Source organism: Bradyrhizobium sp. 4 (genome assembly GCF_023100905.1).
Classification (GTDB): Bacteria; Pseudomonadota; Alphaproteobacteria; order Rhizobiales; family Xanthobacteraceae; genus Bradyrhizobium.
In genome coordinates, this window is record NZ_CP064686.1 from 4,035,059 (window position 1) to 4,257,285 (window position 222,227).

A 222,227-nucleotide genomic window follows, 5' to 3' on the forward strand; every position below is an offset into this window, starting at 1 on the left:
GGTCCGTGGCCTCCGCCCCAGCGCGGCAGGCCTCCTCCATCTCGATCATTTCACGACGAGCCCGAGACGCCCTGCTCCACCACGTGAATGCGCGTCGCCACATGACATTGGTCCCCGCCATGCGTCGGGTGCGACCGGATGCTACCGGATTTGCTACCCAACAGGTTGGGACGACGTCAGATCGGCGGGGACGAATGGGCGCTGAGACTGAGGAAATGCCCAGTGTTTCAGCGCCAGCCGGGATCAGCCAACACAGGCTGATACGGCAATTCCAGAATTTCAAGACCGGTGCCTTAAACCACTCGGCCACCCTTCCAAGTCCGGAATGGCTGTCGCTTAACGCAGTCGACGGCGCATAGCAACGCGAAGTTGGCGCCCGCCCCTTTCCCCGGCATCGGATCTGTCAGGCGAGCGTCAGCCTGTTCCCTTACCCTATGCCCTCTCGGCAATCCCGGACACTGGCGACATCTCCCAGGGCGTCGCCGGTTGCGAGGCCCGGTTTGGAGTCGCTTCCGTTTCCGGGCCTCGTTTGCCAGCTGCAAAGAAAAGCGGCGCCCCCGAGGGAGCGCCGCGCAAGTCCGTTCATTGTTGCTTTAGCTCAGTAGCCGCAGGACGCGCAGCCCATCTGCACCGGAGCGTAATAGGAATAGCCCGGCTGGACCATCTCGACGCGCTGGCGCGTGGCGTATTGCGGCGGGATGCGCTCGTACTGGACGCTCGGCGGCGCCACCATCACGGTCTGCGGCACCATCACGGTGCGGTACTGCGCCGGCGCGCGATGCGCGACGGTGGCGCCGGGCGACACCATTACGGTCTCGTCGACGGTGCGGTATTGCGGCTGCACATATTGCTGCTGGTAGCAGGTCGTGCACGGCGGCGGCGTGTAGCAATTGTAACAGCCGGCGGAAGCAGCGCTCGTCATGGAAATCGCAGCGACGACCGTGGAGAAAACGACAGCAAGAGTGCGAGACATTATTGTGGTGCCCCAGTTGCCCGAAATGGATTTGCGAAGGTCGCATCAGTATACGCGGCAAAACCTTGCCTTGCCGAAGTTCGTCGGGGCATCCTTAATGCAAACGGCCGGCTTGCGCCGGCCGTTCAGAACTTGTTGACCATGTGCGATGCGCGATGCTTGCGATCACGCCGGCACGAGACGCTGTTACTTCGAACGCCGCTTCACTTCGCGCACCGCGCCGCGCGCGGCGCTGGTGGTGAGCGCAGCGTAAGCCTGCAGCGCGGTCGAGACGTTGCGCTTGCGGCCAATCGCCTGCCAGGCGGCATCGCCCTTCGCCTCTTCGGCGGCGCGACGCTTGGCCAGCTCCTCGTCGGAGACCTCGATGGTGATGCTGCGGCTCGGGATGTCGATGGCGATGCGATCGCCGGTCTGCACCAGACCGATGTTGCCGCCTTCGGCGGCTTCCGGCGACAGATGGCCGATCGACAGGCCCGACGAGCCGCCTGAGAAGCGTCCGTCGGTGACGAGCGCGCAGGCTTTGCCGAGGCCCATCGATTTCAGATAGCTGGTCGGATACAGCATCTCCTGCATGCCGGGGCCGCCGCGCGGGCCTTCATAGATGATGACCACGACCTCGCCGGCAACGACCTTGCCGCCCAGAATGCCTTCCACGGCCGCGTCCTGGCTTTCGAACACGCGGGCCGGGCCTGCGAATTTCAGGATCGAGGCGTCGACGCCGGCGGTCTTCACGATGCAGCCGTCCTGCGCGAGATTGCCGTAGAGCACGGCGAGACCGCCGTCCTTGCTGAAGGCGTGTTCGAGGTTACGGACCACGCCCTTCTCGCGGTCGGTATCGAGCTCGTCGTAGCGACGCTCCTGGCTGAAGGCGATTTGGGTCGGGATGCCGCCGGGCGAGGCCCGGAAGAAGGTGCGGACGGACTCGCTCCTAGAGCGCTTGATGTCCCAGCGCTCCAGCGCGTCGTTCATGGTCGGCGCGTGCACGGTCGAGACCGAGGTGTCGATCAAGCCGGCGCGGTCGAGCTCGCCCAGAATGCCCATGATGCCGCCGGCACGATGCACGTCCTCGACATGCACGTCGGCAACCGACGGCGCGACCTTGCACAGCACCGGCACGCGGCGCGACAGCCGGTCGATGTCCTGCATGGTGAACGCGACCTCGCCTTCATGGGCGGCGGCGAGCAGATGCAGCACCGTGTTGGTCGAGCCGCCCATCGCGATGTCGAGTGTCATCGCGTTCTCGAACGCCTTGAAGTTCGCGACATTGCGCGGCAGCACGCTCGTGTCGTCCTGCTCGTAGTGGCGGCGCACGATATCGACGATGGTGTGGCCGGCCTCGACGAACAGGCGCTTGCGATCGGCGTGGGTCGCGACCACCGTGCCGTTGCCGGGGAGCGCAAGGCCAAGGGCTTCCGTGAGGCAGTTCATCGAATTGGCCGTGAACATGCCCGAGCACGAGCCGCAGGTCGGGCACGCCGAGCGCTCAATCACCTTGACGTCCTCGTCGCTGACTTTGGAGTCGGCGGCTGCGACCATGGCATCGATCAGGTCGACCGCCTTGGTCTTGCCCTGCAGCGTGACCTTGCCGGCCTCCATCGGTCCGCCCGAGACGAACACGGCGGGGATGTTGAGCCGCAGCGCGGCCATCAGCATGCCGGGGGTGATCTTGTCGCAATTGGAGATGCAGACCATGCCGTCGGCGCAATGTGCATTGACCATGTACTCGACGCTGTCGGCGATGAGCTCGCGCGACGGCAGGCTGTAGAGCATGCCGTCATGGCCCATGGCGATGCCGTCGTCGACCGCGATGGTGTTGAACTCCTTCGCCACGCCGCCGGCCTGCTCGATCTCGCGGGCGACGAGCTGGCCGAGGTCCTTGAGATGGACGTGGCCGGGCACGAACTGGGTGAAGGAATTGACCACCGCGATGATCGGCTTGCCGAAATCGCCGTCCTTCATGCCGGTCGCGCGCCAGAGGCCGCGGGCGCCCGCCATGTTGCGGCCATGGGTGGTGGTGCGGGAGCGATAGGCTGGCATGGCGGTTTCCGTCCTCGGGTTTGGCTGGCCGGGCGCGGCAAAATTTCGAAGCCGCCTCAGGCCTTTCCGGCCGGATAGCGCACGGGGGGAACGCGCGCAACGGGAACTTGGGCCGGACAGGGCTCCCCTGCTTCCGGCGCGGGCTCTTCGTAGCGCGGATGGAGCGCAGCGCAAGCCGGGGCAAGTGCGCGCCGGCGGACGAGACCGGCCCCGGATTACGTTTCGCTCCCCAGGCTACAAGTCGGCGCGCGCTTGCATTGGTTTCGGGCAATCGCGCGTGCAGGCCCATGCACCGCGCAAATGCAAGCGCGATAAAATCCGTAGTCGTCCGGAATGGAATCCTATTCCGATGTCGCGTACATCGCGGGACATCGATCGGCGGCCTTCCAAGGGCATCACCCTCTGATCGCGCACCACGGGGTTGGGGGACCACATGGGGCGGGGGGATCAAAGGCTGGGGCAAGGTTACGAGGTCCGGACTCCTAGGCACTCCGGACCTCGGGACTTTCTAGATTGAACGTGATTTCGCGCCGCCGGCTTGATCAGCCGTGCGGCGCGAAGTCGTTTTGGCGTCGTTATGCCGACCCGGGCGCTTAGCGCGTCTGCGGCTCGATCGTCACCGTGCAGTCGCCCTGCCCTTGCGTCGCGACCACGATGTTGCCCGCGGCAGCGCCGAGGGCGATCGGCGCGGACGAGCCGCCGCCGGGCATCTGGACGGTCACGCTCAGGGAATCGTTTCGTGCGGTCGAGCCTACGGTGGAGGGTTCTGCCTGGGCCACATTGCCCGAGGCGTCACGCCGCATGAACTGGCAGTTCACATTGCTGCCCCCCGCGGCCGCCATTCCCGATGAGGTGCCGCCGCTCATCTGGGCGCGGGCTCGCGACGGATCGCGAGGGACCTGGCTGACGATGCGATGCGTCCGCGGCTCCACAATGACGACGTCGTCACCGGTCGCGAAATATTCGTAGTCTCGATATTCAGGCTCGATCGAGACGATCTCGGGCGGAAGCCTGTGAAGGCGCACGCGCGAGGGAATGGTCTCGCCGACCCGGATCGAAATGTTCAGATTACGCTCCGGCTCCGCCAGGCGTGCACGGCTCACCGTTTCGGAGATCCGCACCTGCTTCTCGGACGTCACCTGCGTCTGCTGATTGGCCTGCGTGTTGGTCTGCGTCGTCTGGTTGGCTTGATTGGTCTGCGTGCCCGAGGTGGCGGGCGCGGTCTGCGCATTGTTGGTCGGGGCCGTCCGGTTCGTGTCGGTCGCGGTGGCCGGCCGGTTGTTCTGTTGCGCCGGCTGCTGCTGGTCAGCCGCGTTGCGCGGCGGCTGGGTCTGGTTGCGCTCGTTCTGGTTGGCCGCGGCACCCGTGCGCTCGTTCTGCTGGCTAGACGTGCCGGATTTGGACTTCTCGGACTCGGCCGTCGATTTCTGCGGCGCCGATTTGTCCTGCTTCGTCTCGGCGCTGCTCTTGCTGTCGCGTCCCGGTTTCGTGCTCTCGGCATCGCGATTGCGATCGCGCGAAGGCTCGCGGGAGTCCTGGGCCTGATCCTTCGACTTCGGCTGGTTGCGCTCGGCAGAACTCGCCGGCTGGCGCTTGTCGTCACTCGCGTCCTGCCTGGCAGCGCCGCCCTTCTCCTCGCGGCCAGCGCCCTGCAATCGGTCCTGGGCGCCCTGCGCGCGCTCCTGAACACGCTCTTGGGCGCCGCCGCGCTGCGGTGCGGCGCCTTTCGCCGGCTCCTCGGTCCGTCTCGGCTCGTCTCTACGCTCACCGGGCGCCTGGGCGTGGGCGAAGCCGGAAGCAAGCATCAGTCCGATCGCTGCAGTCGATAACATCAAGTGCTTGCGCATGGTCCCTCTCCTCGGAAATCCGCAACAACAGACGCGAACGTTCTGTGGGTGCGAAGGTTCCTGGTCAGGAACGAGGGCCGATCACGCGGGTCTCACATCTCAGGCCGGTCTCACATCGGGTCCTTCATCATGAGCCGCGCCGTGAATGTCACGCTGGTCTTGCCAACCAGCGCCATGCCTTCAACCTCGGCGCCGTCGGCGGAATAGTCGCCCGAAAAGCCGCAGGTCACTTCCCTGCCGCCGAACGCGAGCGGCTTGCCGACGGCCTCGGTGTGCTGATTGACGGTCATATCGCCGCGCCATTTTCCGTTCCGGAAGGTGTAGCTGCCGGTGTAGTAGAAATAGCTGTCGCCGCCCATGATGCGGCCGTCGCAGAGCACGACGACGCCTTTGGCCTGGCCTCGCTTGCCGTCACGCATCTCAATCTCAAAGATGTAGAGGCCGTTGAGGACCTTCTGTGGGTTGCCGCCCTGCTCGGGCCCATCGCCGGCCGACATCGCTCATCTCCCGTTCAAACCGGCACATTCCGTTCGAGATCTTCAAGCCACGCCGCCGCGCTCGAATCCGACGGCGCGCGCCAGTCGCCGCGCGGCGACAATGAGCCGCCGGCAGAAACCTTGGGGCCGTTCGGCATCGCCGAGCGTTTGAACTGGCTGAAAGCGAAGAAGCGGCGCAGGAACACCTCGAGCCAGCGGCGGATCTCCTTGAGATCGTAGGCCCTGCGCTTGTCGGTCGGAAATGCCGGCGGCCATTCGCCCTCGGCGACGTCCTTCCACGCCTGCAGCGCCATGAAGGCGATCTTGGACGGGCGCATGCCAAACCGCAGCGTGTAGAACAGGTTGAAATCCTGGAGCTCGTAGGGACCGACCGAAGCTTCCGTGCTCTGCGGCTTCTCGCCCGGCTCGGCCGGAACCAGCTCCGGCGAGATTTCGGCCGACAGGATCGATCCAAGCGTTTGGTTGACGTCGTCGGTGAACTGCTTGGAAGCGATCACCCAGCGGATCAGATGCTGGATCAGCGTCTTCGGCACCCCGGCATTGACGTTATAGTGCGCCATCTGGTCGCCGACGCCATAGGTGCACCAGCCCAGTGCGAGCTCGGAGAGATCGCCGGTGCCGATGACGATGCCGCCGTTGTGGTTGGCGAGCCGGAACAGATAGTCCGTTCGCAGGCCCGCCTGCACATTCTCGAACGTGACATCGTAGACCTTCTCGCCCGTGCCGAAGGGATGGCCGATGTCCTTCAGCATCTGCGTCGCCGTGGTGCGAATGTCGAGCTCCTGCCAACTCGTCTGCAACGCTTTCATCAGCGCCAGCGCATTGGTCTTGCTCTCGCTGCCGGTGGCAAAGCCGGGCATGGTGTAGGCGAGAATGTTCTCGCGCGGCAGGCCAAGCAAATCGACCGCCTTGGCGGCGACGATCAAGGCGTGGGTGGAATCGAGCCCGCCCGAGACGCCGATGACGACGCGCTTGGTGCCGGTCGCACGCATGCGCTGGACAAGGCCCGCGACCTGAATGTTGTAGGCCTCATAGCAGTCCTGCTCGAGCAGGCTCTCGTCGCTTGGCACGAACGGAAATCGCTCGATCTTGCGCAGGAAGCCGATATCGGCGGCCGGCGGCTTCAAGGCGAAGCCGACTTTCCGGAAGAAGGCCTCGCGCTGCCGGCGGTTGTCGTCGAACGTGCCCATCAGCGCGCGTTCCTGCCTGAGCAGGTCCAGATCGACGTCTGCCAGCGTGATCTGGCCGCCCTGCCGGAACCGCTCACCCTCGGCCAGCAGCACGCCGTTCTCGTAGATCGAGGTCTGGCCGTCCCAGGCCAAATCGGTGGTCGACTCCCCTGCCCCGGCCGCGGAATAGACATAGGCCGCGAGGCAGCGCGCCGAAGTCGATTGGCACAAGAGCGCACGCGAGCGGGCGCGACCGATCGTGATCGGGCTGCCCGAGAGATTGATCAGCACGCTCGCGCCCGCGAGCGCGAGCTCGGAGGCCGGCGTCACCGGGATCCACATGTCCTCGCAGATCTCGACGCCGATGGTCAGTCCCGGAACGTCCTCGGCCGCGAACAGGAGGTCGACGCCGAACGGGGCATGCAGCCCGCCAAAGGCGACCATCTCTCCGACGATGCCGGCGCCGGAGGCGAAATGCCGTCCCTCGTAGAATTCGCGATAGGTCGGCAGGTAGCTCTTGGGCACGACGCCGAGGACTTTGCCGCGATGGATGACGACCGCGCAATTGTAGATGCGATTGCCAAAGCGCAGCGGCGCGCCGACGATCAGGACGGTCATCAGGGACGAGGATGCCTCGACGATGGCCACGAGCCCGCGCTCGACCGCATCGAGCAGCGGATCCTGCTTCACGAGATCTTCGATCGCATAGCCCGACAGGCACAGCTCGGGAAACACGGCCACCGCCACCGACTGCGCGTGGCAGTCCTTCGCCGCCGCCAGAACCGCCGTCGCGTTTGCCGTGGGATCGGCCACATGAGAGGTGGTGACGCAGGCCGCCACGCGCGCAAATCCGTGGGCATAGATCGAGTGGAAACTCATCGAGCACAGTCCCTTTGTCTCGTCGCGACCGGCCTCCGCCAGCTCTGGACTCCATTTAACCCATCGACATCGCCCCGTGCAGGCCATTCAACGGCATGCATAACGGATTTGCAGCTTTCGCTGCCCGGCCCTTGGGGCAGTGTCAGGCTGTGCGCACCAGCATGCCGGGCAGATCGTCGCGCAGCCATTCGGCGATCCGGGGCCAGGCATGGGCGTGGGTCCGCGCGCCCATGAACAGGCCAAGGTGGTTACTGGGCTCGGAGGCCGCCGCAATGAAGGCCGGTGGTGGGCCGAGCAAGCCGGCGGTGGCGAGCGCCTGCGCAGCCGGCACGACGTCGTCATCAAGCCCGGCCAGCAGGAAGACCGGCACCTTGACGTCCTTCAGATCAACCACGCGGCCGAGGGCCGTGAATTCGCCGCGCGCGATCCGGTTCTCCCGGAAAATCCAATTGACGATCTCGAGATAATAGGTGCCGGGCAGATTGAGAGGCTCGGCATTCCAGCGCTCGAAGCGTGCCAGCAGCGCCGCACCTTCCTCGCCGGAGAGGTCGCTCTGCAGCGCCGTCACGATGTCGTCGCGGCTCGGCGCCTTCGACCAGACCCGCAGCATCTCCTCGCCGCTGACATTGCCGCCGCCGCGGGCGACGAGCTGGTCATAGACCATCTCCGGTGCGTTGCGGGCGAGCTGCGACAGCCTGGAGTCGATCGAGAGGTCGACGGGCGCGCCTGCCAGCACCAGCCGCCGCACCTTGGCGGGAAAGCGCGCCGCATAGAGCAGCGACAGCCAGCCACCCTGGCACAGTCCGACGAGATCGACCGGCGCGCCGATCTCGTCGATGGCGACGTTGAGATCGCCAAGATAGCTGTCGATCGAGAGATAGCGCATGTCAGGCGTGGCTGAGCACCAGTCGGTGAGATAGACCCGGTCGATGCCGCCATTTTGCAGGGACTGCACCACGCTGTGGCCGGGGGCGAAATCGGCGATCAGGGCCCGGTGCAGCGCATAGGGCGCGCAGACCAGGGCCGGCTGACCGGACCCCGTCCGCGCGCAATTGCGCAGGCGCATGGTCGCGAGCTCCAGCGCGACCGAGTTGGGCGTGGTCCACGGCAGGCTGCTGTCGGACTGCTCCGGCGGAGCGCGCTCGAGCCATCCGAAGCAGGCGTCCATCGCAAGCCGAGCCGCAGCGAACGGCCACAGCAGCGGGTCATCCGGGACCGGGCCCGGTGCGCGCTGCTGTTTGCCGGTCTTCTCTGCCATGGCTAACTCACGGTCCTCACAGGAAGGCCTCGAAGCTGACGAGCGAAATGCCGCGCTCCCGAAAACTCTGATGGGTCGCGGCCACCGAGCCGTCGAGATCGATGCCGCGGCAGGCGTCCTCGATGACGGCGACCTCGAATCCCGCCTTGCGGGCATCCTCCGCCGAGAAGCGGACGCAGAAGTCGAGCGCGAGGCCAACGACGAAGATCGTCTTCAACTCGCGCTCGCGCAAATATCCGAGCAGTCCGGTCGGCGTTTTCCTGTCGTTCTCGAACAGCGCCGAATAGGAATCGATGCCGCGCCGAAATCCCTTCCGCACCACCAGATTTGCGCGGGTGACGTCGAGATCGCGATGAAATTCCGCGCCCGCCGTGCCCTGGACGCAATGGCTCGGCCAGAGCACCTGGACGCCATAGTCAAGCGCGATAGTCTGGAACGGCTGTTTGCCCGCATGGTTCGGCGCAAAGGAGACATGATCGCGGGGATGCCAGTCCTGGGTCAGCACCACATTGGCGAATCTTTGGGCGATCCGATTGATGGCGGGGACGACCGCCTCGCCGCCGGGCACGGCGAGCGCCCCGCCCGTGCAAAAATCGTTCTGCACATCGATGACCAGCAGCCACGTCGCGGTCGGAAATCTTCATCGCAAGGTCCATTCCAGGCCATCCCGCGCGACCGGCGCAGAACGAACGTCTCCAGTGTCGATCTTCCCGCGCTGCTTCGCAACCACCGAAGCGGTGCGGCGATCTGCGCGAATGCACCCCGTCGGTGCCGGGATGCAACGGTTTGGGCTCATCCGTGTTGACTAGATCCACCAGGGGACGGATTCTAAAAGCCGTTCGCATTTTGCGACCGGATAGAGCGGAGGAAGCGGTTCCCGCAGCCCGAAAGGGGCTGTGGCAGCCATACCCACATGACCATCGGCAAGACAGGACAGATTCTTCTCGCCGATATCGGCGGCACCAATGCGCGCTTCGCGCTCAGTCAGGGCGATGAGACCGGACCGATCGATTACGTCAAAGTGGCGGACTTCCCGACGGTCCGGGAAGCCATTGCCGATGTTCTCGCGCGTCGCTCAGACGGCAAAACGCCCCGAAGGGCTGTGCTGGCCGTCGCGGGGCCGGTGACCAACAACCGCTGCGTCATGACCAACAGCCCGTGGGTCATCGACGGCAACGAGCTTCAGCCGGCTCTCGGCTTCGACAGCGTCCATGTTCTCAACGATTTCGAGGTGGTGGCCTGGTCCCTGCCCGCCCTGCAGCCCGCCGACCTGATCCCGCTCGGCGGACAGGAGGGTCTTCCCGGAGAACCGTTGCTGGTGGTCGGTCCCGGAACCGGCTTTGGTGTTTCCTGTCTGGTCGAGCGCCACGGCTCACGGTTGGCCGTCGTCACCGAGGCGGGCCACGCGACCCTGCCGGCAGAGGACGAGCGCGAGGAACGCGTAATCGCGTGCATGCGCCGGCGCCTCGGCCATGTCTCCATCGAGCGTGGCGCATTGTCCGGTTCCGGCCTGCAAAGCCTGTACGAGGCGCTGGCCGAAGTGGAAGGCGCCGAGGTGCCGCATCGCGATGCCGCTGCCATCACGAAGGCGGCCTTGGAGGGCAGTTGCGAACTCTGCCGCGCGACGCTGGACATGTTTTGCGCCATCCTCGGCTCGGTCGCCGGCAATCTCGCGGTGACCTTCGGCGCCCGCGGCGGCGTCTATATCGCCGGCGGAATCGTGCCGCGCTTTCCGGAGTTCCTTGCGGCTTCCGCATTCCGGGCGCGCTTCGAAGCCAAGGGACGCTTCCAGGACTATCTCCGCGACATCCCGACCAGGCTGGTCACGAAACCTGATGCGAGTTTCCTCGGCCTGAAGATGTTCGCGGAGCACAACCAGCCTTAACGGCGCGCGCCTCCGTCCGCGGATTCCAGTCATGCACAGCTGATTGCACGGCACGCCCGCTCGACGCGGGATCGTGCTTGCGCGTTCGTCCCGGATGAGAAACAATCCTGGCTTGTGTGTGGCGTAGTTGCGGGGGCGTGACATGCGTAAGCAGGATCTGGGTTTCGACTATCACCGCTATCACCGCCTGCTGCTCGAGGCGGACGACGATGGCAAGCGGCTGGCCCTGATCGAGCTCTTGATTGAGGAAAAGGCGCGTGACCGCCTCGCCGCCCAGCGCGCTTCGGACCGCGCGGCCATGACGGCCCACACTATCGCTACCGTGCTGAAGAACGGGCGCCAGTGAAACGAGTGGTTGCGCTACGGTGCCCGAAAACGCGGCATCAATTGCGATTTCGTTAACGATCCCTCGAAAGCTCGCGTCAAACTTTTTGCTCTAGGAGTTCCCTTACCTGATGCAATTCAGGGGCAACAAAGGGGGGAATGAACATGAGCATGATTTCGATCGCCGCGATGCCGGCCACCAGCGAAACGCGTTTGGCCGATTCTTCGTTTTCTTCATTCAAGACCATCTTGCTGTTTTGCTGCACGGGCCTGGTCGCCTCGTTCGGCCTGATGGCGCGCGGCATCGATCTCGGCGCCGGCCTGATGTGAGACCGCGACGAATTCCGTCGCGAAATGGCCGCCCCTGACGGGCGGCCATTTTTGTTTTTGGTCTCAGTGCGGCGTCTTTGCTGCCGCTTCCGGAAACATCGTATCGATCATTGCCTTGAGCTGATCGATCGAGATGGGCTTGCGCAGGATCGGCCGGCGCCGGAGCAAGGACGGCAGCAGTTCCGGACCGTAGCCCGTCGCAAACAGAAACGGCTTGCCGCGTCGCTCGATCAGGTCGGCGACCGGATCGACGTAGAGGCCCTTGAGATTGATGTCGAGGATCGCAAGATCGTACTGCGCGGTCATGGCGAAAGCGCTGGCGTCCCGAACATTATCCGCTTCCGCGATGACGTGGTGGCCGAGTTCCTCCACCATGTCCGTCATCATCATCCGGATCAACGTCTCGTCTTCGACCAGGAAAACGGAGAGTCCGTCCGCCATATCAACCCCGCCCATCAGCTTCCGAAGCTAATCATAACCGAATCGCGAAGAGGATTCACGAATTCGTGGCGGGGTCCGTTAATTCAGACGCGCCCGATCCGATTCAACTTGATCAATCCAGTCCTCGTTCGTGGCTGAGCCGCACCATCTCCTGTACGAACACCTGCTTCTGCTTGTCATCGAGGCTCGAATAGAGGGGCTCAGCGGCGTCGGCGACATTGCGCTGGTCGGCAGCCCGGTCGATGAGGAATTGGGCCTCGTTGCGCATCTGCTCGACGATGTCGTCGGGCGGATCCCGCTTGGCGCGCGCGACCCGCAGGTTTAGCCGCTCGGCACCGTTATGCCCGAGGTAGTGCATGGCGCTCGAGAAGCCGTACCAGTGCTTCTCCTGGTCGGGCGTGAGGTTCAGTTCGGTCTTGATCCGCTCGATATAGGAGTCGCTGTTGGTGACGATCTGGTCGGCGGTCAATTGCGGTGCGCCGGTCTGGGTGAGGACGGTGACATCCTTGTCCTGCGGCGCGTTCTTCGCCTCCTTGCTCGCCTTGGCGCCCTTGCCAGCCTTCGCGCTCTTGGCATCCTTGTCCTTGCCGGCGCCCTGCTTGGCGTCTTTGGCAGCGTCCTTGCTCGAATCCTTGCTTGAATCCTTGGCGGGAGGCGCCTGATTGCCATTATTGCCAACACCGAGCACGCCGGTGAAGACGCCGACCACACCGCCGATCGCGCCGCCGAGCACGCCGCCGACCGGACCTGCCGCCTTGTTCCCGGCCGCCGCTCCTTCCTGAACCCCTTTGACCAGGCCTTGAGCGTTCGCCACCGCGGCTGCGCCGAGCAGCAACACGAAAACGGATCCCAGCGCGAACCATCGTCGCAGGTTAAGCCGCGCGAGCGGCGCCGGGTTGATCATTCTGGTCTCCATCTCGATCTGATTAGGCTGCTGGGGGTGAGAACCACTTGCCAGTTGCAACTCTATCGTTTTCACCGCTTCGAGGTCTAGCCACCGATAATTGCTATACACGCCCGAAAAGTGTTTGCCGCGAGGTGCTTATGCAGGCTCCTTGGAAACTGCGGCGTAATTGCGCACGTATCGGTCCAGCGCGCCCGCGCCCAGTGTGCATCGCAAAACGACCGACTGTGGTTTAGGGCTCGCGCGTGACGTCGAGGGCAGCGCCACCTTGGCGGACACAACGTTAGTTCTAGGCGCAAGCCGCTCGGTTTTCTCGACAGACGCAATCAATCATGATCTGATCGCGCTACCAATTTGCCTTCGAAGCCGATGGCATCAATAAGAAACGTCGAACGAGAAACTTAAAAAAAGAAAATCAAAAGTAGAACTCGGAAGAGTTCAGAGGAACGCCAGAACAATAAAACACCCAAGCGAGGAAACGAGATGTCACGCAAGACACTGACGCGACGTCAATTTGTGGCTGCCACTGCAATGTCCTCCGCGGCGCTGATCACAGCGCCCTATGTCCGAGGCGCTTACGCCGCCGGCAAGCTCTCGATCGGCTTCTGGGACCATTGGGTCCCTGGTGCCAACTCTGCCTCCACCGCGCTCGTCAATGAATGGGCAGCGAAGGAGAAGGTCGAGGTCTCCATCGACTACATCACCAGCAACAACAAGAAGCTCGAACTAACCGTCGCCGCCGAGGCGCAGGCAAAATCCGGTCACGACATTCTCCAGATGCCGACCTGGTGGCCGCATGCCTATGCGGAGCAGCTCGAGCCGGTCACCGACATCATGGAGCCGATCATCAAGCAGAATGGCGAGGTGAACGGCACGACCAAATATCTCGGCCAGGCCGGCGGCAAATGGCTTGCCGTCCCTGCCACCGTCGGCAGTCAGATCAAGGGCCCCTGCTCGCGCATCGACCTGATGAAGAAGCATGCCGGCATCGACGTCCAGGAGATGTATCCGGCCGGTAGCGTGCCCAAGGACGAGAACTGGACGATGGAAGTCTTTCTCAAGGCCGCCGAAGCCTGCAGCAAGGCTGGCGTCCCGTTCGGGATCGGCCTCGGCGAGACCACCGACAGCGTCGATACCGCCGGCGCGATCTTCCAGTCGTTCGGCGCCGAGCTCGTCAATGCCAAGGGTGACATCACCGTAAAGACTGACGCCGTGCGTCAGGCTCTCGAATTCTACAAGAGATTGATCGCGGTGCTTCCGGCGGACGCGGCCTCCTGGGATGACGCGTCTAATAACAAATGGCTGATCTCGGGCCGCGGAGCACTGATCTTGAATCCGCCGAGCTCCTGGGCCGTTGCGAAACGCGACGCACCACAAGTCGCTGAGCAATGCTGGACGCATGGCATGCCCGCCGGTCCGAAGGGCCGTTTTGCACCGTTCCTGCCCTACTTCTGGGGCGTCTGGGCTTTCGGCAAGAACAAGGAAGCCGCCAAGAGCCTGCTGACCCATCTGTCGCAGCCGTCGTCGATCGAAAAGTTCGTCGCGGCGAGCGGCGGCTACGATCTCCCGGCTTTCGCAAACATGACGAAGCTCAAGACGTGGGCCGAGGAAGGGCCGCCGAAGGGCACGCTTTATAGCTATCCCGACCCACACGGCCGCCAGACGATGTCGATCGCGGCCTCGCCGGCGCCGCCGAAGATCGCCCAGCAGATCTACAACCAGGCGACGTTGACCAAACTGGCGCTGCGCTATGCCCGTGGCGAGACCATCGAGCAGGCGCTCGCCTGGGCCGAGGGCGAGTGCGAAGGCTTCATGCGCAGCTGATGCCGGGTATGTGGCATGGCGGTTCACGCGTTCGCGCGTGAGCCGCCGGGGATTCGCCCCCTTTTCCATCGCCTTGCGAGAGAGGCCGACCGGCGCGGGCGGCTTCCCTGTTGAATGTACCGTAAGAAAGTCTGACCATGGCCGATGTCGTCGTTGAGCAAGCTCGCTCCGTCCGTGCCGCCAGGCCGCGCAAACGGGCGAGCCTTAAAAATGCACTCAGGCGGAAGTCGACGATGGCGTTCTTCCTGACGCTGCCGCTGATTCTCCTGATCGCGCTGTTCGTGCTCTATCCTGCCTTCTACTCAATGCATCTCGCCACGCTAAACAAGTCGATGCAGAAGTTCGTCGGCTTGAGCAATTTCACCTTCCTGTTCAAACGCGACACGTTCTGGATGGTGGTGAGGCAATCCTGCATCTTCGCCCTCACCGCGGTGTTTTTCAAAGCGCTGATGGGCTTCATTGTCGCTCATTTCGTCCACAACCTCCCGGCCAAGGGCCAGCGCAAGTGGCGCGGCATGCTGCTGGTCCCTTGGGTGATCCCGCCGGCGATGAGCACCCTGGCTTGGCTGTGGCTGTTCGATCCCTCCTACAGCGCCTTCAATTACACGCTGTCGTTCTTCGGTGTCGGCCCGATCCCCTGGCTTGGCGACACCTTCTGGGCCCGTTTCTCCGTCATTCTCGTCAACGTCTGGTACGGCGCACCGTTCTTCATGATCATGTATCTGGCCGCGCTTAAATCGGTGCCCGACCAGCTCTACGAAGCGGCCGCCATTGATGGCGCCAATTGGTGGCAGAAGATCTGGCACATCACCCTGCCGATGATGCGCAACATCATCGCCATCACGACGCTGTTCTCGTTGATCGTCACTTTCGCCAATTTCGACATCGTGCGCATCCTGACCTCCGGCGGCCCGTTGGATTCGACGCATCTGTTCGCCACCTGGGCCTTCCAGGTCGGAATCCAGAGCAGCGATATTCCGCTCGGCGCATGCGTCTCGCTGTTCATGGTGCCGATCCTCGCAGTCGCGGCGGTCTTCATCCTGCGCGATGTCAACAAACGTGGGAATGAAGCCTGATGAGCACGCTTGCAATCGACAAGGGCGGTCCCACGCGCAAAGTCAAGTACCGGAGCATGAGCCGGGATCGGACATGGGCCCTGCGCTGGTCCTACTTCTTCCTGGTGCTGTTCGCGATTTTTTCGCTCGTCCCGCCGATCTACATGCTGATCACCTCCCTCAAGAGCAGCGCGGAGATTTCGGCGGCCACCAATCCCTGGTGGGTGTTCCATCCCACCCTGGCGAACTACGTCGAGCTGTTGACGTCGAACCAGTTTTTGCGCTTCTTCTGGAATTCGGCGGTCGTCTCCATCGTCGTTGTGTGCGTCACCATGCTGATCAGCATTCCTGCGGCCTTTGCGCTGGCAAGGATGAAGTTCTGGGGCTCGACGACGCTGGCGACCGGGGTTTTTCTGACCTACCTGGTCCCGGACAGCCTCTTGTTCATTCCGCTGTTCAAGATGCTCGCTGCTGTCCAGGACATCACCGGCATCACGCTTCTCAACCGATGGTACGTGCTGCTGTTCATCTATCCGACCCTGACGGTGCCGTTCTGCACCTGGATCATGATCGGCTATTTCGCCTCGATCCCGAAGGAGCTGGACGAGGCGGCTCTCATCGACGGCGCCTCCTGGCTCCAGACCCTGACTCGGATTTTCATCCCCGTCGCCCTGCCCGGCCTGATCGCAGCGACCATCTTCGCCTTCACCGTATCCTGGGCGCAGTTCCTCTATCCCCTGGTGTTCACGACATCCATCGACCAGCTCGTGCTGCCGGTCGGCATCACCACCACGCTGATCAAGGGTGACGTCTTCAACTGGGGTCAGATCATGACCGGCGCGCTGCTTGGCGCTGCCCCGCCGCTGGTCATCTACGCCTTCCTGATGGACTATTACATTGCCGGCCTGACCGCCGGCGCGACAAAGGGTTGATGTCTTATGGCTGAGGTTGCGTTGCGGAAGGTGGTCAAGCGTTACGACGACGTCGAGGCGGTGCGCGGCATCGACCTCGACATCTCAGACCATGAGTTCATCGTGCTCGTCGGCCCCTCCGGCTGCGGTAAGTCGACGACGTTGCGGATGATCGCGGGACTCGAGGACATCACCGACGGCGACATCATGATCGGCGGGGACGTCGTCAACGACGTGCCCCCGAAGGACCGCGACATCGCGATGGTGTTTCAGAATTACGCGCTTTACCCGCACATGACGGTCGCGGAGAACATGTCGTTCGGGTTGCGGCTCAAGCACTATCCCAAGGCCGAGATCAAGGCGCGGGTGACCGAGGCCGCCCGCCTCCTCGACATCACCGACCTGATCGACCGCAAGCCGAAGCAGCTCTCCGGCGGCCAGCGCCAGCGCGTTGCCATGGGGCGGGCCATCGTGCGCAACCCGAAAGTCTTCCTGTTCGACGAGCCGCTGTCCAATCTCGACGCCAAGCTGCGCGTGCAGATGCGGATCGAGATCAAGAAGGTGCACCAGAAGGTGCGCACCACGACGGTCTACGTCACCCATGACCAGGTCGAGGCGATGACGCTGGCCGATCGCGTCGTGGTGATGAACAAGGGGCGGATCGAGCAGATCGGCACGCCGAACGAGCTCTACCACAAGCCGGCGACGCGCTTCGTCGCGGGCTTCATCGGCTCGCCGGCTATGAACTTCATTCCGTGCCGGCTCGAGGACGTCGGCGGCAAGCTCAACGTCCGCCTGACGGACCGCATCTCGTTCCCGTTGCCGCCGGCCCGCGCCGCCCATTACAGCGCGCTGCCCCGAGCTGAAAACCTGTTGCTCGGCATCCGTCCCGAACATCTCACGGAATCGCATGCGCATCTGGAGCCGGGGGTCGAGACCTTCGACACCGTGCTTGATGTCACCGAGCCGATGGGAATGGAGACGCTGGTCTATTTCGGACTGGAGGGCACGCCGATCTGCGGCCGTGTCGATCCCAATGCGGGCGCCAAGGACGGGGGCCCCATGCGTTTGGCGATGGACCTGAACAATATGCACCTGCTAAACGAGGCGACCGGCGCCGTATTGTGACGGCCGGGCAAGAAACTCGTGCAGGTAGGGACGATGTCGACCAACAAGAAGAAAATCTTTGTTACGCAAACTTTGTCGCAAGGGGCACGCGCCCTCCTCACCCAGCGCGATGACATCGAGCTCATCGAGTTTCCGAACCTGATCTCCGCCAGGGATTTTGAGGCTTTGCTGAAGAGCCACGCGCCGGTCCATGGCGTGGCGCTCGGCGCCACCGCGTTCGGCGAAACCGAGCTTGAAGCTTCAAAGGACATGAAGGTGGTGACCCGGATCGGCGTCGGCTACGACGCCGTAGACGTCCCCGCCCTCTCCCGCCGCAAGGTGCCGCTGATGGTCGCGGGCAGCGCGAACTCGCCCTCGGTCGCCGAGCAGGCGCTGTTCATGATGCTGACACTGGCCAAACGCGCGCAGGAGATGCATTCCTGCGTCAAGGACGGCAAATGGGCCGACCGCCTCGGCATGCTGCCGTTCGATCTCTACGGCAAGACCGTCCTCATCATCGGCTTCGGCCGCATCGGCACCCGCACCGCCAAGCGCTGCCTGGCGATGGACATGAATGTGCAGGTTTATGATCCCTACAAGGCAGCCACAGAGATCAAGGCGGCAGGCTGCGAGCCGGTCGCCGACCTTGATGCCGCGCTGCCGCACGCCGATTTCGTCACCATCCACTGCCCGAAGACGCCGGAGACCGTCGGCCTGTTCGACGCGGCGCGGATCGGCCGGATGAAGCCGAAATCCTACCTCATCAACACCGCACGCGGCGGCATCGTGAAGGAGACGGCGCTGTACGACGCATTGGTCTCGGGCAAGCTCGCCGGTGCCGGCATCGACGTCTTCGAGGTCGAGCCGCCGCCGGTCAGCAACGCGCTGTTCGCGCTGCCCAACGTCATCATGGCCCCCCATGTCGCCGGCGTCACGGTCGAGGCGGTGAGCCGGATGAGCGAGCAGACTGCGCGCAACATCCTGAGTGTGCTGGACGGCGATCCGATCCGGCAGAACATCATCAATCAGGATGTCCTGTGCTGAGCTATCTCAAGGGCGGGCCGCCGCCCCCCGCCTTCGGAACGCCAGAATGAGTCCCATTTTGGTGCAGATCGAGCCCTCACTCAGCCTTAATCAAACCCGCGTAATAGGTCCGGCCGCGGCGGCAGTGGGACAGACTTGCCGGCCGCGTCGAGCTGGAGGATGGACCCTTGTCAGAGATCGACCCGACCGACCACGCATTGGCGACCATCGCCAGCATCCTGGAGCATCCTGAACCCGTTCTCGTCGTGCGCGAGACCGAGACCGTGCGCGAGACCGAGACCGTCACCGTGACCGAAATGGTGGTTGCCGGTGAGCATGGGGTCGCCGACGAGCACCCTGTGGTCGATGAGCATCCGGTGGTCGAGGAGCAGCCGCTGGTGCCGGAGCACACCGATGCCGACGGCTACAGCAAGGTCGGCCCCGGGCCGATGGTGGCGATCCGTCTGAAATGGACGGTCCATCGCGGCGATGACGGCCAGTTCTACGTCCACGAGACCATCGGCGAGCAGTCGGTGCCCGTGGTCAGCGGCCCGATGACCGGCGAAGCCGCGGTGCATTTCGTCGACGCGCATGAGGACGAGGCCCATCGGCGCTTCGAAGAGCTGCGCAGCGAGATCGCCGGCCGCAGCTCGCTCGCCGATTACGAGCGCAAGGGCGAAGCCTAGCGCTTTTTCGCGCGAAGTGGATGCCGGTTCGGCTTATCGTCGTCCGAGATAATCCTTCTTCACGAGCTCGACGCCTGCGTGCCGCAACAGGTCGTAGGCTGTCGTGACGTGAAAGAAGAACTGCGGCATGCTGAAGGTCAGCAGCAGCGTCCGCCCGGTGAAGGGCAACTCGGTCCCGTTCTTCAGCCTGAAGAAGACATTCCGTTCCGCCGCAGCATCGATCTCCGCGCGCGGCAGGCTTTCGATGAACTCGATGGACGTCGCGATGCGGGCCTGCAGTCCGGCCATGTCGTGCTCCAGCACCGGCAGCGTCACCGGCTCGCGGTCGGCCAGCAAGGCGGCGGCGACCGTGGCATGGCGGCAGGCCTCGCCGATCTGTTGCGCCAGATCGTACATGTCGGGCGCGATGCGCATGCCGAGCAGGACGGCCGGATTGAACTTCCGGGCTTCGGCATAGGCAACGCCCTTGTCGAGCAGTGCGGACAGGTTGCCCAAGTAAGGCACGAAGACGCCGACCGAGGCGTCATACATCGAGATCGTCACTTCAAAATTCCCTTCACTTCCGCCTCGCCAGCCACGGGCATCTGGTCTAAATCCAACCCTCGAGAGCTGCACAATGACAGCTTGGGCATGGGTGGAAAAGAGATGATCGTTCGAATGACCAGTCGAATTTTGGCGGCTTTGGCCGTGGTGCTGCTGGCAAACCTTTCGGCCCAGGCACAGCAGGCGGCGCCGTCCCGCCTCGACGAGATCGTCAAGCGCGGCACTTTGCGCGTCGGCATGACCGGCGACTACAAGCCCTTCACCTATCTCGACAAGACGACGCAGCAGTTCAACGGCTTCGATGTCGACATGGCGGAGGCGCTCGGCAAGGCGCTCGGCGTCAAGGTCGAATTCGTGCCGACAGCCTGGCCGAAGCTGATGAAGGATTTCGAAGCCGATCAGTTCGACATCGCGATGGGCGGGGTCTCGGTCACGCTCGACCGGCAGAAGAAGGGCTTCTTCTCCACGCCGATCATGCGCGAGGGCAAGACGCCGATCGCGCGGTGTGCCGACGTCGGCAAATACCAGAGCATCACCGACATCGACAAGAAGGGCACCCGCGTGATCGTCAATCCCGGCGGCACCAACGAGCGCTTCGCACGTGCCAACATCAAGGACGCCGACATCACCGTCTTCCCGGACAATACCGTGATCTTCGACGAGATCGCCAAGGGCAATGCAGACCTGATGATGACGGATGCCTCCGAGACGCGCTACCAGCAGAAGCAGCATCAAGGCGTGCTCTGCGCGGTGCATCCCGACAAGCCGTTCGACTTCTCAGAGAAGGCCTATTGGCTCCAGCGCGACATGGCGCTGAAGGCGTTCGTCGACCAATGGCTGCACATTTCCATGCAGGACGGCAGCTACAAGAAGATCTACGCCGCCTGGTTCGACTAGGACCGCGTCCTCCTGTCGCTTGCCCCGGCCAAACTTTGGACCGGCTCCGGTGTTATTGAACCCGAAACGCAGAAAGCACGACTCATACGGTGACAGTGATCTAGATCACTTTTTGCGATCGAACCGGGGCGTAAGCGTCGGTGCGGGGACCACCTGTTTCAGGAGATGCGAAATGAGGAAGCTGTTGGCCACGGCCGCATTCCTTTTGGCGAGCACCGCTGCGCAGGCGCAGTACACCTTCGACTATGGCGGGCGTACCATCCGCATCGATCCCGACCGCGGCACAGTGCAAATCCCCGGCGTCTACGACAACACCGGCCAGGGCAAGGCGAAGAAAACCAAGAACGATGCCAAGGCGGCTCCAAAAGCGGACCCGCAGGCACCGCAACAAGCCAAAGCTGACCCGCAGCCGCCGGCCAATCCGGCCCCGGCCCCGGCACCGGTCACGGCGGCTCCGGCGGCGGAGCAGGCCCCTGCCCAAGCCCCCGTCCAAGCCCCCGTGGCCGTCGCGCCTCCTGCCCCACCGGCGCCTCCGGCCACCACGGCGAACAACGCTCCGGCCGAAGACGCGCTTGTGCCGCCGCCCCAGCCGGCCCCGAGTGCTGCCCCGACGGTGGCCGCAGTACCGCCCGCACCGCCGCCGCCGCCCGCCCCGACCGTCGCAGCCGCGCCTCCGGCGCCATCTCCGCCTCCCGTCCCGGCGCCTGCGCCCGCCCCCGTTCAATCGGCTGCCGTCGCGCCGCCGGCTCCCGCAGCCGCACCCACGCGCGACCTCAATTCACCGCTCGGCGTCTGGCTCACCGAGGAGAAGGAAGGCAAGGTCCGGATCGAGCAATGCGGCAGCAATCTCTGCGGCTACTCGGTCGATTCGAAATCGAACCAGAATGGCGAGCAGGTTCTGATCAACATGAAGCCCGGCAAGGATCAGAACAAGGACCAGAAATGGTCCGGTCGCATCCTCGATCCGAACTCCGGCTCGACCTACGATTCAACCATCGCGCTGAAGGGCACCGATCGCCTGCGCGTGCAGGGCTGCGCCTTCGGCGGCATGTTCTGCGGCGGCCAGACCTGGACGCGTGTGAACTGACTTCGGGGCGACACTCTGACCGACACAAGGGGACCCGCAGCGCGGGTCCCTTTGCTTTTGCCGCCAAATCGATTGCGACGTGCGCGACATCACAGAGCCCGTCGCGCGCGTGACAGCCCTCACATCGCCGGTTCCGAGGCCGTGACACGATGCCCGCATGATCAACCCCAGGGGCGTGTCATGAACGGATTTCGCAAGGCTCTCTTCGCCACAATCATTGTCATCGCATTGCCGGCCGCGCAGGCCAGCGCCAGCACTTTCGACGGCGCATGGAATGTCCGCATCTCGTCGTCGAGCGAGACCTGCGGTAACGGCTCGACCGTCGCAATCGGCATCAACAACGGTCAGATCGCCTCGAGCAGCGCCATGGTGACGGCGTCAGGCCGCGTTGCGGATGCCGGCAGCATCAATGTCACCTTGAGCACCGGCATCAAGCGCGCCGTCGGCTTCGGCCGGCTCAGCGGCACCTCTGGCTCAGGTACCTGGCGCGGCAGCATGTGCACGGGCACCTGGACGGCGGAGCGGATGTAGGGTGCCGTGTCCCGGACGAACAGCGACGCAAAGCGTCGCTGCGCAAAGCCGGGTCACGCAAACTAGCCGACCGCCGCGCCGTATTCCGCGTCGGTCACCGGATCCAACCAGGTCGAGAACACACCGTCGAGCGCTTCCTGCATGGCGATGTGGGTCATGCCATTGGTCGGCGACCCGCCGTGCCAGTGCAGCTCGCCCGGTGGAATCCAGACGGTGTCGCCGGGACGGATTTCGATGACAGGGCCGCCCTTGGTCTGGACCCGGCCAACCCCCGAAATCACATAGAGCGTCTGCCCGAGCGGATGGTGATGCCAGTTGGTGCGCGCGCCCGGCTCGAACGAGACGCGCGAGCAGTTCAGCCGCGCCGGCGCGGGCGCCATGATCACGGGGTCCTGCCACACGGTGCCGGTGAAGTGTTCCCCGGGCGCACGGCGTGTCGGCCGCGTGCCTGCTACAGTGATCTCCATTGGATTTACCTCGTTTCCTTCCCGATTACTTCTTGCTTGCGGCGTAGCGCGCCTTGGTCTCGGCGTTCATGGGATAGAGGCCCGGGAGCACCGCGCCGTTGTTCACCTCGTTGACGATCCAGGCTTCCATCCGCTCCTGCTCGACGCCCTCATTGAGCACGTGTTCGAGCATCGCCTGCGGGATCAGCACGCAGCCGTCCTGGTCGGCGACAACGATGTCGTTCGGGAACACCGCAACGCCGCCGCAGCCGATCGGCTCGCCCCAGCCGACGAAGGTCAGGCCGGCAACCGACGGCGGCGCGGCATAGCCGTCGCACCAGACCGGCAAGTTGGTGCCGAGCACGCCCTCGACGTCACGCACGACACCGTCGGTGACGAGTGCGGTGACGCCGCGCTTCATCATGCGCGCGCACAGGATGTCGCCGAAGATGCCGGCGTCGGTGATGCCCATGGCATCGACCACGGCGATGCAGCCCTCCGGCATCGCCTCGATCGCGGTGCGGGTCGAGATCGGCGACGACCAGGATTCCGGCGTCGCCAGATCCTCCCGCGCGGGCACGAAGCGCAGCGTGAAGGCCGGCCCCACCAGGCGCGGCAGACCCGGGCGCAGCGGACGCGCGCCGCGCATCCAGATGTTGCGCAGGCCCTTCTTCAGCAGGACCGTGGTGATGGTGGCAGTGGTGATGCCGGCGAGGGTCTTGCGGGCTTCGGGGGACAGCGACATGGAAACAGACGAGCTCCGGATGGGCGGGAAAGAACGCGCGCATCTTGCGGGGTGCGGGCCTTGCGTCAAGGCCCAAGAGGATACCAATCATGCAGGGCCGCAGCGCAGTTATGCGTCGCGATAACAAGGCTTTATCGCCTCCCCCTGCATTAATTTATTGGACTTGCGGGCGCATTTACGCGAAGCAGGGACGAGCGGAGCTCAAGGCCGAGCCCGCGTAGCTCCAGAAGCCCGATTTCGACAGCCCATGTCCGCGACGCTTCCCCCGCCCCGCCTTCTGCCCAGTGGCGACAGCGCCGTCACGGTCGAGTTCAGCCGTACCATCGACGACGACGCCAACCAGCGCGTGCTGGCGCTCGACAAGGCGCTCGCAGCAAGCTCGATCGATGCCATCACCGAGTCCGTGCCGACCTATCGCTCGCTGCTGGTGCATTACGATCCCGGCAAGATCGACTTCGACGTACTTGGCGAAAAGCTGCTCGCGCTCGCCAGCCAGCCGCTGCCGCCAGCCACTAAGGCGCGCCGCTGGCGTATTCCCGTCGCCTATGGCGGCGAGCACGGCATCGACCTCGAGGACGTCGCGAAGGCGCTGAACACCACACCCGACGACATCGTCGCGCGCCACGTCGCCGGCGACTACAAGGTTGCCATGATCGGCTTTACACCGGGCTGGTCCTATCTCAGCGGTCTCGACAAATCCCTGCAGATGTCGCGGCGGCAGAATCCGCGGCTGCTGACGCCTGCCGGCACGATCTCGATCGGCGGCATCCAGGCCGGAATCCAGTGCCTGGCAGCGCCGAGCGGCTGGCACCTGCTCGGCCGCACACCGGTACGGACCTATCAGCTCCACCGCAATCCGACCTTCCTCACCGAACCCGGCGATCGCGTGACGTTTTTCGCCATCGACCACAAGACGTTCGAGGAACAGGACCGCGCCGCCGAGGCCGGCGAGATCATTGCCGAGCAGGTGGTCGCATGAGCCGGCTCGTGATCGCCAGCATCGGGCCGGCAAGCTCGGTCCAGGACGGCGGACGCCATGGCGCGCAACGCTATGGCCTGACGGTCAGCGGAGCGATGGACCGCATGTCGCTCGCGGCGGCGAACACGCTTATCGGCAACGAACCATTCGCAGCCGTTGTCGAGGTCGGCCCGTTCGGCGCCGCCTTCACCGCGCGCGACGGTGCCGTGCGCGTCGCGGTTTCAGGCGCGCCGCGCAATGCGGACGTCGCGGGAAGTCCGGTCGCCATGGACACATCGGTGACGTTGAAGGACGGCGAGACGCTGACGCTGGGCTTTGCCCGCGGCGGCGCGTTCACTTATCTGGCGATCGAAGGCGGGATCAAGGGCGAGCCGGTGTTCGGCAGTCTCGCGGTCAACGCCCGTGCCGGGCTCGGCAGCCCCTACCCGCGCCCGCTGCAGGCCGGCGACGAGTTCAGCGTCGATGCCGCAAGCGGTGCACCGGAACTGCGCATCGAATTGCCGGAGCCATCGAACGGTCCGATCCGCGTCTTGCTGGGACCGCAGGACGACGAGTTCGACGACGCCAACAAGGCCCTATTCCTCGACAGCGAGTGGAAGATCTCGGCGACCTCCGACCGCATGGGCTACCGGCTGGAAGGCCCCGCGATCAAGCATCTGCATGGCCACAACATCGTCTCCGACGGAACGGTCAACGGCAGCATCCAGGTGCCCGGCAACGGCGCGCCGATCGCGCTGATGATGGATCGCGGCACCTCCGGCGGCTATCCGAAGATCGCGACCGTGATCACGGCCGATGTCGGCCGTCTCGCGCAGACCTCGGCAGGAACGGCGTTCCGCTTCAAGGCGGTCAGCATGGCCGAGGCGCAGGATGAGGCAAGGAAATTTGCGCAGCTGATCCGTAACCTGCCCGATCGCCTGCGCTCCGCCGACACCGTCGCACTCAACATCGAAGCGCTCAGCGATGCCAATGTCGCGGGCTATGCTGTCAGTGCCGTCGACGCCGGGACCTGGCAGGTTGCGGAGGAGCCGTAAACGACAAGACGACCAGAGACGGAGAGCACCCCATGAAGACGATCGATCTCAATTGCGATCTCGGCGAAGGTTTTGGCGCGTGGGAGATGGGCAACGATGCCGCCATGATCGAGCTGGCGAGCTCGGTCAACGTCGCCTGCGGCTTCCACGCCGGCGACCCCGATATCATGCGCCGGACGGTCGAACTGGCGAAAGCGCGCGGCGTCTCCGTCGGCGCGCATCCCGGCTATCGCGACCTGCACGGCTTCGGCCGCCATCCGATCGCGGGCCTGAAGGCCTCCGAGATCGAGAATCTCGTCGCCTACCAGATCGGCGCGTTGCAGGCGATCGCGACGGCGGCCGGCCACAAGGTCACGCATGTGAAGGCGCATGGCGCGCTCTCCAACGTCGCCTGCGAGGATGACATGACGGCGAAGGCGATCGCGGCCGGCATCAAGGCGGTCGATCCCAGCCTGATATTCGTCGTGCTCGCCAATTCGAAGCTGGTGAAGGCCGGCGAAGCCGCCAATCTACCGATGGTGCACGAGGTGTTCGCCGACCGCGCCTATGAAGACGACGGCAATCTCGTCTCGCGCAAGAAGCCCGGTGCGGTGCTGCATGACGCCAAGGCGATCGCCGACCGCGTGGTGCGCATGGTGCAGGACGGCGCGGTGGTCTCGGTCACGGGCAAGGTCATCAAGATGCGAACCGACACGGTCTGCATCCACGGCGATACGCCGGGCGCAGTCGATATTGCGCGCGGCCTGCGGCAGGCGTTGAAAGATGCAGGCATCGAGGTCGCGCCGTTCAAGCGCGGGGCGTGAGGTTCGCTCGGTGCAGTAGGGTGGGCAAAGCGAAGCGTGCCCACCAAAATCTATCCTGCTTGCTGAGAGATGGTGGGCACGGCGCAAGCGCGCCTTTGCCCACCCTACGAGAGTTGCGAAAACTCGTTAGAACGGGTGCACCGACAGTGTGCCGAAAACGATGGCGGCGATGACCGCGAAGGCGCTGTACATCGCGGCATGATGCACGCTCGCACCGGTCCGCCGCGAGAGCGAGCGCGAGTAGAAGTGCAGCCTGGCTTCCGCCGATAGTTCGCGCATGGTCGATCTCCAACGCCCCATTTGCGGGATTATGAGGGATCAACGGGGGTGGCGGGCAAGAGACCCGCGGAAATAGCGATGCGGGTTCTCTGAAGCCCCCACATTGCAGGAGCAAATTCTCCTCGCCTGCCACTTCCGAGAATCTTATTCGCTTAAATCCGAGCCAATTGGAACCGGCTCGGATGACGGCAGGTTGACAGCTAGTAGACGTCAGCCTGGAAGCGCCCCGTCTTCTTGAGCTCGGCGACAAAACTGACGGCTTCGTCGGTCGAACGCGCCCCGAACTGGGCGACGATATCGACCAGTGCGCGCTCGACGTCCTTGGCCATGCGCTTGGCATCGCCGCAGATGTAGAGATGCGCCCCCTCGGCAAGCCACGTCCACAGCTCGCGGCCGACCTCGCGCATGCGATCCTGTACATAGAACTTCTTCTCGCCGTCGCGCGACCAGGCCAGCGACATGCGCGTGAGCAGGCCCGAGGTCTTCATCGCGTTGAGCTCCTCCTGGTAGAAGAAGTCGCAATCGCTGCGCTGATGGCCGAAGAACAGCCAGTTCTTGCCGGGCGCACCGGTCGCCTTGCGGTCGAACAGAAAGGCGCGGAACGGCGCAATGCCGGTGCCGGGGCCGATCATGATGATCGGCGTCTTCGGATCCTGCGGCAGGCCGAAATTGTGCGCCTTCTGCACATAGACCTTGAGCTTCTCGCCTTCCGCGATGCGCTCGCCAAGGAAGGTCGAGGCGACGCCGATGCGCTTGCGCTTGCCGATCACGTAGCGCACGGAATCGACCGTCAGCGACAGCTTTCCAGGCGTCGCATTATGCGAAGACGAGATCGAATAGAGCCGCGGCTGCAGCGGCTCGAGCGCCTCCACGAAGGCTTCGGGATGCGGCCGCGTGCCCGAGAACTTCTGCAGCGCCGCCATGACGTCGAGCGTGGCGGCATCGCCATCGGGATCCTCGCCCTGCGCCAGTGCCCGCGCCCTCTCGCGCTGCGCGCCGCCGGTGATGAAGGAGAGCAGCTCGAACAACGTGTCGGGCGCCGGCGACAGCGAGACGTCGTCGATCAGCACCTCGCGCAGCGTCTTGCCATTGACCTTGGTGGTGTGGGACGCGCCAAGCAAGGCGATGACCTGGTCGACGAGACCGAGCTCGTTGCGCGCGAACACGCCAAAACTGTCACCGACGACATAGTCGAGCTTACTCTCGGAAAGGTCGAACTCGACGTGATAGGTTTCCTTCTCCGACTTTCCCTTGTTGAGAAGACGGCGCGACAGGAAGGTCGCCGCAACGGGGTTGTCGCGCGAGCGGCCGGGCTCGGCGATCGTCACGGTCACGGCGGGGGCCGCCACCGCGTCGACCTTGTCGGACGCCTTAGGAGCCGGCGCCTTGTCCAGCTCTTCATGCAGCGTCTTCAGCATCCGCGCGGTTTCCTTGCCGCCGGGGACGCAAAGGTTGAGCCGCGCTTCACTGCGGCTCGCGATCGCCTCCGAATAGTCGTGGCAATTGTAGCCGCACTGCCCGCAATCCTGCTGCGCCATCGCCGCCATCATCTTGCGCCGCACGGGACGGCCTTCGGCGAGCTTCATCCGATCGGCGATCGGCATGGTCTGGTCGTGCCACGGCGCTTCACCGTCGTCACCGTCACCGGCCTGCATGACAGCGGCGCCCTGCTCGGCCGACAGCGGCGTGGCCGCCTCAGGCGACAGCAACCCGGCAAAGAACCCGTTCAGCCAGGAGCGTTGCGCGTCGGAGAACGGGGCGCTCGTGGGAATGATGTCGAGTTTGGGTGGAGGGCTGATCTGGTTCATGAGGACACCTCGGCATCGGCAAGCTTGCGCAGCGTTTCGCCGTCATGGCGCCGCGCAAAAGAAAGGAAGGTTTCGTCGGGAGCGGAGCGATGGGCGATATAGGCCTTGAGCAGTCCTTCGACCGTCTTCGGCGCGTCCTCGGCCTTGAGGTCGTGATAGACCTCCTGCCCGACGTCGGCGTCAGGACCGAACCCGCCGCCGGTGAAGAGATGATAGCCCTCCACCGTGTCCTCCTCGTTGACAGGCACGCGCGCCCCGATCAAGCCGATGTCGCTGATGTAATGCTGGGCACAGGAATGGTGGCAGCCGGTGACGTGGATGTTGACCGGCTTGTCCATCTCGACGCGTGGCTCGCACCAGTCGCCGATCTCGGCAGCGTGGCGCTTGGTGTTGGAGGCGGCAAAGCGGCAACCGGCATTGCCGGTGCAGGCGATCAGGCCGGCGCGGATGTGTGACGCCTCGACCGCGAGCCCGATCTGCTTGATCGCCGCGATGGCAAGCTCGACATTCTCGTCACGCACCCCTGATATCAGCAGGTTCTGCCAGACGGTCAGACGGATCTCGCCGTCGCCGAGGTCCCGCGCCACCTTGGCGAGGCCCCTCATCTGATCGCAGCTGATCTTGCCGAGCGTCAGCGACACGCCGATCCAGTTCAGGCCGTCCTGCTTCTGCTTGTGCACGCCGATATGCGCCATGCGGTCCGCGGCCGGCCGCGGCGCAAACGCCTCTTCCGACACGCGCGTAAATGGCGTCTTCAGCCGCTCTTCGACGAGCTTGAGGAAACCGTCATGGCCCATCGCGTCGAGCACGTATTTCAGCCGCGCCTTGTTGCGGTTGGTGCGGTCGCCGTGCTCGATGAAGACGCGCACGATGGCGTCGGCAACAGCGGTCGCCTGCTCCGGCTTGACGATGATGCCAGAGTACTTTGCGAAATCCTTGTGACCGGTGATGCCGCCGAGGCCGAGGCGGAACCAGACCCCCGGCTCCACGCCGAAACCGTCCTTCACCTCATACGCCGTGAAAGCGATGTCGTTGGTTTCCTCGAGCACGGCGATCCTGCCGGCACCGTCGAAGGCGACGTTGAACTTGCGCGGCAAGCCATACAACGAGCGATCGTTCAGGATGTGGTAGTGCCACTCGCGCGCATAAGGCCGTGTATCGATCAGCTCCTGCGGATCGATCCCCGCCGTCGGCGTTCCCGTCACGTTGCGGATGTTGTCGGCGCCGGAGCCGCGCGAGCACAGGCCGAGGTCCTGAATGCCCTCGATCAGCTTTACGGCGTTCTTCGGCGGGATCTCGCGAAGCTGCAGGTTGGCGCGCGTCGTGACGTGGCTATAAGGCCCGCACGTTTCATCGGCGAGATCGGCAAGGCCGAACAGCTGCCAGTGCTTCATGATGCCGTTCGGAATGCGCAGACGGCACATGTAGGAGTCCTGCGTCGGCGCGACGTAGAAGATGCCGTAATAGCGCCAACGGAAATTGTCCGCCGGGCTCGGCGGCGTATTGTCGAGCGCCTGCTGACGAAGACGCGGATACGCGTCGAAGGGATGCTCGTCGCGCTTGACCTTCTCCTGGTCGGCGAGCTTCTTGCCCGCGGCGATGACCTTGTCCTGCGCCTTGATGTGCACGGCATCGGGACCGGTCGGCTCCGCGTTCACCTTGCCGGCGCCGCCGCCCAGACCGCGACCGACGCGACTGATCTGCAGACCGGTCGTGAAGCCTTCGAGGTAGCGTTTCTGGTCGTCGGTAAAGTCGACTGAGACGGTGTCGATTTTCATGGTCAGTAACGAAGCTCCTGCGGCCGCCGGGGTGGTATCGACGGAAAGTGCACGACCCGCGAGGAGCTCGGCTGGCTCGATAGCCGGCTGTGCACCCAACGGTCCGATCAGCTTCGTTGCTGGGGACTTGGCGCAGCAGGCATCTGTGACAGGCTGGCCGCACTGCAACATTCAAGTTGCGTGCCAGCTTAGACGAAATGAAAATGTGTGGGGTATCAGGTGGTTAAGGGCGCCCGTGGGAACTCCGGCCTCTGGAACTCTTATGAAATTCGAGCAGTCGGCCTAAAATTTAGACTCGGATCTCCAGCGCTCAAAAACGATGCAGACCCGAATCACGCCCTCCAGCGGCCCACCTCGAAGGCTTCAAGATGCCCCCGAATATTGGCGGGATCGAAAGCGGGGCCGGCGAATGCGCCGAATGCCGCGGGGGCCTGGGCGGGCGGCCGGCGGCCGAGGGCGCCGTCGTAGAGATCGGGCCTGAACACGGCCATGGCCGTCTTGACCCCGTCGGGCGTCAGCGTCGTCTGCCCCCAGCGCACCATCTGCGCATAGAGCCAAGCAGCCTGGACCGGATCGGGGCGCCCTGCTTCCTCGCGTCCCACCAGAAGGTAGCTGCCGCTCTCGCGAAAGGTGCCGTCCGGCGAAATCTTGAGGCGTCCCGTGAGGGTGCGCTGGATGACTTCGGCATCGACGCCGATCCGCTCCGGCTGCGCCAGGATTCGGGCCGCTTCTGTGCGGTTTTCCGGATGCTCGATGAACTCGGCGGCTTTCACCGCCGCGCGCACCAGGCCGGCGACCACGTCCGGATTCTTGTCGGCCCAGACCTGGCGGAGCGCCAGCACCTTTTCCGCCGCATGGGCCAGGATGTCGGAGACGAAATGCAGGATGTGGCCGATTCCGAGATCGACCGCGATCGAATTCCAGGGCGCGCCGACGCAGAACGCATCGACATGTCCATTGGCCAGACTGTCGACCATATAGGGCGGCGGCAGCACCACCAGCCGCACGTCCTCGTCGGGATCGACGCCGGCCGCCGCCATCCAGAATCGCAATTGATAATTGTGGGTCGAGAACGGGAAGGTCATGCCGAAGGTCAACGGGTCGGCCCCCGCCTTGCGCCGTTTGGCGACCACGCGCGCCAACGCTTTTGCCGTGGCGAGCGGATCGAAGCGGTCGCCGTCGATCTCCTCCATCAGCGCGGCATGAAGCGCCGGCGAGACCGTGATCGCATTGCCGTTGATGCCGAGATTGAAAGGCGCCGCGATCGGCACCTTGACGTGGCCGAGACCAAGCGAAGACGCAATCGCGACGGGCGCAAGCAGATGCGCGGCGTCGAACAAGCCGATATTGAGCTTGTCGCGGACGTTGGACCAGGAGACCTCGCGGACCAGTTCGACCTCGAGCCCTTCGGCCGCGGCAAATCCCTTGTCGACGGCAACGATCAGCGCTGCGGCGTCGACCAGCGGAATGAACCCGATGCGGAGGGGAGCGGTCATTTCAGCATCTCCGACGCGGTGATGATCGACTGGGCGATCTCGCCGATTTTCTTCTTCTCGCGCATCGCAGTGGAGCGCAGCAGCACATAGGCCTCGTCCTCGGTGAGGCCCTTCACCTTCATCAGGATGCCCTTGGCCTTCTCGATGACCTTGCGATCCTCAAGCTGCGACTTGGTGCGCTCCAGTTCCTCCTGGAGTTTTGCGAAGGCATTGAAGCGCGACACGCAGAGGTCGAGGATCGGCTTGATGCGTTCCTTCCTCAGCCCGTCGACGATATAGGCGGAGACGCCCGCCTCGACCGAAGCCTGGATCGAGGATGAGTCGCTCTGGTCAACGAACATCGCGATCGGCCGCTTCACGGCGCGGCTGACCTGGAACATCGCCTCCAGCACGTCGCGGCTGGGGTTTTCCAGATCGATCAGGATGATGTCGGGATCGACCGCATAAATACGGGCGAGCAGGCTCTGCATCTCGCGGATATGGACGATCTGCGTGAATCCGGCCTCCCGCAACCCTTCTTCGAGGATCGCAGCCCGGATCGGGCTTTCGTCGACGATCACGATTTTGGGCGACTGTTCGGCGCTCATTGCTCACTCACCACCAGTGATTCATCCATAGCATGCCCGCAGGCCATGCAAAGGGTTGTAATTATGGGCAATTGGGACTAGCTCAACCCTGTCAATCAGGCAGATTTGGATATGGATCAGACGGCTGCGCCGAAGGTCAGCTTCGTGTCGCTCGGGTGCCCCAAGGCTTTGGTGGATTCCGAGCGCATCATCACGCGCCTGCGCGCCGAGGGCTACGAGCTCGCCCGCAAGCATGACGGGGCTGACATCGTCATCGTCAACACCTGCGGCTTCCTCGACAGCGCCAAGCAGGAATCGCTCTCGGCGATCGGCGAGGCCATGGCCGAGAACGGCAAGGTGATCGTCACCGGTTGCATGGGTGCGGAACCCGAGCAGATCGAGCAGGCCTATCCCGGCGTGCTCTCGATCACCGGCCCGCAGCAATATGAGAGCGTGCTGGACGCCGTGCATCGCGCGCTGCCGCCCGCCCACAATCCGCATCTCGATCTGGTGCCGCCGCAGGGCATCAAGCTGACGCCGCGGCACTACGCCTATTTGAAAATCTCCGAGGGTTGCAACAACCGCTGCACCTTCTGCATCATTCCAAAACTGCGTGGCGACCTCGTCTCACGTCCGGCCAACGACGTGCTGCGCGAGGCCGAGCGCCTGGTCGCTGCCGGCGTCAAGGAGCTGCTGGTGATCTCGCAGGACACCTCGGCCTACGGCGTCGATCTCAAATACGCCGAAAGCCCGTGGAAGGATCGCCAGGTCCGCGCCAAATTTATCGACCTCGCGCGCGAGCTCGGCGAGTTAGGGGCCTGGGTCCGCTTGCAATACGTCTACCCCTACCCGCATGTCGACGAGGTCATCGCGCTGATGAACGAGGGCAAGGTGCTGCCCTATCTCGACATCCCGTTCCAGCACGCAAGCCCCGAGGTGCTGAAGGCGATGAAGCGTCCGGCCGCGCAGGACAAGACGCTGGCGCGCATCAAGCGCTGGCGCGAGCAGTGTCCCGATCTCGCTTTGCGCTCGACCTTCATCGTCGGCTTCCCCGGCGAGACCGATGCCGACTTCGCCTATCTGCTCGACTGGCTGGATGAAGCCGAGATCGATCGGCTCGGCTGCTTCAAATACGAGCCCGTCGCCGGCGCGACCGCGAACACGATCGAGAATCCCGTGCCGGAAGAGATCAAGCAGGAGCGCTACAACGCGCTGATGGCGCGCCAGCAGAAGATCTCTGCGCGCAGGCTGAAGCGCAAGGTCGGCACCCGCCAGCAGATCATCATCGACGAGGTCGGCCCGACCGTCTCGAAAGGCCGCTCCAAGGCCGATGCGCCGGAGATCGACGGCGCCGTCTACCTGTCGAGCCGCCGCCCCTTGCGCGTCGGCGAGATCGTCACCGCGAAGATCGAGCGCGCCGACCAATACGACCTGCACGGCAGCGTCGCGGGATTCTGATCTTCCGCGGTCACAGCCGGTGCAGCCACGAACTCGCTGCGACCTCTCCCGCTTACGGGAGAGGTCGCAGCCGTCGCTAAGCTACGGCAACATCACGCCCGCCGTTCGCTTCTCCCGACGCCTGCTGTTCGTCGCGTGCGGCGAACACTTCCTTGGCTGCGAACAGCCCGTTCAGCGCCGCCGGGAAGCCCGCATAGACGGCCATCTGCATGATGATCTCCACGATCTCGTCGCGAGAGAGCCCGACGTTCAGACCTGCCTCGAGATGGACTTTGAGCTGAGGCGCGGCATTTCCGAGCGCCGTCAGCGCGGCGATGGTCGCGATCTCTCGATCGCGCAGGCCAAGGTCCGGGCGGCAGTAAATGTCGCCGAACGGAAACTCGATCACGTATCGTGCGAAATCCGGAGCGATGTCGGCGAGTGAAGCGACGACCGCTTCACCAGCTCTGCCGTCAATGCGTGACAGGGCCCGCTGGCCGCGATCGAAGCGGCTTTCGTCTTGTGTTTGGGCGTGCGTCATTTTCCTTCGTCCTCTGTTCGTCGCTGGCATAGCCGGCGATCTTGGTATCAAGGACGAGCAGGCATTCCTGGAGTTCGGCAATCTGCGTGCGTACCTGTTCCCGGTGGACTTCCAGAATCTGCCGCCGGCTTGTGCCGGTAGCGTCGCCTTCATCCCGAAGCGCCGCGTAACGCAACATGTCCCGGATCGGCATTCCCGTGGTCTTGAGCCGCCCAAGGAATGCGATCCATGTGAGGATCGATGCGTCAAAGTCGCGCTGGCCGGAGCGATCCCGGTCGGCGTATGGAAGCAGCCCGATGCGCTCATAGTAACGCAGCGTGTGCGTCGACAGGCCGGTCCGTTTTGCGAGGTCGCCGATCTTCATGTGTGCCCGTTCTCGTACTGACGCACGTACAGATACCCCTTCGAGCGCGCTCTAAGTCAAGGGGGATCGAAGGTGCAAAGATTTCGGCGCGCCGGCTGGGCGGCAGCGTCGCGGCATTCCGAGCTTCAAGATCCCGCCAGCCATTTCGGCACCCAGCGCTCCGGCCGAGGCGCGCGGGCAAGGTCAGCTTGCGCCTCGGACAGCTTCGCAGGCTCGCCGTCGATGCTCGGGTGCACATCGTATTCGAAGTTGGGCATGACGCGGCCGTCGGCATAGAGGCCGAATTTCATCGCGAACCATAGCCCGAGCTCGGGCTGCGCCTTCCGCATCTCCTCGCGCAGATCGCGCAGCAGGGATTCGATCGCGCCGGCTTCCTCGAACGGCTGCGGTCCGCGCGACAGGACGCGCGCCTGGTATTGCCTGCCGACGATCGCGATCTCGAAGCTCGTCTTGTCCCAGGGCTTCTTGCCCTTCGGCAGATGCGCGGCGAGGCGCCAGCCGAGTTCGGCCATCAGGCGATGATTGGCCCAATAGTCTTCGCGATCCCGGCTCCATTTTTCCATGAAGCCGCGAAAGTCGGGCAGCTCCGACGGATCGTCATCGGGCGCCACCATCTCCCCGCTCAGGCGTCCGGTGAGCCACTGCGCGAGCTCGACCGTCTGGCATTCGACCTCGTCGTGCGGCTTCAGATCGCTCCAAGCCTTGTCGAATTGTTGCGACGTCAGTTTTGCGAGCAGGCCGTCGAGACTGGGCGCCAGCAGCTCGTAATCGCCCTCGGAGCCAAGCCCCACGATCGGCGGATTGTCGCGGTCGAGACCCGCGCCATACCAGCCGCCAACCGCAGAGCCATCCGGCAGCCGCATGAACAGCGAAAACCTGTCGCGCAAGGGACTGCCGTCGACAATCGGCGCGTGATCGGAAAACTGGCCTTGCAGCGAGAAGCAGCCGACGCTGCCCCAAGGCCGTCCCTTAAGCCAGCCGGCGAAGTCCAGCAACAGCGGCGGCGCCTCGATACCCGGCGGAAACGCGCCGCGAATGCTGTCGAGGTCGATCGGATAAGGCGTCTCGGACAAGGCTTAAAACTATCTGGTTGGTCCCGCCCCTCTTGGTCTGAACCGTCATGCGTTCGGTTCGAACCAATTCGCGTCCTGTGATCACAAACGCGCTAGAGACGTAATGGTTTCCAGGCGCGCATCTTTCACCTGCCCATGCACGCTGCGCGTGTGTCTTGGAAAGCGCCCGCTTGACAAGCCCCGCCATTCGCATGTATTGCCGCGCCCCATGATCAACGCTCGGACCCATCAGCGCACCGAAATGCTCCGCCGTCGCTTCCGCGACGATGAGAGGGTGCGCCATGTCCGACGACGCCGCTGAACCACTGAATTCAGCGTAAGTTTTCGAAAAGGCCGCACCCGCAAGGTGCGGCCTTTTTGCTTTTCGCGCGCCCTTTCCACCCGCCTCCAGAGGAGTTCGACATGACCAACGCTACCCATCCGTATGACGCGTTGATGGACATCACCGCTCGGCCCAAGGCCGTGTTCGTCCGCGGCGCCGGCTCCTACCTCTGGGACGACAGCCGCAGGCGCTATCTCGATTTCGTGCAGGGCTGGGCCGTCAACTGCCTCGGCCACTCCCCGCCCGCGATCGCCGACGCGCTTGCCGCGCAGGCCAAGCGGCTGCTGACGCCGAGCCCGGCCTTCTACAACGAGCCGAGCCTGAAGCTCGCGCAGGCACTTGTCGCAAAAAGCGCGTTCGATCAGGTGTTCTTTGCCAACTCGGGTGCCGAAGCCAATGAGGGCGCGATCAAGCTCGCGCGCAAATATGGCAGCATCCATAGAGGTGGCGCGTTCGAGATCATCAGCTTCGAAGGTGGCTTTCACGGCCGCACGCTGGCGACGATGTCGGCCTCGGGCAAGAAGGCCTTTGAACCGCTGTTCGAGCCGAAGGTCGCCGGCTTCAAGAAGGCGAAGCTCAACGACATCGCGTCGGTCGAAAAGCTGATCAACGACAACACCGTCGCTGTGATGCTCGAGCCGATCCAGGGTGAATCAGGCGTGTGGCCGGCGACCGATCAGTTCTTGCAGCAGTTGCGCGCCCTTACCGACGCGCACGGCCTCCTCCTGATCTTCGACGAGATCCAGACAGGAATGGGCCGGACCGGCAAGCTCTTCCACTACGAGCACACCGGCATCGCGCCCGACATCATGACGCTCGGCAAGGGCATCGGCGGCGGCGTGCCGCTCGCAGCCCTGCTCGCGACCGAACGCGCGGCCTGCTTCGAGCACGGCGACCAGGGCGGCACGTTCAACGGCAACCCGATCATGTGCGCGGCGGGACTTGCGGTGCTCGACGAGGTCAGTAAGCCGGACTTCCTGAAGACGGCGACCGAAACCGGGCTGCTGCTCGAAAGCGAATTGCAGAAGGTCTCGGCGCGGCACGGGCTCGGCGAAGTGCGTGGCCGCGGGCTCCTGCTCGCGCTCGACCTCAAGCTGCCGATCGCGCCCGGCATCGTCGCGCAGGCGTTCGAGGCCGGCGTGCTCCTCAACGCACCGCAGGTCGACACGCTGCGCTTCATGCCGGCGCTCAACGTCACGAGGGCCGAGATCGCCGAGATGATCGATTGTCTCGACGGGATCTTGACCAGGGCCGGCGCGGCACGGCGGGTGGCCTAAGCTCGTCATTGCGAGAAGCGCAGCGACGAAGCAATCCAGACTGCCTCAACGGAAAGATTCTGGATTGCTTCGCTTCGCTCGCAATGACCTGAGTTACGGCTTCAAGATCGACGCGCCCGTGGTCTTGCGGCTTTCGAGATCGATATGCGCCTTGGCGGCGTCCTTGAGCGCGTAGGCATGGTTGATCGGCACGTGCAGCTTGCCGTTGATGACGGCGGCGAACAGCGTGTCGGCGCCTTCCAGCAATTCCTTGCGCGTGCCGATATAGTCGTTGAGCTTGGGCCGGGTCGCAAACAGCGAGCCGTGCGTGTTGAGCTCGGCGATCGAGAACGGCGGCACCGAGCCCGAGGCATTGCCGAACGAGACGAACATCCCGCGCGGCTTGAGGCAGGACAGCGAGCCCGGGAACGTCGCCTTGCCGACGCCGTCATAGACCACATCGCAACCCTCGTTGCGGCTGATCTGTTTGACGCGCGCGACGAAGTCTTCCTCGTTGTAGAGGATGACGTGGTCGCAGCCATTGGCCTCGGCAAGCGCAGCCTTCTCGCGCGAGCCGACGGTGCCGATGACGTGGGCGCCCATTGCCCTCGCCCATTGGCAGGCGAGCAGGCCGATGCCGCCGGCCGCGGCATGGATCAGCACGCGATGATGCGGTTCGACCTTGAAGGTCTTGTGCAGGAGATACCAGACCGTCAGCCCCTTCAGCATCAGCACGGCGCCCTGCTCGTGGGTGATGTGGTCGGGCAGCTTGACCAGCCGCTCCCAGGGGATGTTGCGCTCCCCGGTATAGGCGCCGAGATTGTGGTAGTAGGCGACGCGGTCGCCCGGATGGAAATTCGTCACGCCCGGCCCGACTGCGAGAACCTCGCCCGAGGCCTCGTTGCCGGCGATGAAGGGCAGCCCCGGCGCCTTGTAGAGGCCGGTGCGGTAATAGACGTCGATGAAGTTCAGGCCGACGGCATGCTGGAGGATGCGCACCTCGCCGGGTCCGGGCGCCGGAACATCGACGCTCTCATAGACCAGGGCTTCGGGGCCTCCGACCTTGTGCACACGGACGGCTTTGGTCATCGCCTGACCTCCTCTTCTCGCGGGGCCAGCGAAAGACATCGCGCCCGCCTTGTCAACTCGACGCCGGCTGGAACGCCTAGACCGACGGTTTTTTGCGGGTGTTCCTGCGGTTGCGCTTGGCCAGCACATTGAAGAACTCGACCGCCGCCGAGAACGCAATCGCGAAATAGATGTAGCCGCGCGGGATGTGGAATTGGAATCCGTCCGCAACCAACGCGACGCCGATCAGCACCAGGAAGGCCAGCGCAAGCATTTTCGTGGTCGGATGCTCCGCGACGAATCGCGACACCGGCCCGGCCGAAATGTACATGATGAGACAGGCGATCACGACGGCCGCGATCATGATCTCGATGTCCTGCGCCATGCCGATGGCCGTGATGATCGAGTCCAGCGAGAACACGATGTCGATGATCACGATCTGGACGATGACCCAGAAGAAAGCGCTACGAGGGGACTTCGCGTCGCCTTCGCCGTCATCGGCTTCGACCTCACCATGGATCTCGTGCGTCGCCTTCGCGATAAGGAACAGGCCGCCGCAGATCAGGATGAGGTCGCGCCACGAGAAGCCATAGCCCGAAAACGAAAACACCGGCGCGGTCAGGCCGATCAGCCAGACCAACAGGCTGAGCAGGATGATGCGGAAGATCAGCGCCAGTGCGAGCCCGATCTGGCGGGCGCGGTGCGCCTGCTTCTCGGGAATGCGCGAGACGATCACCGACAGGAAGATGACATTGTCGATGCCGAGCACGATCTCGAGCGCGGTCAAAGTGAGGAGCGCGGCCCAGGCTTCTGGGCTGGTCAACAGGTGCATCATGCGAAGGATCTTGTCAGCCGTATTAATGCGTCGCTGAAGCTGATCCAGAGTGCGATCGCGCAGAGCACGACAGTCACGCCGGTGCCGACGCGGAAGTCCATCTGCAGCGTGTAGAAGGAAAGCAGAGCCCAGATGGCGATCAGCGACATCGTCAGCCAGCGCAGGCGCACGACGCGCACCGGATGCAGCACGTGGAACGGCACGAAGGTCAGCACCACCAGGCTTGCGACCAACAGCGTCGACAGCAGCGGCGGCCAGTGCAGCAGGAACAGATAGAACGCCGCCGCATTCCACAGCGCCGGAAAACCGCGGAAATGATTGTCGTCCGCCTTCATGCGCAGATCGGCGAAATATAATGCGCTGGTGACGATGATGGCGACGCCGAGCAAGGGTGCTGCGACCGGCAGCAGCAAGCCGCTGGCCACGATCGCATAGGCCGGAACGAAGACGTAGGTGACGAAATCGACCACGAGATCGAGCACGTCGCCCGACCAGTTCGGCTGCACGTCCTTGACGTTGAGCCGGCGCGCGATTGGCCCGTCGATCGCGTCGATGATGAGGGCGACGCCCAGCCATTGAAACATCGCCGCCCAGTGCTCGCGCACGGCCTCAAGCATCGCCAGCAGCGCGATCGCCGCACCGAACGCGGTGAAGATGTGCACCGAGAAGGCAGCGGCGCGGATCGCGGGCCTGGGCTTCAGGGAATCCTCTTGGCTGTCCATGGCTTCTGCTATCAGAATGACGCCGGTTTGCACATAAGCCATTGCGACGCCCGGTCGCACAATTCGTCATAAAATCAGGGCAATATGACTGGGCTTGAATTTGCCGCGGGGCGTGTCCAATGTCGTTCCATGACAGATGCATCGACACTCTTTGACGCGGCCGTGATCGGCGGCGGACCGGCGGGACTTAGCGCGGCCATCGCACTGGCGCAGGCGGGCGCACGGACCGCGCTGGTGGCGCGTCGCGTGCCCTATGCCGACAATCGCACCACGGCGCTGCTCGGTGCCTCCGTCGATCTGCTGGAGAGCCTCGATGTCTGGCCCCGCTGCAAGGACAAGGCGGCCGCGCTCGAAATCATGCGGCTCGTCGACGACACCGGCCGGCTCTTCCGCGCGCCTGAGGTCCGGTTCTCCTGCCATGAAATCGGCCGCGATGCCTTCGGCTACAACATCGACAACCGCTCGCTGATGCTGGCGCTGGAAGCGCGCGCGGCCGAACTGCCCGGTCTCGTCCGTTTCGACGACGAGGCCGAAACTGTCGTCATCGAAGCCGATCACGTCGCGATCCGCACGGCGGCTGCGCAATTTCTCTCGGCCCGCCTCGTGGTCGGGGCCGACGGCCGGCATTCGCTTTGTCGCGAAGCCTCCGGCATCGCGGTGACGCGGCGCGAGCTGACCCAGACGGCGCTGACTTTCAACGTCGGCCACGCGCGGCCCCATCGCAGCGTCTCGACCGAGTTCCACACGCCGCACGGTCCTTGCGTGTTCGTGCCCCTGCCCGGCGATCGCTCCAGCGTCGTCTGGGTCTCGGCGCCTGCGGAGGCCGAACGGCTTCGCGGATTGAGCGACGAGGAATTGTCCGCCGCGATCGAGAAGCAGTCGCATTCAATCCTCGGACGCATGACGGTCGAGCCGGGCCGCCATCTGTTTCCGCTGGCGATCGAACGTCCCAAATCCTTCGGCCGCGATCGCATCGCGCTGGTCGGCGAAGCCGCCCATGTGGTTCCGCCGATCGGCGCCCAAGGCCTCAATCTCGGCCTCCGCGATGCCGCCGACATTGCGCGGCTTGCGGGCGAGGCCATCGCGTCCGGTCAGGATCCTGGCGCAGCAGACGTGCTCAAGCGTTACGATCGGGCCCGGCGTCCCGACATCCTGAGCCGGACCTTTGCGATCGACATCGCCAACCGCTCGCTGCTCAACGATTTCCTGCCGCTCCAGCCGGTCCGCGCGGTCGGCATGCACCTGCTCGGCGCCATCGGTCCGCTCCGGCGTTTTGCGATGCGCGAGGGGCTGACGCCAACCTGGCGGAAGTAACGACCGCTCAAGGAAACGCCAGCCGGCCCGTCTGGATCGCCCACATCACGCTGGTCAGGGTGACCACGGACGCAAACGTCCCGAGCAGCACCGCGACGGAGGCGGACTCGATCCAGGCGTCGTTCTGCCGGGCGATGACGAACACGTTCAACGCCGGCGGCAGCGAGGCCATCAGCACGGCGGTCGCCGCCCAGGGCTGCGCGAACGGGCCGAACGCCAGCATCAGGCCGAACGCTGCGAGCGGGTGGATCAGGAGCTTGACCGCGATCACGCCCGGCACTTCCCACGGGACCCGATCGAACGGGCGGAGTGCGACGGTGACGCCGAGCACGAACAGTGCGGTCGGGGCGGCTGCGTTCTGGAGGAATGTGATGGTGCGATCGAGCGCGACAGGCATCTCAATATGCAGCGATGCGAAGGCCGCGCCAAAACAGGCCGACATGATCAGCGGGTTGAGCACGATCTGCTTCAGCACGACGCCGAAGGCATGCACGATCGAGGGATGATCGCGGTCGGAAAGCTCGATCAGCAGCGGCACGATGGTGAACAGGAAGATGCTGTCACAGCAGAAGATCAGCGCAGTGGGCGCCGAGGCCTTGGGCCCGAGCACGGCGAGCGCCAGCCCGGGTCCCATGTAACCGATGTTTCCGTAGCCACCGGAGAGCCCGGCGAGCGTCGCCTCGCGCAATGTCAGCCCGCCGAGAACCTTGCCGACGACCAGCGCGAGTGTGAACGCCGCAACGGTCGACAGCGTGGTCGCGACCAGGAATGGCGGGTTGTTCAATTCGGAGAACGGCGTCTTCGACATGATCGCAAACAGCAACGCCGGGAGCGACACATAGAGCAGGAAGAAGTTCATCCAGGCGAGGCCCGATTCCGGCAGGGATTTGACCTTGCCGCAAGCGAATCCAACGAAGATCAAGCCGAAATAAGGTAGAGCTAGATTGAGGATATCGACCATTGATAAAGTGTTTTCTGAAGATTTGGGGGCTATCTGCCCCGCACCCGCGGGTTAATTCCAGATCAGGGCACTAGCATCGGCCACAATCCTGGTCTATCGACGGGGAATGATTAAAGCGCGGACCGCCAAATTCCAGATCGGACAGGTCGTGCGCCACCGGATCTTCTCGTTCCGGGGCGTGATCTTCGACATCGATCCGGAATTCAACAACACCGAGGAGTGGTGGCTGTCGATCCCCGAGGAGGTGCGGCCCCACAAGGACCAGCCGTTCTATCACCTGCTCGCGGAGAACGCGGAGTCGGAATACGTCGCCTACGTCTCCGAACAGAACCTGGTGCCGGACGATTCCGGCGAACCGGTCCGGCATTCCCAGGTCGCCGAGATCTTCGTCAAGGACAAGACCGGCGGTTACCGCCCGCGCAATCCGTCGCTGAACTGAGTTCGCAGCCATCAACTGGCCAGCGCAAAAGGCGCTCGAACCGAGCGCCTTTTTCATGTCCGGGATCGGGTCCCGATTACTTCTGTCCAGCCGGAGGGGCGCCAGGCGCTTGCTGCTGCTTCTTCTGCAGCTCTTCAGCCTTCTTCTGGAGCTCTTCCTGCAGCTTCCTCTGGGTTTCCTCGAACACCTTCGGGTCGGTCGGCGGACCGTCATAGGCCTTCTGGAATTCGCCGGCGAGCGGCAGCGGCAGCGTCAGCGGCGCACCGTTGGCATTGATCGCCTGAACAACGAGGTTCTGGCCCTTCTTCATGCTGTTGATGAACTCGGGCGTGGCCTCGTAGTCGGACATGCAGCCGTTCTGGAAGCAGATCACGTACGGGCTCTGCAACGGCGCATTGTTGTCCACGATGATGCGGGTGCCGTGCACCAGCTGCATGCCGAGCGGCAGCGTCACACGCAGTATCTTCTTCGGCTCGCCTTCCGGCTCGATGATGACGGCCGCGATGACCGGCTGGCCCGACTCGATACGGCCGTCCTTGCCGGTGAAGCAGACCTGCTTGGCATTGGCGTCCTGGCCCTTGAGGCAGAACTTGGTCCAGGGGGCATAGATCAGCTGAATCTGCTGATCCGCGGGCTGAGCCGCGCCCTGCTGAGCCGGAGCGCCTTGGGCGGGAGCCGGCTGGGCGGGTGCCTGAGCGGCCGGCGCCGGCGCCTTGGGGGCAGCCTTCGGAGCCGCCTTCGGCGGAGCCGCCTTGGGCGCGGGCGCGCCCGGAGCTGGCGCGGGAGCCTGAGCCTCGGCGGCAAACGGGACGGCCAACGCTGTCGCCGTCAACAAGGCGAGAAGTCGCCCGCGCGGCCGGACGGACGCGGCCAAGTAACGGAAATTCATTGCGGAAAACCCTTTCTGAACGGGAAGTGCCCGAACCGCTTCGACGCACCGAACCTGGCCGCGTTGGGCGCGGCTCTCTCCCCGTCAAATGAGGCGGATAAGTGACGGCTCGGCGCTCGTGCGCGATTGCGTGCCTTCTTAACGTGGCCGACGAAAAGATCAATGCCGACAAGCGTCTTTGGCCGCGCGCCGGCGTGCGCCCCCGGGAAAATCCCTGTGATAGGATTCAGGCCCGCAGTCCTCGAATCAACGTGTGCAGATGTTCATGTTCCAGCGCCTTCTCGAGGGCCGCCCTGAGGGTCTTTGCGTCCGCCTCTGCATCCTGGCTTTCGCCTTGGGGCTCCCGGCAAGCGGCGCAAGGGCCGCGGAAGCCCACGCCATCGCCATGCACGGCAAGCCGGCGATGCCTGCCGATTTCACCCACATGCCTTACGTCAATCCTGAAGCCCCCAAAGGCGGCCGGCTGACCTGGGGCGTTCTCGGCACCTTCGACAGCCTCAATCCCTTCATCGTCAAGGGACTGGCCGTGCAGCCGGTCCGGAACTACGTGGTCGAGAGCCTGCTCGCGCGCGGCAATGACGAGCCGTTTACGCTCTACGGCCTGCTCGCCAGATCGGTCGAGACCGATGACGAGCGCAGCTTTGTCACGTTCCACATCGATCCCCGCGCCCGCTTCTCCGACGGCAAGCCAGTCCGCGCCGAGGACGTGCTGTTCTCCTGGCAGTTGCTGCGCGACCACGGCCGCCCCAATCACCGGCAATATTACGGCAAGGTCGCAAGGGCCGAGGCGCCGGATCCCCTCACCGTCCGCTTCGACCTTGCGGGAGCCAATGACCGCGAACTGCCGCTGATCCTCGGCCTGATGCCGATCCTGCCGAAACACGCGGTCGACGTCGCGGCTTTCGAGGAGACGACGCTGACGGGCCCGGTCGGCTCCGGCCCCTATCGCGTCACCGCCGTGAGGCCCGGCGCCAGCGTGACGCTGACCCGCAATCCCGACTATTGGGGCCGCGACCTCCCAATCAATCGCGGGCTCTACAATTTCGACGAGATCAGGCTCGACTATTTTCGCGAGGCCAACGGCCAGTTCGAAGCTTTCAAGCGCGGCCTCTATGATTTCCGCATCGAGCACGAGCCGCTGCGCTGGCACGACGGCTACGACTTTCCCGCGGCGAAGAATGGCGACGTGATCCGCGACACCTTCAAGCCGGGCGTGCCGCAACCTTCCGAATTTCTGGTGTTCAACACGCGGCGTTCCATCTTCACCGACATCCGCGTGCGCCAGGCCTTGACGCTGCTGTTCGATTTCGAGCTGGTCAACCGCAACTACTTCTTCAACCTCTACTCACGCGTCGCCGGCTATTTTGATGGCTCGGATCTGTCAGCGTATGGCCATCCCGCCGATGCGCGCGAGCGCGAGCTGCTCAAGCCGTTCGCCGCGCAGATCCCGCCTGACATCCTGGACGGCAGCTACCGCCTGCCGGTGACCGACGGTTCGGGCCGCGACCGGACCACGCTCCGCGCAGCCCTGAAGCTGTTGTCGGAGGCCGGCTACGATCTCGACGGCACCGTGCTGCGCAACCGCGCGACCAAGGCGCCCTTCACCTTCGAGATTTTGGTCACGACCCGCGACCAGGAACGCGTCGCGCTGGCGTTCCAGCGCGACCTCAAGCGCGCCGGCATCGAGCCGAGCGTGCGATCGGTCGATCCCGTGCAATTCGACCAGCGCCGGCTCGCCTACGAATTCGACATGATCCAGAACCGCTGGGACCAGTCGCTGTCGCCCGGCAACGAGCAATATTTCTACTGGGGGAGCGCTGCCGCCGACAATCCGGGCACCCGCAACTACATGGGCGCCAGGGATGCCGCGGTCGATGCGATGATCGCCGCACTGCTGGAAGCCCGTGAACATACGGATTTCGTATCCGCAGTGCGGGCGCTCGATCGCGCTTTGATCTCCGGTTTCTATACAATCCCCCTGTTTAACGTATCGGAGCAATGGATCGCGCGCTGGAATCGGATAGAACGGCCAGAGGCCACCTCGCTGTCCGGCTATTTGCCGGAGACCTGGTGGTCGAAGGGGCCGCCGCAAGCTCATCAAGCAAAGTGACGCCGTGAACCAGCCAGCCGTATCGCCGACGCTCGACACGCTGTTTCAGCGCACGCTGATGCGGCAGCCGCACGCGACCGCTCTGCTCGACCCCCTGAACAAGTTCCGCGTGACCGGTCACCAGCCGCGGCGGATGAGCTATGCCGAGGCTGACACGGCCATCGAGGCGCTGTCGGCCTATTTCGTCGAATCGGGCCTGCCGGCCAATTCCGTCATCGCGATCCAGCTGCCGAACACGGTCGAGTTCGTGCTCACCGTTCTCGCCGCCCATCGCGCCGGCCTCGTCGTCGCCGTACTGCCGCTGCTCTGGCGCCATGCCGAACTGACCGCCGCTCTCAACCGCACCGCGGCGCGGGCCATCGTCACCATGAGCACGGTCGACGGCGTCAGCTATTCCGATCTCGCGATGCACGCGGCCGCGGAAGCCTTCTCCATCCGCCATGTCTGCGGCTTCGGCACCAACCTGCCCGAAGGTATGGCCTCGCTCGACGACGTGCTGGCCCGTCCGCCCGGCACCGCGCGCGCCGTGATTCAGGATGGCCGCAAGGCGGCGATGATCTCCTTCGACGTCACCGCGGAAGGCTTTCGGCCGGTGCCGCGGCCGCATTTCAGCCTGATTGCCGGTGGGCTCGCGATGTCGCTGGAAGCCGACATCAGGCAGGGGGCGACCGTGATGGCGGCGTTCACGCCGATGTCGTTCGCGGGACTCGCCTCCTCGCTCGCGGTGTGGCTGCTGTGCGGCGGCACGCTGGCGCTGCATCATCCGTTCGAGAACGACGTGCTGGAGCAGCAGATCAACGCGCACGAATGCGACGTGCTGATCGCACCGGCGCAGTATGCCCAGCGGCTCGGCGATTCCGATCTGGCGGCGCGGATGCCGACCTTGCGCAACGTCATCGGCCTGTGGCGTGCCCCCGAGCAGGTGGCGGCGAGCGAGGCATGGATCGCGCCGCATGCGCCGTTCACGGACGTCTATCTGTTCGGCGAGGCCGGATTGTTCGGCGCCCGGCGTGGCGAGGACGGCATGCCGGTGCCGGTGATGCCGGGACCGCACGGCGCGCCGCGCGAGCAGTCGGGTTCGTCGATCGCCGGCGAGATTCTGCTGACGCCGAAGGGCACGCTCGGGCTGCGCGGCCCGATGGTGCCGATCGCGGCCTACGCCCCGCCGCCGCCGGTCGGCGACAGCCTGGTCGCGCAGCCGCCACGCGACTATGTCGACACCGGCTATGCCGCGCGGCTCGATCGTCCCAGCGGCGCGATCTGCATCACCGCGCCGCCCTCCGGGATCATGGCGGTCGGCGGCTACCGCTTCCTGTCCAACGACCTGCAGGAATGGGCGCGCCGGCTCGGCCAGGGCGCCTTGCTGACCGCGCTGCCCGACCGACTCTCCGGTCACCGGCTCGCGGGCCGGGCCCAGGACAACGCCCGCGCCCGCGAGGCGCTCAGCGAACTCGGGCTTAACCCCCTGATGGTCGAAGCTTTTCGCGACCGTTCCGGGCCGGTCTAAGCGTAGTTTCGACCGTTCCATTGACGCTGCATTAAGGCGGCGGGACTAGATTGCGCGGCACCTGTCGCGTGATCAGAGTCTCTCGATGTCCCAGGCCGGCCCGATCCTGTTTGTGTCCAATGGCGAGCGGCCGGCCTTCATCGCGGCGCTGGACGAGGCGCGATTCTTCCCCGTGATCGACACCGGCTGGGCCGGCGCGGTGCGCGCGGTCGAAGAGGTACAGCCGGCCGTGGTTCTCGCCGCGATGGATGCCGGGCACGAGCCGCATCTGGCGCTGCTCGCCAGAAAGATCGCGGAGCAATCGCCCTACCTTCCCTTCGTGGCGCTGGATGCGGCAGGCGCACTCCCGCACAACGCCCTGCCCTTCTCTTCCTCGCGCGCCGGCCATTCCGAACGCCTGATCGCGCGGCTTCGCGCCGCACTACGGATTCGCACGCTCCATGCCACGGTGCTGCGCCGGCTGCCCGAGGTGAAAGTCGCGCTGCCGGAGGCTGATCCCGTTCGCGATGCCACGGTGCTTCTGATCGGTCGCGGCGCTGCTTACCCCGCGCTTTCCGTCGCGCTCGGCGAGCGCGTCGGCGTCATCGGGGCACTGTCGATCGAGGCGGCGGCCAAGCATCTCAACACCCGCGACCTCGACGGCGTCGTGCTCGCCGAAGGTTTTACCCCCCGCGTGACCGATGCCTTCCTCACGGTGCTCGCCGAGGACACCCGCTTCCGCAGCCTGCCCGTGATCGTCACTGCGCATCAGCTCACGCAGACTTACGACCTGCCCAATCTTGAACTGATCCCGGGCGAGCCGACCAAGGTCGCCGCTAACGCGCTGCCCCTGATCCGCCAGCACGCGATGGAAGCCCAGCTGAGCCGCACCCTGCGCTCGATCGATGCCGGCGGCTGGCTCGACCCGCGCAGCGGCCTGCTCACGGTGGAAGCCTTTGCACGCGATTTTGCCAAGGCGGTCGAGCAGACACTGGCCCGCGGTGGCGGCCTCTCGGTCGCGCGCTTCGCCTTCGACCCCGGCAATTCCCGCGCCCAGCTCGATGCCGCGCGTATTCTCAGCCGCCTGATGCGGCAGATGGATTTCGGCGTGGCGCAAAAGGACGGGTCGGTCATCGTCGTGTTCGCCGAGACCGACTTCCGCACCGCGCACATGATCGCCCGCCGCCTCTCCGCGGTGATGCGGCATACCTCGAACGGCAAGCACGAGATGCGCAGCGATCCCGTCGTCTCGGTGGATTCGCTGTCGCCGTCGGATACGGCACGGTCGCTGCTTGGGCGGCTGTCGGCCGATGCGTCGCGGGCAGCGTCGTAATCATCCACCAGCGCTCGCTGCCGTCGGACTCGACTGCTCTTATGTGGGATCTTTACGCGAAACACCATTCGCATTCTCATTCGCGACGGGCGGCAGCCGGCGCAAAAAACCCGCGGCCGGTGAACGGTCGCGGGTCCAAAGATCCGAAGCTCTGCCAGTACATCCGTGGTCAAAGCAACGTCAATGAGATTGCGGCAGCCTATGCGGCGCGCAGATCTTCAGCAGCAGACTTGCCGGTCCGGCGATCTGCAACGATTTCAAAAGAAACCTTCTGCCCTTCGTTGAGGGTATTCATGCCGGCGCGTTCAACGGCGCTGATATGAACGAAGACATCCTGGCTGCCTTCGTCCGGCTGAATGAATCCGAAGCCCTTTTGGCTGTTAAACCACTTCACAGTTCCCGTCGTCATGGGGATCGTCCTTTAAGATAGATAAACGTTTAGCCGCGCTCAGAAGCGCGGTGGGTGTCGTCGAGATCTGGAGGGAGGGTCGTCAGTCAGGCGCGCTTTTCAGCGGCGAGGCCAAGTCGTTCGGCCGAAACTCGATAGATTGAAGGTAGCAACTGTTCGATCATTCCGCAAGTGATCATATGTCGCTGTTCCGGGATCCAGGTGCGGCGCGTCGTTTCGCGCCGCGCCGCCTCCGGAAACTTCTACGCCGCCTTCTTGCTCTGCGCGAGCTGGGCCAGCTGGCGCATGATCTCGGTGGTGCCGGCCAGACGCTCTTCCGGCGTCTCCCAGTCCTGCAGGAACACCACCTTCATGTCGGGCCGCACCTTCGCGGCCTGGCCGTGGCTGCGGATGAACGACACCAGGCGGTCGGGATGGGCGAATGAATTATCACGGAAGGCGATCACGGCGCCCTTCGGACCGGCATCGATCTTGCCGACATTGGCCTGACGGCAGAACGCCTTGATCGCGGCGACCTTGAACAAATAGCGCACCTCGTCCGGCAGCACACCGAAACGATCGCGCATCTCGGCGCCGAAGTTCTCGATCTCCTCCTCGCTGTCGAGGTCGGCGAGCCGTCGGTACAACGACAGCCGCACCGAGAGATCGCCGACATAGTCCTCCGGAATGAGCACGGGCATGCCGATGGTGATGGTCGGCGACCAGCGATCGGCGGCGGGCTCGGACACGCCGGCCTTGAGGTTGACGATCGCCTCCTCCAGCATCGACTGATAGAGCTCGAAGCCGACCTCCTTGATATGGCCGGACTGCTGCTCGCCCAGGATGTTGCCGGCGCCGCGGATATCGAGGTCGTGCGAGGCGAGCTGGAAGCCCGCGCCCAGCGTCTCCAGCGATTGCAGCACGGTGAGCCGGCGCTCGGCCTGCGCCGTGATCTTCTGCTGCGCCGGCAGCGCGAACAGCGCATAGGCCCGCAGCTTGGAACGGCCGACGCGGCCGCGGAGCTGATAGAGCTGGGCGAGGCCGAACATGTCGGCGCGATGCACGATCAGCGTGTTGGCATTGGGAATGTCGAGGCCGGATTCCACGATCGTGGTCGACAGCAGGATGTCGAACTTGCCGTCGTAGAACGCGGTCATGATGTCCTCGATCACGGCGGGCGGCATCTGCCCGTGCGCGACCGCGACCTTCATCTCCGGAACGTTCTTGTCGAGGAAGTCCTTGACCTCGGCGAGGTCGTCGATGCGCGGCACCACGTAGAACGCCTGGCCGCCGCGATAGCGCTCGCGCAGCAGCGCCTCGCGGATCATCAGGGGATCGTGCGGAGCGACGAAGGTGCGGACCGCGAGACGGTCGACGGGGGGCGATGCGATGATCGAGAGCTCGCGCACGCCGGTGAGCGCGAGCTGGAGCGTGCGCGGGATCGGCGTGGCCGACAGTGTCAGCACGTGCACCTCGGCGCGGAGCTGCTTCAGCCGCTCCTTGTGGGTGACGCCGAAATGCTGCTCCTCGTCGACGATGAGCAGGCCGAGGTCGCGGAACTTGATCGACTTGCTGAGCAGCGCGTGAGTGCCGACGACGATATCGACCGAGCCGTCGGTGAGGCCCTTCTTGACCAGATTGAGCTGCTTGGCCGGGACCAGGCGCGAAGCCTGCGCCACCTGGACCGGGAAACCCTTGAAACGGTCGGTGAACGTCTTGTGATGCTGACGGGCGAGCAGCGTGGTCGGCACCACGACCGCGACCTGCTTGCCTTCCAGCGCCACCGCGAAAGCGGCGCGCAGCGCCACCTCGGTCTTGCCGAACCCGACGTCGCCGCAGATCAGCCGGTCCATGGGACGGCCAAGCTCGAGGTCCTTCAGCGTGGACTCGATCGCGCCAAGCTGATCCTCAGTCTCGTCATAGGGGAAGCGCGCGCAGAACTCGTCGTAAAGGCCCGGCTGCACCGGCAGCTTCGGCGCTTCGTGCAGATGTCGCTCGGCGGCGATCTTGATCAGCTCGCCCGCGATCTCGCGGATGCGGTTCTTGAGCTTGGCCTTGCGGGTCTGCCAGCCCGAGCCGCCGAGACGATCCAGCTCGACCGAGGTTTGGTCGGAGCCGTAGCGCGACAGCAGCTCGATGTTCTCGACCGGCAGGAACAGTTTGGTCTCGGCGGCATAATGCAGCTCGAGGCAGTCATGCGGCGCACCGGCGACGTCCAGCGTCTGCAGGCCGATGAAGCGGCCGATGCCGTGATCGACGTGGACCACGATGTCGCCGGCGGCGAGGCTCGTCACCTCCGAGATGAAATTGTCGAGCTTGCGGCTCGCCTTGCGCGGCCGGACCAGCCGATCGCCTAGGATGTCCTGCTCGCTGATGAGCGCGATCTCGTCGGTCTCGAAACCGCTTTCGAGGCCGAGCACGGCGAGCATGGTCTCGTTGCGCGGGGTCGCCTGCACCGTGCGCCAGCTGTTGACGCTGGTCACAGGGGTGAGCTTGTGATCGCGCAGCATCGAGGTCATGCGGTCGCGCGAGCCCTCGGTCCAGAGCGCGATGACCACCTTCTTGCGGCTCGTCAGCAGCCCATGCACATGTGCGACGACGGCCTCGAAGACGTTGACCTTGTTGTCGTTGCGCTCCGGCGCGAAGTCGCGGCCTTTGCGTGCGCCGGCGTCGACCACGCTGGTACCATCGGCAGGCACCGAAAACTGCGTCAGCCGCACCAGCGGCATCCCGCTCTCGCGCTTGCCCCACTCCTCCTCGGTCAAATAGAGCCTGTCAGGCGGCAGCGGCTTGTAGATGGCGCCGCCGCCCGGATGCTCCATCGCGTCGCGGCGGGCCTGGTAATAATCGAGGATCTGCTTGAAGCGCTCGCGGATGGCATCCTCGGCCTGCGGCTCGATCGCGACGGCTGCTCCTTGCAGATAGTCGAACAGCGTGTCCATCCGGTCCTGGAACAGCGGCAGCCAGTGCTCCATGCCGGGATGACGGCGGCCCTCGCTGACGGCTTCGTAGAGCGCATCGTCGCGCTCGGGCGCGCCGAACTCGGCGACATAGCCCATGCGAAAGCGGCGGATGGTGTCGGTGACGAGCTGGAATTCGGAGATCGGCACGAGATCGAGCGCGCGCATGTCGAGCAGCGTGCGCTGGGTCTCGGCATCGAAGGTGCGGATCGATTCCAGGCTGTCGCCGAAGAAGTCGAAGCGGACGGGCTGTTCCAGGCCGGCCGGAAACAGGTCCAGAATGCCGCCGCGCACCGCGTATTCGCCGGGCTCGCGCACGGTCGAGGAGCGGTTGTAGCCGTTGTGCTCGAGCCAGGCGATGATGCTGTCCATCGGCACGACGTTGCCGGGCGCCACCGACAGCGCCTGCGCCGCAACGAGGTCGCGTGCCGGCACGCGCTGCACGACGGCGTTCACCGTGGTTAGCACGATCAGCGGCTTGTCGCTGCCGGTCAAGGACGCCAGCCGTGCCAGCGTCGTCAGCCGCTGCGCGAGGACGCCGCCATGCGGCGAGACGCGGTCATAGGGTTGGCAATCCCAGGCCGGGAACGTCAGCACGGGCAAATCGGGCGCGAAGAATTGCAGGGCACGTTCGAGCTGCTGCATCCGCGGCCCGTCGCGGCAGATCACCGCGAGGCTGACAGCCGGCTTCTTCGGCCGCGCCGCGATGGCGCGCGCGAGATCGGAAACGACGAGGCCCTCGGCACCCTCGGCGACATTTGCAAGGGTGAGCGCGCGGCCGGGCGTGAGCAGCTCGGCCGGCGATTTCATCCCCGGCTTCATACCTCGCGGTCCGCGATCGGAAACGCCTTGATGCGCGCAAACAGCGGGCCGATGACGTCGGCGGCAAGCACCTTGTCGCCGGTGATGGCGGCATAGAGGTCGGGATCGGCCTCTTCGAGCAGGGTCTCGAGCTGCGTCAGCTCGTCATCGGACAGATTGCCGATCTCGGCATCCGCGAAGCGGCCGAGGATCAGGTCCATCTCGCGCGTGCCGCGGTGCCAGCAGCGGAACAGAAGCCGCTTGCGGCGGTCGTCCAGCCCGTTGCTCGATCGTGTCGTTCCCGTCATGTCTCAATTCCAGTCAAACGCCAAAAGCCCGGACGTGCCGGGCCGGGGTGATATAGCCACTCGGGCGGGCCCTGTCAGCCCTCGATTTGTCATGGCCCGCCGCCGCCGCAGGGACACGAAAAAACACGTGGATGCCGCCTACAAAGCCGGGCATGACGAGCGAAAACGATCCTAGGTTCGCCTGATGCGCCCCAGCCTGCTCAACCCGCTGTTTGCCCCCGTGACCAGCCTGCCCGGCGTCGGTCCGAAGCAGGACAAGCTGCTGCAATATCTGCTCAGCCGCAGCGAGACGCCGCGGCTGGTCGATCTGTTGCTGCATTTGCCGAGCCAGGTCATCGACCGCCGCGCGCGGCCGAAGATCCGCGATGCCGTGCAGGGAACCATGGTCACGCTGGAGGTCACCGTCGACCGCCACCGCCCGCCCCCGCCGCGCAATGCGCGTGCGCCCTACCTCGTCTACGCCAGCGACGATACCGGCGACGTCGTGCTGACTTTCTTCCGCGCAAAGCCCGGCTATGTCGAGAAGCTGCTGCCGATCGGCGAGAAGCGCTTCGTCTCCGGCACGCTGCAGATGTACGACGGCATTCCGCAGATCGTGCATCCCGACCGGGTGCTGGACGAGGAGGCGATTTCAAAATTATCCGGCATCGATCCCGTCTATCCCTTGACCGAAGGCCTTGCGCTCGGCTCGCTGCGCCGCGCGGTCGCGCAGGCGCTGCAGAAGCTCCCGGCACTGCCGGAATGGATCAGCCCGGAGGTGCTGCGCCGCTGCGGCCTCCCGCCGATCACCGAGGCGCTCATCCGCGTGCATCAGCCGGTCGAGCTCACCGACATTCTGCCCGACCAGCCGTTCTGGTCGCGCCTCGCCTTCGACGAACTCCTGGCCGGGCAACTCGCCCTTGCCCTGATTCGCGCGCAATTGCGTCGCCCGGCCGGTGTGCGCAACGCCGGCGACGGGCACCTCCGCAACAAGATCATCGATGCCCTGCCCTATGCGCTGACAATCTCCCAACGCGATGCCGCCGCGGCCATCGCCGACGATCTGCAACAACCGGTGCGCATGCTGCGCCTGCTCCAGGGCGACGTCGGCTCCGGCAAGACCGTGGTCGCGCTGCTGGCCGCCGCTGCCGTCACTGAGGTTGGCAAGCAGGCAGCGCTGATGGCGCCGACCGAAATTTTGGCCCGTCAGCACATCAAGACTATCGCGCCGCTCGCCGAGCGCGCTGGCATGCGGGTCGCGATCCTCACCGGCCGCGAAAAGGGCAAGGAGCGGCGGGACCTGCTGGCACACCTCGAAGCCGGCGAGATCGACCTGCTCGTCGGCACCCATGCGCTGATCCAGGACGACGTGATCTTCAGCGATCTCGCCCTCGCCGTCGTCGACGAGCAGCATCGATTTGGCGTGCGCGAGCGGCTGGCGCTGACGTCAAAGGGCGAGGCCGTCGACGTGCTGGTGCTGAGCGCCACGCCGATCCCGCGCACGCTGGTGCTGACCTATTTCGGCGACATGGATATCAGCGAGCTCAGGGAGAAGCCGGCCGGCCGCCAGCCGATCGAAACCCGCACCATATCGATGAGCCGCCTCGGCGAGGTCACCGACAGCATCGGCCGCGCGCTCGAAGCCGGCAAGCTGGTCTACTGGATCTGCCCACTGATCGAGGAATCCGAGGCCGAGGGTACCGAGCACCTGACCAATGCGACCAAGCGCTTCGAAAGCCTGCAGAAGCGTTTCGGCGACCGTGTCGGCCTCGTCCACGGCCAGATGAAGGGCACCGAGAAGGACCGCGTCATGGGCCAGTTCGCCGCCCACGAGATCGGGCTGCTGGTCGCGACCACCGTGGTCGAAGTCGGTGTCGACGTGCCGGCGGCGACCATCATGGTGATCGAGAACGCCGAACGCTTTGGCCTCGCCCAGCTTCATCAATTGCGCGGCCGCATCGGGCGCGGCTCGGAGGCCTCAACCTGTCTGCTGCTCTACTCCGAGCCACTCGGCGAGATGTCGAAGGCGCGGCTGAAGGTGATCCGCGAGACCACCGACGGCTTTCGCATCGCCGAGGAAGATCTGAAACTGCGCGGCGAAGGCGATGTGCTCGGCGTGCGCCAGAGCGGCTTGCCCGGCTACCGCATCGCCCGCTCGGAGGTGCACGGTCAGCTCATCACGCAGGCCCGCGACGAGGCGCTGCGCATCCTGAAGGACGATCCAAAGCTGAAGGGCGAGCGCGGCGAGGCACTGCGATGCCTGCTGTATCTGTATGAGCGGGATGAAGCGATCCCGCTGATCGGAGCGGGTTAGCCGGCCGCTCGTTGCCGTCCAATCTCATAGGCCACCACATGCGCGCGGGCCAAATCCAGCAGCGGCGTGTCGATGCCGAGTGCACGGGCCCGGTTGGCCATATCGCCGAGGATATGCTCCGCCTCGGTGATCGAGCCGCGCTCGATATCACGCAGCATCGAGGCCTTGAGCGGGGAATCCGGGGTCGTGAACAGCTTGCGGTCAAACTCGATGAAAGGTGCTCGCGGCTCAAAACCCGAGGCCGTGGCGACGGCGCAGCATTCGGCAAACAGCCGGAAGATGGATTGCTCGCCGTTCGGCACCGCCAGAATGTCTCCGATGCTTGCACGCATCAGGCAGGTGATGCCGGCGAGCGTCGAGAGCTGGACGAATTTCTCCCACATGTCCTGCATGATCGCTTCGCTGGCGCGCACGTCGATACCGGGCACATGCAGCAGCGTCTCCAGGGCGAGCACACGCTCGCTCAACGACCCCCCGATCTCGCCGAAGACGATGGTCTGATTGGCCATGAACTGAACGACACGGCCATCCGCATCGAGCCCGGCACTGACGTTCGCGAGCCCGCCGAGGACGCAGCTCGCGCCGAACCGCGCAGTCAGGGCGTCGACATGTTTCAAGCCGTTGAGGATCGGCAAAATCATCGTGTTGGCGCCAACGGCCGGGGCAAACTGGGCCATCGCATCGTCGAGCGAGTAGGATTTCACCCCGACGAGCACGACGTCGAAGGGGTGCTTGACATCGTTGGCCAGGATGACGTTCGGCTGCACGGCGAAGTCGCCATGCGGGCTCACGACCTGCAATCCATTCCGCCGCAATTGCTCCGCACGCCCGGCCCGCACCAGAAAGGTCACGTCGCCGCCGGCTCGGACCAGGCGCGCTCCGTAGTAGCCTCCAAGCGCCCCCGCGCCGATCACAAGTACTCTCATTCGAACTCCCAATGCGGAGGAATTTCTTCCGAAGGAACAATAACAGATGGGCCGCGCGCCGTCTCGCGGCGACGCCCCCTCACCCCGAATGCGCTTGCAAAAATTTGCCGTGCTCCGCTTCGGTCGCATCGTTGGCGGGGAACATGCACTCGAGCCGCAGTTCCTCCGCCGTCACCGTCTGCGGCGTTCCGACCGTCGTGATCAGGGAGAAGTAGTCCAGCGTTACACCGTCCTTGACGAAACTGAGCGGGATCATCGGCATCGCATCGGAGGCCGACGGCGCACGCCATTCCGGCTTCACCCCGGGGTACTGCGACAATTGCTCCAGCAGTGCCTTCGTCCTGATGTCAACCACGTGTCCGACCGCCTCGCGATATACCCGTGCAAGCAGCCCGCGTGCGGTCTGCGGCCAGTTCGCGATGAAGGGACGCATGCCGTCCGGGTCGAACATGAGATGCAGCAGGTTTCGTGGCGCCGGCCGCGCTGACATGTCGATGAAGCTGTTGAACAGAAGCGGCGCAGCCTCGTTGGTCATCAGCACGTTCCAGTAGCGGTCCATGACGATGGCGGGAAACGGCTCGTGCTGACGCAGCATGCGTTGCAGGGCACGGTTGATGCTCGTCATGGCGGGCGCCTCGAGCGCGGGATCGGAATAAGTCGGCGCATAGCCGGCGGCCAGCAGCAGCTCGTTGCGTTCGCGTAAGGGCACGTCGAGGGCTTGCGCAAGATCGAGCAGCATCTGGCGGCTCGGAACGCTGCGGCCGCTTTCGACGAAGCTGATGTGCTTCTGCGAGACGCCGGCGTCGAAGGACAGATCGAGCTGCGTCTTGCCGCGAATGTCCCGCCATTGACGCAGCAGCGCACCCGCGGAACTGGCGCGCGTCTTGAGGGCACTGGCCGTCGCTTTCATGGCCGACTGATCCTTCCTGTCAATGTGGGGCATCGTCAACGCGCATCGGCGGCGGTGCGTCGGCTTGTCCGAGGCACCGCCGCCGATGGTAGCAGGTTCGAAGCGATCAACCGAAGGCGACCGGTCCCACGGCGCCGACCCAGTGCCGTACCTTGGTAGCGTCCCTCTCGTCCATGTAGAAGAAGTGCGTCATCGTCGGATGAACCGTCTTCATCGAGGGATCATCGGGTGTCATGTCCACGATACCGCGAAACACCTTCAGGGCGCCGGCGTCCCAGTATTCGGTGACGTGATGCAGCGCGGTGAAGCCGGTGTCGATGAAGGCCTTGAGGTTGGCGCGGATCGCCTCGCGCCCCTTCCAATCGGCGACGCCGAGGTTGCAGACGGCATCCTCCGCAAAACAATCAAAACCTCGTCCAAAGGTCTTGTCGTCGATCTCCCGCCACATGTCGAGCAGCCATCGCGGCGGCTCCTTCTTCGTAAACATGACTTGCATAGCTCTCTCCTGATGCACCGACACACGCGCGACAGGAGGCTTGATTGAATGCGTCCTGTCGGGTGGATGACCGGGACAGTAGCCAGGCTGCGGATGGGCTCAATTACATGCCAGGTAATAAAGCGCGTTCGGGAAGCCTCCTCTTTCCCTGGCCCCGACTTTATGGAACCCTACGACGATGCGCCGGATCATCGTCGTGGGCTGTCAGGGAAGCGGAAAGACGAGCCTCTCCCGGAATCTCGGGCGAAAGCTCGGGCTGCCCGTGGTGCATCTCGACGTGCTCTACTGGCGGCCGGGCTGGAAGCCGTCCGACAAACCGAGCTTCCGGACGCGCGTCACTGACGCGATCGCGGGCGACGCATGGGTTGTCGACGGCAGCTTCTCGGGACTTGCCTTCGATCTCACGCTCGCGCGCGCCGATACGCTGGTCGTCATCGACCGCCCGCGCTGGCTCTGCCAGTGGCGCATTTTCCTGCGATCCGCCTTCGATCGCGACAAGACCCGGCCTGACCTCCCCGAAGGGTGTCCCGAACAGTTCGATTGGAAATTGATGCGCGAGGCCTGGCGCTACGACACCGAGCGCGCGCCTGTCATCGAGGCCGAGCGCGTGCAGTATGGCGCTGACGTCCCGGTCGTGCGCTTGAGACGCGATCGGGACATCCAGGGTTTTCTGGATTCGGTGCACGGCAGATGATCGATGGCCGTGACGTGAGACTGGACGATCAGGATTTCTTCTGCGCGATACGCGCGGCGAATGCCTTCATCAGGTCGGTATCCGCCGCGTCGCCTTTGGCGTCCTCGGCGAGATGCTCGAACCAGCGCGCAAAGCCTTCGTAAACCTGGCTCGCCGGATGATCGGGGCCGAGAAAGCCGGAAATCTCCCGCATCTCCGCAACCCAGCGATAGGCTTTCGGAATCATGTCCGGCAGCGCGACTTCGAGCCGGGCCAGAACCGCGGGCTGGCTGAGTGCGAGTTCGTCGCGCAGCGCATCCGCAGCCCCCGCTTTCGTTGCCGCGACCACCATCGCCGCGCCGATGCCGGCGAGGCCCTTGACGATACCGGCATAGGACATTTTCAGCGCGGACGCGGCACCGACCGGCCCTTCGACGATCCGCACGTCGAGCCCGAAATCCTTCAGCACGGCGACATCCTTGGCGTGCTCGCCCGACATGTAGAAGGCCGGGCTCTTGCCGCCGGGCTGGGGCGGGAACCCGATGATGCCGGCATCGACGAACGGCGCCTGTGCCGAGCCGATGATCTGCTCGATCCTCATCACGGTATCGACGTTGACGGCATTGCAATCGACCACGACCGGCTTCTTCTCGCGCCGGACGATCAGCCCGGCAAGCCACTCGGCGAGCGCCACGGCTTCGCCCGGCGGCACGATCGAGAGGATGATGTCGGCGTCCGCGATCGCGTCGTCCTCGGCGCCGATCATGCCGGTATCCACCGCGCGTTTGCGCGTCGCCTCGCTCCGCCCTCTCAACGACGTCAGCACGCGCGCACCGTGCTCGCCGAGACGGCGGGCCACGGCACTGCCCATGGCACCGGGCGCGAGGATCGCAATGGTTTTGGACATCGTGCACTCCAGATCGAATTTCGAGCAACGCGCTCGGTTCAACCGGAGACTAGCAGAGGACGGGACGCCAGCGTGAGCGCCGGCCATCCCGCAGAGGAATGGCCCTACTCCACCTTCGCAGGCTGAGGCTGGAGCGCCGAGGCGTTGGCAATACGCGCGGCATTCGCCATGCCAGCGAGGGCCGCCGCCTTCTTCGAATCGGGCGCCGAGCCCGGCTGCACCACGCCGGCCGACATGATCAGCGTCGCGGCGTCTTCGGTGCTCATGTCGACCTCGACGATCTTGCTCTTGGGCACGTAGAAGAAGAAGCCGGTGGTCGGGTTCGGCGAGCAAGGCAGAAACACCGAGACGTGCTCCTCCTGACCCGGCAGGCTGCGGGAGACATCCTCGTTCGGCGATTGCGAGATCAGCACGATCGACCACATGCCCGGCGACGGAAACTCGACCAGACCGACCTTGCGGAAGCTCGAGCCCTTGCCCGAGAACAGGGTCTCGAACACCTGCTTCAGGCCGCGGTAGATGGCGCGCACCGCCGGGATCCGGCCGAGGAAGGTCTCGCCGACATCGACCAGTGTCCGGCCGATCAAATTGGCCGCGAGGAAGCCGACCAGCGTCAACGTGAAAAATGCGACGATCAGTCCCCAGCCGGGGATGACGTACGGCATGTAGGTTTCAGGCCGATAGGCCAGCGGCACGAATGGCCGCACCACGCCATCAACCCAGGTGACGAACCACCAAACCAGATAAAAGGTGATCGCAACCGGTCCCGTCACCACGAGCCCGGTGAGAAAATAATTGCGGAAGCGGCCTATCAGGCCGGTATGCGGCTCCGGCACGGGATCAAGAGGCGCAGGCGCGTCGTCACGGGGGTTCATTCGGGTTCCAGGTCGGTCGCTTCGTTCAAGCTAGGGTCTTCTAGCAGGTTTTGGAAGACCACGAAGCGTTCCGGCCCGACCCTTCCGCCTATTCCACTGTCACGGATTTCGCGAGATTGCGCGGCTGGTCGACGTCGGTCCCCATGATCACCGCCGTATGATAGGCGAGCAGCTGAACGGGGACGGCATAGACCATCGGCGTGAACGCCGCCGCCATATCAGGCATGACGATGGTGACGAGGGATTCGACGGTCGCCTCCGCCGCGCCTTTGGCGTCGGTCATCAGGATGATCTTGCCGCCGCGGGCAGCGACCTCCTGCATATTGGAGACGGTCTTTTCGAACACCCGGTCGTAGGGCGCGATGACGACGACGGGCATGGTCTCGTCGATCAGCGCGATCGGACCGTGCTTGAGCTCGCCGGCGGCATAGCCCTCGGCGTGGATGTAGGAGATCTCCTTCAGCTTCAACGCGCCTTCGAGGGCGAGCGGGAAGCTGGTGCCGCGACCGAGATAGAGCACGTCGCGCGACTTGGCGATCTCGCGGGCGAGCTTCTCGATCTGGAGCTCGGTGGTGAGCGCATCCGACATCAAACGCGGGATCTCGACGAGCCCGTGGACGAGCTTGGTCTCGTCCTCGTCGGACAGTTCGCCGCGGGCCTTGCCGGCTGCGATCGCAAGATTTGCCAGCACCATGAGCTGGCAGGTGAAGGCCTTGGTCGAGGCGACGCCGATCTCTGGGCCGGCCAGCGTTGGCAGCACAGTCTCGCTTTCGCGCGCGATCGTCGAGGTCGGCACGTTGACGACGGCGATCGTATGCACGCCCTGGTCCTTGGCGTAACGCAGCGCGGCCAGGGTGTCGGCGGTCTCGCCCGATTGCGAGATGAAGATGGCGAGATCGCCCTTGCGCAAGGGCGCCTCGCGGTAGCGGAATTCGGAGGCGACATCGACTTCGACCGGCACGCGCGCGAAACGCTCGAACCAGTATTTTGCGACGAACCCGGCGTAGCTCGCAGTGCCGCAGGCCGTGATGTTGATGCGCTGGATATTCTTGAAGTCGAACGGCAGCTTGACCGGCAGCGAGACCCGCTCGGTCGCCATGTCGACATAGCGTGCCAGCGTATGGCCGACCACTTCAGGCTGCTCGTGGATCTCCTTGGCCATGAAGTGGCGATAGTTGGCCTTGTCGACCAGCGAGGTCGAGGCGGCGTGCTTGGTCTTCTCGCGCTGGACGGCGTGGCCGTCCTTGTCGAAGACCGAAGCGCTCGTATGGGTCAGCACGACCCAGTCGCCGTCCTCGAGATAGCTGATCGTGTCGGTGAACGGCCCCAGCGCAATGGCGTCGGAGCCGAGATACATCTCACCGTCACCATAGCCGATCGCGAGCGGCGGACCGTTGCGGGCGCCGATCATCAAATCGTCCTCGCCGGCGAAGATGAAGCCGAGCGCGAACGCGCCGCGCAGCCGCGCCAATGTCAATTTCACCGCTTCCACCGGCTTGTTGCCGCGCGTGAGCAGATCGTCGACGAGATGCAGCACGATCTCGGTGTCGGTCTGGGTGTGGAACACCGTGCCTTTCTTCTCGAGCTCCTCGCGCAGCTCGCGGAAATTCTCGATGATGCCGTTGTGAACCACGGCGACACGCTCGGTCGCGTGCGGGTGCGCATTGTTCACGGTCGGCTTGCCGTGGGTGGCCCAGCGGGTGTGACCGATTCCGGTCGAGCCCTTGAGCGGCTCGGCTTCCAGCCGCTTCTCCAGATTCTTCAGCTTGCCCTCGGCGCGGCGGCGCTCGAGATGCTTGCCCTCGAGCGTGGCGACGCCCGCGGAATCATAGCCGCGATATTCAAGACGTTTGAGCGAATCCACCAATTGCTCTGCAACCGGCTCGCGCCCGAGAATGCCGACAATCCCGCACATGCGGATCAATATCCCCCAAATCGTCGAAAAATCGCCTAAACGACGCGCTCGGTTTTTAGCGAAGTTCCTAAGGAACCAGATACTCAATAATTATTGCCGATTGAGACAGCACCGACGGCAACGCGCCTCGCCTGCGTCGAACTGGCTGAGCCTTAAACCTCGCGCATTAACTTGTTGTCAACGAATTTGGCCAACCCTTGCGTCCCAAGGAGAGAGGCCATGAAAGGCTCATCCAACCGCAAAAGTCCGTCATCGATGGCGGTGCGCGCCAGCGAGACCACCGGCACGCACCTTGCGCATTGGCCGCCGCCCCAGCGCGGCAAGGAAAGCAAGCCCGTTTTCATCAAGCACGCCGCCGGCGAGCCGGCGAAGCGTGCAAAACCGCGCGGCTGGCGCCTGACGCGCGCGATCTTCTCGGAATTCGCCGACGACGAATAGCGGCGCGCCTCACCACCTCAGCACCAGGGCACACACGAGGAATACGACGAACGCCCAAAACGCTATTCCGGTGAACAGCGGCGCGGTCTCATGCTCATGCGGGCGGCGTACGCCGAACTGTTCCAGCAGCCATCGTCCCGGCGGCTTGATGACGTTCTCGACGAAGAATTTGAGTACTTCGTAGTCGTTATCGTCGTTCATGAGCGCGCAGCTCTGGCAGCACCGATCAATTCAGCCGCTCACTTCTCCGCCTTCTTCCCTCGCGTCTTCATCTCGCGATAGCGCGCCGCACCACCTTCGCGGATGGTCTGCGGGCTGCGCTCCAGCGCCATGGCGTCATCAGGCACGTCGCGGGTGATCACCGAGCCCGAGCCGATATAGGCCCCGTTGCCGATCGTCACCGGCGCGACCAGCGAGGAGTTGGTGCCGACGAAGGCGCCCTGCCCGATGATCGTCTTGTGCTTCTTGAAGCCGTCGTAGTTGCAGGTGATGGTGCCGGCGCCGATGTTGGAATTGGCGCCGATCGTGGCGTCGCCAATGTAGGAGAGATGGTTGACCTTGACGCCGGCCTCCAGCGTCGCGGCCTTGGTCTCCACGAAATTGCCGATGCGCGCGCCGTCGCCGAGCGACGTGCCGGGCCGAAGCCGCGCATAGGGGCCGATGGAGACCTTCTTGCCGAGCTTGGTCTCGACGATATGCGAGAAGGAATGGACCACCGTGCCGTCGCCGATCGAAACGCCGGGGCCGATCACCACGAACGGCTCGATCGTCACGTCCTTGCCGAACACGGTATCGGCGGCGAGATAAACGGTTTCGGGCGCGATCAGCGTGACGCCGGCCTCCATCGCCACTTTCCGCAGCCGCGCCTGCATCACGCTTTCGGCCTCGGCGAGCTGCGCCTTGGTGTTGATGCCGCGCACTTCGTCCTCGCTGGTTTCGATCACCACGGCATCCCATCCCTGTTCGCTGACAATGCCGACCGCGTCGGTCAGATAATATTCGCTCTTGGAATTCGCATTGCCGATCTTGTCGAGGATCGCGAGCGCGCGGCGCCCGTCGATCGCCATGACCCCGGCATTGCAGAGGTCGATCTTGCGCTCCTCTGCGCTGGCGTCGGCCTGCTCGCGGATCGCGACCAGGCGGTCGCCGTCCACGATGAAGCGGCCATAGCCGGTGGGATCGGCGGCCCGGAAGCCGAGCGCCGCAATCGCGGCGCCTTTGGCGAGCGGCGCGCGCAGCCGCGCAAAGGTCTCGGCCGAGATCAGCGGCGTGTCGCCGAACGCAATCAGCAGGTCGTCCACGCCCCGCACAATGGCATCGCGCGCCGCCAGCACCGCATGCGCGGTGCCGAGCCGGTCCTGTTGCACGAAGGTGAGCGCGTCGGGGCGGATGCGCTTTGCCTCGTCCGCCACCGCCTGATGGTCGGGTCCGATCACGACCGCGAGCGAGGTGCCGGTTCCCTTGGGCGCCGCGGCGAGCACGTGGGCGAGCAGGCTCTGATGCGCGACCGAATGCAGCACTTTCGGCAGGAGTGAGCGCATACGCGTGCCTTCGCCGGCGGCGAGCACGATCGTGAGGCTGGAACGGGCGGTCATCGAAATCCTGTCAATCGGCCGAATCAAGTGGCGCCAGCGGGCGACGGCCGCCCTGATGAGTTATCGCCTTGCTACCCCCGCAAACGCCCGGAGTTCAAGTGCGACACGCTTTTCCTGTTAATGTTCCCTGATTGATTCGGGGAAGCCGGACAGGGGTTGGGCACTTAACGTTCATGGCAAAGGATTCCGACCCACTGGCGGATGCCTTCGGCGCCAAGGAGACCGGCGGGCTGTTCTCCGGACTTGTGGCCGAGGAGAGTTCGTTCGATCGCGGCATGATGTGGCGGCTCGGCTCATGGGGCGTGGCGGCCGTCGGCGCCGTGGTGCTTGCCGTGTTCGCCAACCAGGCCCAGCTCGGCTGGCGGCGCGATCAGGTTGCGTCCGCCGATCTCGCGCGGCAGGCCGACCGGCTCCAGATCCTGACCAAGGAGAGCCAGAACGAGGCCCGCCGGCTCGCCTCCGCGATCGAGACGCTGAACACCGATCGCGACCGGCTCTATTCGCGCGTCACCGTGCTGGAGCAAGGGCTCGATTCCGTCACCGGCGCCATCGCCAAGCAGACGACAACGCCGCCGCAGGCGTCCATTGCGAAGCCGCAGGACGCGCCGGCTTTGATCGGGCCGCCGGCGCCCGGCATCGGGCCGGTCGCCTCGACACCAGCTCCGGCCAACGACAAGCCGCGCACCGAGGCCGCAAAGGAGCCGTCGAGCCCGCCACCCCAGAGCGCAGCGGCGGCCTCGCTGGTCGCGCAGTCGCCGGCGACGAATTCGGCACTGCCGATGCTTCCGTTGGTCCCATCCAAATCGATCATGGCGCCGCCCGATCCGGCCGCCCCGAAACTGGTTCAGCCCGAGGCCGCTGAGAAGACCACTGAGAAGGCTGCCGAGAAGAAGCCCGATCCAGTGCCCGCCCCGGTCGAAGTCGCCGCTGCACCAGCCAAGCCGCCGGAGGCTGCCGAAAGCGAGGCTCCCGCGATCGCGGTCCAGCAGACGCGCTTTGCGATTGATCTCGGTGGCGCCAACTCGCTCGAAGGCCTGCGTGCACTGTGGCGCGGGGTGACCAAATCCAATCCCGAGATCGCGGCGCTGCGGCCGATCATCATGATCAAGGAAGGCAACACCGGCCTCGGCATGCAGCTCCGCCTCGGCGCCGGCCCGCTCATCAACGCAGCAGCTGCGGCAAAACTCTGCGCCGGCCTCGCCGAGAACGACCGCCACTGCGAGACCACCGTGTTCGACGGTCAGCGGCTGTCACTGCGCGGCGGCCAGGAAAAGCAAGAGAAGACTCAGGATCGAGTTCAAGAGAAGAACTCAGACAAGAACCAGGACTCGGTGCCGCAAGCCGAGACCGCCCCGGCGCCCGCGCCCGCCGCCAAGCCCGACAAGCATCGTCGCAGCTATTCCTCGAAACGCTCGTCGAAGCGCGAGGAGCCCGCGCCTGCTCCTGCGGCGCAGCCGGCCGCACAGCCGAAGCCGGAGACGGCGTCGGCGGGATCGACGCTGTCGTCGTTCTTCAGGCGGTAGACGCGGCATCCGCTCTGCGGCGGGAAGACCATCTCGCGGCTAACGTATCAAACGATACGGAGGTGCCCGACATAAAACGGCAGGATCCGCGACGAAGATGATTCGGAGCGGAGATGGCGGACGAGATGTTTCTGCGCGAGCACCTCGCGCTCATCCGCGAGTTGGCCGAACAGGCCGACCCCCATATCAGGAAGCGATTGCTGGCCTTGGCCGAAAAATACGAACGTCGGCTGAGAGACCAGAACCGGACGATACAAACTCGCCCTTGAGAGCTCATCGGCGCACGCAACCACCTACTCGATGCGCGCTTTTTCCTTCAGGTCACGAATGCGGTTGTCAGCCTCATCCTTCGACTGAACCAGTTCCGACCAATCCTCGACCCGAGCTTGCTTGCTCAGCCGCTTGAGTTCGTCCAGTTGCTCCTGAGTTGGCTTTTCCATGCTCGCTCCTTGTATGCAGCATGCGTTGCGCGGTCACACCGTTTCAAAACCTGCGCAGCCCCAGCCTGTTCCTGGATATCTTCGGGCCAGGCGCGGCCGCCTTGCTCCTCCCTTAACTGGCCGCGATCGACATAAATTCACCTTCCCTGTTGCCCGCTCGCGCCATCCCGACCATATTGCCGCCATGACAAAAAAGCCCTTCCGCCTCACGCCCTACCAGGTGCAGTTCCTGATCGTCGTCGGCTTCGCCAGCGTCGGCTATGCGCTCTATCTGCGCTACCTCGGAATCGAAAACTCGCAGGTCGGTCTCGCCTGCGACGCCGGGCTTCAGACCCTGGTCTGCAAGGCGCGCTCGGTCTCGACCGTGCTGTTCAAGAATTCGGTGTTCGGCATCGTCGCGCTGGTGGTGGCGACGCTCAACCTGATGCGGCCGTCGATCGTGCTGCTCACCGTCGGCATCATCGCCGCCGGCCTCGGCATCGTGCTCTACAATATCGTGCTGTCGGGCCTGGCGATCGGCCTGTTCATTCTTGGATTTGCTCGGCCCGCGCCCGCCACAGCGTGAGCGCGAACAAGAGATAAATCGCGCAGGTCCACAGCGACTGCCAATTGTCGCGGCCTTCGTTGAACAGCACATAGGCCGCCGACAGCGTCAGCACACCGGCGAACACCGACTCCGCGATGGGACGCTGGCCGATCTGCGGCCGGTTCAGCATCAACAGCGCGAACGGCACCACCGCCATCGTCAGCGAGGCGTAGGGGAAGTCGTGGTAGCGTGGGTCGAACACGAAGGCGAGCGCGGTCTGCGCCGCGATCACCGCCGTCACCGCCAGCGTCAGACCCAGCACGGCGGTGAGCTTCGACCATTTCCGGCCCTCGCGCGGACCGAGCAGATCGAGGAAGGTCGGAAGGCTGCGGCCAATCACCATCGCCTGCGCGCAGAAGATCGGCGACAGGATGCCGGCCGCGAGCAGCGTGCCCCAGAGCAGCCAGCCGCCGATGCCGTAGCTCTCGTAGTACATCTTGTCGGCGCCGATCCCGAGCAGGATGCCGGCCGAGGTCGCCGAGATCGCCACACCGAGCCATGCCGAGAAGCGCGGCGTCCAGGGCCTGCGCCGCAACGTCAGGCCGGCCACCGCGAACACCAGCACGCAGAGGCCCATGCCGGCGCCCATGTACCATTGCCAGTAAGGGAAATTGCTGATCGGCTGGCCCGGCGGATATTTCAGGCTCCGGCGCACCGAATCATAGAGGCCCCAATAGCCGCCGACGGTACCTTCCAGCTTGCGCTTCCACGGCTGGTCGTAGGACTCGATCAGATTGACGCGGAATTTCTGCGCTTTCGCGAGACTCAGGATCTCCGAGACCACGCGCGCCTGGTTGGTGCGCGACGGCAGCGCCCCCTCGCGCATGCGCCCTTCGCTCGGCCAGCCGGTTTCGCCGATCAGGATCTCCTTGCCGGGAAATGCGACCGCCATGCGCTCGCGGATCTGTTCGACATGGGACGCGGCAAACTTCGCCTTGACCGGGAAGTCCTCCCAATAGGGCAGGATGTGGATCGTGACGAAGTCGACGGCGTCATAGATCTCGCGATTCCTGAGCCAGAACTCCCAGACATCGGCATAGGTGACGGGCACGCTGACTTGGGCCTTCACGGAGCGGATGATGGAGACGAGGTCCGCGGTCGTCATCTCGCCGCGCAGCAGCACCTCGTTGCCGACGATGATGCTGGTGATGATTCCGGGGAAATCCTTGGAAAGACGAATGGCGAGCGCGGCCTGCTCGAAATTCTTGGTGCGATTGCTGGAGAGCCAGATGCCCTGGAGCACTTTCAGCCCCCCGATCCGGGCCGCGATCGCCGGCACCTGGTCCAGCCCGTTCTCCATCGAATAGGTGCGGACGCAGTCGGTGATCTCCTTGAGCTGGCGCAGGTCCTGCTCGATCTGGTCGGCCTCGATATGGGTCCATGCGTTCAGCGGCGACTGCTCGCCGCGGAACGGCGCGTAGGAGACGCACTGGACCTTGTCGGCGGGATCAATCGGGGCGCGCGCGAGCGAGATCGGCGTGGCAAGCCACCACCACACGGCAGCGATCGCACCCAGTGAAACGAGCAGAAGCGCCAGTGGCGTACGAAGAGAAATCGGTTCCGTCCTCCGCGAAGGGCCGTCGATTACCTGCTAGCACGCCGTCTGCCAAGGGGGTGACTCCGTTATGGATCCATCCCTCCCCTGAGGAATTTACCTGCGGCCGTTCGACCGAGGCCTAGGATCGTGACTTTGCTGGACAAAATTCCAGATTCAGGCCATGGACTCGGGAGGACTTTTCCGCCGCATTGGAGACCCATTTGGACGCCATCACGCAGGCGCGTCCGCGAAGGTCCTGACGCGGACGGTCAGTGATATATTGGGGAATTCATGCGGCAACGGGTGTTCGAGTTACGAAATGCGGTCCTGCGGCAGTTCGCCGGCACCTTGGCCGTTTCTTCCCTTGTCATCCTGATGGGTATCGGCGCGGCCTCCGCCCAGAGCGGCACGCCCGCCCCGGACCAGAGCAAGGCAGCAGCCCAACCCGCCGACGCGGCCAAGGATGCCGCCCAGAACCAGCGCCGCACCGACGAATTCGCCGAAGCAGCCCAGGTCATCAGCGGCCCCGCCGGCAACCCCGAATGCGTCTGGCTCGGCCGCCGCGTGGTGCGGCTGATGTGGCGGGATGACCTCGATACCGCATTCCGCCATCTCGACCTCTACGACCGCTTCGGCTGCCCCGGCGGCCACATCCAGGCTGCGTTCCGCTGCCTGACCCGCTTCGGCGGCCAGATCGATCCCAAGGTCGCCGAGACCCTGGACAGCCGTGTGCACGCTTGCTGGATCAACCCGGCGTCGCAGCCGCAACAGGCGGCGGCCGCAGCCTCGCAGCCCGCCGCACCGGCCGCCGGCAATGCGCAGCCGCAGCCGGCCGCGAGCCCCTCGCCGGCGGCAAGCCCGTCACCGGCGCCCCCGAAATAGCCGCGATTGTTTCAGCCTCCGTTCAGGAACGATCGGCGATAGAGGCAATTGGCACTGCTGCGAATTCCGAAATGTGCATGCCCTCATATGGTCATGAGGCGATGACAGTTGTGAAACCGCGCGGCAGAGGTATGCTCCATTTGCCGCGGACTTGGTCGGATCTCGGGGTCGGATCCGCTTCCCTGCCCCCTCAGCCCCTTTTGGTTTAGCCGCGATGCGGGTTGTCGCCGCCGTTCTGTTGCTTGTGTCCGCGCTCCACGCCGGCCTCTGGGGAGTCTTGCGCGACAAGGAACCCGCGCCCGACTTCAAGGGCTTGCTGCCCAGTGTCTCCTACGCGCCGTTCGAGGGCTCGGCTCACCCCGACATCGACAACATCCCATCAGTGGAGAAAATCCGCGCCGACCTGAAGACGCTGTCGACGATGACGCGCGCGATCCGGCTCTATTCGTCCACCGGCGGCGTGGAACTGGTGCCGCCGATCGCAGCCGAGTTCGGCCTCAAGGTTACCGTCGGCGCCTGGATCGACAAGGACAAGGATCGCAACGAGCGCGAGATCAAAGCCGCCATCGAGCTCGCCCGCAAGAACAGCAACGTCAACGGAGTCGTGGTCGGCAACGAGGTGATCTACCGCGGCGAGCAGAAGGTCGAAGACCTCATCGAGATGATCAAGAAGGTCAAGGGCTCGGTCCGCGTGCCCGTCACGACCGGTGAAATCTGGAACATCTGGCGCGACAATCCCGACCTCGGCTCGAACGTCGACTTCATCGCCGCCCACGTGCTGCCTTATTGGGAAAATTTCCGCTCGGACCAGGCGGTCGATCAGGCCGTCGACCGCTACAATCTGTTGCGCAACCTGTTCCCCGGCAAGCGCATCGTGATCGCCGAGTTCGGCTGGCCGAGCGCGGGTTACAATTTGCGCAACGCCGACCCCGGTCCGTTCCAGCAGGCACTGACCTTGCGCAACTTCGTCAGCCGCGCCGACGCCATCGGCATGGAATACAACATCGTCGAAGCCATCGATCAGCCCTGGAAGTACTTCGAAGGCGGCGTCGGTCCGTACTGGGGCATCCTCAACGCCAGCCGCGAGCCGAAATTCGCCTGGACCGGCCCGGTCGAGAATCCCGACTATTGGAAGCTGATGGGTGTAGCCCTCCTGGTCGGAATCCTGCTGTCGCTGCCGATCCTGCGGCTGCAGCAGCCGACGGCGAAGCAGGCGTTCCTGCTGTCGGCCACCGCCAATGGCGTCGGCGCCTGGGCCGCCACCGTGTTCGCGTTCTGGAACGGGCACTATTTCATCTTCGGCTCCGCCTTCGCGCTCACGCTCGGCATGATCCTGCTTGTTCCCCTCGTGCTGATCGCGATGGCGCGCGTCGACGAGATCGCGGCCGTCGCGTTCGGCCGGCCGCCGCAGCGGCTGCTCACAAAGGGCAAGCCGGTCGAGAGCGTGCCGGAGAATTACTTCCCAAAAGTCTCGATCCACATCCCCGCTTATTTCGAGCCGGTCGAGATGCTCAAGCAGACGCTCGATGCGCTGTCGCGGCTGAACTATCCGAACTACGAATGCGTCGTCATCATCAACAACACGCCGGACCCTGCCTTCTGGCAGCCGATCCAGGATCATTGCCGCGCGCTCGGTGAACGCTTCAAGTTCATCAACGCCGAGAAGGTGCAGGGCTTCAAGGCCGGTGCGCTGCGCATCGCGATGGACCGCACCGCCGTCGACGCCGAGATCATCGGCATCCTCGATGCCGATTACGTCGTCGATCCCGACTGGCTGAAGGATCTCGTGCCGGCTTTCGCCGATCCCAGCGTCGGCCTGGTGCAGGCGCCGCAGGAACATCGCGACGGCGACCTGTCGATCATGCACTACATCATGAACGGCGAATATGCCGGCTTCTTCGACATCGGCATGGTTCAGCGCAACGAGACCAACGCCATCATCGTGCACGGTACGATGTGCCTGATCCGCCGTGCCGCGATGGACATGGCCGGCGGCTGGTCGTCCGACACGATCTGCGAGGACTCTGATCTCGGCCTTTCGATCCAGCAGCTCGGCTGGACCACGCACTACACCAACCACCGTTACGGCCAGGGCCTGCTCCCCGACACCTACGAGGCCTTCAAGAAGCAGCGTCACCGCTGGGCCTATGGCGGCCTCCAGATCGTCAAGAAGCACTGGCGGAATTTCCTGCCGGGACGGAGCCGGCTGACGCCCGACCAGAAGCGCGAATACGGCCTGGGCTGGCTGAACTGGCTGGGCGCCGAAAGCCTCGGCGTGGTCGTGGCGCTGCTCAACCTGGTCTGGGTGCCGATCGTCGCCTTCGCCGACATCGCCATCCCCGACAAGATCCTGACGCTGCCGATCATCGGCGCCTTCGTCGTCTCGCTCGCGCACTTCTTGTCGATGTACCGCGCGCGCGTCGCGATCAAGCCCGGCCAGATGCTGGGCGCGATGATCGCCGCGATGAGCGTGCAGTGGACGGTGTCGCGCGCGGTGGCGCAGGGACTGATCACCGAGCACATCGCGTTCGCGCGCACGTCCAAGGGTGGCCTGTCCCGGATGTCGATCGAGTTCCAGGCGTTCTGGGAGGCGGTGATCGGCGCCCTGCTCCTGATCGGCGCCGGCGTGCTGGTGGCCTCCAACAGCTATCGCCAGATCACCGAGATCTACATCTTCGCCGGCGTGCTGGTGCTGCAGAGCCTGCCGTTCCTGGCTGCGGTCGCGATCGCCATCCTCGAGCTCAGCCGCATCAACTCGTTCCAGTTCTGGCGCGACAGCGCGATCCGCACCGCCGAGCTGATCGGCCTGCGCCCGGTCGCGCTGCCGACCCCCGCCGGCACGCCGCAGCAATTGCCGGTGCCGAACGAGGTCCGGCGGGAAGCGAACTGACAGGGCCCCGAACGCGGCATCCGGCCCATGGGCGGATGTCGCGGCTTCTTCGGCGTGGATGACGGCCGCCATTCCGGTTGAGAATCCCGGCTCAAGCATTGGAAACGGCGAGCGAATTCCCGCCGTTGCCTTCAAGTTCGGCACCCTCGCCTGCTATTGACCTCCGCGCCCCATCCCCCTACACAGCGCGGGCCGAAAGCATGATCCGGAAAAAGCCGGTTTTTCCGCAACGCTTGCGTCGATGTGGCGGCAAGACATGCTTTTCCAAATGTCCGAAGACGATGGCGATCTCTTTGAAGCCATCAGCGGCCATGGGAGCGCGTAGCTCAGCCGGTAGAGCACGTGACTTTTAATCACGGGGTCCTGGGTTCGAGCCCCAGCGCGCTCACCACATTAAGCAATTACTTACGCCGAGACGACGCGCTCCGATAAGACTGTCTGTCGGCAGTTCGGTTGCCGGTGTAGCACGCGCGGCGCTTCGATGCCCCCTCTGCACCGCGCGCGGCGGGCGCGCCGCGGACATGAGGCCCGACTGGACGGCAAAAGTCCTGCATCGGTGATCGCTGCCCCGTCGCTCTGTGACTATCGCCGGAATGAATGCTCGATCTCGCGCAGCATTGCCAAGACCCGGTCAGTATACCGCCCGTAGGACAACTGCTGGTCTGCGAGACTCGCCGCCGCCAGGACGAGAGCAGCTATGGCCACGCCCTTGATCATGGGCCTTTCCGCTTTTGCGTCACCAGTCGCAATGGAATGTTGTGCAAATTCGCGCGGCCTCGCACCGCTGGTTCTGTTCTGCCCAACGCGTGCGCGATCTCGTCGGGTCGGTGCCCAGCCGCCGCCATCGCCAGCAGTTGTTGATGCTCCTCCGGTGTCCACCTCCGGATCAACGGATAGCGTGACTGTGCCATCGCCCGGCGTCCCCAGCCTGTTGCCAGTTTATCCTCGGCTGCATTTGCTGAGTCGCGCTTTAACCTATGATAGCCAACCCTCGCAGGACGGGGGCGAGCGGATTGCGCCGGACTGGCGCGTCCACAGGGCCAGGGCTTGGACGTAGGCTCCACGGCGGCGTAAGCCGGTAGTTTTCCGGGCTGTAGATTTTCGCCGGTCTTAATAATTCTGGCGAATGATTGCTCCGATGATTGGAGACCTCGACCATCAAGCAGAAGCCATCGCCGCGATGCAGAAGGCGATCGCCGCGACCTGTCCCGCCGAGCGGTTGAAGTGGTTGCGGACCGCCTTGGCCTGGAAGGACCTTGCAAGCTTGGCGAAGGGCAAGGCGGCAGCCTGAAGGTCACAGCCAACCCCTGCTAGCCGCTCAAGATCTCGCGCAGTTTTCGATCGTCTTCCCGAGTGCGGAGCGGAGAACCGGCTTCTCCAATCGGGGACATCGCGGAAGCCAACTGACAATCCATCGGATGTGTGGCTGGTCAGGAAGAAAAATGGCAAGCCGCGACCACGAGTGATCTCCGCCACCAGTTCGGTCGTTTCATCGCCAAGCCTCAGGTCGAGAATGGCCAAATCGAAGTCAGCCACCCGCGCGACTTCGATTGCTTCCTTCAGGGTGCCTGCTTCGGCGACGACTTCGCGACCCAACTCCTCCAGCATGTCGCAGACCATCATACGGATGACGGATCAGCGCGACGTCCTCCACGACCAAGATTGAGAGTGCGCCCATGCTTCGTCTCGTTGGCCTGATGTCAATGTATGTCGCGTCATGCGGCCCGGCAGTTCCTGGGGCCTCCGCACCCTCTTATGTTCACTTTCGGACACATTTTGGGGAAACGAAGCCGGGCAACATTGTAGGTCAGCCATCGGAGACGGAGTAAACATGACAGCGCCGCCGCCTCTCATCCTGGTGGTTGAGGATGAATATCCATTGCAGGCGGTGGTCGAGGAAGCCCTGCTGGAGGCAGGCTTCGCGACTGATATCCTGTCGTCTGCCGAGGAAGCTCTGACTCTCTTCAGAAGCGGTATGAAGGAGTACCGGGCGCTCGTCGCGGATGTAAACCTCAAGGGCAGGCTCAGCGGCTGGGACTTGGCCAGACAGGTCAGAGAACGAGAGCCGACGTTGCCCATAGTCTACATGACCGGTGGCGTGGCGGACGATTGGGGCTCGCAAGGGGTCCCAAGCAGCATCTTGTTGCAGAAGCCGTTCGCGCCGGCCCAGCTCATCACTGCGGTTTCGCAGTTCCTCAATCACGTCACTCGTGAGTAAAACCGCCGTCACCCATTCACTGGCTCTAGTAGCCGGCCACCATCCCAAGCGTGGCGGCGGGAACCAAGCTCGGCAATGAAAGTTTTTCATCTCAGGTGGCCGTTCAGGCTTTGCCTGCAATGACGCAGGATATCTTCATGAGCGGCAAATGCGATGAAATCGACGAGAAGATCGCGCACCATTGCCGGTTGTTGTCTCTTATTACTGACAAGATCGCGAGAGACGGCATCGCCGGCTTGATCGAGGAAATGAAGACGGAGAAAGCTGCACTTCATCCCGAACCAGAGGAGAAGTAACAGTGCACTCGCTGCCGAGCCAAGTTTTGCACGGAGCCTTTCGTCCGGATTTCAGGCATGCCGCGCTATTTTTTCCACGTCCGGGGTGTTGAACCGAGCACTGACCCTGAAGGCGAGGACCTGCCGGACGCTGAAGCGACCTGGCGAGAGGCCACGGTTTTTGCCGCCGACCTTCTGAAGAACATGCAGGGTCGACTTGAACCGGGCCACGAATGGCACCTGGAGGTCACCGACGAGGCCGGAACGTCGATCTTCAACATCTACATCAGCGCGCAGAACGGGCGATAGCCTCACTCTGTTGGAGGGGTTTGGCCGGAACGATCCCACGGCCGGGCGATTGCCTTTTTGAGTAGGAGTTGCGTCATGCGTCATGCGCCGTCGATTGTGCCGCTGGATCGGCTCGACCGTGAGATTTACCTGGTGCTGGAAGACTTCGGCGCGCGCGCCGGCTGCTCCTGGCGCGAGACCGACGAGCAGGACACCGATGTCGAGACCATCATCCGCGACCTACTCTCCGGGCAGTACGCCTATCCCGTCCGTATTGTCGCCTTCAACGCGATCGAGGGCCGGTCTCGCGATGCCACCAGCGAGATCGCAGATGAGCTTGCCGAGCGTGTCACGAGCAGCGAGATCACGCCGGCCTTGCAGGCCTTCGTCCGGGCAAATGCTTCCCGACCTTTTGCTGTACAACTGGCGCTCCCTCTACGGGGAGCCGCCTGACAGCAAATCTGCGATCACGATGTTGCGTGGGATTGATGCGATGACAGTGCGCTAAACAGGCACAGTTATCGAAGGTTCGCGCTTCCCTTTGGCTTTATTTTTTGGTACCAAAATAAATGAAACCAGCGAAAAAGATTCGTGCCAAAAAACATCGCGGCCGCCCCGCGACTGGTCAGGGCGTCCAGATCGGCACGCGCTGGCCGGAATCGACTGTCGCTCAGATCGACGCATGGGCGTCGGGACAGCAAGATACTCCCGCTCGTTCTGAATCCATCCGTCGGCTGGTCGAGATTGGCTTGGGCAAACCCGCCCCTGCCCTCACGGTTACGTCTGCCGCCAAGGCCTCGTCCGAGCGGGCTCGGGAAATGGCGGGCAGCGCAATCGACAAGCTCAAAGACAACAAAGCGAGCCCGGATGACCAGGCCAGCCGCAAGCGGCGGCTCGTCAAGGGACCCGAGGAATTCCAGAACGTTCGACGCGACCGGCCAAATCGAAAATGAATTGACCGGCGCCCGCTTGGTCAATCTCGCCCGAAGGCAGAAAGCAAATGATCAAACCCAAACGGTCCGCCGCGCAACAAGTGGCGGACGAAGCCGAACGAAGGACCCTCAATCCGATAGGATCGAGACAGACGATAGCCGACAGTCAAGCCACGCCGGAGTTTCAGGAAAACCTGAAACGCCTGAAGTCCGAGCGGCTGGAGCGTGAGGCTCGACTGAATCCGAAGCGCAAGGTCTGATTTGGGCTGATCCAGCTTTCGCCTCGCCTCGCCTGGTGGGGCCGGTCAGGCGAACGAGCCGCGTCGGATGGAGGGTGCAGAAGGTCATGGAATGTTGAATCGTCGGTGGATGATCTTCCTGTTGGTTTCCGTGGTGATTGTTTGCTCGATCTTCGCAGGCGCTCGATACTATCTAAGCAAATGCCATGGCATGGATGCGTGCGCGGCCGCCGAAGCCGAGAGCCACGAGCGCGACAAGCCAACCGAGCCACAATAGTTTTCGGGTGAAAAGCCGGCCTGCAATAGCGGCTCCGGAGCCGCGGCGGGTGCAAGGTCGAAGGTGCTAATCCACCGTTTTACAACCTGGGGAAAACTCCCAGCAGGTCAGCGCGCCTGCATTTTCCGAATCGCCTGTGCGTGCTCGCTGCCTCAGTATGTTCTTCTTGTGGGGGGCGCGTGAGCCAGTTTTTGTCAGTGCTGCTGTTGGCGACCGCCATGACTCTGACCCTGTGCTTCGGGGTGGCGGCGTGGCGCCAATCCGCTGTGAGAGACGTCGATATCACTGCCACCATTCCCCATCAGGAAAACGGCTGGCGAGCGAGGCCGACGAACTAAAGCACCTTCCGTTGCGCTATCCACCGTAGTTCTAACAGTTCGATGAACGGTCTCTTGATCTTGCGCTTGGGCCTGTACCCATAACTGGGTACGCGTGAATGCCAGCGGCCGCTGATCGTAGCAATCAACGACCATGTCGAGCAGATCACCGGTAACGGACAAAGCTGCACGCACCGCACCACCGCTGCCGATGAAGCGCCGGCGAATTTCGCGAACGAAAGTCAGAAGACCGCGACGGCGGACTACACCACGCCGCCGAAGTCGATGCCTTCCTTGGCGAGCGCCTCGGCTTCCTCGGCGGACGCTGTCGGCTTCGTCTCGAGGTAGGGACGCTCAGTCGCCGGCAGAATGGTGCGAATGTTCTGGCCGTCTGTCCGCGTGATGCGAGCAACCCAGCGCTTGGGGCCGTGCTCAACTTGCTCGATATGGTACTGCTTGTACGTAATCATGACTCACGGACGCAACTGACGCTGGCGGAAGGTTCCCTTTATATCCAACGGGACGCCTCCGGACAACGATTTCTTAGAGTGAGGTTAAGATCGCCGGCGTGAACCCGTTCAGCGATCATTCAGCCGCTCAGTCGTAGGCATATTGCGATTGGGAGAAGATCCGATGATCGGTGCAGTCGTCGCAACCTTGCTGGCTCTACAGCTCGGTGAGGTTCATCAGGTTCAATACCGTGTCCCTGTACACCCACCGCCGTGCGGCAACGGCTGGGACGTCGGCGCCCGCGACGGCATGTGCTACCCCAACGGCTACTTGCCGCCGCAAGAACAGGCCGCTCGGCAATACTATGGTGGCGGCAGAGGCTCTGGCCACTATCCCGTTCCTTGCGGACACGGTGCCGATATCGATACTCGCGACGGCCAGTGCTACCCGAACGGAACGGTTCCGCCGCAGTTTCAACAGGGCCGGCAAGGCTATTACGGCGATGATTATTACGAGCGCCGTCCACGGCGCCGTTACTATTGAACGGCCCGTCGGGTAAGCCTGCGGGCCCCTAATAATCGCTTCTTCGGATCCGTGGTGACGGTGCCGGACTGCACTGTCACCTGCATTCTTTCAATTCCAAGTCGGGCAAAAGCCCCGCTCGCGTGAGCCCGCCAAGTGAGCCCGGACATGGTCCCAAATCACTTGGTCCCAGGTGACTTGGTCCTAGATGACTTGCCTGGCCCTAGCTTCAGCTCTCCGGGGCCGAAACTGTAGCAGGCACGCTCAGCGGCGCTCCTCCAACTGAAACGGGACCTACAGATTTCGACTGCCGGGCGAGCCGCTTGCGGATCGCTGCGGACAGTCCGTAGCGCGCATGCGCTCTTCGAACGGAGGACGTGACGTCCGACATCAAGGCATTTTGCAGTGAGTCGATCTTCGCAATCAGCGTGGACAGCTGCGAAGATACCTTCTTCACATCGACGCGTTCGTCCGTGATGCTCTGTCGCAGCGAAAGCAGCACCATGGAATCCGCCTGCAGCACAGCCGCGTTTTGCTGCAGTGCCTGGTTGCTCTCCTGCAGCGAAGCCGTGTGTTGCTGCTGGGTCGACTGAATATCCTTCAAGGCAGCGACAACCGGATCCGGCTTTGCCACTGAAGCCTCTTGCCGCGGTAGCAGATCAGCCAGGCTGCTCAGGTTCAGCGATGGCAGGCCCGACGGCCATGTGTAGATCGCCGCCGCGCCGTTGATGGCCAGGGCACACACCGACAGCGCCATGACCGACGTGCGGCTCGACCGCTTGATCGGTTCTGGAGCATCCAAGCTTGCGGGTTCGTCGGCCGCGATGGCCGCAGCCAGTGCTGCAGGGTCGAGCTGTTCGACAAGGCCTTGCGTTTCGAAAGTCGTGGTCATGGCATTGACCCCAAATGAGCGAGCAACAGGAAGCCGTCGCCGGAACGTCCTCGCGACGGCTCCCTTACGCAGCACCCATCTACAACTGTCTAAAATTGTGGGCTTTTCAGCTTAATTCCACGTTAGCGGCCGCGGCCTGCTGCAGACCCCGCCACCCCGGCCGACTACGGGGGGCGTGCGACAGACATGACACGCAGGCCGGCGCGAGAGCTCCTCCCGATCCCGGGAAGTCGCCGTGGTCCGAAGCTGATTTTCCGAAGTTGGCAAACTACCCCTGTTTTGCCCGACGAGTCAACGGCGTCTCCGCCGGATGCAAGACCGCCGTGTGCCAAAAAGAAAGCGTTGCGCCAGCGGGACTTAGCTACTGTGCATGGGGTTGTTTTCGCGATTTTGGCCACCGCCTGCTCGTGCGCCGGGCCCCCTGTCCCAAAAGCCGCGAGACAACCCGCTCAAAAAGTGTAGGATTCGACAAAACAGGGAGGAACGGCATGTTTGAAATCAGCGGTTTCGACACGGCAGGAATCGTCAGCCTCAAGCGGCTGTCACTCACCGCCGCCCTCAAGAAGGCCAAGGAGCTTATTGCTGACGGGTGCTGGGGCGTTCAGGTGATTGGTCCAGGTGGCCAGGTCTACACCTCGTTCGAGGAGCAAGCCGCGTAGCCGCCCGCCTTCGGCATCAATCTTCGGCATCATTCGGAAAGCACCCGACCGATCGCGCGCCGCGCGCTCTGGCCGTTGCGGTGATCGACGTGAAAACCCCAGCGCCTGGTGGAGCGCTGGGGCGTTTTCAAAATATCAATTGGTGAAGCAATGAGGCCTTCGTAGCAGCGATCCCGACCATCGCTTGTGAACTGCTTCACACGTCCTTCGATCTTTCCACACCTTGCTGAGGCTCAACTGCCGCGCGCCGTGCCGTTGCCAATCAACTCGTTTGGGAGCACGCTCTCTCCAGGCGCGCAGACGCCGCTCAGGGAGAAAGCCATGAAGGACACGGGCCTGGATCATCGCCACCGCGACAAGGATGGCGCGATCAGCAAGAAGCACGGCAACACGCTGGTCGGTACGTTGCGCAAGATCTACGGCAAGGGTTTTGCCGCCGGCTATCCGGATACGACTGAACTCAGCGAGGTCTTGCACCAGCTGAACGAGACATCGCTGAGCCAGTTGCGTCGCGATCACGACACCGGGCATCTCGGCCACAAGATCGACCACGTCCCGAAGTGACGGCCTCCCCTCGTCCCAACTTCAGGTAGTTGAAATCAACTTCGCTGCCGGGTGTCTCGGCGAATTTGCCGTTTGAGCCCTCGCCGCCCGAGCGCTAGAATGAGCCTTTTAATGGAGGCTCATTTGAAACAGCTCATTGTCATCACCGCCATTGCCCTCGCCGTGACGGCTCCCGCCCGCTCGCAGGCCCTCGTCGATCCCAACAAGGTCGCTCCCGAATATCGCGAGGCGGCCGAGAAGCGGCGGGCCGAGCAGATGCGGCAGCGCGAATGCGCGCTGAAGGCGGATCTCGAGAAGGTGCTGCCCAGGGATCGCACCGTCTATCTCAACCATTGCCTGGAGACGATAGCGGCCAAGCAATAGGCGGCTGTTTCAAGCGGCTTGAAGTCCCGGACGCGTTCAAGCTTTCTTCAGACATTTGGGATCACCTGACGATCCATTTCCATCAGTCATTGTCGATCGACCGCGCATGAGTTTCGTCCAGATTCAGTGCACGCGCTGCAAGACCGTGTTCCGCGACCGCGCGGGACGGTTGCAGGACGGCTATTCCAGGCAATGTCCGAGCTGCGAGGTGGTGCTGTTCTTCGCGGAGGATTCACCGAACCCTCAGGTCAAGCAGGCCATGAAGCGCGCGCGCAAGGTTCGCAAGGAGCAGCGCGAAACCGAAATGGCCAGGGTGTCCGCGCCGCAACCGCGCGCCAATTTTTCGCGGGCCCACACCGGACGGATACAGCTCTCGTCGGAGGACGACGGGGACTAGCTCACCCGCGCTTCCGCGGAAACAGGCGGTCGCGGATATAGCGCGAGGTCGGCGTCAGGCGGATGCCGCGCGGCTTCTGCCAGACGGCGCGATCGATCTCGTTCTTGTCGCCAATCGCGAGCCTGCCCTTGGCGCCCTTGGCGATGAATATCGCGTCGCTCATCTTGCGGCCGGAGCGCTTGTTCCTGGCCGTCACTTCCTTCCAGAGGCTGATCCGGCCGAGCTTCAGCTTGGGCAGCTCTTCCTTGATCTCCCGCCGCAGGCAGTCCTTGTCGGACTCGCGCGCGCGCTTGCGGCCGCCCGGGAACATCCACAGGCCGTCCGACCGGCGCCTGACCAACAATACCTTGCCGCGCTTGGCGGCGACCAGCTTGGAAGACTTCGCCATGTCCGCCGTAATCGAGAACAGAATCGAGCCCATGGTAACTTGTCTAGTCGGATAGACAAGTTCCGTGGACCTTGATCACGCGAGGCTAAGGTCGCCAGGTCTGATCGAAGCCGGCAGGCAGGCCGATCCGCCGTGCGAGGGGGCCGGATCAGCCCTCGCCCGTCGCTGTCCCCGCCCTCGACCCCGCCTCTGCCCGGTCCTCCGTCCTGATCCAGGCCATCATCATCTCCCAGGCCACCGACAGGATGATCGGGCCGATGAACAGGCCGACGATGCCGTGGGCAAGCGTGCCGCCGATCACGCCGACGAAGATGACGATGGTCGGCGTGGTCAGGCCGCGCCCCATCACCAGCGGCTTCAACATGGTGTCGAGGAAGCCGACGACGACGAGAAACACGGTGAGCAGCAGCGCGGTGGTGACGTCCTTGGCGGTCCAGATCCAGATGATCACCGGCAGCAGCACCAGGAAGGCACCGATCTGCACGATCGAGAGCAGCAGCACGATAAAGGCGAGCAGGCCTGCGCTCGGCACCGCGGCAAGCTTGAAGCCGATGCCGGCGAGCAATGCCTGCACGATCGCGACGCCGATCACGCCTTGCGCCACGGCACGGATGGTTGCGCCTGCGAGCCCCAGGAAATGCTCGCTCTGTTCGGGCACGATGCGAAACAGGAAGCCGCGTCCGGCCGCAACCAGCCTTGGCCCGTGCGGAAACAGGAAGCCGGCCACGAACACCGAGACCAGGAACTGCAGCGTGCCGACGCCGGCGTCACCCGCGAGCCCAAGCAACGGTCCCGCCAGCGGCTGGAGATACGGCGCCACCTCGCGCAGCACCGCGCGGATGTTGTTGTAGGCCTGCTCCCACAAATCGAATAGCCAGGGGCCAACGAGCGGCCACGATTTGAGCTGCTCCGGCGCCGACTGAAGCGCGAGGTCGCCCGTGCCGAGCTGGTGCGCCAGCTCGCGCACGCCGTCCACTGCGCTGATGCCGAGCCAGGTCGCAGGACCGATGACGATGCCGAGCGTGATCAGGGTCAGGATCGCCGCTGCGGTCTTGGGCCGGCCGCCCAGGATCTTCGCGACCCAGCTGAAGGCCGGGTAGAACGCGACCGCGAGCACGCCGCTCCAGGCAAGGATCGGCACGAAGGGGCGGATGATCAGGAAGGTCCAGATGATCAGCAGGCCGAGCAGGCCGACGCGGATCACGAGCTGGATGATGTCCTCGCCCGTCAGGAGCTGACGCAGACTTTTCACGGGCACGGCTTTCCTTGCGGCATTGACGCGGGTTCCGCCACTTGCGCGGCCCAGCGTTATTGCCAGCCGCGCACCCGGCGTCAAGGCGACGGGGCCGGCCCGAGCCGGTGATTAGGAACGCATCGGGCCATTCGGCATTCCGAGACGATGGCACGCCGCCCCAGAGAGCCCGTCGCACACGCAGGCATTCACCGCGGCGTGCACTTTTCGCTGAAGCCAAACGTGGCACCGGGCTATTGGCGCTACGCCTATGCCGTCGGCGACAGGGCCCGCTGCGGGCGCGTGCAAGGCAGGCTGCCGTTGCTCGCCATCAGGCGCGTACAGATGCGCATCGACCGGGACATGCGGAGCAACCGGACCGGCGATTGATCTTGCGACAGCGCCGCGCGCGGCGAGCGCGCCGGCAAGGCCGGCAACCGGATGCCGGCTTGGCTAACGACGATTAACCGGATTTCAGCCGACCGGTTTACGCCGTTGCAAAGGCGGGCACCTAGGTTTCCGTCGAGGTCCCCCAAACCACTTTCGGTGCAATGGCCAATAGCATCTGGACGATCGAAGAATTCACCTGCCCGGGTTGCAGCATGAACTACACCGCGACAAGGGAGGAGCACGCCGAAGCGCATTCCGGCAGCTTCAAGTGCAGCATCTGCAGCGGCGTGGTGCACACCTGGTCCGGCAAGCACCATTTCTTCGGCTGGGAGGCGGTGAAGGCCAAGCCACCCGTGTTCGGAAGACGCTGGGCCGGAGCGGGCTGGTAGACTGCTACTCCCGTCAACGCTGCCTGCCCGAACTGCGGCTTCTGCTACTCTGCGGCACCGGTTAACATCCGCGCCCCGCAACTGAAGCCGACACGCAATGACCTCACCCTTCGTTCCCCAGATCGCCCTTTACCGCGCCTGGCTCGCCGAACAGCGCGGCCTTACCTTCGCCAGCTACGAGGACATGCGGCAATGGTCGGTGCGCGATCTCGATGGGTTCTGGCGCAGCATCTGGGACTATTACGATCTGCAATCGCCAACGCCGTTTGCGGCCGTGATCACCGAGCGCAAGATGCCCGGCGCGATCTGGTTTCCCGGCGCCCAGGTCAACTATGCCCGGCAGGTGTTCCGCCATGTGGAGGCGGCTGACGCCGCCGGCCTGCCAGCGATCGTCAGTTCCGGCGAGGACGGCAGGCTTTGCGAGACGAGCTGGCCGGAGCTGCGGCGCAAGGCGGCTGCCCTCGCGCTGCATCTGAAAGAAAAAGACATCAGGCCCGGCGACCGGGTCGCCGCCTATCTGCCCAACATCCCCGAGACCATCATCGCATTCCTGGCGAGCGCCAGTATCGGCGCGATCTGGAGCGTGTGCGCGCCCGACATGGCCGCACCCGCCGTGATCGACCGCTTCAAGCAGATCGAACCGAAAGTGCTGATCGCCTGCGACGCAGTCACCTATGCCGGACGCCGGCACGATCGCAAAGACGTCCTCGCCGAGCTGCGGCGATCGCTGCCGACGGTCGAGCACGTCATTCTGCACAGCGACGCCGCCGCGCGCCCAGCGGCGGACGCCCTGCTCTCCGACATTGTCGCAGCAACGGGCGCCGCGATCGACGCGTTCGAGCCAGCGTGGCTGCCGTTCGATCATCCGCTCTGGATCGTCTATTCCAGCGGCACCACCGGTCTGCCGAAGCCGATCGTGCACGGCCATGGCGGCATCGTCATCGTGGTGCTGGCGCTGCTGGGATTGCACAACGATCTCGGCTGCTCCTACCACGAGAATTCGTTCGGCGAGCGCTATCACTGGTACTCTTCGACGGGCTGGATCATGTGGAACAGCCAGATCGGCGGCCTGCTCGGCGGCACCACCTGCTGCATCTTCGACGGCAGCCCCGGCGGCGCCAGGGACAAGCCGGACTGGACCACGTTGTGGCGCTTCGTCGCGCAATCCAAAGCGACCTTCTTCGGTGCGGGCGCCGCGTTCTTCGCCAACTGCGCCAAGGCCGAGATCGACCTCACCGCCGCCGGTGATCTCTCACAGCTTCGATGTCTCGGCTCGACCGGCTCTCCGCTGAGCGCCGACACGCAAGCCTGGTTCAACGACCGCTTCGCGGCGCTCGCGAAGATCAACGGCAGCAAGGCGCAGGCCGATATCTGGTGGGCCAACATCTCCGGCGGCACCGATTTCGCCGGCGCCTTCATTGGCGGAAATCGCGAACTGCCGCAGACGCCGGGCGCGATGCAGTGCCGTCTGCTGGGTGCCGCCGTGGAAGCCTTCGACGAACAGGGCCGCGCCGTCATCGGCGAGGTCGGCGAGCTCGTCTGCACCGAGCCGATGCCGTCGATGCCGCTCTATTTCTGGAACGACAAGGGCGATGCGCGCTATCGCGCGAGCTATTTCGAGACCTATCCGGACAATTTCGACGGCAGCGGCCGCGGGCCGGTGTGGCGGCATGGCGACTGGCTCAAGGTCGACCCGGACGGCTCCTGCATCATCTATGGCCGCAGCGATGCCACCATCAACCGGCATGGTCTGCGCATGGGCACGAGCGAACTCTACTCCGCGATCGAGGCGTTGCCGGAGGTGCTGGATTCCCTCGTCGTCGATCTCGAATATCTGGGCCGTGACAGCTACATGCCGCTGTTCGTGGTGCTGCGCGAAGGCGTCGCCTTCGACGGCGCAATGCAGGCGAGGATCAACAAGGCGATCGAGGCCGGCCTCTCCCGCCGCTTCCTGCCCAACGAGATTTTTGCGGTCGCCGAGATCCCGCGCACGCTCTCGGGCAAGAAGCAGGAGCTGCCGATCAAGAAGCTGCTGCTCGGCCAGCCCGTCGAGAAGGTCATCAACCGGGAGGCGATGGCCAATCCCGCCTGCCTCGACTGGTACCTTGCCTTTGCACGCGACTATCTGGCGCGGACCGAGACTTGAGGGGAGATCGCCCCAATTGCGCCGATGCCGTTTGGACTCCGTTCACCGATCGCCGCTAGAGCAGGATGGATCTTCCGAAAACGAACGCGCGCCATGGCCGACCTCAACGCCGTCCTCACCAGGCTCAACGACCGTCTGCTACGCCTCGAGGGCGAGTTGTTCGTGCTGCGCTCGCTGGCCCGCGCGACGCTGACGGCGGGCGATGACCACGCGGCGCGAATGCGCAAGCTGGTCGAGGCCGCAAAGGTCGCGCTCGACGATGAGGCCACCCGCCCCCTCGACAAGCCGACGCGCAAATATGTCGATGCGGCGACCGCGCTGGTGGAGGAATTGCTGGTCGAGCCGACCCAGGCACGGCCGTTGTTCACCGTCATCGACGGCGGCCGGCGCGACTGAGCGTCAAATTGACTGACCGTTGTCCGTCGCAGCGATATCGCCTGACTTGAGCCGGCTGAGGCCGGCTTCGATGATCGCGATCTCCTCGTCGATCTGACCGATCGGCAGGCTGAAGTCGTAGCCGGACCCGCTCTTCAGATCGACCGCAAGCCGCTGTCTGTGCATCATCAGCTCGTCAAGGCCGCGCCGGTTCTTCAGCCGGACATAGACGTCGACGATCTGCTCAATCGCGCTCGGCATGAAATCGGTCCCGGCGAAAAGCCCGCACGGCGCACCCACGCCGGCGGGACGATCTCGGTGTCGCGGTACGCAATACAAATCCGCGACGGATTCGTCGATACGCCAAGCTGGTTGAGATCATGTTACCGTCAGATGATTTCGTGATGGCCGCGCATGAAAAAGCCGCTGGCGATCATGCCAGCGGCCAAATCCGGGTTCGAAAACGGATACGGGTTGAAATGTCGCCAGCCCCGGTTGGTCCACGTTCTACCGGCAAATCCTGGATCTCTGTGTTAAAAACGAAACACAGGAACAGGCCTATCTCTAATCGCCGCCCGACCGTGGCGGCGTGGCGCGGCTAGTCTGTGACGCAGAAATATTTGCGCGGCAGCCTGCGGTAGGCGCTGTAGCGGTAATGCGGCCGGTACGCGTAGCCGCGATAGAGTGCCGGCGGCTCCTGGCCGTAATAGGCGCCGTGATAGAAATTGATGACCGGCCCTTCCGCGCAGCGATAGGTGTCCCAGGTCGGACCGATGAAGGGCGCCACACCAACCTCAGGCGGAACCACCGGATAGGGCTGTCCGCCGGCGCGCGCCGGAGGGGTTGCGACCAGGGCCGCGAGAAGGACAAACCACGCGCTTCGCATGCGTTCGCTCCGAGCCGATGCCATCCGCGTATGGAAGCACCGGACCGGCCGACGCCGCAATCGCGGAATTCATCGCGCAGCCTCGCTCGGTGCATTGTTGATAACCGGCGCAAACGCAGTGCGGGTGGTGACAGGACGTCCGGACGTGTTATCGGGAGATGACGCAGTTGCGAGACGGATCGGACACCCATGCGCATTACCCTCGTCGGCTCCCGCCATTTCGGCGTGACCACCCTGAACATGCTCCGGGAGCACGGTGTCTCGATCGTGCGGGTTGTGGTGGCCGACGCCGAGGATCGTCTCGCCGCGACGGCCAAGGCGGCGGGCATCGAGGTCGTGGTCCAGGCCAATCCCAAGCTGGTGGTGGCCTCCGAGATCGCCCCCGACACCGATCTGATCGTCACCGCGCACAGCCACGCCCGGATCGGCAAGGACGCGCTCGAGGCCGCGAAGCTGGGTGGGATCGGCTATCATCCCTCGCTGCTGCCGCGTCACCGCGGCAAGGCGGCCGTGGAATGGACCATCAAGGAAGGCGACCCGATCGCCGGCGGCACGATCTACCACCTCGCCGACCGCATGGACGCCGGCGCCATCGCGGCCCAGGAGTGGTGCTTCGTCAAAAAGGGCGAGACGGCGCGGGAGCTGTGGGAGCGCGCGCTCGCCCCGCTCGGGCTCAAATTGCTGGCCGACGTGATCGATTATGCCAAGGTCCACAAGGCGCTGCCGTCGAAGACTCAGGACGAGCAGTTCGCTACCTCGGCGCCAAGCCTTTCCTAAGGCCCTCTCCTGAGTCGCTGTCCCGACGTTTACCCTTAACGTGAAGGGGCGTTGATTCTGCTTCGAAAATTGCAGCCGGAAACCCAAATAAACCATTGTTCCCACAGGAACAATTTTCGATTTGGCACCGCACCAAATTTCCGTCACATTTGGCCCGAATAAGGGTCAGCATATCAGACAAATTCAAGGACGGATTTTATGCGTTTTGCTCGCATTGCGGCGTTCTGTGCCGCTTCAGTTTTCACCCTCGCCGCGCCCGCTTTCGCCCAGACTCCCTATGACGGCAACTGGCAGGTCACCATCGTCACCAAGAGCGGTTCCTGCGAGCCGACCGCAAGCTCCTTGCTGACGGTTGCCGACGGCAAGATCACCGCGCCGGGCGCTAACGTTTCCGGCACCATCGGCAGCGGGGGACTTGTGAAAGTTTCGATCAATGGTGCATATGCCAACGGTCAACTCAGCGGCAACGCCGGATCGGGGAAGTGGAATGGAGCATCTGCAGGCATACCGTGCAGCGGGCGGTGGGAAGCATCGCGCCAATAGAAGAATCGTGACCAGCGGTCTGGGCCAGCGGCTCCTGATTGCGGCTGCCGTCATGTTTGCGGCCGGAATTGCTAATTCCGAGAGCAAGGCCCAGTCGGGCCCGTTTGCCCCGCTGGCAGGCAGCTGGAGCGGCTCGGGAACGGTCACGTTGGATGACGGCTCGACCGAGCGGATCCGCTGCCGGGCCAAATACGCTCCGGTCGGACCGACGATGGAGTTGTCGCTGACCTGCGCCAGCGACGCCTACAAGTTCAACCTCGGCGCCAACGTAAAGGCTGAAGGCAGCGCCATCGCGGGCAGCTGGTCCGAGGCCAGCCGCAATATCAGCGGCTCCCTTTCGGGCCGCGGCGCGGGTGGAAACTATGAGCTGCTCGCCTCCACCGCCGGCTTCAACGCCAACATCTCGCTGAAGACGTCCGGCAACAAGCAGAACGTCACGATGCGTGCCGATAGCCAGTTCCGCGGCGCCAACATCTCGCTGTCGCGCTAAGCCGATACAAGTAGATTGACAATCGACCCGGCGATCACGCCGGGTTGATTTTTTATGTGCCCGGCACGAACGCCGTGACCTCGATCTCGACCTTGGCCCGGTCGTCCACGAGGCCGCCGATGTAGAGCAAGGTCGAGGGCGGGAAATTGCGCCCCAGCGTTTCCTTCCAAGCCGCGCCGATGCCGGACCCGGCTGCCTCATATTCGCTGCGGCTGGTCAGGTACCAGGTCAGGCGGACGATATGCTCGGGGCCGGCGTCGGCCTCGCCCAGGAGCTTGATGACCCGCTTCAGCGCGGTCCCGACCTGCGCGGCCATGTCAGGCGCGTAATTGCCGGTCTCGTCGCCGCCGGTCTGCCCGGCCAACACCACCCAGCGGCCCGGCCCCTCGACCGCGACGCCATGGGAAAAGCCGCGCGGTTTTTTCCACTCGGCCGGCTGCAAGATGTGCATGAGCGAAGATCTCCCGATTTTTCTCGTTGTTCAGTGATGCCTTAGCACGCCGCCATGCATCGCTGCACCGGCAGATTTGGCCGTTGCAAACGGCGACGATGTCGCCGATACCGGCCCTCCCTCAGAACCCTCGCCTCCCAAACCTGCGCCGATGAACACCACACCGTCCAAAACGATGGCTGCCCTGTGGATGGCGGGCTGGCTGTCGCTGATGCTGGTCATGGCGGTCGCCGGGCGCGAGACCACGCGCGAGCTGAATGTATTTCAGATCATGGAAGTGCGTTCGGTGATCGGGTTCACGCTTCTGCTGCCGATCATCTACCGGTCCGGTGGCTTCAAGGCGGTCGCGACCAAGCGCCTGCCCCAGCATCTCGCGCGCAATGGGGTGCATTATTTCGCACAGCTCGGCTGGTTCTACGCACTGACGCTGATCGGGATCGGCCAGGTCGTCGCGATCGAATTCACCATGCCGATCTGGACGGCACTGCTGGCCGCAACATTCCTGTCCGAACGCATGACCGTCTGGAAGATCGCCGCGATCGTGCTCGGTATCGTCGGTGTGGTCATGATCGTGCGGCCCGCCACCGGCGAGATTAATCCGGGCCAGCTGATCGCGCTGGGAGCCGCGATCGGCTTCAGCATCTCCATGATATTGGCGAAATCACTGACTCGGACCGAGAGCGCATTGTCGATCCTATTCTGGATGATCGTCGTGCAGATGGTCGTGGGTCTGCTCCCGACGCTCTATGTCTGGACCTGGCCGTCGGCCTCCCTGTGGGGTTGGCTGTTCGTTATCGGGGTCTGCGGCACATTCTCGCACTATTGCCTCGCCAGCGCGCTCCGGTACGCGGATGCGACCATCGTGGTGCCGATGGACTTTCTGCGGGTTCCGCTCACGGCCACCGTCGGCTGGCTGCTCTATTCCGAGCGGCTCGACTCCTGGACCGTGCTCGGCGCGGCGCTGATCCTCTGCGGCAATCTCCTGAACTTGAAGCCGGCTTCGCCGGTTCCCGCCCGCGCACGCTGAACCTTGCGCCGCTTCGTGCGACAAAACCAAGTGTCCGTGTGATTTAGATCACGTTGGAAGGGTATTCCATCGTGCACATTCTGCCACACTGCAGCGGGTTGAACGCGACGAACTGCCGTTTTGGTGGCGCCAAATCGGCCACTTCGTGTAAGTTCGTTGCCAATCTGTTGCTGCCTGCAATTTCGATTCTGTTGGGGATTCCAGATGCGCACTCTCACCCTCCTCGCGTCGCTGATGTGCATGGTACTGTCGGTCAGTGCCGCGAAGGCCGACCGCCGTGTTGCTTTCGTCGTCGGCAACGGCACCTACAAGAACGTCGCACAATTGCCGAACCCGCCGATCGACGCCAAAGCGATGGCGGCAACGCTGCGCAATGTCGGCTTCGAGGTGATCGAAGGTTCGAACCTCTCGCGCGACCAGATGACGGAGAAGCTGCTGGACTTCGGCCGCAAGGCGCAGGGCTCCGATGTCGCAGTGTTCTATTATGCCGGTCACGGCATCGCGGTCGGCGGCTCCAACTATCTTCTGCCTGTCGATGCCGACATCAAGTCGGAGATGGACGTCAAGCTCGGTGCCGCCATCAACATCGATCTGACGCTCGAGCAGACCATGGGCGACGCTAAGGTCAAGCTGGTCTTCCTTGACGCCTGCCGCGACAATCCGTTCGCCGCCAAGATCAAGTCGAACTCCGCGACCCGCAGCGTCAACGTGCAGAGCGGTCTTGCCGAGATGAAATCCGGCGAAGGCACGCTGATCGCGTTCGCCACCGGTCCGGGCCAGACCGCGCTCGACGGCCAGGAGGGCAACAACAGCCCGTTCACCCGTGCGCTGATCGACAACATCACCAAGCCTGGCATCGAGATCCAGCAGGCAATGACGTCGGTCCGCGCCCAGGTCAACGAGGAGACCCACAAGGGTCAGCTGCCATGGGGCCACACCAATTTGATCGGCGCCGTCTATCTCAACCAGGCTCCGACGACCCAGGTCGCCAATGCGGCACCGACGGCTGCTGGCGTCGTGCCCGCGGCAACAGGCGGCAATTCGGACGGTGTCGAGCTCGAATACTGGCGGTCAGTCAAGGAGAGCAACAAGCCCGAAGAGCTCAACGCCTACCTCTCCACCTACCCGAACGGCCAGTTCAAGGCACTGGCGCTGGCGCGGCTCGCGGCAATCAAGAGCGGCCCGTCGACGACGACCCGCAACCTCAACGCCGGTGTCGATCCTGCCACCTTCACCGACGACGCCAGCCAGCTCACCGAGGACCAGATCGGCCTCGACAAGGGGCAGCGCCGCGACGTGCAGCGCCGCCTGACCGGACTTGGATTCGACACCAAGGTCACCGGGGCGTTCAGCGAGGACACCCGTACGGTGCTCAAGCGCTGGCAGGCGGCACGTGGCTATCCATCGAGCGGCTATCTCAACAAGCTCCAGCACAAGGCCCTGCTGTCGGAGATCGTGGCCTCCGCGCCGACCACTGCGAGCGACGACAGCGCGAAGCCGGCCCGACGTGCCCCGGCCCAGGCGCAGAGCGCACCCGCCCAGCATCGCGGCGGCGGCGGCGACGCCGGCGCAGCCTTCGTCGGCGGCGTCGTCGGCGGCATGATGGGCGGCATGTTCCGCCGCTGAGGCGAGGCCAATCGCAAACAAAAAGCCCGGCTCGCGCCGGGCTTTTTCGTTGCGACTAGCCAAACCTTTGGCGCCTACTTCCCCGCGGCCTTTCGCAGCGCCTCGTTGATGCGATCCTGCCAGCCGGGGCCGCCGGCCTGGAAATGCTCCAGCACGTCCTGGTCAATGCGCAGCGTGACCTGCTCCTTGACCCCCGGCGCCACGTTCTGCTTTGGCGGCGCCGCGGCGACCTTCGCCGTCACCTTCTTGAACGCCGCCTCGGCCTCCGTCCTGGCGTCGCCCAACGTCCGCGGCCGCCTCGGTGGTTGATCCGCCATGTCCTAGATTCCCTCAAACAGAGCCGTCGAAAGATACCGCTCGGAGAAGGACGGCACTATAGCCAGGATGGTTTTTCCCGCAGCTTCCGGCCGCTTGCCGATCTCGATGGCCGCGGCGATCGCGGCGCCCGAGGAGATGCCGCCCGGAATGCCCTCGTGCCGCGCCAGCGCCCGCGAGGTCTCAATCGCCGTCGTGGAGTTGATCTTCACGATCTCGTCGATCACCGAGCGATCGAGGATGTCAGGGACGAAGCCCGCACCGATACCCTGGATCTTGTGCGGCGTATGCTGGCCGCCCGACAGCACCGGGCTCTCCTCCGGCTCGACCGCGACCACGCGCAGCGAGGGCTTGCGCGGCTTCAGCACCTGGCCGACGCCGGTGATGGTGCCGCCGGTGCCGACGCCGGCGACGAAGAAGTCGACGTTGCCGCCGGTGTCGTTCCAGATCTCCTCCGCGGTGGTGCGGCGGTGCACCTCGGGATTGGCGAGATTCTTGAACTGCTGCGGCATCACCGAATTCGGCGTCGTCTTCAACAGCTCTTCGGCCGTAGCGATGGCGCCCTTCATGCCTTGTGCGGCCGGTGTCAGCACCAGCTCCGCGCCGAGAAAGGCCAGCATCTTGCGTCGTTCGATCGACATCGACTCCGGCATGACAAGCTTGAGCCTATAGCCGCGCGACGCGGCGACGAAGGCCAGCGCGATGCCGGTATTGCCGGAGGTCGGTTCGATCAGCACGGTGTCGGGCTTGACGATGCCGGCCTTCTCCATGGCGATGATCATGGCCGCGCCGATGCGATCCTTCACGCTTGCGGCGGGATTGAAATATTCAAGCTTTGCCAAAATGGTCGCGTTCACGCCGTGCATGCCCGGCAGCCGGCGCAAGCGCACGATCGGCGTGTCGCCAAAAGCATCGACGATCGAGTCATAGATCCGGCCGCGGCCGGGTTGGTGCGCTGCACCCGTGGTGGACGATGCGTCCATGATGAACTCCCTGTGGCGACGATTGTGCTTCTGTTGCAGCTCTTGCGCAGTTAGAGACAGCCTGCGGCGACACGCAAGCGAGATTGCGGCACATGTTAAATACGCTGCATCGCAAAATCGCGTGAGCAATAATTATCAGAAAACCAACGCATTTGTGTTGCGACCTCGTCAACTGATTCTGCTTATGTTAGACTTAGGTCTCAAAGCTGGGAGGTCACCACGATGTCAGCAGTCGCTGAAGTGTTGTCGACCGTCGCAACGAACCGCGCTCCGCGTTGCAGTGAGTTGCCGACCTGTCCCGTCTGCGCCGACTCCATGATCGCCGCCGAAGGTTCTGCGTATCTGTCGGAACACGTGATCAGCTATCTCTGGACCTGCGACAATTGCGGCTACGGCTTCGTGACCAAGCACTCCGTCAAGCAGCGTTTCCTCTGCAACTGACCTAGCGCGGGGCGATGTCGCCCCTCGCCCAGTTCTCGCGCGTACGCCGATAGAACTCTTCGAACATGCCCTGTGCGACCGCGTCCCTGATGCCCTGCATCAGAAACTGGTAGTAAGCGATATTGATCTCGGACAGCAGCATCGCACCCAGCGTCTCGCCCGCCTTGACGAGATGATGCAAATAGGCGCGCGCGTAGGTGCGCGCCGACGGCCAGGTACTCTCTTCGTCGAGCGGCCGGGGATCGTCGGCGTGGCGCGCGTTGCGCAAATTCACCTGGCCGAAGCGTGTGAAGGCTACGCCATGCCGGCCATTGCGCGTCGGCATCACGCAGTCGAACATGTCGATGCCGCGCTTGACAGCCTCGAGGATGTCGTCGGGCGTGCCGACGCCCATCAGATAGCGCGGCCGCTCTCTCGGCAGCAGCGGCGCTGTCTCGTCGATCATCGCGAGCATCACGGCTTGCGGCTCACCGACGGCAAGGCCGCCAATCGCATAACCATGGAAACCGATCTCGACGAGGCCTTGCGCGCTGGCATGGCGAAGCTGGGGTATGTCGCCGCCCTGCACGATGCCAAACAGCATGTAGCCGTCGGGCGCGCTCTCGAAGGCGCGCTTGCTTCGCTCGGCCCAGCGCAGCGACAATTGCATTGCGCGGTCGATGTCGGCGCGCTCGGCGGGCAGCCGCACGCATTCGTCCATCTGCATCGCGATATCGGAGCCTAGCAAACGCTGCACCTCGATCGAGCGCTCCGGCGACAGCTCGACCTTGGCACCGTCGATATGCGAACGGAACGTCACGGCGTGCTCGCTGACCTTGCGCAAATCCGCCAGCGACATCACCTGGAAGCCGCCGGAATCCGTCAGCATCGGCCCGTTCCAGCCGGTGAATGTCTGCAAGCCGCCAAGTGCTGCGATCCGCTCGGCGCCGGGGCGCAGCATCAGATGATAGGTATTGCCGAGCACGATGTCGGCACCGGCCTCACGCACCTCGCGCCAGTGCATCCCCTTCATCGCGCCGGCGGTACCGACCGGCATGAAGGCGGGCGTGCGCACCACGCCGTGCGGGGTGGTCAGGCGCCCCGTGCGCGCGGCGCCATCCATGGCGAGCAGTTCGAAATGATTGGGCAGACCGGTGTCAGGACGATTCATGACGGTGCTTATTGCGTGTCGGAGCGGGCCGATCAACCCGCCCAGGCGCTGCATCGGCCGGCTTATGCATCGGATTGGGACAGGGCCACCAATATTTGGAACACGGAAATTTGCGCCTGCCACGCTTGTTGAACAAAACGATACAGTGTAGTTTTATCCCCGGGGCTGGATGAGCTGCCGCGGCGATGTTGCCGGCGGCGGTAGATGCGTGATCGCCAGCCACCGACAATGCCCTTCCCTTTAAATTCGACTGACACGTCCGGCAGTTCGCATGGCTGGGCAAGGCAGACCTGCGCCCGCCTGTTCGGATGGCTGGTCCTGACGTGTAGCCTGGCGCTCGGCGCCTGCACCTCCCTGCCCCGCACGCCCTATACGGCCGCTGAAGCCAGCACATCGCGCGTGCTCGATATCGACGGCCTGCGGCGCTACGCCGACGAACCCATCACGAGATTCAGCTTCGAGAAGGACACCAGCACCGCGACCAAGTCCTACCTGGCGCTGTCAGGCGGCGGCGCCGATGGTGCCTACGGCGTCGGCGTGCTCAACGGCTGGACCGCGGCCAGAACCCGTCCCACCTTCTCGGTCGTCTCGGGCGTGAGCACCGGCGGCCTGATTGCACCCTTTGCGTTTCTCGGCTCGCGATATGACGACACGCTGAAGGAGGTCTACACCAGCGGCGTCGCGGAGAGCCTGTTGAGCGATCCCAGCATCATGCGCGTGCTGTTCGGATCCGGCCTGTTCGGCAACACGCGGCTGCGCGAGCTCGTCGCCCGTTATGTCGGGCCCGAGATCATGGCGCAGGTCGCGCGTGAAAACGCCAAAGGGCGCAAGTTGCTGGTGGTGACGACAGATCTCGACACCCAGCGCACCGCGATCTGGGACATGGGCAAGATCGCCACGATCGGCACGCCCGAGGCGCTCAAGCTGTTTCGCGACGTGATGGCGGCCTCCGCCAGCATCCCGCTGGTGTTTCCGCCGATCATGATCGACGCCGAAGGCGAGGGCCGCAGGTTTCAGGAGATGCATGTCGACGGCGGCGTAACGGCCCCGGTGCTGACGCTGCCGGAAGCCCTGCTTTTCCAGGGCAGTCGCCTGCCCGGCCCTGCGAAGCTGGACATCTACATCCTCGTCAACAAGAAGATCGAACGCAATTTCGAGCTCGTCTCCAACAGCACCATCGACGTCGCCTCACGCAGCCTGTCGTCGATCACCCAGTCGCAAACCCGCTCGATCATCTTCTCGACCTATGATTTTGCCAGGCGCAACCGCCTGGGCTTCCATCTCTCCTACATCGCGCGCGATTATCCGGCGGCCCCCTCGGAAGGGTTCGACACCGCCTATATGCGGGCGCTGTATCAGTATGGATATGAGAAGGCGGCTTCGGGCCAGGCCTGGACTTCGACGCTTCCGTGAGCGCTCGCTGAGGAACGGGGCCGTGCCGAGACGGTTGACGATGCGGGCCATTCGGCCAGATTGGCCATGACGCACCCGTTGCTGCGCGTTATAGAGCATCACTGATGTCACGACTGCGCAGGAATCATTGGGCATGGGATTGACTGCGAGCAGGACCAGACCGGCAGCTCAGCGGCGCGAGGTGCCGAAATCGCGCGGCGGCCGGCCGACGAAAAGCGCCGCGATCGAGCGCGATCAGCGGCTGATCGAGGTCGCCACCCGCCTGTTCCTGGATCGCGGCTTTGACGCCACCTCGCTCGATGCGGTCGCGGAAGCCGCGCGAGTGAGCAAGCCCACCGTCTATGCCCGTTACGGCGACAAGCGCGGCCTGTTCGCCGCCGTGCTGCGGCGTGAGATCGCGCGATGGCTTGCACCGCTGTCCGCGGCCGCCGAGACGAAGCTCAGCAGCGCCTCGGACATCTCGGTCGAGCAGCGGCTGGTCGAGATCGGGCGCGAGATGCTGACATTCACCTGCGGTCCCGATGCCGTCGCCTTCAGCCGCATGATGACGTCGCAGGCCATCAACTTCCCCGACATCGCCAAGCTCGGCAAGGAGGAAGGCTGGCTCAAGGCCGTCGCCACCACGGCGCGCTTCTTCGATCATCTGGTGGCGCAAGGCGCGCTCGATGTCGACGACACCACCATCGCGGCGGAAGTGTTTCTCGACGTCGTCGTCGGTCACAACCATCGCCTGGCGACGTTTGGAACGCCGCCGGAGATGAAGGTCGCGGAAAAGCGCATGCGCGCTGCGATCAAGCTGTTCCTGGCAGGCGCGCTGGGATCTGCGGACGACAGCCAGAGTGCAGCCAAGACCACGCAGCGGCGGCGCCCCTCGCGCTGACAATTCCGTGAGGTTGCGATCTTTCCTAGGGATCCCGAGGCCGTGCCGTTGACCAAAACAAAACGATACGGTATGGTTTAATTATAGGGCGATGCGGATCGCTTTTTCACCAGCCCCAAAGAGGTCCGCACCGCCTCGATCGCCGCGGCGGACAGCCCGTCACGACGCTCAGCGGCCGACCGATGCCCAAGGTCGGCCGCAAATTCTTTACGATCATCCGGCACACTCGCTGGCCGAGGGGTTCGAGCATGACGACGGCCAAACGACGGATCGCGGGATTGCTCGCACTCGCCCTATCCGCACTCCTCCTCGCCGCGCCGGCGCGGGCGATCGTGAGCTCGGGTACGCCGACCACGCTTCACAGCGACACAGATGGTGACGCCGAGGCTGATCGCCAAGCGGTCAGTCGCGAGATCGAGCGCTTCCGCAGCTCGTCGATCTCGATCAACCAGGCCATGGCGATTGCGGAAGCCCGCCACGCCGGTGCCACCACGGCGGATGTGAGTTTCGACGGAGCCTCCGGCGTGCCGGTCTACCGGGTGAAGACCCTGCACAATGACCGGATCTGGCGCCACACCATCAATGCCGCGACCGGCGAGCTCGTCGGCGGGGAAGCCGCCCTCCCTCTGGCCGAGCTCGACCTCGACGATCGCAGCAACCTCGCAGCGCTCGGTGCCATCAAGCACCGACTTGCGGATGCCGTGCACGTCGCCGAACGCGCGGCCTCCGGCAAAGCGATCAGCGGCGGGCTGGTGCGCGAAAGCGGCCGGCTGAATTTCGCGATCGTCGTCATCAGTGGCGACAACCTCAAGGAGGTCATCCTCGAACCGCCGGGCGCCCGGACCAAATAGCGGTAGCCCCAATCCCGCCGAAAAGCCATTGACGGGCGCAAGACTCTCCCGCATAAGCTCCCGCCATGTTCACGACCACCAAACGCGCGACTAAAACCACCACGGCCTTCGGGGCCCGGGGAGGTGTGCGCGTGTAGTCGTCGACTAGAACGCAATCACTCTACCGAAGCCCCGCCCTCGTTGGTCCGGGGCTTTTTTGTTGTCTGAATTCTCAAATCAATGGAGGACACCGTGAGTAACGATCCCGTCGTCGCGATTGTCGGCGTCACCGGTGCGGTGGGCGCCGAATTCATCGCCACCATGGACAAGCGCGGCTTTGGCGTCGGCAAGCTCAAGGCGTTGGCCAGCGCCCGCTCGGCCGGCAAGACGGTGTCGTTCCGTGGACAGAACGTGGTCATTGAGGAGCTGACCGAACGCGCTTTCGAAGGCGTCGACATCGCCCTGTTCTCCGCCGGCGGCAGCATTTCGAAGAAGTTCGCGCCGATCGCGGTCAAGGCCGGAGCCGTCGTCGTCGACAACTCCTCCGCCTTCCGCATGGACCCGAACGTGCCGCTGGTGATCCCCGAGATCAACCCGAACCGCATCCGCGACCACAAGGGTATCATCGCCAACCCGAACTGCGCCGCCATCACGGCGCTGGTGCCGCTGTGGCCGATCCACCAGAGCAACCGCATCAAGCGCGTGATCATCTCGACCTACCAGGCGGCCTCCGGCGCCGGCGCTGCCGCGATGGACGAGCTGGTCGAGTCCACCCGCGCCAACCTCAACGGGCAGGTTTATACGCCGAAGGTGATGCCGCATCCCTACGCGTTCAACCTCTTCAACCACAACACGGCGATCGACCCTGACACCGGCTACAACGACGAAGAGACCAAGGTCATCAACGAAACCCGCAAGATCTTCGAGGACGACAAGATCGCGATCGGCGTCACCTGCGTGCGCGTGCCGGTGCTGCGGGCTCATTGCGAGGCCATCACCTTCGAATGCGAGAAGCCAATCAGCGAGGATCAGGTCCGCGCCATCATGGCGCGAGCGCCCGGCGTCAGGATCGTCGACGACCGCGCCAAGAACTACTTTCCGATGCCGATCGACGCCTCGGGCCAGGACGACGTCCTGGTCGGCCGCATCCGCAAGGATCTCAGCGACCCCTCCGGGCATTCGATCTCGATGTTCGTGGCGGCGGACCAGCTGCTCAAGGGCGCGGCGCTCAACGCGGTGCAGATCGCGGAGCTGTTGCCACAGCGGGTGATGGCGTAACGGACGGTGCCGTAGGGTGGGCAAAGGCGCGCAAGCGCCGTGCCCACCATTTCCCTCGCGCATCCACGAAAGATGGTGGGCACGCTTCGCTCTGCCCACCCTACTCCGCCAAAATTAGTCGTGCGCCCGAAACAACAGACACGCATCGCCATACGAATAGAACCGATAGCCGGTCGCGATCGCGTGTGCATACGCCTGCTGCATCGTCTCCAGCCCGGAGAACGCCGACACCAGCATGAACAGTGTCGACTTCGGCAAATGGAAATTGGTCAGCAGAACGTCGACGGCGCGGAAGCGGTAGCCGGGAGTGATGAAGATCGACGTCTCCGCGGCGAACGGCTCAATGGTGCCGTCCTCGCTGGCTGCGCTTTCGAGCAGGCGCAACGACGTGGTGCCAACCGCGATGATACGGCCGCCGTTCTTGCGCGCGGTGTTGAGTCGTTCCGCCGTCTCGGCCGAGAGCGAGCCCCACTCGGCATGCATCTTGTGGCCTTCGGTGTCGTCCACTTTCACCGGCAGGAAGGTCCCTGCCCCGACATGCAGCGTAACGCGATTGATGCCGACACCGCGCGTGTGCAGCGCCTGCTCCAGCTCCGGCGTGAAATGCAGGCCGGCTGTCGGCGCGGCAACGGCGCCCTCATTCGCCGCGAACATGGTCTGGTAGTCGGCGAGATCCTGATCGTCAGGGGTACGTTTCGAGGCGATGTAGGGCGGCAGCGGCGGGCTGCCGAGATCGGCGATGGCTTGATCCAGTGTCGGGCCGTGGAACGAAAATGACAGCGTCACCTCGCCCTCCACGCCCTTGGCCTCGACCTCGGCGTCGAGATGGCCAAGCAAGCAGACCTTTCCCTCATTGCCGAAGCGGATGCGGTCGCCGGCTGCGAGTTTCTTGGCCGGCTTCACCAGTGCCTGCCAGCGCGAACCGTCGAGGCGCTTGATCAGCGTTGCCTCGATCTTCGGCTCGGTCTCGCGGCCAATGCGACGGCCTTTCAATTGCGCCGCGATCACCTTGGTGTCGTTGACGACGAGCTGGTCGCCCGGCTTCAACCATTGCGACAGATCGGCGATGATATGGTCGCGCAGCGTGCCGTGGTCGACAACCAGCATCTTCGCGGAGTCGCGCGGGCTCGCCGGGCGCAATGCGATGTGCTCGGCGGGCAGGTCGAAATCGAAGAGGTCGGTGCGCATCGCGTGCTCACGGCCGTACAGTCAGACCCTCATGGTGAGGAGGCGCGGAGCGCCGTCTCGAACCATGAAGGCCGGGCTGCAGCAGCGGGGCCTTCATCCTTCGAGACGCGCGTTCCGCGCGCCTCAGGATGAGGGTTGAACGCCTACTCCGCGTCAGCCGCCATTCGCGCCTTGACGATCTTGTCGGGGTTCTGCACGGGCTCGCCGCGCTTGATCTTGTCGACGTTCTCCATGCCCTCGGTGACCTTGCCCCACACCGTGTACTGGTTGTCGAGGAAGCGGGCGTCGTCGAACACGATAAAGAACTGGCTGTCGCCGGAATCCGGGCTGGCGGCGCGCGCCATCGAGGTGGTGCCGCGCACATGCGGCTCCTTGTTGAACTCGGCCTTCAGCTTCTTGCCGGAGCCCCCGGTGCCGGTGCCCTGCGGGCAGCCGGTCTGCGCCATGAAGCCGTCGATCACGCGATGGAACACGATGCCGTCGTAGAAGCCTTCACGCACGAGTTCCTTGATGCGCGCGACGTGGCCCGGCGCCAGATCAGGCCGCATCTCGATGGTGACGGGGCCCTGCGTAGTTTCGAGGATCAGTGTGTTTTCGGTGGCGCTCATGCTCGTCTCTCTTGGGTTGGGGGTGAAGTCCTGTCAGGTGAAGATTTGCGGTTGCGAAACTGGATCGCGAATGGACGCCCCGCAGCGGCGCCAGCCATCGCATCGGTAAATGGCATCGGCGTGCAGCGTTGCAATGCCTCCATCACCGCGATCCGGTATTGCAGCCGGTCATCGTCGGAGGCCTCCGCGGATTCATAGGTAATCCTCGGATGGCCCAGAATGTTTCCAGCCCGGTTAAAGCTCACGACGACGGTGATGTCGATCGGGCGGGCCTTGGCGGCGGGCGGCGGCTTCCAGCAGGTGCGCAGATGCCGGAAGATGTCCTGGATGGTGTTGACCTGTGCGTCGTCGGCGACCGCGCCGGGGACGCCGAGCAGCAGCACCGCGGCAACCAACAGGAGCTTGCCACCGCAGCGCGCCATCGCCTCTCCTACTTGATGTCGGAAGCGACCTGCACCTTCACCATCTTGTCGGGGTCGGTGACGGTGCCGCCGCTTGATCCGCGAGGCGCCTTCTTCAGCTTGTCGACGACGTCCATGCCCTGCACGACCTCGCCGATCACGGTGTACTGGTTGTCGAGGCTGCCGCCGTCGGCGAACATGATGAAGAACTGCGAATTGGCGGTGTCGACGCTGTCGCCGCGCCGGGCCATGCCGACGATGCCGCGCGCAAAATGCACCTTGGAGAATTCCTGCTTCAGGTTCGGATATTTCGACCCGCCGGTGCCGTTGAAGTTCTGACCGTCGCCGGTCTGCGCCATGAAGCCGTCCATGACGCGGTGGAACGGCACGTTGTTGTAATAACCCTCGCGCGCGAGCTGCTTGATGCGCTCGGCGTGCTGGGGCGCAAGGTCCGGCCTCAGCTTGATGACGATGCGGCCCTTGGTGGAGTCGATGACGATGGCGTTGGCCTTGTCGAGGCCGGCCGGCAAAGTTTGCGCGAACGCCGGCACTGCGAACAGAACCGCGGCAAGAACTGCGAGAATTCGGATCATGACAACTCCGGATCAGAGATGAGAAAGGAAACGCGCCGTTATCAGGCGAATTTTGCCTTGAGCTGGGCCGCAACCAGCGGCGGGACGAAGGCCGAGACATCCCCGCCCATGGCTGCGATCTGGCGCACCAAAGTGGCGGTGATCGGGCGGACCATGGGAGAAGCCGGCAGGAAGACCGTATGCACCTCGGGCGCCATGGCCTCGTTCATGCCGGCGAGCTGCATCTCGTAGTCGAGGTCGGTGCCGTCGCGCAGGCCCCGAATCATGATCGTCGCCCCGTGCTTGCGCGCCGAGGTCACCGACAGGTCGTCAAACGTCGCAGCTTCGAGCACGCAGCCAGCCTGGGCCGCCACCGGCCCGCAGACGTCGTGGAGCATCTTGAGCCGCTCCTCGGTCGAGAACAGCGGCTTCTTGCCGGGATGGACCCCGATCGCGACAACGAGCCTGTCGCACAGCGACACGCTGTGCCGGACCACGTCCAGATGGCCGTTGGTGATGGGGTCGAAGGAACCTGGATAGAAGGCAATGCGCGGCATGGCCACGTCCTACCGCGCCCGGCCCGGCCCGGCAAGCCGGTCCGGTTCCCTGGCGGTTTTTCCGCAAAACCATGTCGGAATGCGCCGAATTGTTTCGTCCTGAGGGGGCCACGAAACAAAACGGGGCGCGAACGAAACCATTTCCCACGTTCGCGAAGACGTCCGGAAACTGGCCATGGTTACTAATCCGGCCAACGAACGACGGGCCGCACACTGGGCGTAGCGGTCGCATCACAGGGGACTGTCATGATCAAAGCTCTTTCGGCGATCGCCATTTCTGCGTGTGTTGCTGCCGCCCTCACCCTCCTGCCCGGCTTCGCCCCGACCGTCGAGGCGAGCGTGCCGCAGCCGCTCGCCAAGAGCGACCGGCTCGATATCCGCACCATCGGCAAGGACTGCTCGCAGCAGGCTTGGCCGAATTTCGAGGCGTCGTGCCTTCGCCAGGCCGGCACCAAAGCCAACATCCGCGAGGCTCGTCTCGTGACCGCCAACCGCACTCCGTAGCGGGGTCTGTCAGTTTCGCGTCAGGAATCCTCGCGATAAGTCCCAACGATAAACCCCAAAGATGACCCATGGATATTTGCGACGTCCCGTCGCAGACTGCCCGATGCTCGCGTCCGCCGGAATGACCCGTCGGGCGCAATCCCATCGAGGGGTCGCCATTGTCCAGTACGCCCGCAGTCGCCTCCGGCCATCAACCTGATCCACTGCCGCTTGCCATGACCATGGGCGCCCTCGGGGTGGTCTATGGCGATATCGGCACTAGCCCCCTCTATGCCCTGAAGGAAGCCGCCAAGGCCGCCGCCCACGGCGGCACATTGACGAATGATGCCGTTCTGGGCGTTGCGTCATTGATCCTCTGGGCGCTGTTGCTGATCATCTCGCTGAAATATGCGCTGTTGATCCTGCGCGCGGACAACCGGGGCGAAGGCGGCATCGTCGCACTCCTGGCGCTGCTGCACGCGCGCAACGCGCAGCCCGGCACCTGGCGCGCGCATCTGCTGGTCGTCGGCCTCGTCGGCGCCGCGCTACTGTACGGCGACGGCGCGATCACGCCGGCGATCTCGGTGCTGTCAGCCATTGAAGGTCTGAAGGTCGACGCTCCCTCGCTCGCGCCGGTGGTGGTGCCCGTGACCGTCATCATCCTGATCGGACTGTTCATGATGCAGAAGCAGGGCACCGGCTTCATCGGCCGCATCTTCGGACCGGTGATGCTGGCCTGGTTCTTCGTGCTGGCAGCGCTCGGCATCCACGGCATCGTCAAGGCGCCGGCGGTGCTGGCGGCGCTGAGCCCGCTCTATGCGTTCGACTTCCTGATCCACCAGGATTTTCATGTCTCCTTCGCGATCCTGGGGGCCGCCTTCCTCGCGGTGACCGGCGGCGAAGCCATGTATGCCGACATGGGGCATTTCGGCCGCCTGCCGATCCGCCTGGCCTGGTTCGCGATCTGCCTGCCCGCGCTGGTGCTGAACTATTTCGGCCAGGCCGCGCTGCTGATCACCGACCCCACCATGATCGAAAATCCGTTCTTCCAGCTCTGCCCCGACGCCCTGCACTATCCGCTGGTCGCGTTCTCGGCGGTCGCGACCGTGATCGCCTCGCAGGCCATCATCTCGGGCGTGTTCTCGCTGACGCAGCAGTCGATCCAGCTCGGCTTCCTGCCGCGCATGCAGATCCGTCACACCACGAGCGCAGCGATCGGCCAGATCTACGTGCCGTTGGTGAACTGGCTGCTCGCCGCCGCAACGCTCGGCGCCGTGCTGAGCTTCGGCAGCTCGGAGGCGCTGGCCGGCGCCTACGGCATCGCGGTGTCGCTGTTGATGGCGATCACCACGCTGCTCGCTGCCCTGGTCGCGATCCAGTGGGGCTATTCGCCATGGCTCGTGGTGGCCGTGAACGGCTTCTTCTTCGCAATCGACGTAATCTTCTTCTCGGCCAATTCGATCAAGCTGTTCGAGGGCGGCTGGTTTCCATTGATGCTCGCGGCCTTCGTCGCCTTCCTGATGCTGACCTGGCGCAGCGGCGTGAAGCTCGTCGAAGCGGCACGCGCGAAGCTGCGCCAGCCCGAGGAGGATCTGATCGAGACCGCAGTCAACAAGTGCAGCGCCAGACTCCCCGGCACCGCCGTATTCCTGGCGTCGGCGCCGCGCGGCGTGCCGCTGGCGCTGACCCAGTTCGTCAAGCACAACCACGTGCTGCACGAGCGCATCGTCCTGGTCACCGTGCTGATCGAGGAGCTTCCTCACATCGCCGACGAAGACCGCACCGAGGTGATCGAGATCATTCCCGGCATTACCCGCGTCATCCTGCATTACGGCTTCATGCAGAACCCGACGATCTACGAAGGACTGACCCTGGCCTGCCGCCACGGCAAGCTGCCCGGCATCGACCTCTCCGACATCACCTATTACGTCGGCCGCGAGACCATCATCCCGCGCGAGGACGTGCCGGGCATGTGGGTCTGGCGCGAAACCATGTTCGCCTTTCTGCAGCGCAACGCCGAACGCTCAGCCGCGTTCTTCGGCGTGCCGACCAAGCAGGTGGTGGAGTTCGGCACGGAGCTGGAGATTTAGCGCAATTCGTAGCCCGGATGGAGCGACTTGTCCGCCGTAGCTCTGAGAGCGAAGGCGGAGGCGCAATCCGGGACTCTCTGCGCGGCGCAAGAAACCCGGATTTCGCTTGTGCTCCATCCGGGCTACGGGGGTGACGCATCACTCCCCGTTTGCGTCTCCGTTCGCACCATTCCCGCTCTCGGCCTCTTCCGTGATGTGCTCGACCGAGACGACGTGCTCGTCCTCGGCGGTGTCGAACACGATCACGCCCTGGGTCGAGCGGCCGGCGACGCGGATGCCTTCGACCGGGCAACGGATCAGCTGGCCCTTGTCGGTGACCAGCATGATTTGATCAGCGTCTTCCACCGGGAAGGAGGCCACCAGATTGCCGTTGCGGTTGTTGACGCTCATGGCCACGATGCCTTTGCCGCCGCGGCCCGTGGTGCGGTACTCGTAGGACGAGGTCCGCTTGCCATAGCCGTTGACGGAGACGGTCAGCACGACCTGCTCGGCCGCCGACATCTCGATGTAGCGCTCCTGGGCGAGCTGGAAGCTGCCGGAGGTCTCTTCGGCCTCGGCGTCCGCCGCCGGCTCCTCGGCCGCAGCTTCGCCGGCGACCGCACGACGCATCTTCAAATACGCCGAGCGCTCGTCGGACGTCGTCTCGACGTGGCGCAGGATCGCCAGCGAGATCACCTTGTCGCCCTCGGCAAGCGCAATGCCGCGCACGCCCATCGAGGTGCGCCCGGTGAACACGCGCACGTCGGTGACGGGGAAGCGGATGCACTGGCCGCCGGCGCCGGTCAAAAGCACGTCGTCGTGCTCGGTGCATATCTGCACGTCGACGATAGCTTCGTTGTCGTCGAGCTTCATCGCGATGATGCCGGAGCGGCGGACATCGACGAAGTCGGACAGCTTGTTGCGCCGGACGTTGCCGCCTGTCGTGGCGAACATCACGTCGAGATTGCCCCAGGTGGACTCGTCCTCCGGCAGCGGCATGATGGTGGTGATGCGCTCGCCCTGCTCTAGCGGCAGGATGTTGATCAGCGCCTTGCCGCGCGCATTCGGCGCGGCCATCGGCAGGCGCCAGACCTTGATCTTGTAGACCTGGCCTCGCGAGGAGAAGAACAGCATCGGAGTATGCGTGGACGCCACGAATAGCCGGCTGACAAAATCCTCGTCGCGGGTCTGCATGCCGGCCCGGCCCTTGCCGCCGCGGCGCTGGGCCCGATAGGTCGACAGCGGCACGCGCTTGACGTAGCCGGCGTGAGAGACGGTGACGACCATGTCCTCGCGCTGGATCAGGTCCTCGTCCTCGACCTCGCCTTCCTGCTCGATGATGACGGTGCGGCGCGGGGTGGCGAACTCGGCCTTCACTTCGGCGAGTTCGGACTTGATGATTTCAAGCACGCGGTCGCGCGAGCGCAGGATGTCGAGATAGTCGGCGATCTCGCCGGCGAGCTTGTCGAGCTCCTCGCGGATTTCGTCGCGGCCGAGTGCGGTGAGGCGTTGCAGGCGCAAATCGAGAATGGCCCTCGCCTGCTCCATCGACAGCCGGATCGTGCCGTTCTCGCTGATGCGGTGGCGCGGATCGTCGATCAGCGTCAGCATGTCCTCGACGTCCCGGGCGGGCCAGTCGCGCGACATCAGGGTGTCGCGCGCGGTCGTCGGGTCGGGCGAGGTCCGGATGACGCGGATCATCTCGTCGATATTGGCGACCGCGATGGCGAGACCGACCAGGATATGGGCGCGATCACGGGCCTTGGCCAGCAGGAACTTGGTGCGCCGCGTGACGACCCGCTCGCGGAAGTCGACGAAGATCGCCAGCAGGTCCTTCAGATGCATGATCCGCGGACGGCCGCTGTCGAGCGCCACCATGTTGACGCCGAAGCTCGTCTGCAGCGGCGTGAACCTGTAGAGCTGATTCAGCACCACATCCGGCACGGCGTCGCGCTTCAATTCGATGACGACGCGGTAGCCGTCGCGATCGGATTCATCGCGCAAGTCGCCGATGCCCTCGATCTTCTTTTCCTTGACCAGCTCGGCGATGCGCTCGACCATCGTCGCCTTGTTCACCTGGTAGGGAATCTCGGTGATGATGATCGCCTCGCGCTCCTTGCGGATGGTCTCGATCGCGACCTTGCCGCGCATCATGACCGAGCCGCGGCCGAGGTGATAGGCGGCGCGGATGCCTTGCCGTCCGAGGATGACGCCGCCGGTCGGGAAATCCGGTCCCGGCACGATGTTGATGAGCTCGTCGATGGTGAGCGCAGGGTTGTCGATCAGCGCGACGCAGGCGTCGATGACCTCGCCCAGATTGTGCGGCGGGATGTTGGTCGCCATGCCGACCGCGATGCCGCCGGCGCCATTGACGAGCAGGTTGGGGAACTTGGCCGGCAAGACCGACGGTTCGGTCTCGTTGTTGTCGTAGTTCGGCTGGAAGTCGACCGTGTCCTTGTCGATGTCGGCCAGCAGAGCCAGCGCCACCTTCGTCAATCGGGCTTCGGTATAACGATAGGCAGCCGGGGGATCGCCGTCGACCGATCCGAAATTGCCTTGGCCGTCGATCAGCGGCACGCGCATGGAGAAGTCCTGCGCCATCCGGACCATGGCGTCGTAGATCGACTGGTCGCCATGCGGATGATATTTACCGATGACGTCACCGACCACGCGGGCGGACTTGACGTACTTCTTGTCCGGCGTGTGCCCCTGCTCGTTCATCGAGTACAGGATGCGGCGATGCACCGGCTTCAGACCGTCGCGGGCGTCAGGCAGCGCCCGCGCCACGATCACGCTCATGGCGTAGTCGAGATAGGACTTCTTCATCTCCTCGAAGATGGAGACGGGGCGAATATCCGAGGGTTGCGCCGGCTGGTCGCCGGGCTTGTCGTCGTCGTCAGCCAAGGGGAAATCCGGTGAGGTTTTATCTGGGAATCATATAGCGCATCGAGCCTCTGATAACCACCCTCGCGGCGATCTGGGAAGCGCTTTTTCCGCCTATTTTTCCAACAACTTAAGCCCTTGCGATCGGTGTCTTGGACAGCCCCCGTATCGACCTTGCAAAATCGCCGATCACGCGTCGAAAATCGCGCGGCGAGCTTGCCCCGTCAGCGCGCTTGCCAAGCCGCAATCCGAGCTCACCCGAAACATGAAGCGGGCCCGGAAATCCCGAGCCCGTCCTGCCGATTAGTGGGATTTTCTGACACGAGATGAGAAGCGCCGCCCATCCGGCCGGCGCGTCGCATTGGGACCCCGCGTTCTCAGAGCGGGATCGCTCAGAACGGGATATCGTCGTCCATGTCGCTGTTGCGGCCACCGCCGCCAGCGGCAACGGGACGGCGCGGTGCGCTGCTGACCGGACCGGAGGAGCCGAAATCGCCGCCCGGCTCGTCGCCGAAGCTGCCGCCTCCCCCACCGCCGCTACGACCGTCCAGCATCGTCAGGGTCGAGTTGAAGCCCTGCAGCACGACTTCGGTCGAGTACTTCTCGACGCCGCTCTGGTCGGTCCATTTGCGGGTCTGGAGCGCACCCTCGACGTAAATCTTGGCGCCCTTCTTCAGATACTGTTCGGCGACCTTGCAGAGCCCTTCATTGAAGATCACGACGCGGTGCCACTCGGTCTTTTCCTTGCGCTCGCCGGTGGCCTTGTCGCGCCACGTCTCCGAGGTGGCGACGCTCAGATTGGCGATCGGCCGCCCGTCCTGGGTGCGGCGGATTTCAGGATCCTTGCCGAGATTTCCAACCAGAATGACCTTGTTGACGCTTCCCGCCATCTCCGCTCTCCGCTCCGAATGCCACTGAATTCAAGAAGGCCGGTCCGCTCCCCGCGTTCCGCCGTGCCTGTTGAGGCGACCCTATACGCTCGCCGAACGCTTGCGGACGACGATCAGTCCGTCGCCCCTCCGGTTATCCCCATATATAGCATCGACCTCCTGTTCGTTCCAGATTTGTTCTTGGCGAAACGACCGCATCGATGTGTGGCGTCAATCGGCCAATGTAGTGCTGGAATGCGCGCAGCGAGTGGAACCTTTGTAGATTCCCGAAAACGAGGGAAAGAACTTAACATTCAATAAGTTATGAGTACTCGCAGTGCCCCGCTCTTGTTGCATTTCGGAGACGGACTTTGCCGCCCCGTAGAGCTACGGTTTCCTCGCACTTAGTTCATAAGGGCCCTCGCGCCTGATCAGCCGCTTCGGGGAAGAAAGAAGTGGATGAACCTGGGGAGACTGGCAATGAATAAGCTTCTGATTGCTGCAATCGGTGCAGTGGCGATGGGCCTGTCGGCTCCCGCGAGCGCGGCGGATATGGCCGCGCGTCCCTACACCAAGGGCCCCGCGCCGGCGATTGCCACCATCTACGATTGGAGCGGCTTCTATATCGGCATCAACGGCGGCGGTGGCTCAAGCCACACGTGCTGGGACTTCGTCACGCCCGCGACCGGCGTTTTGGTCGGCGAAGGCTGTCACAATGCGACGGCGGGCACCCTCGGTGGCCAGATCGGCTATCGCTGGCAGTCCGCCAATTGGGTGTTCGGTCTCGAAGGCCAAGGCAACTGGGCCGACTTCCGGGGCGACAATGTGAGCACCCTCTTCCCGGGTACCGCTTTGGTGACGGGTGATCGCAACCGTTCCCGCATCGACGCTTTCGGCCTCATCACCGGTCAGGTCGGTTACGCCTGGAACAACGTGCTGTTCTACGTGAAGGGCGGCGCCGCCGTCGTCGGCGACAAGTACGACATCTACGCTGCTACAGGTACGCCCGGCGCGGGCGCGCTCCTGGCTTCGGCGCGGGAGACTCGCTGGGGTGGTACGGTCGGGGCCGGTCTGGAGTTCGGCTTCGCCCCGAACTGGTCGTTGGGCTTTGAGTACGACCACATCTTCCTTGGCGATCGCACGATCGGCTTCACAACGCCCCCGGGTGGGGTCTTCGGCAGCGACCGGATTCGGCAGGACGTCGACATGGGCCTCGTCCGCCTGAACTATCGCTGGGGCGGTCCGGTGATCGCGAGGTACTGATCGAACTGACATCCATCAAAGCAAGGCCGGCCTCGCGCCGGCCTTTTTCGTTCCTGTTCCCATGGGGGAACCAAAGGTCAGTAATTGCACCATTTTCAGGCCGCTGTGGCTTTCCAGTGACACAACTTGCGGCTTCAATGGTGTAAGTACGGCCTCAGTTGGGCAAGTGAGTCCGATGCCCTTCCTTATCGTGGAAGGCACAATCAGAAACTGGGACTGGGATTAGTTGAAAATGAAAAAGGTTTTGTTGGCTTCGGCCTGTTTGTTCGCTCTCGCTGCCCCGGCTTCGGCCGCTGATCTCGCGGCGCGCCCCTACACCAAGGCTCCGGTGGCCATGGCTTCGGTCTACAACTGGACCGGCTTCTACCTCGGTGTTGTCGGTGGCGGCGCCTGGGAAAATTCCTCGACCGACCCGAAGATGAAGGGCGGCTTCGTCGGCGGTACCGCCGGCTACAACTGGCAGACCGGCAATGTCGTGTTCGGCATCGAGGCCGATGGTGCCTGGGCTGACGTCAGCGCGTCGGTCACCGGCCCCGTTGCCGTCCCCGGCTTCGGCCTCGTCAGCACCACCCTCAGCTCGAAGACCGATGCGATGGGCACCGTGCGCGGCCGCATCGGCTACGCCGTCAACAACGTCCTGTTCTACGGCACCGGTGGTTACGCCTGGATCGACAACAAGCTCAGCATCAGCGCGCTCGGCGTGACCGTTTCCGACAGCAAGTGGCACTCCGGCTGGACCGTCGGTGCGGGCGTCGAAGCGTTCTTCGCTCCGCAGTGGTCGGTCAAGGGCGAGTACCTCTTTCGCAGCCTCGGCGGCGAGACCTACTTCTCGGGCGCCCTGCCCACCGGCACGCTCGAGTTTCACACCGTGCAGGTCGGCGTGAACTATCACTTCGGGGGCCCGATCGTCGCGAAGTACTGATCTTCGCTATCGACGCCATCGTGTTACGAAAGGCCGGCCTCGCGCCGGCCTTTTTGTTTGCCGGGCACGTTACTGCGCAGTTCCACCCGCCCTGCTCCTGCCAGATGCCGCCAGCGTGCCAACAATCGGTTGACGATTCGCAAACGCCACTGGAAATCCGTCCCCGTTCTTCCTACGTTCGCTCACATACCCATCGGCGCCGATCCCGGTTCCGGGCGAAGCGCGCCTATTCAGTTGGCGCGATCGCGCGCTTTTGGATTCCCTGAGGACCACCAGGATGGATGAAGTGATCAAGGCGAAGCGCCAACAACAGAACGCGGGATCAAACCTGCGCGCAATAACGATCCGTGGCGCGCGCGAGCACAACCTCAAGAACGTCGACGTCGAGATTCCCCGCGACAAGCTGGTGGTGTTCACGGGGCTGTCAGGCTCCGGCAAATCCTCGCTCGCCTTCGACACCATCTACGCCGAGGGCCAGCGCCGCTACGTCGAATCGCTGTCGGCCTATGCCCGCCAGTTCCTGGAGATGATGCAGAAGCCTGATGTCGACCAGATCGACGGCCTGTCCCCGGCGATCTCGATCGAGCAGAAGACGACGTCGAAGAACCCGCGCTCCACCGTCGGCACGGTGACCGAAATCTACGACTACATGCGCCTGCTGTGGGCGCGCGTCGGCGTTCCCTATTCGCCCGCCACCGGCCTGCCGATCGAGAGCCAGACCGTCTCGCAGATGGTCGACCGCGTGCTGGCGTTGCCCGAGGGCTCGCGCCTCTATCTGCTCGCGCCGGTCGTGCGTGGCCGCAAGGGCGAGTACCGCAAAGAGCTCGCCGAATGGCTCAAGAAGGGCTTTCAGCGCGTCAAGATCGACGGCGCCTTCCATGAGCTCGCGGAAGCGCCTGTGCTCGACAAGAAATTCCCGCACGACATCGACGTCGTGGTCGACCGCATCGTGGTGCGCGCCGACATCGGCCAGCGCCTCGCCGAAAGCTTCGAGACCGCGCTGAAGCTCGCCGAGGGCCTCGCCGTCATCGAATTCGCGGACGCGCCGGCTACAGCAGCACCCGCGGAGGAGAAAAAGAAGACCGCAAAGATCCACGACAAGAGCGGCCCCGAGCGCATGCTGTTCTCGGAAAAATTCGCCTGTCCGGTCTCCGGCTTCACCATCCCAGAGATCGAGCCGCGCCTGTTCTCGTTCAACAATCCCTATGGCGCCTGCCCCGCCTGCGGCGGCCTCGGTGTCGAGCAGCATGTCGACGAAGACCTCGTCATTCCCGACAAGGAGCTCGCCATCGGCAAGGGCGCGATCGCGCCCTGGGCCAAATCCTCGTCGCCCTATTACATTCAGACGCTGACTGCGCTCGGCAAGCACTACAAGTTCACGCTGACCACCAAATGGAAGGATCTGCCCAAGAAGACGCAGAACGCGATCCTGCATGGCTCCGGCGAGGACGAGATCAAGTTCTCCTATGAGGACGGCGTCCGCTCCTACGACACCAAGAAGCCGTTCGAAGGCGTCGTCACCAACATCAACCGCCGCTATCGCGAGACCGAGAGCGAGTGGGCGCGCGAGGAGCTGGCGAAGTATTTCCACGACGTGCCCTGCGAGGCGTGCCACGGCTTTCGGCTCAAGCCCGAGGCGCTCTGCGTCAAGATCGGCGGCAAGCATATCGGCGACATCTCCGAGATGTCGGTGAAGGGCGCCGGCGCGTGGTTCGAGACCGTGCCGGAGGCGCTGAACACCCAGCAGAACGAGATCGCCGGCCGCATCCTCAAGGAGATCCGCGAGCGCCTCACCTTCCTGCTCGACGTCGGCCTCAACTATCTCACGCTCTCCCGCTCCTCCGGCACGCTGTCCGGCGGCGAGAGCCAGCGCATCCGCCTGGCCTCGCAGATCGGCTCGGGGCTGACCGGCGTGCTCTATGTGCTGGACGAGCCCTCGATCGGCCTGCACCAGCGCGACAACGCGCGCCTGCTCGATACCCTCAAGAGACTTCGTGACCTCGGCAACACCGTGATCGTGGTCGAGCACGACGAGGACGCCATCCTGCTCGCCGACCACGTGCTCGACATCGGCCCCGGCGCCGGCATGCATGGCGGCAACATCATCGCCGAAGGCACGCCCGCCGAAATCATGCGCAATCCCAACTCGCTGACCGGCAAATATCTAACGGGCGAGCTCGAGGTCGAGGTGCCGGAACGGCGTCCGCCGAACCATCGCCGCACCATCAAGGTGGTCAACGCGCGCGGCAACAATCTCAAGAACGTCACGGCCGAAATTCCGCTCGGCCTGTTCACCTGCGTCACCGGCGTCTCCGGCGGCGGCAAGTCGACGTTGCTGATCGACACGCTGTACAAGGCGATCGCCCGCAAGCTGAACAATGCCAGCGAAGGCGCCGCACCGCACGACCGCATCGAGGGCCTCGAGCACATCGACAAGATCATCGACATCGACCAGTCGCCGATCGGTCGCACGCCACGCTCCAACCCCGCGACCTATACCGGCGCCTTCACGCCGATCCGCGAATGGTTCGCAGGCCTGCCGGAATCGAAGGCGCGCGGCTACGAGCCCGGCCGCTTCTCCTTCAACGTCAAGGGCGGCCGCTGCGAGGCCTGCCAGGGCGACGGCGTCATCAAGATCGAAATGCACTTTCTGCCCGACGTCTACGTCACCTGCGACGTCTGCAAGGGCAAGCGCTACAACCGCGAGACGCTCGAGGTCCTGTTCAAGGGCAAGAGCATCGCCGACGTGCTCGACATGACGGTCGAGGAAGCCGCCGAGTTCTTCAAGGCGGTCCCGCGCGTGCGCGAGACGTTCCAGACGCTGCATCGCGTCGGCCTCGACTATATCCATGTCGGCCAGCAGGCCACGACACTGTCGGGCGGCGAAGCCCAGCGCGTCAAGTTGGCAAAGGAGCTGTCAAAGCGCGCCACCGGCCGCACGCTCTACATCCTGGACGAGCCGACCACCGGCCTGCATTTCCACGACGTCAAGAAACTCCTGGAGGTGCTGCACGAGCTGGTCGCACAGGGCAACACGGTCGTCGTCATCGAGCACAATCTCGAAGTCATCAAGACCGCCGACTGGGTCATCGACCTCGGCCCCGAAGGCGGCGACGGCGGCGGCGAGATCGTCGCCTGGGGTCCGCCGGAAGACATCGCGAAGGCACCGCGGAGCTATACGGGTAAGTTTCTGGCCCCCGTGCTGGCGAAGGCGCGGAAGCCGAAGCGGAGGCGGACGGCCAGCGAGGCGGCAGAGTAGGTTACGCAGCGAGAGCATGCCGACACATTGTCTGAGGGAGACTGAGCTTGCCTGCAGGACTTGTGCAAACCTATCGTGCGTTCGCCCACAATAATGCCTGGGCAAATCACCGGCTGCTCACCGCTTGCGCGACGCTGTCTCAGGCCGACTTCGAAGCCGCACGAACCGGCTTCTTTCCGAGCCTGCAGCGCACGCTGAACCACATCCATGTCATCGACCTCTTCTATGTCGATGCGCTGGAGGGCGGGTGGCTGGGACCGGCGGCCTGGAAGAACGAAGTGCCACATCCCTCCCTTGCCGCGCTGAAGGCTGCGCAGGCTGCGATCGACAAGCGTTTGATTGCCGTCTGCGATGGACTGACGCCCGAGCTTCTCGACGGTCTCGTGCGGATCAATCGCGACACCCGCGTGCAGACCGAACGTCGTGACCGGCTGCTCATGCATCTGTTCCAGCATCAAATTCATCATCGCGGACAGGCGCACGCGATGCTGTCTGAAACGCACGTTCCCCCGCCCCAGCTGGACGAGTTCTTCGCCGAGGGAGAGGCGCCGCTCAGGGCCACCGAATTCGACCAACTCGGATGGACCGAAGAAACCGTGTGGAAAGCCTAGCGGTGTAGCTTCGTCTCCATGCCCTACGCCCTCGCCATCTTCGATCTCGACGGCACGCTGGCCGACAGCTTTCCGTGGTTCCTGCGCACCATCAACGACGTCGCCGATCGCTTCGGCTTCCGCCGCGTCGCCGATGAGGATGTCGAGGGGTTGCGGCATGCTTCGTCGCGCGAGATCCTCAGCCGGCTCGAGGTGCCCTTGTGGAAGCTGCCGGCGATCGCGCGGCATGCGCGGCGGCTGAAGGGAGAGGCGGCGGCGGAGATTGCGTTGTTTGCGGGCGTCGAGGCGATGTTGAAAATGCTGGCCGGTAACGGTGTGCAGCTAGCGCTGGTGACGTCGGACAGCGAAGCCAATGCGCGCGAGAAGCTCGGCGATTGCGCGGCGCTGTTCGCCCATTTCGATTGCGCGGCGTCGCTGTTCGGCAAGCCGTCGAAATTTCGCCGCGTCATGCGGCGCGCCGGCGTGGAGCCGGGCAAGGTCATCGCGATCGGCGACGAGGTGCGCGACATCGAGGCGGCTCGCGCTGTGGGGATTGCCTGCGGCGCGGTGGGCTGGGGTTATGCGGCGCCGGCGGCGCTGCGGGCGCTGGCGCCGGATCACATGTTTGAGCAGATGGATCAGATTGTCTGGACGCTGTGCCCCGGTGCAGAAGCGACATCCGGGAACGCCGGTGGATGAGGAGAGCCCTGTCCCGCATGTCGCTCCGCTCATGCGGGCTACACGCCCCTACTCCGTCCTGCGCAAGAACGCCCCAAACGCGCGCGGGCCGTCGCCGGTCTTGACCTCGCCGATCACCTTCAGCTCGACCGCATCGATGATATCGAGCGTGTTGCTTTCCCAGCAGGCGACGATGATGCGCTTGCCGTCGGCGGTCGCGGCAATGCCTTCGGGATAATCGCCAACGTTGATCCGCTTGATCGGCTTCAAGGTCGCCAGATCGAACACACTGACAGTGCCGCCATACTGATCGGTGACGAAGCCGCGGCCCTGCGCCAGCGCCACCGCATAGGGACGCATCCCGACCGGCACGCGGCCGATCTCGCGCGCTTCGGCGATGTCGATGACGGAGACGTCGTCAGAGCCGACATTGGCGGTGTAGGCCCGCTTGCCCTCGGCATCGACGGTGACGCCGAAAGGGCGGGTGCCGACCTTGATGGTCGCCCTGCGCTGGCGCGTCGCGGTGTCGACCACCGAGACGCTGTCGTCGTCGCGGTCGGCCGAGAGCAGCAGCTTGCCATCCGGCGTCACCGCGAGCCCCGACGGCGAGGCGCCGACCGCGACGCTGGCCGTGACGCTGCGGCTCGCCGCGTCGATCACCCGCACGGCCGCCGCATACCAGTCCGCGACATAGACGGTCTTGCCATCAGGCGCGACGGCAACGCCGAGCGGCCCGCCGCCGACCTCGATCCGCGCCGCAACTTGCCGCGTTGACGCGTCCACCACCGTCACGGCCTTGGCATCCGGGCTCGTCACATAGGCAAAGCGCCCGTCCGCGCTGACGGCGACGCCGGCCGGCTTGCCTCCGATCGGGATGGTCGCGACGCTGCGTGCCGTGGCGAGATCCACGACCATCAGATTGTCGCTGAGCTGGTTGGTGACGAACGCCTCTTCGGCGGACGCATGCGCGATGCCGGCAAGGCAAAGGCTGGCGGCGAGCGCCGCCAGGACCAGCGCCCGCACCGTCAGCTTCCGCTCCCGACCTTCTTCTTCAGCGCTTCGAGGCCGGCCTGGTACAGCCCCTTGACCGCCTTGACCGCGGCCTCGTCGCTCAGCTCCGGCGGCGGATCGTTGTTGGGAAAGCCGCGGTAGAACGCGCCGGCCCATTCCAGCGTCGAGGCCTTGCCGTCAGCGCTCGGCGTCACCGTCAAGGTCGAGGAGTAATTGGTCACCGGCAGCACCTTCACGTCCACATTGGTGATCCGGTAGGAATAGGTCATGGCGGCGGCGTCGAATTTGTAGAGTTCCTCGTCGACGGTCGCGCCTCCCGTCAGCGTCAGCTTCCGGGTCGCGCCGATCTCGTTGCCCTTCTCGCCCTCGGTCTTGGTGACCGGCGGCAGCCAGCTCATGTCCTGGAAATTGCCCATTGCGGCCCACACCTTGGCCGGGGCAGCATTGATCTCGATGGATTCGCGCACCTTCTGCCGGGTCGGCCCATGGGCCCAGGCCGGTGTCGAAGCCGGGCCAAACGCCGCCGTCAAAGCCGCCGCGCCCACGGAAGTCAGCACCGCAGCCAGGACCGTGCGCCGTCCAATCGTCACCCTCATCTCGTTTCCTCATGCGTCTCGTTGATCATGCGCGGCTTCAGGCGCGCTCCGATCATCCTAGCGCATTTTGGGGCCGAGGGGAGACCGGTTCATGGCGGCCTTACGGCGGATGCCTCGCAGGCCCACAACTCCTTGCGCCGCCCTGTGGGCAAAACACCCAATGGCAGGTCAATCACGTCAGGTAAAAATATTTCTCTTTATCCGCATTTCGGATTATCATATAGAAAGCCATCCCAACCCGGCCGAGGGGCGGATCGCGATCGTCACGAACGCGGGATGGGACGTGGTGGACGCAGGCGGCGTCGGCGCGAAGGGCTTTGCAGGGCGGGAAACCGTGAGCGAAGGCGTCGCGCACACGACCGGTGCAGCCTGCGTACGGCAAAATCGTGTGGTCCTGGCGCCCGGGGTCTGTGCGCCAAGTGTTGCGGTGATGTGGCGGCCCGACCGGGTCCGCACCATCAGTCATCCGCAAGGCGACGGGGGCAATAGTGCATCGCTCCCCGGGGAGATCACGACATAAGCCGTAAAACCACTGCGCAGGGAAGGCCGTGTGTTGGGCTTCACCTGTATGCCGCTGTGCAGCCTCTTGTAGCGCAACCTTCGCACAGTGGACCGTGGGTGCCAGCCGGCACCCGGCCTTCCCTGCGCCCTCGGCATTTTTGAGGGCAAAGAATACGGCAAAGCTCGGGCGCGATGTGCCGCGAGGAGGCGAAGATGTGTCTACGATTCAGAAGCGAGTTGGTGGAGAACAACGAATGCTGCTCGCTCCGTCATTGCGAGCACAGCGAAGCGATCCAGAGTACCTCCGCGGAGAGACTCTGGATTGCTTCGTCACAAGGGCTCCTCGCAATGACGACCGAGACAGTGAGTGCCGGTCACGCCGCTCGATCACTCCGCCAGCGTCGTCTCGACGAACCCGCGCGGGTCATCACAGAACTCCCGCATCACCCGGTAATGATCGGTCTGCTCCACCGTCGTCGGCTCCAGGCCGTATTTCCCGAGCCGAAGCAGTTGTGCGTTGGGATAGGCCATCAGCGTCGGCGAATGGGTCGCCATGATGACCTGGCAGATGCGGGAATCCTCCATGCGTCGGAGCAGCTTCAGAAATTCGATCTGGCGCGCCGGCGACAACGCCGATTCAGGCTCGTCGAAGATGAAAATGCCCTGGCGCTGACAGCGCTCCTCGAAGAAGCGCAGGAATCCTTCGCCGTGGGAATGCGACAGGAAATCGGGGCCGACCTGCCCGGCATCACGTGCGGCCTTGTCGAGATATCGCGCCACCGAGAAAAAGCTCTCGGCGCGAAAAAACCAGCCATTCGTGATTTTCGGCAGCCAGCTTGCGCGCAGCGCCCTGGAGAGTTGGCCACCCATCTTCTCCCGCGCTTCGGAGTGATCGACCGGCATGTAACCCTTGCCGCCACCGGCGTCGTCGTAGCCGGCGAGCGCTGCGATCCCTTCGAGGATCGTCGACTTCCCGGTGCCATTCTCTCCGACGATGATCGTGATGGCGGCGTCGAAGTTGAGATCGAAATCATCCGGAAAGATGGGCAGGCAAAACGGATAAGCCTCGCGATCGCGAACTTGCGACGGGTCGAGCCAGACCCGCTTCAGGTAAGGCGCCGGCAGGTTGATCGTTCGGCTGCTTCTTCGGCTCATGTCCGGTTTCCGATCCATTCCGTCCCGTCGGGACGCTAGAACATATCCGGAACGCAACCCTCGCGAAAGCTGCATTTGAGAAACATACAGCGACAAACCCGACACGCGTGGCGAGGGCAAACTGGAATCTGGAATTGCGGTCCGAAATCGCCTTAGAGAACGCAGCTCTGAGGCAGTCGGCAGGCATGAGACCCGCCCCCACCTCGCGACCCCGCAATGATTGAGGGACGTCCGGGACCGTAAGAGCCGCGAGGAGTGCGCGATGGTATCAACGTATTTCAGTTACAGCTACATCACGCGCAATCTCAAGCAGTCCTTGACGCGGGTCGAACAGCAACAGGACGTGGCGCGAGAGGCCGCCTACTACAAAGCCCACATCGGCAAGGTGAAGTCCGTCGACGACTTCATGAAAGACTATCGCCTTTATCACTATGCAACGAAGGCGTATGGCCTGGAAGACATGGCCTACGCCAAGGCCTTCATGAAAAAGGTGCTGGAGAGCGACCTCTCCGACGCAAACAGCTTCGTCAACAAGCTGGTCGACAAGCGTTACCGCGAGTTCGCCGCGGCATTTTCCTTCAATGGCAGCGCCACGCCGGTTGCGCAATCGGAGAACCAGACCGATGAGATGATCGGTCTGTACACGGCGACCAGGAAGAGCCAGGTCGATGCACTTGCCAGCGACTCGAATTACTACAGCGCCGAAATCGGCAACATCAGCAGTGCAGACCAGCTCCTGAACAACGACCGACTTCGCAATTATGTCTATTCGGCGTACGGCATCGATCAAAGCAAGTGGTCGCGTGACACGATAAGTCAGGTCTTGCGCAGCGATCCGTCCGATCCAAACAGCTACGTCAACACCACTTTCGCTTCTCAGCTGAGTGGCCTCAACGCCGATCTTGCTCAGGCCCGATCGGATGTCACCGCGGCCACTTCAAGGATCGCAGACTACACCGCCCAATTATCGCAACCGGGCGCGAACGTGACCCAGTTGAACGTCCAGATCCTGGTCGAAAAATATCACCTGGAGTCATATGCGAGCAGCATTTCCAGCCTCAGCGACCAGATAGGGACGATTGGCGGGTTCGTCGACCTGGCCGGCGCGTTCGAGTTTTCGCCCGACGGCTCGCTTCCGTCAGGTGTGTCGGCGCAGACTGCTGCAAATGTCACGATCACGAAACAGAAGTTCGACGACAGCAAGTCCGCCGTCTATTCGGCGGCAAGCCCGTTGAACGAAGCTTTCGCAATCAGGCAATTCAGAACTGCCATCCTCAAGATCAATTCAGCCCAGACGTTCGTATCGACACCAGGCGTGTATGATTTTGCGCTGGGAGCTGTCGGCCTCGACCCCGGAAACGTCCCGCCGGCGACTGTCAAGGCCGTGCTCGAAAGCGACCTCAACGACCCCAAGAGCTACGTCTATACCCTCAAGGACAATCGGTATCTGGAGCTGGCACGCGCCTTCAACTTCGACGCAAAAGGCAATCTGACGACCCCCCTGGTGGCTCAGGACTCGGCTGAAGTCCTCCAGATCGCCAAGGACTACGTCATTGGAGCGGCGAAGAGCGCAAGCACGGCAACTCCCCAGCAGCAGGCCGCGGTTCGGGCACAGGCCACGAAGGATGCGTCGGAATATCAGCAAGCCATCGCCGGCATCGACAGTGTTTCCGATCTCCTCGCAAACAGGCCGATGGTTGATTTCATTCTCCTGGCCAAGGGCCTGGATCCCAAGAAGGTCAGCACCGAATTTCTCGGGAAGGTCTTCAGCTCCGATCTGAACGATCCAAAGAGCTTCGCGAACACCGAGAGCGATCCTCGCTTTGCCGAAATCGTCGCGTCGTTCAATTTCGACAGCAAGGGCAACGTCGCGCGTCTTCCGATGATGGGTCCACAGAAGCGGGATCAGTTTCGGGAAACACAAGCGAACTATGTCGAGCAAAGCCTGGAGCAGCAGCAAGGCGATGCGAATCCCGGCGTGCGCCTGGCGCTCTATTTCCAACGAAAGGCGGGGGACATCACGTCCGCGTACGACATCCTTGCGGACAAGGCTCTTTCAGAGGTGTTCAGGACCACCTTCGATTTGCCTGACTCGATGGCGGCGATGCCGATCGATCAGCAGGCCAAGTTCGTGGACAGGTTCATGAAGATCAAGGATCTGTCCGATCCCGCGAAGGTTACGAAGCTGCTGAACCGTTTCTCCGCCATGTATGACATCAGAAACAGCCAGAGCACCGGCCAGGGTCAATCCCCTCTGCTCAACCTCTTTCAGGGATCCGGTTCGGGGATCAGTGACTCCACGTACTTGGCCATTGCCAAGCTACGCACCCACTGATGATCGCTCGCCGGGACTAGCCCAACACCTCGAGCACCAGCTCCATGGTCATCAGCACGGGATTGTCGCCACGGATCAGACGGCCCTCCGCCAAGCCGCCGGTGTAGTCGATTAGGGCAACGTCGAGTGCGGCTTCGAGCGCGCCGGAGGAGCCCACCGCAATCGTGCCGCCGGTCACCGCAAGCTCGGTCGCGAAGGGTTCGGTCACGCCGCCATGGCTGAAGCGAGCGCCGATGGTCGAACCAACACCGCCATGGATCTTGGCGCGCGCGATGCCGTGCGCGCGGCAGAAGTCTTCGAGACAACCGGCGAAATCCTGGTTGGGGCGCAGCCGCAGCGCGAAAGCGCGGCTGGTCGTGCGTGCGCCGGTGCTCGCAGCCGCCACCGGCCCGAACAGCTTGAAGTTGGTTTCGGAATCGGGCTCTGCGCCGAACATCGCACCATCGATACCGAAGGCCTTGACCTCGAACGGCTCCGCGACATCAGTCTCGTCCGGGAGCATGTGGCCGCCACTGGCGCGGCCATCGGCCTCTGTCCACAGCCCATGGCAATGAAAGAACGGCGCGCCATCGCGCATGCCCAGCGTCATGCTACCGAGCCTGGTGCGCGTCACGCCGCTCGGCCGGAATGTGTCGCTATAGAACGCGGCGTTCTCATTGGTTTTCGACAGCGCCGGCATGACATAGCCGAACGGCCCGAGCGTGCCGTGCCCGAAGTTGAGCACACCACCGGCAAATCCCTCAGCGGCAAAACCGCGGCGCGCCGCCTCCAGCAGCGGCAGACCTGCTTGAAGCGTGAAGGAGAAAGCGCGTCCCCTCGCCTCCACCCATTGGATGCGTTCGGCGACCGGCACGCCGGGCTGCTTGATGCTGCGCATCACCTTCGCTCAGCCCGTCCTTGTCTTGTCGAGATCGAGCAGCCCGCGCGCCTCGAGCTCGTCGCGAACCATCCGTTTGGGAATCTTGCCGTAGCCGGATTTCGGCAAGGCCTCCCAGAAGAAGAACCGCTTCGGCATCTTGTAGCGCGGCACCTTGGGCGACAGGAACGCCGCCATCTCCGCTTCACTCACCGGCTTGGCGCCATCGCGGGCGACGCAGACGGCAACGCCGACCTCGCCCCAGGTTGCATCGGGCACGCCGAGCACCGCGACCTCGCCGACGCAAGGATGGGTCAGGATTTTCTCCTCGATCTCGCGCGGATAGATGTTGGAGCCGCCGGAGATGTACATGTCGGAGGCTCGTCCCGTGATGTAGACGAACCCCTCCTCGTCCATGTGGCCGAGATCGCCAGTGCGGAACCAGCCGTTGCGGAACGCCTTCGCGTTGGCCTCGGGATTGTCGTAGTAGCCGGCCAGCACCGCGGGGCCGATCACGCAGATCTCGCCGCTCTGGTTGGCGCCGAGTTCACGGCCCTCGTCGTCCTGGATCGAGACCTGCATGCCGGTACGCTCGAAGCCACAGGTACCGATCTTCGCGTGCGGCCCGTCCTCGGGATCATGCAGCGCCGCCGGCAGCACCGTGATGTTGCCGGTCACCTCGCCGAGACCGAAATACTGCACGATGACCTTGCCGAGCTTCCTCAGCGCAGCCTTCTGGTCCTCGCGATACATCGGCGCACCCGCATAGATCACCTGGCGCAGCGAGGAGTGGTCGTATTTGTCGGCGGCGGGATGCTCGACCATCATCTTCAGAATGGTCGGCACCACAAAGAGATTGCTGACCCGATGCGCCTCGATCAGGCGGAACGCCTCGTCGATATCGAATTTCTCCGTCGGCAGCAGGACCGTGCACACGCCGCGCGCGGTCTGAACCAGCTGATGCACGCCGGCGCCATGCGACAGCGGCGCCACCACCAGCGAGGCATCCGCTTCGGTGACGCCGGGCGTGAGATCGGCGAGATGGTTGGTGACGACAAAACCCATCTGGCCGTGGGTGAGCACCGCAGCCTTGGAACGGCCGGTGGTCCCCGACGTGAAAAAGAACCAGCAGGGGTCGTCGTGCTCGACCGCGACGTTCTCGAGCACCGCGCCGGCGCGCGACGCGACGGCATCCGCAACCGACGTTTCGGCAAATGGCGCCCGACCGTCGATGCTCCAGGTGAATTCCAGCGCGCCACCGCTCACGGCCGCGGCTTGCTCGGGGAAATCGACATGGCACAGAAATGCCTTCGCGCCCGAGGCCTGCGCAAGATAAGTCACCTCGTCCGGCATCAGTCGGAAATTGGTGGGTACCCAGACGGCACCGAGCCGGAACGCCGCGAACATCGAGAAGAACATCTCGTCGCCGTTCTTGGAATGGACGAGGATGCGGTCGCCCTTCGCGATGCCGCGCGCCGCGAGGGCTGCCGCCAGCGCCGAGACCTGCGCATCGATCTCGCGCCAGGTCCAGGATCTGTCACCCCAGACGAAACCGGGACGCGCCCCATTCCGCCGCGCATTCTGGGTCAGCATGTGAGCGAGATTCATGACGCGGCGGGACATGCGCAGGGGCTGCATCGGGCTTCCTCTTCGGCGGCGGACGGCACGCGAGCCGCCCGCCCATTGCAGCCCATTTATCGCCATCGCCCACGACCTCGCAAGGCCGTCGGCCGCACGCCTGCCCTACGGCTGCTTGAACGCGAACGGCGTAGCCGTGATGGCCTTCTCCTTGACGCAGGCCTGCGCACCAAAGCCGCCGCAATAGTTGCCATGCAGATCGAAGCGGATGGTGCGCCCCGCACCCCGCTTCGTTGGCTTCGGCTTGATCTCGTAGCTGCGGACATGGCCATCGAAGACGGGTTTGCCGTCCGGCAACGTGACCAGGATGTTCATGACGCAGCCGCCGGTTCCGCAATAGGTCGTCTCGCGATCGCCGCATTTGGTGTCGCGGAAATCGACGATGTAGTCCTCGCGGCCGTCACCGGTCAGGTCGATCCTGCGCACCATATCGACGCAAAAGTCACCGCGTCGCCGCCCTGGCTCTCGCATTCCTCGTAGGCGTAGCCCACTGCCTTCTGCACGCCGGGCGGATAGTCGGCGGGATTGAACGGCTTTGCGTTGTCGGCGCGCGCAGCGGTTGCGAATAGTACGAGCAGGAGGATCAGATATCGCATTGGCATGGGTCGTCAGCGCAGCCGCGATCGTTCAGGGAATTTTAAACATGATCGGCGCAACCTTCGTCAGTTCTCGCGTACAGAGTGCCGCATCATGGTCAAAGCGCCCGCCCTCCTCCTGTTATCGCTGGCGCTTGCCGGATGTGCCGTGGGCCCACAAGCGCACCTCGCCTCCGATCCCGCTTTCAAGCCTGCGCGTTACGCCTGGGACGGCGCCGGCGAAAATCCAAATCATTCGCGCGCTGCCTCAGAGCCAACACGGATCACCCGATCCGAGCGCAACAGGTCGCAAGCCGGGCTTCAGCCCTATTCGAAGGAATGGTGGCAGGCGCAGGACGGAATCGAGGCGGAACAGGACGCCAGGGTCAACCGTTCCCTCGTCATCTGCCAGGGATGCCTGCGCCCGCAGGCGCAGCCGGAAGATTCCAGGCTCGCCAAGACGACCGATTGAAGCATCCGGACTCTCAGGACCTGATGGAGGTGCAGCCCCGTCGTCGCGAGAAGCGGCCGAGAGCTACAACGCCCCGAGCTTCCGTAACGACTCCTGCGCCGTCGCCAAGCCCGGCTTCAATTCCAGCGCCTTCCTGAAATCGGCGATCGCGCCCTGTTTGTCGCCGAGCCGCAGCTTGGCCTGTCCGCGGTTGTTCCACGAGAACACGTCGGAGGGATCGTATTGCAGCGCCTTGTCGTAATCGGAAACGCCGCCCTTGCTGTCGCCCTGATAGAGCCGGATCATGCCACGATTGCGCCAGCCGCGCGCGTCGGTCGGCGCAACACGGATCGCCTCTCCATAATCGGCGGCGGCGCGATCGAGCTGCTCGCTGTCGCGGTAGACGTTGCCGCGGTCGATATAGGCGAGCAGATCGGGCGCAAGCTTGATCCGCATGGTGTAGTCGGCGATGGCGTGCGCCATGTCGCGCCTGCGGTAATACACCAGTGCGCGATTGGCATAGGCCATGGCGTATTTGGGATCCCGCTTGATCGCGGCGTCAAAGTCGGCGAACGCACCGTCGAGATCGCCCTTGTTGAAACGCGACTCGCCGCGATTGCCGTAGGCCAGCGCCAGCGAGGGATCGAGCTTGATCGCCTGGTCGTAATCAGCGATGGCGCGATCGTAGTCGCGCTTGAAACTGTAGACACGGCCCCGATTATTGTAGGCGCAGGCATAGCCGGGGTCGAGCCTGATCGCCTCGTCGAGATCGGACAGCGCCGCGTCGAGCTCACGCTTCTCGGTGAGGCCATGACCGCGATTGCAATAAGCGCCGGCGAGCCGGGATCCGCTCTCGCTCTTCGTTTCGATCACGGTCGAGCAAGCCTTGATCCGTTCGTCCGGCGTGCTGGCCAATCCGACGCAGGCCTCCCAGGCCGGACCGCCGGCCGCCAACGCCGGAGCCGGAGCCGGAGCCGGCGAGATGAGCGCGGCGAGCAGCGCGATGAGGCTGAGCGGGACACGCATTTTCCGGATATCTCCCCTGCGGCAACCACTCTTGGTCGCACCTTGGCAAGGGCCGGTTCAGACGCCTAGATCAAAGGCAAGCAGCAGGTCGGAAGGATTTTCCATGGCGCCATCGGTACGGGACAACAAGGACAGAAGCCGCTTCGAGCTCGATGTCGGCAGCGAGATCGCCTTCGCCAATTACCGGCTGACGCCGTCGGCGGTGATCATCACCCACACCGAGACGCCGCGCGCGCTACGCGGCCGGGGCATCGGCTCCGAGCTGGTCAAGGGCGCGCTGGAATTGATCCGCCGCGACGGCAGGAAGGTGATCGCCGGTTGCGGCTTCGTCGTCGACTATCTCGACAGGCATCCGGAAGATGCGGATCTCGTCGCCTGAATGCAAAAAGGGCCCGCGCGATCGCGGGCCCTTGGATTGCGACCGGGCGATCGGTCAGTGCTTGATCTCCGGCGGCAGCTTGCCGCCATTCGCCGCGAGCTTGGACATCACCTGCTTGTGCAGCCAGACGTTCATGGTCGCGGAATCGTTGGTGTCGCCGCTGTAGCCGAGCTCCTTGGCCAGGTCCTTGCGCGCAGCGAGGCTGGAATCGATGTCGAGCGCCTTCATCAGGTCGACGATCGAGGTGCGCCATTCCAGCTTCTCGCCCTTGTGCGCGGCGGCCGCCGCGTCGACGATCGAGGCAACGTCCACCGTCGCCGCGGGCGCCGATCCGCTCGGCGCGGCCCCTGCGGGCGCGCCGCCCGACGGTGCGCTGCCTGCGGGCGCGGCGGAAGCTGGCTGGCTACCGAAGATCGCGCCCATAATTTTCCCGAAAATGCTCATGTCTGCTCCCCGAAAAGGACCCGCTGGAGGGCCTTGAGTGGCACTTATAGACCAAGTTGCGTCGTTGCACCCGCAAAGTTCCGCGGACCAGCCCGCAGCATCAGCTTATCTGCGGCGAAATGACGACCGAATGTCATCACCGAGGTTGCGCTGCGGCATCGAATCTCACCCAAGCGTGAGGGACAGGACTCGCAAATGGGCGTACGCTCGACATCCAGTTCGCGATGCCATCCGGAATTCGAGCGTCTGGTTGGGAATCGCGAAACTCAGAATAGCGGCCGCTTGCGCCGTTTGCTGGCGCCAGATGCGGCCGCATGGCAAGGGAGCTAGCGACCATGGCCACACTCTACCAGGGCAATGTCCCCACCGTGGCCCAGACCGCAGAAGCGGCTGGACCGGTGATCCGAACCATCCAACTCTCCGATCTGCACGATGCGCTCAAGCGCGGCTGGGACGATTTCAAGGCGGTGCCGAGCCACGCCATCATCCTCTGCGTGATCTATCCTGTGCTGGGCCTCGTGCTCGCCCGCGTGGTGATGGGCTATTCAGTGTTGCCGTTGTTGTTTCCGTTGGCCGCGGGCTTCGCGCTGATCGGCCCGTTCGCGGCGCTCGGTCTCTACGAGCTCTCCAGCCGGCGCGAGCGCTATGAGGAGGCCAGCGCCTGGGATGCCATGGAGGTGCTGCGTTCGCCCTCCTTCGGCGCCATGCTCGGTCTGGGCGCGCTGCTGCTGGCCCTGTTCGTGACCTGGGTTGCGACCGCGCAGGCGATCTACGTCGCCGCTTTCGGCTATGAGGGCGCGTCCGGGATCTCGGATTTTCTGACGCGCGTTCTCACGAGCCGGCAAGGCTGGTGGCTGATCGTGGTCGGCTGCGGCACCGGCTTCCTGTTCGCCCTTGCCGCGCTCTGCATCAGCGCCGTGTCGTTCCCGCTGATGCTCGACCGCCATGCCGGCGCGTTCGAGGCCATGGTGACGTCGCTGCGCGTCGTCGCGAAGAACCCGGTGCCGATGGCGGCCTGGGGCCTGATCGTGGCCGTCCTGCTGGCGCTGGGCACGATTCCGGCCTTCCTCGGCCTTGCCGTGGTCGTCCCCGTGCTCGGCCATGCGACCTGGCATCTCTACCGCAAGGTAATCGCCGCCGATCCGGGCGCGCGTCCGGTGCCGCCTCCGCCGCATCGTCCACGCAAGCCGGCCGCCGACTTCCCCGCCAACCTCTTCCCCTGGCGCAATCGGAACGACGCCTGACGATTTCGTGACGTGCGATCCTGCCCCGGAGCGGGCAGGATCGCGCACTGTCATACGCCTTGCTTTGGCCGCGGTTTCCATCGAGATTGTGCCCGCCGTTCAGATCACTTCACGGAATTTATTTGCTCGAATGACCCCGACGATTTCTCGTCTCGCCCTCGCAGCCTTAGCCATCACCGCATCCATCCTATCCGCTCAGCCAGCGCTCGCCGCGGTTGCCTGCGGTTCGGGCAATTTCGACGCGTGGCTTGCAGACTTCAAAACCGACGCCGCGACCAACGGCGTCTCGCAACAGGCCATTTCCGCCGGGCTCGCCGGTGTGACGCTCGATCAGAGCGTGCTCAACCGCGACCGCTCGCAGAAGGTCTTCAGCCAGACCTTCGAGGAGTTTTCCGGCCGCATGGTGCCGCCGCGCCTGACGCGCGGCTCCAACATGATGAAGCAATATGGCTCGGTGCTGTCGCGCATCGAGCAGACCTACGGCGTGCCCGGCGAGGTGCTGGTCGCGATCTGGGGTCTCGAGACCGATTTCGGCGTCAATACCGGCAAGTTCGCGACCATCCGCTCGCTGGCGACGCTGGCCTATGACTGCCGCCGCGCCGAACAATTTCGCGCCGAGCTGTTGGATGCGCTCCGCATCGTCCAGCGCGGCGACCTTGCACCGGCCGACATGAAGGGTGCCTGGGCCGGCGAGCTTGGCCAGACCCAGTTCATGCCGTCGTCATGGATGAAATACGCCGTCGATTTCGACGGCAATGGCAAGCGCGATCTCCTGCACAACGCCCCCGACGTGCTCGCCTCCACCGCGAACTATCTTGCCGGTTATGGCTGGCAGAAGGGCAAGGATTGGCAGCCGGGCAGTCCGAACTTCGCGGTGCTGCAGCAGTGGAACAAGAGCGAGGTCTATTCGAAGACCATCGCTTATTTCGCCACGCAGCTCGCGCGCGCCCCTTAGCAGCCCCTCGTCAAAACGCGTAGGGCCGATCCCTGACGACCGGCCCTCTCTGTGCGTTTTTTACCCCTATTTGCCCATGGTGGCGTGCATCGCCTTGTTCAGATGCGCGCCGCACGCACCCATTTTGCCGTTGAGCAGCGAGTCCTGCGCGGCCGCGATCTCCCTCTGCGCTACGAATTTGCCGTCACCATCGGCCATGTTCTCGATCGCGGTCTCGGTCTTCTCCAGATTGGCCGAACTGCAGCCGCCTGCGGCGTGCTTGGCGGCTTGGGCCGGCGCGACGGCGAACGCGACAGCGGCAATTGCGATAACCCCGAGTAACTTCGTCATGACGTTACCTTCCTTCTCTTGTTCTTGGGCCAGAGCCAGCGACATTGCCGGAGTCTGCGACATCACCTTCCTCCGCGCGCGGCAACTTGACGCAATGAATTCCCCGCGAGAATTGCGTGATGTTGCGTGCCACGCAGAGCCACATGCAAAATTTCTGATTTTCGTTACACGCTTGTAATCAACGGCACACGTTCGGCTTGTGTGCACCGCGCCCCGGGGGTTGGGGCTGACCAAGCGGAATGAACTCGTCCCTGCCTGGCCGCCGTTCGTCACGTCGATCCGCCGGCGTCGGGTGAATTGCTGGCCACAGTGGAAAGGTGTCCGCGCAGGCCGTCGAGATGAACTCAGGTTCACTTTTATACTTCACCGAGCATGCGATTCGCGCATGCGAGACTTGGGTATAGGAGCTAGTCAATCACCTTGCGACGACCGGAAAGCAGCCTACTTGACTTTGAATGGAACCGACTGGGCTAAGATTAAATCCGCGAATTAACGGGCATTTTTAACACCATGCCTCCTGTTCCGCCTACGCTTTGGGCGGGAGTGCTTTCGGGTTAATCGTCCGTTACCAATGCCATGCATTGAGCGCTTAGCTGCATCGCAACATCGGAACTTTCGCACTGCAGCACTCCCACCTATATTCATTTCAACGATGAGGCTCGGGCAAGAGCTGAATCGAACTACAGGAGACTACCAATGCTGCTCTCGCTCATCCGTATGATCCAGGCTTTCCGGGACTATCAGCGCAATGTTGCCGAGCTGTCCCAGCTCAGCGATCGCGAATTGGCCGACATCGGCCTCGATCGCTCGGACATTCCGCGCGTTGCCGCCGGTCAGTATCAGGGCTGATATCGTTCAGCCCTTAACCGGACGAACCGATAGCGCCCGCCTCGTGCGGGCGTTGTCGCATCCGGGGGTAGAAAACTCGATCTCGGCGATTCCACTGACCGCCGAAAAGCGCTACCTGTCCGCCCCATGACAGGACCCCAATCAAATACCGTGCACGTGATCGGCGCAGGCCTTGCCGGCTCCGAAGCCGCCTGGCAGGCGGCCAAATCCGGCGTGCCCGTGGTGCTGCACGAGATGCGGCCGACCCGCACGACCGAGGCACACCGCACCGACGGGCTTGCCGAGCTCGTCTGCTCGAATTCGTTCCGCTCGGATGATGCCGCCAACAACGCCGTCGGCCTGCTGCATGCCGAGATGCGCCGCCTCGACTCGCTGATCATGCGCGCAGCCGACGCCAACCAGGTGCCCGCCGGCGGCGCGCTGGCGGTGGACCGCGACGGCTTCTCCGCGGCCGTCACCAAAGCGCTTAACGACCATCCCCTGATCGAGATCGCGCGCGGCGAGGTCGCAGGCCTGCCGCCCGCCGAATGGAGTAACGTCATCGTTGCGACCGGCCCCCTCACTTCGGCGCCGCTGGCCGACGCGATCCGCGAGCTGACCGACGAGAACGCCCTCGCCTTCTTCGACGCGATCGCGCCGATCGTGCACCGCGAATCCATCGACATGTCGGCGGCCTGGTTCCAGTCGCGCTACGACAAGGTCGGCCCCGGCGGCACCGGCGCCGACTACATCAACTGCCCGATGACAAAGGAGCAGTATGACGGCTTCGTCGCAGCGCTGGTCGCCGGCGAGAAGACCGAATTCAAGGAATGGGAGACCAACACGCCCTATTTCGACGGCTGTCTGCCGATCGAGGTCATGGCGGAACGCGGCCCCGAGACTCTTCGCCACGGGCCGATGAAGCCGGTCGGCCTCACCAATCCGCACGATCCCACCACTAAGGCCTACGCGATCGTACAACTGCGCCAGGACAACAAGCTCGGCACGCTCTACAACATCGTCGGCTTCCAGACGAAGCTGAAATACGGCGAGCAGCAACGCATCTTCCGCACCATTCCGGGGCTGGAGAACGCCGAATTTGCTCGCCTCGGCGGCCTGCATCGCAACACCTTTCTCAACTCGCCAAAGCTGCTCGACGGCCAATTGCGCCTGCGCGCGCAGCCGCGGCTGCGCTTTGCCGGCCAGATGACGGGCTGCGAGGGCTATGTGGAATCCGCCAGCGTCGGCCTGATTGCTGGCCTCTACGCGGCAGCGGACGTGCGCGGCGAGACGCTTGCGAGTCCGCCGGTCACGACGGCGCTCGGATCCCTGCTCGGCCACATCACCGGCGGCCATATCGAGACCGTCGAGCCCGGCACGCGCTCGTTCCAGCCAATGAACATCAATTTCGGCCTGTTCCCGCCGCTCGCCAGCGCACCGACGAAGAAGCCCGACGGAAGCCGACTGCGCGGCAACGAGAAGACGGTGGCCAAAAAGCAGGCGATGAGTGCGCTCGCGCTCGCCGATCTCGATCGCTGGATCGCCGATCACCTGCGCATTGCCGCTGCGGCGTGAGTTTTCGATGAACCTTCCCAAAGACGACGCCGCAACACTCTCGGCGCGCTGGACCGAGGGCGTGCTGCTCAAGCGCGACGTGTTCTCGACCGTCGAACGCGGCCGCTTCCGCGACGATGACGGCGAGGTCGACGCGGTGCTGCGCCGCCTCGACGAGGCGCCGTGGTGGTCATTCCTTTTGGCGCGCCATCTGTTCGCCCGTGAGACGCATGCGCTGGCACTCGCCAAGGGGCTCGATGTCGGCCCCGAGCTGCTGTGGGCCGGACGCCGCGCGCTGGTGCGCAGCTTCGTCGATGGTGTCGCGCTGCATTTGGCGAAACCGCATGGCGACCTCGCCTATTTTCGCTCGGCCAAGGCCGCGCTGCGACGGCTGCGCCGCGCCGGCATCTGCCACAACGATCTTGCCAAGGAACAGAACTGGCTGGTCGGCCGCGACGGTCGCGCCTATGTGACCGACTTCCAGCTCGCGGCCTGCTTTGACCGTCGCGGCCGGCTTTACCGCATCCTGGCCTATGAAGATCTCCGGCATCTGCTTAAGCACAAGCGCTCCTACGCGCCCGAGGCGCTGACGCCGCGCGAGCGGAAAATCCTGGCGAAGAAGTCGTTCGCCGCCAGCCTCTGGCTGGCTACCGGCAAGAAGGTTTATCGGGCAATCACGCGCGGCCTGTTCAACTTCACCGACCGTGAAGGCGGCGGCCGAAGGCTCGTCAACGACGCGCCGGTGTTGGCGGAATTGATCCGCAAGAACCCCGCCGTGCGCGACACCGCCATCGTGGCCTTTGCCGACCGCCGCTCCGGCGTCGGGCTCTATGCCTTCGTCGAAGCCGATCAGGCCGCGCTCGAAGGCCAATTGCGGAACGAGCTCAGCGCCGCCAAAGGGCCGAAGCCCCCGGAACACATCCAGGTCGTGCACGCGCTGCCACGCAACGCCGACGGCAAGCCGCGCACGGAGATTCTGCAACTGGTCGCCATGAACCAGCTCGACCTGATCGAGCCGATGATGAAGAACGACCAGGACCGCGCTTTCCTCAAGGACATCTTGGAGCAGCGCAAGAACCTGCGCGACCGTTTCAATTTCGAGGCCGACCTGCCTGCCGGCTAGTGTGGATCACGCCTTGAAGCGTCCACATTGGCGATAGAGAAGCGATCCGATAATTCGAACTTGGCGGCGGGGCTTGGCGGGGTCATGGGCACTCGGGGGACGATGATGCATCGTGTGGTTGGCGGCCTGATCGCCGGCCTTCTGCTGCTCGCCGCCGCGCCCGCAATGGCCGAGTCCCCGGCCGAGCTGATCTCCAGCTTCCGCCTCAAACATGGAGAGGTCCGCGTCGTCCGCGATTCGACCCTCGACCGCATCGCAATGGACCAGGCGCGCGCGATGGCGACGAAGGACGACCTCAGTCACGACGCCCTCGGCCCGTTCAACCGCCGGGTCGCACCGGCCGGCGCAGGCCGCGCCGCCGAGAACATCGCCTACGGCTACGACAATTTCGAGAAGACCCTGGGACAGTGGATCGACTCGTCGGGACACCGCAAAAATTTGCTGCTGCACAACGCTTCCCGCGTCGGGATCGCGAGCGCGAAAAACGCCAGCGGCAAACGCACCTATTGGGCGATGGTGATCGCCGGCGACTACGAGCCGAAGGGCAAAGGCAAGAAGGACAAGGAGCCCCTCGTTGCCGTGAAACGCGAAGCCGCTCCTGCGAGCAAGCCCAAATCCGGCGGCTGCCACATCAAGCTGCTCGGCCTCTGCATCTGAGGCGAGACGCCACGCCGGAAGCATTGTTGCGCGCGCTTCTCCGACCGGCCAATATGACCGCGCCGCTATCCTCAACCAACCTGAGGCGATCAATGGCCAAAAAATACACCGCTCAATGCGCCTGTGGCGCAATCAAGTTCGAATTCAGCACCGATCCGTCCTTCATCGCCAATTGTCATTGCAACGACTGCAAGCGCGCTTCCGGCGGCGAGATGGCGACCTTCTTCGCGGTGCCCGAGGACGATTTCACGCTTCTCTGCGGCAAGCCGAAGGCGTTTCACTACATCGCCAATTCCGGCAAAGGCCTGGATCGCAATTTCTGCCCGGAATGCGGTTCGCGGGTCTTTACCACTAACCTCGATAGCTTCCCCAAGACGGTCTTCGTCCAGTTGGGCAGCCTCGACCGGCCCGACCTCGTCGCACCGAAGCTCGAGATGTTCACCAAGCGTCGCATGTCGTGGAACACGCCGCTCAACCTGCCGCAGTTCGAGGAAATGCCGCACTGACGCGACGATAGTCCGAGCCGGAGATTGACTTGATCAACATCGAGCGAGTACGTGCCGACACGCCAGCCACTTCCAGACTTGCGTATCTGCACAACGCGGGGGCGGCTCTCATGCCTGTCGCTGTCGCCGAAGCCATGAAGCAGCATATCGATCTGGAGAGCGAGGTCGGAGGCTATGCCGCCGCCGACCGTGAGGCGCCCCGGCTTGAATCCGTCTACGGCTCAGTGGCGCGCCTGCTGAATGCCGCACCCGATGAGATCGCCCTCATGGAGAATGCGACGGTTGCTTGGCAGATGGCGTTCTACGCGCTTCCATTTCGTCAGGGCGACCGGATCCTGACCGCCGAGGCGGAGTACGCTGCCAACTATGTCGCCTTTCTCCAGGTCGCCAAGCGAACAGGCGTCGCGATCGACATCGTGCCGAGCGATGCTAGCGGCGAGCTCGACGTTGACGCGCTCGAAAACATGATCGATGAGCGCGTGAAACTGATTGCGATCACATGGGTTCCGACCAATGGCGGGCTGGTCAATCCGGCTGCGGCCGTCGGCAAGATCGCGCGAGCGCGAGGCATTCCTTATCTGCTCGACGCCTGCCAGGCGGTCGGACAAATGGCGGTCGACGTCGAGGCCATCGGCTGTGACATGTTGTCGGCGACCGGTCGCAGATTCCTCCGCGGCCCGCGCGGCACCGGTTTTCTCTACGTTCGCCGGGCGATGCTGCAGCGGCTCGAACCGCCAATGATCGACCACTTCGCCGCACCCTGGGTGTCCCGGGACGCTTACCGGCTGCGTGACGATGCGCGCCGTTTCGAGACCTGGGAGAACAACTACGCAGCCCGGCTTGGGCTGGGCGCGGCTGTCGATTATGCCCTCGATATCGGCATAGGCGCCATCGAGCAGCGTTGCCGCATGCTGGCGGACCGCCTCCGGGGCGGCCTTGCGTCCATTCGCGGTATCAGAATTCGTGACCTCGGACGCGCTCCGGGAGCCATCGTCAGCTTCACGGTGGACGGGTACGAGGCTGAAGCGGTCGTCAGCAACGCGGCCGCAGGCGGCATCACGATCGGTGCCTCAGATCCGTCGAGCACGCGCATCGATGCCGAAATTCGCTCGCTGCCGCCGGTGGTGCGCGCCTCCCCGCATTACTACAATACGGAAGCCGAGATCGATCGGTTGATCGTCCATCTGGCGGTTTGACGCCGCGATAGCGGCGGGCGCGCGCACAGCTCAGGTACAGCGCGCACTCAATCCGGATGCCCCAAGCTTCGCCATGACCTCGTCGAGATGGGCGCTGTCGCGGGTCTCGATCACCAATTGCAGCAACGTTGCCTTGGCTGGAAGATCCGAGAAGGTGCGCTGGTGCGAGACCTCGATGATGTTGGCGCCGGCCTCGGCCAGCAGTGCCGCGACCGCAGCCAGTTGGCCAGGCCTGTCGGGGATGTCGAGCGACAGCTGGGTGAGCCGCCCCTCACGCGCCAACTCGCGGGTCAGGACTGATGCAATCAGCCGCGTGTCGATATTGCCGCCGCTCAGCACCAGCCCGACCTTCTGGCTGGCGAAACGGGACGGGTCGGACATCAGTGCGGCGAGACCGGCGGCGCCGGCGCCTTCGACAACCGTCTTCTCGATCGAGATCAGGGTTGCCACCGCGCGCTCGAGCTCGGCTTCGTTGACGAGCGCAATGTCGTCGACAAGGCGGCGGACGATTTCGGTCGTGAGCTTGCCGGGCGACTTCACCGCAATGCCTTCGGCGAGTGTGTCGCCACGCGCCGGCAGATTGCCGTTATGGATGGCATTGTACATCGAGGGGTAGAGCCAGGCCTCGACGCCGAGGATCCGCAGCGACGGCTTGATCGATTTCGCGGCAATGGCGATCCCGCTGATCAGGCCACCGCCGCCGATCGGGACGACCAGCGTATCGAGCTCCGGCACGGCCTTGAGTATTTCCAGCCCGACCGTGCCCTGCCCCGCGATGACAAGCGGATCGTCATAGGGATGGACGAAGATCATGCCGCAGGCTTCGCCGTGGCTGCGCGCATACGCGGCCGCCTCCTCCAGCGTGGCACCCGTCACCACCACCTCGGCGCCGTGATGCCTGGTGTTTTCGACCTTCACCATGGGTGTGCCGACCGGCATGACGATGGTGGCGGGAATGCCGAGCCGCTTGGCGTGATAGGCGACGCCTTGCGCGTGATTACCCGCCGACATCGCGACGACGCCTCGCGCGCGCTCCTCCGGCGTCAGCGCCGTGAGGCGGTTGAGCGCGCCGCGCTCCTTGAACGAGGAGGTGAACTGGAGGTTCTCGAATTTCAGCCAGATGTCGCAGCCGCAGATATTGCTCAGCGTGCGGCTGTAGCTACAGGGCGTCTCGACGACGGCGCCGCGGATCGTCTCGGCAGCGGCATGGATGTCGGCCGGTGCGACCGGAAGGCCGCTGAGATCTGAGGAGATGCTTTGGGACAACTCAGCCATAGGACAGCATAGGGCATTTGCCCGGCTCCGGCGATAAGCCAACCGCTATTTGGTAAATTCCCGCGAACGTGAAGCCCGCCAAAGCGTCCACAGCGCACGCAGCCGCGATAACGGTTGCGGCGTAAATGGATTGCGCCCGGGCTGCGACAGGCGCTTGAGGTCGGCCCGCGCTTGTCCGAGCGGAAGGAACGCTGGACGCACTGATGCCGGCACCTCCACCAGCAGCGACAAGGCCGTCGTCAAATGTTGCCGCGCCTCGCCCGAGAGTTGGTCCAGCGCGGCGCGCAAGTTTGGCGTCTCCTTGCCGGCGAACACGTCTTCCACGTCGCAATCGTGGCTCGCCAGCACCTGCTGCGGCATGAACAATTGCCGGCGCGCCGCATCGCGCGGCAGATTGGCGATGACCTGTATGATGCCCTGCGCCAGCCCGGCATGGCGGGCGAGATGCTCGGCCGCCTCCGACGGTGGTCCCATGATCCGAGCGGCGAGATCGAACAGCGCCGATGAGGTCGCCGCGAGGTAGCCTTCCAGCGCCGCCATTGTTGGCATTGGGTCGTTGTAGAGATCGAATTGATGCTCGTCGGCGAGCAGCGACAGCGGCTCGACCGGCAGGTCGAAATCACGGATTGCGCGGAGAAGCTCCGCCGCTACCGGATTGCCCTCGGCGCTGCCATGGACCTGGCCCGACAGCATGTCGGTCCACCATTGCAGGCGGATTTCACCGGGCAAGGGCTGGCTCACCTGGTCGCGGACGCGGACGATCTCGACATTGAAGGCATAGAGCGCCAGCAGCGCGCGACGCTCGGCAGCGGGCGCGAACAGGGTCGCGGCATAGCGCGGAAAGTCGTGGCTGCGTACGAGGTCAGCGCAGAACGCGGCAGAATCCGGCGCCGGCGCGGAGCCACTCATGGCACGACTCATGGCACGGCGATCAGCGCGGCCGCGACGCGCCGCCGTTCGCCGATCATGATGTTGTAGGTGCGCACGGCGGGACCGGTCTGCATCGTATCCAGAACCACCCTCGCCGCTTTGAGCGCCTGGCGCAGTTCCGCTGGCGGCAGCCAGACCCCGGTTCCGGTGCCGATCAGGAGCGTGTCGATGCTGTTGGCGGACTTAAAGACTCGATCCAGCGAATAGCGGTCGATCTTCGCGGGGTCCGTTATGTCCCAGGCCCAGATCGCGTCGGGCAGGCAAAGCAGCGATCCCCGATGCGACATGCCGGCAAAGGCAAAGCCGCCCTTGCCATAGGCTTCGATCGGCGCCGAGCGGGGGAAATGCGGTGCGTTGGGATCGCCGGCCATGAGCTTCGTCCGAATGAGCTTACTGCCCTCGCAAACTCCTGCGAGGGCATGCGGTTCGGATCATGCCTTGCTTTTCTTCGCCGGCGTAGCCTTATCGACCGCATCTTCGCGATGCTCGCCGACGCCGAGATAGATCAGGATCGGGGCTGCAATGAAGATCGAGGTATACGTGCCGACCAGCACCACGCCGAACATCATCACCGCGGTGAAGCTGTGGATGGCATGGCCGCCGAACAGCAGCAGCGCCAGCAGCGCCAGCGTCACGGTGAAATGGGTGATGATCGAGCGCGACAGCGTCGAGTTGATTGATTCGTTGAGAAGCTGCGGCATCGGCATCTTCTTGTAGCGCCGCAGCATTTCACGGATGCGGTCGTAGATGACGACGGTGTCGTTGAGCGAATAGCCCAAAATAGTCAGAAGCGCCGCGATGCTGGTCAGGTCGAAATCGACTTGGCTGATCGACATGAAGCCGATCGTCAGCACGATGTCGTGCACGTTGGCGATCATGGCCCCGAGCGCGAACTGCCACTCGAAGCGGAACCAGAGGTAGACCAGGATCGAGACGATCGCCAGCATCAGGCCGAGCATGCCGTAGGCCAGCAGCTCGCCGGAGACGCGCGGTCCCACCACCTCGACGCGGCGATAGTCGACGGAATCGCCAAGCGCGGTGCGGACCTTCTGCACGGCCTCCTGCTGTGCGGCGTCGCCGCCCGGCTGCTCCGCCACGCGGATCAGGACGTCCGCGGGGCCGCCGAATTGCTGCAACTGGACTTCGCCGAGACGCAGGCCATCCAACGTCGTACGCATCGCCGCAATATCGGCGGTGCCAGACTTGGCCTGCACCTCCAGCAGCGTGCCGCCGCGGAAGTCGATGCCGAAATTCAGTCCATGGGTGAAGAACAGCGTGATCGCGACGATCGACAGCGCCGCCGAGATCGGGAAACTGATCCGGCGAAACCGCGTGAAGTCGAAATGAGTATCGTCGGGGACGATGCGCAGCGACGGCAGCCAGCCGAATGCCGCAACCACGGTGAGGATGGCAATGAGGACGCCGAGCCCGATGAGAACGGTGTGATTCACGATCAGGCTCCTAGATCGGCACGCTCTGCGGCCGCTTCCACCGCACCCACCAGGCCACGATCAGCCGGGTCAGGGTGAAGGCGGTGAACACCGTGGTGATGATGCCGATTCCGAGCGTCACGGCGAAGCCGCGCACCGGACCGGTGCCGATGTAGAACAGCACCGCGGCGGCAATGAAAGTGGTGATGTTGGAATCGAGGATGGTCGCAAGCGCCCGCTTGAAGCCGGCGTCGATCGCCGAGATCGCGTTGCGACCACCACGCAATTCCTCGCGGATGCGCTCGTAGATCAGCACGTTGGAATCGACCGCGATGCCGACGGTGAGCACGATGCCGGCGATGCCGGGCAGCGTCAGCGTGGCGTTGAGCAGCGACAACAGGCCGAAGATCATGGCCACATTGATGGCCACCGCGATGTTGGCGAACACGCCGAACAGCCGGTAGGTCAAGAGCATGAAGATGATCACCAGGATCGAGCCGACATAGGCGGCGAGCTCGCCCTTCTCGATCGAGTCCTGGCCGAGGCCCGGACCGACGGTGCGCTCCTCGACCACCGTGAGCGGTGCCGGCAGCGCGCCGGCGCGCAGCAGGATCGCGAGATCGTTGGCCGATTGCACGGTGAAACTGCCGGAGATCTGGCCCTGTCCGCCAGTGATCGGTTCGCGGATCACGGGAGCCGAGATGACCTTGTTGTCGAGCACGATCGCAAAAGGCAGCCCGACGTTCTCTTGGGTGGCCTGCGAGAACTTGCGCGCTCCTGAGGTATTGAACTTGAAGCTGACGACGGGTTCGCTCGTGCGCTGGTCGAAGCTCGCCTGGGCATCGGTCAGATCGCCGCCGGCGACCAGCACCTGCTTCTTGACCACATAGGGTGTGGGCGGCGGCGACGCGCTCATCAGAAGCTCGGATTCCGGCGGCAAACGTCCCTGCTGCGCCTGATCGGGCGGCACAGACGTATCGACCATGCGGAATTCCATCTTCGCGGTCTTGCCCAGCAATTCCTTCAGACGAGTCGGGTCCTGGAGGCCGGGGACCTGTACCAGGATGCGGTCGTTGCCCTGGCGCTGGATGACGGGCTCGACGGTGCCGAGCTCGTTGACGCGGCGTTCGACGATCTGGATCGACTGCTCGATGGTCTTGCGCATGCGGTCGAGCATCGCGGCCTGCGGGATGGTGAGGCGGATCACGCCGCCGCCGGCGTCAGTGACATCCAGGTCGCGCTGACCGCTGGATCCGACCAGTCCGCCCAGCGGCTGGGACAGCTCGCGCAGCTTGGCGAGCGCAGGCTGCAGGTCGGATTCCTTGGTGATCCGCACCTCGGCCGCGTCGTTGCGCACGGTGACGCCGCCGGTGAAGCCGATCTTGGCATCGCGCAGCGTCCGGCGAACATCGTCGCGGACCTGGTCGAGCCTCTCTTTCTTCACATAGTTGCCGTCCACCTCGAGCAGCAGATAGGAGCCGCCCTGGAGATCGAGGCCGAGCACGAGCCGACGCTGCGCCCAGGCGGGCCAGGTCTTGACCTGCGCTTCCGGAAAGAAGTTCGGGACCGCGCAGAGGCACACGATCAGCGCCGTCAGGATAATCCCGAGCGCCTTCCACCGCGTGAAATACAACATCGACTGGACCTGTCAGATCAGGGGATTTCAGAGACTCGCGGAAGCGCTCACTTCGCCGCGGCGTCGTCCTTGGCGCTATCCTTGGCGCTTTCCTTGGATTCCTTGGCCGGCTCGCCCTTGGCGCGCACGCCAGAGACCATCGAGCGCATCTGCCGCACGCGCACACCATCGGCGATCTCGAACTCGATCTGGTCGTCGTCGACGACCTTGGTGACCTTGCCGACGAGGCCGCCCGAGGTCACGACGGTGTCGCCGCGGCGGATGTTCTTCACGAGGTCGGCGTGGTCACGGACCTTCTTCTGCTGCGGACGCAGAATCAGGAAGTACATGATCACGAAGATCAGGGCGAACGGCAGCAGCGACATCAACATGCCACTGGTGTCGCCGGCGCCCGCAGCCTGGGCATACGCAGGGGTAATCAGCATTCGGACGATCCTCGTGAGAACGGGGGAAAACCGGTCAGGCCCAAATGGCGACCGGTTCGGTCAAATTCGCGCGGACTATAGCGGCCATTGCCCCAATTGCAACGCCGCCAGACCGCCCTTTTAGCCACCTTGCGGCGCGCGCTCAGGCCCGATAAGGCTGCATTCTCAGGAACTTCGGACATGCCCCAAAAACCAAGCAAAAGCCCGGCCGGCAAAGGCCCCCGTACCCCTGCCACGAAGCCAGCCCGCGTCGCGGCAAAACGTCCCAAGGCCGCCCTCAAAGCGGCTTCCAAGACGACTTCCAAGGCGACTTCCAAGACAACTTCGAAGGCCGGCCAAAGCGTCTCCCAGGAGCGCATGGTTCGCGCGCTGGAGACGATCGCGGCGCACCTCTCCGCTCAAGGCAAGCCCGCCGTCGAACGCGAGTCGTTCAAGCAGGCGGATGCTTTCGTCTGGCATCCGGACGGCCGCCTTGCGGCGGTGCCGCGGGTCAGCCGCGTCGAACTGTTCCTGCTCAAGGGCGTCGACCGAATGCGCGACATCCTGATGGAGAACACCGAGCGCTTCGCCAACGGATTGCCCGCCAACAACGCATTGCTCTGGGGCGCGCGCGGCATGGGCAAGTCGTCGCTCGTGAAGGCGGCGCATGCCAGCATCAACGCGGAGCGCAAACCGGCCGACAGACTGAAGCTGATCGAGATTCATCGCGAGGACATCGAGAGCCTGCCGGCGCTGATGGAGCAGCTTCGCGCCTCGTCCTTCCGCTTCATCGTGTTCTGCGACGACCTCTCCTTCGACGGCAATGATGCGTCCTACAAATCGCTCAAGGCGGTGCTCGAAGGTGGCATCGAGGGTCGGCCGGAGAACGTCATCCTCTACGCCACCTCCAACCGCCGCCATCTGCTGGCGCGCGAGATGATCGAGAACGAGCGCTCGACCGCGATCAATCCCGGCGAAGCCGTCGAGGAGAAGGTCTCGCTGTCGGATCGCTTTGGTCTCTGGCTCGGCTTCCACCGCTGCAGCCAGGACGAATATCTCGCCATGGTGCGGGGCTATTGCAGCCATTTCGGCGTCAAGGTCGACGACGACGCGCTGGAGCGCGAGGCCCTTGAATGGTCGACGACGCGCGGCTCGCGCTCGGGCCGCGTCGCCTGGCAGTTCGTGCAGGAGCTTGCGGGACGGCTTGGCGTGAAGCTGACGGCGACGTAGCAAGCTGCCGCCACTTCCCTGACTGTCATTCCCCGCGCAGGCGGGGAATCCAGTATTCCGGAGACGGTTTTGATCGATCGAGACGCTGCGGCGTACTGGGTCGCCCGGTCGAGCCGGGCGACGACACCGCGTTTGTGGCGATGGCGCGCCCTATTTCAAGCTCACGCCCCGTTCAGGAATTGAAGCGGGTCAACCGGGCTCGATCCCTTACGGATCTCGAAGTGGAGCTGCGGCGACGCCACCTCCCCGGATTGACCCGACTTGGCAATGACCTGGCCGCGCTTGATGGTATCGCCGCGCTTCACCATCAGCTCACTCGCATGGGCATATGCGGTGACGTAGCCGTTGGAGTGCCGAACCAGGACGAGATTGCCGTAACCTTTCAGCTCGTTGCCGGAATAGGCAACGACACCGTCTTCAGCCGCCTTGACCGGCGTACCCTCGGGCACCGCGAGATTGATGCCGTCGTTGGACTTGCCATTGGTCTTGGCGCCGTAGCTCGTGACCACCTTGCCGCGCACCGGCCAGCGGAAAGTCGGCAGCGCGCTGGTGGTCTCCGCAGCTTTCGCCGGAGCCTCCGCGGCCTTGTCTTCCACATTCGCCGTGGCCTGGGCCAGGCGCGCGCTCTGCACCGGCGCGGCGACGGCCGCCATCTTGGTGGCGGGCGCAGGGGCGGCCGCAACGGGCTGCAGCGTCCCCACAACGGGAGCGGCTCCGACCGGAGCCGCGGCAAGCGGTGCCGCGACAGCTGCGGTCTTGGCGCCGGGCACGGCCAGCCTGGCGCCGAGCTTGAGTTTTGCAGAGGGATCGAGGCCGTTGGCGCGGGCCAGTTCGGCCGCCGAGATGTGGTTCTTGCGGGCAATGCTGGCGAGCGTGTCGCCGTGGTTCACGAAGTGCGTGCTCGACGGCGCGGCAACGGCCGCAACCGGCCTCGCAGCAGGCGCCAGCGCGGGGGCAGCGGCAACGGGAGCCATGAGCGGCGCGGGCGCAGCGGCCGTAGCCTGGTGCGGAATGATCAGTTGCTGGCCGGGCGAGAGCGCGCGCGGCCCCTTATAGCCGTTGGCGGCAAGAATCGCCTGTGGCGTGACGCGATAGCGTTTGGCAAGCAGGTCGAGCGTATCGCTGGTGCCGACGATGATCTTGGTTCCACCGACCGGCTGGGCGGCTGCAACCGAGCGCGGCGGCACGGTGGCCGTGGTCTCCAGATGCGGCTGCGCCGGGGGTGCGTAGGACCCGACACCCCGGCCGCCTCCGGACACGCCGCCTGCCGCAACGGGGTAGGATTGCGGCGCGGACACCGCCGGCGGCAAAGGCTGCGACTGATAATAACCGGGCTGCGTCTGCGGCCGCGAATATTGCGGCAACTCACGCTGCGGCGGCGGTGCCTGCTGCACCGAACCGGTCGATTCCTGCGCAAAGGGATTGGAGAAGTTCGACTGGGACATGCGCGACGACATGTCGGCGCTGCACCCTGCGAAGCTGAAGGAGATCAGCGCCAGCACCGCGACCTGCGGCACACGGCGCGAGTAAAGCAACTCGGCGGCAACGGACATGGTTACTCACTCGTACGCAACAGAACTGGTGTTTTAAGTAAACACGCGCCGAGTAAATAACGGCTTAACCCTCCCAATAAGATGTTGGCAGCACAGCCAATCCGGAAATCTACAGCTCCCGCGCCACACCGGGCAGCGCCGGCACGAACCGGACCTCGACAAGTTCCTTGCGCTCGATCCCGGCTTCGGTCCGGCTCAGACGGATTAGCGTCTGCACCCCCTGATGCGGGCCGACGGGCGCGATCAGGATGCCGCCCACCTCCAGCCGCTCGACCAGGTTGTCCGGGAGCTGCTCCATCGCGGCCGTGACGATGATGCGGTCGAACGGGCCGATATTGGGGGGCAGATTGAGTCCGTCGCCCAGCATCACCTCGACGTTGTGATAGTTGAGCTTTTCAAGCCTGATACGGGCGGCATCCGCCAGCTTGCGGTAACGCTCGACCGTCAGCACCTGACCGGCGAGCCGCGACAACACCGCCGCCTGGTAGCCCGAGCCGGCGCCGATCTCGAGCACGCGGTGCTTCTTCTGAAGCTGGAGCTGCTCGGTCATGTAGGCGACGACGAAGGGCTGGCTGATGGTCTGCCCGCAGGCGATCGGCAGCGCGCTGTCGCGATAGGCGCCGTCGCGATCGGCGTCGTCGACGAATTGATCGCGCGGCACCTCCTCCATGGTCCGCAGGACCGCCTGGTCGCTGATGCCCCGACGCCTCAGCGTGAGCTGAAACATCATCTTTTCCGGCGGGTGCTGATGGGAGGTCATTGCCTGCTTGTGCTGTCTTTGCGGTCCGGGATGCCAACCTGGGGCGCGAGATTCTTGTTCCGGCTCAGGGAACCCATGATAGGCTTCGGATGGCGTAGTTGACCACAAATTGGCTTGCAACGGGCGAGCCGCGATGGCCATTTCAGGCATCCGTTCGTCGAAACGCGCATTGCGTCGATTCATGTTATCTGCGAACGTTTTTGGCGATGGGCAAGGACTCGACCATGACTGCGACGGGGCTTACCGGCCGCTCTGTATTCCTCGTGGAAGACGAGGTGATGATCAGGATGATGGTCGCGGACATGCTCGAAGAGCTTGGCTACAAGATCGCAGCCGAGGCTGGCGACATCACCGAAGCCATGCGGCTCGCCCAGGCAACCGAGTTCGACATCGCCATTCTCGACGTCAACGTCAACGGCAAGGTCATCTCGCCGGTCGCCGATGTCATCAAGGCGAAGGGCTGCCCGTTCATCTTCGCCACCGGATACGGCTCCTCCGGCCTGCCCGAGCAGTACCGCGATCGGCCGGCGCTTCAGAAGCCGTTTCAGCTCGACGCCCTCGGCAAGACCATCGAAGCCGCTCTTCGCGGCGGCTAGGCCGCGTTCGAGGTCGGATTACTTCAGCGTCGGACTTACTTCAGCGTCGCACTCAGCGCCTCCGAAAACCCCTCGTTGGTCCGGTCGAGCCTGAGCGGCGTGACGGAGACGTAGCGCTCGCGCAGCGCCGCGAGATCGGTGCCGTCGGCCGGCGTATCCATCATCGCGGTGCGCTCAAAGCCGATCCAGAAATAGGGATTGCCACGGCCGTCCCTGCGCTCGTCGATCTTGAGGAACCCGAGATTGCGCTTGCCCTGCCGCGTCACCCGAATGCCCAGCACATCCTCCGGCGCGCAGGCCGGGAAGTTGACGTTGATCACCGTGTCCTTCGGGATGCCGGCCGCGATCACCTTGCGCAGGATGTCGGGCCCGAATTTGCGCGCAGTGTCCCATAGCGGCCGGTCGCGGGTCTCGACGCTGAACTCCTGCGACAGGGCGAAGGACGGCAGCCCCAAAATGGTTCCCTCCAGCGCGCCGGCGATCGTGCCGGAATAGACCACGTCTTCGGCGACGTTGCGGCCCTTGTTGACGCCGGACAGCACGACATCGGGCAGCTTGGCGCCGAGGATGTGGCGCGCGCCCATGATGACGCAGTCGGTCGGCGTGCCGCGCACCGCGAAATGCCGCGGACCCACCTCGCGCAGGCGCAGCGGATCGTTCAGCGACAGCGAATGCGACACGCCGGACTGGTCGAGCTCAGGCGCGACAACCCAGACGTCATCGGACAATGCGCGCGCGATCTCCTCCAGGACCTTGAGGCCGGGGGCGTGGATGCCGTCGTCATTGGTGCAGAGAATGCGCATGCGAAAGGTCGATTCCTGAAGCGGGGTCTGAGCCGTCTTATCCGGCCGGGGCCGATCAGGCAAACCGGCCGAATGGGGCCGGCAGCCGGTTGCCGGCGGGCCGGCTATCGGCGAACGCGCCATTGCGGCAGAAAGCGCGCCAGCCGGCCCTCGGCATGCAATTTCATCGCCGGCACGACCCGGGTCACGGTCGGCACCTCGATCACGCCGAGCGCCTCCAGCTGTGCAACGAACGGGTCCGCTACCGGCGTCTGCGGAAAGCGTTCGCGCGCCAGCGTCAGTGCCTGGTCGAAATCCGCGGCATTCACACCGGGCTTCGCCCGCCGGCTCTGGACGAGATGATCGTCCCAGAGCCGCGTGATCTCGATGTCGAGCACGCCACGCAGCCGCTGATCGACAGCCTGGATGCCGGCCCCCGTCACCGCCCATTGTCTGCCGACCCAGAAGATATCGCGGTGCAAGGCCATGAACGATGGGTTCGCGTTGTCGGGTGGCCGGCAGGATAACCGGCCGCCCGATCTTCGCAACCAAACGTTTCTCCGTTTCAGATGGGCAGCACGCCTAGTCGCGTGCGACCACCTTCAGCCCGCCCATATAGGGCTGGAGCACGCTGGGGACCGCGATAGAGCCGTCCTCCTGCTGATAGGTCTCCGTCACGGCGATCAGCGCGCGGCCGAGCGCTGTGCCGGAGCCGTTGAGCGTGTGCACGAACCGCGGCTTGCCATCGGGGCCGCGCGAGCGCGCGTCCATCCGGCGGGCCTGGAAATCGCCGCACACCGAGCAGCTCGAGATCTCGCGGAATGCCCCGCCGTCGCCCTGGCCCGGCATCCAGACCTCGATGTCATAGGTTTTTTGCGACGAGAAACCCATATCCCCGGTGCACAGCGTCATCACACGGTAATGCAGGTCGAGCCGCCGCAGCACTTCCTCGGCACAGGCGAGCATGCGCTCGTGCTCGTCCTTGCTCGTCTCCGGCGTCGTGATCGAGACCAGTTCGACCTTGGTGAACTGGTGCTGCCGGATCATGCCGCGGGTATCGCGCCCAGCGGCGCCCGCCTCCGCGCGAAAGCAAGGCGTCAGCGCGGTCAGTCGCATCGGCAGCTGCTTTTCGTCAAGGATGGATTCGCGGACGAGATTGGTGAGCGCCACCTCCGCGGTCGGAATGATCCCGAGACGCTCGGTGCGGAGCCGCTCATGGTCGGGCTCGGCGAGCAATTCGCCCTTGATCGCCCAGAACTGGTCGTCCTCGAATTTCGGCAATTGTCCGGTGCCGAACATGATCTCGTTGCGCACGAGCAGCGGCGGATTGATCTCGGTATAGCCGTGCTCGTCGACGTGTAGATTCAGCATGAACTGACCGAGCGCGCGCTCGAGCCGCGCCAGTCCCTTCTTCAGCACGACGAAGCGCGCGCCGGAGAGCTTCGCCGCGATCTCGAAATCCATGTCACCGAGCGCGGCGCCGAGATCGTCATGGGGTTTTGGCACGAACGCATAGTTGCGCTTGTTGCCGAAGACATGGCGCTGCACATTGCCGTGCTCGTCGACACCATCGGGCACCTCGCCGAGCGGCAGATTCGGGATCGCCGCCAGCTCCTTGGCGAGCTCCTCGTCGGCAGCCTTCGCGGTCGCCTCGAGCTCCGGCATCGTGGTCTTGAGCTCGGTAACTTCCGCCATCAACTTCGCCGCGCGCGCCTCGTCCTTCGCCTTCTTGGCATCGCCGATTTCCTTGGAGGCCGCATTGCGCCGCGCCTGCGCCTGCTCGGAAGCCAGGATCGCCGCACGCCGGGTCTCGTCGATCGCGAGCAGCGACGCCGACAGTGGCTTCAGGCCACGTCGTGCAAGGCCGGCGTCGAAGGCTTGCGGGTTGTCGCGGATCGATTTGATGTCGTGCATGGCCGAGGTCCTGGGGCTTGTTGCAACCCTGCAAATCCTGGATTTGCATTTATGCAAATGGCTGCTTCCCCTAGCACGGCTGTCATCGCCCGCGAAAGCGGGTGATCCAGTATTCCAGAGACGTCCGTGATTCCCCCGATGGGCGGCGGCGTACTGGATTCCCCGCTCCAGTGCGCAATTGCGCACAAGGCGGGGAATGACAGCGGAGATCGGGGCGCCTTACTCCGCCGGGTCGGCCGGCGTCGATACGTCAGTGCCGGTGGTGGCCTTTGAAGCGGCCGCCTTCTTCTCCACAATTCCCACCGCGATGATCGAGCCCTCGTAGAGCGCGAGCAAGGGGATCGCGAGCGAGCACTGGCTGAGCACGTCGGGCGGGGTCAGAACGGCCGCGATGACGAAGGCAACGACGATGAAATAGCGGCGCTTCTCGCGCAGCATTTTTGACGTGACGATGCCGATGCGTCCGAGCAGCGTCAGGATCACCGGAAGCTGGAAGGCGATGCCGAAGGCGAAGATCAGCGACATCATCAGCGACAGATATTCGCCGACCTTGGGCAGCAGCTGGATCTGCGCGGTCTCGTCGCTGCCGGCCTGCTGCATGCCGAGCGAGAAGCGGACCAGCATCGGCAGCACGACGAAATAGACCAGTGCGGCACCCAACACGAAGAAGAACGGGGTCGCGACCAGATACGGCAGAAAGGCCTGCTTCTCGTGCTTGTAGAGGCCCGGAGCGACGAACTTGTAGATCTGCGTCGCGACGATCGGGAACGAGATGAAGCCGGCGCCGAACAGCGCAAGCTTGAGCTGGGTGATGAAATATTCCAGCAGCGCGGTGTAGATGAATTTCGAGTTCTCGGGACCCGCGACCCACACGAATGGCCAGACCAGCACATTGTAGATCTGCTTGGCGAAGAAGAAGCAGAAGATGAAGGCAATGCCGAAGCCGAGCAGCGCTTTGATCAGCCGCGAACGCAGCTCGATCAAATGGTCCATCAGGGGAGCTTTGCTGGCCTCGATATCAGCGGCGCTCATGACGCTTTGGCGTCCTTGATCGCCTCGGCCGGCGCAGTGTCCTGCGTGACCGAATCTTGCGTGATCGAGCCTTGCGTGACCGAACCTTGAGCGACCTGCGCCTGCTCGACCTCACGGGTGATGGCGAGCGGCTCGTTCACGGCCGCATGTGCCTCGGCTTCCACGAAGGTCTCGGGCGTCGGCGCTTCCGGCGTGGTGGGCGTCGTCACCGCTTCGCTTGAAGTCGCCGGCGGTTCGGCGCCGGTCGAGGCCGAGGTCTCGGCCGGCTTGTCCAGCGCATCGACGCGGAGCGCGTCGCTGACGTCTTTCTGAAGCGAGGTCATCAGATTGTTGCCGGCGAAACCGGAAGCCGCTTCCTTGACCTCGTCGAAGCTCTTCTTGAGGTCGGCCATTTCGGCCTCGCGCATCGCTTCCTGGAATTGGCCCTGGAATTCGGCGGCCATCTTCCGCGCCTTGCCCATCCACTGCCCGACCATGCGCAGCACGCCCGGCAGCTCTTTCGGGCCGATGGCGATCAGGGCCACGACCCCGATCAGGACCAGTTCACTCCACCCGATATCGAACATGAGGTCTTCCGTTCACGCCAGCCGCAGCCGGCCCAATCCCTCGCGCGCAGGATCGGGTCCGCTACCCGCGTCTCGCGTGCTCTCTGGCTTAGACGGCCTTGCTGCCGACGTCGGACCGTGCCGCGGTCGGCGCGGCATTGTTGTGCTCGATGGACTTGGCCGGCTCGGGCTTGTCGGCGACCTTGTCGTCGTCCTGCATGCCCTTCTTGAACGCCTTGATGCCCTGCGCCACGTCGCCCATCAGATCCGAAATCTTGCCGCGACCGAACAGCAGCAGGACCACTGCGATCACCAGGACCCAGTGCCAAATGCTGAGTGAACCCATCCTGCAACCCTCCAAACGCGCATGGCCGGGGACCGGCCGATCTTCACCGAAACCTAGGCTTGGCAGGTGTCAAAAACAAGGACCAAGGCAGCGCCAATTCGCTGTTGGCGCTACGTAATTTTGCTAGTGTTAACTGGTCGCAGGGGGCCACTAAAAGGCCCAGACGTCAGTCCTCGCTGCCGCCCTCGCCACCCTCATGGCCGCCTTCCGGCGGCGTCTCGGGCTCGACAGCAGGCGCCAGCGCGAGATCAAGGTCCTCGCCCGGCTCCAGCGGATCCTCGTCCTCCCGCAAAGTCGGGTCATCCGACGGCGTCGGCACGCTGAATCCGGTCGGCAGGCGCGAATCCAGCAGGCCCGTGCCCTTCAGCTCCTCCAGACCCGGCAGATCGCCGAGCTGTTCCAGCGTGAACTGCGACAGGAAGTCCTCGGTGGTTCCGAAGGTCAAGGGACGGCCCGGCGTCTTGCGACGACCACGCGGCTTGATCCAGCCGGTTTCCAGCAGCACGTCCAGCGTGCCCTTCGAGGTGACGACGCCACGGATCTCCTCGATCTCCGCGCGCGTCACCGGCTGGTGATAGGCGATGATCGCCAGCACTTCGATCGCGGCGCGCGACAGGCGGCGGGTCTCGGTGCTCTCGCGGGTCATCAGCCAGGCGAGATCGCCCGCCGTGCGGAAGGTCCATTTGTTGGCGACCCGCACGAGATTCACGCCGCGCAGGGAATAGTCGGCCTGCAACTGCTCGAGCGCAGCCTTCACGTCCACACCCTCGGGCATGCGCTTGGCCAGCGTCGCGGTGTCCAGCGGTTCATTCGAAGCGAACAGCAGCGCTTCCAGCAGCCGCAATTCTTCGGGACGTGCCTGGGACTCGTTCTCCATCGGCTCGGCCTCTTCTACCCGCACTTCAGCCAGGCTTGCCATGGCAGATTCTCCTTGTTGCACTTAAGCGACCGGCGCATCGGGCGCAGGAGCTGCGTCCATGACCGGCTTGGGGCGCCCCTTCCGGAAATAGATGGGCGCAAACGCCTCTTTCTGATTCAGCTCGAGCTGACCTTCGCGCACCAGCTCGAGCGCAGCCGCGAAACTCGAGGCGAGCACCGTCGCGCGCTGCGTCGGATCGGCGACGTGCTGCAGCAGAAAATCGTCGAGAACGCCCCAATCGTCCTGCTCGCTGATGCTGCCGACCAGCCGCTCCAGCGTGGCGCGCGCCTCGGCGAGCGACCACACCGTGCGCTTGGCCAGATGCACGCTCGCCAGAACGCGCGACTGGCGCTGCGCGGCATAGGCGGTGAGCAGGTCATAGAGCGTTGCGGTGTATTTCGGATGCTTGATCTCGGCGATCTGCTCGGGCTCGCCGCGCGGGAAGATGTCGCGCAGCAATTGCTGCCGGTTCATCAGCCGGTTGGCGGCTTCACGAATGGCCTCCAGCCTGCGCAGGCGGTTGGCGAGCGCCGTCGCCATCTGCTCCGCGCTAGGGCCTTCCGCACTCGGCGGCTCCGGCAGCAGCAGGCGCGATTTCAGGAAGGCGAGCCAAGCCGCCATCACGAGATAATCGGCGGCAAGCTCGAGGCGGATCTTTCGCGCGGCTTCGATGAAGTGGAGATACTGGTCGGCGAGTGCCAGGATCGAAATCTTGGCGAGATCGACCTTCTGCTGCCGCGCCAGTGCGAGCAACAGGTCGAGCGGACCCTCGTAGCCCTCGACGTCCACCACCAACGCCGGCTCACCCTCGGCGAGCTCTGCGGGCCGCCCGGTGTCAAACGATAGGATTTCTGCGGTCATGCCGATGCCGTGTTTGCCCGTGCGATCAATGCGTCCAGTTCGGCGCGTGCGGCCGCGCGATCGAACGGCTGCGGTCCCTTGCGCGCCGCGAGCGCGGCGTTCGCCCGCTCCAGCGCCCTGCCCGCCAGTTCGGGTGTCTGGCCGGCGACCTCACGCATCTCCTCGATGTTGCCGTTGCAATGCAGGGCCATGTCGCAACCGGCCGCAAAAATCGCGCGGGTCCGCTCGGCGATATTGCCCGACAGCGCATTCATCGACACGTCATCACTCATTAACAAACCCTGGAACCCGATTGTGCCGCGAATCACCTCAGCGATCATTGTCGCAGATGTCGTCGCCGGATGGGCGGGGTCGACCGCGCTAAACACAACATGTGCAGTCATGGCCATCGGCAAATCCGCCAAAGGCTTGAATGCCGCGAAGTCGGTGCGATCCAGTTCGTCTCGCGACGTGTCGACCGTCGGCAGATTGAAATGGGTATCGGCCGTAGCTCGGCCATGGCCGGGGATGTGCTTGAGCACCGGCAACACGCCGCCCTCTTCCAGGCCCTCGGTGACCGCGCGGGCGATCGCGGCGACCTTGCCCGGTTCGGTGCCGTAAGCCCTGTTCCCGATGACGGCGTTGGCGCCAGCCACCGGCACGTCGGCCAGCGGCAAGCAATCCACGGTAATGCCGAGATCCGCGAGATCGGCCGCGATCAGCCGGGCGCTGAGACGCGCCGCGGTCAGCCCGAGCGCCGAATCAGTATCGTAGAGGCCTGCGAAAATAGCGCCCGGCGGATAGACCGGCCAATGCGGCGGGCCCAGCCGCTGCACGCGGCCGCCCTCCTGGTCGATCAGCACAGGGGCATCAGGAGAGCCCGCAACCGCCCGCAATTCCGCAACGAGTGCAGCAACTTGAGCCGGCGTCTCGACGTTGCGCTTGAAGAGGATGAAACCCCATGGGCGTTCGCCGCGGATAAACTCCCGCTCAGCGGCGGTTAGTTCCGTTCCGGAAACGCCGGTAATGAAGGCCCGCGTGCTCATACGGCCGATTAACCCCGACCCGCGAGAGGGTCAAGGAAACGGCCGTTAATTCCTCTGGACGAAACAGGCAGACAGGCCCGCGGATTTCAAACTGTTGCAGGCCTGGTTCGCCTCTTCGAGCGAGCCGTAGGGCCCAGCGAAGGCGCGATAGACGATTCCCTTGCCCTTGTCGGTCAGGTCGACCCGCTTGACCACCGGTGCGCGGGAGCCGAGCACGCTGCCGTACTTGCCCTGAAGCACCCGGTAGGAGGCATGAGCGCTATCCTCGGTCTGCTGCGAGGAGACCTGCACGACGTAGCCGCCGCCACCGCTGCTCGCGGGCGCAATCTGCGTCGGATTGGTCGCAGCCATCCGCTGCGGCGGCTCCGCAGCCGGCGCCGATTGCGGCGTCAGCGAGAGCGGCTGATTGGCACTGGCATTGGCCGAGGTCGGTGGCGTGCGCGGTGCAGCCGGTGCCGCAACGGGCTTCGGTTGAGCTGCCGGCTTCGCGACGGTGGCGGCTTGCGACGCCGTGGCGTCGGTCTGATCGCCCTTCACAGCCACGGTCCTGATCGCGCGCGGCGAATTGTTCGGCAGCGTGCCGTTGCTCGGATTCGGTCCCGCACTCGACAACGGAATGCTGGACGGCGAGACGCTTGCGACCGGCGGCGGGTTCGCGTTCTGGTTCAGCGGCGGGAACACGACGCGTGGACCTCCCGCCTTGGCGTTGACGTCGACAGGCGCCTCCTCGCGCGGCACGATCTTCTCGGCGCCATCTCCGGTGACCATGCGGTCCAGCACCTTGGCCGAGGAGTCCGACGGCGCCGGCACGATTTTGGTCGGCGTGTTGTCGGCCTTGATGATCGGCGGCTCGCCGCTGCGGGGCGAGCCCACATAGGTCTTGTAGGCGAACGCAGCGCCGGTCCCGACCACGGCAAGAGCCAGGATCGCCGCGACCGTCATCATGCCGCCGCGCTGCTTCTTCGGCTCGTCCAGATCGGCCTCGGGATAGTCGCTCTGGAACGCGTAAGGATCGTCGGGATAGGCGGGATCGCGCTGGTAGTCCTGCTCGCCCGCCTCCAGCCGTCCGTAGAGCGCATCGTCGTAGCGCGCCGGATCGGGCTGCTGATAGGCTTGCTCTTGGTAAGCCTGATCGTGCTGCTGGTAGGCCTGATCCTGATAGGCAGGAGCTTGATAAGCAGGAGCTTGATAGGCCTGATCCGGATAGGCCTGCGGCTGACGAAAATCAGGTTCGGGCTCGGGCGCAGTCGGCTGGGCTGAATAACGATGCAGTGGATGAACCGGGTTTACGGAAGCGGGATAGGCAGGCTCAGCTGGCGCCGTCTGCGGCTGCACATTGGCGCGCCGCATCCATGAGGGCGGTCCGGGCGGCGGCGGGGCCTGCTCGGCATAGTCCTGCTGGTCATCGTCCTGGCGATAGTCGTCGTCCTGATAGCTCCGAGCAGGCGCAGGCGCTGCTGGCGGGTGCGCACCCGGCCGCCCTTGCGCTGCGAACGGATCGGTCTGCCCGATCAGGCGGGCAAGTTCGGCCAAGGGATCGCCGCTCCCATGCTGATCGCCACCGCGATAGTCATCGGAAGGAAACGGTCTGTCCTGATATCGTTCGGCCATCGTGATGATGCGTCCCTTCGGGAAAGCCGCGCGCCCCTCGACCAAGGCACGGCTTTCGACCCACAAGGCTTTCAACCAAGTCTAAGCGATCCGGCTTCTGCCGGTTACCCCCGAAATCCCTTAAGTAGTTCGCCCCAAACTACCGCATCTCGTCCGGAGCATGGACGCCGAGGATGGCGAGGCCCGATGCCAGGACAGAGACGACGCCCTGGACCATGGCCAGCCGCGCCTTCGTTAGATCTGCATCATTATTGATAATGAAGCGTAAATAGGGCAAATCGCGCCCCTTCGTCCAAAGTGCGTGAAATTCACTCGCTAAGTCATAGAGATAGAAGGCAATTCGGTGCGGCTCGTGGGCGCTTGCAGCCGCTTCCAGCATGCGCGGAAAAATTGCGAGCCGCTTAAGAAGGTCGAGCTCAGCCGGGTCCGACAGCCGTTCCACCGCCGACTCACCGAGCCAGGCGACGCGCTTTTCCGTTTCCTCCGGGAGTTCCGGGAACACGTCGGCCCGAGCATTGCGGAAGATCGAATGGCCGCGGGCGTGGCCGTACTGCACATAGAACACTGGGTTGTCGCGCGACTGTTCCATGACCTTAGCGAGGTCGAAGTCGAGCACCGCGTCGTTCTTGCGGTAGAGCATCATGAAGCGGACGGCGTCCTGACCGACTTCATCCACCACCTCACGCAAGGTGACGAAGTCCCCGCTCCGCTTGGACATTTTCACCGGCTCGCCGTTACGCAGCAACTTCACGAGCTGGACGATCTTGACGTCGAGCGCCCCCTTGCCGGAGGTCGTCGCCTTCACCGCCGCCTGCATGCGCTTGATATAACCGCCATGGTCGGCGCCCCAGACGTCGATCATCTCGGCAAAGCCGCGGTCGAACTTGTTCTTGTGGTAGGCGATGTCGGCGGCGAAGTAGGTGTAGGAATTGTCGGACTTGATCAGCGGGCGATCGACGTCGTCGCCGTAGGCGGTCGCCTTGAACAGCAACTGCTCGCGATCTTCCCAATCCTCGGCCGGGGCCCCCTTTGGCGGCGGCAGACGGCCTTGGTAGATGTCGCCCTTGGCGCGCAGGAAATCGATGGTCTCGGCGACCTTGTTGTTGCCGGCGTCCTGCAGCGAGCGCTCCGAGAAGAACACGTCGTGGCGGATGTTGAGCGCGGCGAGATCGTCCTTGATCTCGTCCATCATCATCGCGATCGCCTTGGCGCGTACCGCCGGCAGCCACGCGCCCTCGCTCATGGCGAGGAGCTTGTCGCCGTGCTCTTTGGCCAGCGCCTGCCCGACGGGCTTCAGATAGTCGCCGGGATAAAGACCTTCCGGGATCGCGCCGATGTCCTCGCCGAGCGCCTCGCGATACCTGAGGAACGCGGAGCGTGCGAGCACGTCGACCTGGGCGCCGGCATCGTTAATGTAATATTCGCGCGTGACGTCACGGCCTGCGAACTCGAGCAGGCTCGCCAGCGCGTCGCCGAACACGGCGCCGCGGCAATGGCCGACATGCATCGGTCCGGTCGGGTTGGCGGAGACATATTCGACGTTGACCTTGGAGCCGCCGCGGACGCGGCCGTAATCGGCGCCCTCGCGCAGCACGGTCCGCAGTGCCTCGGCCCATGCGGCCGGCTTCAGCGTCAGGTTTATGAAGCCGGGACCGGCGACGTCGACCTTCGTGATCAGCGGGTCCGCGCGCAGCCGTTCGGCGATCTGCTCGGCGAGGTCGCGCGGCTTTGCCTTTGCCTCTTTCGCAAGCACCATGGCCGCGTTGGTCGCCATGTCGCCGTGGGAGGCATCGCGCGGCGGCTCGACCACCACGCGCGAGAAATCGATGCCCTCGGGCCAGTTGGCTTCCGCCGCGAGCGCGCGGCAGACCGCGTGCACGCGTGCGAGCACGTCGGCGAACAGGTGCAGTGCTGGGGATGTGTCGGGCATGGGCGCCGCCTAACGCAAATCCGGGGTCGAGTCAAAGAGCCGCTGGTGCTCGGTCAGGGCGAAACGATCGGTCATTCCGGCAATGAAATTCCCGATCCGGCGGGCCCGGTCGCCGTCATTGTCCACCTCCGCCCCGACCAGCCATTCCGGCGGCAGCTCGCCGGGCGATGTGAGGTATTTTGCGAACAGGTCGAACAGGATCTGTTCCGCCTCGCCCATCACCCGCATCACCCGCTTGTGGCGGTACATGTGCTGATAGAGAAAGCGCTTGATGGCTGCCTCCTCCTCAGCGACGGCTGCGGGGAACGCGATCAATGCCCGGCTCTGCTGGCGCACGTCCTGAGCGGATTGCGGTTTCACGGCCGCAAGGTTTGTCTGCGCCTCGGCGAACACGGCACCGATCAAGTGTGAGATCAGCTCGCGCACCAGCTCGGCGCCGCGCCTGACGTCTTCGAGAGCGGGGTAATGCGCAGAAGTCTCGGCGATGATCTCCGCGGTCAGCGGCATCACCTTGAGGTCGTCGAGGTGAAACAGACCCGCGCGCAGGCCGTCGTCGATATCGTGGGCATCATAGGCGATGTCGTCGGCGATCGCGGCGACCTGTGCCTCCAGCGAGGCGAAACTCCACAATTCGAGATCGTAGGTCTTGATGTAGTCGGCGATGCCGACGGGAATGCCGTGCTCGCGATAACGTCCGACCGGCGCACCGCTGCGATCGGTCAGCGGGCCGTTGTGCTTGACGATGCCCTCCAGCGCTTCCCACGTCAGGTTGAGCCCGTCGAATTCGGGATAGCGGTGTTCCAGCGCCGCAACGACGCGGAGCGTCTGGGCGTTGTGGTCAAAGCCGCCAAAATCCTTCAGGCAGGCGTCCAGCGCCCGCTCGCCCGCGTGCCCGAACGGCGGATGACCGAGGTCGTGGGCGAGCGCGAGGGTTTCCGTGAGGTCCTCGTCCAGCCCGAGCTGCCGCGCCAGTGCCCGGGCGATCTGCGCCACCTCCAGCGAATGGGTCAGCCGGGTGCGGTAATGGTCGCCCTCGTGGAACACGAACACCTGGGTCTTGTACTTTAAGCGGCGGAATGCGGTGGAATGGATGACCCGGTCGCAATCCCGCCGGAACGGGCTGCGGGTCCGGCTCGGCGGTTCCGCGACCAACCGGCCGCGGCTGCGATTGGGATCGCAGGCATAGGGCGCGTGGGGGGCAGCCATTCCGACGGACACGGCGAATTTAGTCCCTATCCATTTGATTCTGCGTATGGTGGCACTTAACTATGCCGGACGCGGGATACCAACTGAATTGGGCAAGCGACCTTCAGGTGACTTGGTATGACCGCGGGGACTATCGGAGACGAACGATGACGACTGACGTGACCATCAGTGACAAGGCCGCACGCCGGATTGGGGAGATCCTCAAGGGCGAAGGGTCTGGCGCGATGCTGCGGATCTCGGTCGAGGGCGGCGGCTGCTCCGGCTTCCAGTACAAGTTCGACATTGACCGTGCCCGCACCGACGACGACCTCGTGATCGAGCAGGACAATGCGGTGGTGCTGGTCGATTCCGCCTCGCAGCCATTCCTGGCGGGGTCGCAGGTCGATTTCGTCGATGACCTGATCGGCGCCTCGTTCCGCGTCAACAACCCCAACGCCACGGCGTCCTGCGGCTGCGGGACCAGCTTCTCGATCTGACGTCGCCGGCTAAGCGCCGGTGATCTGCCTTTCCTCGTCCGTCCAGTCCGCCTCGACCGGCATCTGCTCGGGCTGAAGCGGCGCGCCCTCCGACACCCATTGGCCGTCCAGCGCACGCAGCAGCGCCGTGACCAGCGCAGGCTTGCGCAGCGGTTTGGCGAGGAAGTCGGACATCCCCGCCTCGCGGCAGTCCTTGACGTCTTCGGGGAAGGCATTGGCGGTGAGCGCGATGATCGGGGATTCGAATCGTCCGCCTAGCGCACGGATCGCCCGGGTCGCAGCAAGGCCGTCCATCTCGGGCATGCGCACGTCCATCAGCACGATGTCGTATTCGCCTTCGGACACGGCCGCGACGGCCTCGACACCGTCGGCCACGACGCGCAATTCGACATCGAAGGCACCGAGCATCTTGCTCACGACCATGCGGTTGACGGCGTCGTCCTCGGCGACCAGCACCTTCAGCGGTCGGTCGAGGCCCGCGATGCGCGCCTTGAGATCGTCGGCTTCCTCGCGGCCTGCGTCGTGATCGGACGTTTGCACCTGGCTCCACGGCAGCACCAACGTGAAGCGGAAGGTCGAGCCTTCGTCCGGCGTCGAGGTGACGCCGATGGTGCCGCCCATCTGCTCGATGATGCGTCGGGAGATTGCAAGCCCAAGCCCGGTGCCGCCGAAGCGGCGGCTGATCGAGGCGTCAGCCTGGGCGAAGTCGGAGAAGAGCTGGCCGAGCTTCTCGGGGGCGATGCCGATGCCGCTGTCGGTCACGCTCCATTCGACGGTGGCGAGCAGATCGCGGCGGGCCTGACAGACGGCCGTGATCGTGACTTCGCCCTCGTCGGTGAACTTCACCGCGTTGGAAGCGAGATTGAGCAGCACCTGGCGGATACGCGCGACATCGCCGCGCAGCGTCGGCGGCAGGTTGGGATCGAGCTCGACCTTGACCGCGAGCCCCTTGCTCTTGGCGCTCGCGCGCACGACGGTCGCCACCGCTTCGACCAGCGCCTGCGGCGCGAAGTCGATCACCTCGAACGCGAAGCGTCCGGCCTCGAGCTTGGAGAGGTCCAGGATGTCGTTGAGGATGCGCTGGAGGTTGTCGCCGGACTCGCGGATCGTGGTGACGGCTTCGTGCTGCTCCGGATCGAGTTTTGTCTCCAGCAGCATGCTGGCAAGCCCCAGCACGCCGTTCATCGGCGTGCGGATCTCGTGGCTCATCACTGCGAGGAAATCCGATTTGGCGCGGCTCTCGGCCTCAGCCTTTTCCGCGCGCCAGCGCTCGGTCACGTCACGGCCGAAGCCGCGATAGCCGAGGAATTGACCGTCGCGGTCGTAGGCCGGCTTCGCAGTGAGCGACCACAGCCGCGCCTCGCCGCCTGCGACCACCTTGAGGTTCATCTCGTGCAGCGGTTCGGCGTGCTCCATCAGGCCGAGGACGTTGTAGGCCGCGCTCTTGTCTTCGGGGCACAGCATGTCGAGCACGTCGGCGAAATGCGCGCCCTTCAGCAGCGGCAGCGGCAGCTGTGCGACGGCGGCGAAGCGCTCGGGCACGTCGACCAGATGCCCCTCGGCGTCGGTCTGCCACAGCCAGTCGCTGGCATTCTCCTGAAAATCCTTCAGCAGCAGCGAGATGATCTCGGTCTGCCGCTCAAGCTCGAGCTGGGCCTTGAGATTGCCGAGGAACAGATTGCCTTGCGAGACGATGTTGCGCGCCATGAAGAACGCGAACAGCAGCAGGAACACCGCGGTTACGAGATACGGCCCGGTGCCGCACAACAGCAGCGCCGCGACGCAGGCGATCGTCGTCGTCGCGAGATAGACAAGGCCCGCGCGCGGGAAGGTCGAGAGCGTGAAGGCACCGCCGGACATCATACCGACCATCAGGCAGGCGAGAATGAGCTGGCTGGTCGGCTCGATGCGGCTGAAAAGCGCGACCGGCAGCGTGCCCCAGATTGCGGCGAGGAAAAACGCCTGCCGCAACATCTGCCGCGCGGCGCGGGGCGAGGCTTCCTGTGGCGGGCTCTGGTGGGAGCGCCGCCACGCGCGCACCGCGAGCGAGGCGGCGGTGGCGAGGGTCATGCCCCAGATCGCGAGAAAGTCGTTCCAACCACGGCCCCAGAACAGGACCAGCACGACCGCGACGTTGAGCATGGTGACGGCCATCGTCACCGGGATCAGCCGTATCACCGCGTCGATCTGCTTGGCGCGGATGCGGCTTAGCTCGCACTCGCTGAGACCGGCGGTCAGGCCGTCCTCGATCTCGTAGCCGCCGAGCCAGTACAGGAACGCGCCGATCAAGCCGTCGCGGGGCTCGGTTCGCATCATGGATTTGTCCGGCCGTCCCATCGAAAAACCTTTTCACGATCAATGGCCCAGGCCCGACTTAAGCCGGGTTAATTTTGTGGGAGATTTCGCAGCATCCTTGACGGGCGCGTTTGCATTTTGTTCTAACCATGGCCCCTGCCCGGAGCCGCCAAGATGCCCATCAGAATAGCCACCTGGAACGTGAACTCGGTCCGGCAGCGGATCGATCTCCTCCTGACCTGGCTGAGGGAGTGCCAGCCGGACATCGTCTGCCTCCAGGAGATCAAATGCGTCGACGAGGCCTTCCCGCGGCTGGAGATCGAGGCGCTCGGCTACAACGTGGTCACCCACGGGCAGAAGACGTTCAACGGTGTCGCCCTGCTCTCGAAGCTCCGGTTCGACGAGACCAAGTCGGGGCTGGCCGGCGACGACGAGGACGCCCATGCCCGCTTCCTCGAAGGCGTGGTGACGCTCAAGTCCGGCGTGCTGCGCATCGCCTGCCTCTATCTGCCCAATGGCAACCCCGTCGGGACCGAGAAATATCCCTACAAGCTCAAATGGATGTCGCGGCTTCTTGAGTATTCGAAGGAGCGCCTGAAGACCGAGGAGCCGCTGATCCTCGCAGGCGACTTCAACGTCATCCCGCATGCCCGGGACGTCCATAATCCCGCCGCCTGGACCGAGGACGCTCTGTTCAAGCCCGAGACGCGGGAGAGTTTTCAGTCCCTGCTCGGCCTCGGCCTGACCGATGCGCTTCGGGCCGTCACCGACGAACCCGGGCTCTACACGTTCTGGGATTACCAGGCCGGCGCCTGGCAGAAGAACCATGGCCTGCGCATCGACCATCTGCTGCTGTCGCCACAGGCCAGCGACCGGCTCGCCAATGTCGGCATCGACAGCTATGTGCGCAGCTGGGAGAAGCCGTCGGACCACGTGCCGGTGTGGGCGGATCTCGATCTCGATGCGGCGTGAGGCCGCCTCAACCACTTACTCCCGGCGGCCCTGCACCCATTGCTCCAGCATCTGCAGGCACATGGCGCGATCGTCGTCGGAGGCCTTTGCGAAGGCGCGGTTGTAGTTTTCCTTGATCCAGGTCTCGTCGCTGCCTGCGCTGTCGCGCGCCAGCGTCAGCCACATCAGGCCGCGCGCGGCCTGCCGCGGCAGGCGGTCGCCGTTGAACAACATCTGGCCGAGCAGTGCCTGGGCCTCGTGCTGGCCCTTCTGCGCGGCGAGCCCAAGCCAGCGCGCGCCGTAGCGAAAATCCTCGCGCGAAGCGTCCGGCGTCTTCAGGTACAGGCGGGCGAGATCGTATTGCGCATCCGCATTGCCGAAATAGGACGCGGCATAGGAGAACATCTCCCGCGCGCGCTCCTGGTCCGGCTTGACCTTCGAATTCGGGATGCCGCTGAGATAATAGCGGCCGAGCGCCACAAAGGCGTTGGCGACGATCTGCGCCTGCGGCGCCGACGGGCTATCCTCGGCATGCGCGTTGGCGATGCGGGTGAAATACTCGAACGCACGCACATCGTCCTGGGCGACGCCGTCGCCATTGGCATACATGCGGCCGAGCTTCCACTGCGCGATGGGGTGGCCACCCTCCGCGGCATATTGCAAGGCGCTGAGCGACGTTTCTTGGGTCACGACCGCTGGCGGCACATTACGCACCTTGCCTGCTGCACCCGGCAAGCTCGTGACCACCGGGATGGTCGCATCCTTCGGGCTGACGGGGGCGCCGTCAAAGGCGAGCGCCGGCGCGGCCAGCGCAGTAGCCCCCAACACAAACGCAACGATGGTACGCCTAGATGTCCGCATAGCACTGTTTCTCGTGCGCGCCGCCCGGATGGGTCACTGCCCCACCGAGCGCTGGTCCAACCTGCTGAGCATATTTCCAGAGCGCGCCCGTCGTGTGGTTAGTCGCGCGAGCGATCCATTTGGTCTTGCGTTGGGCAAGCTCCTGGTCGCTCAATTTTACGTTAAGGGTACCGGCGACCGCGTCGATCTCGATGATATCGCCGTCCTCGAGCAGCCCAATCGGGCCGCCGATGGCGGCTTCCGGCCCGACATGGCCGATGCAGAAGCCGCGGGTGGCGCCGGAGAAGCGGCCGTCCGTGATGAGCGCGATCTTGCCACCCATGCCCTGGCCGGTCAGCGCCGCGGTGGTCTGGAGCATTTCCCGCATCCCGGGACCGCCCTTGGGCCCCTCGTAGCGGATCACGATGACTTCGCCTTCGCGGTAGGTGCGCTTCTGCACGGCCTCGAAAGCATCCTCCTCACGGTCGAAGCACCTGGCCGGACCGGTGAACCTGAGGTTGGACATTCCCGCGACTTTCACGATCGCACCTTCTGGCGCCAGATTGCCCTTAAGACCGACCACACCGCCGGTGACGGTGATGGGCTTGTCTGCCGGGTGCACCACGTCCTGGTGCGGATTCCACTTCACGCTTTTGAGGTTTTCGGCGATCGTTCGACCGGTGACGGTCATGCAGTCACCGTGAAGAAATCCGTTGTCGAGCAGCGTCTTCATCAGAAGCGGTATGCCACCTACTTCAAACATGTCTTTGGCGACATAACGGCCGCCCGGCTTCAAATCCGCGACGTACGGTGTCTTTTTGAAGATTTCGGCGACGTCGAACAGATCGAACTTGATGCCGCACTCGTGCGCGATTGCCGGCAGGTGCAGTGCAGCATTGGTCGAGCCACCGGACGCGGCGACCACGGCGGCGGCATTCTCCAGCGCCTTGAGGGTGACGATGTCGCGCGGCCGGATGTTTTGGGCGATCAGCTCCATGACCTGCTCGCCCGCGGTCATGCAGAAGGCGTCGCGAATTTCATAGGGTGCCGGAGCGCCGGCCGAGTACGGCAGCGCCAGGCCGATCGCCTCGGAGACCGTCGCCATCGTGTTGGCGGTGAACTGCGCGCCGCAGGCACCCGCAGAGGGGCATGCCACGCGCTCGATCTCGTCCAGGTCCTCGTCCGACATCGCGCCGACCGAGTGCTTGCCGACGGCTTCGAACATGTCCTGCACCGTGACCTGCTGGCCCCGGAAATTGCCGGGCAGGATCGAGCCGCCATAGATGAAGATCGAGGGCACGTTGAGGCGGACCATCGCCATCATCATGCCCGGCAGTGACTTGTCGCAGCCGGCCAGGCCAACGAGGGCGTCATAGGCGTGGCCACGGATCGTCAATTCGACGGAATCGGCGATGCATTCGCGCGACGGCAGCGAGGAACGCATGCCGTCGTGCCCCATCGCGATGCCGTCGGTTACGGTAATGGTGCAGAATTCGCGCGGCGTGCCTCCGGCGGATGCGACGCCCTTCTTCACCGCCTGCGCCTGGCGCATCAGGGAGATGTTGCAGGGCGCGGCCTCGTTCCAGCACGAGGCGACGCCGACGAAGGGCTGATGGATTTGATCGGTGGTCAGACCCATGGCGTAGAGGTAGGACCGATGGGGCGCGCGCGCAGGGCCTTCCGTCACGTGACGGCTCGGCAGCCTCTGCTTGATGTTGCTCTTCGCGTCCATCGCCAACCAGTTTCCCCGGCCAACCCTTTCAGACCCGAAAAATCATAGCCAAGATTTTAATCGACCTTTTGAATCGACCTTGGGGATTTCCCGTCGCCTTCCAGGACCACCGCTGCCGCTAAAACATTCGAGTGATTTTATTCATGTTCAGGTGTGGCCAAAAAGCGGCGTCGATGCGAACGGACAGAGATGATGGTTAAATCGGTGGCGGGTGTTGCATGGACGGCACAATCGTGGCCTGGAGGACACGGGCGGGCGTACCAAGATACCCCCGCTGGGAGGACGATCCACAACTTGAGATTTAGCGGCTCGCTGCTATGCCCAGTTTCGGCCGACGCCAAGGCGCAGCCAGGATGAGTCGCACTCTTACATTCCACCGCGTGTCCGAGACACGCTGCAAAGACGCTGCGCAGCGTCCGGGGTATGTGGAGGAGAGTGAGGCCCACACTCTCTCCACATCGTCATTGCGAGCGCAGCGACTTGTCCGCGAAGCTTTAGCGAAGGCGGAAGCAATCCAGAATCCCTTCGCGACGGCAGACTGGATTGCTTCGCTGCGCTCGCAATGACGGAGTATGAGGCGGCAGCGGCACTCTTCCAGCTTGCATTCAGATTGCAGACACGCCTTCGCATCCTCGCGGCGCGTTTCGCCCGAGCTTTGCTTCGTCACTCCACCCTCAAATCCAAGAGGGCGCAGGGAAGGCCGGGTGCCGGCTGGCACCCGCGGTCCGCTGCGCGAAAAGCACACGCAGGAAAACCGCACAGCAGCATACAGGTGTAGCCAATCACTCGGCCTTCCCTGCGCGATGGTTGGACGGCTTATGCCGTGCTCTCCCGGGAGCCGAGTTTCTTTTGGCCTCCCTCACCCTCGCGAAATTCACCGACACCACGCCGGTTGACGCAGATGCCGCATTCGCCAGAGCTTGACCGTAGCAACGACGGCCAGGACCACACGGTTTTGCCGTACGCACGGCCCGCCATTTCGCCGCAGTTTTCCCAGCCCTTGTCGACAAAGCCGGAAACTTACAGACGAGACGAAGCCTAGCAGCGCCGCTCGTCGGAACGAAGCCTTGGGCTCACGGAGAGCAATCCGCCCTGCCCTTAGCCTCTCGCACCCGAACGCTGCCGCGTCCACCGCAAGCCCGGCTCTCGAACGTGACGACCACAAGATCGCCCCTCAAGGATGAGCCGGGATGGGCGACACATACGCCAAAACCGAATTTCGGTAAAATAGAATATTTTTGCGAGCGCGGATTGACACGGACGTGTCGAGAATTGGTGAGATGTTTTGCCCGACGGACACCGCGACAGCTTCGTGGCGCCTGGCCGTTCGGCTTTGTCGAGACGGTCTGGACGGCGGTCGCCTTGCGGCGCTGGGTCCGTCGTCGCTATGACTAGACCTCAGCGCCTCACCTTCTTGTTCCTTAAACGGGCGGGCTACGCTCGCCCTCTTGCGCGCTGGGCCTGAGCCCAGGCCGCGGTGACGTCGCGCGGCGGGACGTCGACGCGCCGGATCGGCGTCAACTCGCCGGAGGCTGAGATGATCGCAGTCTCCTCGCGGCGGCAGCGCGGGCACACGAAGCGGACCTCATTTGGCGAAGCCGACCAGCTCGAACGTTTCACATTGGCCGCCATCGGCCAGGCCGCGCAATGCGAGCATGACACCAGGAACCGACCGGGATCGAGCATACCCATTCCAAAGGACTCCGCGTCCTGCCATCCCTTCAATGATTAACCCATGTGAATCGTTCCGGTGCCAAAACACCGTCAAGACACCCTCGCGGCCCCAAACCAGGAGGCTGATCGGCTCAGTGGGCGCCCTTGAGCGTGCATGACGTGCTGCAGGTGACCGTGTTGCCGTGGTCGCACGCCTTGCAGGCGGCAACGCACTGGGCCATGTCGCGGGGATTGAAGGAGGTGTAGTTCCGCATCGCGCAGACTGGGGTCGAGCCGGTGATGTCCTGCTCCTGGTTGCAGGCTGCCGTCATGAGTCCAAACATGATGACTGCAAGGAGGCGCATGGGATCGCCCTGTGAGGCACGACAAAACAATCTCGCGAGGCGCGCTGCACCGCAGCGAGCCCCCGGCATTTCCACAGCGGAAAATCGCCGCAGGCGTCCCCGCATCTGCACTGAGGATGCGCGCCAAGTGTTAAGAACGGATTGCCGGCGTCAGGCCGCAGCCTTGCTCGCGATTGCCTGCCGCATGTCCACAGCCAATTGGCGGTACTGCTCCGAAAGCTTCAGATAAAACTCGCGCTTGGTGCTGTCGGTGGCGAGCCGGGCAATCAGCTCGCATTCGGCGGTGAGCGTCTCGAAGCGTTCGAGCCTGTTCTCAAGTTCTGTCATCGGCGTGTCCCCGTCAAACGCCTCAAGGACACCAAACCTAAGCCCGGGAAATAGGTCACGGCGAACATCGTTATCGAGTAGAATCAATTTTTCCGCGCGGCCGGCTATTTCTGCTCCAACCGCCATGCGCCGTCCCAGCCCTCGTCCGGCGGATTGGCCTCGAACCGCGTGATACGGGTAAGCATTGCCCGCGACGGGCCGTCGCCGGGAACGGCTTCAAGTGCCGCGTTGAAGGCGGTACGGGCCTCGTCGAAGCGGCGGGCGCGATAGGCGGCGAGGCCACCGGCGTAGTGCGAACGCAGGCTCTCATGCGCGGCAGTGAGCGCGCCTCCCCGGCCCATCACCTCGAAAATAGTTTGCGGCACGCTCTGGCCGGCGACCGCAAGACGATCGACTTCGCGCAATTCGAGGTGCGAGCCGATCGCATCCGCCGTCGCCTGCGAGATCAGAATACGGGTACCATAGGTCTTGTTGACGGCTTCGAGCCGCGAGGCAAGGTTCACGGCGTCGCCCATCACCGTGAAGCTCATCATCAGCTCGGAGCCGATGCTGCCGGTCAGGACCTCGCCGGTGGCGATGCCGATCCGCAAGTCGCACGGCACCGGCATGGCGCGGATGCCGAGGAGATCCGGGAGCTGCTTCTGGAGCGCGGGCACCTGGTCGGCCATGTCGAGCGCGGCGAAGCAGGCAAGCTGAGCCTGCTCCTCCTCCTCGATGAAGGGCGGCCCCCAATAGGACATGATGGCATCGCCGATATATTTGTCGATGATGCCGCGGTTGCTCCTGATCGGACCGGACATGACGGTGAAATAGTGGTTCATCACCCTGACGAGACCGCGCGGGGTCATGCCCTCGCTCATCGAGGTGAAGCCGCTCATGTCGCAGAACATGATGGTCATCACCCGGCGCTGGCCGTCGATGGCGACCTCCGGCCGGTCTATTAGGCCCTGAACCACCTTGGGATCGATATAGCGGCCGAAGGTCTCGCGGATGCGCTCGTTCTGGCGCAACTGCTCGACCATGCGGTTGAAGGCGGCAGCGAGCTCCCCGATCTCGTCCTGGGTCGAGACGGTGATGGTCTTGTCGAAATGGCCTGCCTCGACCTCGCGGGTGCCTGCCAGCAGCAGCCGGACCGGTCGCGTGATCCCGGTGGAGACCATGATTGCAAAGGCAAGTCCGACGATCGCCGCGAGGATGGTCACGATGCCCGAGACGATGATCGCCTGGCGCTGATGGCGGATGACCTGCGCGGTGCTCACGAACACCTGCGAGAGCATCTCGGCGCGGATCGCATCGATCCGCTGGGTGAAGAGATCGCGGAGCGCGTCCACATGGACGAGCACGTCGCGCGTGGCCGCAAAGTCCTTGGCATCGAGCAGCCGGAGCAGCTTGGCGTCCTCCTCGTCGAGTTCGCGGCGAAGCTCCTTGACTGCATTCTCGATGCGCGTCTCGATCCTGGCGAGTGCCGCGTTGTCCGACGGTGTGCTCTCATCGTCGATGATCGCGTTGATCAGCTTTCGCGCGGCTTCGGCCTCCTGCTCGACCTGGGCGTCCGTTTCCCTGAAGATCTTCAGCCGCGCCGCAAAGCCCTCCTCGTCCGGCGGCGTTTGCATTTTGGCGATCACCATGCGCCGCATCGCCAGCGCCCGCTCCAGCGAACGCACATTGGACCGCGCCAGGTGGCCGTAAGCCGGAATATACCGCGCGGTCAGCTCATCCAGGAGATGGCCGACGCGGCTCGACATCACCATCGACAGGATCGCGGTGACGACCATCAGGATGATGAGGCCGAGCGCAATCCCGACGATCTTGCGCCGGATCGACTGGTTGAAAATCGGCATGGGCGCGGGACAATGGGCTGAAGGGAAAAGGCCTTGGAACCCAATACATCGGATTTGCCGCCGGGAATACGCGCAATTTGGCCGCTTGTGGCGTCCTGAACCGCCGCAATCGTCGCGCGAGCCCTGTTCGTTAATGAAAGGTTAAGAAGCCCGCTCGACCCGGCGTTGTACAGGTTCCCTCGCTCCATCCGTATTTCGCCGCATTGTTGGAACAGCTTGAGGATGCGAAACGACGTCGTATCACCATTTTTGACGCCGTTTTGATTCTCGAGCCGCATCTCGTCGCGGACTTTGGTTTGTACTGGTTTCGCAGGGGGACCACGGAATGAACCAGTGCCTACGCTCGCTCGCGTGTGTCGTTGCCGTGGCCGCTTTGGCCTTCATCCCTACAGAGCTGGCAGCGAAGAGCAGTCACAAATCGTCCGTGCCGAAGAAGACGCATGAGGCGAAAGCCGGCAAGCAGCGCCATGCCTCCGCCGGCAAGGCGCGGCACGGCAAGCATGCCGAGGCCAAGCGCAAGTCGAAGAAGCAGGACGACGCCCCCTCAGACAAGGCGGCAGCCCCGCCGCTGACCGGCGATCTCGCCGCGTTGAAGGATGCCATCGATCTCGCACGGAAGGGGAAGACCGAGGACGCGAGCGCGGCGCGCGACCGCATTGCCGACCCGGCGGGGCAGAAGCTCGCCGACTGGTTCATGCTGCGCCATTCCGAAAGCACGGCGAATTTCAAGCGCTACGCCGCCTTCCTCGCCGCCAATCCGGACTGGCCGAGCAGCGCGCTGCTCCGCCGCCGTGCCGAGGCGCGGCTGTGGCAGGAGAAGGCCGACGCGGCGACCGTGCACAAATTCACGATGGACCGGCCGACCAGCGCCAAGGGCAAGTTCGCACTCGCCCGCGTGCTGATGACCGAGGGCGACAGCGACAGGGCCGCGCGTCTGGTGCGCAATGCCTGGCGCACGGACGAATTGTCCGAACGCAGCGAGGAAGATTCTTACGAAGCGTTTCGCGATCTCCTGACCAGTGAGGATCATCGTGCCCGCATGGACAAGCGCCTCGGCGCCAAGGACTATGCGGGGGCGCGGCGCGCAGCCAAGCGGCTCGGCGAGGATGCGCTCGCGATCGTCAAGGCCTGCGCCGCCGTCACCGGCAAGGCCAGCAAGGCCAAGGATTATCTCGAGGACGTCTCAGCCGAGGCGCGCCGTGACCTCGGCTATGTGCTGTGCCGCGCGCAATGGCATCTCCAGAATGACCGCATCGACGACGCGGCCGAGGTGATCCTGGCCGCCGCGCCCGATACGATGGCGGCGCAAGACACCGACGCCTGGTGGCGCGAGCGCCGCCTGCTCGCGCGAAAACTGCTCGACCAGGGCAAGTTCAAAACCGCCTATGACGTGGTGCGCTCGGCGGCCGTGCCCACGATGGAGGTTTATCGCGTCGACTATCACTTCATGTGCGGCTGGATCGCGCTGCGCTATCTCGACGATCCCAAGGCGGCGATGACGCACTTCGCCGCGATCGACGAAGGCTCGGCCAACCCGATCGCGCTGTCGCGCGCGCATTATTGGCGCGGCCGCGCGGCCGAGGCGATGAACGCAACCGCCGATGCGCGCCTGAGCTATCAGGCAGCGGCGCGCTATCCGACCGCCTATTACGGCCAGCTCGCCCGCGCCAGGCTCGGCCTCGACCGCATCGAGCTGCGCGCGCCCTCGCTTGTGCTGGCAGCAGTCGACGCGCCGCCCGCGGACGAGCGCGTACGCGCCGCCGACATGCTCTACGGCGTCGGTGAGCGCGACATGGTGTTTTACTACGCCGAGGATTTCGCCAAGGAGAGCACCGACGTGGCGGCACTCGAAGCGCTCGGCGAGCTCGCCGGCCGGCGCAACGATGCGCGCGTGATGCTGGAGGTCGGCAAGTCGGCGCTGGCGCGCGGGCTCGCGCTCGATCACTACGCCTTCCCGACCATCGGCATCCCTGAACATAAGCAGGTTGCGCCCGCGATCGAGCCCAGCGTGATCTATTCGGTGGCACGCACCGAAAGCTCGTTCGACCAGCGCGACAAATCGGCCGCCAACGCAGTCGGGCTGATGCAGGTGACGCCGGAAGCGGGCCGCGACACCGCAAAGCGCTTCGGCCTGACCTACGACTGGGATAAGATGGTCTCCGATCCCGTCTACAACACGCAGATGGGCGCGGCCGAGCTCAGCGCGCTGATGTCGGAATACCGCGGCAACCAGATCATGACCTTCGCCGGCTACAATGCCGGCCGGGGCCGCGTGCGCGAATGGGTGCAGGCGCGCGGCGACCCCAGGGATCCCAAGGTCGATCCGGTCGACTGGGTCGAGCGCATCCCGCTGTCGGAGACGCGCAACTACGTCCAGCGCGTGATCGAAAACGTGCTGGTCTACCGCGCGAGGTTTGAGGCCAGCAGCGTCGTCGCGGCGAAGTCCGAGCAGCGCGTTACGACGCCGAACGTGGGCGCGATGCCGACGGCATCGGCCGCAGCCGCCGCGCCCTAGCTTCGCGACGCCGGGGCTGGACGCGGCGTGAAGCTGGATGCAGTGACTGCGACCGACCTCTCTGCGCGGGTCCGCATCGTTTGGCGAGCCGTCACCTCCTTCCGTGGTCAGAGGGTTCGTACGCGCGCAGAAATGCTTCCGTCAGCGAGCGCGAGAGCGCGCCCGTCGGCAGTATCCAGTTCCAGCTCGACACCGTGATCGCCTCGAGCGAACCGCGGTAAGGCCAGAGCATTTCCACCGTCGTTTGCTGATATCGACGGTAGCAATCATAGTCGCAGTACCGCCGCTCAGCGCGCACATGGCGGACGTAACTCGCGCCCAGCGGCTGGGCGCACGCGCTGCAGGTATCGCCGCAGCGAGGCCCTTCCTGATTGACGAGCATGAATCTCATCGTCATGTCCTCTCACCCTGACGGCAAATCCACCGTCGGTTTCGCTCTCCTGCCCGTTCAGGACGCCGCTCGCGTGCGTCCCTCGATCAACGGCGCAGCTTCGCCATGAAGCGCGTAGCACTCGTAGCCGCAGTAGGGCAGCAGCGTCTTCGCTTCGCGAAGATAGCCGCTGCTGATCTCCTCGCAGCACCAGAGGCAGAACGTTTTGCGGAAAGGGGTCCTGCCGTTCACCAGTATGAACCTCATGTGGCGCCTCCGAGCGCAAAGCAGTAGACCGTGTCGACGAGAGAGGCGGACGGCGGCGGCGCGCAAAGATGGTTGCGGCCGTCGGGATTATCCCTGTTTCGCTCGACCTTCTGAGGTGGAATGAGGATGTATTTCCCGTCTTCCCGGCGCAGCGCGTAGATGCTTTCCTCGACTCGCCGTATCTCCGTCGGGTAGCAGTCGGCGTTGCTGCAGCAAGTCAGCACCGGATTGTCCGGCATGTGCCAACTCGAATAGAACTGGCTCGTGCAGCAGCAGATCCCGAGGCGGATGACTACGATGTGCGCCATCCTGTCCGGCCTCGTCCGCCTCCGCTCCCGTCATCAACGAAAGCGGCAGCGTGATCGCCAAGAGGAGCTTGCAACAACGGTTCAACGCGCAGCCTCCCGATACAGAATTGCCGAACGCAGCGGATCCGGTGACTGGTGCTTACGCCGCCTGAGACCGAAACAGCCATCGGCGATCGCGTTCGCGGCGCGCCCTGAAGCGATCGAGACATTTCCGGGAGCAAAGCGGCGCTCGCCAGGAATAATACCGGACGAGGCCGAACTTCCCGCTGCAGACGGCGCAGCTTTTTGCGGCGGAAGGGCGCTCGGAGTGTTCGGGCTTATCGCACATGATCCTCTCCTCCTGGCCTCTGATGGGCGCCTCTGGCGGTCGAGGATCCCCACGGGCGCTGATGCACAATCATAACGTTCGTCAACGAAATGCGGCTTCTCAATCGTGACCAGCCAGATCATCGGCAAGTCAGCGCCGGCGGAGGCGAAGCTGGCCTCTTGAGTGCACGACGCCGCGCTACTCGAGTGTTCATGCGTCGCGATCGACACCACTGGATTGCCGGTGAGACTAGTCCCCATGTGACGGGCCGCTCAATTGTACGGAGGTAAATGCAGCGTATGACTAGGATTGCGCGACCTATACATAGGTTTGTCCGGTGATTTACCGGAGTTTCGTCCGCTCGCAACGAGACGGCGCAACGCTGGCAAGCTGCACGGAGCCCGCGAACTTTCGATGCGGAATCCTGCTTTGATCAGGGAATTGCCCCTGCTGTCGCAAAGTGCTCTACTCGCCCTGCCCCACGCGGGCCGGGACGCTTGCGATGATGCCTGGCCAGATCGCAAAACTAGGGAATTCGGCCGCGCAATTCCTGCTCGGCGGCCTTGCGGCGCTTCGATCTCTCGGCAATGCGGCGAAAGACGAGTCCGCGACTGGAGAAGGCTGGCGGCAGGACAATGCCGACCTGCGCGACGCCGTGAAGCAATGGCGACAAGTGTTCGAGCACAATCCGGTCATGTATTTCATGGTCGATCCGGCCGGAACGGTGCTCAACGTGAATACATTTGGCGCCGCGCAACTGGGCTACACGGCGGCCGAGTTGACCGGCCAATCTGTGCTGAACGTCTTTTTCGAAGAGGACCGCGATTTCGTCCGTCGCTGTGTCGGGCTGTGCCTGGAAACCGTGGACCAGTCGCACACCTGGGAGATTCGCAAGATCCGGAAGGACGGCTCGGTCCTCTGGGTCCGTGAGAACGCCAAGGCCATGCGGCGCGGCGACGGCACGCCGATCGTGCTGGTCGCCTGCGAAAACATCACCCAGCGCAAGGAGGCGGAGGATGCGCTGCGGCAGAGCGAGGCCTACCTTGCCCAAGCGCAGGAGTTGAGCCGCACCGGCAGCTTCGGCCTGAGCCTGGCAACCCGCGAGGCCGTCTGGTCCAGGGAGACCTTTCGCATCTTCCAGGGTGACCCGCAGGTCAAACCGACGCTCGATTTTGTTTTCCAGCGCATCCATCCGGAAGATCGCAATGCGGTCAGCAAGACCCTTGATCGGGCCTTCCGTGACGTCGGCGATTTCGACCATGAATATCGCCTGCTGATGCCCGATGGATCCATCAAATATCTCCATTCCGTGGCACTCGCGGTGAGACATGGATCCGGCCACATCGAGTTTGTCGGAGCGGTCACTGACGTCACTACGGCAAAGGAAACCGAACAGCGACTGCGTCGCAGCGAAGCCTATCTGACCGAAGCCCAGCGCCTCAGCCACACGAGCAGCTGGGCCTGGGACGTGCGCCGTCAGGAATTCGCTTACCGATCGGCCGAACTCTATCGCCTGTTCGGATTCAACCCGGACCAGATTGATCTGTCGGCGCAGGCTTTCCAACAACGGATCCTCGCCGAAGACTTTAAGCGGATCGTCGATGTGGAACGTCAGGCAATCCGGCAAAAGCAGCCTTTCGAAGTTGATTTTCGGATTGTGCGTCCGGACGGTTCGGTACGACACGTCCATACGGAGGGGCATCCCGTCGTCGGCGGGGACGGCGATGTGACGGAGATCATCGGCACCCACGTCGATGTCACCGAGCAGTTTGCCGCAAGACAAGCGCTGCAAAAAGCCTTTGACGAGCTCAAGCTGTCCGAGCAGCGATTTCGCGACTATGCCGAAACCGCCTCGGACTGGTTTTGGGAGAGCGGGCCGGACCACCGTATCACACGGATTTCGGAACATGCCGACACGGCCGGTCCCGTGCCCACGGGCGTGATCGGCCTCGCCCGTTGGGACATTCCGCCCGACGCCGAGCTCGAGCCAGAGAAGTGGGAGCGGCATCGCGCGACGCTCGATGCCCACCTTCCGTTTCGCGACCTGGTCTACCGAAGCAAGGATCGCAACGGATCTCCGATCTACGTGCGCACCAGCGGCAAGCCCTTGCACGACGCGAACGGCAACTTTCTCGGCTATCGTGGGGTCAGCAGCGACGTGACGGCGGCCATCCGCGCCGAGCAGGCCGAGGAAGCACTGCGCAAGGCGCAAGCCGAGCTTGCTCACGTTACGCGCGTCACGATGCTCGGCGAACTCACGGCCTCGATCGCCCACGAGATCAATCAGCCCTTGGCCGCCGTGATCTCCAATGCGGATGCCTGCATCGGATGGCTCGACCGCGAACCGGCCGACCTGAATGCCGCGCGCCGTTCCGTGGAATGGATCGTCGAGGACGCCAATCGCGCCAGCGAGGTGATCCGCCGGATCAGAGCGCTTGCGAAAAAGACCGAGATCGAGATGGCTCCGGTCGACATGAACCAGCTCGTCAGGGAGACCGTGGCGCTCGTCCGGCGCGAGCTTGCCAACCATGCCGTGTCGGTGCGAATGGAGCTGGCGTCCGCTCTGCCCAGAGTCTGCGGCGACCGGATCCAGCTCCAGCAGGTGCTGATCAACCTGGTCATAAACGGGATTGAAGCTATGCACGCCAATGTGGAACGCCCGCGCGAGCTTGCGATCCGCTCCAGCCAGGTGAGCGAGCACGGCGAAAGTCGCATGCTCCTGACCGTGACAGATCGCGGGGTCGGGCTTGGCAACAGCGCGACGGAGCGCATCTTCACACCTTTCTTCACGACAAAGCCGAGCGGCCTGGGGATGGGACTGTCGATCTGCCGATCGATCATCGAGGCTCATGCGGGCCGGCTCTCGGCCCTCCCCAATGACGGAAGCGGAGCAACATTCCAGATTGCCCTGCCCTTGGCGATCGAGGACACGTCGTGACCGACATTCCCAAGGCGGCGACGGTGCAGACGAGTTCCGACGATCCGATCGTCTTGATCGTCGACGACGATCCATCGATGCGCCGTGCGCTCACCAACCTCTTTCAATCCGTCGGTCTCAAGGTCGAGGCTTTCGGCTCCGCGGCGGAGATCATGGAAGCCAAGCCACCGGCGGTCCCCAGCTGCCTTGTGCTCGACATCCGCCTGCCGGGCTCAAGCGGCTTTGACCTGCAGTCGGACCTAGCGAAGGCGAACATTCACACGCCCATTATCTTCATCACCGGTCATGGTGATATTCCGATGACCGTCAGGGCCATGAAGAGCGGCGCGATCGATTTTCTGACCAAGCCGGTGCGCGACCAGGACATGCTGGATGCGGTCCGGGCCGCGATCGAACGGGATCGCAAGCGACGCAATGCAGAGGAGTCGGTCGCGGGAGTGCGGTCCCGCTTCGAGGGTTTGAGCGCGCGCCAGCGCGACATCCTCACTCTGGTGGCATCCGGCCTGATGAACAAGCAGGTCGCTGCCGAGCTTGGATTGGCCGAGATTACCGTCAAGATCTATCGTGGGCAGATCATGCGGAAAATGGGCGCCAAGTCGTTGGCCGATCTCGTCAGAATGGTGGAGGCGCTCGGAATCTCACGCCCGGGCGGAAAGATGCAAACCTAAGTATGCTTTTCAAGCTCGCTCCAAGGGCTCACTTTCGCCAAGTGCGGCACCGTGATCGGCGGCTCCCCGATCAGGAGCGATCATCTTGTCAATCCCGTTGGCCATTTCCGTCATTGACGATGATCGATCAGTCCGCCTTGCGACCAATAATCTGCTGACGTCGCGGGGATACACGGTCAACATCTTTCGCTCCGCTGACGAATTTCTTCAATCGGCCGAACTGAAGACGACGTCCTGCGTGATCGCGGATGTGCAGATGTCGTTGATGGGCGGCCTTGAGCTCTTGACGCACATGCGCAGCCTTGGTCACCACACGCCCTTCATCTTCATGACGGCTTTTCCCGACGATGCCGTGCGCGACCGCGCGCTGAAAGCGGGCGCTATCTGCTTTCTCGCGAAGCCGTTCTCCACGCCCGCTCTGCTTGAATGTCTGCGGATGGCCCTGTCCGGCTCCGATCAAACCGAGACATGATACGCCGGCGCCGAGCCCTGCGACACGGCGCTCAATCCACCTTGATGTTCGCCGCCTTGATCATCGGCCACCACTTCGCGATCTCAGCCTTCTGGCGGGTGCCGAGGGCCTCGGGCGTGAGCTGATTCTGGGGTGTCATCTCAAGCCCCTGGCTTTCGAGCTGCTTCTTCACGCCGGGATCGTTGAGCGCTTCCACAGCTGCGGCGTTGAGCTTGGCAACGATCTGCTTCGGCGTACCCTTGGGCACCCACATCCCGGACCACAGCGTCATGTTGAAACCCTTCAGGCCCGCCTCCTCCGCCGTCGGGATGTCGGGCGCCGAGGACAGGCGCTTGTCGTCGGTGATGGCGTAGGCGCGAATGGTGCCGGCGCGGACCTGGTTGATGGAGTTCGAGGTCTGGTCGACGATGACGTCGATCTGGCCGGCGATCAGATCGTTCAGGGCGGGCGCGGTGCCGCGATACGGCACGTATTGCAGCTTGATGCCGGAGACGCTCTCGAAATAGACGCCGGCGATGTGGCTGCCCGAGCCCGCGCCCGCGGTGCCGGCGGTCGGCGGCGACGGCCGCGACTTCAGCCAGTCCAGCAGCTCCTTCAGCGAGGTTGCGGGCACCGCGTTCTTGCTGACGACGATCATCGGATTGCTCGGCAGCAGCACCACCGGCTCCAGGTCCGCGACCAAGTCGTAGTTGAGCTTGTAGACGGCGCCGTTGGCAACGTGGGTGCCGAGATGGCCGAATGAGATCGTGTAGCCGTCGGGGGCCGAATGCACGGCACGGCCGACGCCGATCGAGCCGCCCGCGCCAGTGACGTTCTCGATCACCAGCGGTTGCCCAAGCGATGTCCGCATCCGCTCGGCGAGCACACGCGCCATCGCATCCGACGGCCCGCCCGCCGCGAAGGGGACGATGATGGTGATGGGACGTGAAGGATAGTCGTCGGCGCGCGCGGCGCCTGCAACAGCGAGAATAGCAATCAGCGCAGCCCAGGCGGCCTTCATTGTCTTCTCCCAACGATGTCATTGTTGTTTTTGTCTCTTCCCGCGTACGGGAAGAGGGATCGTTCGTGAAGAGACGAAATGCCGCGCTAGAACTGCGAATAGTCGATCGGCTTGTGGCGATCGAGCGTGCGGTTGACCGGCGGCAGCGGGTATTTCAGGCCGGTGGCGCAATTGAACAGCATCACGCGGTCACCCTTCGAGACGCGTCCGTCGGCGAGGCTGTCCTTGTAGGCGGCGTAGGTCGCAGCGCCTTCGGGGCACAGCAGCAGCCCCTCCTCGCGCGCGACCTCGTTCAGCGCCGACGAGATCTTGTCGTCGTCGACGGCGATGGCAAAACCCTTGCTCTCGCGCACCGCGCGCAGGATCAGGAAGTCGCCGATCGCCTGCGGCACGCGAATGCCCGAAGCGATGGTGTGAGCGTCCTCCCACCGCGTGGCATGCTCGGTGCCGGCTTCGTACGCACGCACCATGGGCGCGCAGCCGGAGGCCTGCACCGCAACCATGCGCGGGCGCTTCGAGCCAATGAAGCCGATCTTCTCCAGCTCGTCGAAGGCCTTCCACATGCCGATCAGGCCGGTGCCGCCGCCGGTGGGATAGAAGATCACGTCGGGCACGTCCCAGCCGAGCTGCTCGGCCAGTTCGAGCCCCATCGTCTTCTTGCCTTCGATCCGGTACGGCTCCTTCAAGGTCGAGGTGTCGAACCAGCCGACTTTCGCCTTGCCCTCGCCGACGATCTTGCCGCAATCGTCGATATAGCCGTTGACGCGGTAGACGGTCGCGCCCTGAAGCTCGATCTCGCTGACGTTCACCTCGGGCGTATCGGCCGGACAGAAGATCGTGGTCTTGATGCCGCAGGAGGTGGCATATGCCGCGAGCGCCGCGCCGGCATTGCCGTTGGTGGGCATCGCCATGTGCTTGATGCCGAGCGCCTTGCCCATCGACACCGCCATGACGAGGCCGCGCGCCTTGAACGAGCCGGTCGGCAAGCGCCCCTCGTCCTTGACGATGATCTCGCCGCCGCCGAGCTTTGCGCCGAGCTTGGGCAGCCGGATCAGCGGCGTCGTGACCTCGCCGAGCGAGACGATGTCCTTGCATTTTCGCACCGGCAAGAGCTCGCGATAGCGCCACATGTCGGCGGGGCGCTGGCTAAGCGCATCCTTGGTCAGCGCTTTCTTCACGCCGGCAAGGTCGTAGCGCACCAGCAAAGGCTTGCCGGCCTTGGAGAGGTTATGGACCTCGTCGGCGGCGTAATGGTCGCCCTCCATCGCGCATTCGAGATGGGTGACGAAGGTCGGGCGTTCGATGGTGAGGTTGTCGTTGTCGTGCATGGGGTGGTTTCCTTCTTGTTTTGCAAACAGATCCCTCCGCTCGTCAATTGCGAGCGCAGCGAAGCAATCCAGAATCTTTCCGCGGAGGCAGTCTGGATGGCTTAGCTTCGCTCGCAATGACGGTGGCGGGCGGCGATGCGCGCTCGTCAAATATTCAGCACCCGTCCATACGCATCCAGCACGGCTTCCTTCATCATCTCCGACAGCGTCGGATGCGGGAATACCGTGTGCATCAGCTCCTCTTCCGTCGTCTCCAGGTTCATGGCGACGACGTAGCCCTGGATCAACTCGGTGACCTCTGCGCCGATCATGTGGGCGCCGAGCAGCTGGCCTGTCTTTTTGTCGAAGATCACCTTGACCAACCCCTGGTCCTCGCCGAGGGCGATGGCCTTGCCGTTGCCGACGAAGGGGAAGCGGCCGACGCGGATCTCACGGCCGTTCTCCTTGGCCTTGGCTTCGGTGAGGCCGACGGAGGCGACCTGCGGATTGCAATAGGTGCAGCCCGGGATCAGGTTCTTGTCCATGGCGTGCGGATGCAGGCCCTTGATCGCCTCGACGCAGATCACGCCTTCGTGCTCGGCCTTGTGAGCCAACATCGGCGGGCCGGCGACGTCGCCGATGGCGTAGATGCCGGGGATGTTGGTCTTGCCGTAGCCGTCGATCACGATGACGCCGCGATCGGTTTTGACGCCGAGCTTTTCGAGACCGAGATTCTCGATGTTGCCGACGACGCCGACGGCCGAGATCACGCGCTCGAACTCGGTCGTCACAGGCTTGCCCTTGCCGTCGTCAATGGTAGCAACGACGCTATCGGCCTTCTTCTCGAGCTTGGTCACCTTGGTCGAGGACAGGATCTTGATGCCCTGCTTCTCAAAACGCTTGCGGGCCAGGCCCGCAATCTCGGCGTCCTCAACCGGCAGGATCTGCGGCAGCACTTCGACCACGGTAACGTCAGAACCCATGGTGTGGAAGAAAGACGCGAACTCGATGCCGATCGCGCCGGAGCCGACCACCAGCAGCGATTTCGGCATCCGCTCCGGCACCATCGCTTCGAAATAAGTCCAGATCAGCTTCTTGTCAGGCTCGAGGCCCGGCAGCACGCGCGGCCGCGCGCCGGTCGCGACGATGATGTGTTTGGCCTGATATGTCCCCTCGCCCAGCGTGCCCTTTGGCCCCTCGACGTCGGACTTCTTCACGGTGACTTTGCCGGGCGCATCGATCGAGGCCGCGCCCCAGATCACGCTGACCTTGTTCTTCTTCATCAGGAAGCCGACGCCGTCGTTCAGCCGCTTCGAGACGCCGCGCGAGCGCTGCACCACCGCCTTCGGGTCGAACGAGACGTTGTCCGCCGACAGGCCGTAATCCTTGGCGTGCTGCATGTAGTGGTAGATCTCGGCCGAGCGCAGCAGCGCCTTGGTCGGGATGCAGCCCCAGTTCAGGCAGATGCCGCCGAGATAGGATTTCTCGACGATCGCGACCTTGAAGCCGAGCTGGGCGGCGCGGATCGCGGTGACATAGCCGCCCGGACCGGAGCCGATGATGATGATGTCGAAGGATGTGTCGGCCATGGCGGCTCCCCATTCAACTCAAGAGGCGTCGCGGACGCGGCGCCTGGAAATGATAACCCGGACCAGCCATTCGAGCAGGATCGCGCCGGCCATGATAGCCAGTGCGATCAGAACGACGGCCTGGCCGATGCTCCGTGCCAGCTGCTCGCCGGCAAAGAACGCGGAATGCAGAATATCGAGCCCGACAGGATTGAGTGCAACCACAGCCGAGAGCAACAAGGAGATCCAGGGCCAGCGCGTTCGCATTCACCCCGCGCCTCCCTGGGCTACACCATCATCATGACGGGATTTTCCATCAGCTGCTTGAAGGCGCCGATCAGCTCCGCGCCGAGCGCGCCGTCGATGGCACGGTGATCGCAGGACAGGGTCACGCTCATCATGTTCGCGATCTCGATCTTGCCGCCGCGGACGACTGGCCGCTCCTCGCTGGTGCCGACTGCGAGGATCGTCGCGTGCGGCGGATTGATCACGGCGGTGAAGTGGCTGATGCCGAACATGCCGAGGTTGGAAACGGCCGTGGTGCCGCCCTGGTATTCTTCCGGCTTCAGCTTGCGCGAGCGGGCGCGTGTCGCAAAATCCTTCATCTCGTTGGAGATGGTCGACAGCGTCTTGGTCTCAGCCTTGCGGATGATCGGCGTGATCAGGCCGCCGGGCATCGCCACCGCAACGCCGACGTCGGAATGGTGGTGCTTGACCATGCCGCTTTCGGTCCAGCTCACATTGCAATTCGGGATCTTCTGCAGCGCCACCGCCATCGCCTTGATGACGAAGTCGTTGACCGAGATCTTGTAGAGCGGCTTCTTCTCCTTGTCCTTGGGAGCAGCCGCATTGATCTCCTCGCGCGCGGCGAGCAGCTTGCCGATGTCGCAGTCGATGGTGAGGTAGAAGTGCGGAACGTTCTGGATCGACGCGGTCAGACGCTGCGCAATCGTGCGCCGCATGCCGTCATGCGGGACGACCTCGTAGGAGCCCGGCTCGAACAGCGACAGGATCTGCTTGTCCGACATGGTCGGCGCGGTCGAGGGCGCGCCTGACGGCGTCGCCGCGGGAGCCTTGAGGCCCTTGCCGGACTTGGCCTGCTCGACGTCGCGGGCCACCACGCGGCCATGCGGGCCGGTGCCAGTCACCATCGACACGTCGAGGCCGGATTCTTTGGCGAGACGGCGCGCCAGCGGCGAGGAGAACACGCGGTCGCCATGTCCGTTGCTCTGCACGGCCAGTGCTGCGGCCTGCGGTGCAGGTGCTGCGGCGGGCGCCGGGGCGGCCTTGGGCGCAGCAGCCGCAGGAGCCGCTGCGGCAGCGGGAGCTTCAGCAGCTTTCGGAGGTGCGGTGGAAGCACTGGGCTTGGCGGCACCTGCCGCCTTCACGTCCTCGCCCTCGCCGGCCAGCACCGCGATCACGTCATTGACCGGGACGTCCTGCGTGCCCTCGGGCACGAGGATCTTGGCGATCGTCCCCTCGTCGATGGCCTCGACCTCCATGGTCGCCTTGTCGGTCTCGATCTCGGCGATGACATCGCCGGATTTGACCTTGTCGCCTTCCTTCTTCAGCCACTTGGCGAGGTTGCCCTTCTCCATCGTCGGCGAAAGAGCGGGCATCAGGATGTTGATGGGCATGCTGACCTCAAGAAGAACTTTGCAAAATTCCGTCTCCGGACCGAAGACGGACAGACCAGGTTAGTTGCCGATGTCGCCCTGCCACAGCCGCTCATTGGCAGGAATAGAACGCCAATTTTTCATCATGGTGATGGAGCGGTCGTCGGCAAGGTCGATCCACGGGATGCCGAACTTGTCGAGAATGTCCTTGGAGCCCTCGAAGGTGACGGCCTCTCCGATCACCACGAGCTTGACCTTGAACAGCGCGAGCGCACCGGCACACATCGCGCATGGCGACAGCGTGGTGTACATGACGGTGTCGTGGAACGAAATCGCACCCGCCTCGCGCAGGCAACTCATCTCGCCGTGCAGGATCGGGTTGTTCTCCTGCACGCGATTGTTGTGGCCGCGGGCGATCACCTTGTTATCGCGGGTCAGCACGGCGCCGATCGGTAGGCCGCCTTGCGCGATTGAGGCTTGCGCCTCGCGGATCGCCTCCAGCATGAAATCGAAATGATAGGACTCGATCGCCACGGTCAGTGCCCCTTCCCGCGCGGCGTCGTGGTGCCGGTGTCGGTAGGACGCTCGATCTCGGCCTGGAACATTTCGATGATCCGGTTTAGCGCGTCCTCCTCGGTGTATTCGCTCTCGCGCGCATAGGCGCGCGCGGCGTGACGGGCGAGATCGACGAGCAGCAGGCCCCACATGTCGGGCTCGTCGAAGGCCCGCTGGAACGCCATCGACAGCCCGCCGTCCAGCACGAACACGCGCAGGATCTCGACCGCATCATCGCGGACGAGGACGTCGGGTGGCAATGGCTGCTCCTTCGGGCCCGCCATGGTCTACCTGTAGCAGACGGCTTTGGCGGCCTCGACCACTTCGGCAGCCGAAGGCAGCGCGAGCTTTTCCAGGTTCGCGGCATAGGGCATCGGCACGTCCTTGCCGGAGACGCGGGTTACAGGCGCATCCAGATAGTCGAAGGCATGCTCCATGATCCGCGCTGCGATCTCGGCGCCGACGCCGCTCTGGGCCCAGCCCTCTTCCACCGTGACGGCACGTCCCGTCTTCTTGACGGAGTTGATGATGGTCTCTGTGTCCATCGGACGCAGCGTGCGCAGGTCGATCACCTCGGCCTCGATGCCGTCCTTGGCGAGTTCGTCGGCGGCTTTCAGCGCGTAGCTCATGCCGTTCGACCACGAGATGATCGTGACATGGCTGCCGGAACGCACGATGCGCGCCTTGCCGATCGGAATCACGAAGTCATCGAGCTTCGGCACCTCGCCGGTGTGACCGTAGAGCATCTCGTTCTCGAGGAAGATCACCGGATTGGGATCGCGGATCGCAGCCTTGAGCAGGCCCTTGTAATCAGCGGCCGAGAACGGCGCGACGACCTTGAGGCCCGGGACGTTCGAATACCAGGACGAATAATCCTGGCTGTGCTGAGCGGCGACGCGGGAAGCAGCGCCGTTGGGCCCGCGGAACACGATCGAGCAGCCCATCTGGCCGCCGGACATGTAGAGCGTCTTGGCCGCGGAGTTGATGATCTGGTCGATCGCCTGCATGGCGAAGTTGAAGGTCATGAACTCGACGATCGGCTTCAAACCGGTCATGGCAGCGCCGACGCCGATGCCGGCAAAGCCGTGCTCGGTGATCGGCGTGTCGATGACGCGCTTGGCGCCGAATTCCTGAAGCAGCCCTTGCGTCACCTTGTAGGCGCCTTGGTACTCGGCGACCTCTTCGCCCATCACGAAGACGTCGGCGTCGCGGCGCATCTCTTCGGCCATGGCATCGCGCAGGGCTTCGCGGATGGTCTGCGTCACCATCTCGGTGCCGGCGGGCACTTCCGGGTCGGGTTCTGCGACGGCCTGCGGCGCCGGCGCAGCTTTGGGAGCTGGAGCCTCGGCCTTCGCGGCGGCAGGAGCTGCGGATTCGGCAGCCTTCTGCTGCTGGGCAGGCGCGGGCGCCTTGGCGAGATCGGCGGCACTCTCACCATCGGCGAGAATCGTTGCGATCGGCGTGTTCACGGCCACGTCGGCGGTGCCCTCGGGGATCAGGATCTTGCCGAGCGTACCTTCATCGGTCGCCTCGACCTCCATGGTCGCCTTGTCGGTCTCGATCTCGGCGATGACGTCGCCGGACTTGATCGTCTCACCCTCTTTTTTCAGCCATTTGGAGAGGTTGCCCTTCTCCATCGTGGGCGACAACGCGGGCATCAGCACTTGAATTGGCATATCGGCTCCAAAAGAAAGCTTGCGCGCGTTCAGCGGTAAATATCGGTCCAGAGCTCGGCGGCATCCGGCTCGGGATCATGCTGGGCGAAATCGGCGGACGCGTTGACGATGTCGCGCACCTCGGCGTCGATCGCCTTCAGATCCTGCTCGCTGACCTTGGCGGCCAACAGGCGGTTGCGCACCTGCTCGATCGGATCCTGGTCGTGGCGGACTTTTTCGACCTCCTCGCGCGTTCTATACTTTGCGGGATCGGACATCGAGTGGCCGCGGTAGCGGTAGGTCTGCATCTCCAGGATGAAGGGGCCCTTGCCGGCGCGGCACCAGGCCGCCGCCTCGTCGCCGGCGGCCTTGACGGCACGCACGTCCATGCCGTCGACCTGCTGGCCGGGAATGTTGAAGGAGGCGCCGCGCTTGGAGAAATCCTGCTGCGCCGAGGCGCGCGAGACCGAAGTGCCCATGGCGTAGCGGTTGTTCTCGATCACGTAGATCACCGGCAGCTTCCAGAGCTCCGCCATGTTGAAGCTCTCATAGACCTGGCCCTGGTTGGCCGCACCGTCGCCGAAATAGGTGACGCTGACATTGTCGTTGTCGCGATAGTGATTGGCGAAAGCGAGCCCGGTGCCGAGCGAGACCTGGGCGCCGACGATGCCGTGGCCGCCGTAAAAGTGCTTCTCCTTGCTGAACATGTGCATGGAGCCGCCCTTGCCCTTGGAATAGCCGCCGCGACGGCCGGTGAGCTCGGCCATGACGCCGTTGGCCTCCATGCCGGTGGCGAGCATATGACCGTGATCGCGATAGCCGGTGATGACCTGGTCGCCCGGCTTCAGGGCCATCTGCATCCCGACCACCACAGCCTCCTGGCCGATATAAAGGTGGCAGAAGCCACCAATCGCGCCCATGCCGTAGAGCTGGCCGGCCTTTTCCTCGAACCGCCGGATCAGGAGCATGTCGCGGAGCGCCTTGAGCTCCTGCTCTCTGGTGAATTCCGGGGGCGAACCGCCGTCGGTCTTGTCCTGTGCAGTGCTTGCGGCGGCTTTCTTGGGTGCGGCCATGGGAATTCCGGGTCAGAGAAAACTTCAGCCCTCTCTAACCCAAGTCAAATGCCCTTGGAAAGCACCGCGGCGGCATGGCACGACTTTCATTATGCCGCACTGCAACGTGATCGTAATATTGCAAAATCTTTGACGCGGATCGGGCAACAAATCGACACGGTCGCCGCACGCGCAGATTCGTGACCTCATCAAAAAGCGTCGAGCCGATAAAGTCCCGCCGTTTGGAGTGGGCGACGCCGAAGCGGCGCCGCCCACTTCCGTCCGATCAGAAGAAGCCCAGCTTCTTGGGGCTGTAGCTGACCAGCAGGTTCTTGGTCTGCTGGTAGTGATCGAGCATCATCTTGTGGGTCTCGCGCCCGACGCCCGACTGCTTATAGCCGCCGAAGGCCGCATGCGCGGGATAGGCATGGTAGCAGTTGGTCCAGACCCGGCCGGCCTGGATTGCCCGGCCGAAGCGATAGCAGCGGTTGGCGTCGCGGCTCCAGACGCCGGCCCCCAGGCCGTAGGGCGTGTCGTTGGCGATCTCGAGCGCCTCCTCGTCGTTCTTGAAGGTCGTGACAGAAACGACGGGGCCGAAGATCTCCTCCTGGAAGACGCGCATCTTGTTGTGGCCCTCGAACACGGTCGGCTGGACGTAGAAGCCGCCGGCGAGATCGCCGCCGAGTTCGGCGCGTCCGCCGCCGGCCAGCACCTTGGCCCCCTCCTGCTTGCCGATGTCGATGTAGGAGAGGATTTTTGCGAGTTGCTCGCCGGAAGCCTGCGCACCGATCATGGTGTCGGCCGCACGCGGATCGCCCTGCTTGATCGCGGCGACGCGCTTCAGCGCCCGCTCCATGAAGCGGTCATAGATGTCGGCGTGGACCAGCGCCCGGCTCGGACAGGTGCAGACCTCGCCCTGGTTCAGCGCGCACATGACGAAACCTTCGATCGCCTTGTCGAAGAAGTCGTCGTCTTCGGCGGTGACGTCGCTGAAGAAGATGTTGGGCGACTTGCCGCCGAGCTCGAGCGTGACGGGAATGAGGTTCTGGCTGGCATACTGCATGATCAGCCGGCCCGTCGTGGTCTCGCCGGTGAAGGCGATCTTGGCGATGCGCGGGCTGGACGCGAGCGGCTTGCCGGCTTCCAGACCAAAGCCGTTGACGATGTTGAGGACGCCGGGCGGCAGAATGTCGCCGATGATCTCGGCCCAGACCATGATCGAGGCCGGGGTCTGCTCGGCCGGCTTGAGCACGACGCAATTGCCGGCGGCGAGCGCGGGCGCGAGCTTCCAGCAGGCCATCAGCAGCGGGAAGTTCCAGGGGATGATCTGGCCGACCACGCCGAGCGGTTCGTGGAAATGGTAGGCAACGGTGTCGTGATCGATCTCGCCGATCGAGCCTTCCTGGGCACGGATGGCGCCGGCGAAATAGCGGAAGTGGTCGATGGCCAGCGGGATGTCCGCTGCGCGGGTCTCGCGGATCGGCTTGCCGTTGTCCCAGGTCTCGGCGATGGCGAGACGCTCGAGATTGTCTTCCATGCGGTCGGCGATCCGGTTCAGCATCGCGGCGCGCTCGGCGACGCTGGTGCGGCCCCAAGCGGCCTTCGCGGCATGCGCTGCGTCGAGCGCTGCCTCGACGTCCTGCGCGTCGGAGCGCGCGATCTTGCAGACGATCTGGCCTGTCACCGGCGAGGCGTTGTCGAAATACTTGCCGGAGATCGGCGCGACGAATTTGCCGCCGATGAAATTGTCGTAGCGTTCGGCGAAGGGAATTTTGGTGACGCTGAGGAATTCTACCTTGTTCATTGATCACTCCCGATGTTTGCTGTTTGCGCAATTCGTCGCATGGTCGCGACTTGCGCCGACGATGTCGCGGGAGGCGTCTTCTGTCAGCCCTGATAGGAGCGATGATGGAGCCGACCTGTCGCAGTTCTGCGACAGGTGACGAGGCTGCACGTCGTGCCGCCGCACGTAATGACGCCGCCGCACATACTGACCTCATCCTGAGGAGCGCGCTCTTGCGCGCGTCTCGAAGGATGGCTGGGGTGACAGCAGGGCATCTTGTGGTTCGAGACGACCGCTTTGCGGTCTCCTCACCATGAGAATCTACCAGCAGCTCAATGCGCGTTCAGCTCGAACCGCTTGAGCTTTCTGTGCAGCGTGGCACGGCTGACGCCGAGGGCCTTCGCGGCCGCCGAGACATTGCCGCCTGCGCGCAAGAGCGCCCGCTGCAACACTGCGCGCTGACCGCCGGCAAGATGGTCGCGCGCGGTGTCGCCGCCGAGGAGATCAGCGGCAGGCATCGGCTGCAACGCCCGGCCGGGCGCAATCCCGAGTCCCGCTCGGGCGGACCGGGTGGCGCCGATCACGAGATCGTCCGCATCGACCGCAACGAGGCCGCCGCACTGGCCGTCCGCAGCTTGCGTCAGCACGATGCGGGCATGGGCGAAGGCCCTGCGAAACAGATCGGCTTCGATACGCCTGGCTGCCTCACCGGCCGCGAGCGCGATCAGACTGGAAAACACGTCGGTGCGGTCGGCGCGGCAGGAGGAGACGTCGAGCACGCCCGCGAACGCAGCCTCATGGTCGTAGATCGGAACGGCGGTGCAGCTCAGAAGCGTGTTGCGGGTGAAGAAATGCTGATCGCGGTCGATCGTCAACGGACGCTGCTCGACGAGGCAGGTGCCGATGCCGTTGGTGCCCTCATGCTCCTCGCTCCAGAGCGCGCCGGTCCAGAGGCCCCAGGACTGAAATGTCGCATCGTCGGCCGGGGTGCCGCGGCGATCGACCGGCACGCCCTCGCCGTCCGCAAGCAGCACGCAGCAGCCGCTGGCGCCGACCGCCTGATAGAGCCGGTCCATCGCACCCCGCGCAGCGGCGAGCAGCGGCGCGACGCGCTCCCGCGCGCGGTGCAGCTCGGCTTCGCTCAGCCGGTTCGGCAAGCTACGGCCGGCGGGATCGAGACGATGCAATCTGGATGAACGGCGCCACGAGGCCACGAGCGACGAGCGTGCCGCCTGGCCTGACGTAATGGCGGCCTCGACACGGGCCGCGTGATGCCGGGGGGATTGCCCATTCATCACTGTTTCCTCCGGGTGGCAATCTAGACGGTGCCGGCACGGCCCGGTTGATCTGCGTCAACCCTGGCCATGATGATGGAAGCCATGAGCCGGTTGCGGCGCTGCCGTCAAGACGGCAGTCCGGTTCCAGGCCTTCAACTTAGAGGCCTTCAACTTTCGGAAGAGTTGTCAGTTCGCCGGGATCGTCCGGACGAGATCGCGCGGATTGACGTAGTCGAGCTGGAAGCGCGCCCGCTCGTCCAGCATGTCTGGGTCGATCTTCGCGGAGCGCAGCAGCGAAACGCGCTGCTCGCTCCTGGCACGCTCGCGCTTGAGCTGGGCAAGCTCGCTCGTCAGCGCCACGATCTCCTGGTCGAGCTCCTGGCGGGCGTTGAGGCCGTATTTGCCGGTATAGGCGTTGACGCCGAAATAGCCGACGATGGCGGCCGCCATCGCATAGAGGGCAAGACCGGTCAGGATCGATTTCAGGCGCGCGCGGGAGACCATCCTGGGAAGATGGGACAGGTTGGTTAAGGGCGTGCTAATTGCCCCCGCCCGCATCGCGTTCCCGTGCCTGACTTAGCCGTCATGCCCGGCCTTGTGCCGGGCATCCACGTTCTTCGTCAATTTAGCGAGCACGTGGATGGCCGGGACATCTAGCGCGAAGACGCGCTTCGCGCTTTTGCCCGGCCATGACGAAGTCCTGAGAATCGCGCCTCAGCCGTGGTGCTTCGCCACGTGCACCGCAAACGCGTCGATATAGGCCTGGAGCACGGGCTTCAGGGACTCCTTCGTCAAATTGCCGTCGGCGTCAAAGGCGTCGCCCACCCCGTTCAGATAAGCCTCCGGCTGCTGTAGGATCGGACCGGAAATGCCCGGCAGGATGTTCTGCAGCGTCTTGGCGGCGCTGACGCCGCCGAGCGGACCCGGCGAGTTCGCGACGATGCCGACCGGCTTGCCGTTGAACGAGCTCTTGCCGTAGGGCCGCGAGGCGACGTCGATGGCGTTCTTCAGCACGCCCGGGATCGCGCGATTGTATTCCGGCGTGACGAAGATGACGCCGTCCGACTTCTGGATCTTTTCGCGAAAAGACAGCCAATCGGCCGGCGGCGCGCCTTCGAGGTCCTGGTTGAAGAACGAGATGCCGGCCGGCGTGATGACCTCGAGCTTGAGCGAAGCAGGCGCGAGCTTGGCGAGCGCATGAGCGATCTTCAGCGAGAAGCTGTCCTTGCGCAGGCTGCCGGCGATCGTGACGATATTGTAGGCCATGGAGTGTCCTCGAAATCTTCAGCGGGAGTGCCGGGGCGGCACTTAAGCGGTCCCGAGCGATGGATGCAAGTGCATGGACCGGTCGGATTTGGAAACGCTGGGTTTCTGAACGGTTGCCCAAACAATCAGGCCGCCAAGTGGCGACCTGACTCCTCGGCACAAATCTGCAAATCGGCTCAGATCGTCGGATTCCACGCCGACGGGATCAGGCGATATTTGGCGCCGTCCTTCTCGACATGGCCGACCGAGGGGAAGGTGAAGTGGAAGCCGATCACGGTCGCCTTTTCGGCTGCCGCCATGTCGTAGAATTTGTGGCGGGTCTCCTGCGCCAGCGCAGCATCGGTGTCGAACATCACATGCCAGTCCGGATTGCGCAGGAAGAACTCTGGGATGTTGGTGACGTCGGACTGGATCAGCACCTTGGCATCGCCCGAGGCGACCGCGAACGAGGTGTGCCCGGGGGTGTGGCCGGGCGTCGCGATCGACGTGATGCCCGGCGCGACCTCCTTGCCCCACTCGTATTTCGTCACCTTGGATTCGAGGCCGGCAAAGGTCTTCTTCACGTTGGCGAAGTAATTCTTCATCATCGCGTTGGACTCGGCCTTGGCGGCGTTGTCCTCGCTGGTCCAGAACTCCCAGTCCTTGCCCGGCACCATGATCTCCGCATTGGGGAAGGCAAGCGCGCCGTCGGCGAGACGAATGCCGTTGGTGTGATCCGGATGCAGATGCGAGAGCAGCACCACGTCGATGCTCTTGGGGTCGACGCCGGCGGCTTGGAGGTTTTGCAGCGTGCGGCCGACGGCGCCCTTGCTCGCCTCGAAATTCGCAATGCCGTTGCCGGCGTCGATCAGCACCAGCTTGGAGCCGGTGTTGATGAGCTGCGGATTGAACGGCAACGTGACCATGCCCTTCGGCATATAGGCCGCCTCGCCCGCGGCCAGCGCTTCCTCCCTCGGCGCGTTGACGACGAACTTGTCCGGCATCGGGAAAGTGCGCGCGCCGTCATTGATCGAGGTGCACTCGTAGCTGCCGACCTTATAGCGGTAGAAGCCCGGCGCCTGCGTGCCGGCTTGCGGCACCGCGGCATTGGCGGCGGTCGATCCAAGCTTGGTCACGGCCGCCGCACCGAGGGCGGCGGCGCCTGCGAGCAAATGGCGGCGGTTGAGATCGGTCATGGAGAGGTCCCCTTCTGAGCGCGCCTTGCGGTTTTGTCCGCTTTCAATGGCGGCGGAATAATCTCCCGCTTCGCTCAGAAGGCAAGACCTTCTTTAGACAAGTCCTTCTTTAGACAAGACCTTCTTTTGGTGACGTGCCCTCGCACATCACGATTATTTATTTGGGTTGATGAGGAATTTTTCGCCGGTGGCGCGTTTGGCGTAGACCGCGATATTGGCGGGATCGAGCGCCTCCGAAAGCGACACCACCTTGGTGTAGTGGCTGGCAAACGTGGTCTTCAGTTCGTCGACGACGCGCTGGCGCAGCCTAGCCCCGTCCGCCTGCCCGATCTTCATCAGAAACGGAAACAGCAGCCAGCCGCCGACGCCCCAGGCCATGCCGAAGCCGCGCGGCAGCTCGATCGGGCGAACATCGAGCGCGCCATAGACGTAGACCTGCTTGTGCACGTTGGAGCCATAGCGGCTGTATTCCTTCGCGGTCTTGTTGATCGCGACTTCCATGCAGTTGAGGATGTCGCCGGCGAGCTTGCCGCCGCCGATGGCATCGAAGGCGATGGTGGCGCCGGTCTCGACCAGCGCATTGGTGAGATCGCCGAGGAAGCTCGGCGCGGTGGAATCGACGACATATTTGGCGCCGATCTTGTGCAGGATGTCGGCCTGCTCCTTGCTGCGCACGATGTTGACCAGCGGGATGCCGTCCTTGATGCAGATCTTGTTCAGCATCTGGCCGAGATTGGATGCGGCCGCAGTGTGCACCAGCGCCTTGTGACCCTCGCGTCGCATGGTCTCGGTCATGCCGAGCGCGGTCAGCGGATTGACGAAGCAGGAGGCCCCTTCGGCCGGCGTGGTGCCCTCGGGCAGCGGCAGGCACTCGCGTACTTTCAGCGTGCGATACTGCGTATACATCGCGCCGCCGATCATCGCGACCGTCTTGCCCATCAGTGCCTTCGCGGCATCCGACGAGCCGGCCCTGATCACGACGCCTGCGCCTTCGTTACCGACCGGCATGGACTCGTCGAGCCGACCTGCCATCGCCCGCATCGCGCCTTCCGGCACCTTCGCGGTGATGACGGGAGTGCCCTTGTCGCCGGAAGCCTTTGCCGTGCTCATATCGGCCGCGCCGATCAGGAGCCCGAGGTCGGACGGATTGATCGGCGCTGCCTCGACGCGGACGACGACCTCGTCCGCGGCGGGTTCGGGGGTCGGCACGTCGAGCAGCGAGATCTCGAGCTCACCGCTCTTTTTGATCAGCGAACGCAGTTGCAGGCCGTTCTTGCCGTCGCTCATGTCGATCCTCCCTGTTTCTATCGAGACCCTGGCTTATGCCAGCGCCTTCAACGCCGCCTTGCCGCCGTAGAGCGCCTGCTTGCCGAGCTGCTGCTCGATGCGCAAGAGCTGGTTGTATTTGGCGGTGCGATCGGAGCGTGCAAGGGAGCCGGTCTTGATCTGTCCGCAATTGGTGGCGACCGCGAGGTCGGCGATGGTGGAATCCTCGGTCTCGCCGGAGCGGTGCGACATCACCGAGGTGTAGCCGGCCTTGTGCGCCATCTCGACGGCGGCGAGCGTCTCGGTCAGCGTGCCGATCTGGTTGACCTTGATCAGGATCGAGTTGGCCCGTCCGGCCTTGATGCCTTCGGCAAGGCGCTTGACGTTGGTGACGAAGAGATCGTCGCCGACCAGCTGGCACTTCTTGCCGACGAGGTCGGTCAGCTCTTTCCAGCCGTCCATGTCGTCTTCCGACATGCCGTCCTCGATGGTCACGATCGGATAGCGCGAGACGAGGTCGGCAAGGTACTTGGCCTGCTCGGAGATCGAGCGGGTCTTGCCCTCGCCTTCGTAGACGTATTTGCCGTCCTTGAAGAACTCGGTCGAGGCGCAGTCGAGCCCAATGACGATGTCGGAGCCCGCCTTGTAACCGGCCTTGCCGATCGCGTTCATGACGAATTCGAGCGCGGCGTCCGCCGACGGCAGGTTCGGGGCAAAGCCGCCCTCGTCGCCGACATTGGTGTTGTGGCCGGCCTTCTTCAATTCCGACTTCAAGGTGTGGAAGACCTCCGCGCCGTAGCGCAAGCCCTCGGCGAAGGAGGACGCACCAACCGGCAGGATCATGAACTCCTGGAAGTCGATCGGATTGTCGGCGTGCATGCCGCCATTGATGATGTTCATCATCGGCACCGGCAGCAGCCGCGCCGAGGTACCGCCGACGTAACGGTAGAGCGGCATGTCGAGCGAGTTCGCGGCCGCCTTGGCGCAGGCGAGCGACACGCCGAGGATGGCGTTGGCGCCGAGCCGGCTCTTGTTCGGCGTGCCGTCGAGGTCGATCATGATCTGGTCGAGCTGGGCCTGCTGCTCGACATCGAGGCCGCTCAGCGCCTCGAAGATCTCGCCGTTGACGGCGCCGACTGCCTTGGTGACGCCCTTGCCGAGATAGCGGGCCTTGTCGCCGTCGCGCAGTTCCACCGCCTCGTGGGCGCCGGTGGAGGCGCCGGACGGCACGGCAGCACGGCCAAGCGCGCCATCTTCCAGCACGACGTCGACCTCGACGGTGGGATTGCCCCGGCTATCGAGAATTTCGCGGCCGATGATGTCGATGATGGCGGTCATGAGAGCCTCTTTTCGGGGACCAAAGGGGGCAGTTGGCGGTGCTTCTACCGCAATGCGTCGAAGTGGAAAAGGCCGGGTGACGGCCGCGTCTCGATTGGCTAAGAGGGCCGCTACGGAGGCGGCCTGATGTCGAAAAAACCCAGCAAATCGAACAACTCCCCTGCTTTGCAGCTCGGCCGCGCTGTCGAATGGCCGGATGCGCCCGAGAAGGCGAAACTCGACCGCGTGCCCAATCCGCAAGGAGGCACCGATTATCTGGTCCGTTTCACCGTGCCGGAATTCACCTCGCTCTGCCCGGTCACGGGACAGCCGGATTTCGCACATCTGATGATCGATTACGCCCCTGGCCAATGGTTGCTGGAGTCGAAATCGCTCAAACTCTACATCGCGAGCTTCCGCAATCACGGCGCCTTCCACGAGGACTGCACCGTGATGATCGGCAAGCGCATCGCGAGCGAGATCAAGCCGAAGTTCTTGCGCATCGGCGGCTACTGGTATCCGCGCGGCGGCATCCCGATCGACGTGTTCTGGCAGACCGGCCGTGCGCCGAAGGGATTGTGGGTGCCGGAACAGGGCGTCGCGGCCTATCGCGGGCGGGGCTGAGCTCTCTCTCCTGTCCAGGCCTCAGCGCGCGTCGGATGGCGCGCGCTGTTTCAACAGCCGCGCACACACGAAACCGAGCACGACCATGATCGCGGCGCTCGCGAACAGGGTCGGCATCTTGCCGCCATGCTGGAGGCCAAGGCCATAGGCGAGCGGCCCGACCGTCTGCCCCATGAAGAAGAAGAACGAATGCAGCGACAGCGCGGTCGCGCGTGCTTCGACCGAGAGCTCGCTGGCAAACATCTGAAGGCAGCCATGGGCGATGTAGAAGCCCCAGCCCATCACGATGAGATTGAGCGCCTGCACTTCCCAGCGTAGGCCAAAGGCGACGACAACGAGCTGCGAGGCCACCAGTGTCATGCCCGCAATCATCATTCCCTTCATGCCTAGCCATGGCAGCAGGCGCGACACCGTCAGGGTGTAGAACAAGCCGCCGACCGCAAAGCCCGCGATGACGACGCCCGCGATCGAGAGCGAGGTCTGCCCGAGTTCGAACAGGAACGAGGCGATGTAGGGAAACAGGCCGAGCACGCAGCAGCCTTCGATGAACACCGCCGCATAACAGACATAGGCGTTCGGGTTGGTAAAGATAGTGCGATAGCCCGCCTTCAGCGCCGACAGGCTCGTCTTCGGCGGATGCTTGACCTTGGCGCCACGAAAACCGGCGGCGACCGCGATCGATGCAACGATCACGAGCACGCCGAGCACCGCCAGCACGCCGCGCCAGCCGAGGAAATCGCCGATCAGGCCGGAGGCCGAGGCTCCGAGGAGATTGCCTGTCATCGCGCCGGCAAGCGTGCGGCTGATCGCGACCTGGCGTTTCTCCGGACCGACGAGATCGCTGGTCAGGCTGAGCGCCACCGGAAACACGCCGCCAGAGCCGATGCCGGCGAGGATACGGGTCGCGAACAGGACCGAGAACGAGGTCGAGAGCGAGCCCAGGATGTTGGCAAGGCCGAGCAGCGCAAGGCAGCCGATCATCAGCCGCGTCTTGCCGAACAGATCGGCGGCGGCGCCGACGATCGGCTGGATGATCGAGAAAGTGAAGGCGAACACCGCTGCAAAGCCGGCAGCGGTCGCGATGCTCACGCCGAAGTCCTCGGCGACGTGCGGCAGCACCGGATCGAGCGCGCGCGCGGAGAGCGCTGCGGCGAAGCTTGCACCGGAGATGACGTAGAGCGCGGCCGGCAGGCCGTGATCGTGCGGCCGCGCTGCGCCTTGCTGCATCAGCGCGGGTCGGCTTTGGTGGAATCTTTGGCGAGCGCGTCGAACGCCATCAGCTTTCGGATCAGCGCCTCGAATTCGCGCAGCGGCACCATGTTGGGTCCGTCGGACGGCGCGTTATCAGGGTCGGGATGGGTCTCGATGAAGACACCGGCAACACCGACGGCAACGGCTGCGCGTGCGAGCACCGGCACGAATTCGCGCTCGCCCCCGGAAGACGTCCCCTTCCCGCCCGGCTGTTGCACCGAGTGAGTGGCGTCGAAGATCACGGGGGCGCCGGTGGTCCGCGCCAGGATCGGCAAGGCGCGCATGTCGGAGACCAGCGTGTTGTAGCCGAAGGACGCACCACGCTCGGTGACGAGCACATTAGGATTGTTCGCGCTCGTGATCTTGGAGACGACGTTGGCCATGTCCCAGGGCGCGAGAAACTGACCCTTCTTGACGTTGACGACCTTGCCGGTTGCGGCGGCCGCCAGCAACAGATCGGTCTGGCGACACAGGAAGGCGGGGATCTGCAGGATGTCCACTGCCTGCGCCACCTCGGCGCACTGCGCGGCGTCATGCACGTCGGTCAGAACCGGCAGGCCGAGCGACGATCGGATTTCGGCGAAGATCGGCAGCGACTGGGCAAGCCCGAGACCACGCGCAGCCGACGCGCTGGTGCGATTGGCCTTGTCGAACGAAGTCTTGTAGACGAGGCCGATCTGCAGCCGCGCGGCGATCTCCTGCAGCGCGGAGGCCACCTCCAGCGCATGCTGGCGGCTTTCGAGCTGACACGGCCCGGCAATGATCGAGATCGGCAGATCATTGCCGAATTTGACCTTGCCAATGGTGACGACCGGCGCCGCTGACGTCGAAGAGCTCAAGGCAAATCCCTCGTTGCGGCGCGACCATAGCCGCGATGAAGGGCGGATCAACCCCATTCGGCCTGGGCTCCCAGAATATCAGGGTTGCGCCCAGGCCCCCCGCGACGGCCTCGCGCCGGCAGCCTCTACTTCACCGCCGAGAAGGCGGTCGGCGCCAGAATCTGGCTGACGATGTTGCCGACGATCTGGCCGTCCGCCTCGCTCTCGGCGCGCCCTTTCATCCAGTCCGGATCGGTCATGAAGGCGGCCCACTTCTTCTCGCGCTCGGCGAGCGACTCCCAGGCCAGAAAATAGGTCAGCTCCTGGTTGGATTCACCGATCAGCGTCGTAAAAAACCCGGCCTGCTTGATGCCGTGCTTTTCCCACACCTTCAGCGTGACGGTCTCGAACCGCTTGAGCAGTGCCGGCAGGCGGCCGGGCACGCAGCGATAGATGCGCATTTCGTAGATCATTCTTGTTCCTCCCTGATCAGGTCCGGCGGTTATATCGGCTGGCCCTGACGGTGTCTTGAGGCCCGCTCGGCCGCCCCCTGTGGCGTTCCGCGCATGGCTAAGGTCCGCTCAAAGCCGCTTCATGGAGAGCCGGTTCCCGCAATGCTGCCGCAATGATACGCCCGCTAGATTGGCGCGATTGAGGTTGAGGTGCGGATCATGCGGATTTTGCTCGTCGAGGACGAGGCCGAAATGGCCGACGCGCTGGCGTCGGCGCTGAAGCGCTACGACATGGTCGTGGACCACGCCCCCACGCTCGCCGAGGCGGAAGAGGCCATTTCTGCCGACGTCCACGCCGCCGTCCTGCTCGATCGCCAGCTTCCCGATGGCGACGGTCTCACCCTGATCCCGAAACTCAGGGCACGCGCCGACGGCGTACCGATCATCGTGTTGACGGCGCGCGGCGAACTCGCCGACCGGGTCGCCGGGCTCGACTGCGGAGCGGATGATTATCTGTCAAAGCCGTTCGCGGTGGAGGAATTGCTGGCGCGGCTGCGCGCCGTGCTGCGCCGGCCCGCCGGGCTGCATCCCGACATCATGCACGCCGGCCGCCTCGCCTTCGATTTCGGCCATCGCGAGGCAAGCATCGACGGGGCTCCGCTCGAGCTGCCGCGGCGCGAGCTCCTCGTGCTGGAGGCGCTGGTCCGCCGCATGGGCCGGACCGTGCTGCGCTCCGCGCTGGAAGAAGCCGTCTACAGTTTCGACGACGAGATCCAGTCGAATGCGCTCGATACGCATGTGTCGCGCCTGCGCCGCAAACTCTCGGAAGCCGATGCGCACGTGGAGATCCATGGCATCCGCGGCGTCGGCTATCTCTTGAAGAAGCTACCATGAGCAAGCACCACGATCCCTATTGTCTGCGCTCGCGGCTGAGCTGGCGCCTGCTGTCGCTCCAGGCGGTGCTGCTCACGGCGCTCGTTGCCGTCATCGTCGGGGCGTTGAGCGTGTCGGGGTTCGTGATCGCCGGGCGCGACGAAGATCGCGTGATCGATATCGTCCAGCGCGCGCTCGGACGCGACGCGCAAGGCGACCTGGTCCTGCGGTCGACGACCGAGCTGAAACAATTGCGCAGCGAGACCCCCGATCTCTGGTTCCTGGTCCGCGACAGGCAGGGACATTCGCTCAGCGAAGGCGCCGTGCCGGCCGAATTCGCCGCCATCGGCGGCGGCCTCGACCAGATCAGCCAGGCCCGGCTCGGCTCGCAGCTGTTCGAGGACGATCCGCGCAAGCCCCCGGCGCGGCTGAAGCGGGTCGACACGGACGCCGGCAATGTGCAAATCATCACGGCGACGCAAGGCAAGCTCACCGGCGCCAAGGCATTGTTCATGACGTCGCTTGCATTGCTCGGCATCGCCCTGCCCGGCCTGCTCCTCATGGGAACGGCGACCTTCATCGCGACGCCGATGATCGTGCGGCGCGCCTTCGAGGCGCTCGATGCGACGGCGGACCAGGCGCGGCGCATCGACATCCATCAACGCGGCGCGCGGCTGTCGCTGGACCGGATTCCGCTGGAGGTCGTGCCGCTCGTGACTGCGGTCAACGACGCGCTGGCGCGGCTAGACCAGGGCTATGCCCGCCACAAGCGCTTCGTCGCAGATGCCGCACACGAGTTGCGCACGCCGATCGCAATCCTGAACACGCGGCTGGAGTCGCTTCCAGCGGGGCCGGACAAGACCCGGCTGCTGGAGGATTCCGCGCGGCTGGCGACACTTGCCGAGCAATTGCTGGACATTCAGCGGCTCGATCGCTGCGGTCATCCCTTCACGCGCGTCGACCTCGTCGCAATCGCGCAAAGCGCGGCCGCAGATCTCGCGCCGCTGGCCATTGCCGCCGGCTACGAGCTGGCGCTCGACGCCCCCTCCACGCCGGTCGAAACGATCGGCGATGCGGCGGCGCTGGAGCGCGCGCTGACCAACCTCGTGCAGAATGCGATCCAGCACGGCCCTCGCCGCGGCACCATCGGCATTCGTATCAGCAGGCCCGCGAGCATCGAGGTCACGGACGAAGGCGCCGGCATTCCGGCCGATCAGCGCGAACAAATATTCGAGCCGTTCTACCGGCTGACACCGCTCGATCGCGGTGCCGGTCTCGGCCTCAACATGGTGCGCGAGATCGTGCTCCTGCATGGTGGCCACATCTCGGTCGCGGACGCAGCGATCGGCGGCGCGTGCTTCAGGATTTCACTGCCGCCCGTCCGGGAGAATTGACGCAATCGGCATACAGCCCGCAATGCTGTCGCAATGCACTCAAGCGATTGTTCGGCCGCCTCACCTCTGACCTGCGAGGTGCAACCAAGATGCCGGAGTGCGCATGCCCAACGATTTCCTCTCGTTCTTCCTGTCATGGATGTCAGCCCCGCGCCGCGTCGGCGCGATCGCGCCGTCAGGCGCGGCGCTGGCCGATCTCATCACCCGCGAGATCACCGCATCGACCGGCCCTGTTCTCGAACTCGGCCCCGGCACCGGCGCGTTCACCTACAAGCTGCTCAAACGCGGCGTGCGCCAGCAGGACCTCACGCTGATCGAATACGGCTCCGACTTCATGAAGGTGCTCCAGATGCGTTTTCCCAACGCGCGCGTCTTGTGGATGGATGCGGGGCGGCTGGCAACGGAGCGCCTCTATGACGGCGCGCCCGTCGGCGCCGTCGTGAGCGGTCTGCCCCTGCTCAACATGTCGACGCGCAAGGTCGTCTCGATCGTCGGTGGCGCGTTCAGTCATGTCCGACCCGGCGGCGCCTTCTACCAGTTCACCTACGGCATGAGTTGCCCGATCGCGCGGCCCGTGCTCGACCGGCTGGGCTTGCGCGCAAAGCTGGTGGATCGTGCCCTGCTCAACGTGCCGCCGGCCGCCGTCTACAAGCTGACGCGACGGCCGCAGATGAAGCTCGTCACGGGATCGCTTGCGCCTGCTACGTCAACGCCGGTCTCGCCGGAGCCGATGCATCTCGCACGTGACTGCACCGCCACGCCCTGAGCCGATTACACCAGGCGGCTCTGCACCATCGCCGCGCGAATGAACGACGCGAACAGCGGATGCGGCTCGAAGGGGCGCGACTTCAGTTCGGGATGGAACTGGACGCCGATGAACCAGGGGTGATCCTCGTACTCGACGATCTCCGGCAGCACGCCGTCGGGCGACAGGCCCGAGAATTTCAGCCCGTGCTGCTCGAGGCGATCCTTGTAGGCGGTGTTGACCTCGTAGCGATGGCGGTGGCGCTCGGAAATCTCGGTCGCGCCGCCATAAACCTCCGAGACGCGGCTGCCGCGATTGAGCGCCGCGGGATAGGCACCCAAGCGCATCGTGCCGCCGAGATCGCCGGCGTTGGTGCGCTTCTCGAGCTCGTTGCCGCGCAGCCATTCCGTCATCAAGCCCACCAGGGGCTCCTTGGTCGGGCCGAACTCGGTGGAGTTGGCCTCCTCGATCCCGACGAGATTCCGAGCAGCCTCGATCACCGCCATCTGCATGCCGAAGCAGATGCCGAAATACGGCACGTCGCGCTCGCGCGCGAACTGCGCCGCGCGGATCTTGCCCTCGGCGCCGCGCTGGCCGAAGCCACCGGGCACCAGAATGCCGTTGACGTGCTCGAGGAATGGCGCGGGATCTTCCTTCTCGAAGATCTCGCTTTCGATCCAGTCGAGATTGACCTTCACCTTGTTGGCGATGCCGCCATGCGAGAGCGCCTCGATCAGCGACTTATACGCATCCTTCATGCCGGTATATTTGCCGACGATGGCGATGGTGACGTTGCCCTCGGGATTGCGGATGCGCTCGTTGATCTGCTGCCAGCTCCGCAGCTCCGGCGGAATCCGCGAGCCGATGCCGAAGGCGGCAAGCACTTCGTCGTCGAGGCCTGCGGCATGGTAAGCCTGAGGGACAGCGTAGATGCTGTCGGCGTCGCGCGCCTCGATGACGGCGCTCTCGCGCACGTTACAGAACAGCCCGAGCTTGCGCCGTTCCTCCTTGGGGATTTCGCGATCGGTACGGCAGAGCAGGATGTCCGGCTGGATGCCGATCGAGCGCAGCTCCTTGACGGAGTGCTGCGTCGGCTTTGTCTTCAGCTCACCGGCGCTCGGGATGTACGGCAGCAGCGTCAGATGAATGTAGATGGCGTGATCGCGCGGCAGCTCGTTCTTGAGCTGGCGGATCGCCTCGAAGAACGGCAGGCCTTCGATGTCGCCGACAGTGCCGCCGATCTCGACCAGCACGAAGTCGTAATCGTCGTTGCCGTCGAGGACGAAATCCTTGATGGCATTGGTGACATGCGGAACCACCTGGATGGTGGCGCCGAGATAATCGCCGCGCCGCTCCTTGGAGATGATGTCCTGGTAGATGCGCCCGGTCGTGATGTTGTCGGCCTTGGTCGCCGGCCGCCCCGTGAAGCGCTCATAGTGACCGAGATCGAGGTCGGTCTCCGCGCCGTCATCGGTCACGAATACTTCGCCGTGCTGATACGGCGACATCGTTCCGGGATCGAGATTGAGATAGGGGTCGAGCTTGCGGAGGCGGACCTTGTAGCCCCGGGCTTGCAACAGGGCACCGAGTGCCGCTGAAGCCAGACCCTTGCCGAGCGAAGAAACCACGCCGCCGGTGATGAATATGTACCGCGCCATGGGGCTTAACCTCTAATCCCTCGAATTCGATTCGCCAAAGCGATTCGTATTCCGCCCCAAACATTTTGCGGGGCTGTGGGTGAGCCAGAACTAAGAGTGGTGACAGAGCCTTGATGGGGATTGTTGATGCAGGACGGTAGAAGCCGCCCTGCATGGCCCCCCTGCTTTATTGCGAACGAGGTACCTGCGGGCCGCTCGGTGCCGGAGCCTGCTGCTGCTCGTCGGCCTTCTTCAGCGAATCCAGGATGCCGCCCGAGGTCGGCGGCGCGATCGGTCCGCCACCGGCCGGCTGGGTCTGCGACGCCGGTGCGCCGATGATCGACGACGGCTTGCGGTCGTAGCCGGCATACCAGGACAGGAACAGGCTGGTGAGGAAGAAGCCGACCGCCAGGATCGCGGTGGTCCGCGTCAGAAGGTTCGCCGTGCCGCGGCTCGACATGAAACCTGCGCCACCTCCCATGCCCAGGCCGCCGCCTTCCGACTTCTGGAGCAGGACGGCGCCGATCATGACGGTGACGATCATGAGGTGAATGACGATGACAACGGTCTGCATAGTGTCCTTCCGTCACAAGCCGACAGCGCCGAGCGGCGGCCAATCGTGCTTCGCGGGGTTTTCCTGAAGTTGCGCGGTGTTACACGATCAGACGGGTCATTGCCACCCCCGATCGGCCGGGTCCTAAGGTTTGAAGTTAGCTAGGAACAGCCCTGCGCAATCGCAAGGAAATCGACCGCCTTCAGGCTGGCCCCGCCGACCAGCGCGCCATTGACGTTCTTCACGGCCATCAGCTCGGCCGCGTTCGAGGGCTTGACCGAGCCGCCATAGAGGATGCGCATCCCGGCGCCGTCGGCCTTGAACCTGGAGGTCAGGAATTCCCGGATAAAGCCATGAATCTGCTCGACATCCCCGGACGTGGGGGTCAGGCCGGTGCCGATTGCCCAGACCGGCTCATAGGCCACGACCAGATTTGCGGCAGTGGAGCCGTCCGGCAGCGAGCCGTTGAGCTGGCCGCGCAGGATGTCCAGGGTCTGGCCCGCATCGCGCTGCGCTTGCGTCTCGCCGATGCAGACGATCGCCGTCACCCCGGCGCGCCAGGCGGCCTCGGCCTTCTGCCGGATCAGAGCATCGCCCTCGCCATGGTCGGCGCGGCGCTCGGAATGGCCGACGATGATCGCGGTCGCCCCCGAATCCGCCAGCATTTCGGCGGCAATATCGCCGGTATGGGCGCCGGAGGCCTTGGGGTGGCAATCCTGGGCCCCCACCGCGACCTTCTTGCCGCGCGCCTTCTCGGCAAAGGCTGCGATCAAGGTCGCCGGCGGGCAAACCAGCAAATCGGCTTTGCCAGCCACCTCTGCCGCACCATTGAGCATGGCATCGAATTCGGCAGTCGAGGCCTTCAGGCCGTTCATTTTCCAGTTGCCGGCGATCAGGGGGCGGATGGCATCGGTCATGTCAAATTCCAGCAAAATTTGGTTTGTGCATGCGCTAGCAGAGGTCCCGTGGCAGTTCCAGAGACCAGGGGCTTTTAACCGCAGGCATCGAAAGCCTGTCGGACCCGAGGTTGCGGGGGGAAAGCCACCACTTTATGATGATTGATCAATTTGGTGACGCGCTTTTGCGGAATCTGCATTAAGACGCGCTCCCGTTCCCCTCCTGCCAAACAAGTTGGACCAAATGCTTCGAGGAATGCGCAAGGCCTCATCAAACTGGCTCGGCAAGACCATTATGGCCGTTGTGATGGGCGTGCTGATCATCAGCTTCGGCGTTTGGGGCATTGCCGACATCTTCAAGGGCTTCGGGCAATCCACCGTGGCCAAGGTCGGCGGCACCGAGATTTCGTTGAACGAGTTCCGTCAGATTTACACCGATCGCCTCCAGCAGATCAGCCGCCAGTTCGGCCGGCCGCTGTCGCCTGAACAGGCGCGCGCCTTCGGTCTCGACCGTCAGGTGCTGCAGCAGACGATCGCGGAAGCCGCCCTCGACGAAGAGGCGCGCCGGCTCGGGCTCGGCCAGTCTGACGACCAGATCCGCCAGCTCATCATGAACGACCCGAACTTCAAGGGCGTCGGCGGCAACTTCGATTCGAACCGCTTTCAGTCCGTGATCCGCAACTTCGGCTATACCGAGCAGCGCTACGTTTCGGAGCAGCGCAAGGTCTCGTTGCGTCGGCAGATCACCGGCACGATCGGCGCTGGCCTCGAGCCGCCGAAGGCGATGCTCGACGTGCTGACGCGCTTCCAGAACGAGCAGCGCGCCATTGAATTCGTCAGACTCGACGCGGCCCAGGCCGGCACCATCGACGCGCCATCGCCCGAGGCGCTCGCCGCCTATTTCGAGGATCACAAGGTCCAGTTCCGCGCGCCCGAATATCGCAAGATCGCGTTCGTCGTGGTCTCGCCGGAGGAGATCGGCAAGTGGAGCGAGGTGTCGGACGAGGATGCCAAGAAAGCGTTCGACCAGCGCAAGGACCGGCTCGGAACGCCGGAGAAGCGCCAGATCCAGCAGATCGTATTTCCCAACGCCGCCGAGGCGCAGGCCGCACGCGAGCGGCTCACCAGCGGGACGTCGTTCGAGGACCTCGGCAAGGAGCGCGGACTGAGCGCGTCCGACGTCGATCTCGGGCTCGTGACCAAATCCTCGCTCGATCCCGCAGTTGGAGACGCCGTCTTCGCGCTTCCCGCCGGTGAAATCAGCCAGCCGATCCAGGGCCGTCTCGGCACGTCGATCGTCAAGGTCGACAAGATCGAGCCGGGCGCTGAGGCGAATTATGCGAGCGTTGCCGCCGACATCAAGCGCGAGATCGCCACCGAGCGTGCGCGGGTCAAGGTCGCCGATCTCCGCGACAAGATGGAAGACGAGCGCGGCGGCGGTGCCAGCGTGATCGACGCGGCGCAGAAGCTCGGCCTCACCGCCGTGACCATCGACGCCGTCGACCGTTCCGGCCGCGCCCCGAGCGGCCAGCCGATCTCCGGCATTCCGCAGGGCCTCGACGTGGTGTCGCAGGCCTTCAACACCGATGTGGGCGTCGACAACGACTCGATCTCTTTCAAGGGCGGCTATGTCTGGTACGACGTGCTTGCCATCACGCCCTCGCGCGACCGCAATCTCGACGAGGTCCGCGACCAGGTCGAGGCGCGCTGGCGCCAGGACCAGATCGCGACCAAGCTGAAGGCCAAGGCGACCGAGATGGTGCAGAAGCTCGAATCTGGCGGCAAGCTCGCCGACGAAGCAGCCGCGATCGGCGCCAAGGTCGAGACCGCCGCCGGCTTCAAGCGCGACGACTCGCCCGCCAGCGTGCCCGCAACCGTCGTGTCGGCCGCCTTCCGTGTCGCCAAGGACGGCGTCGGGCAGACGGCAGTGACCGGCGGCACCGAGGTGATCGTGTTCCGCGTCACCGAGATCGTCGATCCCACGGTCGATGCCGCTTCCGAGGCGGTCAAGAAGCTGAAGGACAGTCTCGACCGTGCGCAGACCGAGGAGCAGGTCGCTTCCTACGTCAACAAGCTCGAAACCGACATCGGGACCACAATTAATCAGGCCGCCTTCGCGCAGGTGACCGGCGCGAACCAGTGAGTTGAAAGCACGCGATGGACGACCTGAAATCGATCATTGGAAAAGTGGCGACCGGCGCCAGCCTGTCGCGTGACGAAGCGGCTTCCGCCTTCGACGCTGTGATGTCCGGCGAGGCTACGCCCTCGCAAATGGGCGGCCTGCTGATGGCGCTGCGGGTGCGCGGCGAGACCGTGGACGAGATCACCGGCGCGGTCGCGGCAATGCGCTCCAAGATGCTCACGGTCGATGCGCCCGCGGACGCCGTCGACATTGTCGGCACCGGCGGCGACGGCTCCGGCTCGGTCAATGTCTCGACCTGCGCCTCCTTCATCGTTTCGGGCGCCGGTCTGCCGGTGGCCAAGCACGGCAACCGCGCACTGTCGTCGCGCTCCGGCGCCGCCGACGTGCTGGCTTCGCTCGGGGTGAAGATCGATCTGAGGCCGGAGCAGGTCGGCCGCTGCATACGCGAATGCGGCATCGGCTTCATGTTCGCCCCCGCCCATCATCCCGCCATGAAGAACGTCGGCCCGACCCGGGTGGAGCTTGCGACACGCACGATCTTCAACCTGCTCGGCCCCTTGTCCAATCCGGCGGGCGTGAAGCGGCAGATGGTCGGCGTGTTCTCCCGGCAATGGGTGCAGCCGCTGGCGCAAGTGCTCAAGAACCTCGGCTCTGAATCCGCCTGGGTCGTGCACGGTTCCGATGGGCTCGACGAAATCACCCTCACCGGCCCGACCTTCGTCTCCGCGCTCCACGACGGCGAGATCCGGAATTTCGAGGTGACGCCGGAGGACGCGGGCCTGCCGCGCTGCGAGGCCGGTGCACTCAAAGGCGGCGATGCCGACGCGAACGCTATCGCCTTGCAGAGCGTGCTCGACGGCAAGCCGAGCCCCTACCGTGACGTCGCGCTGATCAACGCCGCTGCCGCATTGGTCGTGGCGGGGCGAGCCAGGGATCTCAAGGAAGGCGTCGTGATCGGCGCAAAATCACTCGACAGCGGCGCGGCGAGCGCGCGGCTGAATCATTTGATCGCGGTCTCGAACGGCTGAGCCTGACATGTCGGACATCTTGACCAAGATCGAAGCCTACAAGCGCGAGGAAATCGCGGCGGCCAAGCGCGCGCAGCCGCTGTCGGCTGTGGAAGCGAAGGCCAAGGCGCAAGCAGCACCGCGCGGCTTCCTGCGCGCCATCAAGGCCAAGCACACCAATGGCGACTACGCGCTGATCGCGGAGGTCAAGAAGGCCTCGCCGTCAAAGGGCCTGATCCGCGCCGATTTCGATCCGCCGCTGCTCGCAAGGGCCTATGAGGCCGGCGGTGCTGCCTGCCTGTCGGTGCTGACGGACACGCCCTCGTTCCAGGGCCATCTCGACTTCATGGTGGCGGCGCGCGCGGCAACGTCACTGCCGGTGCTGCGCAAGGATTTCATGTTCGACACTTACCAGGTGGCGGAGGCCCGCGCGCACGGCGCCGACTGCATCCTGATCATCATGGCGGCGCTCGATGATGCCACGGCAAAAGAGCTCGAGGACGCCGCCATCGCCCATGGCATGGACGTGCTGATCGAGATCCACGACCGCGCTGAGCTTGATCGCGCACTGAAGCTGCGTTCGCCGATGATCGGCGTCAACAATCGCAATTTACGCACCTTCGAGACCACGCTTGCGACCAGCGAAACATTGGCGCCGCTGATTCCGCAGGACCGGCTGATGGTCGGCGAGAGCGGCATCTTTACGCCCGCCGATCTCGCCCGGCTCGAGCGCGTCGGCATGTCGACCTTCCTGGTCGGCGAGAGCCTGATGCGGCAAGCCGACGTAACCGCTGCGACCCGTACGCTGCTGGCGCGCGAGACGACGGCGCGTGCGACGGGCACGCGCTGACATGGCCCGTAAGCCGACCGCGACGAAACCAGCCAAGTCCGAGTCCAAGACCAAGTCCAAGACCGGCCCTGCCCTCACCCATATCGGCGCCTCCGGCGAGGCGCGGATGGTTGACGTGTCGGACAAGCCTGCCAGCGAGCGGCTCGCGGTCGCGGAAGGACGCGTGGTCATGACCAGGGCGACGCTTGACCTGATCGTGTCCGGCAACGCCAAGAAGGGCGACGTGCTCGGCACCGCCCGCATCGCCGGCATCATGGCCGCCAAGCGCACCGCGGAGCTGATCCCGCTCTGCCATCCCCTCGCGCTGTCGAAGGTGACGGTCGAGATCGAGCCCGACGCAACGCTGCCGGGCTGCCTCGTCCGCGCCAGCGTGAAGGTCACGGGCACGACCGGCGTCGAGATGGAAGCGCTCACCGCGGTCTCGGTCGCCTGTCTCACCATCTACGACATGATCAAGGCGGTGGAACGCGGCGTGCGCATCGAAGGCATCCACCTGGTCGAGAAGCTCGGCGGCAAGTCCGGCCATTACCGCGTCTGATTGCCGCTGCTACTTCAGCGACGCGCTGATCGACCCGAATTTTGAATTGAGCTTGCTGCCCAGGCCGTTCACCACGGCGATGATCGCAAGCGCGATGCCGGCGGCGATCAGGCCATACTCGATCGCGGTTGCGCCGGTTTCGTCGGCGAGAAAATCCTTCAAAGCATTCTTCATGATCGTATCCCTCTGCGTCGTTGCGAAGACGTTCGTAGTTGCGAAGACGTTCGTCGTTGCGAAGACGTTCGCAATTCGTGTGCCAATACGGACGTGAGGATCGCCAGCACCTTAGATGGTTAAGCTTCGATTGATCATCGCGATGATCGGCAGAAATTGTTCGGCCGCGGAAGCTTCCGGCAATTCCTGCAGGCCGCGCGTCCCGCATATTGATTGCTTTTGTGAGCGTCCGTTCACGGCGCATTAACCCAGCTTGCTAACTTCGCCTCCACTCCGTTCCCGTAAACCAACGGATGTTTCCGGGGCCAAGAATTGACCCTGACGTGCGCACGACAACGATCGATCATGATGACGGGATTCGGCAGTCGCCTTTTTGACCAGGCCTTCGTGCGCAGCGGACCGATCCGCTGGCTGGTGGTGGGCGGCACGCTGCTGATCGCTGCGATCGCCGTCGGCGCGACGCTGATGGCGCAGAATTTCCGCGAACGTGCGCTGCGCAGCTCCGGCCGCGAGCTGGAAAACACCGTGCTGATGCTGGCCCATCATTTCGACCAGCAATTGCAGGATTTCGCGGTCATCCAGAAGGATTTCGTCGACTACGTCCGCGCGAGCGGCATTACCAGTGCGGCGGACTATCGCAAGCGCCTCGCCGGCCAGGACCTCCATCGGATGCTGCGTTCGAAGATCGACGCACTGCCCTACATAGGCGGCCTCAATATTATCGATGCCGAAGGCAATTTGATCAATTCGTCGACGGCATGGCCGGCTCCGAACGTGAACGTTGCCGATCGCGCCTATTTCCAGACCTTCCGGTACAATCCCGACGCTCCCGACGTCCTGATCGAGCCACTTTACAGTCGCATCTCCGGCGCCTGGACCATCCTGATCGTGCGCAAGATCGTCGGACCGAACGGCGAATTCATGGGTGCGGTCGGACGCGGCATCGAGCCGGCAAATTTCGAAAAATTCTTCGAGTCAGCCGTGCTCGGCGAAAGCACGACGATCTCGATGCTGCACCGGGACGGCACGATGCTCGCCCGTTATCCCCATTCCAATGAATTGATGGGACGGAATTTCAAGAACGGTCCGTTCGCGCATCAAAGGGTTTTCGGGCTCGACCATTTTACCGGCCGCTTCATGAGCCCCGTCGACGGCGAGGACCGGCTGATTTCCTCACACGCCCTGCCTCACTTCCCGATCCTGATGATGGCCACCACGACGCGCGCGACGGCCCTGACGGACTGGCGCGAGCAGATCGGCATCCTGATCTCGGTCGCGGCCTCTTCCGCGCTGGCCATCGCGGGCGTGTTGATCGCGATCGTTCGCAAGCTCCTGGAGCAGCATCGTCTTTCGCGGGAACGGCTGACGCTGGAAAAGCAGCGTCTCGACCGCGCCGTCAACAACATGACCCAGGGCCTGCTGCTGTTCGACGCCTCGCAGCAGCTCGTGATCTGCAATCAGCGCTACATCGAGATGTACGGGCTGTCGGCCGAAATCGTGAGACCCGGCTGCAGCTTCCACGACATCATTGCGCACCGCAAAGCCACCGGCTCGTTCACCGGCGATGTGGACCAATATGTCGCACGGGTTCTGCGCGACGTCCACGTGCGCAATTCCATGGTGGTCGAGACCTCCGACGGTCGCTCGATCCAGATCGTCAACGAACCGCTCACGGACGGCGGCTGGGTGGCGACGCATGAGGACATCACGGAGCGCCGGCGTATCGAGGAGCGCATCACCCATCTCGCTCATTACGACGCGCTGACCGACCTGCCCAACCGTACCATGTTCCACGAGCATTTGCGTCAGGAACTCGATCTCGTCGCCGGCGGCGAACAACTCGCGGTGCACTACATCGACATCGACGAGTTCAAGGGCGTCAACGACGCGCTCGGGCATCTCGTCGGCGACGAGCTCCTGAAGTCGGTCGCGCAGAGCCTCCAACGCTGTGCGGGGCGGGCGGACTTCGTGGCGCGCCTCGGCGGCGACGAATTTGCCATCGTCCAGAGCGCGGTGACATCGCTGGATCAGGTCAACGAACTCGTCGCGCGGGTGTTTGAGGCCATCCGCGCGCCGTTCGACTGCATGGGACATCATCTTGCCACTGACGCCAGCATCGGCATCGCGCTGGCGCCGCAACATGGAACGGCGCTGGACCAGATCCTGAAGAACGCGGATATGGCGATGTACGCCGCCAAAGCCGCAGGGCGCCGCACCTACCGCTTTTTCGAGCCGGAGATGGACGCCAAGATCCACGAGCGGCGGCAGCTCGAGATCGACCTGCGCCACGCCATCGCCCAAGGCGGGCGCGAAGGCGGCCTCGAGGTGTATTACCAGCCCTGCCTCAGCCTGAAGGACGACCGCATCACCGGCTGCGAGGCGCTGGTGCGCTGGCGCCATCCCGAGCGCGGCATGGTCTCGCCGGCCGAGTTCATTCCGATCGCCGAGGACACCGGCCTGATCAACGAGATCGGCGAATGGGTGCTGGCGACCGCCTGCCGGGACGCGGCGAACTGGCCTGACGACATCCGCCTCGCCGTCAACGTCTCGCCGGTGCAGTTCAAGAGCGGCACGCTGGCGCTGAAGATCATGGCGGCGCTTGCCGCCTCCAATTTGGCGGCGAGCCGGCTCGAGCTCGAAATCACCGAGGCGGTGCTGATCCGCGACGACGACACGGCGCTTGCAATCCTGCATCAACTCCGCGCCATCGGCGTCCGCATCGCGCTGGACGATTTCGGCACCGGCTACTCCTCGCTGAGCTATCTGCACCGCTTCCCGTTCGACAAGATCAAGATCGACCGCTGCTTCGTCAACGATATCGCCGGCCCCGACGGCTCCGCCAGCATCGTGCAGGCGGTCGTCAATCTCGCCGCCGCCCGCCGCATGACCACCACGGCCGAGGGCGTCGAGACCGAGGAGCAGCAGCGTCTGCTGCGTGCACTCGGCTGCTCCGAGATGCAGGGCTATCTGTTCAGCGCCGCAAAACCCGCCGACAAGGTGCTGGAGCTGTTCGCAGTTCATCGCAGTCGTCTCGCCCAGCGCGGCGGCAACGAAGGCCGCCGCCGCGAGGCGGGCTAGAAACATCGACGTACAGCCAAACGGCGCGAGCGACCGCTTGAATTGAAGACCGTTTGGTCTATATATCGGCAATGCGCCGCCAAAACCCAGTGCCCTCGCCCCGTGGCCGTCCCCGAAGTTTCGACACGGACGCCGCTGTCGAACGCGCGATGGGGGTGTTCTGGTCACGCGGCTATCACGCCACGGCGCTACCGGACCTGCTTCGTGCGACGCAGCTCTCGCGTGGCAGCCTTTACGCCGCTTTCGGAGACAAGCACTCGCTGTTCCTGCGTGCGCTTGATCGCTACGTCGCCGAGGCCCTGACACGGATGGACGTCGAATTCGACAAAGAGCCGGTCGATGGACTGCGGGCCTACCTCGCCGGCTATGTCCACCGAACGAGCGGGGCCAATGGTCGGCGCGGATGCCTGCTGGTGGCCACAGCCATGGAACTGGCTGGCCGTGACGCTGAAGTCGATCGCCGCATCGCGAGCTTTTTCAAAGCCATGGAGGCCAGGGTGGCTGGTGCCCTGTCCCGTGCTAAGGCGGCGGGCAAATTGGCCGATGGCGTCGAGCCCTCCAGTGCCGCCAAAATTCTCCTCTGTTTCGTCGAGGGGCTGCGCGTGGTCGGCAAAACGGCACCGACGCGGATCACGTCGCAAGCCACCGTTGACGCGCTTCTCAACCGTTTCATCAGGTAGACACGTTTGGACGCCCCTGCTGCTGGCACGCCAATATATGGACTGATCGGTCTTTAAAGAAAGAATGCCATGTCCGCCATCCAGATCGTCTGCGCTGTGGCCGTCCCCCTGCTCTGGGGTTATCAGTTCGTGGCCATCAAAGTCGGCGTTACGGAATTCCCGCCTCTGTTCTTCCTCGCGCTGCGCTTCCTGGCCATCGCAATGCTGCTCGTTCCGCTCGTCAAACGTCCCACGCGTCCACAGTTCGGCCCGATCGCGGCTATTTCGCTTTTCCTCGGTGGGCTGAACTTCGGGCTGTTCTATGTTGGCCTTGGGCTCGGCTCGGGAAGCATGTCGGCCGTCGCCTATCAACTCGCCACGCCCTTCACCGTACTGTTGGCGTGGCCACTGCTCGCGGAGAAGCCGTCTCTCACCACGTCCGCCGGAGTGGCGCTTGCATTCGTCGGCGTGGTCGTGTTGGCAGCAGGGCCCGGCCTCTCCGCAAACGCGCTTCCACTGCTGCTCGTGGTCGGGGCGGCCTTCGCTTTCGCGGTGTCCAACGTGTTGACGAAGCGCTACGGCCCTTTTGATCCCCTGATGTTGATGGGATGGTCCTCGCTGCTCACCGTGCCGCAGGTCATGTTGATGTCGCTGCTCCTTGAACATGGACAACTCGCGAGCCTCGTCACGGCAGATGGACGTGGTTGGCTGGCGCTCGCCTACACGATTTTCATCGGAGGAATTGTTGGGTTTGGCCTATGGTTTTGGCTGATCGGGCGTTGCTCGATGGGTCGCGTCGCACCTTTCGGTCTGCTGCTTCCGGTGTTCGCCTTGATGTCGAGTGTGTTGTTCCTGGGCGAACACATGACTTCAAAATTGATGATCGGCGGGCTGCTCGCGATCTCCGGCGTCGCCTTGACACAGTTGAGACCGAGCGCCTTGAACCCCAGCTGAGACGCGTCCAAGACGAATTCGCCCGGGAGCGGCCATCCACTCCCGGGCGATCGATGTCTGGAACTGGCGAGAGCCTAGTTCGGCACCGCAGCCTTCGGCCCGGGCTTGGCAGCGACCGCATTCGCGGTTTGGCCGTGCAGGAAGTCGTAGGCCGTATGCAGGGCCTTGTCGTCTTTCGCCTCCGGCGGGACATAGGACTGCGATCCGGTCTGCTCGGTGCCATCGGCCGCCTGGAGATGGCCGCGCATCTGGGACTCCGCCATGGTGTCCATCCGGCCCTTCAGCTCGGGCGGCACGTCCTGGAGGATCTCGATGTCGGGCGCGATGCCCTGGGCCTGGATCGAGCGGCCCGAGGGCGTGTAGTAGCGCGCCGTGGTCAGCGCCAGCGCGCCGTTGCCCGCGCCGAGCGGGATGATGGTCTGCACCGAGCCCTTGCCGAACGAGCGCGTGCCGATGATGGTCGCGCGCTTGTGATCGTGCAATGCGCCGGCCACGATCTCGGAGGCCGAAGCCGAGCCGCCGTTGACCAGAACCACCAGCGGTTTGCCCTTGGTGAGGTCGCCGCCATGCGCGGTGAAGCGCTGGGTCTCCTCGGCGTTGCGGCCGCGGGTCGAGACGACTTCGCCACGCTGCAGGAACGCGCTCGACACCGACACGGCCTGGTCGAGCAGTCCGCCCGGATTGTTGCGCAGGTCCATCACGTAGCCGACCAGCTTCTCCGGCGGAACGTCCTTCGAGATCGATGCAATCGCCTTCTTCAGGCCGTCGGTGGTCTGCTCGTTGAACGAGGTGACGCGGATATAGCCGATATCGCCGTTCTCGACGTGGAAGCGCACGGGGCGCACATGGATGATCTCGCGCTTGATCGCGACGTCGAGCGGGGCGTCGGCTCCCTTGCGCACGATCGTGAGCTTGGTCTGGGTCTCGACCGGCCCCTTCATCTTGTTGACGGCCTGCTCGAGCGTCATGCCCTGCACGGCATCGCCGTCGATCTTGCTGATGAGGTCGCCCGACATGATGCCGGCCTTGGACGCCGGCGTGTCGTCGATCGGCGAGACGACCTTGACCAGCCCCTCCTCCATCGTGACCTCGATGCCGAGCCCGCCGAACTCGCCGGAGGTGGTCTCCTGCATCTCGGTCCAGGCCTTGTCGTTCATGTAGCGCGAGTGCGGATCGAGCGAGGTCACCATGCCGGTGATCGCACCTTCGATCAGCTTGGCATTGTCAGGCTTCTCGACATAGCTCGCCTTCACCCGCTCGAACACTTCGCCGAACAGATTGAGCTTGGAATAGGCGTCATCCGCGCTCGCTGCCGCCCGTGCCGCCCATACGCCGCCGTGCGGACTGGCTACCAGAAGGGTCAGACACGCTCCGGTGAGCGCGCCCAGTGGAAACAGCAGGGTTTTCCGCATGGATAGGCTGGCCTTTTTGCTTCGCGGTTCGGTGGGGCTGGAGAGCCGCCATGCAAATGGCGATCCAGCCTGCTTCTCACAATACCATTCTGGTTTCTTCAAGGCCGGGATGCCACGCCGGCGGGTACACCGTGAAAATCCCTTCGTCCGGACCTAAACTTTCGGCAACGTTGCAGGACCGGTTCGTGCGCAGCGGGGGTCGGACGGCCGGCCCACGCCTCGCAGCCATGCCATTTTAGGATGGTTTTGGCGCCCCGGACGGGTTAGGCGATGAGGGAAGGCTTCAAATTCTCGGGAGGATAACAATGAACGAAGCACCCCGCATCCAACCGGACAGGAACGTCGAGCTCGGCGCCAGCACCGAGCCGTTCCAGAATCTGCATGAATTCATCCGGAAAGCGCGTTCCAACCTCAACCAGAATGCCTGGGATTATATCGTCGGCGCGGCCGAGACCGAGACTACGATGCGTCGCAACCGCATGGCGCTGGACGAGATCGCCTTCCGCCCGCGCGTGCTGCGCGATGTCCGCAAGGTCACCGGCTCGGTCGAGCAGTTCGGCCGCAAGATGCGCCTGCCGGTGGTGCTCGCCCCCGTCGGCGCGCTCGAGATCTTCGATCCGGATGGCGCCGCGAGCGTGGCACGCGCCTGCGGCACTTTCGGTGCGGCGCACATGCTCAGTTCAGTGTCCGAGCCCGGCCTCGAGAAGACCGCCGAAGGTGCGCCCGACGCGCTGCGGCTCTACCAGCTCTATGTGCGCGGCGACGACGCCTTCGTCGCCGACGTCGTCAGCCGGGCTGAGAAGAACGCCTATGCCGCCTTCTGCCTGACCGTCGATACCGCTCATTACAGCCGTCGCGAACGTGACATCGCCAAGCGCTACGTTCGCGAGAGTCGCCTGCGCGCCACCGGCGGCGATTACCAGAAAGGTCTGGAGTGGCGGACCGTGAAGATGATCAAGGACAAGTTCAAGATCCCGCTGATCCTCAAGGGCATCGCGACGGCAGAGGACGCGCTGATCGCGATCGATCACGGCGTCGAATGGATCTACGTCTCCAACCATGGCGGCCGTCAGCTCGATCACGGTCGCGGCGCCATGCACGTGCTGCCCGAGATCGTTGACGCCGTGAACGGCCGCGCAAAGATCATGGTCGATGGCGGTGTCTGTCGCGGCACCGACATCGTCAAGGCGATCGCAGCCGGCGCCGACCTCGTCGGCATCGGCCGGCTGCAATGCTGGGCGCTGGCGGCGGCCGGCGAAGCCGGCGTGGCGCGCATGCTGGAGCTGCTCGAGGACGAAGTGCTGCGCTGCCTCGGCCTCTTGGGTGCGACCTCGTTCGCCGAGGTCAACAAATCCTGCCTGCACCACGCGACCGCAACCAACGCGCCGAGCGTGTTCAGCGCGTTTCCACTGTTCGACCACGAGCCATATCGATACTGAGTGAAAGGATGCAGGTGACATCGCTCTCTCCCGGCAGCGCGGATGCGCTTCTGTTCGATCTCGGCCGCGTGGTGCTCGATATCGATTTCTCCAAGGCGATCGCCTGCTGGGCGGGACACGCCGGCTGCAAGCCCGAATCCATCGTCGCGCGCTATGTGCGCGACAGCGAAGCCTATCGGTTGCACGAGATGGGCAAGATCAGCGATGAGGACTATTTCGCCTCATTGCGAGCGTCGCTCGGAATCGGCATTTCGGACGCGCAGTTCCTGGAAGGCTGGAACGCGATCTTCGCCGGCGAAATGCCTGACATCGCCGAGCTGCTGCCGCGGGCAGCGAAGCAGATGCCGCTGTACGCTTTCTCCAACACCAACCGGCCACACGTGGACCATTTCTCAAGGGAATATGCCGACCTCCTCGGCCATTTCCGCGAGCTGTATTTGTCGTCCAGCATCGGCCTGCGCAAACCGGATGCCGAGGCCTTCGACCACGTCGTCGCGGCGATCGGCGTGCCCGCCGGGCGTATCGTGTTCTTCGACGATCTTGCTGAAAACATCGAGGGAGCGCGGGCGCGCGGCTTGACGGCCGTGCATGTGACCTCGCCGCGTGATGTGGGGAACGCATTGAAAGCATTGGGCATCTGACGACGATCTGCCGCCGCGAGACCCCCGGAGATGCGGCCCAACGCGACTAATTTTGAAGAAGTTTAGGAACCCGATCACTTTGTGCATTTTTATACAGAGTTCCCGGAACGGAATACCGTCTTCCGGACTCTAGAGTCCGTTGGGACTTCTACAGACGGATGCATCATCGTGTTGGGCAAAACCTACCTCACCAAGCAGGCCTCTCTTCTTCTTGAATTCGCCAGGACAACTTCAGATTCGGATCTTTCCGCCAAGCTTGTGAGCAAGGCCGCCGACCTGAAATCCCAGGCCGATCCGCTGCCCGACAAGGATCAGGGACCCAAGGCGCCCGACGTAACTCACGGGCAGCCAGGGAGCTGATCGATGCAGGCCGGGGCGCTCGTCGTTCTCGTCTTGCCATGACCATTGTCCTGCCGATCTGGCACGTTCTTCGGATCGTGCCGCAACGCGCTTGATCCTGCCTTCCGGAACAATGCGGTGGGATGACTGCACCCGCTCGGCTGTTTTGCCTCTGCGCCCGCGCTCGGCTAGAAGACGTGCGGAACATTCGCCCGAACGTGCCGAGCAGGAGTTTTCGCCGTGGCCTTGATGCCAGTTTCCGACGCGCTTGCCGCGGTGCTGGCGGGTGCAGAGCCGCTGCCGGAAGAAATGATCTCCCTCGACCAGGCCTACCATCGCGTGCTCGCGCGTGACGTCGCGGCGCGGCGCACGCAGCCGCCGCAGGCGATGTCGGCGATGGACGGCTACGCGGTGCGAGCGGCCGATGCCGCGACGATCGATTCGGAGCTCACCATCATCGGCGAAGTCGCGGCGGGCCGACCGTTCGCGGGGATGGTCGGCGCCGGCGAGGCCGTGCGGATCTTCACCGGCGGCGTCGTTCCCGGTGGCGCGGACGCCGTCGTGATCCAGGAGGACACCGTCGCCGCCGGCAAGCGTATCACGATCAAGGAAGCCGCGATCGCCGGTCGGCACATTCGCCCCGCCGGCGTCGATTTCCGCGAGGACGACGTGCTCCTGCGCAAGGGAAGCCGTCTCACCGAGCGCGACCTCGCGCTCGCCGCCGGGATGAATCATCCGCACCTTGCCGTTTGCGGGCGTCCGAAGGTCGCGATTCTCGCCACCGGCGACGAACTGGTGATGCCGGGCAGCACGCCCGGCCACGGCCAGATCGTCTATTCCAACGGCTACGCCCTGCACGCGCTCGCCCGCAGCGAAGGCGCCGAGACCATCGACCTCGGTATTTCCGCCGACACGCTGGAGGCCACCACCGCCGGCATCCGCCGCGCCCGTGAGAGCGGCGCCGACATCCTGATCACGACCGGAGGCGCATCGGTCGGCGACCACGATCTGGTCCAGCAGGCACTGCGGGACGAAGGCATCGCGATGGCGTTCTGGAAGATCGCGATGCGGCCAGGCAAGCCGATGATGCACGGGCGGCTCGGCGCAATGGGCGTGATCGGTCTGCCGGGCAATCCCGTGTCGTCCTACGTGTGCGCTTTCCTGTTCATGGTGCCGCTGATTCGTGCCCTGTCGGGCCGTTCAGTGATTCACCATCGCCGTGAGCGCGCCGTGCTCGGCCGCGACGTCAGCGCCAACGACCAGCGCGAGGACTATCTGCGCGCGCATCTGGAGGAGCGCGACGATGGCACACGCGTCGTTCTTCCCGTCAATCATCAGGACTCTTCGCTGCTTGCGAATCTCGCTGCAGCGCAGGCACTTCTCGTGCGCGCACCGTTCGCGCCGAAGGCCGAAGCCGGCACGGCTTGCGAAGTGTTGCGGCTCCCTGTCTGAGCGCCCCGGCAATGCGCGTTCCGCCAACTTTGCTCTGTTCACGGTAAATTAAGCAGTTGCGGAACATGTATCGAACATATAGTGTCCGTTCATGATTTGTTTCGAGCATGTAGCGGCATATTGCCGAATTCAGCGTCTCGGAATCGGACGACATCAACCGGGGGACTTTGGTCGAGATGTTAACGCGCAAACAATACGAGCTTCTGCGGTTCATCAGTGAACGTCTGAAGGAAAGCGGCGTACCGCCCTCCTTCGACGAGATGAAGGATGCGCTCGACCTGCGCTCGAAGTCGGGCATCCATCGCCTGATCACGGCGCTCGAGGAGCGTGGCTTTATCCGACGCCTGCCCAACCGCGCCCGTGCGATTGAAGTCATCAAGCTGCCGGAGCTCCAGGCAGCCGCAGGCAGCCGCCGCGGCTTCACGCCGAGCGTCATCGAGGGCAATCTCGGCAAGGTGCGCGCGAGCTCCAGCCTGCCCGCGGACGAGGGCGAACGTCCCGTCGCGGTGCCGGTGATGGGTCGCATCGCGGCCGGCACGCCGATCGAGGCGTTGCAGACCCGCAGCCATACTATCAGCGTACCGCCTGACATGCTCGGCTCGGGCGAGCATTACGCGCTCGAAGTGCGCGGTGATTCCATGGTCGAGGCCGGCATCCTCGACGGCGACATGGCGTTGATTCAGCGCAACGAGAGCGCCGATACCGGCGACATCGTGGTGGCGCTGATCGACGACGAGGAAGCCACGCTGAAGCGCTTCCGCCGGCGCGGCGCCTCGATCGCGCTCGAGCCCGCCAACGCGGCCTATGAGGTCCGTATCCTGCCGCCTAACCGGGTGAAGATTCAGGGCAAGCTGATCGGGCTTTACCGGAAGTACTGATACCGGGCGTCCTTGATACCGGGCGTCCTTGATACCGGGCGTCCTTGATACCGGGCGTCCTTGATACCTGGCGTCCTTGATACCGGGGAGTACTTCATACTGGAGGTGCTTGGCGCCTCGCGCGCTTCCGATCGGTATCGCCGGTCAGAGATTGGAGCGGATCATCTTCCGCTCCGGCTGGATAGTCTTTCTGGTTCTGCACAGACTATCCGGCCCCTCCTCCGGCGCTGGCTCCTCGCGATGCCCACGAAGCAGCACCGCTGCGCGGCTCAAGTGTTCGAGGAAATGGCGGCCAGCGATCGTCCGCAACGTGCGGAATGCGATCGAGCAACCGTTGCAGCCAAGTCGGCAATATCCGGGCTGGCAACATTCGGACACGCGCCTCCCGAATGCATCGTAGCAGGCTTTGTTCCTATTGAATGCGGGAAAGATAATGTGATCGCGGCTTGCGGAACGCAGCCGCAGATTTGCCCACAACCAAGCAGAGCGTTCGTGCTTCCACTCTGATAGAGGCCTGCGCCTCGAAGAGACGCGGGTTGCTATCCCAGCATGAGGAGCACCCGATGTGTGACTACAGCCTACATGCCGTCGCGTCGCGCCCCGCCGAAGTCGGCGAGACGATCGTCACGACAAGCTTCCGCGGCACCTCGACGCGCGGCTTCGCCTCGGCAGCCGATCCGTCTGTTGCCGTCTGCCTGCTGCCGGGAACGGAGCTCGCCTTCGCCGACGACGTTCGCTACGACAATCGCTGGATCTGGACGCGCACCATCAATTCCCGCGTGGGCAAGTTCGGCAAGATCGACCCGCACGTTCCCGACCGCCATCATGACGCGATCGAATTCCCGGACGGCAAATATGTGCTGGTGACGCAGCTCGTCGAAGGCCAGCGCGCGACCGTGCTGCAACTGCCTGTGACCCAGCCGGTGACGGAGCGCGAGCACAAGGCGCAGGTCATCGCCGACAGGCAGCCGACCGTCACGCGCCTGCCGATCGGCTGACGCAGCCGCTACGAGGTCGGAGGTCAAGATTGAATCGCCATCGCCGGCGGTGGCCGGCGAGATGGCGTGGTTTGCGCCCAGCGAATCCGAGCAGATGCACCAATCCACTGCATTGCTCCGCACCGTCAGATCAATCGTCGGCCTGCAAGTCGGTCTCCGCCGGCGTTGCGTCCTTGATGCGGGGCGCGATCGCCTTCGGCGCAAGGCTGCCGTCGAAATCACCCTCGCCTGCGCCGGCTGGCAACCAGGGGCGGCTCGCGCCTCTCGCCCTCGCCGCGTGAACCGCAAAGCCGTCACCACGCTGCGTCAGCGCCAGCGCACTCTGGCTGGCGAGCCGCTGCCGATCGACCACCATCGCCGCGCAATCGGGCGGCGCGGGGCGTGTCGTCACCACCAGCGCGGCCCGACTACAATCGTCCGCGAGAGCGTCGACGCGCAGTGCCAGCGCGACCAACCTCCCGTCGGCCAGTGGCGTCACGCAGCCCGATTCGTCACAGGACACGCCATCGGCCAGCGAGGCTCTGCCGGCATCGCGCGGATCGGCGTCGGCAGCGAGCCATTCCTTGAGCAAAAAGCTGTCCTTGCTCGTCCTGATCAGGTGCAGATATCCGTCCCTGCCCCGCACCGCGACGCTGGCGCCATCCCCGGCAATCAGGATGTCGGGCTGCTGCGCCGACAGTCCCCAGAGGATCGCTGCCAGCAGGACCAGGGCGCCGGACCAGCGTAGCGGCGTGCGCAACAAGCCTAGCACAATGATTCCCAGGCTCGCCGCGATCAGCGGCGTGATCCCGAACGCCGGGATGCGGCCGACCGCGCCCGGCAATGCCGCGACCCAGCGCGAGACCGCGACCATCCACTCGATGCCGATCCCCATCAGCCACCAGAACACGCTGTCCAGCCCGAACGGCGCAGCAAGCAGCCCCAACAATCCCGCCGGCATCACCAGCGCCGAGACCACCGGCATCGCGCCGAGATTGGCAAGCACGCCAAACGGCGTGACACGGTGGAAATGGAAAGCGGCGTAGGGCGTGGTCGCAAGTCCCGCAATCAGCGAGGCCATGAACAGCATCGCGATCTCGCGGCCACCCCACATCGCAATGCGCGCGGTCGCCGAATGGTCCGGCGAGGCAAACAAATTGGGCATGCCGATCTGCACCAGCGCCACCAGCCCGAGCGTTGCTGCAAACGACATCTGGAAGCTCGGATGCACCAGTGCTTCCGGCGCGACCGCGAGCACGATCAGCGCGGCGACAGCAAGCGTGCGAAAGGTGATGGCGCGGCGATCGACCATCACCGCGATCAGCACCACCGCCGTCATGAAGAACGATCTTTGCGTTGCGACCTCCGCGCCCGACAGCAGCAGGTAGAACGCAGCAGCGACCAGCGCGGCGGCCGCCGACCATTTCTTGATCGCGAAGCCGGCCGCAAGTCCCGGGATCAGAGCGAGCAGCGCGCGCACCGCGAAGAACACGACACCGGCAACGACGGCCATGTGATAGCCGGAAATCGAGAGCACGTGGCCGAGACCGGAGATGAACATCGCATCGTTGACGGGCGTGGTGATCGCATCGCGCCGCCCGGTAAGCAGCGCGGTCGCGATCGCCCGGTTGTCGCCGTCGAGCGTCGCCCGGATGCGGGCATCGATCGCATCGCGCAGGCCTTGCATGAAGGCCGCATAACGCAGCCGCAAGCCGGCGGTCTCAGGCGGCGGCGCCACCGTGATTGCGCCCATCGCGAAGCCGGAGGCGCCGATGCCTTGGAAGAACATGTCACGCGAAAAGTCGTAGCTGCCGGGCCGCACCGGCGCGAGCGGCGGCATCAACCGTGCCTTCAGCTGAACGAAGCTACCGACCTCCGGCGCGGTGCCTTTGCGGACCGACAGGCGCACGCGCTCAAGCCTGACGTCGCTGCGTTGCGCCTCCATCGCAGTGACGCGCAGCACGAAACGATCGGTACGCTCGCGGATGTCGCGAGCCTCGACAAAGCCCGACAACGACACCGAATAGAGCGCCTTTGCCAGCACCGGGTGGGCGATGCGCGCCGTCTTCCAGGTCGCGACGGCAAAGCCGGCCGCGACCGCCGCGATCATGATGGCTGGGGCGAACAGCCGGCTCCGCCGCAACAGAGCCGCGCCAAGCAGGAGTGCGATGGCGGTCGTGGCAACCACCCACAGCACTGGCTCGTGATCGGCAGAGAAATAAAGCGCGATGCCGCAGCCAAACGCTACGGGCACCCACGGCAACAGCCGCCCGGCGCCAGCCTCGGCGCGTGGCCATGCGCGGAGGGTCTCGGCCAGCGAGGTCCAGAGGTCGAGGCCTGCAGGCGCGAGGCCGCCAGCAGACGCGGCGCGGCCCGCGGGCCACGTCCCCGCGATCCCCTGCGACCGTACCGGCCGGCCCGGCTCCGCCATTCCCTGCATCCGATGATACGCAACGAAGGCACAAGCTACCGGAACGTGCAGGCGGGCGGATAGCGGTACGGATCAGGAACGAAAGGTTGCGATCGCTACTTTTCCTCTTCCATCGTCACAGCGACATCGGCCTTGGCCGACAGCCGGACCTTGTTGCCCTCGATATCGGCGACGAGGCCCTTGTCGATGAAGTGATGATGCCCCTTGTGGCTGCCCTCGCCGCTGTCCTTCTTGGTCAGCTTGATGCGATTGCCTTCGACCTTGTCGACGGTGCCGATGTGGACGCCGTCGGCGCCGATGACTTCCATATGCTCTGCGATGTTCTGCATGGTGGGTTCCTTGTTGGGCCCACCCCAACGCGCGAGGTGCATGTTCGTTCTCTCACGAGGATGACGAAGTCGTGTGCTCCACTGGTCAGATAAGCGGCGCCTGCGACGAAGCATGGTGATTGACGATCTTCCAGTCGCCGTCCTCGCGCATGATGACCCAGCTCATCTTAACTGAGACATCGGGGCGTTCGCCGGCGAGATCGAACGAAATGCTCGCGGCCATATTGATCAGATCAGGACCTGCCTGCGCCGCCTTCACCTCGGAAAATAACGCGCTCGGCTTGCGCCAGCGTGGCAGGCCGTTGAAATAGTCTGCGACGCCGTCCCTGCCCCGGTAGAGCTTGGGGTTGGAGCCGAAGAAGAACGCATTCCTCGCATAGAGCGATGAGAGCGCGGCCGCATCGAGCGTGGCGAAGCCGGCGCGCCATTTCCCGATGATGGCGGAAACGATGGCGTCGGCTTCGTCGCTCATTGTGGTCTCGCAGCTCTTTTCAGCCTTTGGCAACTTCCTTCGCGAACGTGTCGCGCAGGCCGATGGTCCTGGAAAATACCGGTCTGTCGGGCGTCGAGTCCTTGTCGCGCACGAAATAGCCCTGGCGCTCGAACTGCATCGGCTCCGTCGAATTGCTTTCCGCGACTGATGCTTCGATCCGGGCGTCAGCCAAAATCTCGAGCGACTGCGGATTGAGGTCGGCAGCGAAGTTCGAGGCGTCCGGGCTCGGATTGGCAAACAGCTGGTTGTAGATGCGGATTTCCGCGGGCACGGATGTTGCCGCCGACAGCCAGTGCATGGTGGCCTTGACCTTGCGGCCATCGGGCGCGTTGCCGCCCTTGGTCGCGGGATCGTAGGTGCAGCGCAGCTCCACCACCTCGCCGGCCTCGTTCTTGATCACACCGGTGCACTTGACGAAATAGGCGTAGCGCAGCCGCACCTCGTTGCCCGGCGACAGACGGAAGAATTTTTTCGGCGGGTTCTCCATGAAGTCGTCCTGCTCGATATAGAGCTCGCGGCCGAACGTGATCTTCCGGGTGCCGGCAGAGGGATCGTCCGGATGGTTGATCGCCTCGAGCTCCTCGGTCCGCCCTTCCGGGTAGTTCTCGATCACGACCTTGAGCGGCTTCAGCACCGCCATCCGCCGCTGCGACGTGCGGTTCAGCTCCTCGCGGATGCAGAACTCGAGCATGCCGACGTCGACAACACTGTTGGCCTTCGCCACGCCGATGCGCTTGACGAATTCGCGAAGGGCGGCCGGCGGCACGCCGCGGCGGCGCATCCCCGCCATGGTGGGCATACGCGGATCGTCCCAGCCCGCGACATGGCCCTCGCGGACGAGCTGGGTCAGCACACGCTTGGACAGCAGCGTGTAGGTTAGGTTCAGCCGCGCGAATTCGTACTGGTGCGGCTTCGACGGCACCGGCAGCTTCTCGATGAACCAGTCATAGAGCGGCCGATGGTCCTCGAACTCCAGCGTGCAGATCGAGTGCGTGATGCCTTCGATCGCGTCCGACTGGCCGTGGGCATAGTCGTAGCTCGGATAGATGCTCCACTTGGTCCCGGTGCGCGGATGGTGCGCATGCAGGATGCGGTACAGCACGGGGTCGCGCAGATTGATGTTGCCCGCACCCATGTCGATCTTGGCCCGCAGCACGCGCGCGCCGTTCGGGAATTCGCCCGCCTTCATGCGACGGAACAGGTCGAGGTTTTCATCCACGGTGCGATCGCGGAACGGCGAGTTCTTGCCGGGCTCGGTCAGCGTGCCGCGCGCAAGACGGATCTCCTCCTGGGTCTGGTCGTCGACATAGGCGAGCCCGTCTCGGATCAGCTGCTCCGCCCATTCGTAGAGGCGGTCGAAATAGTCCGAAGCGAAGAACAGGTTCTTGCCCCAGTCGAAGCCGAGCCAGCGCACGTCGGCCTGGATGGAATCGATATATTCCTGCTCTTCCTTGACCGGATTGGTGTCGTCGAAGCGCAGATGGCAGCGGCCCGGAAATTCCTGGGCAATGCCGAAATTAAGCGCGATCGACTTGGCGTGGCCGATATGGAGATAGCCGTTCGGCTCCGGTGGGAACCGGGTCACGATCTCCTTGTATTTGGCCTGGTCGAGGTCGGCCTGGATGATGTCACGAATGAAATCGCGCCCAACCTCGTTCGCCACCGGTTCTGTCATTACGAAAATCCTGTAGGGAAATCAGCGGCCCTTCTGCCAAATTCCCTTGGCTGAGCCAAGGGCTTAAGCAAGGTCTCAAGCAACCCTTCGCGGACCGCTGCCGGGCTTTAGTTATGCTCCGGTCCTGTTATATACCACCGCCTCCAATGCATAGGCCTTGCCAAGAATGACCTCTCCCGTCGTCACCCGCTTCGCTCCCTCTCCGACCGGCTTCCTCCATATCGGGGGTGCGCGCACGGCGCTGTTCAACTGGCTCTATGCGAAGAAGCACGGCGGCAAGATGCTGCTCCGGATCGAGGACACCGACCGGGAGCGCTCCACGGAGGCGGCGATCGGCGCCATCCTAGACGGCCTGAAATGGCTGGAGCTCGGCTGGGACGGCGATGTCATCTATCAGTTCAGCCGCGCCGCTCGCCACCGCGAGGTCGCCGAGGAGCTGCTCGCCGAGGGCAAGGCCTATCGCTGCTACGCCACCGCCGAGGAGCTCACCGCGATGCGCGAGAAGGCGCGCGCCGAGGGGCGCACCCGCCTCTATGACGGCCTGTGGCGCGACCGCGATCCGGCGACGGCCCCGACCGACGTGAAGCCCACCATCCGACTCCGCGCGCCCCAGACCGGCGAGACCGTGA

At 64.3% G+C, this 222,227-nt stretch carries 225 protein-coding genes, 1 tRNA gene and 1 pseudogene (1 of these 227 cut by a window edge); 101 read left to right on the plus strand and 126 right to left on the minus strand.

Going from position 1 to position 222,227, the window contains the following annotated elements; genetic code table 11:
- Positions 1–598: 598 nt before the first annotated feature.
- From IVB45_RS18840 to pncA, 7 genes and pseudogenes are all read right to left on the minus strand, one after another.
- Positions 599–922: a hypothetical protein gene (locus IVB45_RS18840; protein WP_247359353.1), complete on the minus strand. Its 324-nt coding sequence runs from the start codon at positions 920–922 to the stop codon at positions 599–601.
- Between the two features lie 237 nt (positions 923–1,159).
- Positions 1,160–3,010 carry a dihydroxy-acid dehydratase gene (gene ilvD, locus IVB45_RS18845; RefSeq protein ID WP_247359354.1) on the minus strand — a complete coding sequence of 617 codons (1,851 nt, stop codon included), beginning with the start codon at positions 3,008–3,010 and terminating at the stop codon, positions 1,160–1,162.
- Between the two features lie 593 nt (positions 3,011–3,603).
- The gene (locus IVB45_RS18850) at positions 3,604–4,857 is read right to left on the minus strand and encodes a DUF1236 domain-containing protein (protein WP_247359355.1); all 1,254 of its coding nucleotides are present in this window, start codon (positions 4,855–4,857) and stop codon (positions 3,604–3,606) included.
- 110 nt (positions 4,858–4,967) lie between these two features.
- Positions 4,968–5,354, minus strand: coding sequence for a GrlR family regulatory protein (locus IVB45_RS18855; RefSeq protein WP_247359356.1), 387 nt, complete (start codon positions 5,352–5,354; stop codon positions 4,968–4,970).
- 14 nt (positions 5,355–5,368) lie between these two features.
- Positions 5,369–7,402 (minus strand): NAD(+) synthase, encoded by a 2,034-nt coding sequence (locus IVB45_RS18860; protein WP_247359357.1) that lies wholly within the window; start codon positions 7,400–7,402, stop codon positions 5,369–5,371.
- Between the two features lie 142 nt (positions 7,403–7,544).
- Positions 7,545–8,660 (minus strand): alpha/beta fold hydrolase, encoded by a 1,116-nt coding sequence (locus IVB45_RS18865; protein WP_247359358.1) that lies wholly within the window; start codon positions 8,658–8,660, stop codon positions 7,545–7,547.
- A gap of 16 nt (positions 8,661–8,676) precedes the next feature.
- A pseudogene (gene pncA, locus IVB45_RS18870) lies at positions 8,677–9,316 on the minus strand (bifunctional nicotinamidase/pyrazinamidase).
- Positions 9,317–9,573: 257 nt separating this feature from the next.
- Here pncA and glk point away from each other — a divergent pair.
- From glk to IVB45_RS18885, 3 genes are all read left to right on the plus strand, one after another.
- The gene (gene glk, locus IVB45_RS18875; protein ID WP_247359359.1) at positions 9,574–10,545 is read left to right on the plus strand and encodes a glucokinase; all 972 of its coding nucleotides are present in this window, start codon (positions 9,574–9,576) and stop codon (positions 10,543–10,545) included.
- Between the two features lie 142 nt (positions 10,546–10,687).
- Positions 10,688–10,891 (plus strand): hypothetical protein, encoded by a 204-nt coding sequence (locus tag IVB45_RS18880; RefSeq protein WP_007590943.1) that lies wholly within the window; start codon positions 10,688–10,690, stop codon positions 10,889–10,891.
- Positions 10,892–11,034: 143 nt separating this feature from the next.
- Positions 11,035–11,199, plus strand: a complete 165-nt coding sequence (locus tag IVB45_RS18885) for a hypothetical protein (RefSeq protein ID WP_162847220.1) — start codon at positions 11,035–11,037, stop codon at positions 11,197–11,199.
- A gap of 63 nt (positions 11,200–11,262) precedes the next feature.
- On the opposite strand, the gene IVB45_RS18890 is transcribed toward IVB45_RS18885, so the two are convergent.
- Both IVB45_RS18890 and IVB45_RS18895 read right to left on the minus strand, forming a co-directional pair.
- Complete coding sequence (locus tag IVB45_RS18890; RefSeq protein ID WP_247359361.1) at positions 11,263–11,640, minus strand: response regulator; 378 nt, start codon at positions 11,638–11,640, stop codon at positions 11,263–11,265.
- Between the two features lie 112 nt (positions 11,641–11,752).
- Complete coding sequence (locus tag IVB45_RS18895; protein WP_247289973.1) at positions 11,753–12,544, minus strand: Spy/CpxP family protein refolding chaperone; 792 nt, start codon at positions 12,542–12,544, stop codon at positions 11,753–11,755.
- A 483-nt stretch (positions 12,545–13,027) separates the two neighbouring features.
- On the opposite strand from IVB45_RS18895, the gene IVB45_RS18900 reads away from it, so the two are divergent.
- The 6 genes from IVB45_RS18900 (at position 13,028) to IVB45_RS18925 (ending at position 19,150) form a co-directional block, all read left to right on the plus strand.
- Entirely contained in the window at positions 13,028–14,368 is a 1,341-nt protein-coding gene (locus IVB45_RS18900; RefSeq protein ID WP_247289964.1) for an extracellular solute-binding protein, read from the plus strand.
- 137 nt (positions 14,369–14,505) lie between these two features.
- A complete protein-coding gene (locus IVB45_RS18905) occupies positions 14,506–15,444 on the plus strand; it encodes a sugar ABC transporter permease (RefSeq protein WP_247289962.1) in 939 nt (312 codons plus the stop codon).
- Complete coding sequence (locus IVB45_RS18910; RefSeq protein WP_247289960.1) at positions 15,444–16,355, plus strand: carbohydrate ABC transporter permease; 912 nt, start codon at positions 15,444–15,446, stop codon at positions 16,353–16,355. The genes IVB45_RS18905 and IVB45_RS18910 overlap by 1 nt, the downstream gene beginning before the upstream one ends.
- A 6-nt stretch (positions 16,356–16,361) precedes the next feature.
- Complete coding sequence (ugpC, locus tag IVB45_RS18915; RefSeq protein ID WP_027566975.1) at positions 16,362–17,462, plus strand: sn-glycerol-3-phosphate ABC transporter ATP-binding protein UgpC; 1,101 nt, start codon at positions 16,362–16,364, stop codon at positions 17,460–17,462.
- Between the two features lie 33 nt (positions 17,463–17,495).
- Positions 17,496–18,485, plus strand: coding sequence for a hydroxyacid dehydrogenase (locus IVB45_RS18920; protein ID WP_247359362.1), 990 nt, complete (start codon positions 17,496–17,498; stop codon positions 18,483–18,485).
- A 167-nt stretch (positions 18,486–18,652) separates the two neighbouring features.
- Positions 18,653–19,150 (plus strand): hypothetical protein, encoded by a 498-nt coding sequence (locus IVB45_RS18925; RefSeq protein ID WP_027566977.1) that lies wholly within the window; start codon positions 18,653–18,655, stop codon positions 19,148–19,150.
- Positions 19,151–19,183: 33 nt separating this feature from the next.
- Here the strand turns inward: IVB45_RS18925 and IVB45_RS18930 are convergent, their stop codons facing one another.
- The gene (locus tag IVB45_RS18930) at positions 19,184–19,681 is read right to left on the minus strand and encodes a DUF1993 domain-containing protein (protein WP_247359447.1); all 498 of its coding nucleotides are present in this window, start codon (positions 19,679–19,681) and stop codon (positions 19,184–19,186) included.
- Positions 19,682–19,807: 126 nt separating this feature from the next.
- Between IVB45_RS18930 and IVB45_RS18935 the strand changes: the two genes are divergently transcribed.
- From IVB45_RS18935 to IVB45_RS18945, 3 genes are all read left to right on the plus strand, one after another.
- Positions 19,808–20,590: a transporter substrate-binding domain-containing protein gene (locus IVB45_RS18935; protein WP_247359363.1), complete on the plus strand. Its 783-nt coding sequence runs from the start codon at positions 19,808–19,810 to the stop codon at positions 20,588–20,590.
- A gap of 172 nt (positions 20,591–20,762) precedes the next feature.
- Positions 20,763–21,677 (plus strand): DUF2147 domain-containing protein, encoded by a 915-nt coding sequence (locus IVB45_RS18940; RefSeq protein ID WP_247807520.1) that lies wholly within the window; start codon positions 20,763–20,765, stop codon positions 21,675–21,677.
- A 180-nt stretch (positions 21,678–21,857) separates the two neighbouring features.
- Positions 21,858–22,208, plus strand: a complete 351-nt coding sequence (locus IVB45_RS18945; protein WP_007590916.1) for a hypothetical protein — start codon at positions 21,858–21,860, stop codon at positions 22,206–22,208.
- Positions 22,209–22,270: 62 nt separating this feature from the next.
- Here the strand turns inward: IVB45_RS18945 and IVB45_RS18950 are convergent, their stop codons facing one another.
- Both IVB45_RS18950 and IVB45_RS18955 read right to left on the minus strand, forming a co-directional pair.
- A complete protein-coding gene (locus IVB45_RS18950; protein WP_247289948.1) occupies positions 22,271–22,675 on the minus strand; it encodes a cupin domain-containing protein in 405 nt (134 codons plus the stop codon).
- Positions 22,676–22,700: 25 nt separating this feature from the next.
- Positions 22,701–23,399 carry a ribonuclease activity regulator RraA gene (locus IVB45_RS18955; protein WP_007590912.1) on the minus strand — a complete coding sequence of 233 codons (699 nt, stop codon included), beginning with the start codon at positions 23,397–23,399 and terminating at the stop codon, positions 22,701–22,703.
- A 247-nt stretch (positions 23,400–23,646) separates the two neighbouring features.
- Between IVB45_RS18955 and pxpB the strand changes: the two genes are divergently transcribed.
- From pxpB to IVB45_RS18970, 3 genes are read left to right on the plus strand one after another with little or no spacing between them, the layout of a single operon-like run.
- Positions 23,647–24,378, plus strand: a complete 732-nt coding sequence (pxpB, locus tag IVB45_RS18960; RefSeq protein WP_247289946.1) for a 5-oxoprolinase subunit PxpB — start codon at positions 23,647–23,649, stop codon at positions 24,376–24,378.
- The gene (locus IVB45_RS18965; protein WP_247807521.1) at positions 24,375–25,412 is read left to right on the plus strand and encodes a biotin-dependent carboxyltransferase family protein; all 1,038 of its coding nucleotides are present in this window, start codon (positions 24,375–24,377) and stop codon (positions 25,410–25,412) included. The genes pxpB and IVB45_RS18965 overlap by 4 nt, the downstream gene beginning before the upstream one ends.
- A 32-nt stretch (positions 25,413–25,444) precedes the next feature.
- Positions 25,445–26,215: a 5-oxoprolinase subunit PxpA gene (locus IVB45_RS18970; protein WP_018457913.1), complete on the plus strand. Its 771-nt coding sequence runs from the start codon at positions 25,445–25,447 to the stop codon at positions 26,213–26,215.
- A 126-nt stretch (positions 26,216–26,341) separates the two neighbouring features.
- Here IVB45_RS18970 and IVB45_RS18975 read toward each other — a convergent pair whose 3' ends face one another.
- The 5 genes from IVB45_RS18975 to IVB45_RS18995 form a co-directional block, all read right to left on the minus strand.
- Entirely contained in the window at positions 26,342–26,494 is a 153-nt protein-coding gene (locus IVB45_RS18975; RefSeq protein ID WP_247359366.1) for a hypothetical protein, read from the minus strand.
- A gap of 200 nt (positions 26,495–26,694) precedes the next feature.
- A complete protein-coding gene (locus IVB45_RS18980; RefSeq protein WP_247359367.1) occupies positions 26,695–28,302 on the minus strand; it encodes a sulfite reductase subunit alpha in 1,608 nt (535 codons plus the stop codon).
- Entirely contained in the window at positions 28,299–30,080 is a 1,782-nt protein-coding gene (locus tag IVB45_RS18985) for a NirA family protein (RefSeq protein WP_247359368.1), read from the minus strand. The genes IVB45_RS18980 and IVB45_RS18985 overlap by 4 nt, the downstream gene beginning before the upstream one ends.
- Positions 30,081–30,412: 332 nt before the next feature.
- Positions 30,413–31,576, minus strand: coding sequence for a CmpA/NrtA family ABC transporter substrate-binding protein (locus tag IVB45_RS18990; RefSeq protein ID WP_247359369.1), 1,164 nt, complete (start codon positions 31,574–31,576; stop codon positions 30,413–30,415).
- Complete coding sequence (locus IVB45_RS18995) at positions 31,573–32,163, minus strand: ANTAR domain-containing protein (protein ID WP_007590901.1); 591 nt, start codon at positions 32,161–32,163, stop codon at positions 31,573–31,575. Before IVB45_RS18995 ends, IVB45_RS18990 begins: the two co-directional genes overlap by 4 nt.
- A 111-nt stretch (positions 32,164–32,274) precedes the next feature.
- Between IVB45_RS18995 and rimO the strand changes: the two genes are divergently transcribed.
- On the plus strand, positions 32,275–33,600 hold the full coding sequence (gene rimO / locus IVB45_RS19000; protein ID WP_247359370.1) for a 30S ribosomal protein S12 methylthiotransferase RimO: 1,326 nt from the start codon (positions 32,275–32,277) through the stop codon (positions 33,598–33,600).
- Positions 33,601–33,676: 76 nt separating this feature from the next.
- On the opposite strand, the gene IVB45_RS19005 is transcribed toward rimO, so the two are convergent.
- The 3 genes from IVB45_RS19005 to IVB45_RS19015 all read right to left on the minus strand — a co-directional run bounded on the left by IVB45_RS19005 (position 33,677) and on the right by IVB45_RS19015 (position 35,557).
- Positions 33,677–34,120, minus strand: a complete 444-nt coding sequence (locus tag IVB45_RS19005; protein WP_027566991.1) for a carboxymuconolactone decarboxylase family protein — start codon at positions 34,118–34,120, stop codon at positions 33,677–33,679.
- Positions 34,053–34,484 (minus strand): MerR family transcriptional regulator, encoded by a 432-nt coding sequence (locus IVB45_RS19010; RefSeq protein WP_027566992.1) that lies wholly within the window; start codon positions 34,482–34,484, stop codon positions 34,053–34,055. Before IVB45_RS19010 ends, IVB45_RS19005 begins: the two co-directional genes overlap by 68 nt.
- Before the next feature lie 125 nt (positions 34,485–34,609).
- Positions 34,610–35,557: a hypothetical protein gene (locus tag IVB45_RS19015; protein ID WP_247359371.1), complete on the minus strand. Its 948-nt coding sequence runs from the start codon at positions 35,555–35,557 to the stop codon at positions 34,610–34,612.
- Between the two features lie 402 nt (positions 35,558–35,959).
- Here IVB45_RS19015 and IVB45_RS19020 point away from each other — a divergent pair, with 402 nt between their 5' ends.
- On the plus strand, positions 35,960–37,156 hold the full coding sequence (locus IVB45_RS19020; RefSeq protein ID WP_247359372.1) for an acetylornithine transaminase: 1,197 nt from the start codon (positions 35,960–35,962) through the stop codon (positions 37,154–37,156).
- A gap of 93 nt (positions 37,157–37,249) precedes the next feature.
- Here IVB45_RS19020 and IVB45_RS19025 read toward each other — a convergent pair whose 3' ends face one another.
- The 3 genes from IVB45_RS19025 to pcsA form a co-directional block, all read right to left on the minus strand.
- The gene (locus tag IVB45_RS19025; protein WP_247359373.1) at positions 37,250–38,224 is read right to left on the minus strand and encodes a quinone oxidoreductase; all 975 of its coding nucleotides are present in this window, start codon (positions 38,222–38,224) and stop codon (positions 37,250–37,252) included.
- Positions 38,225–38,300: 76 nt separating this feature from the next.
- Complete coding sequence (locus IVB45_RS19030) at positions 38,301–39,038, minus strand: TerC family protein (RefSeq protein WP_247359374.1); 738 nt, start codon at positions 39,036–39,038, stop codon at positions 38,301–38,303.
- Complete coding sequence (gene pcsA / locus IVB45_RS19035) at positions 39,035–39,802, minus strand: phosphatidylcholine synthase (RefSeq protein WP_027566997.1); 768 nt, start codon at positions 39,800–39,802, stop codon at positions 39,035–39,037. Before pcsA ends, IVB45_RS19030 begins: the two co-directional genes overlap by 4 nt.
- A gap of 87 nt (positions 39,803–39,889) precedes the next feature.
- Here pcsA and IVB45_RS19040 point away from each other — a divergent pair, with 87 nt between their 5' ends.
- Complete coding sequence (locus IVB45_RS19040; protein ID WP_027566998.1) at positions 39,890–41,074, plus strand: UbiH/UbiF family hydroxylase; 1,185 nt, start codon at positions 39,890–39,892, stop codon at positions 41,072–41,074.
- 7 nt (positions 41,075–41,081) lie between these two features.
- Here the strand turns inward: IVB45_RS19040 and IVB45_RS19045 are convergent, their stop codons facing one another.
- Positions 41,082–42,035, minus strand: coding sequence for an AEC family transporter (locus IVB45_RS19045; protein WP_027566999.1), 954 nt, complete (start codon positions 42,033–42,035; stop codon positions 41,082–41,084).
- Positions 42,036–42,141: 106 nt separating this feature from the next.
- Between IVB45_RS19045 and hspQ the strand changes: the two genes are divergently transcribed.
- Positions 42,142–42,474 (plus strand): heat shock protein HspQ, encoded by a 333-nt coding sequence (hspQ, locus tag IVB45_RS19050; protein ID WP_027518019.1) that lies wholly within the window; start codon positions 42,142–42,144, stop codon positions 42,472–42,474.
- Positions 42,475–42,550: 76 nt separating this feature from the next.
- On the opposite strand, the gene IVB45_RS19055 is transcribed toward hspQ, so the two are convergent.
- Positions 42,551–43,363 (minus strand): invasion associated locus B family protein, encoded by an 813-nt coding sequence (locus IVB45_RS19055; protein WP_027567000.1) that lies wholly within the window; start codon positions 43,361–43,363, stop codon positions 42,551–42,553.
- 259 nt (positions 43,364–43,622) lie between these two features.
- Between IVB45_RS19055 and IVB45_RS19060 the strand changes: the two genes are divergently transcribed.
- From IVB45_RS19060 to IVB45_RS19070, 3 genes are all read left to right on the plus strand, one after another.
- Positions 43,623–45,473 (plus strand): extracellular solute-binding protein, encoded by a 1,851-nt coding sequence (locus tag IVB45_RS19060; protein ID WP_247359448.1) that lies wholly within the window; start codon positions 43,623–43,625, stop codon positions 45,471–45,473.
- A 4-nt stretch (positions 45,474–45,477) separates the two neighbouring features.
- Positions 45,478–46,980, plus strand: a complete 1,503-nt coding sequence (locus tag IVB45_RS19065; RefSeq protein ID WP_247359375.1) for a class I adenylate-forming enzyme family protein — start codon at positions 45,478–45,480, stop codon at positions 46,978–46,980.
- An 85-nt stretch (positions 46,981–47,065) separates the two neighbouring features.
- The gene (locus IVB45_RS19070) at positions 47,066–48,292 is read left to right on the plus strand and encodes a GGDEF domain-containing protein (protein ID WP_247359376.1); all 1,227 of its coding nucleotides are present in this window, start codon (positions 47,066–47,068) and stop codon (positions 48,290–48,292) included.
- Between the two features lie 199 nt (positions 48,293–48,491).
- On the opposite strand, the gene IVB45_RS19075 is transcribed toward IVB45_RS19070, so the two are convergent.
- The 3 genes from IVB45_RS19075 to IVB45_RS19085 form a co-directional block, all read right to left on the minus strand.
- Positions 48,492–48,701 carry a cold-shock protein gene (locus IVB45_RS19075; RefSeq protein WP_007610535.1) on the minus strand — a complete coding sequence of 70 codons (210 nt, stop codon included), beginning with the start codon at positions 48,699–48,701 and terminating at the stop codon, positions 48,492–48,494.
- Between the two features lie 242 nt (positions 48,702–48,943).
- Complete coding sequence (gene mfd, locus IVB45_RS19080; protein ID WP_247359377.1) at positions 48,944–52,462, minus strand: transcription-repair coupling factor; 3,519 nt, start codon at positions 52,460–52,462, stop codon at positions 48,944–48,946.
- Positions 52,459–52,749 carry a succinate dehydrogenase assembly factor 2 gene (locus IVB45_RS19085; protein WP_247359378.1) on the minus strand — a complete coding sequence of 97 codons (291 nt, stop codon included), beginning with the start codon at positions 52,747–52,749 and terminating at the stop codon, positions 52,459–52,461. The genes mfd and IVB45_RS19085 overlap by 4 nt, the downstream gene beginning before the upstream one ends.
- A gap of 184 nt (positions 52,750–52,933) precedes the next feature.
- Between IVB45_RS19085 and recG the strand changes: the two genes are divergently transcribed.
- Complete coding sequence (recG, locus tag IVB45_RS19090; protein WP_247359379.1) at positions 52,934–55,042, plus strand: ATP-dependent DNA helicase RecG; 2,109 nt, start codon at positions 52,934–52,936, stop codon at positions 55,040–55,042.
- Here the strand turns inward: recG and panE are convergent.
- From panE to IVB45_RS19105, 3 genes are all read right to left on the minus strand, one after another.
- Positions 55,039–55,968 (minus strand): 2-dehydropantoate 2-reductase, encoded by a 930-nt coding sequence (panE, locus tag IVB45_RS19095; protein ID WP_247359381.1) that lies wholly within the window; start codon positions 55,966–55,968, stop codon positions 55,039–55,041. The two genes, recG and panE, sit on opposite strands and share 4 nt — an antisense overlap.
- Before the next feature lie 79 nt (positions 55,969–56,047).
- Complete coding sequence (locus IVB45_RS19100) at positions 56,048–56,878, minus strand: helix-turn-helix transcriptional regulator (protein WP_247359383.1); 831 nt, start codon at positions 56,876–56,878, stop codon at positions 56,048–56,050.
- A 106-nt stretch (positions 56,879–56,984) separates the two neighbouring features.
- The gene (locus IVB45_RS19105) at positions 56,985–57,374 is read right to left on the minus strand and encodes a nuclear transport factor 2 family protein (RefSeq protein ID WP_247289912.1); all 390 of its coding nucleotides are present in this window, start codon (positions 57,372–57,374) and stop codon (positions 56,985–56,987) included.
- A 178-nt stretch (positions 57,375–57,552) separates the two neighbouring features.
- Between IVB45_RS19105 and IVB45_RS19110 the strand changes: the two genes are divergently transcribed.
- A complete protein-coding gene (locus tag IVB45_RS19110; RefSeq protein WP_247359384.1) occupies positions 57,553–58,068 on the plus strand; it encodes an AAA family ATPase in 516 nt (171 codons plus the stop codon).
- A gap of 28 nt (positions 58,069–58,096) precedes the next feature.
- Here IVB45_RS19110 and IVB45_RS19115 read toward each other — a convergent pair whose 3' ends face one another.
- The 3 genes from IVB45_RS19115 to glmS all read right to left on the minus strand — a co-directional run bounded on the left by IVB45_RS19115 (position 58,097) and on the right by glmS (position 61,744).
- Positions 58,097–58,954 carry an NAD(P)-dependent oxidoreductase gene (locus IVB45_RS19115; RefSeq protein WP_247359385.1) on the minus strand — a complete coding sequence of 286 codons (858 nt, stop codon included), beginning with the start codon at positions 58,952–58,954 and terminating at the stop codon, positions 58,097–58,099.
- A 104-nt stretch (positions 58,955–59,058) separates the two neighbouring features.
- The gene (locus tag IVB45_RS19120; RefSeq protein WP_027567012.1) at positions 59,059–59,829 is read right to left on the minus strand and encodes a DUF502 domain-containing protein; all 771 of its coding nucleotides are present in this window, start codon (positions 59,827–59,829) and stop codon (positions 59,059–59,061) included.
- Positions 59,830–59,917: 88 nt separating this feature from the next.
- Positions 59,918–61,744: a glutamine--fructose-6-phosphate transaminase (isomerizing) gene (gene glmS, locus IVB45_RS19125; protein ID WP_027567013.1), complete on the minus strand. Its 1,827-nt coding sequence runs from the start codon at positions 61,742–61,744 to the stop codon at positions 59,918–59,920.
- 219 nt (positions 61,745–61,963) lie between these two features.
- Here glmS and IVB45_RS19130 point away from each other — a divergent pair, with 219 nt between their 5' ends.
- Positions 61,964–62,182 (plus strand): hypothetical protein, encoded by a 219-nt coding sequence (locus IVB45_RS19130; RefSeq protein ID WP_247289906.1) that lies wholly within the window; start codon positions 61,964–61,966, stop codon positions 62,180–62,182.
- Positions 62,183–62,191: 9 nt separating this feature from the next.
- On the opposite strand, the gene IVB45_RS19135 is transcribed toward IVB45_RS19130, so the two are convergent.
- Together IVB45_RS19135 and glmU are read right to left on the minus strand one after the other, a co-directional pair.
- Positions 62,192–62,383, minus strand: coding sequence for a hypothetical protein (locus IVB45_RS19135; protein ID WP_247289904.1), 192 nt, complete (start codon positions 62,381–62,383; stop codon positions 62,192–62,194).
- A 38-nt stretch (positions 62,384–62,421) separates the two neighbouring features.
- The gene (glmU, locus tag IVB45_RS19140) at positions 62,422–63,777 is read right to left on the minus strand and encodes a bifunctional UDP-N-acetylglucosamine diphosphorylase/glucosamine-1-phosphate N-acetyltransferase GlmU (RefSeq protein WP_247359386.1); all 1,356 of its coding nucleotides are present in this window, start codon (positions 63,775–63,777) and stop codon (positions 62,422–62,424) included.
- A gap of 173 nt (positions 63,778–63,950) precedes the next feature.
- On the opposite strand from glmU, the gene IVB45_RS19145 reads away from it, so the two are divergent.
- Together IVB45_RS19145 and IVB45_RS19150 are read left to right on the plus strand one after the other, a co-directional pair.
- On the plus strand, positions 63,951–65,300 hold the full coding sequence (locus IVB45_RS19145; RefSeq protein ID WP_247289900.1) for a hypothetical protein: 1,350 nt from the start codon (positions 63,951–63,953) through the stop codon (positions 65,298–65,300).
- Between the two features lie 113 nt (positions 65,301–65,413).
- Positions 65,414–65,569 (plus strand): hypothetical protein, encoded by a 156-nt coding sequence (locus IVB45_RS19150; protein ID WP_247359387.1) that lies wholly within the window; start codon positions 65,414–65,416, stop codon positions 65,567–65,569.
- A 24-nt stretch (positions 65,570–65,593) separates the two neighbouring features.
- On the opposite strand, the gene IVB45_RS19155 is transcribed toward IVB45_RS19150, so the two are convergent.
- Entirely contained in the window at positions 65,594–65,740 is a 147-nt protein-coding gene (locus IVB45_RS19155) for a hypothetical protein (RefSeq protein ID WP_155809610.1), read from the minus strand.
- Between the two features lie 184 nt (positions 65,741–65,924).
- Here IVB45_RS19155 and IVB45_RS19160 point away from each other — a divergent pair, with 184 nt between their 5' ends.
- A complete protein-coding gene (locus tag IVB45_RS19160) occupies positions 65,925–66,305 on the plus strand; it encodes a hypothetical protein (RefSeq protein WP_027567016.1) in 381 nt (126 codons plus the stop codon).
- Here IVB45_RS19160 and IVB45_RS19165 read toward each other — a convergent pair.
- Positions 66,265–67,824 carry a beta-(1-6) glucans synthase gene (locus tag IVB45_RS19165; RefSeq protein WP_247359388.1) on the minus strand — a complete coding sequence of 520 codons (1,560 nt, stop codon included), beginning with the start codon at positions 67,822–67,824 and terminating at the stop codon, positions 66,265–66,267. The genes IVB45_RS19160 and IVB45_RS19165 overlap by 41 nt on opposite strands.
- 330 nt (positions 67,825–68,154) lie before the next feature.
- Here IVB45_RS19165 and IVB45_RS19170 point away from each other — a divergent pair, with 330 nt between their 5' ends.
- Both IVB45_RS19170 and IVB45_RS19175 read left to right on the plus strand, forming a co-directional pair.
- Positions 68,155–68,745 carry a beta-1-3, beta-1-6-glucan biosynthesis protein gene (locus IVB45_RS19170; RefSeq protein WP_247359389.1) on the plus strand — a complete coding sequence of 197 codons (591 nt, stop codon included), beginning with the start codon at positions 68,155–68,157 and terminating at the stop codon, positions 68,743–68,745.
- 214 nt (positions 68,746–68,959) lie between these two features.
- A complete protein-coding gene (locus IVB45_RS19175; protein WP_247359390.1) occupies positions 68,960–71,635 on the plus strand; it encodes a glycosyltransferase in 2,676 nt (891 codons plus the stop codon).
- Between the two features lie 178 nt (positions 71,636–71,813).
- Here the strand turns inward: IVB45_RS19175 and IVB45_RS38935 are convergent, their stop codons facing one another.
- On the minus strand, positions 71,814–71,948 hold the full coding sequence (locus IVB45_RS38935) for a hypothetical protein (protein ID WP_256464252.1): 135 nt from the start codon (positions 71,946–71,948) through the stop codon (positions 71,814–71,816).
- A 2-nt stretch (positions 71,949–71,950) separates the two neighbouring features.
- Here IVB45_RS38935 and IVB45_RS19180 point away from each other — a divergent pair.
- A tRNA-Lys gene (locus IVB45_RS19180) sits at positions 71,951–72,026 on the plus strand.
- A 767-nt stretch (positions 72,027–72,793) separates the two neighbouring features.
- Here IVB45_RS19180 and IVB45_RS19185 read toward each other — a convergent pair.
- A complete protein-coding gene (locus tag IVB45_RS19185) occupies positions 72,794–73,243 on the minus strand; it encodes a hypothetical protein (RefSeq protein ID WP_247359391.1) in 450 nt (149 codons plus the stop codon).
- A 223-nt stretch (positions 73,244–73,466) separates the two neighbouring features.
- Between IVB45_RS19185 and IVB45_RS19190 the strand changes: the two genes are divergently transcribed.
- The 6 genes from IVB45_RS19190 (at position 73,467) to IVB45_RS19215 (ending at position 75,608) form a co-directional block, all read left to right on the plus strand.
- Positions 73,467–73,853 carry a response regulator gene (locus tag IVB45_RS19190; RefSeq protein ID WP_247359392.1) on the plus strand — a complete coding sequence of 129 codons (387 nt, stop codon included), beginning with the start codon at positions 73,467–73,469 and terminating at the stop codon, positions 73,851–73,853.
- A gap of 50 nt (positions 73,854–73,903) precedes the next feature.
- A complete protein-coding gene (locus IVB45_RS19195) occupies positions 73,904–74,149 on the plus strand; it encodes a hypothetical protein (protein WP_247359393.1) in 246 nt (81 codons plus the stop codon).
- A 57-nt stretch (positions 74,150–74,206) separates the two neighbouring features.
- Complete coding sequence (locus IVB45_RS19200; protein WP_247359394.1) at positions 74,207–74,437, plus strand: hypothetical protein; 231 nt, start codon at positions 74,207–74,209, stop codon at positions 74,435–74,437.
- A 75-nt stretch (positions 74,438–74,512) separates the two neighbouring features.
- Positions 74,513–74,869, plus strand: a complete 357-nt coding sequence (locus IVB45_RS19205) for a hypothetical protein (RefSeq protein ID WP_027567022.1) — start codon at positions 74,513–74,515, stop codon at positions 74,867–74,869.
- 116 nt (positions 74,870–74,985) lie between these two features.
- On the plus strand, positions 74,986–75,369 hold the full coding sequence (locus tag IVB45_RS19210; protein ID WP_035961253.1) for a hypothetical protein: 384 nt from the start codon (positions 74,986–74,988) through the stop codon (positions 75,367–75,369).
- Between the two features lie 47 nt (positions 75,370–75,416).
- A complete protein-coding gene (locus tag IVB45_RS19215) occupies positions 75,417–75,608 on the plus strand; it encodes a hypothetical protein (protein ID WP_027567023.1) in 192 nt (63 codons plus the stop codon).
- 836 nt (positions 75,609–76,444) lie between these two features.
- Here the strand turns inward: IVB45_RS19215 and IVB45_RS19220 are convergent.
- Positions 76,445–76,651, minus strand: coding sequence for a hypothetical protein (locus tag IVB45_RS19220; RefSeq protein WP_027567024.1), 207 nt, complete (start codon positions 76,649–76,651; stop codon positions 76,445–76,447).
- Between the two features lie 163 nt (positions 76,652–76,814).
- On the opposite strand from IVB45_RS19220, the gene IVB45_RS19225 reads away from it, so the two are divergent.
- Positions 76,815–77,174, plus strand: a complete 360-nt coding sequence (locus tag IVB45_RS19225; protein ID WP_155809614.1) for a hypothetical protein — start codon at positions 76,815–76,817, stop codon at positions 77,172–77,174.
- 208 nt (positions 77,175–77,382) lie between these two features.
- Here IVB45_RS19225 and IVB45_RS19230 read toward each other — a convergent pair whose 3' ends face one another.
- Positions 77,383–78,045 carry a hypothetical protein gene (locus IVB45_RS19230; RefSeq protein WP_247359395.1) on the minus strand — a complete coding sequence of 221 codons (663 nt, stop codon included), beginning with the start codon at positions 78,043–78,045 and terminating at the stop codon, positions 77,383–77,385.
- A gap of 488 nt (positions 78,046–78,533) precedes the next feature.
- Here IVB45_RS19230 and IVB45_RS19235 point away from each other — a divergent pair, with 488 nt between their 5' ends.
- Positions 78,534–78,704, plus strand: coding sequence for a hypothetical protein (locus IVB45_RS19235; protein WP_007590796.1), 171 nt, complete (start codon positions 78,534–78,536; stop codon positions 78,702–78,704).
- Positions 78,705–78,733: 29 nt separating this feature from the next.
- On the opposite strand, the gene IVB45_RS19240 is transcribed toward IVB45_RS19235, so the two are convergent.
- Positions 78,734–78,904, minus strand: a complete 171-nt coding sequence (locus IVB45_RS19240) for a hypothetical protein (RefSeq protein ID WP_247359396.1) — start codon at positions 78,902–78,904, stop codon at positions 78,734–78,736.
- 121 nt (positions 78,905–79,025) lie between these two features.
- Between IVB45_RS19240 and IVB45_RS19245 the strand changes: the two genes are divergently transcribed.
- The 3 genes from IVB45_RS19245 to IVB45_RS19255 all read left to right on the plus strand — a co-directional run bounded on the left by IVB45_RS19245 (position 79,026) and on the right by IVB45_RS19255 (position 80,028).
- Positions 79,026–79,268 (plus strand): hypothetical protein, encoded by a 243-nt coding sequence (locus IVB45_RS19245; protein WP_007590794.1) that lies wholly within the window; start codon positions 79,026–79,028, stop codon positions 79,266–79,268.
- Positions 79,269–79,391: 123 nt separating this feature from the next.
- Positions 79,392–79,631: a hypothetical protein gene (locus IVB45_RS19250; protein ID WP_247289871.1), complete on the plus strand. Its 240-nt coding sequence runs from the start codon at positions 79,392–79,394 to the stop codon at positions 79,629–79,631.
- A 106-nt stretch (positions 79,632–79,737) separates the two neighbouring features.
- Entirely contained in the window at positions 79,738–80,028 is a 291-nt protein-coding gene (locus IVB45_RS19255) for a hypothetical protein (protein WP_027567028.1), read from the plus strand.
- A 1-nt stretch (position 80,029) separates the two neighbouring features.
- Here the strand turns inward: IVB45_RS19255 and IVB45_RS19260 are convergent, their stop codons facing one another.
- The gene (locus IVB45_RS19260; RefSeq protein ID WP_035961255.1) at positions 80,030–80,449 is read right to left on the minus strand and encodes an NUDIX hydrolase; all 420 of its coding nucleotides are present in this window, start codon (positions 80,447–80,449) and stop codon (positions 80,030–80,032) included.
- A 115-nt stretch (positions 80,450–80,564) separates the two neighbouring features.
- Positions 80,565–81,674: an AI-2E family transporter gene (locus tag IVB45_RS19265; RefSeq protein ID WP_027567029.1), complete on the minus strand. Its 1,110-nt coding sequence runs from the start codon at positions 81,672–81,674 to the stop codon at positions 80,565–80,567.
- A 216-nt stretch (positions 81,675–81,890) separates the two neighbouring features.
- Between IVB45_RS19265 and IVB45_RS19270 the strand changes: the two genes are divergently transcribed.
- From IVB45_RS19270 to IVB45_RS19285, 4 genes are all read left to right on the plus strand, one after another.
- Positions 81,891–82,037 (plus strand): hypothetical protein, encoded by a 147-nt coding sequence (locus IVB45_RS19270; protein WP_247807522.1) that lies wholly within the window; start codon positions 81,891–81,893, stop codon positions 82,035–82,037.
- A 161-nt stretch (positions 82,038–82,198) separates the two neighbouring features.
- Positions 82,199–82,426 (plus strand): hypothetical protein, encoded by a 228-nt coding sequence (locus IVB45_RS19275; protein WP_027567031.1) that lies wholly within the window; start codon positions 82,199–82,201, stop codon positions 82,424–82,426.
- 97 nt (positions 82,427–82,523) lie between these two features.
- On the plus strand, positions 82,524–84,572 hold the full coding sequence (locus IVB45_RS19280; protein ID WP_247359397.1) for an acetoacetate--CoA ligase: 2,049 nt from the start codon (positions 82,524–82,526) through the stop codon (positions 84,570–84,572).
- Between the two features lie 93 nt (positions 84,573–84,665).
- The gene (locus IVB45_RS19285) at positions 84,666–84,968 is read left to right on the plus strand and encodes a hypothetical protein (RefSeq protein WP_027518070.1); all 303 of its coding nucleotides are present in this window, start codon (positions 84,666–84,668) and stop codon (positions 84,966–84,968) included.
- Between the two features lie 3 nt (positions 84,969–84,971).
- Here IVB45_RS19285 and IVB45_RS19290 read toward each other — a convergent pair whose 3' ends face one another.
- Both IVB45_RS19290 and IVB45_RS19295 read right to left on the minus strand, forming a co-directional pair.
- Positions 84,972–85,208: a hypothetical protein gene (locus tag IVB45_RS19290; RefSeq protein ID WP_247359398.1), complete on the minus strand. Its 237-nt coding sequence runs from the start codon at positions 85,206–85,208 to the stop codon at positions 84,972–84,974.
- A 337-nt stretch (positions 85,209–85,545) separates the two neighbouring features.
- Positions 85,546–85,833 carry a hypothetical protein gene (locus IVB45_RS19295; protein ID WP_247359399.1) on the minus strand — a complete coding sequence of 96 codons (288 nt, stop codon included), beginning with the start codon at positions 85,831–85,833 and terminating at the stop codon, positions 85,546–85,548.
- Positions 85,834–86,022: 189 nt separating this feature from the next.
- Between IVB45_RS19295 and IVB45_RS19300 the strand changes: the two genes are divergently transcribed.
- From IVB45_RS19300 to IVB45_RS19310, 3 genes are all read left to right on the plus strand, one after another.
- On the plus strand, positions 86,023–86,610 hold the full coding sequence (locus tag IVB45_RS19300; protein WP_027567035.1) for a formyltransferase family protein: 588 nt from the start codon (positions 86,023–86,025) through the stop codon (positions 86,608–86,610).
- 198 nt (positions 86,611–86,808) lie between these two features.
- Positions 86,809–87,153: a hypothetical protein gene (locus IVB45_RS19305; protein WP_007590760.1), complete on the plus strand. Its 345-nt coding sequence runs from the start codon at positions 86,809–86,811 to the stop codon at positions 87,151–87,153.
- Positions 87,098–87,643, plus strand: a complete 546-nt coding sequence (locus IVB45_RS19310) for a hypothetical protein (RefSeq protein WP_027567036.1) — start codon at positions 87,098–87,100, stop codon at positions 87,641–87,643. The genes IVB45_RS19305 and IVB45_RS19310 overlap by 56 nt, the downstream gene beginning before the upstream one ends.
- Before the next feature lie 52 nt (positions 87,644–87,695).
- Here the strand turns inward: IVB45_RS19310 and IVB45_RS19315 are convergent, their stop codons facing one another.
- A complete protein-coding gene (locus IVB45_RS19315; RefSeq protein ID WP_247289857.1) occupies positions 87,696–88,094 on the minus strand; it encodes a Rid family hydrolase in 399 nt (132 codons plus the stop codon).
- Between the two features lie 151 nt (positions 88,095–88,245).
- Between IVB45_RS19315 and IVB45_RS19320 the strand changes: the two genes are divergently transcribed.
- Positions 88,246–89,121, plus strand: coding sequence for a DMT family transporter (locus tag IVB45_RS19320; protein WP_027567038.1), 876 nt, complete (start codon positions 88,246–88,248; stop codon positions 89,119–89,121).
- 204 nt (positions 89,122–89,325) lie between these two features.
- Positions 89,326–90,747 carry a caspase family protein gene (locus tag IVB45_RS19325; protein WP_027567039.1) on the plus strand — a complete coding sequence of 474 codons (1,422 nt, stop codon included), beginning with the start codon at positions 89,326–89,328 and terminating at the stop codon, positions 90,745–90,747.
- Positions 90,748–90,821: 74 nt separating this feature from the next.
- On the opposite strand, the gene IVB45_RS19330 is transcribed toward IVB45_RS19325, so the two are convergent.
- Positions 90,822–91,064, minus strand: a complete 243-nt coding sequence (locus IVB45_RS19330) for a BrnA antitoxin family protein (RefSeq protein WP_027518078.1) — start codon at positions 91,062–91,064, stop codon at positions 90,822–90,824.
- A gap of 3 nt (positions 91,065–91,067) precedes the next feature.
- Complete coding sequence (cysK, locus tag IVB45_RS19335) at positions 91,068–92,045, minus strand: cysteine synthase A (RefSeq protein ID WP_247359400.1); 978 nt, start codon at positions 92,043–92,045, stop codon at positions 91,068–91,070.
- A gap of 222 nt (positions 92,046–92,267) precedes the next feature.
- Here cysK and IVB45_RS19340 point away from each other — a divergent pair, with 222 nt between their 5' ends.
- The gene (locus IVB45_RS19340; RefSeq protein WP_027567041.1) at positions 92,268–92,486 is read left to right on the plus strand and encodes a hypothetical protein; all 219 of its coding nucleotides are present in this window, start codon (positions 92,268–92,270) and stop codon (positions 92,484–92,486) included.
- Between the two features lies 1 nt (position 92,487).
- Here IVB45_RS19340 and tgt read toward each other — a convergent pair whose 3' ends face one another.
- On the minus strand, positions 92,488–93,636 hold the full coding sequence (gene tgt / locus IVB45_RS19345; RefSeq protein ID WP_247289832.1) for a tRNA guanosine(34) transglycosylase Tgt: 1,149 nt from the start codon (positions 93,634–93,636) through the stop codon (positions 92,488–92,490).
- Between the two features lie 204 nt (positions 93,637–93,840).
- Between tgt and IVB45_RS19350 the strand changes: the two genes are divergently transcribed.
- The 4 genes from IVB45_RS19350 (at position 93,841) to IVB45_RS19365 (ending at position 98,037) form a co-directional block, all read left to right on the plus strand.
- Positions 93,841–95,049: a patatin-like phospholipase family protein gene (locus IVB45_RS19350; RefSeq protein ID WP_027567043.1), complete on the plus strand. Its 1,209-nt coding sequence runs from the start codon at positions 93,841–93,843 to the stop codon at positions 95,047–95,049.
- Positions 95,050–95,182: 133 nt separating this feature from the next.
- Complete coding sequence (locus tag IVB45_RS19355; RefSeq protein ID WP_247289827.1) at positions 95,183–95,929, plus strand: TetR/AcrR family transcriptional regulator; 747 nt, start codon at positions 95,183–95,185, stop codon at positions 95,927–95,929.
- A 248-nt stretch (positions 95,930–96,177) separates the two neighbouring features.
- A complete protein-coding gene (locus IVB45_RS19360; protein ID WP_247359401.1) occupies positions 96,178–96,780 on the plus strand; it encodes a PepSY domain-containing protein in 603 nt (200 codons plus the stop codon).
- A gap of 219 nt (positions 96,781–96,999) precedes the next feature.
- Positions 97,000–98,037, plus strand: a complete 1,038-nt coding sequence (locus IVB45_RS19365; RefSeq protein ID WP_247359404.1) for an aspartate-semialdehyde dehydrogenase — start codon at positions 97,000–97,002, stop codon at positions 98,035–98,037.
- Between the two features lie 114 nt (positions 98,038–98,151).
- Here IVB45_RS19365 and queA read toward each other — a convergent pair whose 3' ends face one another.
- From queA to coaD, 5 genes are all read right to left on the minus strand, one after another.
- A complete protein-coding gene (gene queA, locus IVB45_RS19370; RefSeq protein ID WP_247289806.1) occupies positions 98,152–99,225 on the minus strand; it encodes a tRNA preQ1(34) S-adenosylmethionine ribosyltransferase-isomerase QueA in 1,074 nt (357 codons plus the stop codon).
- A 143-nt stretch (positions 99,226–99,368) separates the two neighbouring features.
- Complete coding sequence (locus tag IVB45_RS19375) at positions 99,369–99,833, minus strand: peptidylprolyl isomerase (RefSeq protein WP_007590736.1); 465 nt, start codon at positions 99,831–99,833, stop codon at positions 99,369–99,371.
- Positions 99,830–100,255: a hypothetical protein gene (locus IVB45_RS19380; protein ID WP_247289804.1), complete on the minus strand. Its 426-nt coding sequence runs from the start codon at positions 100,253–100,255 to the stop codon at positions 99,830–99,832. Before IVB45_RS19380 ends, IVB45_RS19375 begins: the two co-directional genes overlap by 4 nt.
- Positions 100,256–100,263: 8 nt before the next feature.
- On the minus strand, positions 100,264–100,827 hold the full coding sequence (locus IVB45_RS19385; RefSeq protein WP_247359405.1) for a peptidylprolyl isomerase: 564 nt from the start codon (positions 100,825–100,827) through the stop codon (positions 100,264–100,266).
- Positions 100,828–100,868: 41 nt separating this feature from the next.
- Positions 100,869–101,363 (minus strand): pantetheine-phosphate adenylyltransferase, encoded by a 495-nt coding sequence (gene coaD / locus IVB45_RS19390; RefSeq protein ID WP_007610644.1) that lies wholly within the window; start codon positions 101,361–101,363, stop codon positions 100,869–100,871.
- Between the two features lie 246 nt (positions 101,364–101,609).
- Between coaD and IVB45_RS19395 the strand changes: the two genes are divergently transcribed.
- Positions 101,610–101,867 (plus strand): hypothetical protein, encoded by a 258-nt coding sequence (locus IVB45_RS19395; RefSeq protein ID WP_247289802.1) that lies wholly within the window; start codon positions 101,610–101,612, stop codon positions 101,865–101,867.
- A gap of 215 nt (positions 101,868–102,082) precedes the next feature.
- Positions 102,083–103,936, plus strand: coding sequence for a KUP/HAK/KT family potassium transporter (locus IVB45_RS19400; RefSeq protein ID WP_247290006.1), 1,854 nt, complete (start codon positions 102,083–102,085; stop codon positions 103,934–103,936).
- 138 nt (positions 103,937–104,074) lie between these two features.
- Here the strand turns inward: IVB45_RS19400 and gyrA are convergent, their stop codons facing one another.
- Both gyrA and IVB45_RS19410 read right to left on the minus strand, forming a co-directional pair.
- A complete protein-coding gene (gene gyrA, locus IVB45_RS19405; RefSeq protein WP_247359406.1) occupies positions 104,075–106,819 on the minus strand; it encodes a DNA gyrase subunit A in 2,745 nt (914 codons plus the stop codon).
- A gap of 371 nt (positions 106,820–107,190) precedes the next feature.
- The gene (locus IVB45_RS19410) at positions 107,191–107,688 is read right to left on the minus strand and encodes a single-stranded DNA-binding protein (protein WP_007590726.1); all 498 of its coding nucleotides are present in this window, start codon (positions 107,686–107,688) and stop codon (positions 107,191–107,193) included.
- A gap of 459 nt (positions 107,689–108,147) precedes the next feature.
- Between IVB45_RS19410 and IVB45_RS19415 the strand changes: the two genes are divergently transcribed.
- From IVB45_RS19415 to IVB45_RS19435, 5 genes are all read left to right on the plus strand, one after another.
- Positions 108,148–108,930 carry an outer membrane beta-barrel protein gene (locus IVB45_RS19415; RefSeq protein ID WP_247359407.1) on the plus strand — a complete coding sequence of 261 codons (783 nt, stop codon included), beginning with the start codon at positions 108,148–108,150 and terminating at the stop codon, positions 108,928–108,930.
- 232 nt (positions 108,931–109,162) lie between these two features.
- Positions 109,163–109,852 (plus strand): outer membrane protein, encoded by a 690-nt coding sequence (locus IVB45_RS19420; RefSeq protein WP_027567055.1) that lies wholly within the window; start codon positions 109,163–109,165, stop codon positions 109,850–109,852.
- Between the two features lie 277 nt (positions 109,853–110,129).
- Positions 110,130–113,111 (plus strand): excinuclease ABC subunit UvrA, encoded by a 2,982-nt coding sequence (gene uvrA, locus IVB45_RS19425; protein WP_247359408.1) that lies wholly within the window; start codon positions 110,130–110,132, stop codon positions 113,109–113,111.
- Positions 113,112–113,158: 47 nt separating this feature from the next.
- Positions 113,159–113,722, plus strand: a complete 564-nt coding sequence (locus IVB45_RS19430) for a DinB family protein (RefSeq protein WP_247359409.1) — start codon at positions 113,159–113,161, stop codon at positions 113,720–113,722.
- 18 nt (positions 113,723–113,740) lie between these two features.
- Positions 113,741–114,400: an HAD-IA family hydrolase gene (locus IVB45_RS19435; protein ID WP_247359410.1), complete on the plus strand. Its 660-nt coding sequence runs from the start codon at positions 113,741–113,743 to the stop codon at positions 114,398–114,400.
- 48 nt (positions 114,401–114,448) lie between these two features.
- Here the strand turns inward: IVB45_RS19435 and IVB45_RS19440 are convergent, their stop codons facing one another.
- Positions 114,449–115,402, minus strand: a complete 954-nt coding sequence (locus tag IVB45_RS19440) for a cytochrome D1 domain-containing protein (protein ID WP_247359411.1) — start codon at positions 115,400–115,402, stop codon at positions 114,449–114,451.
- A gap of 2 nt (positions 115,403–115,404) precedes the next feature.
- Positions 115,405–115,986 (minus strand): SRPBCC family protein, encoded by a 582-nt coding sequence (locus IVB45_RS19445; RefSeq protein WP_247359412.1) that lies wholly within the window; start codon positions 115,984–115,986, stop codon positions 115,405–115,407.
- Between the two features lie 160 nt (positions 115,987–116,146).
- Between IVB45_RS19445 and IVB45_RS19450 the strand changes: the two genes are divergently transcribed.
- Positions 116,147–116,506, plus strand: coding sequence for a hypothetical protein (locus IVB45_RS19450; protein WP_247359413.1), 360 nt, complete (start codon positions 116,147–116,149; stop codon positions 116,504–116,506).
- Between the two features lie 368 nt (positions 116,507–116,874).
- Here the strand turns inward: IVB45_RS19450 and IVB45_RS19455 are convergent, their stop codons facing one another.
- Positions 116,875–117,642: an AAA family ATPase gene (locus IVB45_RS19455; RefSeq protein ID WP_247359414.1), complete on the minus strand. Its 768-nt coding sequence runs from the start codon at positions 117,640–117,642 to the stop codon at positions 116,875–116,877.
- 262 nt (positions 117,643–117,904) lie between these two features.
- Between IVB45_RS19455 and IVB45_RS19460 the strand changes: the two genes are divergently transcribed.
- Entirely contained in the window at positions 117,905–119,977 is a 2,073-nt protein-coding gene (locus IVB45_RS19460) for a DUF1217 domain-containing protein (protein WP_247359415.1), read from the plus strand.
- 16 nt (positions 119,978–119,993) lie between these two features.
- Here IVB45_RS19460 and IVB45_RS19465 read toward each other — a convergent pair whose 3' ends face one another.
- From IVB45_RS19465 to IVB45_RS19480, 4 genes are all read right to left on the minus strand, one after another.
- Positions 119,994–120,854, minus strand: a complete 861-nt coding sequence (locus IVB45_RS19465) for a DUF296 domain-containing protein (protein ID WP_247359416.1) — start codon at positions 120,852–120,854, stop codon at positions 119,994–119,996.
- Positions 120,855–120,863: 9 nt separating this feature from the next.
- Entirely contained in the window at positions 120,864–122,471 is a 1,608-nt protein-coding gene (locus IVB45_RS19470) for an acyl-CoA synthetase (RefSeq protein ID WP_247359418.1), read from the minus strand.
- A gap of 105 nt (positions 122,472–122,576) precedes the next feature.
- Positions 122,577–122,900, minus strand: coding sequence for a hypothetical protein (locus tag IVB45_RS19475; RefSeq protein ID WP_247359419.1), 324 nt, complete (start codon positions 122,898–122,900; stop codon positions 122,577–122,579).
- Entirely contained in the window at positions 122,879–123,067 is a 189-nt protein-coding gene (locus IVB45_RS19480) for a hypothetical protein (RefSeq protein ID WP_247359420.1), read from the minus strand. Before IVB45_RS19480 ends, IVB45_RS19475 begins: the two co-directional genes overlap by 22 nt.
- A gap of 4 nt (positions 123,068–123,071) precedes the next feature.
- Here IVB45_RS19480 and IVB45_RS19485 point away from each other — a divergent pair, with 4 nt between their 5' ends.
- Positions 123,072–123,518 carry a hypothetical protein gene (locus tag IVB45_RS19485; RefSeq protein WP_247359421.1) on the plus strand — a complete coding sequence of 149 codons (447 nt, stop codon included), beginning with the start codon at positions 123,072–123,074 and terminating at the stop codon, positions 123,516–123,518.
- Positions 123,519–123,581: 63 nt separating this feature from the next.
- Here IVB45_RS19485 and IVB45_RS19490 read toward each other — a convergent pair whose 3' ends face one another.
- Positions 123,582–124,523, minus strand: a complete 942-nt coding sequence (locus tag IVB45_RS19490) for a tetratricopeptide repeat protein (protein WP_247359422.1) — start codon at positions 124,521–124,523, stop codon at positions 123,582–123,584.
- 103 nt (positions 124,524–124,626) lie between these two features.
- On the opposite strand from IVB45_RS19490, the gene IVB45_RS19495 reads away from it, so the two are divergent.
- A complete protein-coding gene (locus tag IVB45_RS19495; protein ID WP_018458006.1) occupies positions 124,627–124,902 on the plus strand; it encodes a GNAT family N-acetyltransferase in 276 nt (91 codons plus the stop codon).
- Between the two features lie 54 nt (positions 124,903–124,956).
- Here the strand turns inward: IVB45_RS19495 and IVB45_RS19500 are convergent, their stop codons facing one another.
- Positions 124,957–125,346, minus strand: a complete 390-nt coding sequence (locus IVB45_RS19500) for a DUF3597 domain-containing protein (protein WP_247359424.1) — start codon at positions 125,344–125,346, stop codon at positions 124,957–124,959.
- Between the two features lie 335 nt (positions 125,347–125,681).
- Between IVB45_RS19500 and IVB45_RS19505 the strand changes: the two genes are divergently transcribed.
- Positions 125,682–126,590: a DUF2189 domain-containing protein gene (locus tag IVB45_RS19505; RefSeq protein WP_027567067.1), complete on the plus strand. Its 909-nt coding sequence runs from the start codon at positions 125,682–125,684 to the stop codon at positions 126,588–126,590.
- 130 nt (positions 126,591–126,720) lie between these two features.
- Positions 126,721–127,545, plus strand: coding sequence for a lytic murein transglycosylase (locus tag IVB45_RS19510; RefSeq protein WP_247289761.1), 825 nt, complete (start codon positions 126,721–126,723; stop codon positions 127,543–127,545).
- A 66-nt stretch (positions 127,546–127,611) separates the two neighbouring features.
- Here the strand turns inward: IVB45_RS19510 and IVB45_RS19515 are convergent, their stop codons facing one another.
- Positions 127,612–127,938, minus strand: a complete 327-nt coding sequence (locus tag IVB45_RS19515; protein ID WP_247289759.1) for a hypothetical protein — start codon at positions 127,936–127,938, stop codon at positions 127,612–127,614.
- Positions 127,939–128,571: 633 nt separating this feature from the next.
- On the opposite strand from IVB45_RS19515, the gene IVB45_RS19520 reads away from it, so the two are divergent.
- From IVB45_RS19520 to IVB45_RS19545, 6 genes are all read left to right on the plus strand, one after another.
- Complete coding sequence (locus IVB45_RS19520; RefSeq protein ID WP_007590701.1) at positions 128,572–128,724, plus strand: DUF1127 domain-containing protein; 153 nt, start codon at positions 128,572–128,574, stop codon at positions 128,722–128,724.
- Positions 128,725–128,850: 126 nt separating this feature from the next.
- Positions 128,851–130,278, plus strand: a complete 1,428-nt coding sequence (gene trmFO / locus IVB45_RS19525; RefSeq protein WP_247359425.1) for a methylenetetrahydrofolate--tRNA-(uracil(54)-C(5))-methyltransferase (FADH(2)-oxidizing) TrmFO — start codon at positions 128,851–128,853, stop codon at positions 130,276–130,278.
- A gap of 7 nt (positions 130,279–130,285) precedes the next feature.
- Positions 130,286–131,380 (plus strand): serine/threonine protein kinase, encoded by a 1,095-nt coding sequence (locus tag IVB45_RS19530; RefSeq protein WP_027567071.1) that lies wholly within the window; start codon positions 130,286–130,288, stop codon positions 131,378–131,380.
- Positions 131,381–131,464: 84 nt separating this feature from the next.
- Complete coding sequence (locus IVB45_RS19535; protein ID WP_027567072.1) at positions 131,465–132,037, plus strand: CAP domain-containing protein; 573 nt, start codon at positions 131,465–131,467, stop codon at positions 132,035–132,037.
- Positions 132,038–132,129: 92 nt separating this feature from the next.
- Complete coding sequence (locus tag IVB45_RS19540; RefSeq protein ID WP_247359426.1) at positions 132,130–132,543, plus strand: GFA family protein; 414 nt, start codon at positions 132,130–132,132, stop codon at positions 132,541–132,543.
- A gap of 29 nt (positions 132,544–132,572) precedes the next feature.
- Positions 132,573–133,739, plus strand: a complete 1,167-nt coding sequence (locus IVB45_RS19545; RefSeq protein ID WP_247359427.1) for an aminotransferase class V-fold PLP-dependent enzyme — start codon at positions 132,573–132,575, stop codon at positions 133,737–133,739.
- 30 nt (positions 133,740–133,769) lie between these two features.
- Here IVB45_RS19545 and IVB45_RS19550 read toward each other — a convergent pair whose 3' ends face one another.
- From IVB45_RS19550 to yajC, 6 genes are read right to left on the minus strand one after another with little or no spacing between them, the layout of a single operon-like run.
- Complete coding sequence (locus tag IVB45_RS19550) at positions 133,770–135,014, minus strand: threonine ammonia-lyase (RefSeq protein ID WP_247359428.1); 1,245 nt, start codon at positions 135,012–135,014, stop codon at positions 133,770–133,772.
- A gap of 45 nt (positions 135,015–135,059) precedes the next feature.
- Positions 135,060–135,923, minus strand: a complete 864-nt coding sequence (locus IVB45_RS19555) for a phytoene/squalene synthase family protein (protein WP_247359430.1) — start codon at positions 135,921–135,923, stop codon at positions 135,060–135,062.
- An 8-nt stretch (positions 135,924–135,931) separates the two neighbouring features.
- Positions 135,932–136,315, minus strand: a complete 384-nt coding sequence (locus IVB45_RS19560) for an Mth938-like domain-containing protein (RefSeq protein ID WP_007590678.1) — start codon at positions 136,313–136,315, stop codon at positions 135,932–135,934.
- A gap of 60 nt (positions 136,316–136,375) precedes the next feature.
- A complete protein-coding gene (gene secF / locus IVB45_RS19565) occupies positions 136,376–137,395 on the minus strand; it encodes a protein translocase subunit SecF (protein ID WP_027567077.1) in 1,020 nt (339 codons plus the stop codon).
- 10 nt (positions 137,396–137,405) lie between these two features.
- Complete coding sequence (secD, locus tag IVB45_RS19570; RefSeq protein ID WP_018458020.1) at positions 137,406–139,010, minus strand: protein translocase subunit SecD; 1,605 nt, start codon at positions 139,008–139,010, stop codon at positions 137,406–137,408.
- Positions 139,011–139,057: 47 nt separating this feature from the next.
- Positions 139,058–139,435 (minus strand): preprotein translocase subunit YajC, encoded by a 378-nt coding sequence (gene yajC / locus IVB45_RS19575; protein ID WP_027518118.1) that lies wholly within the window; start codon positions 139,433–139,435, stop codon positions 139,058–139,060.
- Between the two features lie 180 nt (positions 139,436–139,615).
- On the opposite strand from yajC, the gene IVB45_RS19580 reads away from it, so the two are divergent.
- Positions 139,616–140,644 (plus strand): ATP-binding protein, encoded by a 1,029-nt coding sequence (locus IVB45_RS19580; RefSeq protein ID WP_247359431.1) that lies wholly within the window; start codon positions 139,616–139,618, stop codon positions 140,642–140,644.
- Between the two features lie 161 nt (positions 140,645–140,805).
- On the opposite strand, the gene IVB45_RS19585 is transcribed toward IVB45_RS19580, so the two are convergent.
- Positions 140,806–142,197, minus strand: a complete 1,392-nt coding sequence (locus IVB45_RS19585) for a LysM peptidoglycan-binding domain-containing M23 family metallopeptidase (protein ID WP_247359432.1) — start codon at positions 142,195–142,197, stop codon at positions 140,806–140,808.
- 109 nt (positions 142,198–142,306) lie between these two features.
- Positions 142,307–142,957, minus strand: a complete 651-nt coding sequence (locus IVB45_RS19590) for a protein-L-isoaspartate(D-aspartate) O-methyltransferase (protein WP_247359434.1) — start codon at positions 142,955–142,957, stop codon at positions 142,307–142,309.
- 224 nt (positions 142,958–143,181) lie between these two features.
- Between IVB45_RS19590 and IVB45_RS19595 the strand changes: the two genes are divergently transcribed.
- A complete protein-coding gene (locus tag IVB45_RS19595; protein ID WP_007590670.1) occupies positions 143,182–143,553 on the plus strand; it encodes a response regulator in 372 nt (123 codons plus the stop codon).
- A gap of 35 nt (positions 143,554–143,588) precedes the next feature.
- On the opposite strand, the gene surE is transcribed toward IVB45_RS19595, so the two are convergent.
- The 12 genes from surE to IVB45_RS19655 all read right to left on the minus strand — a co-directional run bounded on the left by surE (position 143,589) and on the right by IVB45_RS19655 (position 155,736).
- Positions 143,589–144,356: a 5'/3'-nucleotidase SurE gene (gene surE / locus IVB45_RS19600; RefSeq protein WP_247359436.1), complete on the minus strand. Its 768-nt coding sequence runs from the start codon at positions 144,354–144,356 to the stop codon at positions 143,589–143,591.
- A gap of 104 nt (positions 144,357–144,460) precedes the next feature.
- Positions 144,461–144,823: a hypothetical protein gene (locus IVB45_RS19605; protein WP_247359437.1), complete on the minus strand. Its 363-nt coding sequence runs from the start codon at positions 144,821–144,823 to the stop codon at positions 144,461–144,463.
- Between the two features lie 94 nt (positions 144,824–144,917).
- Entirely contained in the window at positions 144,918–146,249 is a 1,332-nt protein-coding gene (gene serS / locus IVB45_RS19610; protein ID WP_247359438.1) for a serine--tRNA ligase, read from the minus strand.
- A gap of 219 nt (positions 146,250–146,468) precedes the next feature.
- The gene (tatC, locus tag IVB45_RS19615) at positions 146,469–147,281 is read right to left on the minus strand and encodes a twin-arginine translocase subunit TatC (RefSeq protein ID WP_247289717.1); all 813 of its coding nucleotides are present in this window, start codon (positions 147,279–147,281) and stop codon (positions 146,469–146,471) included.
- Positions 147,278–147,847 carry a Sec-independent protein translocase protein TatB gene (gene tatB / locus IVB45_RS19620; RefSeq protein ID WP_027567086.1) on the minus strand — a complete coding sequence of 190 codons (570 nt, stop codon included), beginning with the start codon at positions 147,845–147,847 and terminating at the stop codon, positions 147,278–147,280. Before tatB ends, tatC begins: the two co-directional genes overlap by 4 nt.
- An 88-nt stretch (positions 147,848–147,935) precedes the next feature.
- Complete coding sequence (locus tag IVB45_RS19625) at positions 147,936–148,172, minus strand: twin-arginine translocase TatA/TatE family subunit (protein WP_007610722.1); 237 nt, start codon at positions 148,170–148,172, stop codon at positions 147,936–147,938.
- Positions 148,173–148,338: 166 nt separating this feature from the next.
- A complete protein-coding gene (gene scpB / locus IVB45_RS19630) occupies positions 148,339–149,091 on the minus strand; it encodes an SMC-Scp complex subunit ScpB (protein WP_027567087.1) in 753 nt (250 codons plus the stop codon).
- Between the two features lie 21 nt (positions 149,092–149,112).
- On the minus strand, positions 149,113–149,952 hold the full coding sequence (locus IVB45_RS19635) for a ScpA family protein (RefSeq protein ID WP_247359439.1): 840 nt from the start codon (positions 149,950–149,952) through the stop codon (positions 149,113–149,115).
- A complete protein-coding gene (gene nagZ / locus IVB45_RS19640) occupies positions 149,949–150,977 on the minus strand; it encodes a beta-N-acetylhexosaminidase (RefSeq protein WP_247359440.1) in 1,029 nt (342 codons plus the stop codon). The genes IVB45_RS19635 and nagZ overlap by 4 nt, the downstream gene beginning before the upstream one ends.
- 45 nt (positions 150,978–151,022) lie before the next feature.
- Positions 151,023–152,588: an SPOR domain-containing protein gene (locus IVB45_RS19645; RefSeq protein ID WP_247359449.1), complete on the minus strand. Its 1,566-nt coding sequence runs from the start codon at positions 152,586–152,588 to the stop codon at positions 151,023–151,025.
- A 139-nt stretch (positions 152,589–152,727) separates the two neighbouring features.
- Positions 152,728–154,518, minus strand: a complete 1,791-nt coding sequence (gene argS / locus IVB45_RS19650; RefSeq protein ID WP_247359441.1) for an arginine--tRNA ligase — start codon at positions 154,516–154,518, stop codon at positions 152,728–152,730.
- Between the two features lie 9 nt (positions 154,519–154,527).
- Complete coding sequence (locus tag IVB45_RS19655; RefSeq protein WP_247359442.1) at positions 154,528–155,736, minus strand: deoxyguanosinetriphosphate triphosphohydrolase; 1,209 nt, start codon at positions 155,734–155,736, stop codon at positions 154,528–154,530.
- Positions 155,737–155,870: 134 nt separating this feature from the next.
- Here IVB45_RS19655 and erpA point away from each other — a divergent pair, with 134 nt between their 5' ends.
- Positions 155,871–156,200 (plus strand): iron-sulfur cluster insertion protein ErpA, encoded by a 330-nt coding sequence (gene erpA / locus IVB45_RS19660; protein WP_007610737.1) that lies wholly within the window; start codon positions 155,871–155,873, stop codon positions 156,198–156,200.
- A gap of 9 nt (positions 156,201–156,209) precedes the next feature.
- Here the strand turns inward: erpA and IVB45_RS19665 are convergent, their stop codons facing one another.
- Entirely contained in the window at positions 156,210–158,537 is a 2,328-nt protein-coding gene (locus tag IVB45_RS19665) for an ATP-binding protein (RefSeq protein WP_247359443.1), read from the minus strand.
- Between the two features lie 132 nt (positions 158,538–158,669).
- Here IVB45_RS19665 and xth point away from each other — a divergent pair, with 132 nt between their 5' ends.
- Positions 158,670–159,467, plus strand: a complete 798-nt coding sequence (gene xth, locus IVB45_RS19670; RefSeq protein WP_247359444.1) for an exodeoxyribonuclease III — start codon at positions 158,670–158,672, stop codon at positions 159,465–159,467.
- Positions 159,468–159,482: 15 nt separating this feature from the next.
- Here the strand turns inward: xth and IVB45_RS19675 are convergent, their stop codons facing one another.
- The 6 genes from IVB45_RS19675 to IVB45_RS19700 all read right to left on the minus strand — a co-directional run bounded on the left by IVB45_RS19675 (position 159,483) and on the right by IVB45_RS19700 (position 166,204).
- Positions 159,483–160,307 (minus strand): tetratricopeptide repeat protein, encoded by an 825-nt coding sequence (locus IVB45_RS19675; RefSeq protein WP_027567095.1) that lies wholly within the window; start codon positions 160,305–160,307, stop codon positions 159,483–159,485.
- Entirely contained in the window at positions 160,294–162,018 is a 1,725-nt protein-coding gene (gene ilvD, locus IVB45_RS19680; RefSeq protein ID WP_247359445.1) for a dihydroxy-acid dehydratase, read from the minus strand. The genes IVB45_RS19675 and ilvD (IVB45_RS19680) overlap by 14 nt, the downstream gene beginning before the upstream one ends.
- Positions 162,019–163,452: 1,434 nt before the next feature.
- A complete protein-coding gene (locus IVB45_RS19685; RefSeq protein ID WP_007590640.1) occupies positions 163,453–163,710 on the minus strand; it encodes a hypothetical protein in 258 nt (85 codons plus the stop codon).
- A 113-nt stretch (positions 163,711–163,823) separates the two neighbouring features.
- Positions 163,824–164,036 (minus strand): hypothetical protein, encoded by a 213-nt coding sequence (locus IVB45_RS19690; RefSeq protein ID WP_027567097.1) that lies wholly within the window; start codon positions 164,034–164,036, stop codon positions 163,824–163,826.
- A gap of 150 nt (positions 164,037–164,186) precedes the next feature.
- Positions 164,187–164,489, minus strand: a complete 303-nt coding sequence (locus IVB45_RS19695; protein WP_247356404.1) for a hypothetical protein — start codon at positions 164,487–164,489, stop codon at positions 164,187–164,189.
- A complete protein-coding gene (locus IVB45_RS19700; RefSeq protein WP_247356381.1) occupies positions 164,468–166,204 on the minus strand; it encodes an adenylate/guanylate cyclase domain-containing protein in 1,737 nt (578 codons plus the stop codon). The genes IVB45_RS19695 and IVB45_RS19700 overlap by 22 nt, the downstream gene beginning before the upstream one ends.
- Before the next feature lie 325 nt (positions 166,205–166,529).
- Between IVB45_RS19700 and IVB45_RS19705 the strand changes: the two genes are divergently transcribed.
- Positions 166,530–168,719, plus strand: a complete 2,190-nt coding sequence (locus tag IVB45_RS19705) for a lytic transglycosylase domain-containing protein (protein ID WP_247356378.1) — start codon at positions 166,530–166,532, stop codon at positions 168,717–168,719.
- 91 nt (positions 168,720–168,810) lie between these two features.
- On the opposite strand, the gene IVB45_RS19710 is transcribed toward IVB45_RS19705, so the two are convergent.
- The 3 genes from IVB45_RS19710 to IVB45_RS19720 are packed head-to-tail and all read right to left on the minus strand — an operon-like array spanning position 168,811 to position 169,664.
- On the minus strand, positions 168,811–169,110 hold the full coding sequence (locus tag IVB45_RS19710; RefSeq protein ID WP_247289687.1) for a hypothetical protein: 300 nt from the start codon (positions 169,108–169,110) through the stop codon (positions 168,811–168,813).
- A 57-nt stretch (positions 169,111–169,167) separates the two neighbouring features.
- Positions 169,168–169,356: a hypothetical protein gene (locus tag IVB45_RS19715; RefSeq protein WP_247289685.1), complete on the minus strand. Its 189-nt coding sequence runs from the start codon at positions 169,354–169,356 to the stop codon at positions 169,168–169,170.
- Positions 169,353–169,664, minus strand: a complete 312-nt coding sequence (locus IVB45_RS19720) for a hypothetical protein (protein WP_247289683.1) — start codon at positions 169,662–169,664, stop codon at positions 169,353–169,355. The genes IVB45_RS19715 and IVB45_RS19720 overlap by 4 nt, the downstream gene beginning before the upstream one ends.
- Positions 169,665–170,473: 809 nt before the next feature.
- Here IVB45_RS19720 and IVB45_RS19725 point away from each other — a divergent pair.
- From IVB45_RS19725 to IVB45_RS19735, 3 genes are all read left to right on the plus strand, one after another.
- On the plus strand, positions 170,474–172,909 hold the full coding sequence (locus IVB45_RS19725; protein ID WP_247356376.1) for a PAS domain S-box protein: 2,436 nt from the start codon (positions 170,474–170,476) through the stop codon (positions 172,907–172,909).
- Positions 172,906–173,577: a response regulator transcription factor gene (locus tag IVB45_RS19730; RefSeq protein WP_247289678.1), complete on the plus strand. Its 672-nt coding sequence runs from the start codon at positions 172,906–172,908 to the stop codon at positions 173,575–173,577. The genes IVB45_RS19725 and IVB45_RS19730 overlap by 4 nt, the downstream gene beginning before the upstream one ends.
- An 85-nt stretch (positions 173,578–173,662) precedes the next feature.
- Positions 173,663–174,049, plus strand: coding sequence for a response regulator (locus IVB45_RS19735; protein ID WP_247289676.1), 387 nt, complete (start codon positions 173,663–173,665; stop codon positions 174,047–174,049).
- 31 nt (positions 174,050–174,080) lie between these two features.
- Here the strand turns inward: IVB45_RS19735 and IVB45_RS19740 are convergent, their stop codons facing one another.
- The 16 genes from IVB45_RS19740 to eno all read right to left on the minus strand — a co-directional run bounded on the left by IVB45_RS19740 (position 174,081) and on the right by eno (position 190,907).
- On the minus strand, positions 174,081–175,049 hold the full coding sequence (locus tag IVB45_RS19740) for a tripartite tricarboxylate transporter substrate binding protein BugD (protein WP_247289674.1): 969 nt from the start codon (positions 175,047–175,049) through the stop codon (positions 174,081–174,083).
- Between the two features lie 86 nt (positions 175,050–175,135).
- Positions 175,136–176,377, minus strand: coding sequence for a threonine synthase (locus IVB45_RS19745; RefSeq protein ID WP_247356374.1), 1,242 nt, complete (start codon positions 176,375–176,377; stop codon positions 175,136–175,138).
- A 146-nt stretch (positions 176,378–176,523) separates the two neighbouring features.
- Complete coding sequence (lpdA, locus tag IVB45_RS19750; protein WP_027567102.1) at positions 176,524–177,945, minus strand: dihydrolipoyl dehydrogenase; 1,422 nt, start codon at positions 177,943–177,945, stop codon at positions 176,524–176,526.
- A gap of 18 nt (positions 177,946–177,963) precedes the next feature.
- Positions 177,964–178,191, minus strand: coding sequence for a hypothetical protein (locus tag IVB45_RS19755; RefSeq protein ID WP_247356372.1), 228 nt, complete (start codon positions 178,189–178,191; stop codon positions 177,964–177,966).
- Between the two features lie 20 nt (positions 178,192–178,211).
- Positions 178,212–179,561 carry a pyruvate dehydrogenase complex dihydrolipoamide acetyltransferase gene (locus tag IVB45_RS19760; protein WP_247356369.1) on the minus strand — a complete coding sequence of 450 codons (1,350 nt, stop codon included), beginning with the start codon at positions 179,559–179,561 and terminating at the stop codon, positions 178,212–178,214.
- A 60-nt stretch (positions 179,562–179,621) separates the two neighbouring features.
- Complete coding sequence (locus IVB45_RS19765) at positions 179,622–180,074, minus strand: nucleoside deaminase (RefSeq protein WP_247356367.1); 453 nt, start codon at positions 180,072–180,074, stop codon at positions 179,622–179,624.
- A 2-nt stretch (positions 180,075–180,076) separates the two neighbouring features.
- Entirely contained in the window at positions 180,077–180,379 is a 303-nt protein-coding gene (locus IVB45_RS19770) for a DUF5076 domain-containing protein (protein WP_007590623.1), read from the minus strand.
- Positions 180,380–180,382: 3 nt separating this feature from the next.
- Entirely contained in the window at positions 180,383–181,771 is a 1,389-nt protein-coding gene (locus tag IVB45_RS19775; protein ID WP_027567105.1) for a pyruvate dehydrogenase complex E1 component subunit beta, read from the minus strand.
- A gap of 29 nt (positions 181,772–181,800) precedes the next feature.
- A complete protein-coding gene (gene pdhA / locus IVB45_RS19780) occupies positions 181,801–182,823 on the minus strand; it encodes a pyruvate dehydrogenase (acetyl-transferring) E1 component subunit alpha (protein ID WP_007590620.1) in 1,023 nt (340 codons plus the stop codon).
- Between the two features lie 265 nt (positions 182,824–183,088).
- Entirely contained in the window at positions 183,089–184,606 is a 1,518-nt protein-coding gene (gene adh / locus IVB45_RS19785; RefSeq protein ID WP_247356365.1) for an aldehyde dehydrogenase, read from the minus strand.
- A gap of 311 nt (positions 184,607–184,917) precedes the next feature.
- Positions 184,918–185,880, minus strand: a complete 963-nt coding sequence (locus IVB45_RS19790) for a GAF domain-containing protein (RefSeq protein ID WP_247356364.1) — start codon at positions 185,878–185,880, stop codon at positions 184,918–184,920.
- 168 nt (positions 185,881–186,048) lie between these two features.
- Positions 186,049–186,366 (minus strand): septum formation initiator family protein, encoded by a 318-nt coding sequence (locus IVB45_RS19795; RefSeq protein WP_007590617.1) that lies wholly within the window; start codon positions 186,364–186,366, stop codon positions 186,049–186,051.
- A 210-nt stretch (positions 186,367–186,576) separates the two neighbouring features.
- Positions 186,577–187,128, minus strand: coding sequence for an NADPH-dependent FMN reductase (locus IVB45_RS19800; RefSeq protein ID WP_027567108.1), 552 nt, complete (start codon positions 187,126–187,128; stop codon positions 186,577–186,579).
- Positions 187,129–187,304: 176 nt separating this feature from the next.
- On the minus strand, positions 187,305–188,303 hold the full coding sequence (locus tag IVB45_RS19805) for an MBL fold metallo-hydrolase (protein WP_247356363.1): 999 nt from the start codon (positions 188,301–188,303) through the stop codon (positions 187,305–187,307).
- 153 nt (positions 188,304–188,456) lie between these two features.
- Positions 188,457–189,590 carry a zinc-binding dehydrogenase gene (locus IVB45_RS19810; protein ID WP_247356362.1) on the minus strand — a complete coding sequence of 378 codons (1,134 nt, stop codon included), beginning with the start codon at positions 189,588–189,590 and terminating at the stop codon, positions 188,457–188,459.
- A gap of 33 nt (positions 189,591–189,623) precedes the next feature.
- Positions 189,624–190,907, minus strand: a complete 1,284-nt coding sequence (eno, locus tag IVB45_RS19815) for a phosphopyruvate hydratase (protein WP_007590612.1) — start codon at positions 190,905–190,907, stop codon at positions 189,624–189,626.
- A gap of 126 nt (positions 190,908–191,033) precedes the next feature.
- On the opposite strand from eno, the gene queF reads away from it, so the two are divergent.
- Positions 191,034–191,510: a preQ(1) synthase gene (queF, locus tag IVB45_RS19820; RefSeq protein ID WP_247356361.1), complete on the plus strand. Its 477-nt coding sequence runs from the start codon at positions 191,034–191,036 to the stop codon at positions 191,508–191,510.
- Positions 191,511–191,531: 21 nt separating this feature from the next.
- Here the strand turns inward: queF and IVB45_RS19825 are convergent, their stop codons facing one another.
- From IVB45_RS19825 to IVB45_RS19835, 3 genes are all read right to left on the minus strand, one after another.
- Entirely contained in the window at positions 191,532–192,737 is a 1,206-nt protein-coding gene (locus IVB45_RS19825) for an MFS transporter (RefSeq protein ID WP_247356360.1), read from the minus strand.
- Positions 192,737–193,600 (minus strand): 3-deoxy-8-phosphooctulonate synthase, encoded by an 864-nt coding sequence (gene kdsA / locus IVB45_RS19830; RefSeq protein WP_247356359.1) that lies wholly within the window; start codon positions 193,598–193,600, stop codon positions 192,737–192,739. Before kdsA ends, IVB45_RS19825 begins: the two co-directional genes overlap by 1 nt.
- 125 nt (positions 193,601–193,725) lie before the next feature.
- A complete protein-coding gene (locus tag IVB45_RS19835; RefSeq protein ID WP_007610789.1) occupies positions 193,726–194,052 on the minus strand; it encodes an NIPSNAP family protein in 327 nt (108 codons plus the stop codon).
- 198 nt (positions 194,053–194,250) lie between these two features.
- On the opposite strand from IVB45_RS19835, the gene IVB45_RS19840 reads away from it, so the two are divergent.
- The 3 genes from IVB45_RS19840 to IVB45_RS19850 all read left to right on the plus strand — a co-directional run bounded on the left by IVB45_RS19840 (position 194,251) and on the right by IVB45_RS19850 (position 197,064).
- Positions 194,251–194,925: a response regulator transcription factor gene (locus tag IVB45_RS19840; RefSeq protein ID WP_027567114.1), complete on the plus strand. Its 675-nt coding sequence runs from the start codon at positions 194,251–194,253 to the stop codon at positions 194,923–194,925.
- A complete protein-coding gene (locus IVB45_RS19845; RefSeq protein ID WP_247356358.1) occupies positions 194,922–196,298 on the plus strand; it encodes a HAMP domain-containing sensor histidine kinase in 1,377 nt (458 codons plus the stop codon). Before IVB45_RS19840 ends, IVB45_RS19845 begins: the two co-directional genes overlap by 4 nt.
- A 103-nt stretch (positions 196,299–196,401) precedes the next feature.
- Complete coding sequence (locus IVB45_RS19850; protein ID WP_247356357.1) at positions 196,402–197,064, plus strand: rRNA adenine N-6-methyltransferase family protein; 663 nt, start codon at positions 196,402–196,404, stop codon at positions 197,062–197,064.
- Positions 197,065–197,069: 5 nt separating this feature from the next.
- Here the strand turns inward: IVB45_RS19850 and IVB45_RS19855 are convergent, their stop codons facing one another.
- From IVB45_RS19855 to tpiA, 3 genes are all read right to left on the minus strand, one after another.
- Complete coding sequence (locus IVB45_RS19855; protein WP_007590604.1) at positions 197,070–198,701, minus strand: CTP synthase; 1,632 nt, start codon at positions 198,699–198,701, stop codon at positions 197,070–197,072.
- A 166-nt stretch (positions 198,702–198,867) separates the two neighbouring features.
- A complete protein-coding gene (gene secG, locus IVB45_RS19860) occupies positions 198,868–199,254 on the minus strand; it encodes a preprotein translocase subunit SecG (RefSeq protein ID WP_007590603.1) in 387 nt (128 codons plus the stop codon).
- Between the two features lie 140 nt (positions 199,255–199,394).
- On the minus strand, positions 199,395–200,150 hold the full coding sequence (gene tpiA / locus IVB45_RS19865) for a triose-phosphate isomerase (protein ID WP_247356356.1): 756 nt from the start codon (positions 200,148–200,150) through the stop codon (positions 199,395–199,397).
- 223 nt (positions 200,151–200,373) lie between these two features.
- On the opposite strand from tpiA, the gene IVB45_RS19870 reads away from it, so the two are divergent.
- From IVB45_RS19870 to moaC, 4 genes are read left to right on the plus strand one after another with little or no spacing between them, the layout of a single operon-like run.
- Positions 200,374–202,272 carry a peptidylprolyl isomerase gene (locus IVB45_RS19870; protein WP_247356354.1) on the plus strand — a complete coding sequence of 633 codons (1,899 nt, stop codon included), beginning with the start codon at positions 200,374–200,376 and terminating at the stop codon, positions 202,270–202,272.
- 14 nt (positions 202,273–202,286) lie between these two features.
- Positions 202,287–203,300, plus strand: coding sequence for an anthranilate phosphoribosyltransferase (trpD, locus tag IVB45_RS19875; RefSeq protein WP_247356352.1), 1,014 nt, complete (start codon positions 202,287–202,289; stop codon positions 203,298–203,300).
- Positions 203,301–203,307: 7 nt separating this feature from the next.
- Positions 203,308–204,129: an indole-3-glycerol phosphate synthase TrpC gene (gene trpC, locus IVB45_RS19880; RefSeq protein WP_027567120.1), complete on the plus strand. Its 822-nt coding sequence runs from the start codon at positions 203,308–203,310 to the stop codon at positions 204,127–204,129.
- Between the two features lies 1 nt (position 204,130).
- A complete protein-coding gene (gene moaC / locus IVB45_RS19885) occupies positions 204,131–204,667 on the plus strand; it encodes a cyclic pyranopterin monophosphate synthase MoaC (protein WP_247356350.1) in 537 nt (178 codons plus the stop codon).
- Positions 204,668–204,676: 9 nt separating this feature from the next.
- On the opposite strand, the gene IVB45_RS19890 is transcribed toward moaC, so the two are convergent.
- The gene (locus tag IVB45_RS19890) at positions 204,677–204,841 is read right to left on the minus strand and encodes a Flp family type IVb pilin (RefSeq protein WP_027567122.1); all 165 of its coding nucleotides are present in this window, start codon (positions 204,839–204,841) and stop codon (positions 204,677–204,679) included.
- A 345-nt stretch (positions 204,842–205,186) separates the two neighbouring features.
- Here IVB45_RS19890 and IVB45_RS19895 point away from each other — a divergent pair, with 345 nt between their 5' ends.
- The 3 genes from IVB45_RS19895 to IVB45_RS19905 all read left to right on the plus strand — a co-directional run bounded on the left by IVB45_RS19895 (position 205,187) and on the right by IVB45_RS19905 (position 209,532).
- Positions 205,187–207,919 carry an EAL domain-containing protein gene (locus IVB45_RS19895; protein ID WP_247356349.1) on the plus strand — a complete coding sequence of 911 codons (2,733 nt, stop codon included), beginning with the start codon at positions 205,187–205,189 and terminating at the stop codon, positions 207,917–207,919.
- A gap of 149 nt (positions 207,920–208,068) precedes the next feature.
- Positions 208,069–208,599 carry a TetR/AcrR family transcriptional regulator gene (locus IVB45_RS19900; RefSeq protein WP_247356348.1) on the plus strand — a complete coding sequence of 177 codons (531 nt, stop codon included), beginning with the start codon at positions 208,069–208,071 and terminating at the stop codon, positions 208,597–208,599.
- 69 nt (positions 208,600–208,668) lie between these two features.
- The gene (locus IVB45_RS19905; RefSeq protein ID WP_247356347.1) at positions 208,669–209,532 is read left to right on the plus strand and encodes an EamA family transporter; all 864 of its coding nucleotides are present in this window, start codon (positions 208,669–208,671) and stop codon (positions 209,530–209,532) included.
- 74 nt (positions 209,533–209,606) lie between these two features.
- Here the strand turns inward: IVB45_RS19905 and IVB45_RS19910 are convergent, their stop codons facing one another.
- A complete protein-coding gene (locus IVB45_RS19910; protein WP_247356346.1) occupies positions 209,607–210,944 on the minus strand; it encodes a S41 family peptidase in 1,338 nt (445 codons plus the stop codon).
- Between the two features lie 305 nt (positions 210,945–211,249).
- On the opposite strand from IVB45_RS19910, the gene IVB45_RS19915 reads away from it, so the two are divergent.
- The 6 genes from IVB45_RS19915 to IVB45_RS19940 all read left to right on the plus strand — a co-directional run bounded on the left by IVB45_RS19915 (position 211,250) and on the right by IVB45_RS19940 (position 216,691).
- Positions 211,250–212,383 (plus strand): alpha-hydroxy acid oxidase, encoded by a 1,134-nt coding sequence (locus IVB45_RS19915; protein WP_027567127.1) that lies wholly within the window; start codon positions 211,250–211,252, stop codon positions 212,381–212,383.
- A gap of 8 nt (positions 212,384–212,391) precedes the next feature.
- The gene (locus tag IVB45_RS19920) at positions 212,392–213,024 is read left to right on the plus strand and encodes an HAD family phosphatase (protein ID WP_247356345.1); all 633 of its coding nucleotides are present in this window, start codon (positions 212,392–212,394) and stop codon (positions 213,022–213,024) included.
- Between the two features lie 168 nt (positions 213,025–213,192).
- Entirely contained in the window at positions 213,193–213,384 is a 192-nt protein-coding gene (locus IVB45_RS19925; RefSeq protein WP_027567129.1) for a hypothetical protein, read from the plus strand.
- A gap of 219 nt (positions 213,385–213,603) precedes the next feature.
- Positions 213,604–214,815: a gephyrin-like molybdotransferase Glp gene (glp, locus tag IVB45_RS19930; protein WP_247356344.1), complete on the plus strand. Its 1,212-nt coding sequence runs from the start codon at positions 213,604–213,606 to the stop codon at positions 214,813–214,815.
- A 176-nt stretch (positions 214,816–214,991) separates the two neighbouring features.
- On the plus strand, positions 214,992–215,693 hold the full coding sequence (lexA, locus tag IVB45_RS19935) for a transcriptional repressor LexA (protein WP_106945054.1): 702 nt from the start codon (positions 214,992–214,994) through the stop codon (positions 215,691–215,693).
- 563 nt (positions 215,694–216,256) lie between these two features.
- Positions 216,257–216,691: a hypothetical protein gene (locus IVB45_RS19940; protein ID WP_247356343.1), complete on the plus strand. Its 435-nt coding sequence runs from the start codon at positions 216,257–216,259 to the stop codon at positions 216,689–216,691.
- Between the two features lie 130 nt (positions 216,692–216,821).
- Here the strand turns inward: IVB45_RS19940 and IVB45_RS19945 are convergent, their stop codons facing one another.
- The 4 genes from IVB45_RS19945 to IVB45_RS19960 form a co-directional block, all read right to left on the minus strand.
- A complete protein-coding gene (locus IVB45_RS19945; protein WP_247356342.1) occupies positions 216,822–219,101 on the minus strand; it encodes a ComEC/Rec2 family competence protein in 2,280 nt (759 codons plus the stop codon).
- A 95-nt stretch (positions 219,102–219,196) separates the two neighbouring features.
- Positions 219,197–219,430 (minus strand): DUF2171 domain-containing protein, encoded by a 234-nt coding sequence (locus tag IVB45_RS19950; protein WP_007610829.1) that lies wholly within the window; start codon positions 219,428–219,430, stop codon positions 219,197–219,199.
- An 85-nt stretch (positions 219,431–219,515) separates the two neighbouring features.
- Positions 219,516–219,902 carry a nuclear transport factor 2 family protein gene (locus IVB45_RS19955; RefSeq protein WP_247356340.1) on the minus strand — a complete coding sequence of 129 codons (387 nt, stop codon included), beginning with the start codon at positions 219,900–219,902 and terminating at the stop codon, positions 219,516–219,518.
- A 19-nt stretch (positions 219,903–219,921) separates the two neighbouring features.
- Positions 219,922–221,598, minus strand: coding sequence for a glutamine--tRNA ligase/YqeY domain fusion protein (locus tag IVB45_RS19960; RefSeq protein ID WP_247356338.1), 1,677 nt, complete (start codon positions 221,596–221,598; stop codon positions 219,922–219,924).
- Positions 221,599–221,764: 166 nt separating this feature from the next.
- Between IVB45_RS19960 and gltX the strand changes: the two genes are divergently transcribed.
- Positions 221,765–222,227, plus strand: the 5' portion of a protein-coding gene (gltX, locus tag IVB45_RS19965) for a glutamate--tRNA ligase (RefSeq protein ID WP_247356336.1). 965 nt of this gene lie beyond the right edge of the window; only the first 463 of its 1,428 coding nucleotides appear in the window; the start codon lies at positions 221,765–221,767; its stop codon lies beyond the right edge, outside the window.

What these genes read in the sequence shown, in the direction of transcription:
- IVB45_RS18840 (WP_247359353.1), bottom strand. Translation starts at nt 922, where the DNA reads ATGACGAGCGCTGCTTCCGCCGGCTGTTACAATTGCTACACGCCGCCG.
- ilvD (WP_247359354.1), bottom strand. Translation starts at nt 3,010, where the DNA reads ATGCCAGCCTATCGCTCCCGCACCACCACCCATGGCCGCAACATGGCG.
- IVB45_RS18850 (WP_247359355.1), bottom strand. Translation starts at nt 4,857, where the DNA reads ATGCGCAAGCACTTGATGTTATCGACTGCAGCGATCGGACTGATGCTT.
- IVB45_RS18855 (WP_247359356.1), bottom strand. Translation starts at nt 5,354, where the DNA reads ATGTCGGCCGGCGATGGGCCCGAGCAGGGCGGCAACCCACAGAAGGTC.
- IVB45_RS18860 (WP_247359357.1), bottom strand. Translation starts at nt 7,402, where the DNA reads ATGAGTTTCCACTCGATCTATGCCCACGGATTTGCGCGCGTGGCGGCC.
- IVB45_RS18865 (WP_247359358.1), bottom strand. Translation starts at nt 8,660, where the DNA reads ATGGCAGAGAAGACCGGCAAACAGCAGCGCGCACCGGGCCCGGTCCCG.
- glk (WP_247359359.1), top strand. Translation starts at nt 9,574, where the DNA reads ATGACCATCGGCAAGACAGGACAGATTCTTCTCGCCGATATCGGCGGC.
- IVB45_RS18880 (WP_007590943.1), top strand. Translation starts at nt 10,688, where the DNA reads ATGCGTAAGCAGGATCTGGGTTTCGACTATCACCGCTATCACCGCCTG.
- IVB45_RS18885 (WP_162847220.1), top strand. Translation starts at nt 11,035, where the DNA reads ATGAGCATGATTTCGATCGCCGCGATGCCGGCCACCAGCGAAACGCGT.
- IVB45_RS18890 (WP_247359361.1), bottom strand. Translation starts at nt 11,640, where the DNA reads ATGGCGGACGGACTCTCCGTTTTCCTGGTCGAAGACGAGACGTTGATC.
- IVB45_RS18895 (WP_247289973.1), bottom strand. Translation starts at nt 12,544, where the DNA reads ATGATCAACCCGGCGCCGCTCGCGCGGCTTAACCTGCGACGATGGTTC.
- IVB45_RS18900 (WP_247289964.1), top strand. Translation starts at nt 13,028, where the DNA reads ATGTCACGCAAGACACTGACGCGACGTCAATTTGTGGCTGCCACTGCA.
- IVB45_RS18905 (WP_247289962.1), top strand. Translation starts at nt 14,506, where the DNA reads ATGGCCGATGTCGTCGTTGAGCAAGCTCGCTCCGTCCGTGCCGCCAGG.
- IVB45_RS18910 (WP_247289960.1), top strand. Translation starts at nt 15,444, where the DNA reads ATGAGCACGCTTGCAATCGACAAGGGCGGTCCCACGCGCAAAGTCAAG.
- ugpC (WP_027566975.1), top strand. Translation starts at nt 16,362, where the DNA reads ATGGCTGAGGTTGCGTTGCGGAAGGTGGTCAAGCGTTACGACGACGTC.
- IVB45_RS18920 (WP_247359362.1), top strand. Translation starts at nt 17,496, where the DNA reads ATGTCGACCAACAAGAAGAAAATCTTTGTTACGCAAACTTTGTCGCAA.
- IVB45_RS18930 (WP_247359447.1), bottom strand. Translation starts at nt 19,681, where the DNA reads ATGTATGACGCCTCGGTCGGCGTCTTCGTGCCTTACTTGGGCAACCTG.
- IVB45_RS18935 (WP_247359363.1), top strand. Translation starts at nt 19,808, where the DNA reads ATGACCAGTCGAATTTTGGCGGCTTTGGCCGTGGTGCTGCTGGCAAAC.
- IVB45_RS18940 (WP_247807520.1), top strand. Translation starts at nt 20,763, where the DNA reads ATGAGGAAGCTGTTGGCCACGGCCGCATTCCTTTTGGCGAGCACCGCT.
- IVB45_RS18945 (WP_007590916.1), top strand. Translation starts at nt 21,858, where the DNA reads ATGAACGGATTTCGCAAGGCTCTCTTCGCCACAATCATTGTCATCGCA.
- IVB45_RS18950 (WP_247289948.1), bottom strand. Translation starts at nt 22,675, where the DNA reads ATGGAGATCACTGTAGCAGGCACGCGGCCGACACGCCGTGCGCCCGGG.
- IVB45_RS18955 (WP_007590912.1), bottom strand. Translation starts at nt 23,399, where the DNA reads ATGTCGCTGTCCCCCGAAGCCCGCAAGACCCTCGCCGGCATCACCACT.
- pxpB (WP_247289946.1), top strand. Translation starts at nt 23,647, where the DNA reads ATGTCCGCGACGCTTCCCCCGCCCCGCCTTCTGCCCAGTGGCGACAGC.
- IVB45_RS18965 (WP_247807521.1), top strand. Translation starts at nt 24,375, where the DNA reads ATGAGCCGGCTCGTGATCGCCAGCATCGGGCCGGCAAGCTCGGTCCAG.
- IVB45_RS18970 (WP_018457913.1), top strand. Translation starts at nt 25,445, where the DNA reads ATGAAGACGATCGATCTCAATTGCGATCTCGGCGAAGGTTTTGGCGCG.
- IVB45_RS18975 (WP_247359366.1), bottom strand. Translation starts at nt 26,494, where the DNA reads ATGCGCGAACTATCGGCGGAAGCCAGGCTGCACTTCTACTCGCGCTCG.
- IVB45_RS18980 (WP_247359367.1), bottom strand. Translation starts at nt 28,302, where the DNA reads ATGAACCAGATCAGCCCTCCACCCAAACTCGACATCATTCCCACGAGC.
- IVB45_RS18985 (WP_247359368.1), bottom strand. Translation starts at nt 30,080, where the DNA reads ATGAAAATCGACACCGTCTCAGTCGACTTTACCGACGACCAGAAACGC.
- IVB45_RS18990 (WP_247359369.1), bottom strand. Translation starts at nt 31,576, where the DNA reads ATGACCGCTCCCCTCCGCATCGGGTTCATTCCGCTGGTCGACGCCGCA.
- IVB45_RS18995 (WP_007590901.1), bottom strand. Translation starts at nt 32,163, where the DNA reads ATGAGCGCCGAACAGTCGCCCAAAATCGTGATCGTCGACGAAAGCCCG.
- rimO (WP_247359370.1), top strand. Translation starts at nt 32,275, where the DNA reads ATGGATCAGACGGCTGCGCCGAAGGTCAGCTTCGTGTCGCTCGGGTGC.
- IVB45_RS19005 (WP_027566991.1), bottom strand. Translation starts at nt 34,120, where the DNA reads ATGACGCACGCCCAAACACAAGACGAAAGCCGCTTCGATCGCGGCCAG.
- IVB45_RS19010 (WP_027566992.1), bottom strand. Translation starts at nt 34,484, where the DNA reads ATGAAGATCGGCGACCTCGCAAAACGGACCGGCCTGTCGACGCACACG.
- IVB45_RS19020 (WP_247359372.1), top strand. Translation starts at nt 35,960, where the DNA reads ATGACCAACGCTACCCATCCGTATGACGCGTTGATGGACATCACCGCT.
- IVB45_RS19025 (WP_247359373.1), bottom strand. Translation starts at nt 38,224, where the DNA reads ATGACCAAAGCCGTCCGTGTGCACAAGGTCGGAGGCCCCGAAGCCCTG.
- IVB45_RS19030 (WP_247359374.1), bottom strand. Translation starts at nt 39,038, where the DNA reads ATGATGCACCTGTTGACCAGCCCAGAAGCCTGGGCCGCGCTCCTCACT.
- pcsA (WP_027566997.1), bottom strand. Translation starts at nt 39,802, where the DNA reads ATGGCTTATGTGCAAACCGGCGTCATTCTGATAGCAGAAGCCATGGAC.
- IVB45_RS19040 (WP_027566998.1), top strand. Translation starts at nt 39,890, where the DNA reads ATGACAGATGCATCGACACTCTTTGACGCGGCCGTGATCGGCGGCGGA.
- IVB45_RS19045 (WP_027566999.1), bottom strand. Translation starts at nt 42,035, where the DNA reads ATGGTCGATATCCTCAATCTAGCTCTACCTTATTTCGGCTTGATCTTC.
- hspQ (WP_027518019.1), top strand. Translation starts at nt 42,142, where the DNA reads ATGATTAAAGCGCGGACCGCCAAATTCCAGATCGGACAGGTCGTGCGC.
- IVB45_RS19055 (WP_027567000.1), bottom strand. Translation starts at nt 43,363, where the DNA reads ATGAATTTCCGTTACTTGGCCGCGTCCGTCCGGCCGCGCGGGCGACTT.
- IVB45_RS19060 (WP_247359448.1), top strand. Translation starts at nt 43,623, where the DNA reads ATGTTCATGTTCCAGCGCCTTCTCGAGGGCCGCCCTGAGGGTCTTTGC.
- IVB45_RS19070 (WP_247359376.1), top strand. Translation starts at nt 47,066, where the DNA reads ATGTCCCAGGCCGGCCCGATCCTGTTTGTGTCCAATGGCGAGCGGCCG.
- IVB45_RS19075 (WP_007610535.1), bottom strand. Translation starts at nt 48,701, where the DNA reads ATGACGACGGGAACTGTGAAGTGGTTTAACAGCCAAAAGGGCTTCGGA.
- mfd (WP_247359377.1), bottom strand. Translation starts at nt 52,462, where the DNA reads ATGAAGCCGGGGATGAAATCGCCGGCCGAGCTGCTCACGCCCGGCCGC.
- IVB45_RS19085 (WP_247359378.1), bottom strand. Translation starts at nt 52,749, where the DNA reads ATGACGGGAACGACACGATCGAGCAACGGGCTGGACGACCGCCGCAAG.
- recG (WP_247359379.1), top strand. Translation starts at nt 52,934, where the DNA reads ATGCGCCCCAGCCTGCTCAACCCGCTGTTTGCCCCCGTGACCAGCCTG.
- panE (WP_247359381.1), bottom strand. Translation starts at nt 55,968, where the DNA reads ATGAGAGTACTTGTGATCGGCGCGGGGGCGCTTGGAGGCTACTACGGA.
- IVB45_RS19100 (WP_247359383.1), bottom strand. Translation starts at nt 56,878, where the DNA reads ATGAAAGCGACGGCCAGTGCCCTCAAGACGCGCGCCAGTTCCGCGGGT.
- IVB45_RS19105 (WP_247289912.1), bottom strand. Translation starts at nt 57,374, where the DNA reads ATGCAAGTCATGTTTACGAAGAAGGAGCCGCCGCGATGGCTGCTCGAC.
- IVB45_RS19110 (WP_247359384.1), top strand. Translation starts at nt 57,553, where the DNA reads ATGCGCCGGATCATCGTCGTGGGCTGTCAGGGAAGCGGAAAGACGAGC.
- IVB45_RS19115 (WP_247359385.1), bottom strand. Translation starts at nt 58,954, where the DNA reads ATGTCCAAAACCATTGCGATCCTCGCGCCCGGTGCCATGGGCAGTGCC.
- IVB45_RS19120 (WP_027567012.1), bottom strand. Translation starts at nt 59,829, where the DNA reads ATGAACCCCCGTGACGACGCGCCTGCGCCTCTTGATCCCGTGCCGGAG.
- glmS (WP_027567013.1), bottom strand. Translation starts at nt 61,744, where the DNA reads ATGTGCGGGATTGTCGGCATTCTCGGGCGCGAGCCGGTTGCAGAGCAA.
- IVB45_RS19130 (WP_247289906.1), top strand. Translation starts at nt 61,964, where the DNA reads ATGAAAGGCTCATCCAACCGCAAAAGTCCGTCATCGATGGCGGTGCGC.
- IVB45_RS19135 (WP_247289904.1), bottom strand. Translation starts at nt 62,383, where the DNA reads ATGAACGACGATAACGACTACGAAGTACTCAAATTCTTCGTCGAGAAC.
- glmU (WP_247359386.1), bottom strand. Translation starts at nt 63,777, where the DNA reads ATGACCGCCCGTTCCAGCCTCACGATCGTGCTCGCCGCCGGCGAAGGC.
- IVB45_RS19145 (WP_247289900.1), top strand. Translation starts at nt 63,951, where the DNA reads ATGGCAAAGGATTCCGACCCACTGGCGGATGCCTTCGGCGCCAAGGAG.
- IVB45_RS19150 (WP_247359387.1), top strand. Translation starts at nt 65,414, where the DNA reads ATGGCGGACGAGATGTTTCTGCGCGAGCACCTCGCGCTCATCCGCGAG.
- IVB45_RS19155 (WP_155809610.1), bottom strand. Translation starts at nt 65,740, where the DNA reads ATGGAAAAGCCAACTCAGGAGCAACTGGACGAACTCAAGCGGCTGAGC.
- IVB45_RS19160 (WP_027567016.1), top strand. Translation starts at nt 65,925, where the DNA reads ATGACAAAAAAGCCCTTCCGCCTCACGCCCTACCAGGTGCAGTTCCTG.
- IVB45_RS19170 (WP_247359389.1), top strand. Translation starts at nt 68,155, where the DNA reads ATGCGGCAACGGGTGTTCGAGTTACGAAATGCGGTCCTGCGGCAGTTC.
- IVB45_RS19175 (WP_247359390.1), top strand. Translation starts at nt 68,960, where the DNA reads ATGCGGGTTGTCGCCGCCGTTCTGTTGCTTGTGTCCGCGCTCCACGCC.
- IVB45_RS38935 (WP_256464252.1), bottom strand. Translation starts at nt 71,948, where the DNA reads ATGGCCGCTGATGGCTTCAAAGAGATCGCCATCGTCTTCGGACATTTG.
- IVB45_RS19185 (WP_247359391.1), bottom strand. Translation starts at nt 73,243, where the DNA reads ATGCTGGAGGAGTTGGGTCGCGAAGTCGTCGCCGAAGCAGGCACCCTG.
- IVB45_RS19190 (WP_247359392.1), top strand. Translation starts at nt 73,467, where the DNA reads ATGACAGCGCCGCCGCCTCTCATCCTGGTGGTTGAGGATGAATATCCA.
- IVB45_RS19200 (WP_247359394.1), top strand. Translation starts at nt 74,207, where the DNA reads ATGCCGCGCTATTTTTTCCACGTCCGGGGTGTTGAACCGAGCACTGAC.
- IVB45_RS19205 (WP_027567022.1), top strand. Translation starts at nt 74,513, where the DNA reads ATGCGTCATGCGCCGTCGATTGTGCCGCTGGATCGGCTCGACCGTGAG.
- IVB45_RS19210 (WP_035961253.1), top strand. Translation starts at nt 74,986, where the DNA reads ATGAAACCAGCGAAAAAGATTCGTGCCAAAAAACATCGCGGCCGCCCC.
- IVB45_RS19215 (WP_027567023.1), top strand. Translation starts at nt 75,417, where the DNA reads ATGATCAAACCCAAACGGTCCGCCGCGCAACAAGTGGCGGACGAAGCC.
- IVB45_RS19220 (WP_027567024.1), bottom strand. Translation starts at nt 76,651, where the DNA reads ATGATTACGTACAAGCAGTACCATATCGAGCAAGTTGAGCACGGCCCC.
- IVB45_RS19225 (WP_155809614.1), top strand. Translation starts at nt 76,815, where the DNA reads ATGATCGGTGCAGTCGTCGCAACCTTGCTGGCTCTACAGCTCGGTGAG.
- IVB45_RS19230 (WP_247359395.1), bottom strand. Translation starts at nt 78,045, where the DNA reads ATGACCACGACTTTCGAAACGCAAGGCCTTGTCGAACAGCTCGACCCT.
- IVB45_RS19235 (WP_007590796.1), top strand. Translation starts at nt 78,534, where the DNA reads ATGTTTGAAATCAGCGGTTTCGACACGGCAGGAATCGTCAGCCTCAAG.
- IVB45_RS19245 (WP_007590794.1), top strand. Translation starts at nt 79,026, where the DNA reads ATGAAGGACACGGGCCTGGATCATCGCCACCGCGACAAGGATGGCGCG.
- IVB45_RS19255 (WP_027567028.1), top strand. Translation starts at nt 79,738, where the DNA reads ATGAGTTTCGTCCAGATTCAGTGCACGCGCTGCAAGACCGTGTTCCGC.
- IVB45_RS19260 (WP_035961255.1), bottom strand. Translation starts at nt 80,449, where the DNA reads ATGGGCTCGATTCTGTTCTCGATTACGGCGGACATGGCGAAGTCTTCC.
- IVB45_RS19275 (WP_027567031.1), top strand. Translation starts at nt 82,199, where the DNA reads ATGGCCAATAGCATCTGGACGATCGAAGAATTCACCTGCCCGGGTTGC.
- IVB45_RS19280 (WP_247359397.1), top strand. Translation starts at nt 82,524, where the DNA reads ATGACCTCACCCTTCGTTCCCCAGATCGCCCTTTACCGCGCCTGGCTC.
- IVB45_RS19285 (WP_027518070.1), top strand. Translation starts at nt 84,666, where the DNA reads ATGGCCGACCTCAACGCCGTCCTCACCAGGCTCAACGACCGTCTGCTA.
- IVB45_RS19290 (WP_247359398.1), bottom strand. Translation starts at nt 85,208, where the DNA reads ATGCCGAGCGCGATTGAGCAGATCGTCGACGTCTATGTCCGGCTGAAG.
- IVB45_RS19295 (WP_247359399.1), bottom strand. Translation starts at nt 85,833, where the DNA reads ATGCGAAGCGCGTGGTTTGTCCTTCTCGCGGCCCTGGTCGCAACCCCT.
- IVB45_RS19300 (WP_027567035.1), top strand. Translation starts at nt 86,023, where the DNA reads ATGCGCATTACCCTCGTCGGCTCCCGCCATTTCGGCGTGACCACCCTG.
- IVB45_RS19305 (WP_007590760.1), top strand. Translation starts at nt 86,809, where the DNA reads ATGCGTTTTGCTCGCATTGCGGCGTTCTGTGCCGCTTCAGTTTTCACC.
- IVB45_RS19310 (WP_027567036.1), top strand. Translation starts at nt 87,098, where the DNA reads ATGGAGCATCTGCAGGCATACCGTGCAGCGGGCGGTGGGAAGCATCGC.
- IVB45_RS19315 (WP_247289857.1), bottom strand. Translation starts at nt 88,094, where the DNA reads ATGCACATCTTGCAGCCGGCCGAGTGGAAAAAACCGCGCGGCTTTTCC.
- IVB45_RS19320 (WP_027567038.1), top strand. Translation starts at nt 88,246, where the DNA reads ATGAACACCACACCGTCCAAAACGATGGCTGCCCTGTGGATGGCGGGC.
- IVB45_RS19325 (WP_027567039.1), top strand. Translation starts at nt 89,326, where the DNA reads ATGCGCACTCTCACCCTCCTCGCGTCGCTGATGTGCATGGTACTGTCG.
- IVB45_RS19330 (WP_027518078.1), bottom strand. Translation starts at nt 91,064, where the DNA reads ATGGCGGATCAACCACCGAGGCGGCCGCGGACGTTGGGCGACGCCAGG.
- cysK (WP_247359400.1), bottom strand. Translation starts at nt 92,045, where the DNA reads ATGGACGCATCGTCCACCACGGGTGCAGCGCACCAACCCGGCCGCGGC.
- IVB45_RS19340 (WP_027567041.1), top strand. Translation starts at nt 92,268, where the DNA reads ATGTCAGCAGTCGCTGAAGTGTTGTCGACCGTCGCAACGAACCGCGCT.
- tgt (WP_247289832.1), bottom strand. Translation starts at nt 93,636, where the DNA reads ATGAATCGTCCTGACACCGGTCTGCCCAATCATTTCGAACTGCTCGCC.
- IVB45_RS19350 (WP_027567043.1), top strand. Translation starts at nt 93,841, where the DNA reads ATGCGTGATCGCCAGCCACCGACAATGCCCTTCCCTTTAAATTCGACT.
- IVB45_RS19355 (WP_247289827.1), top strand. Translation starts at nt 95,183, where the DNA reads ATGGGATTGACTGCGAGCAGGACCAGACCGGCAGCTCAGCGGCGCGAG.
- IVB45_RS19360 (WP_247359401.1), top strand. Translation starts at nt 96,178, where the DNA reads ATGACGACGGCCAAACGACGGATCGCGGGATTGCTCGCACTCGCCCTA.
- IVB45_RS19365 (WP_247359404.1), top strand. Translation starts at nt 97,000, where the DNA reads ATGGAGGACACCGTGAGTAACGATCCCGTCGTCGCGATTGTCGGCGTC.
- queA (WP_247289806.1), bottom strand. Translation starts at nt 99,225, where the DNA reads ATGCGCACCGACCTCTTCGATTTCGACCTGCCCGCCGAGCACATCGCA.
- IVB45_RS19375 (WP_007590736.1), bottom strand. Translation starts at nt 99,833, where the DNA reads ATGAGCGCCACCGAAAACACACTGATCCTCGAAACTACGCAGGGCCCC.
- IVB45_RS19380 (WP_247289804.1), bottom strand. Translation starts at nt 100,255, where the DNA reads ATGGCGCGCTGCGGTGGCAAGCTCCTGTTGGTTGCCGCGGTGCTGCTG.
- IVB45_RS19385 (WP_247359405.1), bottom strand. Translation starts at nt 100,827, where the DNA reads ATGATCCGAATTCTCGCAGTTCTTGCCGCGGTTCTGTTCGCAGTGCCG.
- coaD (WP_007610644.1), bottom strand. Translation starts at nt 101,363, where the DNA reads ATGCCGCGCATTGCCTTCTATCCAGGTTCCTTCGACCCCATCACCAAC.
- IVB45_RS19395 (WP_247289802.1), top strand. Translation starts at nt 101,610, where the DNA reads ATGATCAAAGCTCTTTCGGCGATCGCCATTTCTGCGTGTGTTGCTGCC.
- IVB45_RS19400 (WP_247290006.1), top strand. Translation starts at nt 102,083, where the DNA reads ATGACCATGGGCGCCCTCGGGGTGGTCTATGGCGATATCGGCACTAGC.
- IVB45_RS19410 (WP_007590726.1), bottom strand. Translation starts at nt 107,688, where the DNA reads ATGGCGGGAAGCGTCAACAAGGTCATTCTGGTTGGAAATCTCGGCAAG.
- IVB45_RS19415 (WP_247359407.1), top strand. Translation starts at nt 108,148, where the DNA reads ATGAATAAGCTTCTGATTGCTGCAATCGGTGCAGTGGCGATGGGCCTG.
- IVB45_RS19420 (WP_027567055.1), top strand. Translation starts at nt 109,163, where the DNA reads ATGAAAAAGGTTTTGTTGGCTTCGGCCTGTTTGTTCGCTCTCGCTGCC.
- uvrA (WP_247359408.1), top strand. Translation starts at nt 110,130, where the DNA reads ATGGATGAAGTGATCAAGGCGAAGCGCCAACAACAGAACGCGGGATCA.
- IVB45_RS19435 (WP_247359410.1), top strand. Translation starts at nt 113,741, where the DNA reads ATGCCCTACGCCCTCGCCATCTTCGATCTCGACGGCACGCTGGCCGAC.
- IVB45_RS19445 (WP_247359412.1), bottom strand. Translation starts at nt 115,986, where the DNA reads ATGAGGGTGACGATTGGACGGCGCACGGTCCTGGCTGCGGTGCTGACT.
- IVB45_RS19450 (WP_247359413.1), top strand. Translation starts at nt 116,147, where the DNA reads ATGGCAGGTCAATCACGTCAGGTAAAAATATTTCTCTTTATCCGCATT.
- IVB45_RS19455 (WP_247359414.1), bottom strand. Translation starts at nt 117,642, where the DNA reads ATGAGCCGAAGAAGCAGCCGAACGATCAACCTGCCGGCGCCTTACCTG.
- IVB45_RS19460 (WP_247359415.1), top strand. Translation starts at nt 117,905, where the DNA reads ATGGTATCAACGTATTTCAGTTACAGCTACATCACGCGCAATCTCAAG.
- IVB45_RS19465 (WP_247359416.1), bottom strand. Translation starts at nt 120,854, where the DNA reads ATGCGCAGCATCAAGCAGCCCGGCGTGCCGGTCGCCGAACGCATCCAA.
- IVB45_RS19470 (WP_247359418.1), bottom strand. Translation starts at nt 122,471, where the DNA reads ATGCAGCCCCTGCGCATGTCCCGCCGCGTCATGAATCTCGCTCACATG.
- IVB45_RS19475 (WP_247359419.1), bottom strand. Translation starts at nt 122,900, where the DNA reads ATGGTGCGCAGGATCGACCTGACCGGTGACGGCCGCGAGGACTACATC.
- IVB45_RS19480 (WP_247359420.1), bottom strand. Translation starts at nt 123,067, where the DNA reads ATGCGATATCTGATCCTCCTGCTCGTACTATTCGCAACCGCTGCGCGC.
- IVB45_RS19485 (WP_247359421.1), top strand. Translation starts at nt 123,072, where the DNA reads ATGGGTCGTCAGCGCAGCCGCGATCGTTCAGGGAATTTTAAACATGAT.
- IVB45_RS19490 (WP_247359422.1), bottom strand. Translation starts at nt 124,523, where the DNA reads ATGCGTGTCCCGCTCAGCCTCATCGCGCTGCTCGCCGCGCTCATCTCG.
- IVB45_RS19495 (WP_018458006.1), top strand. Translation starts at nt 124,627, where the DNA reads ATGGCGCCATCGGTACGGGACAACAAGGACAGAAGCCGCTTCGAGCTC.
- IVB45_RS19500 (WP_247359424.1), bottom strand. Translation starts at nt 125,346, where the DNA reads ATGAGCATTTTCGGGAAAATTATGGGCGCGATCTTCGGTAGCCAGCCA.
- IVB45_RS19505 (WP_027567067.1), top strand. Translation starts at nt 125,682, where the DNA reads ATGGCCACACTCTACCAGGGCAATGTCCCCACCGTGGCCCAGACCGCA.
- IVB45_RS19510 (WP_247289761.1), top strand. Translation starts at nt 126,721, where the DNA reads ATGACCCCGACGATTTCTCGTCTCGCCCTCGCAGCCTTAGCCATCACC.
- IVB45_RS19515 (WP_247289759.1), bottom strand. Translation starts at nt 127,938, where the DNA reads ATGTCGCAGACTCCGGCAATGTCGCTGGCTCTGGCCCAAGAACAAGAG.
- IVB45_RS19520 (WP_007590701.1), top strand. Translation starts at nt 128,572, where the DNA reads ATGCTGCTCTCGCTCATCCGTATGATCCAGGCTTTCCGGGACTATCAG.
- trmFO (WP_247359425.1), top strand. Translation starts at nt 128,851, where the DNA reads ATGACAGGACCCCAATCAAATACCGTGCACGTGATCGGCGCAGGCCTT.
- IVB45_RS19530 (WP_027567071.1), top strand. Translation starts at nt 130,286, where the DNA reads ATGAACCTTCCCAAAGACGACGCCGCAACACTCTCGGCGCGCTGGACC.
- IVB45_RS19535 (WP_027567072.1), top strand. Translation starts at nt 131,465, where the DNA reads ATGGGCACTCGGGGGACGATGATGCATCGTGTGGTTGGCGGCCTGATC.
- IVB45_RS19540 (WP_247359426.1), top strand. Translation starts at nt 132,130, where the DNA reads ATGGCCAAAAAATACACCGCTCAATGCGCCTGTGGCGCAATCAAGTTC.
- IVB45_RS19550 (WP_247359428.1), bottom strand. Translation starts at nt 135,014, where the DNA reads ATGGCTGAGTTGTCCCAAAGCATCTCCTCAGATCTCAGCGGCCTTCCG.
- IVB45_RS19555 (WP_247359430.1), bottom strand. Translation starts at nt 135,923, where the DNA reads ATGAGTGGCTCCGCGCCGGCGCCGGATTCTGCCGCGTTCTGCGCTGAC.
- IVB45_RS19560 (WP_007590678.1), bottom strand. Translation starts at nt 136,315, where the DNA reads ATGGCCGGCGATCCCAACGCACCGCATTTCCCCCGCTCGGCGCCGATC.
- secD (WP_018458020.1), bottom strand. Translation starts at nt 139,010, where the DNA reads ATGTTGTATTTCACGCGGTGGAAGGCGCTCGGGATTATCCTGACGGCG.
- yajC (WP_027518118.1), bottom strand. Translation starts at nt 139,435, where the DNA reads ATGCTGATTACCCCTGCGTATGCCCAGGCTGCGGGCGCCGGCGACACC.
- IVB45_RS19580 (WP_247359431.1), top strand. Translation starts at nt 139,616, where the DNA reads ATGCCCCAAAAACCAAGCAAAAGCCCGGCCGGCAAAGGCCCCCGTACC.
- IVB45_RS19585 (WP_247359432.1), bottom strand. Translation starts at nt 142,197, where the DNA reads ATGTCCGTTGCCGCCGAGTTGCTTTACTCGCGCCGTGTGCCGCAGGTC.
- IVB45_RS19590 (WP_247359434.1), bottom strand. Translation starts at nt 142,957, where the DNA reads ATGACCTCCCATCAGCACCCGCCGGAAAAGATGATGTTTCAGCTCACG.
- IVB45_RS19595 (WP_007590670.1), top strand. Translation starts at nt 143,182, where the DNA reads ATGACTGCGACGGGGCTTACCGGCCGCTCTGTATTCCTCGTGGAAGAC.
- surE (WP_247359436.1), bottom strand. Translation starts at nt 144,356, where the DNA reads ATGCGCATTCTCTGCACCAATGACGACGGCATCCACGCCCCCGGCCTC.
- IVB45_RS19605 (WP_247359437.1), bottom strand. Translation starts at nt 144,823, where the DNA reads ATGGCCTTGCACCGCGATATCTTCTGGGTCGGCAGACAATGGGCGGTG.
- serS (WP_247359438.1), bottom strand. Translation starts at nt 146,249, where the DNA reads ATGCACGACATCAAATCGATCCGCGACAACCCGCAAGCCTTCGACGCC.
- tatC (WP_247289717.1), bottom strand. Translation starts at nt 147,281, where the DNA reads ATGAGCGCCGCTGATATCGAGGCCAGCAAAGCTCCCCTGATGGACCAT.
- tatB (WP_027567086.1), bottom strand. Translation starts at nt 147,847, where the DNA reads ATGTTCGATATCGGGTGGAGTGAACTGGTCCTGATCGGGGTCGTGGCC.
- IVB45_RS19625 (WP_007610722.1), bottom strand. Translation starts at nt 148,172, where the DNA reads ATGGGTTCACTCAGCATTTGGCACTGGGTCCTGGTGATCGCAGTGGTC.
- scpB (WP_027567087.1), bottom strand. Translation starts at nt 149,091, where the DNA reads ATGGCAAGCCTGGCTGAAGTGCGGGTAGAAGAGGCCGAGCCGATGGAG.
- IVB45_RS19635 (WP_247359439.1), bottom strand. Translation starts at nt 149,952, where the DNA reads ATGACCGCAGAAATCCTATCGTTTGACACCGGGCGGCCCGCAGAGCTC.
- nagZ (WP_247359440.1), bottom strand. Translation starts at nt 150,977, where the DNA reads ATGAGCACGCGGGCCTTCATTACCGGCGTTTCCGGAACGGAACTAACC.
- IVB45_RS19645 (WP_247359449.1), bottom strand. Translation starts at nt 152,588, where the DNA reads ATGGCCGAACGATATCAGGACAGACCGTTTCCTTCCGATGACTATCGC.
- argS (WP_247359441.1), bottom strand. Translation starts at nt 154,518, where the DNA reads ATGCCCGACACATCCCCAGCACTGCACCTGTTCGCCGACGTGCTCGCA.
- erpA (WP_007610737.1), top strand. Translation starts at nt 155,871, where the DNA reads ATGACGACTGACGTGACCATCAGTGACAAGGCCGCACGCCGGATTGGG.
- IVB45_RS19665 (WP_247359443.1), bottom strand. Translation starts at nt 158,537, where the DNA reads ATGGGACGGCCGGACAAATCCATGATGCGAACCGAGCCCCGCGACGGC.
- xth (WP_247359444.1), top strand. Translation starts at nt 158,670, where the DNA reads ATGCCCATCAGAATAGCCACCTGGAACGTGAACTCGGTCCGGCAGCGG.
- IVB45_RS19675 (WP_027567095.1), bottom strand. Translation starts at nt 160,307, where the DNA reads ATGCGGACATCTAGGCGTACCATCGTTGCGTTTGTGTTGGGGGCTACT.
- ilvD (WP_247359445.1), bottom strand. Translation starts at nt 162,018, where the DNA reads ATGGACGCGAAGAGCAACATCAAGCAGAGGCTGCCGAGCCGTCACGTG.
- IVB45_RS19685 (WP_007590640.1), bottom strand. Translation starts at nt 163,710, where the DNA reads ATGGGTATGCTCGATCCCGGTCGGTTCCTGGTGTCATGCTCGCATTGC.
- IVB45_RS19690 (WP_027567097.1), bottom strand. Translation starts at nt 164,036, where the DNA reads ATGCGCCTCCTTGCAGTCATCATGTTTGGACTCATGACGGCAGCCTGC.
- IVB45_RS19695 (WP_247356404.1), bottom strand. Translation starts at nt 164,489, where the DNA reads ATGGCGGTTGGAGCAGAAATAGCCGGCCGCGCGGAAAAATTGATTCTA.
- IVB45_RS19700 (WP_247356381.1), bottom strand. Translation starts at nt 166,204, where the DNA reads ATGCCGATTTTCAACCAGTCGATCCGGCGCAAGATCGTCGGGATTGCG.
- IVB45_RS19705 (WP_247356378.1), top strand. Translation starts at nt 166,530, where the DNA reads ATGAACCAGTGCCTACGCTCGCTCGCGTGTGTCGTTGCCGTGGCCGCT.
- IVB45_RS19710 (WP_247289687.1), bottom strand. Translation starts at nt 169,110, where the DNA reads ATGAGATTCATGCTCGTCAATCAGGAAGGGCCTCGCTGCGGCGATACC.
- IVB45_RS19715 (WP_247289685.1), bottom strand. Translation starts at nt 169,356, where the DNA reads ATGAGGTTCATACTGGTGAACGGCAGGACCCCTTTCCGCAAAACGTTC.
- IVB45_RS19720 (WP_247289683.1), bottom strand. Translation starts at nt 169,664, where the DNA reads ATGGCGCACATCGTAGTCATCCGCCTCGGGATCTGCTGCTGCACGAGC.
- IVB45_RS19725 (WP_247356376.1), top strand. Translation starts at nt 170,474, where the DNA reads ATGATGCCTGGCCAGATCGCAAAACTAGGGAATTCGGCCGCGCAATTC.
- IVB45_RS19740 (WP_247289674.1), bottom strand. Translation starts at nt 175,049, where the DNA reads ATGAAGGCCGCCTGGGCTGCGCTGATTGCTATTCTCGCTGTTGCAGGC.
- IVB45_RS19745 (WP_247356374.1), bottom strand. Translation starts at nt 176,377, where the DNA reads ATGCACGACAACGACAACCTCACCATCGAACGCCCGACCTTCGTCACC.
- lpdA (WP_027567102.1), bottom strand. Translation starts at nt 177,945, where the DNA reads ATGGCCGACACATCCTTCGACATCATCATCATCGGCTCCGGTCCGGGC.
- IVB45_RS19755 (WP_247356372.1), bottom strand. Translation starts at nt 178,191, where the DNA reads ATGCGAACGCGCTGGCCCTGGATCTCCTTGTTGCTCTCGGCTGTGGTT.
- IVB45_RS19760 (WP_247356369.1), bottom strand. Translation starts at nt 179,561, where the DNA reads ATGCCCATCAACATCCTGATGCCCGCTCTTTCGCCGACGATGGAGAAG.
- IVB45_RS19770 (WP_007590623.1), bottom strand. Translation starts at nt 180,379, where the DNA reads ATGGCGGGCCCGAAGGAGCAGCCATTGCCACCCGACGTCCTCGTCCGC.
- IVB45_RS19775 (WP_027567105.1), bottom strand. Translation starts at nt 181,771, where the DNA reads ATGCCAATTCAAGTGCTGATGCCCGCGTTGTCGCCCACGATGGAGAAG.
- pdhA (WP_007590620.1), bottom strand. Translation starts at nt 182,823, where the DNA reads ATGGCCGCACCCAAGAAAGCCGCCGCAAGCACTGCACAGGACAAGACC.
- adh (WP_247356365.1), bottom strand. Translation starts at nt 184,606, where the DNA reads ATGAACAAGGTAGAATTCCTCAGCGTCACCAAAATTCCCTTCGCCGAA.
- IVB45_RS19790 (WP_247356364.1), bottom strand. Translation starts at nt 185,880, where the DNA reads ATGAATGGGCAATCCCCCCGGCATCACGCGGCCCGTGTCGAGGCCGCC.
- IVB45_RS19795 (WP_007590617.1), bottom strand. Translation starts at nt 186,366, where the DNA reads ATGGTCTCCCGCGCGCGCCTGAAATCGATCCTGACCGGTCTTGCCCTC.
- IVB45_RS19800 (WP_027567108.1), bottom strand. Translation starts at nt 187,128, where the DNA reads ATGGCCTACAATATCGTCACGATCGCCGGCAGCCTGCGCAAGGACAGC.
- IVB45_RS19805 (WP_247356363.1), bottom strand. Translation starts at nt 188,303, where the DNA reads ATGACCGATCTCAACCGCCGCCATTTGCTCGCAGGCGCCGCCGCCCTC.
- IVB45_RS19810 (WP_247356362.1), bottom strand. Translation starts at nt 189,590, where the DNA reads ATGAGCGACGGCAAGAACGGCCTGCAACTGCGTTCGCTGATCAAAAAG.
- eno (WP_007590612.1), bottom strand. Translation starts at nt 190,907, where the DNA reads ATGACCGCCATCATCGACATCATCGGCCGCGAAATTCTCGATAGCCGG.
- queF (WP_247356361.1), top strand. Translation starts at nt 191,034, where the DNA reads ATGTCGAAAAAACCCAGCAAATCGAACAACTCCCCTGCTTTGCAGCTC.
- IVB45_RS19825 (WP_247356360.1), bottom strand. Translation starts at nt 192,737, where the DNA reads ATGCAGCAAGGCGCAGCGCGGCCGCACGATCACGGCCTGCCGGCCGCG.
- IVB45_RS19835 (WP_007610789.1), bottom strand. Translation starts at nt 194,052, where the DNA reads ATGATCTACGAAATGCGCATCTATCGCTGCGTGCCCGGCCGCCTGCCG.
- IVB45_RS19840 (WP_027567114.1), top strand. Translation starts at nt 194,251, where the DNA reads ATGCGGATTTTGCTCGTCGAGGACGAGGCCGAAATGGCCGACGCGCTG.
- IVB45_RS19845 (WP_247356358.1), top strand. Translation starts at nt 194,922, where the DNA reads ATGAGCAAGCACCACGATCCCTATTGTCTGCGCTCGCGGCTGAGCTGG.
- IVB45_RS19850 (WP_247356357.1), top strand. Translation starts at nt 196,402, where the DNA reads ATGCCCAACGATTTCCTCTCGTTCTTCCTGTCATGGATGTCAGCCCCG.
- IVB45_RS19855 (WP_007590604.1), bottom strand. Translation starts at nt 198,701, where the DNA reads ATGGCGCGGTACATATTCATCACCGGCGGCGTGGTTTCTTCGCTCGGC.
- secG (WP_007590603.1), bottom strand. Translation starts at nt 199,254, where the DNA reads ATGCAGACCGTTGTCATCGTCATTCACCTCATGATCGTCACCGTCATG.
- tpiA (WP_247356356.1), bottom strand. Translation starts at nt 200,150, where the DNA reads ATGACCGATGCCATCCGCCCCCTGATCGCCGGCAACTGGAAAATGAAC.
- IVB45_RS19870 (WP_247356354.1), top strand. Translation starts at nt 200,374, where the DNA reads ATGCTTCGAGGAATGCGCAAGGCCTCATCAAACTGGCTCGGCAAGACC.
- trpD (WP_247356352.1), top strand. Translation starts at nt 202,287, where the DNA reads ATGGACGACCTGAAATCGATCATTGGAAAAGTGGCGACCGGCGCCAGC.
- trpC (WP_027567120.1), top strand. Translation starts at nt 203,308, where the DNA reads ATGTCGGACATCTTGACCAAGATCGAAGCCTACAAGCGCGAGGAAATC.
- moaC (WP_247356350.1), top strand. Translation starts at nt 204,131, where the DNA reads ATGGCCCGTAAGCCGACCGCGACGAAACCAGCCAAGTCCGAGTCCAAG.
- IVB45_RS19890 (WP_027567122.1), bottom strand. Translation starts at nt 204,841, where the DNA reads ATGAAGAATGCTTTGAAGGATTTTCTCGCCGACGAAACCGGCGCAACC.
- IVB45_RS19895 (WP_247356349.1), top strand. Translation starts at nt 205,187, where the DNA reads ATGATGACGGGATTCGGCAGTCGCCTTTTTGACCAGGCCTTCGTGCGC.
- IVB45_RS19900 (WP_247356348.1), top strand. Translation starts at nt 208,069, where the DNA reads ATGGGGGTGTTCTGGTCACGCGGCTATCACGCCACGGCGCTACCGGAC.
- IVB45_RS19905 (WP_247356347.1), top strand. Translation starts at nt 208,669, where the DNA reads ATGTCCGCCATCCAGATCGTCTGCGCTGTGGCCGTCCCCCTGCTCTGG.
- IVB45_RS19910 (WP_247356346.1), bottom strand. Translation starts at nt 210,944, where the DNA reads ATGCGGAAAACCCTGCTGTTTCCACTGGGCGCGCTCACCGGAGCGTGT.
- IVB45_RS19915 (WP_027567127.1), top strand. Translation starts at nt 211,250, where the DNA reads ATGAACGAAGCACCCCGCATCCAACCGGACAGGAACGTCGAGCTCGGC.
- IVB45_RS19920 (WP_247356345.1), top strand. Translation starts at nt 212,392, where the DNA reads ATGCAGGTGACATCGCTCTCTCCCGGCAGCGCGGATGCGCTTCTGTTC.
- lexA (WP_106945054.1), top strand. Translation starts at nt 214,992, where the DNA reads ATGTTAACGCGCAAACAATACGAGCTTCTGCGGTTCATCAGTGAACGT.
- IVB45_RS19940 (WP_247356343.1), top strand. Translation starts at nt 216,257, where the DNA reads ATGTGTGACTACAGCCTACATGCCGTCGCGTCGCGCCCCGCCGAAGTC.
- IVB45_RS19945 (WP_247356342.1), bottom strand. Translation starts at nt 219,101, where the DNA reads ATGGCGGAGCCGGGCCGGCCGGTACGGTCGCAGGGGATCGCGGGGACG.
- IVB45_RS19950 (WP_007610829.1), bottom strand. Translation starts at nt 219,430, where the DNA reads ATGCAGAACATCGCAGAGCATATGGAAGTCATCGGCGCCGACGGCGTC.
- IVB45_RS19955 (WP_247356340.1), bottom strand. Translation starts at nt 219,902, where the DNA reads ATGAGCGACGAAGCCGACGCCATCGTTTCCGCCATCATCGGGAAATGG.
- IVB45_RS19960 (WP_247356338.1), bottom strand. Translation starts at nt 221,598, where the DNA reads ATGACAGAACCGGTGGCGAACGAGGTTGGGCGCGATTTCATTCGTGAC.